This window comes from Liquorilactobacillus nagelii DSM 13675 (genome assembly GCF_019444005.1).
In the GTDB taxonomy this organism is placed as follows: domain Bacteria; phylum Bacillota; class Bacilli; order Lactobacillales; family Lactobacillaceae; genus Liquorilactobacillus; species Liquorilactobacillus nagelii.
The window spans coordinates 1,729,481-1,960,166 of the sequence record NZ_CP049304.1; the positions used below are offsets into that span (position 1 = coordinate 1,729,481).

A 230,686-nucleotide genomic window follows, 5' to 3' on the forward strand; every position below is an offset into this window, starting at 1 on the left:
AATAATTGCTTGCGCCTTATCTTCATCGATCATTTCATTAGACGCTACAATTAATTTACCAGTTTGCGGATCTTTAACTGATTTCATCGCATAGCGGCCTAAAATTCGATCATAAAGTGGTTCAATCATTTCGTTGCCCTCGCGAATAGCCATTACATCTAACCCACGATCAGTACCACAATCCTTTTCGCGAATAATAACATCTTGTGCAACATCAACTAAACGACGAGTCAAATAACCTGAATCAGCAGTTTTTAGGGCCGTATCAGTCATTCCTTTACGAGCACCATGAGTGGAAATGAACATTTCCATAACAGATAATCCCTCACGGAAGTTAGAAACGATTGGTAACTCCATAGTTTTACCATTAGGTGCAGCCATCAAGCCACGCATTCCAGCCAACTGTGTAAAGTTAGAAATATTTCCACGAGCTCCTGAGTCTGACATCATTTGAATTGGATTTTTAGGGTTCATGTTCTGAACAAGCTTATCTTGAATCTGATCTTTGGCATTATTCCAGATAGCAATAACTCTTTCATAACGTTCATCCTCAGTAATCAGTCCTCGGCGAAATTGCTTAGCAACAGTTGCAACTTCCTTATGTGCATTATCAATGATTGCTGGTTTTTCCTTCAAATCAGTAACATCAGCAATTCCCACTGTTAAACCAGAACGAGTTGACTCGTAATAACCAATGTTTTTAATTCGATCCAACAATTCAGAAGTAGCCGTTACTTTAAATTTCTTGTAAACTTCAGCAATAATATCACTTAAAAATCCAGCTTTAAATGGACCAACTAATGGCTGATCTATAATGTACTCAGGAATATCCGTACCAGGTTCAACAAAATATTTATCTGGAGTCTTATCAGTTAAATTATCTGCTGTTGGTTCATTCAGGTATGGAAAATCTACTGGTAAAATTTCATTAAAAATTGCTTTACCAACCGTTGTTACCATAACTCGCTGTTTTTGCCAATCAGTGAATGGTTTTCCAGCTGCAGCTAATGAAGCTGTCTGTAGACCAATTCGTGTATGCAAATGAACATAATTATTTAAATAAGCCGTCCGCACTTCATTGACATCTTTGAAAACCATCCCTTCACCTTCACGGTTTGGTTCCTCAACAGTCATGTAATAGTTACCAATAACCATATCTTGAGAAGGAGTTACAATCGGTTTACCATCTTTCGGTGCCAAAATGTGGTGAGCTGCCAACATTAGTAGTCGGGCCTCAGCTTGCGCCTCATCTGATAATGGAACATGAATCGCCATCTGATCTCCATCAAAGTCAGCATTGTAAGCTTCACAAGCTAATGGGTGCAATCTCATAGATTTACCATCAACCAATACTGGTTCGAAAGCCTGAATACCCAAACGATGCAAGGTAGGTGCTCGATTTAACAAAACTGGATGCTCTTTGATAACTTCCTCTAAAACATCCCAAATATCTTCATCACGCCGTTCAATCTTACGCTTAGCATTTTTGATATTTGAAGCCATTCCGCGTTTAACTAACTCTTTCATCATGAATGGCTTGAATAATTCCAATGCCATTTCATGCGGAATTCCCATCTGATTCATTCTTAGCTTAGGGCCAACATCAATAACCGAACGACCAGAGTAATCAACACGCTTACCTAATAAGTTTTGGCGGAAACGACCTTGCTTTCCTTTTAACATGTGTGAAAGTGACTTCAATGGTCGGTTCCCTGGACCAGTTACTGGACGTCCGCGGCGGCCATTATCAATCAGCGCATCTACAGCTTCTTGCAGCATTCGTTTTTCATTTTGAACAATAATTCCTGGTGCATTCAAATCTAACAAACGTTTCAGACGATTGTTACGGTTGATGACTCTCCGATACAAATCATTCAAATCTGAAGTTGCAAAACGACCACCTTCCAATTGAACCATTGGACGTAAATCTGGTGGAATAACTGGAATAGCATCCATTACCATCCAGTCCGGTCGATTACCAGATTGCAAGAAAGCTTCTAAGATATCTAATCGACGAACTGCTCGTGTCCGTTTTTGTCCAGTAGCATCTTTTAGTTCTTCCTTTAATTCTTCACATTCTTTGGCTAGGTCAACATCTTTTAATAAAGTTCGAATTGCTTCAGCACCCATTGATGCTTGAAATTCTTTACCATACTTCTCACGTTTTTCACGATATTCTCTTTCAGTTAACAACTGTTTTTTCTCTAAAGGAGTATTACCTGGCTCAGTAACCACATAAGAAGCGAAATAGATAATTTCCTCAAGAGCACGGGGACTCATGTCCAAAACTAAGCCCATCCGACTCGGAATTCCCTTGAAATACCAGATATGCGTAACTGGGGCTGCCAATTCGATATGACCCATTCGTTCTCTTCGAACTTTAGAACGAGTTACCTCAACGCCACAACGGTCACAAACGATTCCCTTATAACGAATCCGTTTATATTTTCCACAAGCGCATTCCCAATCTTTTGTAGGACCAAAAATTCTTTCGTCAAACAAGCCATCTTTTTCTGGCTTAAGTGTTCGATAATTGATCGTTTCTGGTTTTTTTACTTCACCATAAGACCAGCTGCGGATTTTGTCTGAAGAAGCCAAACCAATCTGCATACTGTCAAACTTATTGACATCGATCAAAAAGACCGACCTCCTTTTCGTTTTTATTCGGATTTTCTAATTTTCAGTTTTAGCTTCTGTGTCTGTCATTTCTGTCGCTGGACTGTCAGCTTCAGCTTGTGCTTTCTTTTCAGCCTGTTGTTTAGCCAATTTGCTCAAAGCATCAACATTCATGACCTCATCGTCCTCGTCGTCCATATCTCGCAACTCAATCTCTTTTTTGTCAGAATCTAGAACTTTCATATCAAGTCCTAATGATTGAAGTTCCTTAACCAAAACTCTAAACGATTCAGGTACACCTGGCTTAGGAATCGGTTCACCCTTAACAATTGCTTCATAAGTCTTAACTCGACCCACTACATCATCAGATTTATAAGTTAAAATTTCTTGCAATGTATAAGCAGCACCATATGCTTCTAAAGCCCAAACTTCCATTTCACCAAAACGCTGACCACCAAATTGTGCTTTACCACCTAATGGTTGCTGTGTAACTAATGAGTATGGCCCAATTGAACGAGCATGAATCTTATCATCAACCATATGAGCTAACTTCATATAGTACATAACGCCAACTGCAATTCGATTATCAAACGGTTCTCCAGTTCGACCATCATAAAGAACTGATTTACCATCACTAGAAACGCCGGCCTCTTTTAAAGCTGACCAGATATCACTATCACGTGCACCATCAAAAACGGGTGAAGCAATATGAATCCCTAACTTGCGGCCAGCCATTCCTAAATGAAGTTCCAAAACCTGACCAATATTCATACGTGAAGGAACACCCATTGGACTCAACATGATATCAACCGGAGTCCCATCAGGCATAAATGGCATATCCTCTTCTGGAATTACAATTGAAACTGTACCTTTGTTTCCATGACGTCCGGCCATCTTATCACCAACTTGAATCTTACGCTTCTGGGCAATATAAACTCGTACCATCATATTGACACCAGGTGATAATTCATCACCAGCTTCACGTGTAAAGATTTTAACATCCTGAACAATTCCGCCGCCACCATGAGGTACGCGCAAAGAAGTATCACGAACTTCACGAGCCTTTTCACCAAAAATAGCATGCAACAAACGTTCTTCAGCTGACAATTCAGTAACTCCCTTAGGTGTTACCTTACCAACTAAGATATCTCCATCATGAACTTCAGCACCAATCCGAATAATACCGAATTCGTCTAAATCTTTCAAAGCATCTTCACCAACATTAGGGATTTCACGAGTCATCTCTTCCGGCCCTAACTTGGTATCACGAGCTTCTGATTCATGTTCTTCAATATGAATAGAAGTATACACATCTTCTTTAACTAAGCGTTCATTAATCGCAATCGCATCTTCGAAATTGTAGCCATCCCACGTCATAAAAGCAATTAATGGGTTTTGACCCAAAGCTAATTCACCATTTTCCATTGATGGGCCATCAGCTAAAACTTCGTCATTGTCGACATGATCTCCAACTTGAACAATCGGACGTTGATTGTAGTTTTTACCACCATTTGAGCGACGGAATTTCATTAATTTGTACCTATCAAGTGTACCATCATCGCGTCTTACTCGAATTTCTCGAGCATCAACATATTCAACTGTTCCATCATGTTTGCTAATCAAAGCAACCCCAGAATCATGTGCTGCTTTATATTCAATCCCTGTACCAACCAGTGGTGCATGGGGATCAATCAGTGGAACCGCCTGACGCTGCATGTTAGCACCCATCAAAGCACGGTTAGAATCATCATTTTCCAAGAAAGGAATACATGCAGTCGCAACAGCAACAACTTGTTTTGGCGAAACATCCATGTAATCAACTTTATCAACTGAAATTTCAATATTATCACTCTTACTACGAGCCATAACAACGTTATTAACAAACGAACCATCATCATTTAATGGCGAGTTAGCCTGAGCAATAACATAATTATCTTCTTCATCAGCAGTTAAATAATCAATTTTATCTGTAACTTTGTGAGTGGTCCAAGAAACACGCCGATAAGGTGTTTCAATAAAACCATATTGGTTGATTCGAGCATAAGAAGACAAACTATTAATCAAACCAATATTAGGTCCTTCAGGTGTTTCAATCGGGCACATCCGACCATAATGCGTATAGTGAACGTCACGAACTTCATACCCAGCTCGATCACGAGTCAAACCACCGGGTCCTAAGGCAGACAAACGACGTTTATGAGTCAATTCGCCTAGGGGATTAGTCTGGTCCATAAACTGGGATAATTGAGAACTACCAAAGAATTCTTTAATTGAAGCAACTACTGGTCGAATATTAATCAACTGTTGGGGAGTTACTGTGGCTGTGTCTTGAATTGACATCCGTTCGCGAACAACACGCTCCATCCGCGATAAACCAATTCTAAATTGGTTCTCCAATAATTCACCCACGCAACGAATCCGTCGATTACCTAAATGATCAATATCATCTGTATTGCCAATATCTTCTTGCAAATTAAAAAAGTAATTCATTGAAGCAATAATATCGGCCGGTAAAATATGCTTATACTTCAAGTCAATATTGCCATTGCCAATCATATTAACTATTTTTTCTGGGTCCTTCGGTGAATAAACCTTGATAATTTGTACTACCATTGGATTGGTAACCACACCTTCATCTGAAGGTTGGAAAGTATAAGTTTTAAAATCTTTTCTTGCTAAAAACGGAGCCAAGTTATCCAGGACTTGTTTATCTAAAACAGTATCCTTCTTAGCTAAGATTTCTCCAGTTTCTGGATCGGCCAACGTTTCTGCCAAAGTTAGATTGAGTAACCGATTCTTCAAATCTAACTTCTTGTTGATTTTGTAGCGTCCAACTGGCGCTAAGTCATAACGTTTCGGATCAAAGAAACGAGCAGTTAACAAACTACGGGCACTATCAGCCGTTTTAGGCTCACCTGGGCGTAGTCGTTCATAAATATCTTTCAGCGACTCCTCGACACGTGAATCTTCGCTGACCTTATGCACGTCTTTTTCAAGAGTCAAAAGTAAGCTGTCGCTGGCACCAAGCATTTTGACAATTTCATCATCAGAACTAAAACCTAACGCTCTGATTAATTCAGTTAACGGAATTTTACGCGTTCGATCGATTCTGACATATGCAATATTTTTAGCATCATTCTCATATTCTAGCCAAGCTCCTCGATTAGGAATTACTGTCGTTCCATAGGTAACTCGACCACTTTTATCCATTTCAGAATTGTAATAAACTCCAGGTGAACGAACTAATTGTGAAACGATAACTCGTTCAGCACCATTTATAATGAAAGTACCCTGTTCAGTCATTAGTGGGAAGTCGCCAAAGAAAACATCCTGAGATTTAATTTCTCCGGTTTCATGGTTTATTAAATTCAACGTAACGTGCAGTGGTGCCGAAAAATTAGCATCATGCTGTCGTGCTTCCTCGACTGTGTATTTTGGTTTCAACAATTGATAATCAACGAACTTCAAAGATAAATTGCCTGCAAAATCCTCAATCGGCATAATATCCTCGAAAACCTCTCTAAGACCGTCATTCAAAAACCATTTATATGAATTAGTTTGAATTTCGATCAAATTAGGCAGTTCCAGAACTTCTTTGATACGTGCATAACTTCTACGAGTTCGATGTTTACCGTATTTAACTATATGTCCTGCCAAGTTGTTCACCTCTCAAATTATTTCTGCAAATAGCCTTCACAAATATTACATTTTGGTTACAATTAACTATTAAACCAAATAAATCTTATTTTTAGGCAAAAAAAAACCAAAAACAGTTGACACCTAAACGGCGAAACACACTATTTTTGCTTTTCTCGGCGATAACTATGGACAATATATCACAGTCACCCGATAATTCACAGATTATACTTACTAATGATACTGAAAACTTTATCAAAAGTCAAATGGTTAACCCCAAAAAGAGCTGTGACCTTGTCATCACAACTCTATCGAAAACTAACCTATTTTTGACTAACCTTTTCTTTATCAATTAGCTTCTGATCCTCATGTACACTAATTACAATTTTGCCTTTGCTAGCTCCAATTGAAACAGAGCTCCCAACTTTAACCTGCCCAGTAATTAATAATTCACTAAGTTTGTCTTCCACTTCAGTCTGTAATGCCCGCCGGATTGGACGAGCACCATATTCAGGGTCGAACCCTTTTTTCGCAACCAAATCAATTGCTGCTGGAGTTATCTTAATTTTAACTTGCTGCTGGCGAACACGATCCAATAACTCTTTGGCCATTAACTTAACAATTGCATGCAATTCTTTTTTCTCCAACTGATGAAAAATAATTGTTTCATCAATTCGATTAAGAAATTCTGGTCGGAAAGTTTTTTTCAAGATTTCTTGAATTTTAGCTGACATTGCCTTAAATTTATCTTCCGGCTGAGTACTACCAAATCCAACTTGTTTTTCATCACGCAAAGCAGTTGCGCCTAGGTTTGAAGTCATAATAATGATTGTATTACGAAAATCAATTTTTCTACCTTTAGAATCCGTTAAATATCCATCATCAAGAACTTGAAGCAAAATATTAAAAACATCTGGATGGGCCTTTTCTACTTCGTCAAACAACACTACCGAATACGGATGCTGCCTAACTTTTTCTGTTAATTGTCCACCCTCATCATATCCTACATAACCGGGAGGAGACCCTACTAAGCGACTGGTACTATATTTTTCCATATACTCGCTCATGTCAATTCGAATCATTGAGTTCTCTGATCCAAACATCGCTTCCGCCAATGCTTTAGCTAATTCTGTTTTTCCAACACCGGTGGGACCCAAAAACATAAATGAACCAATTGGTCGTTTTGGATCTTTTAATCCACTTCGAGCACGTCGAATTGCTCGAGAAACAGCTGAAACAGCTGCTTCTTGCCCGATAACTCGTTGATGAAGAATTTTTTCCAGATCAATTAAGCGGGCAGTTTCACTTTTATTCATTTGCGTAACTGGGACACCGGTCCATTCTGAAACAACCTGAGCAATATCCTCTGCTCCAACAGAGACCGTATAAACACCCTTTGATTGTTGTTCAAGTAGTTTATCAATTGAGTCTTTAAGACGTAATTCCTTTTTTCGTATCTTCGCCGCTTCTTCAAATTTTTCTTGCGTTAGTGCTGTAACCTTTTGACCAGCTAATTGCTGGAGTTTTCCTTTCTTTTCTTCAATTGACTTAGTACTACTAGATTGATTTAATCTAACCTTAGCTGCTGCTTCATCCATCAAATCAATTGCTTTGTCAGGCAAATAACGATCTGAAATATAGCGTGAACTCAGCTTAACCGCTGCTACTAACGCTTCATCAGTGATTTTTAAATGATGATGTGCTTCATAACGTGGACGCAAGCCCTGCAAAATTTTCAAACTATCATCTGTTGTTGGTTCAGCCACCATAATTTTAGCAAAGCGACGTTCCAGTGCTGAATCGGATTCTATATATTTTTGAAATTCATCCAGTGTTGTTGCACCAACCACCTGAACTTCACCACGTGCTAAAGCAGGTTTCAAAATATTTGAAGCATCGATAGCTCCTTCAGCTCCACCAGCTCCAATTAAAGTATGCAACTCATCAATGAAAAGGATAACTTGACCATCAGCGTAAATTTCATCAAGAATCTTTTTTACTCGATCCTCAAATTCACCTCGATATTTTGTACCTGCAACTAAAGATCCCATGTCCAGAACCATTACCCTCTTATGGGCTAAACTCTCAGGTACTTGACCGCTAACGATAACTTGGGCTAATCCTTCAGCAATTGCTGTTTTACCAACACCTGGTTCACCAAGCAGTACTGGATTATTTTTGGTTCGGCGACTCAGTACTTGAATTACTCGACGAACTTCCTTTTCCCGCCCAATTACAGGATCAATCTTATTCTCAGCTGCTAATTTAGTTAAATCACGGGCGAGCGTGTTTAAAGTTGGTGTTCCATTCGCCTTAGGTCTAGCTTTATCATATTTTTTCATTTGAATTTCACTGACACCCAGCTTATGAATGATTTCTTGGTACATCCGATGGCTATCAACACTTAAACTTTGTAAAATTCTCGACGACAGTAAATCACTGTTTTGCAGTAAAGCCATCAGTAAATGCTCCGTACCAATTTTTAAGGCATTTGTTTTTTGTGCATTTTCACTTGCTTTAGCTAAAATTTCCTTTGCACGCGGTGTATATGGTAAATACCCACTAACATTCTTTAAAGTACCATATCCAGTTAGACGCTCGATTTCCTCTCGCACGTCTGTTTCAGTAACTACAAATTGTTTTAATATCTTACCGGCAATTCCATTTTTTTCGATTGTCAGTGCTAAGAGTAAATGTTCTGTCCCAATTGCTTGATGTCGAAAGTCTTTTGCTTGTTCTTGGGCGATAACTAATACTTGTCTTGCACTTGGTGTAAATAAGTTTTCCATAAAATTGCCCCCACTTTCTAATCATTTAATCATCATATTTCAAACGAGTTAAGATGCTTTTCATTATACGCGCCCGCAGCATATTCTCAAGTTCGCTATCACCAAAACTCAAAGTTTTTTTATCAATAACAGCCAATAATAAATTAGCTGTCATTTGTGATAAGACACTTGCTTGAAATAAACTTTGAATAAGTTGAAATGCATCTTTAAAATTTATACTGTCACCAACAATAGTGATTAATTCATCAAGTACATCATAATCGTCAACTAAGTTAACTTTTGCAATTCGAATATAACCACCACCCCCACGTTTACTTCTGACAATGTATCCATTTTGAATATTAAATCGGGTTTTAATTACATAATTAATTTGCGAAGGCACGCAGTTGAACAGTTGTGCCATTTCAGAACGTTTAATTTCAACTTCTTGCGATTCTGCCAAAATACTTTTTAAATATTTTTCAATGATATCAGAAATATTCTGACTTTGCATCTAATCATCCTCTGAAATTTGACTAATATTGACTATTATTATACTTGAAAAAGGAAGAATTGCAAAAGTTTTAACTGCAAAAAAAAAGCCCTCGCTTTACGAGAACTTTTGATATCGGGAAAACAGGATTTGAACCTGCGACCCCTACGTCCCGAACGTAGTGCTCTACCAAGCTGAGCTACTTCCCGAAACTCTTAATTAGTCGAAAAAGTAGAAACTACCCAGCTATATTCAAATCAAGACCTAGCTCCAAACTACTTTCCGCTTTACTGCACCCAGTAGGAGTCGAACCTACAACCTTCTGATTCGTAGTCAGACACTCTATCCAATTGCGCTATGGGTGCAAATAATGCCGAGGACCGGAATCGAACCGGTACGGTAATCACTTACCGCAGGATTTTAAGTCCTGTGCGTCTGCCAGTTCCGCCACCCCGGCATAAATAACTAAATAAAATATTTGGAACAAGCGGAAGACGGGATTCGAACCCGCGACCCCCACCATGGCAAGGTGATGTTCTACCACTGAACTACTTCCGCATAATAATGGTGCCGACTAGACGATTCGAACGCCCGACCCTCTGATTACAAATCAGATGCTCTACCAACTGAGCTAAGTCGGCAAATATGGTGCGGGTGAAGGGATTTGAACCCCCACGTTTTTCAACGCTAGAACCTAAATCTAGTGCGTCTGCCAATTCCGCCACACCCGCAAAATTGACCTATGAGTCGTGACAGGCTCGAACTGTCGACCCTCTGATTAAAAGTCAGATGCTCTACCGACTGAGCTAACGACTCAATGGAGGATACAGGGCTCGAACCTGTGACCCTCTGCTTGTAAGGCAGACGCTCTCCCAACTGAGCTAATCCTCCATCGAAGTGAGCACGGCAACTTCCTACCCTCACAGGGGGCGATCCCCCAACTACTATCGGCGTTAAGAAGCTTAACTTCTGTGTTCGGCATGGGAACAGGTGTATCCTTCTTGCTATCGCCACCGCACTCTTCTTTTGAGAAAATCTTGTTCTCTCAAAACCAGCTAATATCTTTCTCTTTTTCCCTCGAACTCCGTTCTTCTTCTTTGGTTAAGTCTTCGGTTTATTAGTACTGGTCCGCTCCATTCATCACTGAACTTCCACTTCCAGCCTATCTACCTGATCTTCTCTCAGGAACCTTATTTCTCTAAAGAATGGGAAATCTTATCTTGAGGTGAGTTTCGCACTTAGATGCTTTCAGCGTTTATCTCATCCACACTTAGCTACCCAGCTATGCTCTTGGCAGAACAACTGGTACACCAGCGGTGTGTCCATCCCGGTCCTCTCGTACTAAGGACAGCTCCTCTCAAATTTCCTACGCCCGCGACGGATAGGGACCGAACTGTCTCACGACGTTCTGAACCCAGCTCGCGTACCGCTTTAATGGGCGAACAGCCCAACCCTTGGGACCGACTACAGCCCCAGGATGCGATGAGCCGACATCGAGGTGCCAAACCTCCCCGTCGATGTGGACTCTTGGGGGAGATAAGCCTGTTATCCCCAGGGTAGCTTTTATCCGTTGAGCGATGGCCCTTCCATTCGGAACCACCGGATCACTAAGCCCGACTTTCGTCCCTGCTCGACTTGTCTGTCTCGCAGTCAAGCTCCCTTGTGCCTTTACACTCTGCGAATGATTTCCAACCATTCTGAGGGAACCTTTGGGCGCCTCCGTTACCTTTTAGGAGGCGACCGCCCCAGTCAAACTGCCCACCTGACACTGTCTCCCGCCAAGTTTATTGGCGAGGGTTAGAGTGTTCATACAACGAGGGTAGTATCCCACCAATGCCTCTGCCGAAACTAGCGTTCCGGCTTCTATGGCTCCTACCTATCCTGTACAAGTTGTACAAACACCCAATATCAAGCTACAGTAAAGCTCCATGGGGTCTTTCCGTCCTGTCGCGGGTAACCCGCATCTTCACGGGTATTATAATTTCACCGAGTCTCTCGTCGAGACAGTGCCCAGATCGTTACGCCTTTCGTGCGGGTCGGAACTTACCCGACAAGGAATTTCGCTACCTTAGGACCGTTATAGTTACGGCCGCCGTTTACTGGGGCTTCAATTCTGAGCTTCGCCGAAGCTAACCCATCCTCTTAACCTTCCAGCACCGGGCAGGCGTCAGCCCCTATACGTCATCTTACGATTTTGCAGAAACCTGTGTTTTTGATAAACAGTCGCCTGGGCCTTTTCACTGCGGCTGAGCTTACGCTCAGCACCCCTTCTCCCGAAGTTACGGGGTCATTTTGCCGAGTTCCTTAACGAGAGTTCTCTCGCTCACCTGAGGATTCTCTCCTCGACTACCTGTGTCGGTTTGCGGTACGGGCAGCTTTGATCTCACTAGAAGCTTTTCTCGGCAGTGTGACATCAGCACCTTCACTACTTAAATTTCGCTACTCATCACAACTTGTCCTTATGTCAGCAAGCATTTTACTCACTAACAGACTTGTTGCTTGAACACACCTCCAACAGTGTGCGTGCTTAGCCTCCTGCGTCCCTCCATTGCTCAAACAATCATTGCTGGTACAGGAATCTCAACCTGTTATCCATCGCCTACGCCTTGCGGCCTCAGCTTAGGTCCCGACTAACCCTGGGTGGACGAGCCTTCCCCAGGAAACCTTAGTCATTCGGTGGACAGGATTCTCACCTGTCTTGCGCTACTCATACCGGCATTCTCACTTCTAAGCGCTCCACTGGTCCTTACGATCCAGCTTCTCCGCCCTTAGAACGCTCTCCTACCACGCAACCTTACGGTTGCATCCACAATTTCGGTAATATGTTTAGCCCCGGTACATTTTCGGCGCAGGATCACTCGACTAGTGAGCTATTACGCACTCTTTAAATGGTGGCTGCTTCTGAGCCAACATCCTAGTTGTCTGTGCAATTCCACATCCTTTTCCACTTAACATATATTTAGGGACCTTAATTGGTGGTCTGGGCTGTTTCCCTTTCGACTACGGATCTTATCACTCGCAGTCTGACTCCCGAAGATAAATATATGGCATTCGGAGTTTATCTGAATTCAGTAACCCAAGACGGGCCCCTAGTTCAAACAGTGCTCTACCTCCATTATCCTAACTTCGAGGCTAGCCCTAAAGCTATTTCGGAGAGAACCAGCTATCTCCAAGTTCGTTTGGAATTTCTCCGCTACCCACATCTCATCTCAGCATTTTTCAACATACACGAGTTCGGTCCTCCAGTGCGTTTTACCACACCTTCAACCTGGACATGGGTAGGTCACCTGGTTTCGGGTCTACGTCTGCATACTAATTCGCCCTCTTCAGACTCGCTTTCGCTACGGCTCCATCATTTACGACTTAACCTTGCATACAAACGTAACTCGCCGGTTCATTCTACAAAAGGCACGCTATCACCCGTTAACGGGCTCTAACTACTTGTAGGCACATGGTTTCAGGAACTATTTCACTCCCCTTCCGGGGTGCTTTTCACCTTTCCCTCACGGTACTGGTTCACTATCGGTCACTAGGTAGTATTTAGCCTTGGGAGATGGTCCTCCCGGATTCCGACGGAATTTCACGTGTTCCGCCGTACTCAGGATCCTGAACTGAGGGAAAACGATTTTGTCTACGGGGCTCTCACCTTATTTTGCTGACCTTCCCAGATCATTCGACTATCGTTTTCTTTGTTAACTCAAATGTTCAGTCCTACAACCCTAGAAAGCAAGCTTTCTAGTTTGGGCTCTTCCCGCTTCGCTCGCCGCTACTGGGGGAATCGAGTTTTCTTTATCTTCCTGCAGGTACTTAGATGTTTCAGTTCCCTGCGTTTGCTTCTAACTAGTCTATGTATTCAACTAGCAGTAATAGCTCATTACAGCTATTGGGTTGCCCCATTCGGAAATCTCCGGATCACAGCTTACTTACAGCTCCCCGGAGCATATCGGTGTTAGTCCCGTCCTTCATCAGCTCCTAGTGCCAAGGCATCCACCATGCGCCCTTATTAACTTAACCTTGTTTTACCTGCGGTAAAACGGTTATGAGTTTGCGTCAAGAACTTCTTGTTCAAAACTCTTTTAATACGCGGTGTTCTCGGTTTAATAAAAAAGATATTATCTGGTTTTCAAAGAACAAAACTGATGGTTTTACCATCAATGGAGCCTAACGGGATCGAACCGATGACCTCCTGCGTGCAAAGCAGGCGCTCTCCCATCTGAGCTAAGGCCCCATATCAAAAGGATGGGCCTAAATGGACTTGAACCATCGACCTCACGCTTATCAGGCGTGCGCTCTAAACCAGCTGAGCTATAGGCCCATACATCCTCAAGAGAGTAGACCTCTCAAAACTAAACAAAGTTTCGTGCTTGTGCAGGTTCCGTTTCTATCCTTAGAAAGGAGGTGATCCAGCCGCAGGTTCTCCTACGGCTACCTTGTTACGACTTCACCCCAATCATCTGTCCCACCTTAGACGGCTGGCTCCTATTGGTTACCCCACCGGCTTTGGGTGTTACAAACTCTCATGGTGTGACGGGCGGTGTGTACAAGGCCCGGGAACGTATTCACCGCGGCATGCTGATCCGCGATTACTAGCGATTCCGACTTCATGCAGGCGAGTTGCAGCCTGCAATCCGAACTGAGAACGACTTTCAGAGATTAGCTTAACCTCGCGGTCTAGCGACTCGTTGTATCGTCCATTGTAGCACGTGTGTAGCCCAGGTCATAAGGGGCATGATGATTTGACGTCATCCCCACCTTCCTCCGGTTTGTCACCGGCAGTCTTGCCAGAGTGCCCAACTTAATGCTGGCAACTGACAATAAGGGTTGCGCTCGTTGCGGGACTTAACCCAACATCTCACGACACGAGCTGACGACAACCATGCACCACCTGTCATTCTGTCCCCGAAGGGAACACCTAATCTCTTAGGCTATCAGAAGATGTCAAGACCTGGTAAGGTTCTTCGCGTTGCTTCGAATTAAACCACATGCTCCACCGCTTGTGCGGGCCCCCGTCAATTCCTTTGAGTTTCAACCTTGCGGTCGTACTCCCCAGGCGGAATGCTTAATGCGTTTGCTGCGGCACTGAAGGGCGGAAACCCTCCAACACTTAGCATTCATCGTTTACAGCGTGGACTACCAGGGTATCTAATCCTGTTTGCTACCCACGCTTTCGAACCTCAGCGTCAGTTACAGACCAGAGAGCCGCTTTCGCCACTGGTGTTCTTCCATATATCTACGCATTTCACCGCTACACATGGAGTTCCACTCTCCTCTTCTGCACTCAAGTCTCCCAGTTTCCAATGCACGACTTCGGTTAAGCCGAAGGCTTTCACATCAGACTTAAAAGACCGCCTGCGTTCCCTTTACGCCCAATAAATCCGGACAACGCTTGCCACCTACGTATTACCGCGGCTGCTGGCACGTAGTTAGCCGTGGCTTTCTGGCCAGATACCGTCACTGCACGAGCAGTTACTCTCGCACACGTTCTTCTCTGACAACAGAGTTTTACGATCCGAAAACCTTCTTCACTCACGCGGCGTTGCTCCATCAGACTTTCGTCCATTGTGGAAGATTCCCTACTGCTGCCTCCCGTAGGAGTTTGGGCCGTGTCTCAGTCCCAATGTGGCCGATCAACCTCTCAGTTCGGCTACGTATCATTGCCTTGGTAAGCCATTACCTTACCAACTAGCTAATACGCCGCGGGTCCATCCCAAAGTGATAGCCGAAACCATCTTTGACACAGAAACCATGTGGTTTCTGTGGTTATGCGGTATTAGCATCTGTTTCCAAATGTTATCCCCCGCTTTGGGGCAGGTTGCCCACGTGTTACTCACCCGTTCGCCACTCAGTTGTTTAAGTCGGTGCAAGCACCAGTTAAAACAGCTTCGTTCGACTTGCATGTATTAGGCACGCCGCCAGCGTTCGTCCTGAGCCAGGATCAAACTCTCATTTTAAAGTTTGTGACTCATTTTTATTACTAGCGAATTGACTTCGCAAATTTTGTCCTTGCTTTCGCAAGGCCCTGCACATTTGCTTTATCGAAACTTTGTTCAGTTTTCAAAGGTCTACATAAATTATTAGTAACACGATATTTAATTATACTCACTTTTACTTTAAAGTCAACTAAAAGTTTTCTTAACAATCTATCGTTTATATTGTGGAAGTCAACGTAAGTCGCTTTCAACAACAATGAATATAATACCAATTAAATGGTTGCCCGTCAATAACTTTTTTCAATTTTTCTTGTCTAAAAACTAAATCACAAATATAATATCCAAATTCTCAGTTTAAAAAGCAAATTTCATCCTTCTCAACAAAAACCAACTACTGCATTTTAAGTTAAAATGCAAAAGGAACCAACCGAAAAAAATCTTGGTTAGTTCCCTTTAAATATAGTTATTTAATCAAATCTATTCCATGCATATAGGGGCGTAAAGCTTCAGGGACTGTCACCGTTCCATCTGCATTTTGATAATTCTCCAGAATTGCTGCCACAGTTCTCCCAACGGCTAGCCCAGAACCGTTCAAAGTATGAACAAAATTCAATTTCCCATTTTCATCACGATATTGAATATGTGCTCTTCGTGCTTGAAAGTCCTCACAATTAGAACAGCTAGAGATTTCACGATAAGTATTTTGCGCCGGTATCCATACCTCTAAATCATGTGTCATGGCTGCTGAAAAGCCCATGTCTCCAGTTGAAAGAGTAATTATATGGTAAGGCAATCCTAGTTTTTCAAGAATATTTCCGGCATTAACCGTCATTTTCTCAAGTTCGTCATAAGACGCTTCTGGTCGACAATACTTAACCATTTCCACCTTATTGAACTGATGCAATCGGATCAAACCACGGGTATCACGCCCAGCACTTCCAGCTTCCGAGCGAAATGAAGGTGACAACGCTGTAAAATAGACGGGTAATTTTTCGTTAGGAATAACTTCATCACGATAATAATTGGTTAACGGAACCTCAGCAGTCGGAATTAAAGTTAAGTCTTGATCTTGAATTTGGAAAACATCTTCCTTAAACTTAGGAAATTGTCCAGTTCCATACATTGATGCAGCATTAACTAAATATGGTGGCAATATTTCCGTATAACCATCCTTTTCGTGTTCATCCAACATAAAATTATAAACTGCTCGTTCTAATTTAGCACCTAGGCCAACGTAATATAAAAAACGACTACCTGAAACCTTGGCTCCTCGTTCAAAATCAAGAATTCCTAATTTTTCGCCAATCTCCCAATGAGGTTTCGGCTCAAAGTCAAATTTTTTTGGAGTACCAACTTTTTTTATTTCTACATTGCTATCTTCATCTGGTCCAATGGGAATTGAAGGATGCGGTAAGTTAGGCAAACGCGATGCTAAATCTTGAACATTACTTTGAACCATTTTTAACTCTTCATCAATTTGTTTGATTTGCTGCCCAACTTGTTTCATTTGTGAAATTTCATCAGCAGCAGTTTGCTTGTTTCTTTTCGCCTGAGCTATTTGTTCGGAAACTTCATTTTTTTGTTGACGTAAGTTCTCTGTTTTAACAACCAATTCTCGTCGTCGCTGATCAGCAGCTAATAGCTGATCAACCGTTCTCGAATCGACTCCGCGTGTTGCTAGTCGACGTTTAATTTCAGTTTCATTTTGTCGAATCATTTTAATATCTAACATTCAAAATTCCTCCAAAAAAATAGCCTTTCATCCCTAAATTGGGACGAAAGGCCGAATTCGCGGTACCACCCAAGTTCAGCATCAGTAAAAAGCTATGCTACACTCCAAAAGATAACGATTACCCGCGCAGCATTACCTGCGTTTTATTTTTATATCCGCTGGAGTTTCGGTGCTATGATTCTCACCAACCATCATATCTCTACCATACCTACTTATGGCGGACCTTTATTTATGAAATTAGGTTAGCATATCTGATTACTTCGGTCAACCTATCAAAGATCTTTTTTTAAATCCGGTTTTGATAAATCCACTTGTTCAAGTGGAATAAGCTTAGTATGATATCGTAATTTATAATAAAAAAAGAGAATTAAAAATAATGGTACGCTCATATAACTAATACTGATCGCCTGCCAATTCAGATCTGCAAATGACTTCAAATCTTGACCAATTATTACCAGAACACAGAGTACGAAAGACAATAATGGTCCAAGCGGAAAAAGCTTTGCACGGTATTTTAAATTCTTCAATGATTTTCCCTGTTTTTTTAAAGCTCGACGGAAACGATAATGTGAAATCGCAATTCCAAGCCAAGCAATAAAGCCCGTTAATCCGCTAGCACTAACTAAAAACGTATAAATTTGTGTCCCAAAAATGCTCATCAGGAATGTAAATAACCCAACTGTAGTCGTACCTATCAAAGCTGCAAATGGAATTCCACGTTGATTCAATTTGCTGAAAATCCTAGGTGCATCTCCATGACGAGAAAGTGAATATAACATTCTGGTTGATGCATACATTCCAGAGTTAGCTGCTGACAAAACTGAAGTTAAAATTACTGCATTCATCACACTAGCTGCCGAAGCTAACCCCGCACGTCGGAAAACCAAGGTAAACGGACTAATAGTAATATCCTGCGCGCCTGATCCCAATAAATTCGGACTTGTATAAGGAATTAAACAAGCAATGATAAAAATCGATAAAATATAAAATAATAAGATTCGCCAAAACACTTGCTTAATAGCTTTGGGAACACTCTTTTCTGGAGTTGCTGACTCACCCGCAGTAATTCCAATCAATTCCGTTCCTTGAAAAGAAAAACCGGCAACAACAAAAACACTTAAAATTGTTGGAATTCCTCCGACAAAAGGAGCTTTTTTATAAGCAAAGTTTTCTAAACCAACTGCATGGCCTCCCATAATTCCCAAAATTGTTAATAATCCAATAACCAAGAAAATAATCACTGTCACAACTTTAATTAAAGCCAACCAATATTCCGTTTCGCCAAATGAAAGGACTGAAAAACCATTAATCAAGAAAATAATAACCAATGCAATTGAACTAAAAATCCAAGTCGGCACTCCTGGTAACCAGAATTTCATTACCAATGAAATCGTGCTGACATCTACTGCTAATGTGATTGCCCAATTGAACCAATAATTCCACCCCATTGCAAATCCTAACGCTGGATCAACAAAACGCCCAGAATAAACCGCAAATGAACCAGTTACTGGCAAATAAGTTGCCATCTCACCCAAACTAGTCATCAAAAAGTAAACCATGATGCCAATTCCAATATAGGCTAATAAAGCCCCACCAGGTCCTGCTGTTGAAATTGCTGACCCACTAGCAACAAATAAACCTGTTCCAATACTGCCTCCCAAAGCAATCATTGATAAATGACGCGTTTTCAAAGCTCTCCGGACATGTCCCATTCCTTTTTCCATCAAAATCCTCCTCAAAGTTCAGAGGTCAAGCACAAAATTACAGCAAAAAAGCCCTGCTGCCAAACATTACCAGCAAGACCTTCACTAAATTAATCAAGTCATACTCGATAGCGCTCCGCAAAATAAATTGCGACAGTCTCTGATTTTTTCAACCAGAGCCCAGCTTGATTTAATTCAGGTTAAATCAAGCTTCGGCGGAATCTCCTTTTATTGCTGATTAGCAATGCCTGTCATCTTTCAGCAACTACTCTTATCATCCGCGACCTCTTCGATATAAATATTTAAGTTTAATTATACCACAGTTTAATGCAACTGATCATCCAAAATTTGTTTACCAAGTTCCTGATTAAAACTGTAATCAACTGGAATATCCACAATAACTGGCCCTTTAGTTGCAAAAGCCTGATCTAAGACTTTCCCCAAATCGGTGGCTTGCCCTACACGATATCCGGTTGCTCCAAAGCTTTCAGCATATTTGACAAAATCGACTGGTCCAAACTTCACTCCCGCTGGACTGCCATACTTTAGTTCTTCTTGGAATTTAACCATATCATAATTACCATCGTTCCAGATAATATGCACAATATTTAAGTTCAACCGCACGGCCGTTTCCAAATCCTGTGCTGAAAACAAGAAGCCACCATCTCCTGATACCGAAACTATTTGGGTATTTGGGCGGACTAAAGCAGCTGCAATTGCCCAAGGTAAAGCAACTCCCAAAGTTTGCATCCCATTACTAAATAGTAAATGTCTAGGAGCATAGCTTCTAAAATGCCGCGCCATCCAGATGTAAAAGCTGCCCACATCTACAGTGACTGTCATTTCATCGGTAATCCGTTGTTGTAATTCTTGGATAATACTTAACGGATGATTTAAAACTTGGTCTTTTTTAATTGCCGGTGCAGCATCTCTTTCTTCAAATTTTTCATGCATCTGGTCCAAATACTCTTTTGATCCCTCAGGAATCTGGTACCCCTTCATATATGGCAATAAGAAGTCTAATGTTTGGGCAATATCACCAATTAATTCCCGCTCTGGTTGGAAATTTTTATCAATTTCTGCTCGCATGCTGTCAATAACGACAATGTTTGCTTTACCATCAGCATTCCAATTTCGAGGTTCGTATTCGATCGGATCATAGCCGATTGCCACTACTAAATCACTTTTTTTCAATAACAAATCACCCGGTTGATTGCGGAACAAACCAACTCGACCAAAGAAATCATCTTCCATTTCACGCGGAATGATTCCTGCTCCTTGGAAAGTTTCAACCACTGGCAAATGAGTTTCTGCAATCAAGTTCCGAATAGCTTTAGTAGTTTCCGGCGAGGATGCTCGCATCCCTAAAAGTAAAACTGGCAACTGTGCCGCTTTAATTCGTTGTGCCAACAAAGTTGACTCAATTGGGCTAGCAGGTCCCAATTTGGGAGCTGCTAACGGTTTAATAACTTTAGTATGAACTTGAGCATCGGTCACATCTTGCGGAACTGAAACAAAACCGGCTCCTTGTTTACCAGCCTCCGCTTCTTGATAAGCATTCGCAATTACTTCGGAAATATTTTCCGGGTCTTGAACCTCTGCGCTGAACTTGGTGATTGGAGCAAATAATGATGAATTTGCCATACTTTGATGAGTCTGCCGCAGCAAATCAGTTCGTTGAACCTGACCAGAAATTGCCAATACTGGGTCACCCTCAGCAGTAGCAGTTACCAAGCCGGTAGCTAAATTACTGGCGCCCGGTCCGGATGTCGTTAGAGCAACTCCTGGTTTACCGGTTATCCGCCCAATTCCAGCTGCCATAAAAGCTGCATTTTGTTCATGTCTAGTTAATATTAATTTAGGTGACTTAGAATTAGTTGGGTGATCCAAACGCTCAAAAACTCGATCAACTTTAGCTCCCGGAATTCCGAAAACATATTTGACATCATGATTAATCAAGCTATCAACAATTGCATCGGCCCCATAATACTTTTTTTCGTCTTTCATCAGTTGCTCTTACCTCCAGCATGCTTGTAGAATAGTTTTTTCTGAAAGCAGTTACTACTGCTTTACTATCATCTTATCATCTTTTATTATTGTGAAAAAACTAATTTAAATATTATTTAATCAAATCCAATTTCACTGGTTAATTTTAAACGCTATTTTTTTAATTTTGGTAAAATCAAACTACTGTCAATCTTAGAATCGTTCCAATCGACTAACGGAATGTCCTCTTTGCCAAAAGTATCGACAATGATTTGATAAACCGTTTTCGTGCTCAAATACTGACACCAAAGCTGATCTGCTTGATGGAAAGCTTGATTAATCACATGGGTTGCTTCTTGTGACAAGGGACGAAAATCACGAAAAACTAAATCAATGAAACCTAAATCAGGATATGTTTTAATTTCACCTTCCGTTGCTTGCACGATTTCCAGCAAGGTAATCTCCTTGGGATCTTTAGCCAATGAAAAGCCTCCACTATTCCCTGAAGCAGAAGTTATTAATCCAGCAACAACTAACTTTCTTAATAATTTTTGCAAATAAGTTTGTGAGCCATTCACCCGGTCGTGGATTACCTGTGATGAAATTGGAATTTGTCGATTCTGCGTTGCTAACAAAGCTATAATACATGCTGCTTGTTCAAACCCCTTAGTTAATTGCATATACTCATCCCCCTTAAAAAACTTCAGTTACGTTTTTTTGATAATAAATCACTGGCTGCAATTTTAATTCTGTCCCTAAAGGTGCTTTAAAGGCAGACTGCATTACAAATTGATTTTTTTCTAAAACTCGCTGTGAAGCAATATTATCTATTGAAACTACTGCTCCGATTTCCTTGACTTTCTTCTGAGTTGCCCAAACCGCCACCCCTTGCAAAGCTTCTGTCATATAACCAAGATTCCAATAATCTTGGTTTAAAGCATAACCTAATAATCTTTTACGCAGATCTGGTTCGCCCAATGCATTGCTGGTAGTAAATAAACAAATATTACCAATAACTCTTTGAGAACTAATTAATTCTAATACCCAGGTTTCTGGAACAGCTAAATCTTTCATAAACCTTTTTGCCTGTTCAAACGTTTGACAGCAATCAAAACCAGCTGCAGCAGCCACTGTTGGCTGTGAAGCATAATCAAATAAATCTTCCAAATCAGCTGAACTTACTTGCCGTAACTTAAGCCGATTTGTTTTGATTATATCCTCCATAAGCTTACCTGCTCCCATTAATTTTTAGTTAGGATGCTTCTTTTCCTGAAAAGTATATTTTGCTTTAGCCGTTGCTTGAGGTTGCAACATAGCATAAATAATAAATACATCACCAACTATGAAAATAAATTTAGCAAAAATCAACCAGGCTGACCATTCACAATCGTGTAATCTTCTCACCTGTGCTGTAGTAATTGTTATATAAATAAATGCTAGCCAGCCACTCAAAAGCAAACGATAAAGTGAATCCGTCAACGATGGATCAAACATTTGCGTCAAGCTCAGTATCACACCAATAATGATTCCAGCAGCCACAGACATCAAGTTCAAACCTAAAAATCCCCACCAATAGTCAGCCCGACCTATTCGTTTCGAAATTGAGAAAAGATCATGAATCATTAATTTTGTCGAAACAATTAGTCCTGGGTGAATCGATTCATTTTTGGGCAAAGCTACAGTTTGTTCGGAACTCTTTGTTATTTTTGGTTCTATTACTGTTTGAGTTGTAGGTTCAGTTTTTTCGGGTTTAGACTGTTCATAATAAAAAAATGCTTGATCAGCTCCACAATGTGAACAATAATTTGCGTTTACCGGAATCAACTGGTCACACTTTTTACAATGCTTACTTTCGACTTCAGTTGGATTTTCTTGTTTTATTCCACAATGCGGACAATTTTGAGTTTGTTCGGTTACTTTTCGACCGCATCTTTGACAGTATTTCATTAGTTAACTCAATCCCTTCCTTGATTGAAGCAGACGCAATCAAAGTTTTGGTCTCTAGTTATTCAACTTTCAACATAACTCTGATAATCAAGTTTATTATACAATATTTTAAATGCAAAACATTTAACTTGAGATATTTTTACTGTTAATTGAATTAATAATTTACTAAGTGACCAGTGGCTGTTTAATTTTAAGCAAAGTTTTCTTAAATCTTAGTAGTTGTTGGTGGTTGCAAATGATTAATTTTGTTAAAATATCACTATATAAGGAGTCCTGTACCATGACAACATCATCGAATGAGCTTTCAGAAACCACCAAAAAATTACAACCAAATAGACGACAACGTCGACCAATAAGAAAACATCATCGACTAAAATTAGCTTTTTTTATTTTTTGTATCATGTTTGTTTCAGCCAGTGGCGTCTTCTTTTACAAATTCACAAAACTTTATCAGCAGGCCCGCCAAACTGCTACCAAGGTTTACAGTTCTGCTCATATTAGCAAGGTTCGCGACACCCAGCAATTATTACAGCAAGGTAAACCGATTTCGATTCTGTTAATGGGTACAGATACAGGAGCCTTAGGGCGTAATTTTAAAGGACGTACTGATACTTTGATTGTGCTTGTTCTTAATCCCCAAAAACAGAAAATGACATTAGTTAGTCTACCACGCGATGCCTTAGTAGCTATTTACGGATTCGAAAACAGTTATCCTAGTAAGCTAAATTCGGCTTATGACTATGGTGGCTCTGGTACTGCTGTTAAAACCGTTCAAAAGTATCTGAATATTCCAATCGATTTTTATGCCACTATTAACATGGGTGGTTTAGAAAACTTGGTCAATGCTGTTAATGGAGTTACCATTACCCCAACTTTAACCTTTAGTTATGGTGGATATTCCTTTAAAAAAAATATCAAACAAGATTTAAACGGAAAACAAGCATTAGCTTATGTCCGGATGCGCCATTCAGATCCTTTAGGCGATTACGGCCGACAACTACGACAACGTCAAGTTTTAACTGCTATTTCGCATAAGGGTAGCAACTTAAAAAGTTTAATGTCCTCAACCTTTTTTAATGAGATTGGAAATGAACTACGAACTGATCTTACTTTTAAGGATCTAGAACTATTAGCTTTTAAGTACCGGCATACTAGTCGAAATCTAGTTTCTGACCACGCTCAAGGCACTCAAGATGTTATTGACGGAGTTTCTTTTGAAGCTGTTTCTGAAAACGAAAAGCAACGAGTTACCAATGAGTTACGGAAGGCACTGCAGTTAGAATCAGCAACTACTGGCAACACCTTGAGTAGTTCAAATCAAATAAATATCAATTCAAGCAATGATCAATAAATCACAAAATAAGTTGGATCTCGTAGTAAAAAAGAGATCCAACTTATTTTTAACGAAAAAAATAAAGCAATATATTGACTTTAGTACTGGAAGTAGTATATTGTTCATTAGGAACCAGTAAGCGTTTTCAATAAAGGAGGACTTTAAATGATTAGTGAAAAAAAATACAATGAATGGACTGAAGCCAAACCTCACGTCTATAAAATAAACTTTAGTCAAAGCATTTTACCACCACAAATTGAAGATTTTCCTGAATTAGATCAATTAGGAAATTTTACTCACTCTGCGCATAAAGTTTGGTTGGCTGAAACAACTATCCCTGAAATTGAAACATTTAGTCACTGCTTTGTTGCGTTAATGAAAAAACACCATGTTCCAACAGAAAATTATACTATTACTTTAGCTTCAGTTAATGCCATTTAGGCCTGCGAAAACTCTAATCAGCTGACAATAGCTTATTAAAAAATATTAAGCTATTACCAGCTGATTTATTTTTTTATGGTTCGTTTCGTTTGAAAATATGTCTGAGCTATCAACTCCGCAATAAAAAAGCCCATGGCTATAGACCCAGCAATCATTGTCACTTGAACTAAATAATAAATAGCCTGCAAATCATTTCCAAAAGCAAAATTACGAACTGCATTATAGGCTTGTCCCCCTGGAACCAAAGGAACCATACTTGGAATATTAAATAGAATCATCGGCATTTTTAATTTTCGGGCCATCACCATTGAACCTAGACCGATAACCAAAGCGGCAACTACATTTGCTAACATCGTTCCGGAGTTGAGAGTCTTTAAAGCCAAATAAGTTAACCATCCAAAAACACCTACCCAGCCACAAGCGTTCAAAGCGCGATGAGGAATGTTGACAATAATTCCAAAACCTAATGTTGCCAAATAACAGCAAACAATCTGTATTAACAAAAATTCCATTTCATTGCTGCCCCCCATTACATGAACCGAAAAACAAAAGCAATTCCCATTCCAATTGCACAAGCACTCAACAAAGACTCTAATGCTCGTGACATCCCACTTAACAAATGACCTGCGAAAACGTCACGGACTGCGTTTGTAATTGGAACTCCTGGTACTAACGGCATAACCCCACCAACTGTAATCATATTGACTTGTTCTCCTACATTAACCCGTACACATATTACTGCGATAATTCCTATTAAAAATGATGCTAAAAATTCACTAACAAAGCGAACTTTCAAATGATTATTAATAAAATAATAACAACTATAGCCTAGTCCGCCCGCCAAGGCAGTCGCTATCAAATCCTGCCAATGGCCACCATACATTAGCATTAATGTGCAGCTCACCCCAACAGCTGCTAAAAGCTGCAACCAAAAAGAGAAAAAAGGGGTTGAGATGTTTAACTTGATTAAATTATTATGAAGTTCATTTAAAGAAATTTTTCCAGCCTGAAAAGCACGCGAATTTTGATTAACCAGGGATACTTTTTCCAGATCAATCGTTCGTTTCAAAATTGGTTCTACTTGTGAAGCTTTTCTTTCTGGAATTGACATTAAAATTCCTGTTGTTGTTTCAAAGATTTTAGGCTGTTCAATTCCTGCATTACGAGCAATACGGGTTAAAGTATCATCAACACGCGCCATATCTGCGCCATTTTCAATCATAATTTTTCCAGCTAATAAAATCGTTTCGATAATCAAATCATCCAATTTCATTTTAATATCCCCTCAAAAGCCATTCTTCTTGAGGCAAATTATCTTATAAAATTTTTCAAATTGCAATTGATAATTAATCACTTCGAATTAAATAGCATGAATTTAATTAACACACATATAATTGTCGCAAAAATTACCAAAATCGACATCATTGAAAATAGCCATTCATAGGAGGCTTTTTCAATGATAATTCCACCTAAAAGTGGGCCAAATGCATGTCCTAGAGAGGCTGCTATACTAACGCTTCCTTGGTATTTCCCCCTTTCAGCAATTGAACTCAGCTGGGCTGCCAGTGAAGAAACGGTTGGAAAAGTAATCACTTCACCAATCGTTACCCAAACCATTGAAAAAACAAAATGCCAATAATCTTTAGCAAAAATCAATGAAATAAACGCTAAAATAAATAAAATAAATCCCAACAAAACCTTATAAAACTGATCAATATGATAATGTTCCTCTAAAAAACTTAAAAAAGGTTGTAAAATAACAATTAAAATTCCATTCAACGTCCACAAGTAGCTATATTTGGTTAAGGAAATTCCCAAGCTTTGCATATAAATCGATAGATTACTCTGCCACTGTGAGTAACCTAACTGAATCGCTAAATATGTCAATAATAAGCCCATAATTAACCAGACATGTCGGTGGCTAGTCTTTTCTAGGTGAACATGTTTGCTTGGAACGTTTTTTTCACTAGCAGAGTTATTCAAGGGGACATGATAGTAAGTCCTTGCAATCAGCCAGAAAAAAATAAACATGATAAAAGTAATTACAAAAATCAAGCGAATGTCATATTTTACTACAATTCCCACTAACATTGTTCCGAGGACTACACCAATATTAGCCATAAAGTAGAGCATATTAAAAACATAGCGTGAATCTTTTTCAGTTATCAGTGTCGCCATCGAATTCACAATTGTATTGGCAATTGCTCCACCAAAAGCATTAATAATCAACAAACACGGATAAGCCGGCCATCCATTAAAAAAAATTAGTAAGAGTAATGAAATTACTGACAAGCCAATCGCAATTTGCAACCAAAAATTTACCTGCAAATGATCAAAAATATACCCACCAATATAACTGCCGCCAATCATAACCAGTGATTCAACTAGTAAAACGACCCCGGCCAGCGACAAACTTTGATGCAGATAATCATGCATATACACGGTAGTCAAGGGCCACATAAAACTGGTTCCTGTACTAGCCAGCAAACTCCCCAACAATAGCCACTTCAGTTTTAACCGTTTCATTGAAAACCTCCAAAAAAAAGAAGCAGGATGAGCGTTCATCCTGCTTCAAATCAAATTAAAACTTAAGCTGTCAGTAACAGCTTAATTTAAAATTAGTCTTTAACGACGTTAACAGCTTGTGGTCCACGATCGCTTTGTTCAACGTCAAAAGTTACATGCTGACCTTCATCTAAAGTCTTGAAGCCGTCGCCCTGGATAGCTGAGAAATGAACGAATACATCGCTACCATCTTCGCGAGTAATAAAACCAAAACCTTTGTCAGCGTTAAACCATTTAACTGTACCTTGTTCCATAATAAAATCCTCCTTGTGCCGTTTGGGCACTTATTAATAATAAATTGTAATTCTTGATCGGCACAAATGGGGAAAGTTATTTGAAACAATCTAACCACGGTAACCCATACAAAAATACAATTAGAGTATATCATATATTTTTTTAAAAAGATAGTTTAAGTCACAACTATTTGACAAAAATATAATGAGCCGCTTTAAAACTAACATTTATTTCCTGCTTAGTTTTATGCAATCTGATTTTGACTGGGCCTTCAAACGGTGTATGTTCAATAATCGTTAATTCTTCCCCAATTTTTAATTTTAAATCGTCCAAGTAGGTTAATAAATCATGATTATCAATAAACCTTTCAACTACAACACTTTGTCCATCAGCAATATCCGCTAAAACAGTATGGCTGTCTTCTTCATAACGACCGTCAGCACTTGGAATCACCCCGCCATGTGGACAATGCGTTGGATAATCCAAAAAGCGATCTAGATGATCCATTAAACGATCACTAGTCGTATGTTCTAAAATTTCAGCATCATCATGAACATCAGCTAATTTATACTTTAGTTTTCCAAACAAAAAGACTTCCCACAGCCGATGACGCCGAACTAGTTGTTCTGCCAATTCGATTCCCTCATCAGTTAATGAAATACCTGCATAGGGAGTGTGCGAGGCTAGACCCTCTTTAACTAGTTTGCTAACCATTTCAGTAACTGATCCGGCAGCCACATTCAGACTCAATGCAATCTGTTTATTTGAAATTTTATTTTTTGTGCCACCCAATTCAAAAATTATTTTTAAGTAATCTTCTTTCATCGGAGTCATCGATTAATCACCCCAGCTTTACCTGTTATCTATATTAGTCAGCATTAAAAACGCTTCAAAGAGTATTATACCAGAAAACCATCTATTAGTTGCTGTGAACAAAGTTTAAAGTTGTGCAAATGACAATTTTAAACTGCTCAATAATTGCTGCAAATCCAACGGCAATGGCGCTGTTACTTCAAGCTGTTGTTTTGAAAAAGGATCAAGAAACCTTAATCGCCATGCATGCAAGGCTTGGCGCGTAATCAAAGTTGTGTTACCACCATACAATTGATCGCCTAGCAGCGGATAGCCAAGAGCGCTAAAATGCAGTCTAATCTGATGATTTCTACCAGTATACAACTTTGCTTCAACCAAACTAGCAGCTTGATTCGCTTGCCTTACCCAGTATTCAGTCTGAGCACTTTGCCCATTGGCAGCAATAATTCGCTGTGGTTGTCCAACCACTCGTTTAATCGGTAAATCAATCAGTCCACTAATTGGTTCCACCAAGCCGTTAACAATTGCTAGATAACGTTTATCCATTGCATGTTCTTCAACTTGTGTTTCGATCATACTCTGTGCCAAATGATGTTTGGCAACCAAAACAAGCCCACTTGTAAACCGATCAAGGCGAGTAATAATATGCGGTATGCGATCAATCATGTTTTGTTTAATCATATATCCCTTGATTCGATTAACCAGCGTAGTTGTCTGATTAGTCGGCCCTGGGACGCTCGCTAGTCCTGCTGGTTTGTTAACAATTAACCAATTGGAATCTTCATACAAGACCTCTATTGGTGCAAAGTCAGCGACCAATTTTGAATTATTTTCAGGCGGAAAGATTAATTTAACTTCAGCATTTGAAACTGCCTTTGCTTTTAAATCAACCAGCTGACCATTCATCATTAACAATATTTCCCGACGACGAATTCTACTAAGTGTCCGCTGGCTTATCTGGTGTTTCAATAAAAACCTTTTTAGCGATAAATTTTCATTTGAAGTGTTCTTTATTACGTAATCCAAATTACTTTCCTTCTTATGATCGTTGCCGGCGCCGACCAATCCAACCAAGCAATAATCCCACCACACCAACAGCAAATAAACAAACTCCCACTAAGTTCAACTGTTTTGCTGTCAAATCAATTACGGAACCTGCAAGTCCAGACAAATCAAACTCCAGCTGACTTAGGCGCTCTGTCAACGGCAAAGCTGTCAACAGATAACTGCCTAATAAAATGATAATGCCTGCTGGTAAAGCGGCTAGTCCTAGATAATGAAGCCAGTTCCAAAAATTACGTTCACTTAACAATAATAAAACTAGCAAAACAACTGTCAAACTTAACGCAATTATTCCAACTTGCTGGTTCACTCTACGTGCAGCTGTAAAATCTTTAATTGGTTGCGCAAGTTTTTGAGTGTTTAGCTCAGTTTGCAATTCACTTTGCAAACCGCTTAATAGTGTACTAACTGCTGTTTGGTAAATGCTATTATCGGTTGGAATGCTTAACGCTGTTGCTTTTTCTTGTAGATTCTTTTTGACCTGTTGTTGAATTAACACTGTATCAACTGGCTGCGTTTTTCCAGCATAAATATTGCTAATTGCCGTCGTCAAATCTGCCTTAACCTGTTTTTCAGTCAACAAGCCCGTCGTCAAACGGCTTGGAATATTATATTCTTGTGCTGTTGCTGCTAGAACAGTGTTAAGTTTTTGATTGACTTCTTGGACAAACTCTTTTTGTGTGACAAACTGTTGCACTGTCGACTCATCAAATATTGTTACCCTTAAAGCATAGCTAAATCCCGACACGCAAAATGCTAGCAAAAGCAAAAAAGTCATCAAGCGTGTTAGCCCATGACCTCTTTGCTCTTTTTGTAAATAAACAGGTTTTTTCCTTCTGCTGAGCTCCATCAAGATCGTTCCCTTCGCTATTGTAAGCTAAGTATACGCTAGAAACTCAAATAAAGTAAAACATCTTAATCATTTCTTAGTTGAAAATAACGAGAGACGCCCCAGCTACCAGCTAAACCAACAATATTAGCAATTATTAAATCAATAAATGGCATCGTTGGATTCAAACTATCTCGTTTTTCGTAACCAAAAATAAAATTAACAATTGCCGTTGCCTGAGTTGAATGCATTCTTGTCCAATTAAATAGCAAAAGCAAAAAAACAATTCCGATGGCTGTCACGGCAATTAAAATCAGATATTTTTGTTTTCTGGGAAATAAGCTTAGAATTCCACCAACGAAATTAAAAAAGAAAACTAAGGTCAAAGCAAACAATAAGCCAAATAAAATTCCCAACAATTGATTCACTAATGGTGATTTAAAGTACGATCCATAAACCGACATATATAACGATGCTTGTTTCCAATTATGACCGTTTAGCGCACCACAAATCAAGAACCTGTATAGGTAGCCAACTAATTGAGTCAACAAAGTTAACCAAGTTAAAGCAATAATTTTTGCTTGCCAATAAGTTCGTCGCGAAATTCCATTTTGAATTAACAGTTTAAAATCATCATAGTGATACATAGCAATAACTGCTGCTAAAAGCAACAAAGTGAATCCAAGGGATGAATTCCGCAGTTCCCGAGACAAATTCAACTGTGAAAAGTTTCCTGACAACATTGATCCGAAAATTGGAAGTAATAATAATGCCAAGACAAGCCAGAGAAAAGCATAACTTAGCCGTTGCAGCATTTTTTGAAACAGATAAACTATAACAATTCTTCTTTGTGCTGGCATTATTTTCCGTCCTTTCGCCGATTGGTCAAATTAATAAACAACTGTTGCAGATCTAGTTGTTCAATCGAAACTGTGTCCGGCAACGGCCGCGAATCATCTAAATCATCATAAATATAGTAACTGCTGATTTTCCCTAATTTTTCCTGTCCAATCACATTTAAGCCAGCTACATATTCAGCTGCTTGTCTCGTCGGCCCTGTAATTAAATGTGACCGTGCTAAGACTGACTCAACCTGACCATCAAGCAACAATTTACCATGATCAACAATTAATACTTGTTCTAATAAACTTGCAACTTCTCCAATCAAATGAGTAGCAATTAAAAATGTTCGCGGTCGTTTCAAATAGTTATCTGCTAAAGCCCGATAGAACAGCTCCCGATGATTTGCATCCAAGCCTAATGTCGGTTCGTCAAATAGAATATATTCTGCTGGTACACATAAAGCGATTATCAATTTAAAGATACTCCGATATCCAGTTGAAAGTTTACCAAATCGCTGCTGTAAATCTAGTTCAAAATCAGCGGCTAAATCATAAGCTTGCTGATAATCAAAATCACCGTAAAATAATTCTGTTAGATGAAATAATTTAATCAGCTTGGTACTATCCGGATAAAGATTTTTTTCACTCATTAAATACATTTTTCGCAAAGCCTGATCATTGTCAAACGCCGATTGACCATCAACTAAGACTTCTCCCCCAGAAACTAAAATACGGTTAGTTAATGAATTTAAAATCGTACTTTTTCCAGCTCCATTACGGCCCAGCAGGCCATATATTTTACGTGGTTCCAATTGAAAACTAGTTGGTTCTAAAACAACCTGTTTATGAAACTTCTTCTGCAGTTGCTTAACTTCAATCCCTTTCATTCATTAAACCCCCGTTCAATCAGACTAATTAACTCATCTTTAGAAATCTGCAAGCGGCGGGCTTCCTTGATTAAATCGATAATTCGTTGCTGATAAAACTGATCGCGCCGCTGCTCGACAATTTTTTGATAAGCATGTGGTGTAACAAACATCCCGATTCCACGCTTTTTTACAATCAGTCCTTGATTTACCAATAAGTTCATCCCTTTAAGAACGGTTGCCGGATTAATATGGTAGCTGCGAGAAATTTCGGTTGTTGATGGAATTTGATCGTCTGCTGAATAAATTTTCGCCAAGATTGCTTCCATAATTTGTTCAGCTACCTGCAAATAGAGCGGCTCAGCACTATTAAAATTGAACTGCATCTAATTCACCTCATTATTGTCAATACACCACCAAGCATAGCCACTTTGAAGCCTATTTGTCAATTTCTCGCTTAAGAACGATTCGTTGGTAAACAAAACTCAAGAAACCATAATAGGCCAAATAAATTACTCCGAAAATTCCGAATGGCAGCCATAGTTGTTGATAGGGATTATTTAAAATTGATTTAAATAGCTTTAGGCCAAATAAAACATGCGTAACTCCCAAAATTGCCGGTAAAACAAACAGAATTGATATTTCTCGACGAACTGCCCAGTGTAAACTGCTTTCATGACTACCTAATTTGCGTAGCAATTGGTAACGTGGAATATCTGCAAAACTACCTGACAAAATTTTGAACATTAAACAACTGGCTAACATCGCCAAGAAAGAAATTCCCAATAAAACTGCCATAAACTCTAAACCAGAATAAAGTGTTTTCAACTGCAGATAACCCGTCCAGGCTCCCAACCACAAATTTGCTCTTTGAGCTGCGGGTGTCTTTTGCTGTTCACTCTTAGCAAGTTTTTTAAAAATAGCCGCATTTTGATTAAAACCATTTGCTCGTAAAAAGATCACCTGATGACGCGTTCCGCCCACAGCCGGACTACTTTCAACAACTACCTGATCAGTACTTTTACCAAGTCCAGAAGCCGTTTCTGTTAAATAACTCTTTAATTCTGTCGTTAGTAATTCTGGATTACCTCCAGAAACTTTTTTAATTTTAGCATCTGCTGCATTTTGCTGCATTTGAATTCGTTCAAAAGGCTGCTGGTTAAATTGCTGAGCTGTAAAAATTAATCGATTACCTTGTTTAAAGAAAGTATAACTGTTTTTTTGCTGAAGTGGCAACTTTTTAATCAAACGTTGCTGTTGAGCAGTTGGATCCACAATTCGCAAATCATAAGCACCGGTTAGCCGAGCATTATTTTCAATCGTTTGATATAAGCCAATTCCAACTGTAATTGCTCCCAAAGCCATCGCAAACATCATCGTAATCCCAGTCAAAACTTTTGTATAATCTGCGACCCGAAAACGTAACTGAGCAAGCGTAAAACCGTTCAATCCCTTTTGAGCGAATGAACGTTTAGCTAACCAATTTAAAAAGCTAACAATCACTGCTTTAAATAAGAAGTAGGTTCCACCGGTTAATGTTATTAATGCAATCAGCACCGTGTATTGTCGGTACATCATTGGCTTAGCCATAACATAGTAGCCAACTGCTAGTAACAGAATACCTGCAATTAATTGCAAAACTAACATTAATGGTTTTGATTGACGTAAATCCGCCTGCCGGTCTGCTTTCAATAATTGCAGAACTGGCTTTTTGGTCATCACAATTGTATTCCAACCTGCCGCTAAGAAAAACAGCCCTAAATAAACTAATAATGTCCAACTCACTGCTGGTAACCACCAAACTTGATAGCTCTTAGCTGCCGTACCAAGAAAACTAATAATTAAGCTACTCAAAGCTTGACTCAAGCCGAGGCCAACAACAATTCCTAAAACAGTGGCTGTCAAACCTAACAACATTGTTTCTAACCAAATCAACCGACCAATTCGACTTTTTCTGGTACCTAGCATGATGAATAAACCATAATCGCGTTGCCGCATGCCCAGTAAAAATGAATTAGCATAGTTTAAGTAGATTAAAGTCAGTAAACCTAATAGCACTGAACCAAATGAAAAAACGTAGCCAATCATCCCAGAAACACTTTGACCATTCATTTTCAGAAAACTTTCATTGGCAGCTAAAGTCTCAAAAACATAGAAAATTGCACTAGAAATTACTAAACCAGAAAATAATAACAAGTAATCTTTCCAACGATGACGAATACTGCTAAAAGCTAATTTAAATAGCATGTTGCCTTTTCCTCCTGAATTTTATTGTTCAAATGTTCCTAGCTGGTCTAAAATTTGTTGATAGAATTCTGTTCGTGATTGCTGTGGCTGGCGAACTAATTCATGACCGATTTGACCATCTTTAATAAAAATAATTCGGCGACAAAAACTTGCTGAAAAAGCATCGTGGGTTACCAACAGAATTGCTGTCTGACGTTGTTGATTAATCTCTTGCAATAACTCCAATAAACTACGAGCAGATTTTGAATCTAAAGCTCCAGTCGGTTCATCGCCAAACAAAATTTTAGGCTGGTTAATTAAAGCTCTTGCACAGGCAACTCGCTGTTTCTGCCCACCTGAGAGCTGAGCTGGGTATTTTTCTAATAAAGCCTTGATTCCCAATGATGAAGCAATCTGAGCTACTTTTTCAGTTAATTTTCCAGTTCTGCCTTGTAAAGACAACGGCAAACCAATATTCTGGGCAACAGTCAAATTATCTAACAAATTAAAATCTTGGAAAATAAATCCCATTTGTTCCGCACGAAAATCCGCTAAAGCATTGCCTTGCAAGCTGGTTACATCACGATCAGCAATGGTGACTGTTCCGGAAGTCGGACGATCAAAAGTTGCCAACATGTTCAACAGTGTAGTTTTTCCTGAACCGGATGCACCCATAACTCCGACAAAATCACCAGATTGAACCTCGAACGAAACATCTTTTAAAGCAGTATATTTTTTCTCTTGTTTTTTCCCGTACACTTTCTGCAGATGTTGTGCTTGAATTACTGAAACATTAGTCATATTTTTTCTCCTTGTTGTTTGGTTAATTACTTATGTAACTAACCATATAACATTAAATAACATTTGGCAAGTCATAAATTGAATTTTTTTATAGCAAAAAAGCCCCGTAAAAATTAGTTTTTAAACCAATCTTCCAGAGCTACTCCAGTTATTGAATTTTTCATTTACAATTTTTTCGTCTCAACAAAAACTTTAATCACGACTAATTTTAAATTGGTAAACCGCTAAGCCAGCACTACTAATCAATTTAATCATAATTCGTGCCATTTGCTCTGCTGGCAGTGGACAATCATTTTCCAGCCACCAGTAAACTGTGCTAATAAAAGTTGTTACTAGGTAGGAAATAATAAAGTCATTAGGAATCAATTGTGTGCCATCTTTGACCTGCAACCGCGAAAAAATATCGGCAAAACGTTCAGCCATAAATTGTTTAAAGGTACTCATTAAGATTAGATTATTGCGGCCCTTAAATGCTATCAAATAAAATTTCTTTTCCTGTTGTATCTGCAAGAAAAGTTTGGTAACTACCTGCTCTAATCGCTGCTCACGAATGACGTTCCCTGCCTCAACGATATTATCTTCGATACTTCCCAGCAACGGTTGCAGTGCAAAAGCAAAAACTTGATCTAAAACATCTTGCTTGTCTTTAAAGTGGCTGTAAAAAGTTGAACGATTAATTAAAGCACGTTGAGCAATATCTTGAACTGTGATTGTCGCTAAATCTTTCTCTAAAGTTAAATCTACAAATGCACGAAAAATTGCTTGTTTGGTTTTGATGACTCTTAGGTCTTCTTTTTTCATTTTCAGCCTCTTGTTAAAATTATCACCTAGAAACACAACACAAAAACAACACTTGTTGGTTATTCAACAGGTTACAGTTTATTGATCATTGATTATCAAAGTTTTCGAAGTAAAATAAACTATAGTTAGTATAAACGACACTTGTTGGTTATTCAACAAACAGTTAACAGCATCGTAATTTAGGGGGGAAATTTATGCAGCCGCAAAAATTATTCGGCGGAATTGATGTCGGCTCGACAACAATTAAAGTTGTTATTTTGAACGAGCAAAATCAGCCGCTTTATCAGACTTATCAACGTCATTTTTCTGATGTCAAACAAGCTAGTCAAAAAGTGTTGACTGAAGCCGCAAAAATAGTTGGTTTAGATTCACCAATTGCTTTTACAATCACTGGCTCTGGGGGAATGGGTTTAGCGGATGTTTTGAAACTCAAGTTTATTCAAGAAGTAATTGCGTGCACCAAAACTGTAGAAAAGATTTGTCCAGAAACTGATGTTGCCATCGAATTGGGTGGTGAAGACGCTAAAATCACCTTTTTTGGAGCTTCACTTGAACAAAAGATGAATGGTTCTTGTGCTGGTGGAACCGGTGCTTTTATTGATCAAATGGCAAGCCTTTTAAAAACTGATGCCAATGGTTTAAACGAGCTGGCTAAAGACTATCATCATCTTTATCCAATTGCTTCACGCTGCGGTGTTTTCGCTAAGACTGATATCCAGCCTTTAATTAATGATGGTGCTCGTCAAGCAGATTTAGCTGCCTCGATTTTCCAAGCCGTTGTAAATCAAACAATTGCTGGCTTAGCTTCTGGTCATAAGATCAAGGGGAAAGTTGCTTTTCTTGGCGGTCCACTATATTTTATGAGCGAACTACGACAAAGATTTATTGAGACGCTAAAACTAAAACCAGAAGATGTTATTTTTCCAACTGATCCACAACTTTTTGTTGCTAAAGGTGCGGCCTTTTTTGCTCATGAAGAAAAAACAACAACTTTGGGAAAGCTGATTGAATCCTTGCAAGACTCATCTCATGCACTACAACCAACTAAGTCATTGCGACCACTGTTTAAAAACCAAACTGAATTAACAGCATTTCGTCAGCGTCATGCAGCTGCTAAAGTTGATGCACGTCCCTTGGCTGATTACCATGGAAAAGCTTTCTTAGGAATTGATGCTGGCTCAACAACGACAAAAATTGTTTTAATGAGTGAAAACCAAAAAATTCTTTACACTGCTTACGCTAACAATGAGGGCGATCCGCTAAAAAAGACCATCAATTTATTAACTGAGATGTATCAACAATTACCAACTGATATTATAATTGTCAAAAGCTGTACAACCGGTTATGGTGAGCAGCTAATTAAAAGTGCTTTAAATGCTGATGAAGGTGAAGTTGAGACCGTCTCACACTACAAAGCTGCTCATCATTTTATGCCTGATGTCGATTTCATTTTAGATATTGGCGGTCAAGATATGAAAGCAATGCACATTAAAAATGGTGCCTTAGCAACAATCCAACTGAATGAAGCTTGTTCTTCCGGTTGCGGATCGTTTATCGAAACCTTTGCTCAATCTTTACGCTACAATGTTAAAGATTTTGCGCAGGCCGCTTTACTTTCACCCCACCCAGCCGATTTAGGATCACGCTGTACTGTCTTTATGCAATCACGCGTTAAGCAAGCTCAAAAAGAAGGCGCTACTGTCGGTGATATTTCTGCTGGTTTATCTATGTCAGTCATCAAAAATGCCCTTTTTAAAGTTATTAAAGCTCGTTCGGCCAAAGATCTAGGACAACATATTGTTTGCCAAGGTGGAACTTTTTATAATGAAGCCGTTTTGCGCTCTTTTGAATTGCTAAGCGGTCAAAATGTTATTCGGCCAAATATCGCTGGTTTAATGGGAGCTTTCGGGGCCGCTTTGATTGCCCAAGAACGAGCTGAGGCAGCTGATCGAACTAGTTTGCTGACCCCAGTTCAAATGGCTGGCCTCTCATCAACCAAAACTTTTGATCATTGTGGACGCTGTGAAAATAATTGTCTATTGACCATTACCTTATTTAATGATGGTCGTAAATTTATCACTGGTAATCGCTGTGAAAAAGGACTGCGCATCAAATTAAAACCGCAAGATCAGCGAACTAATTTAGTTAAAGAAAAACTGCGCAAGTTATTTTCTTATCGGCCATTACGAAAAAAGCTGGCAACGCGCGGAACCATTGGGATTCCCCGGGTCTTAAATATGTACGAAGATTACCCACTCTGGGCAACATTTTTCAAAAAGCTCGGAATTCGAGCTGAACTTTCAACTCGTTCTTCTGATGATATCTACGAAATGGGGATCGAAACAATTCCTAGTGATACTGCTTGCTATCCGGCAAAATTAGTCCATGGTCATGTTCAGTGGCTGATTAATCGCGGAATTAAGACAATTTTTTATCCTTGTGTTGTTTATGAACGCCAAGAAAAAGCTGCTGCCAATAATCATTTTAACTGTCCAATTGTTCAATCCTATCCAGATGTAATCCGCATGAATGTCGATGAAATTCGAAATGGTCAAGTTGATTATCGCAATCCCTATTTAAATTTAGCTGATTTTGAATCAACTGCCCAAAATCTCTTTCAGTCATTCCGGAACTTTGGCGTTAGCTTACGAGAGGTTAAACAAGCTTTACAAGCTGGTTTTGAAGAACTGGACAATTTCAAGCGCTGGATTCAAAATCGTGGTGAAGAAACTCTATTGCAGTTAAGGCAAACTGGACAACACGGAGTTGTTCTAGCTGGCCGGCCTTACCATTTAGATCCGCAAATCAATCGTGGAATTTCACAAATTATTTGTGCTGAAGGATTCAATGTTTTAACCGAAGATAGCATCTCACACTTAGGTGATGTTAGTGGATTACGGGTTGTTAATCAGTGGACTTATCATTCACGATTATATGCCGCCGCAAAAATTGCTGCTAAGACACCTGAATTAGAATTTGTTCAGTTAAATTCTTTTGGTTGTGGAATTGATGCTATTACTACTGATCAAGTTGAAGAAATCATGAGCCACTATAATCGTCTTTATACCGTCTTGAAGATTGATGAAGGAACTAACATTGGTGCAATTCGGATTCGAATTCGTTCCCTCAAAGCCGCTGTTTTAGAACGCCAGCAACGTCACCTGTTGCCACAAGCACAGCCCGATACAGTCAAACCAGTGGTATTTACTCCGGAAATGAAAAAAAATTACACCCTGCTACTGCCAATGTTGTCGCCAATTCATCAATCTGGTTTGATTGATCTTGCTTTACAAGCTTCTGGCTACCATGTAGTCAATTTACCGGTCAAGCGCCAGCGTTCAGTTGATGAAGGAACCAAATATGTTAATAATGATGCCTGCTATCCAGCTATTATCACGATTGGTCAGATGATTGAGGCCCTTAAGAGTGGCAAATATGATCTAAATCAAACTGCTGTAATGATGAGTCAAACTGGTGGTGGTTGTCGAGCTACGAATTATATTCCTTTGATTCGCAAAGCATTAAAAGATGCTGGTTTTCCGCAAGTACCAGTAATTTCTTTGTCATTAGGTGCTCAAGGAACTGAAAAAGCTCCTGGCTTTAAATTTACCTTACCATTAGTTAAGCGTGCTGCCTTAGCCTTTTTGTACGGCGATCTCTTTGAAAAAGTTGTTTATCGCACGCGCCCTTACGAAGAAGTTCCTGGCTCAGTTGATCAATTACATCAGCAATGGTTAGCAGTTGTTGGACCAAATGTCGAAAATGGCAGTTTCCATGAATTCAAACAAAATGTTGCTCAGATCGTTACTGATTTCGATCGAATTGCTTTAAAGAAAATGGTCAAACCACGTGTCACTCTTGTTGGAGAAATCCTAGTCAAATATTCGCCAATTGCTAATAATGATTTAGTTCGTTTGCTTGAAACTGAAGGCGCCGAAGCCGTCTGTCCGGACATTGTTGGCTTTATGAATTATTCTCTCTTTAATCAAATCTACAAACACGATCACCTTGGTTCATCACTGAAAAACAAATGGCTGGCTGAATTAGCTTTAAAATTGATTCAGCAATGTGAAAAACCGTTAAACAAAGCTTTAAAAAAATCGCACCGTTTTAGTAGCATTGAAGCCATTGATCAAATTGCTGATGGTGCCAAATCAATTATCAATCTAGGCAATCAAACTGGTGAAGGCTGGTTTTTAACTGGTGAAATGGTTGCAAGCCTAAAACAAGGTATCAATAATATCATCTGTATGCAGCCATTCGGTTGCCTGCCTAATCATATTGTTGGTAAAGGAGTCGTCAAAGAATTGCGTCACCAGTATCCACAAGCTAATATTGCCTTAATTGATTACGATCCGAGTTTGTCGACGGTTAATCAATTGAATCGGATTCGACTAATGTTAGCAACTGCTAAGAAGAATTTAAATAATACTTCGTTGGCACCTGATAACGCTGCTAAAGTAAAAAGTTCCTAGGGAGCAGTTGGCAAACGCCAAGCTATTGACGCAGATTAAACTATAATAGCTTTTTAGCTTCCCATTCGATTGGCTAAGTTCTTATTACTGTAATTTAGTTTTGTATTTTTTATAATATCTTCACACCTTAAAAACCATTATTTCAAACAAAATGAAATGGCAATTTAATTTCTATACAATATTTAAATAAAAGTGCCCTTTAAAGGGCACTTTTATTTATTCCATATATCATTTATTATGTAGTATGATGTAAAAGCTATTAATTTAAATTAAGTTAGGAGTGTCAGAGTTGAATTTTTTTAAAAATAAAAAAATTTTGTCTACTCAATTAATACTGTTCCTTTTCATTTGGTTCTGGACATTTATTACCCCTTTAAGCATGGATGATTTACAATCAAGCCACTTAACTTCTATTCAAATACTCAGATTTTCTAAAGAAGAATGGTTTAATTGGAATGGTCGTTTCTTTGGACAAACCATTTTTAGATTCATGGCTTCTGGCAATAGACTATTCTGGTCCATGACAAATGGGCTTGTTTTTGTTGCACTTATAACTTTAATTGCAAGTTTGTCAACTAAACAGAAATTTGAACACATTCACTTTACTCGTTTTATCGCTATTTCCATGGCTTGTTTAGTTTTTATTCCAAACTTTGGCGAAACTATTTTATGGCGTGCAGGTTCTGGAAATTACTTATGGATGACCGTTGCTAATCTTTTTTTAATATGGATATATGTAAAAACTGATTTTTTAATGGGTAATTTTAAGCGTTCGTATCTAATTCCTTTATTGCCCTTTATGTTATTAGCCTTAATAACAGGTTGGTCTAATGAGAATACTGCTGGAGGCACATTGATAATATTAATCGCACATTCATTTTTATTATTAAAGAATCGAGTAAAAATTAATTTTATATATATATTAGGCCTAGTTTTTTTCATTCTTGGCTATCTGGCTTTACTGCTTGCACCAGGAAATAAAATTCGAGCACTTAAATCTCTCGGTGCAGCTTATTTTAAAAAACCATTTTTCACTCGTTTTTCTGATAATTTCATCGCTGTAACTAAAACCGTCTTTTCCTCTAATATGGATAAACTACTGTTAGTATCTATCGTTATAGCTATCGTTTTATCTTTGAATTTTTGGTTGAATAAGACTGCATTTATAAATGGCCTTACATGGTCTTTTTCCGGAATGGCTATCATTTATGCTCTTTCTTTTGCTCCTTTGGGTCAAAATGAAGCTCGAGCATATTTCGGAGGTATCATATATCTATTAATTAGTTTATTTTCATTAATTCCATCGAAAAAGTTATTTAATAAAAGTTTTGATGGAATAATTATTCAACTAGGTTTCACTTTCCTACTTTTTTTTGGTCTTATAATTGTTTCTACAGGGTTCTTAGATTCCTACCAATCATCTTTAGCTATCAAGAACAGATACTCATTTGTCAGCACTGAAGGGCAAAAAACCAATTATAACAAAATAATAAAGGTTCCAGCTTTAGCTTATATACCTCAAACACCGTATAGTGTAGATTATCCTTTTAACGAACTTAAAGCTGATCCAAACGCTTATCCTAATTTTCTTTATCATGATTATTTAAGAGTCAAAGGAGTTGTTCTAGAAAAGTAACTAGGTAATTAAAGTTCTTTAAAAAATGCTCTGATTTATTACAATTTGAAGGGAAAAACTCATGAAATCACTCGACAAATTTAAAAATTCTTTTATAGTTGTTATATTTACCTTTTTAATTTTTTTAACTTTCATTGGTAGCATCCGTTCTACTAATTTAATTATTGCAAATACAAGTGCTAGAATTTTTATCATTCCTATTTTGGCTTTCATAGCATGGATACTTCATAAATATACTAATTTTTGGTTTCTAATTTCCCATTACTCTCTAGTTTTAGCTGTTGCTTCATTCTGTTTTGTCGTTTTTTTTCAATTCTATATGATTTTTCAAACCCATCCACCAATTGGATTTGATTTATGGGCTTTTTATAATGCAAATTTCTTAAAACACTTCCAAGCTGAATCAACTTACTTCAGCTTATATCCTAACAATTTATTACTGTTTTTAATCCAGCACAAATTCATAACATTAGTTGGCACAAGTCGTTACTGGTTGCGGCTAGATTTATTAAATGTAATTTTAGTAGATTTAAGTGCTTTAATAGGTATACTAGCTAGCTACTTATACCATAAAGTAGAGCTAACAAAAGCAATTTGGACGTATACAATTTGGTTACTTTTCTTTCCAATGATTATTGTGCCTTATTCAGATACATTTGTGCTCCCACTAGTTTCATCAATTCTACTTCTTTTTGTTATTTTTATTAAATACACAAACACAAAAAGCAAATTTGCATCCTCCTTATTTTTAGGAATGCTAACTAGTTTAACTTATTTTATGAAGCCATCTGCTATTATTCCTCTTATTGCATTCGCCATAATGAACTTATTCAATTTTAGAAAATTAAACAAAAAATCACTACTAATCATCTTTGTGTTTTTCATTTCTTTGATTAGTTCATACACAGTGATTAATCATCAGCTATCTGCTCAGAATTATATTAAAATAAACAAAACTCAACATATGCCAATTGCTCATTTCATTGATATTGGTATGAGTGGGGCTAAGGGAGGTTATGATCAGCAATCGTTCAATAAAATGTCCGCTTTAAAAAATACTAAGCAGCGAAAAGCATATTCTATCAAAAATATAAAAAGTACATTAACAACTAGAGGTCCGCTAGGATATATAAAATTTTTAGTAGCAAAGCAAGGCTATAATACTGCCGATGGAACTTTTGGTTGGTTACAAGAAGGGAATTTTATAAAAGCTAGTTCTAAAAGAAATTCTAATATTTTTAAAAATTACTTATATCCAGATGGAAAATACCTTTCAGATTTTAAATTTATTGCTCAACTTATTTGGATTCTCTGTTTGGGCATTTTATTACTCGGTTTTCGACAACAAGACTTTCTGGAAAACACTTTACGTCTTGGAATTATCGGGGGATTTATTTTTCTTCTTCTTTTTGAGGGCGGTAGAAGCAGATATATGATTCAGTTTCTTCCTATGATTTTAATCATGACTATTATGACTTTTAACACTAGTATTTTGAAAATAAAAAATATAATTGCAACAATTACGGATTAAAATTCTCGCTGTCAATTAAAAATTATATAAAATGGCCTCCAAAAGTTGAATTTTTCTACTTTTGGGGGCCGTTTTAATAAACTAAGAAGTATATTATTTATTACACTCGTTTAATAACTTTAAAACAACTTTCTGATGGAACTAATTTGAAATCTACAAATTCAGTAGTAATAAATTCACCTAAATCTTGATCATCATGGATAAATTCAAAATCGAGTTGGTCAAGTTGCTGCTGTTGAGCGGACAAATTAACTACATAAAGAGCTAATTGTTCTGGAGTACTCCGAATAATTGCCAAGCAACTAGCTGTCGTTCCTAAAATCAAATTTCCCTGTTGTAAAACAGTTTGTGTTTTGCGTCGTTCAATCCAACGATGTACATAAGCAAAAATTGTTTGGTCGATTTTATTCCAAGGAAAGAAACCTCTATTTAGTGGGTCTTTACCACCTTTCATTCCGGCTTCATCACCATAATAGATACAAGGAACTCCTGGCAACATAAACAACAAATCCCAAGCTAGTTTTAATCGAGCTCGATCTTCTCCAACCGCTGTAAAAATTCTTTCAGTATCGTGGGTACCGAGATTATTAAGCGAATTATAGTAAAACTCTGGTGGGTAGTTTTCTTGTAAGCTCATTATTTCTCGAGCGTTTTGAGCCGTTGATCGCGTTGGCCTGTATGCAAGAAGATCCAGTAGGCAATGTCGCAACGGGTAATTCATTACCCCATCAAGTTCATCTCCCAGAGGATAGTTTTTACGCTGATTGTAAGCTATTTTATTCGAAGCATCTTCCCAAACTTCACCTAGCAAAACTTTTTTGGTTGAAAATTCTTGTAGTCGCTGGTGAATTTTTTGAATAAAATCATCAGGTAATTCATCAGCCACGTCTAAACGCCAACCATCCACTCCTAAATCTGTCCATTTTTGAATTACGCTATTCTCAGTGCCATAAATCAGCTGGCGAAAAGCCGGCTGATTTTTATTCACTCTTGGCAAGTCTTTAACCCCCCACCAAGATTCATAATCAGTTGGATAATTTTCAAAATCAAACCAATCACGATACGGACTATGCGGGTCTTGGGCCGCTCCTTGATCAGCGCCATAAAATAGCTGCTGAGCATTAAAATATTTACTATCTTTGCCAACATGATTAAAAACACCATCTAAAATTAGATGCATCCCTGCTTGATGAAGCTGTTGAGTCAATTCTTTAAAGTCAGCTTCCGTTCCCAAAATTGGATCAATCTTCAAATAATCATTCGTGTCATAGCGATGTGAACTACTAGCGAAAAAAATGGGATTTAAATAAATTCCTGTAATTCCCAATTTTTTCAAATAAGGAATCTTAGCTATAATCCCTTGCAAATTGCCACCAAAAAAATCCCATCTAACTACCTCACCCGCCTGATTTTTAATATAATACGGTGTATCCTCTGGAGTAGCATAGATAAAGGTATTCTTACGTCTAGCATTAATTTCACCATTAGGATTGCCATTGTAAAACCGATCCGGGAAGATTTGATAGAACACCCCATTACGATACCATTCAGGGGAAACTGCTGGCTTTTGGTAACACGTCAGTTGATATGATTTCAAATTATCAATCGTAGTTAGGCGTCCTGGACCGCCAAAGCCATCATCGGCCGCTCCATAAAAATATACCGCCTGTTGATCGTCATGTTGAATTACAATTTTAAAGTAGTAATAGTATAATCCTGCCTTAGTTGGCGTAAAAGTTGCCTGATAAATTCCTGCTGCAACTAAATGCAACGGGTAATTTTCCGAAGTCATCTGCCGATCAGGATGCACCATCAACTCCACTGATAACAATGGTTGCTCAATCACCAGGCGCAAATTAATCGTAACTGGTTGTTTGGCTTGGACTGCACCAAAAGGTTTTTTATATTTCTCTAACCATGAGTTATAGCGGATATCCAACATTCACACCACCTTTTTGTGCTACTGATCTAACATTCCAGATTTCACTCGCATATTTTTTAACTGTTCCATCAGATGAAAAATGACAAGCATTTGCAATATTGATCAAACTCATCTGCTGCCATTTATGCTGATCACGATAAGTTTCATCTACTTGATCTTGAATTCGTAAATACGCTTCAAAGTCCCGTAAAACAAAATAATCATCATTTAAGTATGTCAAAGAATCAAAAATTTCATGCCCTTCAGCTGAAATATTCGGAATCGTACCATCAACTAACGTATTAAGAACACGATGAATCAGTGGATTTTGCTGATAATAATCTAAACTATGATAAGAATGGTCTTGATAGTATTGATATACTTCTTGTTTAGTTAAACCAAAAATAAAAATATTGTCGGCACCAACTTGTTCCTTTATTTCAATATTTGCTCCATCTAAGGTGGCAACCGTCAAAGCCCCGTTTAGCATCAACTTCATATTGCTAGTACCAGAAGCCTCTTTTGAAGCCGTTGAGATTTGTTCACTGACATCAGCCGCTGGAATAATTTGTTCAGCTAATGAAACGCCGTAATTTTCCAAAAAAATTACTTTTAGTTTATCTTGGATTGTTTGATCATGATTGATTAGTGCAGCTGTCTCATTAATACATTTAATAATTGATTTAGCGTAATGATAGCTTGGAGCCGCCTTTGCTCCAAAAATAAATACTCGCGGCACAATTGCTAAATCCGGATTTTCTTTCAAGTCGAGATATAACTTGATTATCCGCAGCAAATTAAGCAGCTGCCGCTTATAAGCATGCAGTCGTTTAATTTGTACGTCAAAAATAGCCTGCGGATTAACCGTCACTCCGGTTTGTTGCTTAATCACCTTAGCTAAACGCTGCTTATTAGCTAATTTAACCTGAACTAATTGATCCAGTAGTTGCGAATCAGCCTGATGATCTAATAATTGCTGCAATTGATTAGCATCTTGCCGCCAATTACGACCAATCGTTTGATCAATAACCTCAGCCAACCGCGGATTTGCTAATTGCAGCCAACGTCTAGTCGCAATTCCATTGGTTTTATTGTTGAACCGTTCTGGATAAAGCGTATAAAAGTCATGCAAAACATCTGATTCTAATAGATCAGTATGTAATTGAGCAACTCCATTAGTACTATGCGATCCAATAATCGCTAAATGTGCCATGTGAACTTTACCGCCCGAAATAATCCGTGTCCGTTCAATCAACTGGCCATCTGTTTTCCCTGCTAATGCAGTCACAAATCGATGATCAATTTCTGCAATTATCTGCAAAATTCGCGGCTGGATTTCATTCATCAGCGGAATATCCCATGTTTCCAACGCTTCTGCCATAATTGTATGATTAGTATAGCTCATCACCTTGACGGTTTGCTCCCAAGCTTTTTCCCATGACAAGTGCTCTTCATCCAATAAAATTCGCATTAATTCAGCCACACACATTGCTGGATGAGTATCGTTAATATGAATTGCAACTCGTTGGCTAATTTGATCTAATGCTTCATGATATTTTTTGTAATGACGCACAATACTTTGAATTCCAGCAGAAACAAAAAAATATTCCTGCTTTAACCGTAAGCGACGACCAGATTCATTTGAATCATCTGGATAAAGAACAGCTGTGATATCTTCAATCTGCCGCCGATCTTCAATTGTGGGATACTGGCTTTCTGCTTCGTCAGGAATTTCTGCACTCCATAGACGCAAAGTATTAACATGCTGATTATGATAACCAACCATGCCAACGTCATAAGGAACTGCTTGAATCAAAATAGCATCCTCATAGACTGGTTTCAAGTAATCATTTTCCTGAACCAAATTGACATGGCCTCCCATGGTAACTGTAACTGCTTTGCTAGCACGTCTAATTTCCCAAGCATTACCTGCCGCAGTTTTCAACCATTCATCTGGTAATTCAACTTGATAACCATTAACAAAGCGTTGCTTGAATAAACCATATTTATAAAGAATGCCATTGCCATTAACTGGATACCCTTCTGAAGCTAGTGAATCTAAAGTCAGCTGCTAGACGACCTAAGCCGCCATTTCCTAAGGCCATATCTGGTTCAACAGCCGCAACTTTTTCAAAGTCTAACCCTAGTTCCTGAAAAGCATCAACCACTAGTTGATACCAACCCATATTCAATAAATTGCTTTTTAATAATTTACCGGGTAGAAATTCAATTGAAAAATAATAAGCTTGTTTTTCATTTTCCTTCAAGTAGTCTTTCCATGTGTGTCGCCAAATTGCTGAGTACGATGATTTTACTAAAGAACATAAAGTATCATACAGCTCACTATCAGTCGCATCGCTAACATCTAATGCATACTTTTGCCCTAAACGTTTTTTAAAGTTTTCAATAAAAGCTGTTTTAGTTAATTCCATTTTTGGCTTCTCCTCCTCATTCAAAACCTGTTATAATCATTACTTTAAATAAAAACGGTGACACTACTCCAGTTGATCACCGTTTCAAAAACAGTTGCTACTCAATCAACAACTGCTGGTATAATTTTTCATATCCAACACTGGCTGTTTTCCAACTAAAGTCTTGCTGCATCGCTGTCTTGATTAATTTCTGCCAAATCAATGGTTGATTTTGATAGACATTAAGCGCTAATTTGATGGCTTCCATTAAATAAAACGAAGAATATTCAATAAAGCCAAAACCGGTTCCAGTTTGTTCAATTGGGTTATATGGCTGAACACTATCACACAAGCCACCAATTTGATGGACAACCGGCAGCGTTCCATAACGCATGGCAAGCATCTGCGATAACCCACATGGTTCAAAAGCTGAGGGCATTAAGAAGAGATCACAGCCAGCATAAATCTGTTGCGCTAATTCAATATCAAAACCAATTCGAACACTGCACTTCTCAGGGTATTTAGTCGCAAAATAACCAAAATCATGTTCCAAATCTGCATAACCAGTTCCTAGTAAGACGAACTGAACATCAAACTGCAGTAAGTTTTCCAGTTCGGCCACCAATAATTTAAATCCTTTTTGATATGTTAAGCGGCTAACTACTCCAATCAAGGCAACATTTGGGCGCTGTGGCAAATTAAATATCTGTTGCAAAGCTTGCTTGTCTCGTTGTTTGCCAGTTAAATCCGTTACGCTGAAATTTGCCTTTAATACTGGATCAGTTGCTGGATTATTAGCCTTGAAATCAATTCCATTCAAAATTCCTGAAAGTTTTTGATGCTCCATTCCTAAAATAACTTCCAAACCACAGCCAAATGCTGGTGTTTGAATTTCTTGTGCATAGGATGGACTAACAGTATTAACCCGATCAGCGTACAAAATGCCCGCTTTCATCCAGTTAACGGCATCGTTGAACCGGATCGTACCATCATCATAACGTTGCGTCCCCATTCCAAATAAATCGGGTAAAATCTGTCGCTCATATTGTCCCTGAAATTCTAAATTATGAATCGTTAAAACCGTAGCTATTTTTCGATAAGCCTGAATCCAATGGTATTTTTCACGCAAAAGAAACGGAATAAAAGCAGTGTGATAGTCATTAACATGTAATACATCTGGAATAAAATCAATTTTTTCCATCAACTCAACAACTGCTTGTTGAAAAAAAGCAAAGCGTTCACCATCGTCATAATAACCATATAGTTTAGGCCGCTTAAAATAATATTGATTATCAATAAAGTAATAATCAACTCCTTGCCGCTGCAACGTTTTAACGCCACAGTACTGCTGCCGCCAACCAACTGTTACCGTAAAATTAAACAGATTTTTCAATTGAGCGCGATATTCAGCTTTAATACCGGAAAAGAAAGGCACTATGACGGCCACTTGATGTCCTCGCTGATGTAAGCTCTGTGGCAAAGCACCAACAACATCCCCCAAACCACCAGTTTTAAAAAATGGTGCACATTCAGCTGCTGCAAATAAAATTTTCATTTTTATTTTCCTCCACGAATATCAGCTGTCACATGTTCATTTTTCTTAACCACGACTAATTGATTTGGTTGTCCAATAATTTTAACTCCGGGATCAATTGTGACATTCTTATCAATTAGTGCATACACCACTTGAGCCTTAGCTCCGATTTGAGCACTTCCCATCACAATTGAATTCTCAACGGCCGCCCCGTCTTCAACTAAAGTGCGCCGCGAAATCAAACTATTAGCAACTTTTCCTTTAATCACACAGCCAGTGGCAATTTGACTATTTTGGACGTCTGAAGAAGCTGCAAAATAGGTGGCAACCTCATTTTTCGTTCGGGTAATAACTTTTTGACTAGAAAACAGTAATGAATTATAATTTTCTGAATTGAGCATGTCCATGTTTGCTTGATAGTAACTTGGCAGATTGTAGATATTGCTGACATAACCAGTGTATTCATAAGTTGAGCTTTTAATCTGTGCTAAACTATCAAATAAAAATTCCTCTAAGCTCAATGTTTGACTGTTTTCCAATTGTTCAATCAACCAGTCAGTATTGGCAATAAAAACCCCTAAGGATAAGTTATAAACTTTTTCTGCCGGTTTTATTTTACGAAAAGCTTTAACTTGTTCAACCGTTCCGTCTTTTTTCAAGTTTAAGATTCGATCATCTGGAGCAATTCCAGCCGCTGGTTTGCGCTTAAAAACAGCTGTCAACTGATTGCCCTGCTCTTGATGAATTTTTAAAACCGCTCGCAAGTCCAAATTGCCGACAAACTTATTTGTCAAATAAACCGTATAAGGAGCTTTAGAAGTTCTTAAAAAATCAATCACATCACCAAATGGCGCTTCACCTTGCGCCTTTTTACGTACCATGTCTTGGTAAAAACTGAAATATTGGTAACTGCCAATACTGTCTAATCCCCATTCGCGACCACCGCCCAAATGATCAAAAATTGATTTCACTCGTCCTTCATTGACCAGCATGAACACCGAACGAATATTGGCATTGGCCACACTTGATAAGGCAAAATCAATAATTCGATATTTGCAATCAAAATATAATGTTGATAACGGTCGATCTTGTGTTAACGGCAGCAAGTCGGTATACTCATGTTCATTACCAATAATGGCACACATCTTATTAGTCTTCATCTGTCTTCACTCCAATCACTTCTCCATTGCCAACAACTGCAACCTCATCCGTTCCATCAATCACAGCATTATCGCCAATAATTGCGTTCTCACCAATAATTGCCTTTTTAATCGTGACATTTTTACCAATTAAGGTTCCCGGCATAATTACACTATCCTTAACCAAAGAGCCCTCTTTTACCTGCACATTGGCCGATAAAATACTATGCTCAATCTTGCCTGCCACAAAACAGCCATCAACCACCATGGAATCATTAACTGTTGCAGTACTAGTAATAAATTGCGGCGGTGCAATTGGGTTTTTAGAAAAAATTCGCCAACTACGGTCACGGACATTCAACCCACCTTGATCATCAATGAATTCCATATTGGCTTCCCACAATGACTGAATTGTCCCCACATCTTTCCAATAACCGGAAAAATTATGCGCAAAAACATTATCACCACTCTTGATATAAAATGGAATAACATTCTTTCCGAAGTCGATCATCGGAACTTCTTTCGTAAAACCATTAATCAAAACTGAGCGTAATCGTTGCCAATTAAAAATGTAAATTCCCATTGAGGCATGATTACTTTTAGGATGTTCTGGTTTTTCTTCAAATTCAATAATTCGATTATTTTCATCAGTATTCATAATTCCAAAGCGACTGGCTTCATCCCACGGTACATCAATTACCGCTACCGTCAAAGCTGCCTTTTTGGCTTTATGTGTCCGTAACATTTGATCGTAATCCATCTTATAGATGTGATCTCCTGACAAAACCAGCAAATATTCAGGGTCCATTGCATCAATATAATCAATGTTTTGATAAATTGCGTGCGCCGTACCCTCAAAAAATTTACTGCCCTCTTTATTAGAATATGGTTGTAAAATAGTTACCCCAGAATCAAGGTGATCCAGCCCCCAACTGGCCCCATTACCAATATGGCTGTTTAAAGTCAACGGCTGGTACTGCGTAATTACACCAATATTATAAATGCCTGAATTAACACAGTTACTTAAAGTAAAATCAATAATTCGGTAACGGCCTCCGAAAGGCACTGCTGGCTTAGCACTGTTTTTTGTTAAATCTTTCAGTCTAGAACCTTGTCCGCCAGCTAATATCACTGCTATCATTTCATTTTTCATATTAGTTTGATGGAAAAATCCATCATCCACCCCTTCCTGACAAAAAACACTAGTCGCAATCATTCCTGTTTTCATTTGATTTCCCGCCGTCGCAAATTAATCTTCTCTGGTTGTAAAATAAGTGTGCCAAAAGCTGGTAAAGTTGTTGTTATCGATTGCTGATATTGTTTAAATGGAACCTTTTCAGTTTGACTAGCAACATTATGCCGGACCCAAGTACCGCCAAACTCTTGCATTTCAGTGTTTAGAACCTCGTGATAAATTCCCGGATATGGAACTCCAATGCGAAAGTTCCGTCGTTCAACTGGAGTAAAACTCATGGCAACTACTAAAAAATCTTTTTTGCGTTTGCCGTGACGAATAAAGCTCAACACTGTTTCTGCTGTGTTATCCGCATCAATTACTTCAAGCGTAGTTTCTTGATCATCAATTTCCCATAAAGCTCGATTGGCTAAATAAAATTCGTTTAAAGTCTTAGTAAATAATTGCATTTTCTGATTAAGCAGGTCATTTAAATCAACCCATTCTAAGCCATGATCGTATTTCCACTCCAAAAATTGACCCCATTCACTCCCCATAAACAACAGTTTTTTACCGGGATGAACCATTTGATAAGCATATAATGTGCGTAACTGAGCAAATTGGCGGTAACGATCCCCCCACATCTTATGCATTAAGCTCCGTTTGCCGTGAACAACCTCGTCATGTGACAACGGTAAAATAAAATTTTCTGTTTGACGATACATCCAGGAAAAAGTCAACAAATTTAAATTATCTTTGCGATAAATCGGATCCATTTCAAAAAATTTCAAAACATCGTTCATCCAACCCATATTCCATTTGTAGTCAAAACCTAAGGAATTTTCAGCCAACATCCCCGTAACTTTTGTATCAGCTGTGCTTTCTTCTGCCATCATCAAGGCTTGTGGATAAGTTGCTTTAACCACCTGATTTAATTTACGTAAAAAACTCCAACCAGCTAAGTCGCGATTAGAACCATCCTGATTCAGCTGGCAAGCCCTTCCACCATAATCTAGATAAATCATATTTGAAACAGCATCAACCCGGATTCCATCTAAATGAAAGGTCTCCAACCAATACATCGCGCTGGAAATCAAAAAAGATTGAACAGCTGGTTTAGCCAAATCAAAATTTAATGTCCCCCAGCCAGGGTTGTCTGCTCGTTGATTATCTTGATATTCAAAAGTTGCTGTTCCATCATAATAAGGCAAAGTGTCGGCATTGCGACAAAAATGTCCGGGCACCCAATCTACCAATACCCCAATGTTGGCTGCGTGACATCTTTCAACAAACTCTTGGAAGTCTTCCGGTGTCCCATAATAAGAACAAAAAGCAAAATACCCAATTAGCTGGTAACCCCAAGAAGCACCTAATGGATGTTCCATCAATGGCATAAACTCAACGTGTGAATAGTGCATCTGTTTTAAATATGGAATTAATTCATGTGTTAAATCTTTAATGGTATATGGTGAACCATCTGTATGCTGTTTCCAAGAACTGGCATGGACTTCATAAATATTAAGTGGGCGCTCAAAATAATTTGAACGTTTATGTCGACCACGCCACAAACCATCATGCCAATGATGTGGCAACAAGTCTCCTAAAATCGCTGCATTTTGTGGCCTTTTCTCAAATCGTTGGGCGAAAGGATCAATCTTGAAAACTTCTCGTCCATCCGCTTGCTTAATATTATATTTATAAAGTTGACCAACTTGCGGTTGAGTTGTAAACAAGCTCCATATTCCAGTTGTATCCTTTTGCATTATTAAACCCGGCTGCTCCCACTGATTAAAATCCCCCACTACTGAGACTTGCTGAGCATTTGGTGCCCAAACACGAAAAATAAAACCTGACCTGTCATTTTTGGTTGCTTGGTGTGCACCCATTATCTGATATGCTCGAAAGTTCTCTCCATTAACAAAACCCATCAACTCATTAGAAAAGTCATTTTCCGACTGTTCCATCAGCAATCCCTCCCATCGCGCACTAATTGAATAAAGGATAATTTTATAATCTTTATCCATCTTTAGTATAGCATATTTAAGCTTAAAAAAATTATGTTTCAGAGCTTTATTTTTTTAATAAATGATATTGTCATCGGCTTTATTTAGACAAATGTTCAATTAAAAATTATCGTTTTTTAATTATCCAGCTGTTTTATTTTATTTTTTACTAATATTATAAAGTCTATAATATAACACTTAATAAAAATATCAGTCAATAAACAAAAAAAGTTAGTCCAAATATTCTTTTTGAATACCTGAACTAACTTTCCCATTGTCTTCATTAACCAGTTTTTAACTCAATCACACTTCAACTGCTCCGGTCTAGTGAAGACAAGTACTTTATTTAATTTCTTCGGTTGCCATTGCTTGTTCTTTTTTCAGTAAAGTACGATCATAGTGTCTGATAAATGGATACCACACGGCAAAGGCCACTGCCGCACAGATAATCGCTAAAACTGCACCTTCCCAGCTAGCTGTCGCAATAAAACCACCTAATCCAACTGGCGTTGGCCATGGTTGCTGAACAATAATTTTATGAACTAGCTTAGAAGTTACTGCAAGATACGCCACTATTCCTGATGCAAGTGGAGCAAACACAAACGGAATAAACAACTGGACATTGTAAACAATTGGCAAGCCAAAAATAATCGGTTCATTGATGTTAAAGATCGCCGGGACAATTTCTGCTTTACCGATTTCTCTTAGTTGGGCAGATTTTGCTCTTGAAAACAGCCAGATTGCCATTCCCAAGGTAGCCCCAGAACCACCAATGATAACAAAAGCATTCATTGGATCACCAGCAAAGAAATGATTGGCTCCTTTAACGTTTGCAGCCATGTTGGCTAAAATAATCGGCGTATAGAAGGAACTAACAATAGTTGCACCGTGAATTCCAAACCACCAGAGAAAATGAATCAAGAAAATAATAATTAAGAAGCCCCACCATGTATCGGCAATATTGCTAACAAATGAAAACGGAATATACAAGACCTTGAAAATATCTGTTCCCGCAAATACTAAAATAAGGTTGAGTAATGCAATTACAAATGCTACACAAAATCCTGGAATCAGAGCACTAAATGAATTGGCTACTCCAGCTGGAACTGAAGCCGGCATCTTGATTGACCAATTATGTTTAATTGTAAAACGGTAAATTTGAACCGTTAACCAACCAACAACTAACCCAGTAAAAATACCAACAGCTGCAATTCGGGTAACCCCTGAGGCTGAAACCGCATAACCACCGCCAATGATATTAGCTTTATTTAAAGATTGAACAAACTGAACTGTACCGCCTTTCCAAACTAATTGTGGCACGGTAATAAACATTGCCATTAAAAACATCAGTAATCCATTCAGAGGATTCAAGTTAAGATGTTCTTCTTCTTGATAAATTTTGGTATAACTATAAGTGAATGTCCCAGCAAAAATCAGTGCTAAAATTCCCATTGTTGAATTATAAACTACTTGGAACAAATTAGTAAAACGTCCTAAAGTTTCTGCATAAAAACCAGCAAAGCCTGGAATCGGAAAGGCTTGCGGTAAGACTTCTAAAATCAAAAACATTGCTCCAATAATTGAAAAAGCAATAACACTATAACCCGCTTCCATAATTGCTCGAACAAAACGTGAACCAGCAAATTTTCCAACTGCATTCGTCATTTTTTCTTTAAATGCATCTGAGTTTTCCATTGTTTGATACCCCCTTATTTACTATCAGAATCCGCTAATTTATGATAAACTTTTATTAATTCTTGGGCTAAATCGATAAAGGTGATAGCCGTCATTAAATGATCTTGTGAATGAACAGTTAGCAACGTCAATTGGGAATGTTGTCCATTGGCTTCTGCTGTCAACATTTTGGTTTGCATATTGTGTGCCTCAATTAATGCTTTGTTAGCTTCATCAATTTTAGCTTGAGCTTCTGTAAAATCATTGTCATGTGCAGCATGAATTGCTTCCATCGCCAACGATTTTGCATTTCCCGCATTGGTGATCAGTCCCATTGCTTGCATTAACTGTTGCTCTTCTTCACTACTTTCTGCCATTAAATCATCCCTCTCCCAAAGTTAAAATTAATCAATTAAACTCAATCCTTGCTCCAAAACTTTTTCCCCATTCATCATGCCATACGCTTGCATATTAATGACATCAACCTTAATTGGTTTATCACCAACTTTTTTCTTTATATCATTCAACATGTAACGAACTTGTGGTCCTAATAAAATACAATTAATATTTTCTTGCTCTAACTTCTCACTTACTTCTGCAGCTGGGCAAGCAAAAATCTTGGCTACAACTTTTTTTTGACTGGCAGCTTCTTGCATTCGTTTAACCAACATACTGGTACTCATGCCAGCAGCACAGCATAACATAATTGTTTTTGTTTCTTCACTCATCATAAATTCCTCCCGACTATTTTCTTTGGCATCATTTCGATAAAATTCTTACATTTCATCACACCTGCCTTTTCCTTACAACTATAATTTTAACTGTAAGTTCTGCTAAATAATACTCATTTAAAGAAAACGGTTACATTTTACAGATAATGAAACAAATTGTAATTTTGTATTTTTTAAGTTATTATTTTATAATTTAATTATTAACGGCTCAAAGAAAGGTTCGGATAAACAATGATTGACTTGAAAGACTTCACTCCAACAGAAATTATAATTTACAACTATTTAATTGCCCATCCAAGTGAAATACTCAAGCTAAGTATTCGTCAACTAGCGGGTACCGTCCATGTTTCATCCGCCTCAATTATTAGGTGCATCAAAAAAATGGGTTACGATAGTTTCTATGAATTTAAATTTGCTTCAAAACAACAAAAGCTCGACCTGCAAACTGCACAATTAGCAACAAACTACGACACAGAAATTATTGATTTATCACACGAATTTTTCAAACGACCTTTGTTGCAACAATATTCACGTGAGTTGACTTCTTTTAAAAAGTTAATCAGTAACACCAACAACGTTCTTTTTTTTGGAATTGGGACCTCCGGTGTATTAGCACAATATGGGGCTCGCCAATTTTCAAATTTTGGGGTTAACTCAATCTACAATATCGATCCTTTCTATCCTTTACCTAAAGAACTGCATAGTAACACTAATCAAATTGCAATTATGCTTTCAGTTAGTGGAGAAACCCCGGAAGTTGTGGATCGAGCTGTTAGTTTAAAAGGAGAGAATTTCCATATCATTAGTATTACTAATAATAATTACTGCACGTTAGCAAAAGTGTCAGAAATCAATTTTGCTTATAATGTTAAGCCTGAAGTTATTAAGGATACTCTCAACATTACTACACAAGTTCCAGTACTTTTCATCTTAGAATCGCTCGCTAGAAATATTGGTCAACGCTAATTTTCAATAGTATACGTGTCAAAAAAGCGCGAGATTGCGTACAGTTAAACAAAAAAGGCAAGCTAACTCTGATTAGCCTGCTTTTTTTACTTCTAATTATTTATAACACTTCAACTTCTCGTAATTCAATTATTAGCCAATTTTTCAATTGCGGCCGCTACCCCATCTGTGTCATTATCAGCGGTAACATAGTCAGCGTGCTGTTTAGCTCTAACAGTTCCATTCCCCATTGCAACTGCTATTCCAGCAAAATCAAACAGTGGGATATCATTTTCTCCGTCCCCAATCGCCATAATTTCACTGCTTTTAATTGTGCAAATGTTTGACAATTTTTTTAAAGCTTGGCCTTTACTGACTTTTGGATGCATAACTTCTAAAAAATTATCACTAGTCCGAACAATATATAATTGTTGACCAAACGTCGCTGTAACAAGCGGTTCCATCTGTGAAATTAATTTTTTTTCGCCAACATACAATCCCTTAGCAATTTCAAAATCTGATGGCAATTCTTTAGGTTGACGAATTAAAAGACCTGCTGAATTTTCCCAAGCTTGTAAAATAATCAATCGATTAACATCGTAATTAGCAGTGTAAAGCCTTCCATCAGGTACAGCAACATTAAAAGGTAACTGATGCTGTTGTCCAAAAACAGTTAATGTTCGATAGTACTGGTTATTAATTAGACAGCTACTTAATACTTGCCCAGCCGTTGTTTCAATTACAGCACCATTAAAAGTAATTACATATTGATCCGATTGATTGTTAATCCCTAATTCACGTAAGTACTTTTGAATTCCAACCAAGGATCGGCCTGTGCAAAATACAACTTTTATTTTACGTGTAAGCACCGTCTTAATTGCAGCTAAAGTTCGTGGTAAAATTTTTCCGTGAGAGTTTAGCAATGTACCATCAAGATCAATTGCGATCATTTTAAGTTCCATCAATTGTTGCTCCTTAGATATAACTAATCCAGCTCTGAACCATTAGTTTTAATAACCTTTTGATACCAGTAAAATGAATCCTTCTTTAAACGCCTATTACTACCTTTTCCTTGGTCATCACGATCAACATAAATAAAACCATATCTTTTCGACATTTGACCCGTTCCAGCGGAAACTAAATCAATACATCCCCATGGAGTGTAACCAATAACCGGTACTCCATCCTTTTCAATTGCGTCTTTCATCGCTTGAATATGCGCTTTCAGATAAGCAATTCGATACTGATCATGAATCTGGTCGTCAGCAGTTAGCTCATCTTTTGCCCCCAGACCATTCTCCACAATCATCAATGGTTTATGATAATGATCTGCCAACCAATTTAAAGAATACCTCAAGCCAAGTGGATCAATCGGCCACCCCCAATCGCTGGCTTGTAAATATGGATTTTTTTGGACTGCTTCGGGTCCGACAAAGTGAAATTCAGGATTAGTGGTCTGTGCAGCAACCGTCATTGAATTATAGTAGCTAAAACCAATATAATCTACGGTTCCTTCAGCTAGAACAATCCGATCTTCAGCAGTAATATCTGACCGTAACCCTTTTTCAGCAAAGAAAGCCTCCATATGACGTGGATAGCTCCCCAATGCATGAACATCGGCAAACCAATACCGCCGCTGCATCGCTTTCAATGCTTGGAAAGTATCCTGTGGATTGCAAGTTGCAGGATATAGCGGTGAAACGTTAATCATACAGCCAATTTTAAATTCGGGATTAATTTGATGACCAATTTTAACCGCTAAAGCACTAGCAACTAGTTCGTAATGAGCAGCCTGATACATTAATGCTTCACTATCTGGATCATTTGGTTCTAACACTAATCCAGAATCGGTTGCCATTAAAAATTGTTCTTGATAGTCAGTTTGATTATTTATTTCATTAAAAGTCATCCAATATTTCACCTGATGACGATAACGTTTAAACACTGTGGTTGCAAAACGAATAAAGAAGTCGATTACCCGGCGATCACGCCATCCACCATATTCTTTTACCAAATGATACGGAATTTCAAAGTGAGCCAACGTAATAACCGGCTCAATTCCATATTTGTGACATTCAGCAAATAAATTATCATAGAATTTTAAACCAGCTTCGTTAGGTAGCTCTTCATCACCTTGCGGGAAAATTCTCGTCCAGGCAATTGATGTTCGAAAACTCTTAAATCCCATTTCGGCAAATAATTTAATATCTTCTTTGTAATGATGATAAAAATCAATAGCCTCGTGATTTGGATAAAATTTATCTGACAAAACGCCTGCTGTAATTTGCCGTGGAACTCCATTAGCGCCTGCTGTCATTACATCTGCAATACTAATTCCTTTCCCGTCAGCTTGCCAACCTCCTTCTAATTGGTGGGCGGCAACTGCCCCACCCCACAAAAAGTCTTTTGGTATTTTATATTTCATTTTGGCTATCTCCTTTTTCAATTTATTTTCTTAATTATAACGTGCTTTGAATCCGCTAACATATGATGCATAACGATAGTAACAGTAACAAAACAAAAGTAATCTGTTACAATTTTGAAACAGCTACCAACTGCTTATTAGACAAAAAAACTGGAACATCAAACCTGATTTTAGGTTTGTATCCAGTTGATCTTATTCGCTGTAAATTATTTTCTCAATATTTGTAAAATTTCACTGTTTAATTTTCCTAATGAAAGTTGTTTATCTTTAACATTAGAAAACAACAAAATATAATCCTGTCCATCATGGGTGAATCCATTCGAAATAACCCATCCCGCGACATAACCACGATTAACAATCAATCCGGGATCATTATAAAAACCCATTCCATAATGTGAACTACTGCCTGGAGTGAACATCAGCTGCAAGTGAGCCGCATCGAGCAATTTTTTATTTTTCAGGGCCCAATCAAATTGATACATCGAGGTAACACTCATATACATATCACTTACCCCATATAGTTGAGAAAAGTTCGGTATTGTTACTGCAGTCAGTTGATTATTTTGTTTAAGATAACCAATTGAGGCATTTTTTAAGCCGCTGAAATTTTGATTAACATAACCAACCGTTTCAATTCCTGCTGGTTTAAAAACATGTTGCATCAAATATTTTTTAAAGCTCTCATGAGTCACCTTTTCTAAAACCTTAACCAAAACCGTATAATTTGAGTCTTCGTATTGCCAACTACCCAGTGGTCGATGAATACCATTATGTTCAATTTCAGCTATCATCTGATCCAATGATTTGTTCTGGTTATCTTCTGCGCGACCGACAATTCCTGAAGTATGGGTCAAAAAATTTCGTAATTTAATCTGCGACCCATTAGGAAATCCTGGCAAATATTTGTTGATCGGATCATTGACTGACAAGCGATGCTGCTGATCTAATTGTAAAATACTAGTTGCAATCAAAGCTTTTTCTGTTGAAGCTATCGGAAAAAGCGTCTGCGAAGTATTAGCAGTTTGCTGGGCTTGATTGGCAGTTCCATAGCCTTTTCGTAAAACAATTTGTTGATTCTTTACAATCAGAGCTGTTCCGTTGAATCCTACTTTTTGGAGTAATTGATCCAATTGCTGATTTCGATCAATTGTAGCAACTGCTGTTTCCTGTTTTTTCACTGAATGATGCTGTTGGTGATGATTAGTTTGGCTTTTTTTAGTAATTCTTTCTTGATTCTTAAACTCCTTTTCCTGCCGAACATTGTTGACCAAAAAGCCAAACACCCCTAACAAACCAAGTACCCCCAAAACAATTAATAAACGTCCCTTTTTCAATTTTTTTCCTCCAAGTTGATGTACTTTATATTTTAAAGGAATTTAGACTTAATGTTGCTTAAGTTTGTTTTAGGAATTTTGCTTAACTTAAATTTTTTCTTAAATTCTCCATTGACTTGCAGCAGTCACTATTAAATAATAAGTTATGAAAAGCTTTAACATTCAAGCTACAATTTGCAGGAAAGGAATAATTTAAAGTGAAACAACCGAGAGTCTATCAATTAATAGTAGCATTGACATTGGCTGCTGCAATTATACTTACCGAGGGACAAGTAAAGGCAGCTACCAACAACCAAAATACTGTCGCAGCTACTGATTCCAGTAGCCTAACAACTGCACCGCAACAGAATGGTTCTAGTGCTACAGCTAGCTTAACAAGTAGTAGTTCTAATCCAATCCATGTTTATAGTGCTGCAACTAAAGATGTTGCTACAGCTCAAGCCCAAACCAACCAAGCTAAACAAGCTGTCCAACAAGCTGCTAATCAATTAACAAGCGCAGAAACAATTAAGAATAACGCACAAACAAAGCTGAATGATTTAAAGAATCAGCAGGTAAACCTTATTGATGGAAGCCAAATTACTTTAACTAGCAAGCAAAAAAACGAAATTACTAATGATTGGAGTGTTTTAAACGAAGGACCCGCCAGTGGAACTTCATTTGTAGATAACCAAACCAATGATAAAAATACTGTTATAGATACTAATAATTTAACTCAAGCACAAGCTGCTAATCTTTCAGCCTATGCCGCCAGTTTGATTAATAATTTACGTGGTCAACTAAACTATTCCGCCCTTAATAATCAGCAAACTGCTACTTCTGATTATTTAAACACTTCATTGATCGTTACGTCTGGAGCAATTAATTTTGCCAAACAAGTCGCTGCTAATTACAATAGCGATCATTGGAATGGTTATGCCAAAGGAAATCATGATGTTCCAGCAATCCAAAAAGCTGCCGCTATAAATGGACTTGATCAGGGAGGCAACTACTATGAAGACATGGAATCATTTTCAAATAGTTTCACTACAAAAATGACCGTTTATGCCGCTAAGCAATATCTTTATAACGCAATTTATGACATGCTATTCAACGATGCTAGTGAATCCTATGCTCATGCCCATTCTCTGCTGGGATTAGACATCACTGCTGCTGAAGGAATTAGTGCAGAATATTTTGCAGTGAGTTTTGATCAATATGGCAACATTCATTTAGAATTAATTAAACCAGATTATGTGATTGATCAAACTAAATTTACAGCAAATTTTGACACAACTCCACTAACCACTAACCAATCGCAAATCTCCATTGCCCAAAATGCGTTAGATGTAGCAAATAAAAATTATGCCAATGCTTTGACAAAATACAATTCTGCCAAACAACAATTAGAAGATGCTCAAAATGCTTTGACAACTGCTCAAAGCAAGCATAATAAGAATGGGCAGTATTACGAAGATGGGCATTGGTACTTGTACCAAAATAATGTTAAACAAACCGGCTTCCAATATATCGCCAACCAGCACAAAACTGTTTATTACAATAACAACGGGCAAATGCTTTATGGGCAACAACATCTCAATGGGCATTGGTACTTGTTTGATACGGTGACTGGCTCAATGAAAACTGGCTTCCAATATATCGCCAACCAGCATAAAACTGTTTATTACAATAACAATGGGCAAATGCTTTATGGGCAACAACATCTCAATGGGCATTGGTACTTGTTTGATACGGTAACTGGCTCAATGAAAACTGGCTTCCAATATATCGCCAACCAGCATAAAACTGTTTACTACAATAACAATGGGCAAATGCTTTATGGACAACAATATCTCAATGGGCATTGGTACTTGTTTGATACTGTAATCGGCTCAACGAAAACCGGTTTCCAATATATCACCAACCAGCACAAAACTGTTTACTACAATAACAACGGGCAAATGCTTTATGGACAACAATATCTCAATGGACATTGGTACTTGTTTGATACGGTGACTGGCTCAATGAAAACTGGCTTCCAATATATCGCCAACCAGCATAAAACTGTTTACTACAATAACAACGGGCAAATGCTTTATGGCTTTCAAAAAATCAAAGGCAAAACATATCGCTTCAATACTCAAACTGGAGCTCGTATTTAACTAATTTTCTAGGACTGTAGCAAATCTGCTGCAGTCTTTTTTATCCATATTAATTGAGAAAATAATTTTGATTGAATAAATTTGTTAAGTGTTTTATATTATATTTAGTTACAGATGTAACAAATACTTGGTATCTTATTTTACAAGGAGGGATTTTCATGTACTACAGTAGTGGTAATTATGAAGCATTTGCTCGGCCTAAAAAACCAGCAAACGCCACCAAGAAATCAGCCTATATTGTTGGGGCCGGTTTAGCCGGTTTAGCTGCCGCCGCTTTTTTAGTGCGCGATGGTCAGGTTCCTGGAAACCAAATTCATGTTTTTGAAGAACTTGGACTTCCCGGTGGCAGCATGGATGGGATTTTAAATGAACAACGTGGCTATATTATTCGTGGTGGGCGTGAAATGGAACCTCACTTTGAAACTCTTTGGGATCTTTTTCGTTCAATTCCTACCTTAGAAGATGCCAGTGTTTCGGTACTTGACGAATTCTATTGGCTAAATAAAGCCGATCCAAGTAATTCACACACCCGCGTAATCGAAAAACGTGGTAATCAGTTAGCCAGTGATGGTCAGTTGACGCTTTCCCGAAAAGCAATTGAAGAAATCGCCAAATTAGTGCTAACACCGGAAAGCCAACTTGACAATGTCAAAATCAATCAAGTTTTCAGCGATGACTTCTTTAAATCAAATTTCTGGCTCTATTGGTCCACCATGTTTGCTTTCGAGCCTTGGGCAAGTGCAATGGAAATGCGCCGTTATTTATTACGCTTTGTCCATCATGTTGGCACCTTGCAAAACATGTCTGCACTGAAGTTTACCAAATATAATCAGTATGAATCATTAATTAAACCTCTAATTAAATATCTTGAAGATCACGACGTTAAATTCCAATACAATACCACTGTTGACAATATTATTGTTGAACAAACCGGTGAACAAAAACAAGCTGTTAAAATTGAGCTAACGATCGATGGTAATCAGCAAAGCCTCGACCTAACACCTGACGATTTGGTTTTCGTTACAAATGGATCAATTACTGAAAGTACTACTTATGGTGACAATGAACATTCAGCACCAGCAACGCATCCAACCGGTGCTAGTTGGAAATTATGGGAAAAATTAGCGGCTCAAGACTCAGCTTTCGGACATCCAGCTAAATTTTATCAAGATATTCCAGTGGCTAACTGGGTCATGTCGGCAACTTGCACCTTTAAAGACGATCGAATCGTACCCTATATTCAAAAAATTACTGGTAAAGATCCGTATAGTGGTTCAATTGTTACCAGTGGCCCAGTCTCCATCAGAGACTCAAACTGGTTATTAGGAATTTCCATCAGCCGTCAACCACATTTTCAGCAACAAAAGCCAAATGAATTAATCGTATGGTTATACGGTCTCTTTTCCGATCAGCCGGGAAATTATATTCACAAAAAAATTACTGATTGCAGTGGCGCAGAAATCTGTCAAGAATTTCTTTATCATATTGGTGTCCCAGAAAATCAAATTGCTGAGATCGCGCAAACAGCTAATTCAATTCCAATTCATATGCCATACATTACTTCATACTTTATGCCACGCCAAGCTGGTGATCGTCCCTTAGTTGTCCCTGAAGGTTCAAGCAATTTGGCTTTTATTGGGAACTTTGCCGAAACTGAGCGAGACACCGTCTTTACAACTGAATACTCTGTCAGAACTGCTATGGAAGCTGTCTACCGACTGCTTGACGTTGATCGTGGCATCCCAGAAGTCTTTGATTCCGCCTTTGACTTACGAACAATCTTAAGTGCCTTATATTATTTGAATGATAAAAAGAGCTTGACCGAATTGCCTTTAAATCAAATTGAAAAAATTGGTCTAAATGCCTTTTTGAAAAAGGTTCATGGCACCTATCTTGAAGAAATTTTGAAATCTCAAAAATTACTCTAAATCAAAGGAGGAAGAATTCATGAAAAAGCAGCATTTAATTTTAATTTCAATCGCTTTAGCTACTGGGGTTGTAATTGGAAAATATCTTAAACCCCAAAAAGACAGTTGCTGTCGTCATCGACTAGGTTGTTGCTCAAAGAATTCCCAAATCTCGAAGACCGATCCAGTTTATTTACGAGAAACCCAAACCCTAGGGCATGGCCTAACAAAGTAATTTAGCCTAAGCCTAGTAAAAGGGGGCACTGCAAAAGTAAAATTGCCGTACCCCCTTTTTTGATTGTTTTGTTTTTCCATTAACCGGCTAAAATATTTTTTCGCCGGTTCGCAGTAAATCATTTTTGATCTTTTCTGCTAGGTGCTCGGCCAACTCGGCTGCGGAATATTGATAATCGTTTTCTCGCCAATATAGTAAACTAGCAAAAATAGCGCCCGAATAATATGCAATCTCTATTGGTGCTGGCTGCTGATTTTTAATTCGCGTTTTAAAAAAGTCAAGCAAGTAGTCACTTTGCTTTCGAAGAGCAAAGCCTTCAATTGAAGCGCTAACAATTGCCGATAAAACAGCTGGATTATTTTTAAAATAATCAAAATAAACTTCCAACAACTGCTCTAATTCTTTAAAATGATGCGTCGTAATGTCATCAACAAAAGTTGCATATTCTTTTTGAATAAACTTGTTCAAAATATCTTCCTTACTGTTATAGTTGCGATAAAAAGCCATTCGTGATATTTTTGCTTGATTAGCAATATCCGTAATTGAAATTTCCGAAAAGTTTTGCTCTTGCATCAATTCAAACAAAGCTTTTTCAGCTTTAGCTTGCGTCCGCACAATCCTTTTGTCCATAGTCACTATCTCCCAATTAATTAATCAATTTAGTTGTTGATACCAATTATACATCATTGAAAATTTCAAACCGCTTTACGAAAAAAAAGTATCAAAATCAGGTCACTAACTTTGATACTTTTTTTACTCAATAATTACTTTTTTAATTAGGCTTTACGATAAACATAGAAAGTCATTCCCGAACATTCAGATTCAAACTGTAAATCCGACACTGCATAGTTTTTAGCATGATTTCCCTTACTATCTCGATTATGACCAGATACTGATAATAAGCGGGTTTGATTATAATAAACCGTCTTATTTTGATCGATTATTTTCTGGAATCCTGTTAATTTTTGATTATTAGTAGTATTAATTAAATACCAATGACCATTTTCGTATATCTGTTGATATGTCGGTGTTGTTGGAGTTTTAGATTCCTGATTAGTTTGATTGTTATTAGTAGTTGGTGTCTTGGAAGCTGTTGCATTCGGTTGCTCAGTTGCATAAATTTTCTTAGACGTAGTTTGAGCAGCTGGTTCAGTAGAAGTAGTACCAGAAGTCGTTTGGCTCGACGCTGTTTTCGAGTCAGCGTTCATGCTGTTTGTATCATTTGAACTAGAATCTGCGGTTGTTACTACCGAAGATGCTGACTGCTTTTCAGCTGGTTTAGCTGTATTAGAAGCTTGACTTGTCGTTGCTGAACTAACTGCTGTTGTGGCACTAGTTGAAACATCATTTTCAGTTTCCTTATGCGCAGAAATCTCACTTACTGAACTTGCAACACTACTTTCGACAACTGTTGAACTGGAAGCGTTCGTAGTAGTGTCAGCAGCTACATTACCTGCTGTCATCCCCAAAGTTAGTGCCAGCGCCCCCATAATTGCTGCAAATACCTACTTTTTGCCTGATTTATACATTTTATAATGCATCTTCAATTAAATCCCCTTTTCCAAAAAAATATTAATAAAAACATAGCTAAACTATCATTTGTTGATTAGTTTACAAGAACAATTATATATCTTTTTGTTTAGTAAATTAACAAATAATTTCCTGTTTTTATTTTTTCAAAAAAGGTTTACATACTTATGCTTTTAAGTTATTTCAAGCAACTATTAAAAGTGAAGCATGTTATAATTAAGTATAAAATCAATTTAAAATTTATTTTGATATAAATTATTGTAAGTGAGGAGCTTTTCATGGACAAAGTTACTATTATGAGCCGTAAAAAATTTTTAACTTGGTTCCCGCCAGTCACCAAGAATAATCTCGTAGCTATTCGTATCGGTGACCAAGCTCCGATTAGAGATACTGCTTCCAAAAGATATGCGGATACTCTATCATTGGCTTTTTATGATGAATGGGATTATGCCGATCAAATTGACCGAAACACCCCCGCTGGCAGCAATCGCTTAACCGAAAAAGACAAACAGGTCATTGATGACTTTATTGACAAATATGCTGATAAATACTTCGTGGTTCATTGCGAACAAGGAATCAGTCGTAGTGCCGCGGTAGGCTATTACATTCTCAAAAAGCTCGGTTATACTGCAGAATTAAATCAAAAAAAAGCCAGTTCACTCTATCAACCGAACATCGAAGTTTATGGTATTTTAATCGATAAACCATATACCCAAGAAACTGCTGCTGCTTTAACATTAGAAATAAAAAGTCCGACAACAGTTACCAACCAAAAAAATAAAGTTACATGCAAAAACGAAAAACAGAACTAGCAACTTATTTCAAGTGCTAGTTCTGTTTTACTACCTTAAATTAATTTAAGCTTCAAAACGATCATTTTGGGCATGTTCCTTGATAATCTCAACTACCGTCTTACTAGTCGTAAGCATGGCCTCAGTCGTCACAAATTCATAAGGGCCATGAAAGTTTTCCCCACCATTAAAAAGATTGGGCGTAGGAATGCCTTTGGCCGTTATAAAATTCCCATCAGTTCCCCCACGAAATGGATGAATTTGCGTTTTCAAACCTAATTTATGATATACGTTTAAAACTAATTCGGTAATATATGGGTGTTGCTGAATTACATCGCCGATATTAAAATATTGGTCCTTAAGTTCTAGCTTAATTCTTGGCCGCTCAAATTGCTGATTTAAATCAGTCACAATTTGTTGCAGTAATTCTTTCTTGGCTGCAAATTTTTGCTGATCAAAGTCTCGGATAATTATATTCAAATCAGCTTGCGCAATCGTCGCTTTAAAATCAGTTACTAAAAAGAATCCCTGATGTCCACAACTTTTTTCTGGCACCTCATCTGCTGGCAGCAACGAAATAATTTGATTGGCTAAGGTTATTGCGTTAACCATCAAACCAAAGGCATTTCCCGGATGAACCGAGGTTCCTTTAATTTTAATTTTGGCTTGAGCTGCATTAAAAGTCTCATTTTCTAACTGGCCAGGCAAACCATTGTCTAAGGTATAGGCAAATTTAACTTTGAACTTGCTGACATCAAAACGCTTAGCTCCACGACCAATTTCTTCATCTGGCCCAAATGCAAAACTAACTGGACCATGTTTAATAGCAGGGTGTTCCAGTAAATATTTAACAGCCGTTAAAATACTAGCAATACCAGCTTTATCATCTACACCTAGTAGCGTTGTCCCATCACTGGTAATTAGTCTTTGACCACGATAATTTCTTAAATTGGGAAACTCACTTACTCGCAGCACAATCTTTTTTTCTTCATTTAAAACCAGATCCTGTCCATCATAGTTTTCATGAACTTGCGGCAAAACATTTTCAGCTGGAAAATCCGCCGTATCTAAATGTGCAATAAAGCCAACCGGAGTAATATCAGCTGTTGTATTTGCGGGTAATGAAGCTACTACATAGCTATCCTTAGGATCATAAACGACATCTTCCACGCCTATACGTTTTAAGTCCTGTAAAACAATTTTTGCCAATGCGACTTGCCCTGGCGTAGTCGGAACTGCTTGACTATTTTCATCCGAACGCGTGTTGACTTTAGCGTACTTGATAAATAATTGTTCAATAAAAGTTTGATAACTCTCAGTCAAATCTAGCACCTTCTTAATTGACTACTTAGCAATATATGTGTCTTTCCAATCGTAAGGAACACCTGCTGGATTGTAAACTACATTTTTAACATTTGAACGCAATAGCTGTGATTTAGCAACTTGATACAAAGGAATCGTTCCTTGCTGATCCATTAATTCTTTTTCTGCAGCTACCAATTTCTGCCACCGTTTTGCAGGCTGATTACCATACGTATTTTCTGCTTCGTTTAATAAACTATCAAATTTTTTGCTTTGCCAACCTGAATTATTGTATGAGGAATTACTTTCATAAATGTCTAAGAAGTTGATTGGATCGGCAAAAACTGATTGCCAAGTTTTAATTGATGCTTGATAATTACCAGCTTGTTGTTTAGCAATTAACTGAACAAACGGGATTGTCGAAACATTAACTGAAACTCCTGGTAACTTTTCAAGTGCACTTTGCAAATATTCAACTGCTTGTTTACTACTATCAGTATCAGCAGTTAGAATTGTAAATTTAAGTTCTTTGGTGTTGGTCTCTTTATAACCCTTGTTTAATAGCTTTTTGGCTTCCTTTAAGTTGTATGCAACCGCATTTTTAACATAAGCTTCTTGGTAAAATGCCTGTTTTGTTGTTGGATTATTACCCATACCAGATGGAACAAAGCCCTTTAATGGTGTTGAACCATCTTCCAATACATCCTTAGTCAAAGCTTGACGATTAATTGCTAATGAGATTGCTCGCCTGATATTCAAGTTTTTGAAAGCCGCTACTTTATTTTGATTCAAATCCAATCTGGTCGTTGCTGTCGGCAGCCGCTTAACAAAGTCTTTGTTATTAACATTGTTCTTAACTTGCTGTCCGCTTAACAATGTCTCATCAACTTTTTTGCTGCTATACAACTCATAACTAGTAGTGGTGCTTTCCGTTACCAATTCATTAATCTTTTGCAAATGAACATTTTTCTTGTCCCAATAACTGTTATTTTTAGTTAAAGTCCATTTTTTATCAGTCCCAGTCCATTTAGTTAGTTTAAATGGTCCATCAGAAACAGTGTAACGAGCTTGTGTGCCATATTTTGTGCCATATTTTTCAACCGCTGTTTTATTTAATGGGAAGAATAGTGGCCATGAAAGTAATTTTTTAAAATAGCTGACTGGCTTGGTTAACTGAACTTGCAATTTATACTTGCCAATAGCTTTGATACCCAAAGAACTTAAATCCTTTTTGCCATTGTTAATTTCTTTGGCATTTTTAACCTGATATAAATAAAAAGCATCTTGCGCTGCCGTTTTAGGATTTACTGTGCGTTGCCACGAATAGACAAAGTCTTGTGCCGTCACCTTTTCTCCGTTGGACCACTTAGCATTCTTGCGCAAATTAAAAGTATAGGTCTTGCCCCCATTGGTAACTGTCGTCTTAGTTGCTAGTGCCTTTTGGGGAGTTCCGTTTTTATCAAGTCGGTACAAACCCTCTTGAGTATTTAACAAAACATTAAAACTCAAAGTATCTGTTGCCTTAGCCAAATCAGCTGTTGCTAAGGTCGAGCTCTCAGTCCAATTCAATGTTTGCTTGCTAGCATACTTACCACTTGACTGAGTAGAGCTACCTTTGCTACCGCATCCCGCTAGTAAAAATGCCGTAGCTGTGACTGCCAATAAAACTTTTTTGTATCTTTTCAATTAAAATCCCCCTCGTGACTTGAAAATAAAAAAAGTCCCTTCTGAGCTAAAGCTCAAAAGGGACGAAAATCTCCGTGATACCACCCAAAATTCAATAAGATCTTATAATCTTATCCTCACTAAGTACTAATATACTTGTGTGCTATAATGGGCAACCCATGAAAAGCTCACCGCAGCTTGCTTTCCAACAACTCGAAGACCATATTCGCCAAAAACTTTCATGCCTGCTTGCAGCTACTCAGGCTCTCTCTTAATGAAAATTAATCGCTACTCATCTTTTCAAAGTCAAATTATTATGATGTTGTTATTATAATTACATTTGATAGTTACTGTCAACTATAATTTTTATTTAATTGCATTGTTAGATTTTTTTAAACTAAGTCAGCACCAATATTAGCTAAAAAACATGGGTTTGGTTGTTCCACTATTTTAAAATAAGGCCCTACCAGAATCATTTTGACTGCAAAATAAAAAGTCCGCTATGCAGAGGACTTCATGGTTCCACCAATATAGTTTGATAGGGACTTCATTACAGATATTGAGAATTATTTGTTTAATATTAAAGGAATAGCTTCTTTTACTCATTATCAATACTGAACAATAATTTGTACAATGAGATTATTTCTTCTAATTCTTCACGCGATACATGATCGACAATAGCTTCGTCAGTGACATGTCTTGCCCGCAAATCTAAGGCTATTGTTTGATCTAATAATACTTTCCCATAGACTGTTTGACTACTAGTTAGTTGATGATATAGCGGAAAATTGCAAATGAAAATCCATTCCAACTGTTTTCAACGTGCCATTCATGAGGCTTAAAAATCCTTCTAAGTCACTGGACTTCTCGTTGAGCTTCTTCAAAAAATCCTTCGTAAGCTCTAACGAACGATTCTCCTCGTCAAGTCTTTTCTCCACGCTACCAATCTGCTGAACAGCGGCGTCTACGTCCTGTCGTCCCTGCAAGGCTAATCCTATGCTTCTTTTCGCAAGCTTTTCGATATTATCTTGTTCGTGTCGAAGTTGAGCTAATCCGGCGTCAGCTTCATCTCGTACTTGTCTAATTGTGTCATTGACCGCAAGTATCCCTGAAAATACATCCTCCCCCAGTCCCAAGTCCTGATCCGTGTGATGATGCTTATCTGTTAGTACGGTTTGAAGATTTGTAATCTGTTCCCTAGCCGAATCAATAATCTTTTCGTCGACTTTCCCGGCAACTTGAAGTTGACTAAGTTCAATCAAACTGTCAGCTAAATTTTTCTGAAACTGTCCGATAGCAGCAATTAATTTTGCATACTCATTGTCAATTCTATCTGAAATATAAGATTTCACTTCCTCCGGATCTATTTCGTTCCCGCAAAAAAGACAAGTGGTTAATTCTGGCTCCTCACCATCTTGAAAATTATGCAAGATTAGGCCGCAGCTTAACCATTCAGCGACGTTTGATGCCACGGATGATTCGGGTTCTAGAACGGGTGTATTCATGGCATCAATAAATTTCTTCCGTTTAGTTTGATCATACTCCTGCAAAATTGGAACAAGATAGCCCCGTTCTACAATCATCTGGCGAATTGCTTGATCAATGTCTTCAAAGCTTGAAAATTTTGATTTGACATCCTTGTAGTGATGAATTTCATCTTTCCACTGTTCCAATGCCCGAATTGGATTAGATTGCGCATTTGCTTTTTGATGGATTGTTTGACTGAAAATTTCTTTTAGCGGTGGCGATTTCATCACTCATAATTTTTGCCAAGGCTGACTTAGCACTTTTAAGCTCTGCGCTTGCCGAGGTGTCACTTTCGAGGGAAGAGATTATTTTCTGGCAATGAGCAATTTTATCACCCGAGTCAATCTGTTCCTTACCCACAATAATTTTTGATCCGCGCATTGTCTCAGTATTGCGGACCTCCCGTTCAACGTAGGCCGTGTCGAAAACCCTTGAATGGTCGGAATCTAGTGCGGAAATCCATCCTGACAAAGCTGTCTTTCCCGAACTATTCTGACCAAAAAATAGATTAACTTTGTCAAACCTGCCATTAAAAGAATAATTATGAAACGACTTTGTATTCACGTTGTTCAGTTCAATCAACTTTTCCAACTCCTTTGACTTGTTCACTCCTATTTTAACTCACAGTGTATTTCTGTTTTGCGCACCTCAGTTGGATGAGTAAGCTGACTATTCCACTATGTTCGGAGAAACCAACAAATACTTCTTCCCGAAGTCAATCAAAAGACGCGGATATGTTAGCACCGACGGCACCGTCACCAGCGAATTCCCCACACCGCTCGTACCTCGCAGGTAAAATTTCTGACCGTAATCAGGTATGTCGCCAACTCAATTTCCGCTATTCCAACAGCACAGGAAACCAAGGTTATGGTAGTCCGATTGCGTTCACCAAGTCTAGCGCCGCATCACACGTTGCTTCATACGTAACCTCTTCACTGTAAACGTAGGCAACCCGGTATTTCTCCCAGCGCTGCTTTAGCAAAGCAGATGCACGCAACCGGGTAATGATTTCCACATACGTCGGCAACATCTCCTCTGTTCCGCGCAACTTCGCCGTTGCTAGCAACGCGTCCTTCAGCACCTTGAAGTCAATATTTTGCCGCTGCACCTTGTCGAACAAATACAAATCGTAGTAGTCCTTCATGCGCGAGTTCAGTTCTTGGCGTGCCACCATTGATTCCAACTTCTCCGCCAAAATAGTTTCCATATTGTACGCCATCACCGTGATCACTTGGTCGTTGAAGATAGTGTGATGATGCCACGAAATTTCACGCGGCGTGATGGTATCGCCGGTTGAAACGTCAATTTTCGTGTCAATGATGCTGGTGTAGATTTTCGCTTCAATATGGATCCGGAAACCTGCGTAGTCAGCAGCAACACGGATGTCGTCAATCTTAGCGATTTTCAACTGTACGTCGCCGTCCGATTCGTTCATGTCGGCGATCTCGGTGAAGACTTTGATCACTACCTCTTTGGTCACCGGCAAGCCTTTGATCGATGTATCAACGTCACGCGTCGCGCGGGTATCAACGCCGACCATCGACGCGATCAGGAAGCCGCCTTTCAAAATTAAGTGATCTCGATACTGCGAACACGAAATACGATCCACAATCTCATCTAAGACGACTTCCTGCATAAGAATCTGGGGATCAATTTGCTTTTCCTTGGCAAGGGCGCGGACTTTGGATTTGAACTGTTGACCGTTCGTGAATCCTAACTTCATAGAAGCACCTCCATGTAGTTGTTAATGGGTTCTCTGACTTTGAACAAATCTGCATAGTGTACCAGGCGACCGATGTCTTTTTGCTTCATCTGCGAATAACTGATCATCGCCTGGCGAATGGTTTCTGAATCCGACGCGTCCCGCGTGCGCAAAATATCACACAGGGTGCGTTCGATGTTGTACACCCGGACTTTGTGTTGTCCAGGGGTTAGCACCTTCTCAACTCCTAGCGTTTGCCATTCCGGCTTCTGACGGTAGACCCGTACTGGATACTGTTGAATTGCCGGTGAATTGTAACCCAAAGGAAAATTCATCTGATACCGGTCTGGCGTGCGGTCAATCATGTGATGCAGAAACAAGGCGCTGTCTTTGAAGTAGATGCCGCGACTAAACCGATATTGAAGGATGTACATGTCATCTTCAAAAACCGCCGGATCAATATAAACACCACGATCGACACGTTCTAACTTTCCACTGTTAGCAAGGTCAATCAAGATGTGCGGATCAAGTCCCAACTTCTTAACATCAGCCGTTGTTACCTGACCATGATTCTGCTGAATAAACAAATTAATCTCTGGCGTCATTCTTATCACCTCACGTTTCACACACAATTATAGCACATTTCTATGTGTGAAACGTGAAAATTAAAAACTTGAAAGGAGAAACTCATGCTCATTGCAACCATTCGCAACCGCGCAGCTTTCCAAGAAGACTACGTGAAGCAAATCAAGAACGCCTCACCAGGTAATGCCGAAGATGCCTTGCTGGAACTCTGCGATTACATTGAGCCACATCAAGATGGTGATTATTGGCTAGAACTCACCGCCGACCGTACCATCTCTGGCAAGCCGGTCTATTTTTGGTTCACAGCCGACATGCCGGAAAGTGGCGGCGTGCAGCGCGAAAGCCGCAAGCGTGAGTGGCATCGGTCGGCGCCAGCCGACCGCTTACCCCCAGTACTCTAACAGGGGGGGATTAAATACAACGTCTGTGCCTGAACACGGGGTAGAAAGGTTGATACGACAGCGTTCATACGAAAATTAGCAAATTGTGGATGGCACCTCCAATCCACAATTTTTATTTATCAAGAAAGGAGTGAGCCATTCGGACATGGGAACATGGACAGATGCGGTCAGGTCACGCCGCAAAAGACTAGGACTGACCCAAGTACAGGTTGCCCGACGGTTAGGCGTCACCCCTCATCATTTTAGCCAAATTGAAAGTGGCCGGACTAATCCTAGTGCCTCGTTGCAAATGGAAATCGACCGGCTGCTCAAGAATTGGAACGATGAACCGGAATTGACGCTGATGTTTGACTACATGCGCGTGCGGTTCCCAACGCACGATGCCAAGGCCCCAAGGCCGTGATCACCAAGATTCTCGGGCTGACCCCGGAACACCTGATATTTGAGGAACACGGCTGCTACGGTTATTCGGCCATGTATATCTTCTCCAACATTCAGGTCATGGTCGCGCCGGTTGGCTCTAACCTCGGCACATTGGTTGAGATGAAAGGCCAAGGCTGCCGCGAGTTTGAGGGTATTCTCCTTAGCCACGGTGAGAACTGGTACGACTACTTCCTTCGGGTCGATGAAGCAGGTGGCATCTTCAAGCGGGTCGATATTGCAATTAACGACATGGTTGGCCTGCTAAGCATTCCAGCGCTGGTCGATAAGTGTCTGAACAACGAGTGCATCTCTGTCATGCGGTCATTCCAAGGGCTGCAATCAGGCAAGCTCGTGGATCTCGACGAGGCTGGCCGGGGCAATACGCTTTACGTCGGTACGATGAAAAGCGGCGTGTACTTCTGCATCTACGAAAAGGCCGCCGAACAAGCTGCCAAACGTGGTATCGCCATTGCCGACACACCGATCATCAACCGGTTTGAAATTCGCTTGAAGAACGAAAGGGCAATCAAGGCGATTGAAAATATGCTGATTACCCGTGACGCCGAAAAGGTCGCGTTCGGTATCATCACCCGCTACATGCGCTTCGTGGATGAAGTCCCAGACAAAAGCCGCCTAAAGTGGCCGCTCAACGACCGCTGGGCATACTTTCTTGGCAAAGGCCGCCAGCCACACAGCACCCCAGCCTTTCGACCTAAACAAGACTAAGGCATGGCTCCAAAAACAGGTCATGCCTACGCTCAAGGTCATCAAGATTTTCTATATCGAAGACTTCTACCAGCATTTCTGCTTCTTCACCCTGTGGTTTCTGTTTATGACTGGTATGCGCATCGGTGAAGCGACCGCCCTGCAATGGGACGACATCGACTTTGAGGAAGGTACGGTTCGGATCAACAAGACGCTGTGGTTACGCAGCTACACGAACTACTCCTTCTCCACACCGAAGACCAAAGCCAGCAACCGTACAATTCCACTGGACGCAAAAACGCTTGAGCTTCTCTCCGATTGGAAGAAAGCACAAGCGCTTGAGTGTAAAACTGATTTGTTCTATCGTTCAACGGCGTTCCTACTCGCCGCGATCTGGTCATGCGAATCATCAAACGGCATGCGGCTCTGGCAGTAGTTCATCGTATCCGCGTTCATGCTTTACGGCACTCACATGCTTCGCTATTGATCAGTCTGGGTGAGAACCCACTGGTGATTAAAGAACGCCTCGGCCACGAGGATATTCAGACGACACTCGGAATTTACGGGAATTTATATCCAAATATGAATTTTGAGGCCGCTAAACGGCTGAATGGTCTAGTCGAAATTTCGACCGCCAAATCAGACGTGGCGCAGGTTCAAAACAACGGTGTCACCGCTGGACTTGCACCAGAAGTTGCACGATAGTTGCACGAACGGGTTAGACAGGCGCCAAAGCTTTGATATACCGGCGTTTGTAAGCCGATTTTGTCTATTCCCATTCAATCGTTGCCGGCGGTTTGGAAGTTATATCATACACTACTCGATTAACATGAGCTACTTCATCAACAATTCGGACAGAGATTTCTTGCAGAACATCCCATGGAATCTGGGCAAAATCAGCTGTCATCCCATCAATTGATGTAACCGCTCGAATTCCAACAGTATAATCATAGGTTCGACCATCACCCATCACACCGACACTCCGAATTCCTGGCAAAACTGTGAAATACTGCCAGATTTCGCGTTCTAAACCGTGTTTAGCAATTTCGTCACGCAGGATATAATCACTATCGCGGACAATTTGCAGCTTTTCTTCAGTAATTTCACCGATAACACGGATTCCTAAACCAGGTCCAGGGAATGGCTGACGCCAAACTAAAGCTGATGGCATCCCTAAGCGCTCACCTAATTCGCGAACTTCATCTTTAAATAAGGTTCGTAATGGTTCAATTAACTGGAACTGAACATCTTCTGGCAAGCCACCAACATTATGATGTGATTTAATTTTTTGAGCAGTATCAGTTCCTGACTCGATGACATCAGTATAGAGAGTTCCTTGAGCTAAAAAGTCAATCCCATCTAGTTTAGCTGCTTCGTCATCAAAGACCCGAATAAACTCATTGCCGATGATCTTACGTTTCTTTTCGGGATCAGCTACTCCGGTTAATTTCTTCATGAAACGTTCACGCGCATCAACTTGAATAATATTCAAACCGAATTTGCCTTTTAAGCTGTCCATTACCTGTTCAACTTCACCCTTGCGCAGTAGGCCGTGGTCAACAAAGATACTGGTCAACTGCTTTCCAATTGCTTTATGCAACAAAACTCCGACAACTGACGAGTCAACACCACCAGATAAGCCTAATAAGACCTTCTTATCGCCAACTGTTTCGCGAATTTTTTCAATCTGTAATTCAATGAAATCATCCATTGACCAATTATCACGTGCTTGACAAATATCAAAAGCAAAATGACGTAAAACATCATTACCATACTCAGTGTTGCGAACTTCTGCATGGAACTGAATGCCGTAAAATTTACGTTGGTCATCAGCCATTGCCGAAATCGGGCAATTTTCACTGGTTGCTAAGACTTTAAAGCCTGTTGGAACTTGGGTTACCAAGTCGCCATGGCTCATCCAAACGGTTTGTTGCTCTGGCAAATCACGGAACAATTTTGCTTGGGAATCCTTAACTTGAATTACAGCCTTGCCATATTCTTTATTAGCTGCATTTTCAACTTTACCACCAGCTAATTCATGCGCCATCAACTGCATCCCATAACAAATTCCCAAAATTGGAATTCCTAATTTAAAAATCGCTGGATCAACTTGGAAGGCTCCTTGATCATAAACACTGTTGGGACCGCCAGAAAAAATAATTCCCTTTGGTTTCATCGCTTTGATTTCCGCAGCACTCAATTTATGTGACAATAATTCCGAATAAATTCCAAATTCGCGAATTCGTCGGGTAATTAATTGATTATACTGGCTGCCAAAATCCAGCACAATGATTTTGTCAAAGTCCTGCATTTCCATTTTAGTCAAGCATGTTCACCTCATTAATATTTTTTTGAACTTATAGGGCTATTTTACCGATTGAAACCAATCGGGTCAAATTGATTTAAGCCTTTTTCTTGATAAATTCAATATTTTCGTAAAAATAGTTCGTTTACTAAATGATCTGTCGTTTTGCGCAAGATTAAATCTGCTCGACTGCGTGTTGGCAAAATATAGCTATGCAAATTAGGACGATTCACGTGCTGCCAAACCTCCTGGGCCATTTTCAAAGCATCTTGTCGGTTACCAATAGCATACGGATAATAGTAATTAGTTGGATCTTGAAAAGCCGTATCCAACAACATTTCAAAGCGCTGCAAGTACCACTGCTTAACCAGCTTTTCTTGAGCATCGACATAAATTGAAAAATCAAAAAAATCACTCACATACAGCTGTTGATTACTCGGCAACTGTAAAACGTTAATTCCCTCGACAATTAAAATATCAGGATCGTCGACTAACTCATATTGGTCTTCCACAACATCATAAGTTTTATGGGAATAAACTGGTGCCTTAACGGGTAAACCGTTTTTTACATCATTCGTAAACAGCAATAAGCGCTGCATGTCATAGCTTTCTGGGAAGCCCTTTCGCTCCAATAAGTGGCGCCGTTTTAATTCTTGATTAGGATAGATAAAACCATCGGTCGTAATTAGTTGCACCCGTTTTGTTGGATAAATGTCTTGCAGCATCAATTGCAGCAAACGAGCAATTGTACTTTTGCCAACTGCAACGCTGCCAGCAATTCCTAAGATAAACGGTACTCGATGCGGCTTAACACCCAAAAATTCAGCCTGCTGGTCCAATAATTGCTGTCTTGAATGCAAGTGAATGCCCAACAAGTGAACTAATGGGGTATAAATTTCTTGTACATCAGTCAGTGAAATACGGTCATTAACCGAGCGAATTTGTTTTAATTCACTATCACTCAGCGGAACAATATGTTTACGATAAAAATTCTTCCATTCATCTCGTGGAATCTTGTAAAAATTCATCAGGTTATCCATGAAATTTGCCTCGAAAATAATAAGATTATCGCTATTATACCATGTTTGAACATATCAAGTGAAAGCTTTTTCAATCAAGCAAAGTCAAGCGATATGTGTCAGCATCTACCCGAGCAAACAAAGGCGACAACTCGCCCTTAGCCATAATTGTCAATCGATGCATTGCTCGCGAACAAATCGTATAAACCAACTGTCGCTGATCATCTTTAGCATATTCTTGGGCATTAGCATTCCAGAAAATTACCGCATCAAACTCCAGACCCTTTGCCAAGAAGGCCGGTACAATAATTGTTCCTGCTGCTAAACGCTGATTCTCAGTTTTAATTAAAGTAACTGACTGTCCAGCTTGTTGTAGTTGCTGAGTTAACTGCTGACACTGATTCAACGTGCGACAAATTATTGCTGTAGTTAAATCCGCCTGTTGATTGACTTGCAATTGTTTAACTGCTTGCTTCAACAATAGTGTCTGACTTGTAGCTGTGTAAATCGTCGGCAAATCACCGTTACGGTCAAATGGTTGAATTGCTGCTCCGTCCAATAACAGCTGCCGAGAAAACTCCGTAATTTGCTTGGTTGAACGATACGATTTGGTTAATTGAACAACTTTTGTTTGGTCAGCTGGGAATAATTTGTTCAATTCATTCAGCAAAGTATAGCTGGCTTTTTTAGTAAAAATTGCTTGATTCAAATCACCTAGTAAGGTAAAGCGTGCCCGGGGAAAATTTTGTTGAATAAAGGCCAATTGATAGGGTGTATAGTCTTGAATTTCATCAATAAAGACCTGCTTAATTTCTGTATCACCGCGTTTACCCGTGATCAAGTCATATAACTGAAGATATGGTGTTGCATCTTCCAATAGTAATTGTCCGTGCTTAGTCCGTGCTTTATAATCCGCTACCGCTGCTTGCCAGTCAGTTAAAGTTAAACCAACTTTTTCTAGTTCCAAAATCTTGGGCAAGTTCTTTAAGAATCGATAATATTGGGCAGTAATATTAATGAAATGATTCCGCTTAATCTGTCTTTGAACTTGACGGAAAGATTTAATTACTAATTGTTTGCCTAAAAACTTCAATTCTTGATCAGCATTTTGAAAATTACGTGGATGATCGCCGTACAAAGCTGACAATTGTTCAGCTGAAGCATCTTGGAGTTGTTTTTGAACCTCATCAGAAGCTGCGGCACGATTGATTTTACGCATTAAACGTTTTAATAGGCGTTCTTTGGTGGCATCTAATCGATTACGTAAATGATAATTTTCATTAAAACTGTAATAAATTTGGGCAATTTGAGCTTTGCTAAAAATAATTTGCTTGCCAGACATAATATCGCGAAAAGCCATTCCTTGTTTTTCCAAATAAGCAGCATAATCTAATGTGGCTTGATGAAATATCAAACTACTTTTTAATCGCGTAACAGTTGCTTCTGTTGGAGTAACTTTCCGTTCAAATCTTTGTTGTAATGTTTCAATTTGAAATCTTGGTAATCGATGCTGTGCATACTGATAGTATGTCAACTGCACCATTCTTTGTTCTCCCAAATCTGGTAAGACTTGAGCAATATAATCATTAAATAATTGATTTGGTGAGAATAAAACCAATTGACTAGATGTCAAGCTACCGCGAAAACGATACATTAAAAAGGCTGCCCGCTGCAAAACAGCAGACGTTTTCCCAGAACCAGCTGCACCTTGCACAAACAGCAACTTGGCTTTCGTATCTCGAATAATTTTGTTTTGTTCTTGTTGAATAGTGGTTACGATACTTTTCATTTTCGTATCCGCGTTTTCACCCAGTGCTTCTAACAGCATTTGATCGCCAACAGTTTCATCAGTATCAAAAACTGTTAGAATTTTGCCATTAGCAACTAAAAATTGCCGTTTCAACGTCACATTAACCGTCTGAGTTCCGCCGGGAGTTTGATAGCTGACATCTCCCAGATGCCCTTCATAATAAATACTAGAAATTGGCGCACGCCAATCATAGATTAAGAAATTATCGGGACGATCAGCAAAAGAACCCAAACCAATATAAATTGTTTCTACTTTAGCAGCAGTTGATTCTTGAAAATCGATTCGGGCAAAGTAAGGTTTTTTTTCCATTTTGGCCAAAATGTCTAAGCGGCGTTCAGCATGCTGCCAATCATTTTCACGTTCCGTCAGCAATTGTTGTTGTTGCCGAACAGTCATCGCTGTTTCCATCATACCGGTATAGGTTTCCGTCTTTAACCGCAAGTTATGTGGAAAATCCTGCTGTAATTGTTGGGCATCATGTTTAACTTGGTCAATTTTTTGCTGATTTTCTTTTTCTGCAATTTTTATTTTAGTCACAACTTGATTCATGTACTGTTGTTCTTGTTGTTTAATCTCTGCTGCCATTATTTTTGCCTCCGTTGCCAAATTCTTAGTTATACAATTTTAACACCGATTAGAACTCGGCTCAATGATTGCAACTACAAGTAACTAATTACTCGCAATAAGTAAAAAAATGGTAAACATTGAACTAAATGACTGGAAGTTGCGCCAATTTTCGGTTAAAATATTTTGTAATAATAACATGAAGGAAGTGAAGCAACATCTTGATTAGTCAATTTTGGTTTTTCTTTTCACATATTTATCTCTACCTCAATCCGCTGATCGAGGTGCTGGGCAATTGGATCTACATTGCCTTGTTTGTCTTAATCTTCATGGAAACCGGCTTAGTCGTATTTGCTTTTTTACCAGGCGAGTCCTTGATCTTTTTTGCTAGCACAATTGCTGCAATTACCGGTTCTTCACTTGATATCCGTGTACTAGTTCCGGTTTTCTTTTTTGCCGCTTTGATTGGTGATACCGTTAACTATGAAATCGGGCGAAACCTCCATCGTTTAAAAATCTTCCATCCAATCCTGGATAACCCGCGTTTTCAAAAAGCCCGCGCATTTTTTGAAAAACATGGTGGTAAGACCGTCATGTTTGGTCGATTTGTTCCATTAATCAGAACCTTTATCCCCTTAATTTCTGGGAGTGCCGGAATGGATTATAAACGTTTCAGTATTTACAATTTTCTTGGTGTATTGATTTGGGTTGTCTTAGGTTCATCATTGGGATATTTCTTTGGACAATTATCCTTTGTTCAAGAACACTTCCCGGTAATCTTTATCGCTGTTGTTGTGCTCGGTGTTGTTCCGGGGGCCTGTATGGCGGTTTATCGTTTATTACGACGACAGCCATCTTAAAGTATTTCAAACTACTACTTAAAGTTGATTTTGGCTTTCAGGAAAGTTAGGGTTTAGACTTTCCTGAAAATCGAGATCAGCTTTTTTCTTTTCATCTCAGTTACAGCAGGTATAATTAAAGATAATCTTTAAAACCGTCACGTTAGTCTTTCAATCTAAGGAGTAAACTATGAGTCTTTCACTAATTATTGTCGCCTTAGCAGCTTTTGCTACTCCCTTGCTGCTGGCTAAATTAAATATTTCAACTTTACCAACGGCAGTCGCTGAAATTACTGTTGGAATTATCCTTGGTAAAAGTTTATTGCATGTTGTGCAAGCTAATACAACGATTACTTTTCTAGCCGACTTAGGTGTCATCTTACTGCTTTTTCTCAGTGGAATGGAAATCGATTTTAGCCTTTTTCAAAACAAGCAACCACAGACGCCACTTGATAAGAAAAAAGCTGAAAGTTCAACTCAGTACTCACCCTTAAAATTAGCCATCATAACCTATGCAGTAATTATTTTAACTTCAGCTATAATTGCCGCTTTCTTTAGTTTCAGTGGACTGTACAGTAATTTCTGGTTAGCAACCATTCTCTTTGCAACAATTGCTTTGGGAGTTGTTATTGCCGCTTTAAAGGAGAAAGAATTACTTAATAGCCGCTTTGGGCAGACCATTCTGCTGATTGCCGTTTTAGGTGAAGTTGTGCCAATGCTAGCCTTAACAGCTTTCGCTTCAATTTACGATGGGCATGCTAGTCAGCTTTGGCTAATTGGTATCTTATTCGTTGTCGCTGCTATTCTCTTTAAAAGATTTCGAGCTTTTTTTGATTTTTTCCAACGAATCAATAAAGCAACTACTCAGTTAGATATCCGTTTAGCCTTTTTTTTCATCTTTTTGTTAGCCTTTTTAGCTGAACGAGTTGGAGCCGAAAATATTTTAGGCGCTTTTATCGCTGGAATTGTTATCAAACTCTTAGAACCAGAAGAATCAACCCGCGAAAAACTGGATGCGATTGGCTATGGCTTCTTAATCCCGATCTTTTTCATTATGACTGGTGTAAACTTAGATATTCCGTCATTGCTTAAGAATCCAACTGTTTTAATTTTAATTCCATTATTCTTTGTCGGTTTTCTACTAGCTAAAAGTCTTGCTTTCTTTGTTTTGAAACGCTACTTTCAAATTAAAAATGCGCTTGCTGGCAGCTTGTTATCAGCGACAACCATTACCTTAGTCTTGGCTGCTTTGCAAGTTGCTCGTGAAGTTCAGGCAATTAACAGCGAACAAGCCGGAGAGTTCTTAATCGCTGCTATTCTAACCTGCCTACTGGGGCCATTATGTTTTAATCATTTATTTATCGCTGAACCAGAAGATACTCAAAAAATTAAAGTTAATTTCATTGGCGCTAATATTTTGACAATTTCAGCGGCCCAACAGCTTGATCAGTGGTATGATATTCAATTGTATACTGACCGGCAAGATAATTATCAAACCTACAATTCAGAAGCTGCAGTTAAATTGTTACCGGACCTGAAAGCTGAGCGTTTAATCAAAGAACAAGCTTTTGATACCGATATTTTAGTGCTTGGTTATCGTAATTATCAGTTAAACTATCAACTCGCACTGGCTGCTAAAAAATATGGCGTCAAACGCGTAATTACCCGGTTTGAAAACCGTGATATTATGAGTGACCTAGGCAAAAAAATGTCTGCTGCTGAAATTGAATATTTCAATTCTGCTGATGTTAACGTCAGTGTCTTACGATCATTAATTGAAACACCATCGACTTTGAAAATCCTAACGGCCAATGAATCCCGAATTTTCGAAGTAGTTGTTCGTAATCGACTCTTTGCCCGTAAACAAATTAAAGATCTTTCGTTTGCTAATCAAGTGACTATCAGCCGAATTTTCCGTAATGGGACTTCAATTGCGCCTCATGGCAATACTCGTTTAGAACTTAATGACCATATTGTTTTCATGGGTAAGTCTGCTGATGTTCCGCAAATTCGCCGAACAATTGAAAAAATGAATGAATAATTTGGAACTACGGGGTTTTCATTTAGCAGCTTCACGGTATACTAAACATATGATTGCTATTTATTTAGGAGGAAAGTTATGTCATTTACAGTTTATTTCGTCCGTCACGGTCAGACAATGTTCAACTATTTTCAGCGGATGCAAGGGTGGAGTGATTCGCCCTTAACCGCTAAGGGAATTCAGGATGCAAAAAAAGCTGGACAGCACTTGAAAAAAATTCAATTTGCTGGTGTATACCATAGTGATACTACCCGAACTCAGCGGACCTGTGAACAAATTTTAGCTGCTAATCAATTTTCAACACCCCAGCCGTGTACCTCCATGAACTTTCGTGAACAAGGATATGGTTACTTTGAAGGAAATGATTCTGGTCAAACATGGCTAATTGCTGGTGCACGCCATGAGGCATCCACCTACCAAGAACTAATTTCAAATTATTCGATTGAAGATTCCCGCGATTTTTTGAAAGAAGTCGATCCTTTTCAATTAGCTGAAAACAACGAAGAATTCTGGCAGCGACTAAATGGCGGTTTTGATTTATTACGAAAAAATCAAACTGACGGTGATCAAGTTTTGGTTGTTAGCCATGGTACCACGATTCGCAGTATCGTTCATCATTTTGCCCCAGAGATCGATATTATTTCTCAAGGGCCAGTTAATGGATCGGTAACTAAATTAATTATTGACCCTAATCAGGTTAAAGTTGTCTATTATAATCATTATTTAGATGACCAACCTTATTAAATCAGTCAAAAAAAAATCCGCCGCGGCGGATTTTTTTTATTTAGTTAAAGCTCTTTTGAGCACGAGCGCGATACTTCGAAATTTCATCTTCTGAACAACGAACAAATCTCCCCGGAACAATCTCATGCATTTTCTTTGGATGTTCTGGATCATCTTTTTCTTCACTGGCATCATAAACAATCTGGCGACGCTTGCGTTCAAACTCTGGATCAGGAACCGGTACTGCTGAAATCAAGCTGGCTGTGTAATCGTGCAATGGATGTTCGTAAACATCATCTGCCGGTCCAACTTCCAATAACTTACCATAATGCATCACACCGATCCGATCAGAAATGTACTTAACCATTGAAAGATCATGCGCAATAAACAAATACGTTAAGCCTTGCTGCTTTTGTAAATCTTTCAACAAATTGACTACTTGGGCTTGAATTGAAACGTCCAATGCCGAAATTGGTTCATCAGCAATAATAAATTTTGGTTTAACAGCAAGCGCCCGAGCAATTCCGATTCGTTGCCGCTGACCACCAGAAAATTCATGCGGGTAGCGACTGGAATGATCTTTGTTCAAGCCAACGGTCTCCAATAAATTTTCAACAATTTCACTACGTTCTTTATCATTCTTAGCTAAATGATGAATATCAATTCCTTCAGCTACAATATCTTTAATTTTCATGCGGGGATTAAGTGATGCATACGGATCTTGAAAAATCATCTGCATTTGGCGACGAAATTTCAAAAAGTCTTTCCGTGATTTTAACTGGCTGATATCTTCCCCGTCAAAAATGATCTTCCCATCAGTTGGATGATACAAATGGATAATACTCCGACCAGTAGTGGTCTTTCCTGAACCAGACTCACCTACCAAGCCAAAAGTCTCGCCCTCATAAATATCAAAGCTAATGTCATCAACTGCGCGCACCTCATTGGGCTTACCCACATTAAAATATTGTTTTAAATGCTTGACTTCTAAAAGTTTCTTTTGATTTTCTGCCATGGGCTCTTCTCCTTAGTGCTCCTGCGTTTGATTATTCATTTCACGATAAAGCTGCCAGCGCCGCAATATCTCATCCGGTGGTGTCACTTTAGGTGCATCAGGATGTAATAACCAAGTAGCGGCATAATGCGTTTCTGAAACTTTAAAAAACGGCGGCTTTTGTTCCGCATCAATCTTCATTGCAAATGGATTTCGAGCCGCAAAAGGATCACCCTTTGGCGGATCTAACAAGTCGGGTGGTGTTCCAGGAATGGCTTCTAATTTGGTACTTGAAAGAGTCGGCATTGAATTCAATAAGCCCCAAGTATATGGATGCTGTGGATTATAGAAAATTTCATCAACTGTACCGTATTCGATAATTTCACCAGCATACATAACAGCTACTCGATCAGCCATGCCAGCCACAACCCCTAAGTCATGGGTAATAAAAATAATTGAAGTTTCAATTTTTGTCTGCAGATCCTTCATCAAATCCAAGATCTGAGCTTGAATTGTTACATCCAAAGCGGTTGTCGGTTCATCAGCAATTAAAACTTCTGGATAACAAACTAACGCAATTGCTATTACAATCCGTTGCCGCTGACCACCAGAAAATTGATGCGGATAATTATTAATCCGCTGTTCAGCATCCGTAATCCCGACCAGTTTCATAATTTCCAAAGCTTGCTGCCAAGCCTTTTTCTTCTCCAGATGTTTATGCTTGATTAATGGTTCAGCAATCTGCTGACCAATTTTCATTGTTGGATCTAATGAAGTCATTGGATCCTGAAAAATCATCGCAATATCCTTACCACGAATATTTTGCATCTGTTTTTCACTATTCTTCAATAAGTCTTGGTCATGATACATAATTGACCCGCTGACAACCTTAGCATTGTTAGCTAATAAGCCCATAATACTTTTGGTGGTAACTGACTTACCTGAGCCAGATTCACCCACAATTGCCAGAGTTTCCCCCTTATCCAAGTGAAAACTGACATCACGGATTGCTTTGACTTCGCCAGCGTAGGTATGAAAGTTAATTCGTAAGTTTTTAACGTCTAAAATTCTTTCAGTCATGTCGTTCTCCTACCTTCTCGTCTTAGGATCAAAGGCGTCACGCAAACCATCGCCTAATAAGTTAAATGCTATCATCAAGACACATAAGACGATTGCTGGATACCACATTTGATATGGTAAGAACTGAAAATTCTTCTGTCCATCATTCAACAATACCCCTAATGAGGTTTGCGGTGAACTAATTCCAATTCCAATGAAACTCAAGAAAGCTTCAAAGAAAATTGCCGTTGGAATTGTGTACATGGTTTGAATAATGATAATACTTGATAGGTTGGGTACTAGATGTTTCAATGATATTTTTAGCGGTGACTCACCTAAAGTTTGCGCTGCTAGGACATATTCTTGCGATTTCAATGACAGTGTTTCCGCTCGTATCATGCGTGCCATTGTCGTCCAACTGGAAATAGCAATCGCACAAATAATTGATGTCATGCCTGGTTTTAGTACCAACAGCATTAAAACCACAATTACCAAGTTAGGAACAGATGAAATAATTTCAATAATCCGCTGCATGACTGTATCAACCCGGCCGCCTTTCCAACCAGAAATAATTCCATAGGCGACTCCAATTGTTAAATCAAAAAATGTTGCGACTAACGCGACAATTAAAGAAATTTTGGTCCCATAAATAATTCTTTCAGCTAATGAACGGCCCAAATAATCAGTACCTAAAATAAAATATTTATCTTTAGGAATGTTATTTTGTTGATACTCATCCACCCATTTGCCGGCCACTTTCAACTTACCATTAAAACCATTAATCGATACTCCCGGAATCTTAGCCGGCAGATTAGCATAAGTTGGTGCCGATTTAACCAGTGAATTATGATCAATAAACGGTGTTGAACCAAAGGCAACTACCACCATAATTAAAACAATAAAGAGCGAAATAACTGCCCCTTTATTTTTCTTGAGCCGCATCCAAGCATCTTGCAAAAAAGTCAATGACGGTGCAGCAATTTTTTCGTTATCCAGCGATTCGCTTTTTGCTAGCGGCTGGAAACTATCTGAATTTAATTTCATTTTTTCTTCCATTGCTTAACCCTCATTTCCACTTAAACGAATTCGTGGATCAATTATTCCATAAACAATATCTGTCAGCAAGATAATTGCAACCAACCCGGCTGAAAACAACATCGTAACCCCCATAATAGTCGGATAATCATTAACTAAAATTGATTTAACAAATTGTTCACCAATTCCGGGAATTGAAAAGATATTTTCAATAACCATTGAACCAGTCATCAAAGCAACTGTGTACGGCCCAATTAACGTTACCAAGGGAATTAAACTATTTCTGAGTGCATGATGATAAACAATGCCAAATTTGCTAAGTCCTTTAGCTCGCGCTAATTCAATATAATCAGAATTTAATACATCAACCATTCCGGTGCGGACAAAACGCGCTGTTTCGGCTAACGGGCCAACCCCCAACGCAATCGTCGGTAAAATTGTATAGCTAAACCCGCCCCAATCGGCAATTGGGAACCAACCCAGCTTCAACGCAATATAATATTGTAATAAAACAGCTAAAACAAAGTTAGGAACTGATTTACCAATAATTGAAACAATTGTTGAAGTCGTGTCGATCCAAGTATTACGATTAATAGCGGCAATCGAACCAATGATAATTCCAAAGAAAACTCCAAAAATCATTGCTTGAGCCCCTAATTGAGCAGATGCTCCAATTCGGCTTGAAATCAAGTATGACACTGGCTGATTACTGAATTGGAAGGAGGTTCCTAAATCTCCATGTAACATTCCAAAAATGTAAATTACATATTGCTCCCAAATCGGTTTATTAAGTCCATATTGTTGGTTCATAATTTGAATTTGCTGTTGGGTCATTTTCTGCTGGTTTGAATACGGTGTTCCAGGCATCAACTTCATTAAAAAGAAAGTAATTGTTGCTACCAAGAAAAGTGTCAAAGCCATGTAGAATACCCGTTTTAAAAGATATTTCCGCATATTTTTCCTCACATTCTCTTACATTAACTAAATTAGAAATTTTAACTATCTAAATGCCAATTGGGGGATAACATTTTTCAGTTAATCCCCCAATCAGTAATTCATTTAAGATTTATTAAATTTATTTTGAGATATAAGCATTCTTAAAGTTGTAATTTACACCAGCTGAGTTGTAAACAACACCCTTAACTTTTGGTTTAACTAAAGTTGCTAATGACTGTTGATAAATTGGAGCGATCCCTTGATCATTCATCAAGATTTTTTCTGCCTTAACTAAGTCATTCCAACGCTTGGTTGTATTGCCAGCATCAGTCGTCTTTGAGGCCTCAATCAATTTGTCATATTCAGCATTCTTCCATTTACCGTTATTTTGAGAGTTATCAGAAGTAAAGAGATCTAAGAAACTGATTGGATCAGCAAAGTCTGCCCCCCAACCAGAAACAACTACATCGAAGTTGCCATTGGTTGAACGTGATAAGCGAGTCTTGAATGGTACGTTTTCAACTGAAACTTTAGCACCTTTCAAGTTCTCTTCAATCTGACTTTGCAAGAATTGAGTCGTATTGTTACCAGCATCAGTATCATCACTCAAGATGGTAAAGCTCAAGTCCTTAACTCCTAATTCTTTCAAGCCCTCTGCCCAAAGCTTCTTAGCTTCTGCCTTATTATAGGTGACAGCGGACTTAACATAGGCTGTATCTGCAAAATCTTTGCCATTATGTTTTGCTAAACCAGATGAAACATAACCCTTAGCAACTGTCGAACCATTGCCTAAGACTTTATTAACAAATTGCTTACGGTCAATGATCATTGAGAGTGCCTGACGAATCTTTTTGTTTTGGAACTCTTTTTTAGTCTGATTATACTGCAGGTAGAAAGTTGAAGCGTTCTTTCTAACTACGAAATCTTTCGAGTTCGATAACTGCTTAGCTTGTTCGGCTCCGAGGTTGGTTTCGTCAAGCTTGCCTGACTGATATAAGTTGTAAGCTGTTGTATTACTCTTATTAACTTTGTAGTTAATAGCGGACAACTTAACATCTTTCTTATCCCAGTAGTCCTTATTTTTCTTCAAAGTCCAACTTAGATTAGAGCCAGTCCAATTAGTTAAAGTAAATGGTCCATTATAAACCATGTATTTCGAAGCTGTTCCATATTTGCTGCCGTATTTTTCAACTGCACTCTGGTTCTGCGGGAAAAATACTGGGAAGCCCATCAGTAATTTAAAGTATGGAATCTTCTTTTCCAAAGTAACAGTCAATTTATAATTGCCATCAGCTTTGATTCCCAAGGTTGAAACGTCTTTCTTACCATTCATAATTGCATCGGCATTCTTAATACCGCTGAATAAGTAAGCATATTGAGAAGCTGTCTTAGGATTAACTGTTCGCCGCCAAGAGTACACAAAATCTTTAGCAGTTACAGCATCTCCATTGCTCCATTTGTCCTTACGCAAGGTGAAGACGTACTTTTGACCGTTATCAGAAACTTTTGTCTTAGTGGCTAATCCCGGTTCAATCTTACTGTCTTTGCCTAAACGATAAATACCTTCCATCGAGTTATTCAGCATATCGAAACTGACTACATCGGTGGCTGTTGAAAGATCCATTGTTGGCAACTCAGATGTTTCATTCCAGTTAAGAACCTGCTTAGATGCCATGCTGCTGCTTGTGCTTTTAGAGCCACAAGCTGCCAGGGCAATTGCAGAAAAAGCTGCAACTAACCCGAGTTTAGCTAATCGATTAAATTTCATACCTTGGTTCTCCCCTTTTGTTTCATTTTTAGAAACATTCAATGTAATGCCTAAATTTTATATGAAAATCAGATTAAATACAAGTATAAAAATTTAAATTTTCTTGCAAAACGATTTATTTTTAATTAAATTAAACCAAAATCTGATTAAATTTAAGTTAAAACTAATTTTAAGGCCACTTTTTTTTCGATTCCAAAGTCAAAATATACAAATAGTTTATAATTGAAAAACCTAGGTAGATAATCTTACATCAGATTTATTGCCAATTATTTAGCGATGTACGCTGTTTTGAAATTAAAAGCAATTCCCGCTGTATTATAGACAACTCCCTTAACGTCACTGCGTAATAGTTGAGCCTGTGACAATTGATACAATGGTGCAACTCCTTGATCTTCACTCAACATTTTAGAGGCTGCGACTAAGTCTTGCCAGCGTTTGCCTTGGTTATTAACATCTGTTGTTTTTGAAGCATTAATCAACTGATCATATTTTGCATTGTCCCATTTACCATCATTATAAGCATTGCCCTTGGTAAATAAATCCAAGAAGCTAATCGGGTCAGAGAAGTCCGCTGCCCAACCAGAAAGTACAACATCGAACTGGCCTGCTGCTGCACGAGTAATCCGCGTTTTCTTTGGTAAGCTTTCAACCGATACTTTGGCACCTGGCAGATTAGTTTCAAATTGGCTTTGCAAATAATCGGTGACTGCTTTGCTCATGTCATCATCGTCGCCCATTAAAGTAAAGTCTAACTTCTTCACACCGAGTTCCTGTAAACCTTCGCGCCATAACTTCTGAGCTTTCGCTTTATTATAAGTTACACCAGCAGTGGTTGCCGCAGCAGTGGCAAAATCTTTTCCTTGATAACTTGCTAAATCTTGCGAAACAATTCCTTTAGAAGATAGCGATCCATTACCTAAAACCTTATTAACTAGCTGTTTACGATTAACTGCGTATGATAAAGCTTGGCGAATTTTCTTGTTCTGAAACTCTTTTTTGGTCTGATTAAATTCCAAGTAGTTAGTTCGTGATTGTTTTAAAGAAACATAGTCTTTATTGTTAGAAAGCTGTTTTGCCTGTTCAGCATCTAGATAGGTTTCATCTAACTTTTTATTCTGATAAAGATTGTATGAAGTTGTGGTACTTTTAGCTACCTGGAAGGTAATCTTTTGTAATTTAACTGCTTTTGCATCCCAATAATCTTTATTTTTAACTAAACGCCAATTTAAATTTGATCCATTCCAACCAACTACCTTGTATGGGCCATTGTAAACCATATATTTGGCAGCCGTCCCATACTTGGAACCATATTTTTCAACCGCTTTTTGATCCTGTGGGAAGAAAACAGTAAAGCCCATTAATAATTTAAAATACGGCACATTCTTATCCAAATTAACAACTAATTTATGTTTATTGACCGCAGTGACACCTAGAGCTGTTACTGGTTTTTTACCGTTTGCAACGGCATCCGCATTTTTAATTCCTTCGAAAAGATATGAATATTCTGAAGCTGTTTTAGGGTTAACCGTCCGCCGCCAAGAATATACAAAATCTTGGGCAGTTACTGGATCACCATTTGACCATTTGCTATCTTTACGCAAAGTAAAGGTATAAGTTAGCCCATGATTACTGACGCGTGTTTTGGTTGCCAAACCAGGTTCAATCTTACTGTGTTTTCCTAAACGATAGAGTCCTTCGGTACTATTACTAATAGTATCTGAACTAACCGTATCAACCACCTTGGATAAATCCAAGGTCTGTAATTCTGTTGGTTCAGACCACCGAAGTACTTGTGATGAAGCTGGTTGACTACTTTTCGAACCACAAGCTGTTAGTGCTGCCGTACTAGCAGCAATTGTAACGAATAATGCTAATCCCTTTTTGAGATTCATTTAAAACTCCCCCTAAATAAAAATAATTTTTACTTTTTGGTCAAATAAAAAATCCCATCAACCGCTAAGCAATTGATGGGATGAACGTTCTTTTACTTTAAAAGTCCCCATCAATGCCTAAGTCAGCGTGATGGGTTTTCTATCTGTCGAAAAAGCCTAGACATCAGATAACACATCACGCGTGCTAATAATGACTAGGGAAATAATTCGTTGTGCTAACTTATCAAATAGCTGCCATTCATTAATCTGCATCATGGTTATCTAACCTCCTTTATGAGAATTAATTATACCCGATTCTTACGAAATTGCAATCTGAATTTAAATTATCAAAGATTTTTTAAACGCAACTTTTCTTTAAACAGCTAAAAAATGCTACAATTAAACCAATATAATACGAGGGAGATTTAAAATGACAGAAATCATTATTGCTGGATTAGATCAGCACTCAACTGATTTTGACTATTCAATGGCTGAGTTCGCCAGCTTAGCTGAAGCCGCTGAAATGCATGTTTTAACGACATTAACTCAAGCCGCCGATCATCCGACTAGTGGAACCTATTTTGGCCGTGGTAAAGCGGATGAATTAGCAACCGCTGTCACTGCCAATCAAGCAGAAGCATTGTTAGTTAACGATCAACTTTCTCCAACTCAATTACGTAACTTAGAAGAAATCGTTAAAGTACCAGTTATTGATCGAACTGAATTGATTTTGGAAATTTTTTCAAGACGTGCACGCACCAAAAGAGCCAAACTCCAAGTTGAAATTGCTCGTCTGAAATATCAATTACCACGGCTACGCGTTTCTGGCTTTAATAAACTTGATCAACAAAGCAGTGGTGGTCAAGGTGCCAATCGTGGTGCTGGTGAAACTCAGCATGAATTAACTAAACGAACTTTGCAACAACGAATCAATCAATTGCGTCACCAGCTGCAAGAAATCGCCAAAGAAAACACTACTCAAAGTCGTGCGCGACAACGTTCTGGCTTACCGTTAGTTGCTTTTGTCGGTTACACCAATGCCGGAAAATCAACAACTTTCAACGGCCTACTAGATTTATTTGGTGAGAAAACTGCTAATCGAAATTTAGTCAAAGATCAGTTATTTGCAACACTGGATACTTCGATTCGTCGTTTAGATTTCAAGGATAATAAATCTTTTCTAATCAGTGATACGGTTGGCTTCATTAATGACTTACCTGCTGACTTACTTGAGGCTTTCAAAACTACTTTGGAAACTGTCAACGAAGCTGATTTATTGATTCAAGTTGTCGATCTTAGTCATTCAGAATATAAGAAGATGATGGCTGCCACTGAAAAAACTTTACAACAAATCGGAGCTGGCAACATTCCAATGCTTTATGCATACAATAAAGCGGATAAGTTACACTTAACTTATCCGCTCAGTGAAGGTGGCCAATTAACTTATAGTGCTATTGACCAGAACTCTTTAATTAAATTAGTTGCTTTGATTAAAAACCAGTTATTCGGTAATTATCAACAACATGATTACTTAATTCCTTTTCAAGCTAGCCGTTTCCTAGAAGAATTCAACCAACAAGCAAACATTTTAGAAACTAGTTACACCGCTGCAGGAACTTTATTGAAAGCTGAGGTTTCCCCAAAGCTAGCTCAGAAGTTTGTTCAATTTCAACAGTAACTAGTGTTTGGGTTCAGTTTTAGAACGATACGCCAATTGCAGTTTGACTGTATATGGCCGTTGCTCAACCATAACACTAGAACGACCAGCAAACTTAATTGGTCCACCTTGAACAGTAGCAGTTGCTGCAAACAATTGATATCGTTGGCTTGCCGCCGCAACAGGCATCAAGCCAACGGTTTTTATTTGTCCTAAAACTTTCTTTTCCATCTGATTAACACCACCAACTAAAAATAATTTTTCGCCTTGATGCTGCAATTCATAATATGGCAATGCAATCGGTTGATTCAAAGTGGCAAACGTCTGGCCAGCTTTAGCAGTTCGCAGAATTTGATTATCATCAATGCCCCCGTAATCCAGCTTAAGGTAATTCTGAGCGGCCAATTGCTGCACAATTTGCTGCAGTGCATGTTGTTCCTGCAATGTGCTGCTAATTTCTGCGGGTAAAACTTTCTCATTGTTGAATAAACCATTAGTCTGAACAAATCCTGGCTGTGGTCGACGTGAATTGTTGACTTCGGTTGGTACCTGCCGTGGTTTCAAATGCAGTGTTTTTTCTAGCCAGGGTGTAAAATCTAATTTTGAATTTTTTTTAGTAATATAATAAATCAAATTCAAATAGGCTAAGTACCCTAAAACCAAAAAGGCTAAAACAAACAACGCACCTTGCGGCCAAAAACCATTTGAAAAGAAACGATAAGCTACATAGAGCAGGTAGAAGTCACCAACTGATCCCAGTACCGTATAGACTAGGTTTTTCAGGCGTACATTCATATTAATATAGCCTAAGTAACTATTGATCATCCCAATAATGCTAAACATCTTGATATCCTCCTACTGATTATTCGTGCCTGTATTGTTTGTACTTGAGGATGACTGTGAACTTCTAGTTGCATTTTGCTGTTGATTCTGATCTTCAGTTGAAGATGAAGATGAAGATGAGGATAAACTGGAACTTGTTGCTTCTGTATTGCCCTCACTCGAAGAACTTCTCGATGATGAGTCAGCTTCATTGTCTCTTTGCGTTGAACTACTTGATTGATCAGCGCTAGTTGTGGCAGATGAAGCATCAGGCCGTTCGCTACTACTTTCAGAAGAAGAAGTTTCACTACTTTTATCTTTATTCTTGTTTTTATCAGTTGAACTGCTATCTTTTGTCGGTTGACTACTGCTTGAATAACTACTTGATGAAGAAACTTTTGATACTGGCTGCCCCTCTGAAGTATGCGTCGCAGTATTAACAGCAACGTTGGTAGCCCCGAGTGCTAAAACAAGCGACATAATTGCAAAAGGGGTTATAAACGGCGGCGTTTGAGATGCCATTTTTTAATCGCTCCATTCCTTGATAATTTACTATAAGACTAACTTATACCTATTTTTTGATAAAACAAGACTATTTATTTGAAGTTTTTGCTAAATTTGCACATTCTGCACACAAACCGTAAAGCTCAAAATGATGATCTTGAATTTCACATCCTGGTAACTGCTCCTGAAAGAAATCCAACGGACACATCTTAAGTTCCTGTACTTTACCACAATTACGACAAATAAAGTGGTGGTGGTGTTGCTGCGTGAAATCACACTGAAATTTGACAACAGCATTGCCATCTCTAACTCGCTGTTCGACGATTCCCATTTCTTCAAACTCTTTAATATTACGATAAATTGTATTATGACTCATTCCTGGATATTGCTGATGCATATAATGGTCAACTGTTGTAATGTTGACATACTGTGATTGAAAATGACTAAGATATTCCAACAAGCTTAGTCGCTGTTTGGTGATGCGGTAACGATTTTTTTGTAATATTTTTACAGCAACATCTATCATGTCAGCAGCCCCTTATTGATTAAAAATTAATGATAATAATTACTATCTACCAGTATAACATAAACTAGTTTAAACTTCAGACAATAACCCGTTTCGTTTTAGCACCCGTTCTAAGTTTTTCACCGTTTGCTGCCATTCATCATTAATCAATACTTGACACTTATCTTTTAATTCCACAGGTATTTGCAAATCACGTTGTCCCTCTTGACTTTGAAGATGTTTTTTCCCAGTAACTTCTCGGTGTTCTACTCGCTGTAATAAAATTTGCGGCGTACTTACTGTTATATAACAACAAATCGTTTGTTCCGGCAATTGTTGACAATATGTCAAGGCTCCCTTTGTATCTAAAACAATAACTGCATTGTCACTTTTATTCCAAGCTTGTTCAAGTCCTTCACGTGAAGAACCGTAATGGTATTGATCATAGACCACCCTTTCAAAATAATGGTGTTTTTTAAACGACAATTCGCTTTCAAAATAATAATCCTGCCCAGCTACCTCAGCTGGACGAGCGGGACGGGTGGTATGAGTAATAACTCGACTGAACTTGTATTGCTGTTGTAAATAATTACTAATTCGGGTCTTTCCCGAACCAGGTGCTCCACAAAGAATCAAAAGTCGCTTCATCGTAATCTCTCCTCAAAGCTAAGTTCATAGTTTATTTTACTATATTTAGTTTAAAGCAACAGCTTTTTAATCCTGTTATATTATAACTAAATTCTAATCATTAAATTGACAAAAGTGATCGTTACTAAATGTAAGTATGCCTAATTTCAGGAAACGCTTTAATAAAAAAATAGAATAAATTTTCTTTTTGTGGTTAAAAATAATCAAATTATGTCGATTCTTTCTGTATGGGGAAATCATATATTCATGGTAACAAAAAAAACAGGAGGATTCTTTGATGCAAATGCAAAAAAAGAAAAGTATCAATAAGGCTATTTTTACAACCGTCTTAGCTGTCTCGTTCATTCCAATTTTAATTTTGGTAACCGTTCTTTATTTTAAAACACGTGATTTATTAATCGAGCGCAACCAGATTAATGAAGCAAGTGCCGCAAAAGTTTTGATTGATTCTAAAAATAATATGCGAAACTCAGTCGAACAAGAGTTACAACAAGTTGCTAATTTCCCGGAATTTCAAAAAAACAACCTCAGTCAGATTCGATCAAAACTAAAAACTGTAAAAAACTCTAATCTAGATATTACCGGCATCGGCTTTGCCACCGACACAGGAAAAACGGTAATGTTTCAAAAGCTTCCCGCCGGCTACGATCCACGGACACGTGCTTGGTATAAAGGAGCTGTTAGTGATAATGGTAAAGTTTTCTGGACAACACCTTATCGTGATGTTACCACTGGAAAAATTACAGTAACTGCATCAGTTCTTGTCCATAGTTCCAACAATCAAACCGGTGTTTTATACATGGATGCTTCCTATAAAGATGTTAACCACTCCATTTCCGGCTTAAAGGTTGGTCGCACCGGTCGAGTAGCATTAGTTGCTAAAAACGGAACAGTGATTACCTCAAAGGCCGCTAAAAGTAGCGATGCCCTAAAAACAGGAGATAACATCCGCCAAACAACACTTTTTAAAAAAATTGCTGCTTCTAACAAAGTATCTGGTACAATAATCGTTCCAGATAAAGTCTACGCTAAAAAAGTCTATTTTAATAAAGGAAGTGCTAATAGTCCTACTTGGGCGATTGCTCAAGTCAAACAAACTGATTTGAGTCGTGAATTGCACACACTTTTGGTGACTTCAGCTATCGCAGCTTTAATCATGCTGATTCTTATCTTGTTAGATTCTACCTTTGCTACCAAATTAGTGCGAGAGATTGTCGCCATCTTCAGCAAACGTTTTGAACAACAAGCAGTTGGAAAAATCGAAGAAATTCCGACTTTTGAAAACAGACCGGCTCTGCTAAATTTTGAACAATTGGCTGCCAAAGTCTGTAGCCCTAATCCAGCTGGCAATGAAATCAATCGTGCTTCCGCCCAGTATAATCAAATGGTGGCTTCCTTAGATACTTTAATTCAAGAAATTCATCATCAGAGTGACCAAGTTGCTGATGGGGCTGAGTCAATTCTAAAATTATCCCAGCAGACTAATAAGGCCACTGAAGAAGTTGCTCAAGCTATTACGGGTATCGCCCAAGTCACAACTTCGCAAGCTCAAGAAACAAGCAATAGCGTAACGCAACTGCACAGTCTTGCAGATATTATTACCGACATGCATCAAAACGTTACAACGATTAATGATAAGTCACAAGAATCTGCTAAAATCAATCAAGAAAATATCAATATTGTCAATCATGTTGGTAAGACGATGCAAAGTGAAATGCAGCAGATGGAAAAACTAAAAACCAATATGGAAGCAACTAACGATAGTATCCAAAATATCACCAAAATTATCGCTGTCATTAATGACATCTCTCATCAAACTAACTTGTTAGCTTTAAATGCATCAATCGAAGCAGCTAGTGCTGGAGAATCAGGTAAAGGTTTTGCCGTCGTAGCAACTGAAATTCGGAAATTATCCGAACAAAGTAAAACTTCAACTAAAAACATTGCTAATATTATTGAAAAAATTCGTCAGCAATCAACAGAAATGGTTAAACAAACAGCTGCGTCCTTAAATGGTGGAAAGAAGCAAGCTGATTTGATCCAAAAATCAGTTAATTCTTCGCAAGAAGTTTTTGATCGTAGTAATCTAATGATTGCAGGTATCAAAAAGTTAGCCGAAACCAGTCAACAGATTGAAAAAGTTCAAACGACCGTTTTGGAGAATCTTGAAAATATCTCTGCTTCAACTGAAGAAAATTCAGCTGGTACCGAAGAGGTTTCTGCCAATTCGGAAGAAGTTCAAGCAACAATGGATGAATTTACCAATCATATTGCTAATTTGAAAAAGACTGCAACTTCACTTGATGAAATGTTGAAAAACTTCAAAGTTATTAAATACTAATTTATACTACACAAAAATTAAACCACAGTTGTCCTTATCTAGAAAGGTAACTGCGGTTTTTTCTTCCCCAAAATTGTTAGCATTCAAATAAATCTTAAGTAAAGCTGCTAGATAACTATTTTTGTAAGCGAAATTCAACTCGATTTATTAGCTTTTGCAAAGTTATTTGACATTTTATTTTAATCTTGTATACTTACTTCGTTATCTATCTCTAACCTATTTTATTAATTGGGGGAATTTTTTTGAGTTTAAAAGAACGAATCTTTAAAAAAGAAAGCCTGGCACGTTATTTAGATAAAGATGGCCGCTTAGTTAAATCAATGGGCGCACTTGACTTGATAGCACTTGGAATTGGTGCTGTTATTGGAACCGGAATTTTCATTCTCCCAGGAACTGTTGCTGCACTACATAGTGGTCCGGCAATTATCCTTTCTTTTGTTGTTGCTGCAATTGTTTGCTCAACTTCAGCCATGTGCTATGCCGAATTTTCATCAGCTTTACCAATTGCTGGTAGTGCTTATTCTTTCGGCAATGTTATCTTTGGTGAAATTGTTGGCTGGTTTCTCGGCTGGGCTTTAATTTTAGAATACATGCTCGCCGTTGCCGCCGTTTCCACCGGCTGGGCAGCTTATTTTAGCTCTTTTTTAAGTGGATTCGGAATTCATCTTCCACAAGCTATCAGTGGTTATTTCGACCCAGCTCATGGAACCTATATTAACTTAGTAGCTATTTTAATTGTTTTATTGATTTCTTTTATTCTATCTTTAGGGGTTAAAACTTCTGTGCGCTTTAATAATTTAATTGTCATTTTAAAAATTGCCATTATTATTGTGTTCCTGCTGGTGGGAATGTTTTATGTTAAACCTGCTAATTGGCATCCCTTCTTACCTTTTGGAGTCAGTGGCGTCTTTAAAGGAGCTAGCTTAGTTTTCTTCGCTTATCTTGGTTTTGATGCTGTTTCTGCTTCCGCTGCCGAAGTTAAAAACCCTAAAAAGAATATGCCAGTCGGAATACTAGGAACTTTAATTATTTGTACGATCCTTTATATTTTAGTTTCGATTGTGCTAACCGGAATGGTTTCTTACACTAAATTAAACGTTGCTAACCCAGTATCTTTTGCCCTTCAGCTTGTCAATCAAAATTGGGTTGCCGGAATTATCTCGTTGGGCGCTTTAGCCGGCATGTTTACTATGATGGTTACCATGATTTTCAGTAGTTCCCGTTTAATTTATTCAATCGGCCGTGATGGTTTGCTGCCAAAATTTTTAGGCGAAGTCAGCCCTAAACATCACATTCCAGCAAATGCTATGTTAATTGTCACTTTAATCATCTGCTTAATGGGTGGATTTGTTTCACTCGATCAATTAACTAACTTAGTTAATATTGGTACCTTAATTGCCTTTACTTTTGTTTCATTGGGTATTATCCCATTGCGTAAGCGCCAAGACATTCCCAATGATGGTTTTAAAGTTCCATTCTATCCAGTCTTACCAATTATTTCTGTCATTCTTTGTGTATTAATGATGACCCAACTGTCAGCAGAAACTTGGATTGCTTCGATTATCTGGTTTATTTTTGGAATGATCATCTACTTTGCTTACGGTATTAAACATAGTCAGCTAGCCAAATAATTAAATTTAAAAGAAATTGTTAAATTAGACAGAGTGCTTAAGCCGCTCTGTTTTTTTGCTATAATTAGGAACAAATAATTCTTGTGGAGGTAAAAATGAAAAATAATCAATTTGCACGTTTAAAACCCAATCTTAAAACCAAAATTGCTGAATTAAAACAAATTAATTTTCTTAATCAGTCATCATTAAGCTTAACTGATCCAATACAATTATGGCGAGAACTTGTTGTTAAAGCTTTCCCGCAAGCTAAAACAGCTGCCGTTCAAACGACTAAATTAGCTAGTTTAGCTGCAACTGAAACTGAAACTCTACTAGATTTCACAAAAAATCATCCCATAACCAGCACTGCTTTTTATAATGTGGCATTACAGCTGCTTGATTTTATTGCGGATACAGATTTCAGCTTAAACAACCCACTAGAATTTTGCGAAAAGACGCAATTACCTTGCCAAAAACAAATTACTGATTGTTCATCCGTTATTAGTGCTTGGTATGATTTGTTGAACACTCAAAATAAACAAGGACAACTGTTGTTAGATCGATTAGCGGGCGATGGTTATTTTGCCAACTGGAAACAGCCAGTTACTCGGCCCTTATTTTTCAATGGAAAAGCCCAACCAATCTTTGACACAACTAAATTGCAACGAGAAACAGTTTATGTTGAGACCGAACTTGATACCGATTTAGATGGAAAACTTGATTTAGTAAAAGTTGATCTAATTCGTCCAGCAGAAACTGCTAATGCTTTGAAGGTTCCGGTTTTATTTACCGCTAGTCCTTACAACCAAGGAACAAATGAAGCTGACGCTGAAAAATTAATGCACAAGATGAGTGTTCCATTGCAACATAAGCAAACCGGAATTGAGGATTTAACTAGTGATGACGGCGCAAAGTCCACCACAAATGTTGCACCTATTTCCCGGGAAATTTCTGATACCACTAAGTCTGCTCAAGAAACCTTTACTGGTGAATTTTCTTATCGGTTAAATGATTACTTTCTAGCACGTGGTTTTGCCGTCGTTTATTCTGCTGGGATTGGTACTAAAGACTCTGACGGCCTGCGGACCTGTGGCTCAATTGCTGAAACAATAGCTGCTAAAAATGTCATCGAATGGTTGACCGGAGACCGCCCAGCCTTCGTTAGCCGCAATTCAACTCAAGCAATTACTGCCTGGTGGTCAAATGGTGCTGTTGCAATGACTGGTAAATCATACTTAGGAACCTTGGCAACTGCCGTCGCTACTACTGGAGTAACTGGGTTGAAAACCATCATAGCTGAAGCAGCTATTTCTAATTGGTATGATTACTATCGTGACCATGGTCTAGTTGTTGCTCCTGGTGGTTTTCCCGGTGAAGATGCTGATGTTTTAGCGCAAGAATGCTTTAGCCGCAAGCAAACTGGTGGTGACTACCTAAAAATTAAAGAAACTGCTCAACAACAATTAGCAGCAATTACTATAGGTCAAGATCGTAACAGCGGCAATTATAACTATTTCTGGGATCAACGAAATTATCTGAAAGATATGCAACATATTAAGGCTGATGTTATCTTAGTCCACGGCTTAAATGATTGGAATGTTAAATTGCGTAATGTCTACAATACTTGGCAAAAATTACAAGCTTTACCAATTCAAAAAAAATTAATTCTGCATCAGGGTCAACATATTTATATTAACAACTTGCGTTCGCTGGATTTTACTGACATGATGAATCTTTGGCTATCTCACGAATTATATGGATTAAATAATCAAGCTGAGCAGGTTCTACCATCGGTCCTTGTTCAAGATAATATTACTCCTGAAAAATGGCTGACAACCAATCGCTGGCAATCATCAAACCAAGCACTGCCAACTTTGAATTTAGCCCCTAACGAGTTAAAAGTTGGCAAAGTTTCAACTTCCAAAGCACATTTTAATGATCAACTTTCACCAGAAAAATTTGAAAAATATCAACATAATTTAACTAGTTGGCAGCATGATTTGCTTACAAATGGTTCACCATTAGAAAACCATCGTTTGCTTTTCAAAACTAAACCTTCAAACCATAAAATCAGTTTACGTGGAGTTCCGCAAGTTACTCTCAAAGTTGCTGTTAACCAAAACTGTGGTTTATTAAGTTTGATGTTAGTCGATTATGGTGTTGCTCGGCGACTGCAAGAATCACCAAGTGTCTTAAGTTTTCGTGGGATTCAGCTTGGTTATAATTGGCAAGAAGAAAATGCAGTTGACTTCAAACTAGATGCTCAACCTAGTCCTTGGAAAATGATTACTAAAGGACATCTTAATCTGCAAAATCGGCAGCATCCATGGCAAGTTGATGAACTGAACCCCAATACCTATTATTCTTTAACAACCGAATTACAACCAATGTTTTATCAATTGCCAGCTGGACACCAACTTGGCCTGATTATTTATGCAACCGACTTTGGAATGACAGTTCAGGGAAATCAAAATCTTGAATACTCCTTTGAACTTGAAAACTGCCATTTAAATTTACCGGGTTGCCAGTTTGAGAACGCCTTTTCTTAAATCTGCCGAAAGTGTTATGATATTAGTAAATTAAGAAATGGGTGAAGTTTAATATGAAACAGGGAACAACAATTATTACATTAGATAATGGCTATCATCTATGGACTCATACCAGCGGTCAAGGTGATATCAAATTGCTTTGTTTGCATGGCGGGCCTGGTGGCAACCATGAATACTATGAAAATTTTGCTAGTAAATTAGCTGATTTAGGCGTCCAAGTGTCTATGTACGATCAATTGGGTTCATGGTATTCAGATCAACCTGACTTTTCAAAACAAGAAAATGTTGATAAATATTTAAACTTGGAATACTTTGTTGATGAAGTTGAAGAAGTGCGACAAAAGCTAGGCTTAGATCAATTTTATCTATTAGGACAATCTTGGGGTGGCGCATTAACCCAAGAATATGCTTTAAAATATCCGGAACACCTCAAGGGGATTATTATCTCCAGTATGACCGACAATATTGAAGAATATGTAGTTAATATCAATGCAATTCGTGAAAAAGAATTTTCAGCCGAAGATTTAGCGTTTATGAAACAATGCGAAGCCGATAATAACTACGATAACGATCGTTACCAAAACTTAATTGACATTTTAAACCGCGGCTATGTTGACCGCAAACAACCACCGGCAATTTCTCACTTAACCGAAACAATGGCAACTCCCGTCTACAATTATTTCCAAGGCGACAATGAATTTGTTGTAACTGGCAAATTAAAGGGCTGGGATCGCCGCAAAGATATCCACAATATCTCAGTACCAACTCTAATCACTTTTGGTGAGCATGAAACGATGCCAATTCCAACTGCCAAGCGGATGGCTGCTACCATTCCGCATGCACGTTTGAAAACCACACCAAATGGCGGGCATCATCATATGATTGATAATGCTCCAGTCTACTTTGCTCATTTAGAAGAATTCTTAAGTGATGTCGAAAATAATAATTTTAATGATTAATTAAAATCAGTCTGGTTGGTTTAAAGCGGTGGTGTCATTTTGGCTCACCGCTTTTAGCATGGAAAAATGCTGGCATTCTGACTTTGAAAGGGGGCAACTGAATGCAAAAAGCAGCTCTTTTACGTGAAAGCAGCAGCTACATTGCCCGCAATATTGCTGCATCACTTGGAATTTCTTTGTACGTAATTATCGATACACTATTTATTGCAATTGCTGCAGGAGCTGACGGTTTAGCTGCTCTGAATATTGTGCTTCCGGTATTTAACTTTATTAGCTCGATCGGTTTGTTATTGGGAATTGGTGGCTCAACTATTTTCTCCATCAATAAGATTCATGCTCGCTCTAAAATTGCTACACTTTATGGACAATTGTTGATTTTTGGAATCCTTGTTGGAGTTATTTTCAGTTTAATCGGCAATTTAGCAACTCGGCCCTTACTAATGTTACTAGGTGCTAATCAGCAAACTATTGGTTTAGCTAGCAGCTATTTGAAAATAGTTTCCTTAGGAGCTTGCCTCTTTATCGCTAACTACATCACCGTTAATTTTGTACGAAATGATGGTAATCCTCATTTAACAATGCTGGCTACTTTAGCAGAGACTTCTACAGTGATTGGCCTAGATTATTTATTTGTCTTTGTTTTTAATTGGGGAATGAACGGGGCTGCTTGGGCAACATTATTTTCACCATTAGTCAGCTTAGTCATTTTAACACGCCACCGCAAATTTCCTTTACGCCAACTACAATTGAAATTCACTTGGCCGCAATGGCATTCAATTCTACAGGCTACCAAACTAGGTTTTGCTTCATTTTTAACGGAAATGAGTACCGGCATCGGAATATTGATGTTTAATTTGGTGCTTGAAAGGATTGCTGGAACCTATGCAATTGCAGCATACGGGGTTATTGCTAATACCGCCCTAGTTGTTTTAGCACTTTTTAATGGGGTATCCCTAGGAATCCAACCTCTAATGGCTCGCGAATTCGGTAATCATGTTTGGAAAAACATTAAAATGGTTCTGCAAGAAGGTATCTTAGTTTGTCTAATGCTAGCAGTTATCAGCTATATTATTTTGGTTTTCTTTAAATATCCGATTATTAATATCTTTAACATTGAACATCAGCCTGACTTAATTAAATATGCCGCCGCTGGGATTCCACTCTACTTTATCAGTAGCTTTTTTTCCGGCAGTAACTTATGTTTGATGATGTTTCTTATAGCTATTAATCAACCACGCTATGCTTTATTTTTGTCCATCAATCGGGGCTATATTATCTTATTACCTGCAATTTATTTATTAGGGTTATGGGGTGGCTTAACTGGGGTTTGGCTCAGCACGGTTATCACTGAAGCAATGGTTCTTTTATTGGGAAGTTATTTTGCTTGGCGTTTTTTGAAAAACCCACCATTAAATTAATGTCTGAAAGGAAGTTTTATTGTGAAAATTAAACGTGTCGACCATTTAGTTTTGACCGTAAACGATGTTGCCCGGGCAATTCGTTTTTATCATGAAGTTTTTGATATGCCTATTATTAATTTCAAAGATGAAACTGAACCACACTGTGTTCGCTGTGGTCACCAGTTATTAGAATTTCAAACTACTAGCCAACCGCAACAGCCAGCTGCTGCGACACCAACAGTTAGTAGCGCTGCTTTTTCAATCGTTACCGGTGATAAACTGAGCGATGTCTGCAATCACTTGGAAAGCTACTATGTTCCAATTATTGCTGGCCCAATTAAAAAAGTCGGTTCGGAAGGTCCATTGACCGCTGTTTATATTCATGACTGCGATCAAAATATAATTGAAATTGCAAGTTATCAAAATAAGTAAATAAAAATACTATTATACCAACATATGCTGATATAATAGTATTCTTTATTTTTCAATCCAACCACCATCAACCGGTAAAACTGTCCCATGAATAAAATCGGCTTGCTGACTGGCCAAAAATAGCGTTGCACTCGCAACTTCAGTTGGTTGCGCCCAACGTCTGGCTGGTGTTTGCTCAGCTACTTGTTGAGCCATTTTACCATCTCCAGCAAAATCCGCTTGATTCATCGGTGTATCAATTGCTCCAGGTGCCAAACAATTAGCACGAATTCCCAATGGTGCATAGTCATAGTCTAATTGCTTAGTATAGCCGATAATTCCATGTTTAGCCGCTGTATAAGCCGCACCGCCGCCGCCAGCTACTAAACCGGCAATTGAAGCCATATTTACTATTACGCCATGCTTTTGCTGCAACATTCTTGGCAACAATCCGTTGGTCAGCAAGAACATACTCTTTAGATTAGTATTCATTACCCGATCCCATGATTGCTCACTGGTTTCCAATGTCGGGCGATAGGCGTCTAAAATGCCCGCTGTATTTAGCAAAACATCAATCGAATCTGCAGCCATAATCTTGGTAACTGCTAACTTCAAAGCTGCTTGCTGACTGATATCTGTTTGTAAAAAATGAAAATTATCAGGAAATTTTCGATTAAATTGCTGAATTGTTTGGTTCTCCTGAATATCAAGCGCCCAAACAATCGCACCTTGATTTAAAAAAGCTGCTGTTTGCGCTGCTCCAATTCCAGAAGCCGCTCCAGTAATAACAATTGTCGTCCCATTAAACTCCGGGTAATTGACTATCATCCTTCAACCTCAAGCCAATCTTCCGCCAACAAATCACAACTTGTCGGTTGAAACATTGACAAAGCAGGTATTTCAGCTGTTTTAATTAAAAAATACGGATTAACGGCTTGACCGGCATGCTTTGGCTGATCAACTAAAAAAATATATTTCTCCCCACTTTGCCAGCTTTGCCGAATTAATTTTTTACCTTGTCTTAATAATGGCAATGCCTGTTCGAATTTCATAAACTCACCTACTTTGTTAAATCAATTTTCAAACTAATAATTCCAATAACAACTGCGCCTAAAACCATTGAGCCTAACTCACCAATTGCGACACTAAGATAAGTCGCCCAAAAAGGCACATGACTAATTAAATTAAGCTCCAGTGCCACACTCCAAGTTGATAAGGTACAAACAACAACGGCAATCGTTAATTTTTGCCACTTAAGCTGGACTAAGCGACTCAAATAATGGCTGATAGCGGTCATCACTAGCGTACCTAATGAACCAAAAATTACATCCATCGGTCCTAAACTTGACCAAAGGTTTGCAATTACACAACCAAGTGTCAGGCCCCAGATGTACCGTTTATTAAACACGGCTAAATTATTCAACGTCTCTGATAAGCGAAATTGAACCGGGCCATAACTTAAAGGCGCCAAAGCTAAAGTTAAAACAACGTATAATGCTGCAATCAAGCTAGCCTTAATCAGACTAACTAAATGTTGATGTGATGACTGCATTTGAATTTCCTCCTAGTTTTTTATTACGGTGGGATGTTTACGAACCACCAAGCACTAATTGTACCATTGAAAATTATAGCAAACTCCCTTATCAAATTAAAGCAGTGACCGCATGCAAAAAAAATACGCTCAATACAATATTGGCGTATCTAATAAGATTTATTTGCTTAATTAAGGATCTTTTGAATCTGCTCTAGCTCCGTAGCCGTAAAGTCTGCATGCTCAAGAGCCTGTAAATTTTCATCCAAATGTTCAATGCTGGTAGTGCCAATAATTACACTGCTAACAACTTGATTTCGTAAAAGCCAGGCTAATGCCATTTGTGACAAACTTTGTTCCCGTTTCTGAGCCAATTTGTTTAAAGCCTGCAGTTTAGTAGTAACTACTGCTTTCCCTTGATCAAAAACATGATTACTGGTCCGATGGATTGCAAAATCAGCCGGAATTCCACTTAAGTAACGATCTGATAACAAGCCCTCCGCTAATGGACCATAAGCTACTAAACCTGCCCCCAATTGCTGCATTTTATCCAACAAATCATCTTGTTCAACTGATTGGTTCAACATATTATATGAAACCTGATTAACTACAAACGGTGTTTTTAAATCACGGAACATGGCAGCAATTTTAGCTGTCTGCTGCGCATCAAAATTTGAAACACCAATATATAATGCCTTACCTGAGCGAACAACTTGATCTAAAGCTTGGGCAGTTTCAAATAAGTCAACGGTTGGATCAAAGCGATGAGCATAATAAATGTCAACATAGTCCGTCTTTAACCGTTCCAAGCTATGGTCAATTGCCTGTAAAATTGACTTACGTGATAAAGAATAACCATATGGTCCCGGATAGGTTCGGAAACCTGTCTTAGTTGTAATAACCAACTCATCTCGATAAGGTTTAAATTCATGCTGCAAAACCTCTCCCAGAAGTTTTTCTGCTGAACCTACTTCAGGTGAACCATAACGATCGGCACAGTCGAAACTAAAGACTCCCCGATCAAGAGCTGCTAATAGTAGCTGTTTTCGCTGGTAATAGGGACTTGCACTATCAAAATTATGCCATAATCCAAGTGAAACAGCTGGCAATCTAAGCCCGGTTTTCCCCACTTGACGAATTGGTAACTGTTCATATCGATCTGTTGCTGCAAGATACATTTTCTCGACTCCCTTCAACAATCTAATTTAAGCATAGCATGGTTTGGTCTTTTTGACAGGTTGAACGCTTACATAATTACAGAACAAATTTTTGTAAAACTTCCGCAACTGCCCCCTGATTGTTATTAGTGGTAGTAATATAATCTGCCACCTCCTTAACAAATTGCCGACCATTTGCTACACTAACTCCCAGTCCCACTTGGCGAATCATTGGAAGATCATTACTGTTGTCGCCAATTGCAATAATTTCAGCGGGTTTTATTTCTAAACGTCTGCCCAAAGCAATAGCCGCTTGCCCTTTATCAGCTTCAACCGAATTAAATTCAATATAACGATCAGATGAAAAGGAGATATTCAAAGGGTAATCGTAAGTTGCTGCAACTTGTTGTCTTAAAGCTAAACGATCAGCTTCTTGTGGTACAAAAAAAATAATTTTAATCAATTCCTGTCCGCGTAAAAAATCCAAATTGGGTTCATTTGACTCATGCCAAGAATTTACCCGGCCAGTCAAATAATCAATTTCGTTTGCAGAAATATTCCAAATATATAATTGATTAACTGTATAAACATGAATGCAATATCCCTTAGCAGCTCCCAATTCAAATAAGTTTTCAACTACCGAAAATGGCATTGCACGAGTTTGCAGAATTTGATTATGGAAATTTTCGACAATTGCTCCCCCATTATAAGAAATTACATATTCATTCTTGTGTTGCTCTAATCCAAGAGTTTGCAAGTTATCTTGGACTGTTAGATAACTACGACCTGTATTAGGTACAAAGTAAATTCCTTGAGCGACTGCTGCTTTAATTGCTGCAACGTTTGCAGCTGGAATCTGCTTTTGATCATTTAACAAGGTCTCATCCAAATCACAAACTACCATTTTATAAGCCATAACTTTATCTAATCCTTTCATTAATGTCGTATGCGGTTAATTACCACCGTAACAATAATTGCTCCAAAAACAATCGCAGCAAATGCTGCCGCTGGAATCTCAATATCAATCATTGGAATGGATAAGAACAATTTCACTGCAATTAACCCAATTAAGGCATAGGCCATAACCTCTAATTCTGGAATTAGCTTCATTAAGCGCATGATTATTTCAGCAATTCCTCTCATGCATAAGATTCCAATCATTCCACCAATTAAAACAATCACTGGATTAGTTGAAATTGCAAGTGAAGCAAGTACTGAGTCAATTGAAAAAACAATATCCATCATCTCGATCGAAATTACGACTGACCAAAAAAGTGGAATCCAACGTTTCTTTGCCTTAGCTTGTTTACTATCCTTGGGTTTTTGCGGATTTAATCGATGATAAAAGTGACTAATTGATAAATATAATAAGTAGCCAGCACCTAAAACTTTTATTTCCCAAAAATTAATCAGGTAGGTCCCCAACCCAATAATTAGCAAGCGAAAAACATAAGCACCCCATAACCCATAAAAAAGTGACTTTTCCTGTTCCTTTTTTGTCGGCAAAACCTGAGTTTGCGCTGCTAATACAATTGCATTATCAACGGACAGCAAACATTCGATCAGTACTAGTGATAAAATAATCATCCAATCTGAACCAGATTCAACTACTGTTTTCCAGTTTTCCAAATCAAAAAATGGCCCATATAACTTTGTAATAACTTCCAATCATAATCTCCTCTCGAATCTAAATCACTTAATGCCTAATGGTCAAGTGGCAAAGTTAACTCACTCTGCTCACTAGATAAAGTCGTTGCTTTTTGCGGGTGACGACCACGTAAATAACTTTTTATTAAGCCATAAACTGCTTGTCTTTCGGAAAAAGTTAGCTGTTGCCCTTCTAAAGTTAGCTGCGTATTCATCGCAAAGACATCAGCTAAATCCAATTCTTGATAGCTGCGGCCTACTAGAAAATCCATTGAAACTCCAAAAAAGCTAGCTAGTTTCAAAACTTCAAGATAAGATGGAGTATTAATTCCCCGTTCCCAACTACCAATCTGTGGTCCAGTATTTGACTTATCTTTGATCACACTCGGAAGTTGATTCAACTCCTCAGCTAACTGGTTCAATGTCAAGTTACGTCCCTTGCGCAAAGCTTTTAATCTATCTGGAAACATCAATTGGCCCCTCCTTTTAAGGATACACTATTCCGAATAAAGATAGCTATTTAAAATGCCATCTTTTCCTAAAAAATCATTTAACTTCTACCAATTTTCCAATCCTCAGTAAATATAAATATTTATGAACAACTGACCGTTGTAAAATTTTTGTCAACGCCTGGGCATAAAGATTTAATTGACCACGATAGCGCTCGATGATTTGCTGTTCCTTGGCAGCATCAGTTGGTTGCAGGTAATCAGTTTTGTAATCAAATAAATAAACGGCTTGGTCTGTAACTAAAAAACCATCAATAATTCCATGAACCAAGATATCTTCAGTCGTAGTGGCTAATTCTGGGAAAAGTTTTTCTGCTGGCAATAATAAAGAAAAGGGTACTTCTCGTTGAACCTGTTGTGGATGAGTCAAAATTTTTTGGCCTAGTGAACTGGCAAAAAAATTCAAAATAGCTGTTAAATCAATTTGAGCAGCTATTTTATCAGTTAGCATTCCCGCATTAACTAAAGACTGCACTAATTTTACCAATGATGTTTTTGTTGGTGCCACCTCTAACGACACTTTTTGTAATACTAAGTGAACCGCGGTTCCTAATTGAGTTGGTTTGATCGTTTGGTTTTGCTCCATAAATTGTGGCAAGTTCAAATCTGCTGAAACCAGTCGCCGCGCCCGAGCTGGTGGTGTCGGCTGCTGTGGCGAAACCATAAAGTCCAACTCTGCTTCATCGGGATCATTGAACAATCGTTTAATTTCAGAAACCGATTGATAGGCTGTCGTTGACGTCAGCACCTGATTAGGATATTGATATTCTAATTCAGCTTGAATAGCCGTCATTTGTGTAGCAGCTGTTTTGGACGGCTGCTTTGCTTGAAGTAATTTATCCGGCGGTGTAACTACTGGAGAATCAGCTGCTGAATACCAGTTAAATTGAAAACGAGCTCCAAATTCCTCTAGTTTCGTCAAACTAGCTGACTGCTGCTCAAAAATTTTACTAACAGCCGGATGGCGAAATAGGCCAGCTCCAATCCAATCCATAAAACTTTTAGTTCTTTGACGTAAACTATCCGGCAGCAGCAGTTGCTGGCTTTGTTCAGCTGTTGCCCACTGCTTAAGTGCTTCATCACGGCTCGAGTATGACCCGGTGATTATTAGTTTCTGTTCAGCACGGGTTAAAGCTACGTATAATAAACGCATCTGCTCAGCCGCTAACTTTTTTTGAGCTCGATCCTGCAGCAAAACTTTAGTTAAGGTGGCCGTTTTAACTCTTTGCTGCGGATCAAACCAGGTTATCCCAATTCCACCAGTCGAATCAAGCAAATAGTTTTGTCGCAGATCCTGTTGATTGATCTGGTGCGTCGCATTCACTAAGAAAACCACTGGGAATTCCAGTCCTTTGCTACTATGAATTGTCATCACTTGAACTGCATTCGGAGTTGTCTGAGCCGTTGCAGCTGCCAAATCGTGCTGCTGTTCTTGCATCCGTTGAACAAAACGAATAAATTGAAATAAACCTTTATAACTCATTTTTTCATAAGCACTGGCACGCTCATACAAGGCATGCAAATTAGCTTGTCGCTGAGCGCCACCAGGCATTCCACCAACATAGTCCAAAAAACCGGTTCGATCATAAATCTCCCAAATCAAGTCAGCAATTTCTGCTCGTCGTGAAAAGGTTCGTAAATGCTGGAGTAGTTGCAAAAAATTAGTAATTTTGCGATAAAGCTGCAGTACAAATTCAGTAGCCCCTTGACCTGGTCCTTGTTGTTGAAATTTTTTAACTGCTGCATAATAATCTCCCGTTCGATCAGTAATTCTTAAATATGCTAATTCATTTTCTTTCAATCCGACAATTGGTGAGCGCAAAACACTAACTAATGGAATATCTTGGACTGGATTATCAATAATTTGTAAAAATGACAACATAATCTGAATTTCAACCGTTTGAAAATAATTTTGTGCATCTTTGATAATTACTGGGATTTCTAACTGTTGAAATTCATCCATGATCAATAAATTGTTATTACGGGTTGGAACTAGTAAAGCGATATCTTGCGGTTCAACCAATCGCATTTTTTTTGTTTGTCGATCATAAATTTGTTGTGAATGCAACAATTTCTTAATTCGTCGACCAACCAGACGAATTTCACCTTGTGTTTTGCTGTCAACTGAGAAATCAGTCTGATAGGGCTCTGGCCCGGAATTATCAACGGCTTTTTCTTGCTGCTTTGTTTGATCCGCTGCATTAAACAAATCAATTTCGACTTCATCTTGTGGTAATTCAGGATAATAATTTGCTCCAAATTTTAACTGAGCCGCTTGATCATAAGCAATTCCGCCAATTTTTGGATCCATTAACTGAGCAAATAATAAGTTGATGAAGTCATCAATGTTGGCCGCCGAACGAAAGTTTTCTGCCAATAGAATTCGTTGTCCTGGACTATCTGATTGAGCAAAGGTTTGATATTTTTGCAAAAACATTGTCGGATCTGCTTGCCGAAAACCATAAATTGATTGTTTAACATCACCAACCATAAATAAATTTCCTGGATCTGGTTGTGTCAGCTGCTGTAAAATAGCTTCTTGTAATTGATTAGTATCTTGATATTCATCTACTAAAACTTCTTGAAATTGTTCTTGCAAACTAGCTCTAACCTGCTGCCCTGCTTTTGTCTGGTTACCTAAAATCTGCAACGCCAAATGTTCAACATCGCTAAAATCCAGTAAGTGTCGCCGCCGTTTTTCGTTAGTAAAAGCCTGCATGAAAGATTGCACCGTTTGTGACAGTTCTCCAACCAGCTGACTGCTTTGATCATTAATTTTCCGCAATTGTTGTTCGTCCGCTGTAAAAAAACGTTCTGTTAACTTTTCAAATTGAAGCTTCAATTGTTTCCGTTGATCCATCAATTGTTGTTTAGCTGCTTTTTGTTCTGGCAAAATTTTGCTAGCTTTAGGCCGGGTCAACTTAAAAAGATTGAAAGCTGTTTGTATTTGATCCCAACTCGCTGATGTTAGTAAAGATTGCAGATCTCTTAGCTGTTGCTGATCCTTGGCCAAAGCAGTTGCTAATCCAGTTAATTCTTGAGCATCAGCCTGCTGCTCCAACAACCTAATTTGTGCTTGAAGTTCGGCTAACTGATCATGCAGTAATGGTTTTAATTGAGTTTGATAAAAATCACTATCAACAAATGCTGACGCCACTGGCCACTGATAGCCATGGTTTAATTGCTGCAACCATTTTTGCGGATTCGGCCGTGCATTTGCAAACTCAAAAACTTTCATTACTACAGCCGTTAAGCCATCATCACTGCGATCATTGGAAAAGCTTTGAACCAACAATTCAAATAAAGGTGATGCCTCTTGGTACTTAGTTTCTCGAACCTCATTCCAGACATCTTCTGCCAGTAGCTGACGCTCAGTTTGATCAGTTAATTGACGAAAAACGGGATCAAGTTGAATAACATAATAATATTGTTGGACTATCCGTAAACAAAAAGCATCGATTGTACTGATTGCCGCCGTATTCAAATGTAGCAGCTGCTGCATCAACCAACTTTTCTCTTGCCGTTCATTTGTTTGATTAATTGTTTGCTGTAATGATAACTGTATTCTTTCCCGCATTTCACTAGCAGCCGCTTTAGTAAACGTCACCACCAGCATTTGATCAATTCCGACTTTTTGCTGTAGCAAATACAACACACGTTCAACTAGAACCCGGGTTTTACCTGAACCAGCTGAAGCTGCCACCAAAACATTGCTACCACGCGCATGAATTGCTGCCTGCTGTGCTGGAGTATAATTAAGCTTTTGTGCCATTGTTTTGGCTCCTTTCAATTTGAATAGCCGCTAAAACCTCTTTAGCTGACATTAAAGGCAGGCGATGATAATTATTTTCTGGCAACATTGCATCAAATTGCATAATCGCTTTAAACGGTGAATACTGCAAGGCTGACCGCTGATCGGGCCATAAAGCAGGGTCAATCGCCAAATCTCCAGCAAAAATTGTGGCTGCAGCTTTTTTAATTAATTGCTCATTTTGCCAGAGCAATAAATCTAATTGTTCTGGTGTAATCAATTGTGGATCCGTTCGACCAGTTGAAGAATAGTCACCGGCTTTTTTCCGTCGGAATGGATAAACCAACGAAACGCCACTTTGATCAGCCGTCAAATCTCCATCAAGAAGTTCTAATAGTTGTGGGTCAGCTAATAATAACCCGTCATATTTGTTTTTTTGCAACCAAGCTTTTTCAAATGAATTTTGATTAACAACTTTTAATTCCAATTTAGGATTTTGCAGATGCAAGTAAACTGCTCCAGCCGGTTTAGCCTGACGTCCCGGCACCAACAAATCAAAATTCTTAATCAAAGCTGATAAATAAGTCAACATTTGCAATGACATTCCGTAATACGCATCGCGATAGTTAAATTTATGCAAACTCGATTTGTAATCAACAATCCCCAAATACGTTTGATCACTATTTTCCAATAAATCAATTCGATCTATCTTGCCTCGAACCTTAACTTGATGGTTTTGTGGCAAAGCAAATTCCAGTGGGCGCAACCCCTCCCGACTGCCAACTTGTCCAAAAAGAACCTCAGTTTTGTATGGCCGAGCCTGTGAATGCTGTAATTGTTGGTGAATTGTCCAACTGACTTGTTGAATCGTTGCTGCTAACTGACGACTAAGATAATCCATCCGAGCCGAACTATGCAAAATTTGGAATTGTGGTCGAGCCAACTGCTGCGGAATAATCTCATTCAAATATGCGGTTAACTCAGTTGCCGAGATTTGCGTCAAGTCTCTTTGCTCCGCCATTAATCGTCGATGCAGCTGATCAAGCACTGCATGGAAAAACTCACCAGTATTGGCCGGAGATAATGCAAAAACATCCCTTTCTTTCAACTTTAAACCATATTTCAAAAAATAAGCATACTGGTTAGCATAAAATTCTTCCAATTTTGAAATAGAAGTATTGATAGTTTTGCCATATAACTTTTCAACTAAGTCTGGCTGTAGTTTTTCTGGTTGATTGCGATAATTTAAACTAGCAAAAACTCGGTTCGCCAAATCACCAACCTGTACATCCCGTTTTAACCACGCAGCTAGTGAAACAAATGCCGCTGGTAACTGGCGTCCATTTTTACGTGCCAGGTTTAGTAATTGCGTCACAACTGGTCGTTTAGCTCCAGAAAAATGTCGTTGAAATTCAGTAAGCGTAATATCCGCCTCTGGTTCTTGACCGACATGCTGGGCTTTCAGGGAGAATAACTGTTTAATTTGTTTAACATAGGGTGAAATTGCTAATTTTTCACCATCAGTTCCTTGTTCCGGAAAAGACAATACTAACCGAGTTGCTGGTGCTAAAAAGGCCAAGTAAGCTAAATAATTCTCACCGGCCAGCTGGACATCACTAGTTTCGGCTAAATCAAGCTGATCTTCAGGCAAACTGTCTCCTAATTGTAATCGATCGCTATCTGACAACAAATTAGGGCGAACTACATGATCTGGCATAACTGCACTAGTTGCCCCAATTACAAAAACTGTCTGACTTTGATTTAGTTGTGCCATCCCGGTTTCAGTGATAGTAACTTGATCAAGGGTTGATGGTACTTGGCTATATTGTGCGCCCGCAAAGCCGCTTAATAACAATTCTTTGAAACTTGCTGGATCAAATGGCCGTTCTCCCAACACTAAAACATACTCATCAAGCAAATGGACAAAAGTATTCCACGTTTCTTCTGGTCGACTGGCGGCTGTTAAATCACCAGCAGCTAGGGCCTGATCACGCCAAACTAACAACTGGCGTCCAACTCCATTGTTCAATAAAAATCGGCATAATAACTGAGCAGCTGCTTTTCCAGTTTTAGCTTGCTCAAATTTTTTGAAGAATGGTGGTAAAGTTTCTTTGATGAAATGCCGGATTAGATTAACTTGTTGGGTTTGCTTTTCTTCTCGTGTCGTAATAACCCGCTGCTGATCATTAGCATCAAAACGATAAAAAGTCCAATCCTTCTGCTGTAACCAATTTTTACCCGTCATTCCCGTTTGCAATAACAGATTCTCAGTCAAATCCAAGCACTGACGAAATTCGCTTAGATCCATAGCTTGCCCTGTGGACGTTTGTGGCAACAGTAATTCTGTTTTTAATAACCTCATCAAATCATCATAACGGTAAAAATTGTCATGTACATCAAATAAAGCGCTTAGTAACTCTACTAATGGGTGTGAACTCATCTCATGTTGCAGGTCAACAAAACATGGAATTTGATACTGACGAAAAATTGGTTCAATGATATTGCGATACAAGTCTAAATGACGTGTCATCACTACAAAATCACGATAATGAAGGTTTTCTTGCTGAACATAGTGTTTAATCTGACCGGCAACTTCTCGAATCTCTGCTTGGCGATCGGTTGCTGCAACTAATTGCAAATGGTCCGAAGTCGGTGCTGTTGTTGGCTTTACGGGTTCCAATCGTGATTGCCTAATCCAAGCTGTTTCTAATTGACACAGCAATGGATCGGTAACCCGTTGCCAAGTCGTCTGAGTTAAGTCTTCCACCTCAAACTTAATGTGTTTGCTATGCAGGTAATTAGCTAAATGAAAATACAGTCGTTCAGAGCGGTAAAATAAATCATTTGGTGATGGGAAATCAAGCGGTAAAGCCGCTAATTGTTTGGCTGGCAACGAACGACCAGCAATACCAGCAACATCAGTCACTAAGGAAATCACTACTTCAGCAGCTTGAGAACAAAGTGCTTTTACTAAAGCCAGTTCCTGCTGATTAAATTGTGAAAAACCAGTAATGTAAAAATGACTGTGAGTTAAATCTTCCTTGGCTAGTTGTTCCTGTAAAATCGGTAATAATCCCTCACTACCCAGAAATTGTTGTTGTGTTTGTTGAATAAAGTATTGATAAATAACTGCTAAGTCATGCATCTTAGCTTGTAAGCTGGCTGAAAAGTTCACATTCTGAGCTAATTCGGTCAAATCAGCAGCCGAAAGTCCATTTTGTTGAAGTTCCGTCAACTGCTGACTAAGTTGCGTAATAAAGCCGATTTGAGCGTGCTCTCCTCTAAAAATCGTCAAATCAGCTTGATGATCCTGTAAAATGGCCGCTACTAACATATTGATCCCAGCACTTGAAAGTCGAGGAATTTGATAGACAGGTGTGTCCTTGAGAAAATACCAAGCCAAGCGTGTGAAAGAAAAAACCTGAACTGTTTGTTCTGCAAACAAGCCACTAATTTTTTCAAATGAGCGCAGACCGCGCAATACTTTGACCTCAGCAGCAAATTTAATATGGTTCGGAACTAAATAAAAAAACTTATCAGTTGGTTGATACTGCCTTTTTTGTGCTAATTGACTAATCAATGCTTGTTGATGATCAGCTGAGGCTTTCCCTAAAATAAACTTAACTCCCACTTTTCCCATCTCCTTAAACGAAACTCATAATTTCATTTTAGCATTATTCCAACTAGATTAAAGATTCACTGATTACAAAAAAACGGCATGCTTTCGATTTATAATCGCATCCCGTTAATTACAAAAATTTATATTTTTTAGGCTAATGAATCCCATGGCGCAAGATTCTTAACCGGTTGATTTAACAAAGCTTTTTCATTAGCATGTAAATAATCTTTCTTAACAATTACTTCATAAACATAATCATCAAACCACTGATCGCTCATCACGAAATAACCTTGATCACCAATTTTTTCTCCCCAGCTATTTTCGACTTTCCACTTACGCGGCTGATTGTCAACTAAGTCTACTCCGACCAAAGTCATTGCATGCGAAACACCAGCTTCATGACTTTGCAGTCGATCAGCTTTGGTTAACTGCAAATCAACTCCAAATAACTCGGATTTAGCAAAAAATTCTGGCGCCAAAATTCCTTGCTGCCGATCCAGATCCTTTAAAACATCATTACCAAACCAAACAGTTTCACCGGCCTGCAGCTGAGCAATTGCTGCTGCTTTTAAAGCACTTATGGTTGTGTTAACAAAAGTATTTTTTTTACCATTAAAAATGTAGTCTTGGCTAGGTAACCCATAAACTTGATTTAACTCGTGGTCGGGCGCATTAGTTAAACAAACATATTGATTAAAATCCCAGGTAAAGTATTTAGTCAAAAACTGTTGCGGAGTTAATTGACCTACCGTATGATACTTTTTATCATCATCTCGATAAGCAAAGTCAAACTGACGCGGTGGTTCACCAAAAGCATAAACCAGGATTCGATAAATTTCCGCTAAACTATTTAATTTTAATTGTTTTAACTCAGCGGAGTTTTTGCCAGCGGCAGCAGCTTTTCGTAACTCCAAGCCGTCCTTGCGCAGTTTCAGCTGCAAAACTTCATTCATTTCGTCGGTCTTACTGCTATTATATGTTTCTGGCATCACAGCTTGTGGAACAACACCATACTTGGTAATTAATGCCGCTGCATTCGCCCACTGACCGCCATCACTGTCTGGAGCTGCAAATAAATCGGCCGTTTGCCGCTCATCCAATGATTGATCCGCCGTTGCCAAAACTCTTTCGAAAAATTGATTGGCTTTTTCTAAACGGTCATAAAAAGCATTATAATTTTGTGATAGCTCAAAATCCTTGCAATGATACTTTTGAGCAAACTGATGTCGCATCGTATTCAACGTTGAAAAAAGCCAACAACGACCACTTTTTTTCTGATTAGTAACTTTCCCGATTGGTAGTTCAATGGAGAATACTCGATCTAATTGGCTTTTAGCTGCAATGTTTTCACTTGCTGCTGCTACACCATTATTTTGTACTGCCCGTGCAATTACTTGTTGTACCGGTTGCTTTTCAAATAATTGATGAAACTTTTCTAAATCAGCTGTTGTAATATCTTTTGTCATTGAGCTATCCCCTTTTGTATCAAATTAATGTTTTTGAGCAGCATAAAGTTTAATTGGTCGTTTCAATAAAGGCTGACAATCACGCGCATTAGCTGAGGAAAATAATTGTGCTAATCGCTCCAGCTGCTCAGAGGTGGCTGAAAGAGGTGTAGTTGCCACCCACCATTCAACACCACGTGTTAATGGTGGAGTTGTCAAAGAACCCAAGTAATTATAAAACCCTTCTTTTTGTCCAGCAAGCATCGTTGCTAGATCAAGTTCAGCAAAAAAGTTCGTTTTTTGCCCTTCAGCTAAATTAAAAGCTTGATAAAATGGGTTTAAACTTAACATTTCATCACCGATTTTAACTGTAAAAGCAATGACAGCTAAGTGCCCAATTGCGTCTTGATGAACAAAATGCCATTCACAAGGGAATTGGTGTTCATTTAAATAATGTTCAGCTGGAAAATGAAAATGTAATTGTTTAAAAATAAAGGACCGACCTAGCAGGCGGATCCTCCCTGAACCATTAAATTGTAAATTATTTCCGCGATGCTCAATTGAAGTAAACTGATATGATGTTTCCGCTTGAAGTGGTTGAGCTGCAAGTTTAACTTGTTCAGCCATTTTAAGATCAAGTTTGATTGGTGATTGCCAAGGATCAAGCTCTGAATTCCATTTTTTTTGGTTTTGATAGTCTAACATCATATCACCTCCAAAATTAATTAAATTTCATGTTTGCTAAACAGTGAATCAACTGATTGATTATGGTAAATTAAATCAATTGCCTTTGCAAAGGTTTGAGAAACGGACAAAATTTTCAATTTCTTAAATTGCTTATCGTTTGGTACCATAATTGTATCAGTTGCAACAATTTCAGTATAATCCGATTTTTGTAATCGAGCAGCAGCTCCATCCGACAAAATTGGATGTGTCGCGCAGGCGTAGATTTCAGTGGCCCCAGCTGCTTTAAGCGACTTAGCTGCCACCGTGAGTTTGCTGCCGGTATCAATTAAATCATCAAAAACAATACACCGCCGACCAGCAACATCACCAATAATTGTAGCTGCTTCATCTTGAATTGCACGATCATGGTTGCCGGCTACCTCTTCATCTCGCTTATCAACAATCGCAATCGGTGCTTTCAAAAGTGTTGCCAAATTTCGAGCGGCTTTAACACCATTATGATCCGGAGCTACTACCACAACGTCATTTTGAATTCCCCGTGAAATAAAATAACGCGCTTGGACAAAAATAGCTAACAAGTGGTCCACTGGAATATTGAAAAATCCTTGTAATTGTCCAGCATGTAAATCCATTGTAACAATTCGATCTGCGCCAGCTAATTGTAAGAAATTAGCAATTAGCTTAGCAGTAATCGGTTCGCGTGGACGCGCCTTGCGATCTGCTCGGGCATACCCATAGTATGGCAAAACGATATTAATCGTCCCAGCACTTGATCGGCGCAAAGCATCAATCATTATCATCAATTCCATGAAATTTTCATTGACGGGATCTGAAATTGATTGAATGACAAATACATCAGCTCCACGAATGCTTTCATTGATATTAATCTGAATTTCACCATCACTAAAATGTTTCACTGACACCTGACTTAATGGTTGTCCCAGTTCAGCTGCAATTTTTTCTGCTAACGCAGGATTTGAATTCAACGAAAATAATTTCAGAGCTGCTCCAGTCTGTTTGTTGCTCATAATTGCCTCCAAAAGTAGTATTTTAATTAATTATAACTAACTAACCAAGCAAATTCTATCCTTTCGGCGAAATTACTTACGAATCTGTCCATTACCACGGACTAAATACTTCGTCGTTGTTAATTCAGGCAACCCCATTGGCCCACGAGCATGTAATTTTTGAGTCGAAATTCCAATTTCTGCCCCAAAACCATATTCAAAACCGTCTGTAAACCGCGATGATGCATTTACGTAAACAGCTGCTGCATCAACCAGTGACAAAAAGCGCTCACTATTTTCATAATTTTGCGTAATTATCGTTTCCGAATGTTTCGTGCCATATTGGTTAATATGCTCAATTGCTGTTTCCATCGATGGAACAACTTTAACTGCTAAAATTAAATCATTATATTCAGTTTTCCAATCAGCCATTGTAGCTGGAACTACGGCCGCACCTAATATCTGTTGAACAGCTTGATCGCCACGGATTTCAACACCTGCTGTCGTTAATTTAGCCGCCAATTCTGGCAGAAAATCAGCCGCAATTTTTTCATGAACTAATAATTTTTCCATTGCATTACAAACCGATGGCCGTTGACACTTAGCGTTTAAAATAATTCTTTCAGCCATTGCAAAATCTGCTGACTGGTCAACATAGACATGGCAATTCCCTGCTCCAGTTTCAATCACCGGTACCGTTGCGTGCTGAACAACTGCTTGAATTAAGCGCGAGCTTCCCCGGGGAATCAAAACATCCACATAATCCGTCAGCTGCATTAATTGATTGGCTGTTTCATGAGCAGGATCACTGATCACTTGAATCGCATTTGCAGGTAAATTCAGCTTTGATAACGCTTGTTGCATTACGGCTCCAACCTGTAAATTAGTTTTAAGAGCTTCCTTACCGCCACGCAAAATAACTGCATTCCCAGATTTAAAACAAAGTGCCGCTGCATCAGCCGTAACATTAGGACGAGCCTCATAAATAATACCAATTACACCTAGCGGTACATGCTGTTGAACAATCTGCAATCCAGCATGGTTAACCCAACCGCGTTCCACTACTCCAATTGGGTCCGGTAAATTAGCAACCTGTTCCATTCCTTGAGCCATTTGGTTAATTCTTTCGCTTGTTAATCGCAAACGATCAATGAATTTTGCTGGGAGTTTATCTGCCAATTGCAAGTCCTGCTGATTAGCAGCTAGAATCGCAGCTTGATTTGTTCGCAAAGCTTGAGCCATTGCCAACAAAGCCTGATTTTTAACCGTTGTTGCTAATTGACCTAACACAAAAGCAGCTTGTTGAGCTTGTTGACCAATCTGTTCTAATTCACTTATCACTTGCAGCTCCTCCTTAGTTATCCTTGAAAAAGAGTTCCAACTTCTTCGCCAGCAATTAGTTTAAAAATTATTGACGGATTTTTACCACTAGCTAAAATCATTGAACTGCCGGCTTGCAGCATCATTTGTGCAGCCTTAAGCTTAGTTGTCATTCCTCCGGTTCCCAACCGCGTTCCACTACCACCAGCATGTTGAAATAACTGTTCGTCAATTCGTTTGACTTGTTTGATTAAAGTAGCATCCGTAAATTTTCGGGGATTTTTATCATAGAATCCCTCAATATCTGACAACATAACCAGCAAATCAGCTTTGATTGCCGTAGCAACTAAAGCTGACAGCTGATCATTGTCACCAAAACGGGTATGATGATCAAGTTCATCAACTGCCACAGTATCATTTTCATTGACAATTGGAATTACTCCGGCTTTCAATAAGCTTTCAAATGTATTTAAAACATTTTCTCGGCTAGTCGGGAAATCGACGACATCATGCGTTAAAAGAATTTGCCCAATCTTTTGACCATACATAGAAAATCTTTGCTGATAAACAGTCATTAATTCCGTTTGACCAATTGCGGCAATTGCTTGCTGTTCTGGAATTGCAGCTGGTCTTTGGGTCATTCCCAGCTGTCCCAGCCCCGCTCCGATAGCTCCTGAAGATACCAAAACTACTTGCTTTCCCTCGTTAACCAATCCACTCAATGTATAACATAACTGATCAATTGCGATTAAATTAAGTTTACCATTCGGGTGAATCAAAGTGCTGGTGCCAATTTTAACGACAATTCTTGTTGCTGCCAGCTCACGCATAGATTACTTCACTCTTTCTATATTATTAATTAAGTAGATTTTAGCAGTCAAATTAGTAAAGCTCAACGATTTATTTTTCAACCGAAATCGGTGTTGAAGGTGAGTTGGGCTTTTCTTCTGAATGGCGGGTAACTTCCAACCAGTCAATATAATTACGATTAAATTCAACAATTTTCAAATCAAACTGTCCAATCGTAATCACATCGTTTAATTTAACCTTATAGTTTTCTAACAAATAGCCAGCAATCGTAACACTATCTGATTGATCAAAGTCGCGATTTTTTGTTCGGAAAAAGCGTTCAAAATCATATAATGTTGTTTTTCCAGAAACACGGTAAGATCCTGCTGCGTTTTTGATAATATATTCACTAGAAACATCATCAATTTCGTCTTTAACAACCCCAAAAAGTTCCTCATAAATATCTTTATCGGTCACAATCCCGCTAGTACCGCCATATTCATCTAAAACAACAACAATCGGCGTCTTTTTGCTGATCATCTGCTGCAACAAACCCTGAATCGGTGTTACTTCAGGAACAGTAATAATCGTTCGTAGTAATTTGCTGACACGAATTGTATCATCAACTTGCGCTTGGCGAATCAAATCATAAATATAAACATAACCTAAAATCTTGTCCTTATCGTTATTAGCAACTACTGGGAAGCGACTGAGGCCCTTGCGCAAATAATTATTAATCACCGTTTTAACGGTATCAGTGATATCAACAACTTCCAAGCTTGTTCGATCAACCATAATATCTTTGGCAATTTTGTCATTGAAATCAAAGGCTCGCTGCATATACAATAAATCATTTTTATCAAGTTCACCGCCACTAACAGCATTTCGTGATAAACGTAAAATTTCTGCTTGCGATAAAACATCATCACTTTCATCAGCCGGTCTAAGTCCCATTAAGTGGATAATTCCACCCGCTGAAATATTTAACAGCCAAACAAATGGATAAAAAAGAATGTGGAAATAATGCAGCGGATTAACAACCGCCATCATCATCTTCATTGGTTTATCGATACTTAAGTTTTTCGGAACAATTTCTGTTAAAACAACTTCTAAATAAGTCAACAGCAAAATCCCTAAAACTGCCCCAGCAATATGCAATGAACTGCTGTCAATTGGTGTAATCTTCAGTGCATCAACGATTAATAATTCAATCGTTTCCTCACCAATCCAACCCATGATAATTCCAGCTAAGGTTACCCCAACCTGAGTTGTTGAAAGATACTCATTTAAATTCTGAACCATCTTTAAGGAGCGCAATAATTTTTTGCGGTTACCCTTACCGGATTCAAGCACGCTTTCTAAAGCACTTTTACGTGTTTGAACCAGTGCAAACTCAGCTGCCACAAAAAAGGCTGCCATAAAAAAGACAATTAGGATAATAATCAGATTAGCTACTAGCTGACCATCCGTCAAAATTCATTCCCCATTTCAATAAATTTACATTGATATCATAACATTTTTCTAAGGTTGATTGGTACTTTAACCACCTAAAAAGCCATTCTTTAATTGATTATAAAAAAGCGGAGGTATCTTTAATCTCCTCCGCGTAATTATTCAGCTAAAAATCAATTCAACTTTGACGTTAGTCAGCCACATTTTTTACCAATTGCTTCAGATCAGCCGCAAACATTTTTACAGCCTGTTGCTGCTGTTGTTCCGTCCATTGTGTGATTTCTCCTAAAGTATCAATCCGCAAACCAGAAGCATTTAGTTTAGGTGAAGTTACTACCAGATTAGCTAACACTTCAGTTTCAGTATCACTATCAAAAAAATTATCGACATGATTGTTATTGGCAAACGGCAAATTGATAACACCAGTTTCCAACGCAATTGTTACCACCTGACCAACGAAATTTACCGGTTGCTCAATCCGCCCTAATTTCTCAGCAGCAATTAGTTTAGCAAAATGTTCAAACAACGGCTGTAAAATCTCAGTTAACTTTTGCTCCGTAATCTTTTCAACTGCATCAACAGCTGGCAAAACATCATTTTGATAATTTTGCCCATCGATCTGCTGCATAAAATCAGCAACTTTTATTTTCATAAATTCACATCCAGACTAATAAAAATCGAAACTCTTAACCTTAGTTAAAGATTCTTATCCATATTAAAAGTTAGTTTAGATAATGTCAAACCTTGTGAAATATAGTCACTGACTTGCTGCAATGTTTTTTTCTCAATCATCGTTGCTAAATTTTGATTTTGCTCAGCCAAATAAACTGGAACCTTATCAGGAGAAATTTTAGCGGCTTGATTATCTGTCTGTTGTAAAAATTGGTAAATTACTTGACGACAAGCAGTTAAATAATCAGCATCTTTTTGAATAAACTGTGCGTAATGCGTTTCTGTCAGCATTGAAACCGCCCGATATAACCAATAGGCACTTTTTAAGTCAAAAGTCAGTGGCGTTTGACTCCAATTGGTTGGGACCACAGTCGTATTGGTATAAAATGGCAAGTACGGTGCAAATGATGGAATTCCAAAACATAACCACATAATTGCTGAATTTTGTTTAGCCACTTGATTGCGTAGTTGCAAAATATGTGAATTTTGAGTGCGATTTAATGAAATTGGTCGGAAACGTAACCGATCTTCCGCAGATCCATGACCTAAAGGATCAAACTTGGTTTCATTATAGTGTGATCCCAAAATATATTGCAAATCTTCAATAGAGATTAATCGATCAGCCCGACAAATAAATGGCAATTCAGCTGAGGTTGGCTCTTGTTGAATGCTTGGAGTCAGATAGCGCTGACCGTACCAGACCCGCGGTGTATTATAATGACGGTCTTTTTCAGTATTTGTCCCAAAAATTCGACGAAAATTCCAAGATTCACGTTCTGGATTAAGACTATGCTCAACAACAAATTCTCTAATACCCTTTGACCACAAATAATTTTGGGAGTCATCAAAATCAATTTTCTGTTGAGCCACCTGATTAGCCGTAATCACATAAGCATCATCTGGAATTCGGGTAGCTGCCCAATGATGACCAGTCACAATTTCCATATACCAAGCTTCATTTTGATCGGCAAACAAAACCCCGTTGCCTTCTGGTGAACCATATTTCGCAATCAGTTGTCCTAAGTACTCAACCCCTTGCCGAGCTGATTGAATGTAAGGGACTACCATCGTTGGCAGACAGTCCTCTGCTAACCCATTAGGTAACCAAGGATCATAAGCCAGGGCGCGTGGATTACCATAAACACTCTCAGTAGCTGAAACCGCGACATTAGCCGCATTAATCGAACTTTCCTCAAATAGACCATTTTTTTCAACATCGGCATTGGGGGTCGCTGTATAACGCAATCCGTTGGCTGGTAAATTACCTTTAAAACCATTTTGATTCGAAACCAATTGGCGAGCCTGTGCGATAGCTGGCCGCATAACAAATCGTTGCGGTGTCAAAGGCAAAAAGGTGTCATCATTTCTAGCAATCATCACCGAACCATCAACTGTTGCTTTTTTCCCAACTAAAATTGAAGTACATGCTTTTTCCATTTCTTCTACTCCTTGCTACCTATGTTCTCTTTTCCAAGTAACTTGGCTGCTCAAGCAAGACTAATTTAACTTGCTGGCTAAACTCTTGGCGTGAAATTACTCGAAAAGTTGTTATTAATTGCTGAAAACCGGGAATTTTCCCGATTTTTAGTAAGATCTGTGCCAACAACCAATTACTGTATCGTTCTCTATTATAAATCAAACCGGGATAAAGCAATACCGCTCTTTGACCGAGTTTTGATCGCAGAAGCTTTTCCATTTCTTTTTTGACAACCAAATAGTTTTTTAAAAAGAACGGTGCTCGATTTGCTGAAGCAAACAAGAAGCGTGTCTGGCCTGCCGACCCCAACTGTTTAATCAGCGGTAATAATGGAGTTAGGGTTAACTTTCGGTAGGCATCTTGGTTTTTAGCAAACAAAACTCCAATTAAATCAATTATCCAGTCAGCCTGCACAACTTGGTTAAGCCAAGCCTCAGCTGGTCGCTGCAAGTCCACCTGCAGCCACTTCACCTGCGGAAACTTACGCTGTAGCTCTGAATTACCACCTGAACGCGATAAACTTGTAATCACAAAACGCGAATCATTGGCAAGTTCAGCTAGTAACCCTCGTCCTACAAAACCTGATCCTCCTAAAACTACAACTTTAATCCTTGCGCTCATTTCGTCACCTACTTTAATTTAATCTAAAAAAAGGACAAACTCAGCACTTTTTATGTAACTAGAACATAGGATTGAGCTTCTCCATTGACTAGCTAAACAAAAAATTTGCCGTTTGTCCGATAATTTGAATTTTATTCTGTAAAATTTAAGATTTGCTTGACTACTTTCAATTACTTTGGCAGTTTTCTTTAAAAGAACTGGCGCAAAATATCCTTAAATGGTGGTAATTCTGGAATCTTCCAATAATTTTCCAAGTATTCTTGCCCGAACTTCATATAGCCTTTAGCTTCTTCCATGACGATTTTGCCTGGTAATGGCGCGTTATCCTTCACATAAGCGTTAATCAAAATTGGCTTATCCGTAACTTGATATGCTTGATCTAAAGCTTGTTTAAACTCGGCATTACTCTTAACATTGATACCCACTCCGCCACAAGCTTCAGCAAATTTTGCATAATCCATGTCAGCTAAATCTATTTGATAATTCAATTGGCCAGCTGATTGCTGCTCATATTCAATAAATGCCAATTTTTGATTATTAATTACCACACAGATAATTGGCAGCTTGTATTTAACGGCTGTTACAAAGTCTTGCATTACCATTGCAAAGGCCCCATCACCGTTTAAAGTCAACACTCGCCGATCGGGGTAAGCAACTTGCGCAGCGATTGCTCCTGGCAAACCACAACCCATTGTTCCCAACCAAGCCGATATCGCAAACTTCTGCGTTTCCTTAACATGTAAGAAACGTGCACTCCAAGAAGTTGAAGTCCCAACATCAATTGAGTAAATCAAATTGGCTGGAGCAGTTTGATCAATATAGGCCACCATACTTTCTGGTGAGGCTGGCGTTGTATCTAATTGGCGTTTATCAGCCATCCACTTGTTCCAGTTAGCCATGTTCTTTTGACAAGCAGCCAAGAAACTTTGGTTCTTACGTAATTGGCCCTGCTGATTAAACGCGGCAACAGTTTTAACGACATCTCCTTGGATAGCTGTATCAACTGCATAACGTTTTCCTAAGTTTTCAGCTTTAATATCAACTTGAATACATTTTGCTTGACCCTTAGCTGGCAAATATGGGCGATACGGGTAATTAGTTCCCAAAAGGATCAATAAATCAGCACTTTTCATTGCTTCATAGGATGGTTTAGTTCCCAGTTTGCCGACATTCCCTAAAGAGTTTGGATGATCATCGGCAATCGTTCCTTTAGCCGGTAAAGTTTCAACAAAGGGAATTTGGTTAGTTTCAACAAATTTCTTTATTTCCGCCCCAGCGCTTTTTGCACCCACACCCAACAAAACAATTGGCTTGTCTGCTTGCTGAATTAAATTAACTGCCTGCTTTAATTGTGCTTGGTCCAACTCTGGTTTAGCTAGCGAAAAAGCTTTTGCTGAAGAGTTATAGGCCGATTTCAAAGTTTGATCAGGAATATCATCCGGAATTGTCAAAACTGCTACACCTTTGTTTTCATAGGCACTACGAATTGCTTGGTCAACAACCTCGGCTAAATTATCCACTGAAGTAATTGTTCGGTTAAAAACTGCTACATCATCAAACAATTTAGGGGTGTTAACTTCTTGAAAGTAACCCTCATTCAATGACTTAGAAGTTACTTGGCCCAGTAATGCTAAAACCGGCACATGGTCCATTTTGGCATCGTAAAGCCCATTTAACATATGGATAGCCCCTGGACCACCGATCGATAAACAAACACCTAATTTGTCAGTATATTTAGCATCTGCAGCTGCAGCTAAAGCTGCGACTTCTTCATGTCTGACCTGAATAAATTTAATTTTTTCTTTTTGACGCCGCAAAGCATCAATTGTAGTATCAATTGAATCACCCGGGAGACCATAAACATTTCTTACGCCCCAATCAACTAAGACATTAACTAATAAGTCTGAACCTTTTATATTTGCCATCATGCAACACTCCCTCAATAGTTGGTTCCGAAAATTGGTTCTTTATCTATTCTACCGCTAAAAAGGTTTTGCACAATAATATTTTGCTTGGAATTCACAAAACTTTATTTTCATTTGATGGAAATACATGATTTTTCACTATAAAAAAGGACCATTTACTTATTCTTGATAATTATCAGGCTTTAAATTTCACAAGGTTGGTATCAACAATTGAGTTAAGTTCGAGTTTTCACTAGCCTAATTAAACAAAAAAAGTATTCACCTCGTAGTCGAGAAAAATACTTTAGTCTCTTTACTTTAGAACTATTTAGCGAACCACGACAACTTTAGTTCCACTGGGAATATTATTATAGAACCATTTGGCATCTTTTACCGAAAGCCAAATATTACCATGAGTATTAACTTTTTCTTTTTTACCAAGCAAACTAGCTTTATCAGTTAAATATTCTTTCCGAATATTGGTTGGAACTGTTTGAAACAAATACTTTCCATTTCCTTTCCAAGAAACCCAATATTTACCGCCTTGATCCGTCTGCGGATTATAGAAAAACTCACCTTTTTTAGGTTCTATTTCGGACGTGCCTACAGGAACTTGAGCTGACTTTTCCTGTATTTTTCTAGTTGTTGCCGCATACATGGTATAAATTGTTTTTTTACCCGACAAAAGATAGACCCGCTGCTCGGTCAAAGATACTTTAACCGAAAGATCAGTAACCGCTGCTGCGTTTGGATATTGAATTGTTTGAGAAGATTTTCGCCAGTTAATCGGATATCGCAAATGCCGATTCCGTGAAGCTAATTTTTTATTTTGTTCATTATGCTCTTCTTTTTCAATCTTAACTGCATTTCGTTTTTCTGCCTGCTTAACATAAACGTAACTCCAACCAGCTAAGACAACAAAAATCAAAGCTATCAACCAAGCTAAAGTTTTCCCCTTCTTCATCTAAAATCCACACTCCTATTTTTGATTTAAACGTATATTTTCAACATTTAAAATGTGATCAACCCATCCTTGATAAAAATCAGCCTCATGGGTAACTAGTAAAACATTACCATTGAAACCCATTAAAGCTTTTTTAAGAGCTAATTTAGTTTCATCATCCAAATGATTTGTTGGTTCATCCATAATTAGAAAATTACATGGTTTTAACTCAAGTAAACACAGCTTAACTTTAGTTTGTTCTCCACCACTCAGTAATTTAATTGGCTTCATAATATTACTGGCTGTTAGTCCTACTCGCGCCAACCGCTGACGAATTAATTTTGCTTCAAGCTTTGGATATTGATCATGCACAATTTTTAATGGTGTTTGATCAGAATGATCCCAAGTTAAATCTTGACTGAAATAATTTACAACCACTGCATCTGTAAAATTTGCTTGACCGCCGAAAACTTTAATTTTGCCCAAAATTGATTTAATTAAAGTTGATTTACCAACACCATTAAATCCTTGCAATACCATTTTTTCTCCATGGCTTAAAGTAAAAGTTACCGGTTCTAATAGTGGTCGCTGATACCCAACAGACAAATCTTTAACAACTAGTGTTTCGGCTGACATGATTTCCAAATACGGAAATTTAAAGTTAGCCTGTTTGGCCGTTTCCGGTGGATCAACTAACTCCAATTTATCAAGCCTTTTTTGACGAGACTTAGCCAAAGTTGAACGCGAACCAGCTTTATTTTTTCGAATATAGGCTTCATCTTTTTCTATCTGCCGCTGCTGTTTAGCATAAGCCTTTTGTTGTGTTTCCAATTTTTGCTTTTTTTGTTTCAAAGCTGATCGAAAACTGCCGGTGTACTTAGTAATTTTTCCTAGTGATACATCAATAATTGTATTGGTAATTCGTTCCAAAAAATTATAGTCATGAGAAACCACCATAAAGCTACCACTAAAAGCATTTAAATAATTAATCAACCATTCAATGTGCTGAACATCTAAATAATTGGTTGGTTCATCTAGGAGTAACATATCAGGCTGCTCCAATAATAGCTTCGCTAAAATTATTTTTGACCGCTGACCACCACTGCATTCAGCAACTTGGCGTTCTTTTCCCAGTGCATCAATTCCTAAACCTGTCATTACTTGATCAATCTGCGTTTCCAATTCATAAAAATTGCCAGCTTCTAGCTGTTCTTGATAACGACCAGCCTTAGTCAATAACTCATCATCAGCTGTCTTGGCATATTTTTCATAACAAGCTACCTGAGCTTCACTAATCCGGTAGAGTTCAGCAAAGGCCGATTTCAGAAAATCAAAAATCGTTAAATCATGCGCTGTTTGAGCATACTGATCTAAGTAACCGATTCTAATTCCATTTTGCCATTTAATCTGTCCGTCATCAGGAAGTTGCTGTCCAGTAATGATTTTGATTAAAGTGCTTTTACCCGCACCGTTTTGGCCAATCACTCCCATGTGATCTTCTTTATTTACCCGAAAACTCGCCCGGTGATACAATTGCTTATCAGCAAATGATTGCGACAAGTTTTCAACTTCTAAAATACTCATTTTCTCTTCCTCTCAAACTGAAAGTATATCATACTTTCAGCTATGGCTCGCAATTTCATGCAAAAAAAACCAGCATAAAACGTCGAGATGTCTTATGCTGGCAAGTTTAACTTAATCGATCTTTAGTTGGTTTTTTCTTCTAATTCGGCACGACTCTTTAAGAATTCTAAAACCGCCTGATGCTGTGCACGACGTTTTTTAATGTTCTTCTGATTGACCGGGCGACGATCATTAGCAACACCTACGTGGGTATTTTGTGACATGCTGCGCCCCTCCCTTCAAATTTAACTTATGCATTTTTCAATTCTATACTGAAATGCAATTTTTTTCAAGTAATCTCCAACAAATATCACTAGGCCTTCCGTTGACGATGGCTAGTACTTTCTTGCAGTCGGAATTTTAACAACGCTTGCAAAATATCAACCTGTTCGCGATATAATTCTTCCATTCCTAATTTTTGATATAGAGCAAAAGCGGCTGAAACCATTTTGATTCCCTGTTCATAATCGCCATCTTCAATTACCTTAAGTCCCTTAAAGAAGTCTTTGCAGCCATTAGCATAAACATTGTCAGCTGCCACCTCGATATGATCTAAAATACTAAAGTAAAGTGATGCTTGAGTCTCACGACCTGTTTTAATAAACAGCAAAATCGCTTCGCAGAGAACTTTAACCTTTAAATTCTCCATTCGTATATCCTGAGCGTCATCATTGTTAAACCATTCATGATCACTTAATAATTTATCAAGTGATGAACCATCAAACATAAAAATTGAGTCAGCCAATAATTCATATTCATAATGACTCCAATATTTGCTACGTGAAAGATAGTGAACTACTTCCCGTCTTTCTGGAAGGATACTCTCATGATGACCAAAATGTTTTTTCATCGCCAATGCTACCAATTTTAAATTATAAAAGCGTACCAATTGATTGCTTTGATAGTCGCGTTCAATTTTTTTCTCTAATAAACGAACTTCATTAAGATTTTTTTGTTTGAAAGCAGTCATCAAGTTCTCACGATATTCTTCATAATGAGTTCGTTCATTGTTTTGTTTCTCAAAAAGTGCAATAAATTCTGTTGAATCCACATTCAAACGATCAAGGATGTGTAAAAATGTATCAGCTGTCGTCTCAACTAAACCACTTTCATACTTGTAGTACATCGATCGTGATAACAACCCATCGTAAATTGTTTTAGCTTTAATCCCCTTTGATGTTCGAATGCTTCTAATTAGTTCTCCCGTCTTCATGATCTTTTAAATTCCTCCACTCTTCGCGTTATAAAATATACAATCGTCTAAAAAATAAATTATTGAATACTGTAGTACCCTAAAATTGAAAACTTTTTAATGCGTTTAAAAATTACCAATTTTAAGCCAATACAGTCTGATATTTTTTGGAGCTTCCCCATTTTTTTTATACTAAACTTCTCTTTTGGGAAACTATCGTTTTGATTAAGTACCAAACTCTTACTTAAATATAGTACCAAAGAAGTCCAAAAAAGTAACCAATTATTTCCAATATTAGCAATTATTATGGAAACTAATAAAAATTGTAATTATCTAAACTAACAAATTTGCTCATTAAGACGTTAAAAAGAATAGTTTTTGGAACACCAAAAAAAAATGGCTTTATTTCGCTAAAAAATCGGCAACAAAAACAGCAGTTTTTGTTGCCGACTAGATATTATTTATATTGAAATAATAGTAATTCAAAAATAATAGCTATTACTATAATCGCTATCGACTATTTTTTTTCCTTGAGCAAGTCACGAATTTCTTCTAACAATTTAACCTCGGGTGCAACAACCACCGGAGCTACTTCTTTTTTAGGAGTAAGCTTGTTGACTAATTTAACAATTAAGAAAACAACAAAGGCAATAATTAAGAAGTTAATAACTGAATTCAAAAAACTTCCAAATTTAAAAGTTGCATCACCAACTTTAAAAACCCAGTCCGAAAAATCAATTCCGCCAATAAATAGACCAATAAACGGATTAATCAAATAATTAACTAATGATTTGACAATCGCTGTAAAAGCACTCCCAATAATTACCCCAACAGCTAAATCAATAACATTTCCACGTGAAATGAACTCTTTGAATTCTTTTATCAAAATTGCACGTCCCCTTTTTATATATTAAGAACACTTTAGCAATCCACAAAAACATTTTCAAGTATTAACAACTAATAAATCAAAATTAATTTGCTAAACGAGTCAAAAACTTTCCGTTATAGTTGCAGTTATGCTAACTTTAAATAAACACGTGAAAGGAATAACCTACAATGGCAAAAAAATATCACCAACTTACCGTCAAAGAAGCTCTTGCTGTGCTAGCCTCAACATCCTCTGGTTTAACACCGATTGAAGTTAACAAGCGACTTACTAAATTTGGGTCAAACACTTTAAATACTCAAAAAAATGCTTCTTTGTTGGAAAAATTCTTTAATCAATTTAAGAATCTGATGATCATTATTTTACTGATTGCAGCTATTATTGCCTTGTTTGCCGGCGATTTATCTGATGCTATCATTATTTTCCTAGTTGTAATTTTGAATGCTGTTTTTGGAGTCTTTCAGGAAGCCAAGGCCGAAAATGCCATTAACGCACTTAAAAAAATGACTACTACTACTTCTCGCGTTAAGCGAGCGGGAAAAATTATGATTATTAAGAGTGCCGACCTTGTTCCTGGAGACATCGTGTTATTAGAAGCTGGAGAGATCATTCCAGCTGATTTGCGATTACTGAAAACCAATAATTTAAAAATCGAAGAAGCTGCTTTGACAGGTGAGTCAGTTCCCGTTGAAAAATCAGCGGCAGTTTTAACGGCTAGCGAGCTGCCCCTAGGCGATCGTCATAATTTAGCCTATATGAATACTAACGTTACTTACGGAACGGCTGAAGGAGTCGTGATCGCGATTGGCATGCAAACTGAGGTTGGTAAAATTGCTACGATGCTTAATAAAGCTGAATCAGCGACCACTCCCTTACAAAAAAACATTACCCATCTTAGCAAATTACTAAGTATTTTAATTTTAGTAATTGCTGCCTTAGTTTTTATTATCGGAATTGCTTTACACCGTTCAAGTGTTTTAAATATGCTTTTAACCTCAATCTCGCTAGCTGTTGCTGCAATTCCGGAGGGTTTACCGGCAATTGTAACCATAACTTTAGCTTTAGGCACTCAAGTTATGGCTAAGAAGAAAGCCTTGATTCGTAAATTACCAGCAGTTGAATCCTTAGGAGCAACTCAAATTATTGCTTCTGACAAAACTGGAACCCTAACACAAAATAAAATGTCTGTTGAAAAAATTTACCGCAATTTGAAATTATCAACCGTTGCAACCTACTCAACTAACTTGAATGATCCCTTGGTTCAAGCAATGGTTTTAGCTAATGATAGCCAACAAACCGAGCAAGGTTTAAGTGGTGATCCAACCGAAACAGCTTTAATCCAATTTGCTTTGGATCAAAATTTAAATGTTGCTAAATTAAAACAAGACTTCAGCCGGCAAGCTTCAATTCCATTTGATTCAGAACGAAAACTAATGTCAGCTGTTACAAACATCCCTAATTCGACAAAAAAACAATTATTTACCAAAGGCGCTTTAGATGAATTACTCCAACGTTCAAGCAAAATTCTAGATAATAACCAAGTTAGAGAATTAACCATTGCCGACAAAAAAACTATTTTAGCAGCAAATCATCAGCTAGCAACTCAAGCCTTACGTGTATTGGCATTCGCCTATGCGCCTTTCAATCAACCAGCAACTACTGACATATCATCGCAAAGTGCTGAAAGAGACCTGATTTTTATCGGAATGGTTGGAATGATTGATCCGCAACGTCCTGAAGTCAAACAAGCCATTGCTGAAGCTAAGAGTGCTGGAATTAGGACCTTAATGATTACAGGTGATCATCGTGACACTGCAACTGCCATTGCCCAAAGATTGGAAATTATTCAACCAGCTGATCAAGCAGGTGTCATTACTGGCCATGAATTAGATCAATTACCAACTGCTGAGTTAGAAAAACAAATTGAGCAATGGTCCGTTTATGCACGCGTTGCTCCTGAACACAAAGTGAAAATTGTTAAGGCTTGGCAGAAAAAAGGCAAAATTGTCGCAATGACCGGTGATGGGGTTAATGATGCTCCCGCTTTAAAGACTGCTGATATTGGAGTTGGAATGGGAATTACCGGTACCGAAGTCGCCAAAAATGCTAGTGATATCATCTTATCTGATGATAATTTTGCAACAATTATTGCTGCCGTTCGTGAAGGACGACGCGTCTTTGCCAACATTCAAAAATCACTTCAATACTTACTGTCAGCTAACTTAGGGGAAGTTCTAACACTCTTTTTAATGACCATGCTTGGTTGGGACATTTTCGCACCGGCACAAATTTTATGGATTAATCTAGTAACTGATACTTTTCCCGCAATTGCTTTAGGAGTTGAAAAAGCTGAAGCGGATATTATGAAGCGAACACCGCGCGGCTCAAAAGCTACTTTCTTCTCCGATGGGGTCATGTCCAGTATCCTTTACCAAGGTTTACTCGAAGGTGGATTGACTCTTGGTGTCTATTGGCTTGCTTTAACATTTCCTTTCCATCATTCAAGTAGTTTAATTCATGCTGACGCCTTGACGATGGCTTTTGCAACCTTAGGCTTAATTCAGTTGCTCCATGCATTCAACTCGAAGTCGTTACATGGAACAATCTTTACCAGCAAATTATTTAACAATCGTACCTTTAATTGGTCGATTATCTTGGCGAGTGTTTTAATGTTTGCTACAATTTTGATTCCAGCTTTCAATGACACCTTCAAAGTAACCGGCTTAGCTTGGCAGCAATGGCTAGTTGTTTTGATTGGTGGCAGTTTGATGCTAGTAATCGTTGAACTTGTGAAACTCATTCAACGAATTCTGAAAAAATAACGATTAACTAAATAAATGCCCTCTAATTTTTTAAATTGAGAGGCATTTATTTTTATTTATTAACTTTTTTCCTCAGGATAAGGGTAAATAATAATCCTACTCCGACTACGGTTAGAGCAACACCTATCGAAATTGTTTTGAATGATAGTGCGATCATTCCTGAAATTATGAGAAAAGCTGGTAAGATGACTGCATATTTTAATCCATTGTCACCCGATAGATACTTTTGCCATTGATACTTCAAGCCCAATAAACGAGTCTGATTAAAATTATTTAGATCGAAAATCGCCGAAAAGGTTAGCAGTACCATCAGTAAAATTGGCAAAATAAATGCACCTAAGTGAATTAAATTAAAGACATCACCTAATAATAGGCTACATAAAAGTAAATCAATTAGAATTAAATTTCGATAAATCGGCTTAAGTTCTTTGCTTACTTCTCTTTTTTCTAAATACTCTCGCATTCCAACATCTTCTTTTAATAAAGTATCGAGTGAAATATGATAATAATCACTTAGTTTAATCAAACTGGCCACATCAGGGTAAGTTTTTTCGTTTTCCCAATTTGAAATTGTTTGCCGGGTAATAAAAAATTTCTGAGCAACTGCTCCTTGCGTTAAATTCATTTCTGTCCTAGCTTTTTGTAACCGCTCGCCAAATCTCATCAGAGCCCTCCTCACTTGCAAGTTAATTGTGACTAAAAAAAGCAAAAAGAGCAAGCAAAGAATCATTGCTTGCCCTTTTCTAAGGGTTTCTTCAGCTAAACTGCTTAGTAAACAAATATAATCGACCGCTTAAACTTCTTTGAACAATTGATCAATTTGCTGATACTCATCCATCGTCAACTTAACCGTCAACGCTTTGACATTACTACGAACTTGTTCAGGTTTACGAGCACCAGGAATCACAACTCCAATTGCTGGATTAGCTAAATACCAGGCTAGAATCGTTTGAGCAACCGTTGCATCATGTTGTTTAGCAATTGTTCTAACTTGATCAACATTAGCGATAATCTGCTTAAATTCCTCAGTAGTAAACTGCTTAAATTTTGTTGCATCATTTTCCTGATATTTACCAGTTAACAATCCAGCTGCCAATGGAAAATATGGGACGAAGGTAATATTGTTAGCCTTTAAGTACGGGAACAACTCTTTTTCTGCTTGACGATGAACCAAACTATAGTGATCCTCAACAATGTCTACACCGCCTGCTTGGTTAGCTTCTTTAACTTGATCCAAAGTAAAATTCGAAATTCCAACCGCCTTAATCTTCCCAGCTTTTTTCAAATCATTTAAGGCCGCAACGGCTTCTGCTTTTGGTGTCTGATCATCTGGAAAATGAATATAGAAAATATCAATATAGTCAGTTTTCAGGCGCTTCAGCGCATCATCGACAGCTTGCTTCAGAAAAGCTGGTTGGTTATTTATTTTCAAATCATGCTGCGGATCTTGAGCTGCTTTGGTGGCAATTACAACCTTCTCACGATCATATTTTTGAATAACATCTCCAATAATTTCTTCAGAGCGCCCCAAACCATACATGTAAGCAGTGTCTAGTAGTTGAATTCCTTGTTCTAAAGCTTCTTTAACAACAGCATAACCATCTTGATCTTGCAAGTTCTTGAACAAATTATGCCCGCCAACTTTATTCGTTCCTAAACCTAGTTTAGTTGTAACTACCGAACTATTTCCAATATTAATTGTTGTCATAAAAGCACTCCTTTTTATCAATGTAACTTCATTATAAAAGCACTTACAAATAAAAAGTACAACTTTGCTCAACATTAAAAGATTTTTTCAGTAACACAACATTCAATAAAATTAGGATGCCAACTTAACTGTAATGGCAAATACGGTCCTGGATCACCATCAATTCGAGTTGAAATTCTTTTATCAGATAAAGTTCGGACGTTTAATTTTTTAAAATCAAAAGAAGTTAGCGTTGTCGAGCGCCGTAAATTACCTGTCAAAGCAAAATAACCATAATTCAGCAGTTTATTGATTTTCATGTTATTCAGCATTGTTAGATGCAGACTATTGCTATCTTCTTCCAAGTAACGTCGACCAGCAATATAATTTGAAGTGGAAATTAAGCAGACCCAAACCTTGGCATCCATTGCAACTAACGAATTGTAAAACTCAATTGGATAAGAACGCTGTTTCGGTAATTGCTTAATTGCTTGCCAAGGATATACCAAAAGACCATATTTTTGTTTATCTTGTTGGCGAACTCGATTAGATACCTCGGCTAAACTACCAAACATCAGTGAACTAACAATTGCCTGTCCATTACACTCGCCAATGCCAATTGAACGATGACTTTCAGCTAAAATTACTTTCAATGCCTCATGATACTCTAACGGTAAATTCCATTTTTGAGCAAAATTATTCACGGTTCCTGCGGGGATTACACCTAGAACTGGTCGTTGTTTAACATGCAACAATCCGGTTAAAGCAACATTTAAAGTTCCATCTCCTCCAATACAAATTAATCGCTGATAGCCAGCTGACTGTGTACGAATCTTTTCTATTGCTTCTTCTTTAGAGGAAGTCAATAACTTCTCTGCTTGTTGACCATTCTTTTCTAATTGTTCAACTACATAGTCGGCAATTTCAGCAGATTTGCCCTCACCAGATTTACTATTGAAAAAAATCAAATTTTTTTTGGTCATTTTCTCAGCTCCTTTCATTTCTTTTCAATCATTTCCATCCAATTTAATTATACTATAAAGTCTGGTGCAATCAGTATCTTAAAGGCTCGATTGATTTTTTTATAAGGCTCACCTAAAAAATGTTTTCATCGCAGTAAATTTGGTGTACAATTAATTCAGCTCAGGAATATTGAAAGGTGGTTATCATTTTGAGCGAAGAAAAATCTAAGCATCAACGGCATAAGCTAATTGAATATGCCAATGGCCCTTCACTAGAAGAAATTAATGGAACAGTTTCAGTTCCCCACGGTAAAGGCTTTTGGAAAACTTTATTTGCTTATTCCGGCCCAGGCGCTTTAGTTGCGGTTGGTTATATGGATCCCGGTAACTGGTCAACTTCCATCACAGGTGGACAAAATTTCCAATATTTACTAATGTCCGTCATCTTAATGTCAAGCTTGATTGCGATGTTATTACAATACATGGCAGCCAAACTTGGAATTGTGAGCCAAATGGATCTTGCCCAAGCTATTCGCGCTAGAACTGGAAAAGCTTTAGGAATTGTTTTGTGGATTTTAACTGAACTTGCAATTATGGCAACTGATATCGCTGAAGTTATCGGTGCCGCTATTGCTCTTTATTTATTGTTCCACATCCCATTAGTTATTGCGGTCTTTATCACCGTATTCGATGTTTTGCTCTTATTATTACTGACAAAAATTGGTTTCCGTAAAATTGAAGCAATTGTTGTTTGCCTAATTTTAGTTATTTTATTTGTTTTTGTTTATCAAGTTGCTTTATCTGACCCATCTTGGGGAAGCGTCTTTAAGGGTTTAATCCCAACAAGTCAAACTTTCTCATCATCAGTTAAGGTTGGTGGTGAAACTCCGTTAAATGGCGCTTTAGGAATTATCGGGGCAACTGTTATGCCGCATAATCTGTACTTGCACTCAGCTATTTCACAGACTCGTAAAATTGACCATAACGATGAAGAAGACGTGGCTCAAGCTGTTCGCTTTTCTGCTTGGGATTCTAATATCCAGCTAACAGCTGCTTTCTTTGTTAATGCTTTGTTGTTAATCATGGGAGTTGCAGTTTTCAAGACTGGTGCCGTAAAAGATCCTTCATTCTTCGGACTGTTCCAAGCTTTATCTGATACCTCAACATTGAGCAATGGAGTTTTGATCAGTGTTGCGCGTTCTGGAATCCTTTCAACTTTGTTTGCGGTTGCTTTGTTAGCATCTGGTCAAAATTCGACTATTACCGGAACTTTAACTGGTCAGGTCATCATGGAAGGTTTCGTTCATATGCGGATGCCATTATGGTTACGTCGTTTGGTAACTCGATTGATTTCAGTTATCCCTGTTTTAATCTGTGTTTCGATGACAGGTGGTCAAACAGCTATCCAACAACATGAAGCTTTAAATGATTTGATGAATAATTCACAGGTTTTCTTAGCTTTCGCGTTGCCATTTTCAATGTTACCGCTATTGATGATGACTGATAGTCGTTTAGAGATGGGTAAATTTAAAAATGCGCTTTGGATTAAAGTTCTTGGCTGGCTATCGGTTGTTGGTTTAACCTACTTGAACTTAATTGGTCTGCCAGGTCAGTTTGAAGGCTTCTTGGGTAGCAATGCCTCGAAGAGTGCTTTAGCTATGGCTGATACTTTATCCTATATTGTAATTTTCGCTGTTTTAGCCTTATTAGTTTGGACAGTTGTTGAACTTTATTTAGGCAACAAACGGGTTGAACGTGAGCAAGCAGCTGCAGTAGCTAAATAATCTGCCAAGGGAGTGTATACAAATGAATGATGATTTTAAACGAATCTTAGTTGGCGTTGATGATTCAGGAGATGCCCTACTAGCCTTTAATTATGCTATTAAGCGAGCAAAAATCAGTAATGCTGAGTTAGTTATCGTTTCAGTGCTTGAAAGCAATGAAATGAGTGTTTATCAAGCTTTAAGTAAAGATTACATTCATGGTGAACGTGAAGAGCTTGAACAACACATTCTCAAATACCAAAAACAAGCTCAAGATGCCGGAGTCAAAAAAGTACGTTCGATTGTTGCAGAAGGTAACGCTGGTGAAACAATCGTCAAAGATGTGATTCCGCATGTTGAACCTGATTTACTGATTATCGGTTCTTGTGCTAAAAAAGGACTTGCACGGCGCTTTGGTAGTCAAGCTGCTTATATGGCTAAGTACTCACCGATTTCCGTCCTAGTAATTCGTTAAAAGCATTGAAGTGTGGTAATATCTTAGACCGATCATCTAAGCAAATAAGGAGCAAGTTCATAAGATATGAACTTGCTCCTTATTTAATTTGATGAATTTTTAAATTAACTTATCTCTTGGAAAGAACCCAAGAAACAATCCAAACCAGCACAACTGCACCGATGATTGAAGGAATAACTGCCATTCCTGCTAACTGTGGTCCCCAGGAGCCCAAAACAGCCTCACCAATTGCTGAACCGACTAATCCAGCAATAATATTGCTAATCCACCCCATCGATTTACCCTTGCTAGTAATCGCACCTGCAATTGCACCGATAACTGCACCAATAATTAAAACCCATAACCAATGAAACATATGTCATTTCCCCTTTCTAACTTAGGCCTTGATTAAGCTAATCTTTATGTTGATCAATTTTTTCTTTAATTGTATCAGCGGCTTCATCCAACTTCTCTTTAGCCTTACCAAAAAGATTTTGGCCTTTGCCTTGTGCTTCGCGAGCTTTGTCACCAGTAACTTTACCTTCAGTTTCTTTGGCTTTACCAGCAACTTTATCTTTGGTATTCTTCATTTTATCTTCAAATGACATAATTAGCCCCTCCCTCAAGTCTATTATAGTGGTTTAAAAATAAACTAATTCTCAATTAGTTCCATATAAATGTTATCATGTCACAAAATTTTATTCAAATTTTACGCTTTATTAAACAATTTTTACCGTCTAATAACAAATAACTTAACCAGGTCAAACAATTCAATTAACACACTTATGATAAAATCAATAAGGAGTTATTTAAACTGATTTCAGCTTTTAATAAAAAATTATCAAAGGAGAATTATTACATGAAAAAGTTCAGCCGATCATGGATTATGGCGGCAATTTTCATCGCAACTTTTATGACTTCGGTTGAGGTAACAATTGTCACAACCGCTTTACCAGAAATCATCAGTGCATTGCACGGACTGCGATTTCAGAGTTGGATTATGAGTTCTTATTTATTAACAACCGCTATCTCAACCCTAATTTATGGAAAATTAGCCGATACTTACGGTAGAAAAATATTATTTCAATTGGGCGTAATCTTATTTACCCTTGGTTCATTTCTTAGTGGCATTTCCGTTAATATTTTTTGGTTAATTGCTGCTCGAGCACTCCAAGGATGTGGTGCCGGAGCAGTTATTCCGCTAACATTCACAATTATCGCTGATGTCTACACATTTAAAGAACGTGCCCGCATTATGGCTTTCACTAATACAGCTTGGGGACTCTCAGCTTTAATCGGTCCCCTTTTAGGTGGCCTTCTAGTAGAAAACTTATCATGGCACTGGGTATTTTTTGTCAATGTACCCTTAGGAATCCTCGTCTGGTTAATTATGCATTTCCGCTATATAGAAGCACCGATCCCACACAGTCAAATGAAAATTGATAGTTGGGGCTGTTGGTGGTTGGCAAGTGGTCTGACAGCGCTGCTAATCGGCATTCAACTGTTACAACAAATTCCTTTAGTCGGTTGGTTGCTGATAATTGTTTCTCTAGGCTTGTTAGTTGTTTTTCTTTTTCATGAACAGCGCAGTGGCTATCCATTATTACCACTAACCATCTTTAAAAACAAAACTTTTAATGTTCAAATTATCACTGCCACTATTTTAAGCGGCATTTTAATTGGCTATCAAATCTATTTTCCAATTTGGTTACAATCTTTATATCATATTGGCGCAACAGAGGCCGGCTTAGTAGTTACATCTAGCTCTGTTTGCTGGCTAGCCGCCTCGTTTGCTATTGGCCGACTATTGAGTAATTTTGCTCCACGGAAAATTGCATTGGTAGTAATTGCAGTTCAAGCTACCGCATATCTCGGACTATTATTGGCTGGAAGTCATTTCCCTTATTGGCTGTTTTATTTTGTAGCAGCTGTTAGTGGGGGCGGGATGGGTATTGTGATTACAATGAATATCATGTTAAGCCAGCAGTTGGTTCCAACCAAATTAATTGCTTCAGCCAGTGCAGTTGTCACTCTTGGTCGTTCACTAGGGCAAACGCTATTTACAGGTGTTTACGGATCAATTTTTAACTTGGTATTAGCATTTCATTTACCAAAAAGTTTACAGAAATCGATCAATCAAGTCATTACCGGAAAAAGCGCTGGTCTAACCAGCAAAGACTTATCGCTCGTTAAATCAGCACTTTTAAGTGGTTTACATTCAGTTTTCTTTTTAGTAATTGGTTTGTTCATTCTAGTATTATTGTGTAATTGGTTTGATCCCAATCGCAAAATTATCAGCTGAAATCCATTGTTTCTGCGAAATTAGTTTCTAAAAAATATTGCATAGCTTTCGGAATGTCAAGTTCATCCATTTCTTGACGATCGAGCTGATAACGAAGATGCTCCGTTTGACCAGCTCGAATTTTTTCCAGCCATTCCGGTTCTCTTAATAGTTCTCGTCCCATAGCAGCAAAGGTTGCACCTTGTGAAATAGTTTTGCTAACTTCAATTGGAGTAGCTAAGCTTCCAACCACAATTAATGGCTTACGTTGCTGTAAAACAGTTAAAATCTGTTGATTAATCGGCAAAGGACTTTCTTTCGATTGTAGAGCTGGCCGCCAAGCTGATCCTAATGAAGTATGCAGATAATCAAGTGGACTGCTTGCTAAAGCCTCAACTAACTCCAGAGTATCAGTTAACCTGATCCCTGGAGTTTCGATTTCTTCTGGCGAAAAACGATAACCTAATAAAAATGGATGGCGAGCATAGCGACGGATTACTTGATGTGCTTCTTCAACAACTGCTAAGGGTAAGCGCAACCGATTTTTTAAATTTCCACCCCATTTGTCGTGGCGCCGATTACTATGAGGAGAGAAAAATTGCTGCAATAAATAAGTATTAGCGCCATGCAGTTCAACTCCATCAAAACCCGCTAGAATTGCCCTTCGAGTTGCTTTACCAAAATCAACAATTAACTGTTCAATCTCAGCATTAGTCATTTCAGCTGGTATTTCTGCTTGTGGACGAACTGCAGCGATAGCGCTAGCACTTTGAGGCTGTACTCCACGTAAAATTTTTGAATTCGTCATTCGTCCGGCACTGAATAACTGCAAAATTGCTTTGCTGCCTCGAGTTTTTATAGCTCCTGCCAATTCTGTTAAGCTCGGCAGCAATCGATCGTCAGCCGCTGAGAGTTCACCTTCAAAGCCTTTACCACGTGAATTTACATTGGCGACCGCAGTAATAATCATTCCAACTCCTGAACGCCGCCGATAAAATTGCAATTCATCTGTAGTTACACTTCCATCAAAAAAACTGGATTGAGTCGTCATCGGAGCCATTACAATCCGATTATTTATTTGCATGCCATTTGAAAAATGATACGGTTCTAAAAATTTCTCCATCTTGTATCAGCCTCCGTTTATAAAAACGCTATCAATCATTATAGTTAATTAACATCATATCTGCAATTCCCGTTAAACTTATCTAACTAACATTTACTAGATCTTTACTAATTCACAGCCAAAAAGTTACTTACTTGTTTTATATTGATTATAGCGTGTTGTTTGTTTGAAATTCAGTTGTTTTTTTTATTTAGATGACTATAATTAATGGCTGGAATTGAACTATGACATCAAAAACTATCATATCAAAAAATTATTTTTGGTTTAAAATCAAATATCTGCAAAAATTATATATTATGAGGAGATCTAGTATGTTACCACAAACACTTATTTTCGGACATCGCGGCTATCCAAAAAAATTCCCAGAAAACTCTCTGGCTGGGTTTCGTTATGCTGTCCAACAAGAAATTGACGGTCTGGAGTTTGATGTTCATCTGACCAAAGATCAAGTTCCAATTGTTATGCACGATGAAAAAATTGATCGGACCAGTAATGGACATGGGCAAATTAATCAATTAACTTTAAATGAAATCCGCCAGTATCACCTTAGCAATGGAGAAAAGATTCCAACTCTAAGCGAATTTTTGCATGTAGTTGCTGAGAACCCAGTTCAACTTAACCTGGAATTAAAAACCGACAAAATTCATTACGCTGGAATCGAGCAATTAGTCTTAAAAATGATTGCCCAGGCCCCCTTAGCTAAACCGGTAATTTTCTCATCTTTTAATCTGCCTACCTTGAAAATTTGTCAAGAATTGGTACCCCAAGGTCAATATTGCTGGTTAACTAAACATCGGGTTGACAATCCACAAAAATTCATTCAACAAGAACATTTGGCTGGCTTGCACCTACACCATTATCAAGCCGGCATTGCCTGTCAGCGAATCTGGACAATTGACAATACATTAATTGCCCGGCGTCTATTAAAAAACCAAGTTGCTGGTATTATTACAAATGATTTTGAAAAAATTCGACATCTCAGAGATACGGCTGTCACTACAAATTAATAAAAACGACATTGTTTGTTTCTTTAATTTTTGTTTTGCACAACTTTTGTGTTATTATAACATTAAAAGTAACAGCAGAAAGGAGAAATATTCAATGGCTAATAATCGGTTAAGCGATTTATTGCATATTTTGGTTTATGTTCAATTACATCAAAATCAAAAATTAACTAGTGATTTAATTGCTAGCAGTTTGAACACTAACCCCAGCTTAGCACGACGCATGATGGGACAATTGCGCAAAGCAGATTTACTCGAAACCACACAAGGATCAGCATCGCCTAAATTGACCAAGAATCCTGAAAATATTACGATCTTTGATGTTTATTTAGCAACTTGTCCTGATTCCCCATTGCTTAAAGTTGACCACAATACTTCTAAAAAATGTCAGGTTGGTAATGCAATTCCCGGTGTTTTAAATAAGTATTATTTAGACATTCAAAGTGCAGCTGAAGCTAAAATGCGCCATGTAACAATTCAGGATTTAATTAATGATGTTGAGATGAGCATTCGCCATCATCAAATTGCAGTTGAACAATAATTAATTTTTAGCAACAACTTTATTATTCAAAGGGTTGACAAATAATTCTTTCTTTTCTATACTGAAAAGCAATTAATCACGAAGGGACGAAAAACTATGGTAGAAATCAGCTTAAACAATTTGCATACCGCTTGGCAAAGCCGGCTGAGCAGATTGTAATTCGAAACTCACGGATACAATCTGGCAAACAGTTTGTATCTGTGCCGGCTGATTTTTCGTAGTTACAAAAGCCTGCATGGACAAAACAGCAGGCTTGGTTAAGGGCAAACCAGGGCATGCTGGTTTGCCTTTTTTGTTTATTTCAGCCCAAACAAATTATTTTTTGGGGGAATCATTTATGAAAAGAATGTCAGCACTAATTGCCGCTTTAGCTATTTTTCTAGGATTTGCTTTTTTCATGACTAAAAATACATCTTCAAGCAGTAGTAAAAAAAAGATGCCAACTATTGGAATCCTACAGTTGATGACTCATCCAGCCCTTAATCAAATCCATCATGGATTTATTGCTGGATTAAAAGAATATGGTTATGTACCAGGCAAAAATATAAAAATTGATTTTCAAAATGCACAAGGTGATCAAAGTAACTTGAAAACTATGAGTACTAAATTTGCTAACGAAAATGTCAGCTTAATGGCTGGAATTGCAACTCCAGCTGCGCAAGCTTTAGCTAATGCAGCCGGTAAGTCTACCCCAGTCATCTTGGCTGGAATTACTGATCCGGCCGGTGGCGGCTTAGTTAAATCTGATCGTCATCCTGGCGCAAATATTACCGGGACCTCTGGCGAATCACCTTTAAAAAAACAATTACAGTTAATCCGAACAGTTCTTCCAACTGCTAAAACTATCGGAATTATCTACACTTCTTCTGATCATGGCGGATCATATAACGCAAAAAAGTTTGCCAGAATCTGCAAAGCTGAAGGTATTAATTACAAATTATATACAATTGCCAGCACCAATGATATGCAGCAAGTTGCTGAACAAATGGTTTCTCAAGTTGATGCTGTCTACGCCCCACAAGATAATGGTGTTGCTTCTGCTATGAAAACTTTAACCAACGTTGCCAATCAGTCCAAAATTCCTGTTTTTCCCTCGGCTGACACGATGGTCAAGGATGGCGGTTTAGCATCATATGCCATCAGTCAATATGACTTGGGCAAGGTTGCTGGTGAAATGGCTGCTCAAGTCTTACGCGGCCGTAAAACCACGAATTTTCCGGTAGCCTACATTACCAAAGGAAAATATGTTATCAATACAAAAGAAGCTAAAATTTTAGGCATTCAACTGCCAGATAACATTGTAAAACAAGCAGAGACGAAAGGAGAAGTGTTCAAATGAGTATGATTGTTTCAAGTATCGGTCAGGGTCTGCTTTGGGCCATTTTAGGAATTGCATTGTTTCTGACTTTTCGCATTTTGAATTTCGCTGATATGACGGTTGAAGGCACCTTTCCTTTAGGTGCAGCAGCTGCCGTTGCCGCTCTCAGTCATGGCGTCAGTCCATGGCTGGCAACCTTATTGGGGTTTGCTGCAGGTGCAGTTGCCGGTTTGATCACCGGTTTGCTCTACACTAAGGGAAAAATTCCGATTCTGCTAGCCGGAATTTTAGTTATGACTGCCTGCTTATCAATTAACTTAAGGATTATGGGTGGGTCGAACATTTCTCTTTTAGGTAAAAAAACGGTTTTCAGCAATCATTTTCTTGAAAGCCTACCGAAATACTTCGATAGTGTTTTTCTGGGACTAACGGTCATCGCAATCGCTACAATACTACTAATTATCTTTTTACAAACTGATCTCGGACAGGCATTCATCGTAACCGGAGACAATCCATTCATGGCTCAATCCATGGGAATTAATCCTGATCGCATGATTATGATGGGACTTGCGCTATCAAACGGAATGATTGGTCTAGGTGGAGCTTTAATTGCCCAAAGTAACGGTTATGCTGATGTTAACATGGGAATTGGTATCATCGTAATTGCCTTAGCTTCAATTATTATTGGTGAAGTTGTCTTTGGTGAACTAACTCTAAATCAGCGTTTAGTTGCCGTAACCCTTGGTAGTATTTTGTATCGTTTCGTCTTGTTAATCGTCTTACAACTAGGTTTCAGTACTAATGACTTAAACCTGTTATCCGCGATTATCTTAGCCGTCTGCTTAATGCTGCCAAATCTAAGCAAAGCTCTTAATCTTGATCATATTTTACAGAGAGGAGCCACTAAAAATGATCTCAACTAAACCAATTTTAGAATTAAAAAATGTCACCACAATTGTTAATGCTCATACTCCAGCAGCTAAGGCAATTTTAAAACAATTGAATTTAAAAATTTATCCCGGAGACTTCATCACCGTTTTAGGCCCAAACGGTGCCGGAAAATCAACTTTTTTTAACTCAATCGCTGGCACACTGCCGGTTGACAGTGGACAAGTGCTCTTGCAAGGAAAAGACATTACTCGTCTGTCGGTTGAAAAAAGAGCCAAATTTATTAGTCGTGTCTTTCAAGATCCTAAAATGGGAACTGCTCCCCGAATGACCGTAGCTGAAAATTTACTTCTAGCTACTAAACGTGGAAAAGCACGTGGCTTAAAACTCCGTGGGTTAAAAGCTAAACTAGCAACGCTCCAAGCACAAGTTTCTTCGATGAATAATGGTTTGGCTGAAAGAATGCAAACTGCTACTGAAAGTTTATCTGGTGGGCAACGGCAAGCTCTTAGCTTCTTAATGGCAACAATTGAACGTCCAGACTTATTGTTGCTTGATGAACATACCGCGGCGCTAGATCCCAAAACTAGTGCCCAGTTAATGCAGCAGACTAATGAACGGATTTTACAAGAAAAATTAACTTGTTTGATGATTACTCATCATTTAGATGATGCCTTACGTTACGGAAATCGTTTGTTAGTCTTGGATGCTGGCAAAATTGTTTTTGATGTACGTGATGAACAAAAACAGCAATTAACCAAACAAAAACTGCTGGAATTTTTTGGGAATATTGAATAAAGCTTGACTTGAATACAAATAAAGCCGAAGACAATCGTTTTATAAGCTGTCTTCGACTTTTTTATATGGATTTATTTAAGATTATTTGAATTTCTGTGCTAATTCAGCATGATTTCCAGCAAACAAAAACAAATTAGTGTCTGCTTGAAATTTTTTACTACCAGCCAAGTCGCCAGCGTCATAAGGTACAAAGCCGATTTCTTTCATTAGTTCAGCGACCTCCAGTTTAACTCCAGCATCTCCCGCCAAAGGCAAGGCAATCTTTTTTGCAAGAGTGGCAGTGCGACTTTGCTGAGCTAGATTAGCTAAATTAGCAACTGGTAATGTATTAAATGCTTTAACTACCCGAGCTCCCGGAAAATGCTGAGCTACTAACTCACTACTAGCTGCTTGATGAGTTTGAACTTCAGTTAACTCACCGTCACGATGCGGAAAATAATTAGTCGCGTCAACAATCGCACTGTCGGCAAACATTTTAGGTTCAAGATCAAAAACTGCTTTAAATGGAAGTGCTAAAATTATTAGTTCTTGCTGAGCAACTTGTTCCAAGTTTCCGGCACTTGCCTTCGATCCCAATTTTTCAACAATCGGACGTAAGCGTGTTAATCCATGACGATTGGTCAAAATCACCGAATTGCCCGCCTTTATAAAAAGTTCGCTCAACACCTGTGCAACATGACCAGCACCAATAAAACCAATTTTCATCCTAACACCTCCATAAAATTATTAATACTTCAGCGTTATTTTAACCCATTAATTGTCCAACTGACAACTTAAGCTACTTAAATTAATGAAATTGACGCATCTTTTCTGCTAAATGAACTTCGTGAGTTACAAATTCATGCGTACGACAAATGTAATCATGTTGTCTTCCTAACTTGGCAATGTAACCATTAATATAGTCAACTTCTGTTGGACGCCCCTTCGAAAAATCTTGATACATTGATGGGTAGTGATATTTCAATGCATGACTTTCAATCGTGACAGAATCAATCATTTCCTGTCGCGTTTGCAGTAAATGAATTCCAGCTCTTTCACAAGCATCATAGGCCTCATTTAACAACTGAGCAGCCATTTCTGGAACTCCCTCGTATTCAATAAATTGACCCATTTGAACCTCAAACATGGTACATAACGTATTAACAACCGCATTAAAGACAACTTTTGACATACACATTCCCAGATAATCTTCCGTAAAAACTGGATTCAGCGATGCTTGTTTTAAATCTATCATGAATTGTTTTGTTACTGAAGCCAGTTCGCCACCTGCATACTGAGCAAGATGCATTTCTTCAGCTCCTTTAGCGCCCATAAAGTCAACATCAGCTGGCCCATCTAAACGAGTCGCAATCATTGCTGTTCCGCAAAGAATTTTTTCAGCTGAAAAATATTGTGCCAGCTTTTCAAAATGTCCCATTCCATTCATTGCTGAAAAAACATACTGGTCTGCCTGAAATAAGCCAGCTTTAGCATCACGTTTTAATTCCTCTTCTAACTGCATTTGCTTTTTAAAGACAATCCACACATCTGGATGTCCCTGATACTCTTCTGGATAAAAAATATTAATCGGAATAATTCGTCGATTTTGATGATCACGTGCAACCGATACGCCACCTTGCTGGCGTACCTTTTCAACGTTTGGTTCCCAAGTATCAATAAAGTCAACTGAAACTTTAGCATTTTCCTGCAACATCACACCATAACGATACCCCATTGCACCAGCACCAATAATTCCGTATTTCATTTAGATCTCCTCCTAGCAAAATTAACTTTCCAAACTGAACAAAAACACCCTTTAACCAGTCTTCTAACCAGTTAAAGGGTGTCATTGCGGCACGGTACCACCTTTTTTCAAGCTGTATAATTACAGCCACTCATTCAGCTTAACAAGCTGTCCGTGATAATGGTCGGAATCCATTCAGCCTCTAAAAACTGTCCATCACCTTAAACAAAGATTTTTTATTCCAGTTGAGCTGTCGTTTCAGCAAATTCGACATTTTCTAGATTCAGCTGAGATAATACTCTTTTTGTTAAATCAGTTTGATAATTATTAATAAGATTTTAACCTGCAAATCATTAAAAAGTCAAGTCCAAATATAATTTAATTTTAATCTTTAAGTGAATTGCACCCAAAAAACTTTGTAAAATCAAAAAAATATGCTAAAAAACATTGACATCCAAAAAAACATAATTTAAAATACCTCATGCAATTAAAATTAAATGAGAACATTAAATCGAACATAAACGCCTTGATAAGAAACGACTACTAACATTTTGGATAAGCGAACCTGGTTTGATGAGAGCAGGGACCAAAAGTAAGCTAGTCAATCATCTTTGAGCGCCGTGGTCAACGCAAGCAATTGTTAGTAAATCACAGTGGTAGCATCCATTAACATGCTGACGGATCATCCAATAATCCGAATAAGTTCTAAAAAAGGTGGTACCGCGCGCGAGCGCCCTTTAAGCAGGTAACTGTTTAAAGGGTGTTTTTTGTTTTATTCGATTAATTGTTTCAAATCCATAGGGGGATATAATTATGAAATTTACAGTTTTAGGTGCCGGTGCAATGGGATACCGTTACGGCGTTTTACTTCAAGAAGCAGGCAATGAGGTTGAATTTGTTGATACTTGGAAACCAAATGTTGAAAAAGTTCGCCAACAAGGCGGTGTTCTCGTTTCTCGTGACCATCAAGATACCCATTTAGTTCCAGTAAAAATGTTTTATCCGGAAGAATATCAGGGCAATCCTGACGTTTGGGTTGTTTTTACTAAACAAATGCAGTTAGCCGACTTTTTAAAACGAACAGCTCATTGCTTTAATGAGCAACAATATGTTTTAACTTGTATGAATGGCATGGGCCATGTTGAAAAATTGCTACAATACTTCAAACCAGAAAAGCTTTTAGCCGGAACTGCCTTAGTTGCAACCGTCTTGAACGGACCAGGTAATGTCGACTTTATCGGGGCACGCGGAGCAGGTACCATGAACTTAGCAAATTATACGGAAAAGCCCGATGAAATGACCCATAAAATCGTTACTGAATTAGAAAAAGCACAATTCAATCCAAACCTGACAACTAACTATCAAGGTACGCTCTTAGCTAAAGTTGTTTTCAATTCTGTTGTTAACACCTTGTGTACTTTGTTTGAAATCACCATGGGCGAATTTGCTAGCTATCCGGGAGCTGATCAACTCAGCCGCCAATTAATTGATGAAGCTTATGATGTTTGTGAACGTGCAGGTGTCCAAATGTTAAATACCCGTCAACAAGAACTTGATAGTGTCAACTATGTTTCCAAAGTAGCTAATCCATTGCACTATCCATCAATGTATCAGGATATGTCGCATGACCGTCCAACTGAAGTTGATTATATCAATGGTTATTTAGTTAAACTAGGGCGGAAATATCGTTATGAAGCTAAAACTCATGCTTTCTTGACTCATTTAGTTCACTTAGCAGAACATACTCGTCAACAGAATCTGCAAGCTAAAACTCAAACCAAAAGCTCAGCTGTTACAGAAGCTTAAAAATAAAAATTGAACCTTTAATCTAATTATCTATAAGCTGCCTATTATTCGTAATAACACTGTTTAAACAAGTTAAGTAGCCTCCAGTATCTTTTTTATAGATATTGGAGGCTATTTAACTATCCTTATTAATAATTAACGCTTATTTTTGAGAAAAATTATTAGCTCCACCAATACACTTAACAAGGATCCCAAGATTGATTAAATAACTTTTTAGTAGAGCTGTTCTTGTAACAAATTAATTTATATTGTTTTATATCTTGTTTTAATAGCTAAAAATGATAAAATAAAAAATAAATCTAAGAAAGGAAACAACTTTTATGTTCAATCGAAAAATCATTCTATTTATCTTATCAGTAATCTTTTCAATTTTTACTTTTTTTGCTTATCATTCAGACGAAAACTCTACCCATACTTTACTTAATACCATCATTGACAATCATAGCATTGATATTAATGGCTCATTTGAATTCAATTTACTATCTATAAGCTGGTTGTTCTTTTTATTAGTTAGCTGTTTATTATGGTTACTATTCATAATAACCTTGTTCAAACAATTTAAGTAGTTAACTGTTATTAATTACTTCCCTTTTAGTCATCTAAATAGCTGTTAATAACTTGGACTGCTCCACGATTAGTACCCCATGGTGTAATTTCATTTGCAATTGACTCTAACATATGATAAAACTCTGCAGCTCTCGGAGTTAGGCTCTTGTTGATAGCCTCTTGTTGCAAACTGACAATTGACTGATTAACAACTGCAACATTATAGCGGCCTCTTTCTAAATCATTTTTTGCCATTAGACCAATTTTTCGCTCACGTTCCGAAAGAGTTGGTTCAAGGACAAAGTCATAAAACTTGCTCAGTATTTCTTGTTCAGTTATCTTTTTTGCAAACATTTTTCCAGCCCCTTCACATTGCCTTTACACACCAGTTCATGAAAAAGAAAAACTGGTGACCCCAAAACACATTTGGAGTTATTGTTAATACTACTTCTTAATTTTTAAACTACCTTCCGTCAATACCGGAACTAAAATTATACTGCCTAATATTAAGTAAATCAGGATTGGGACAATAGAGTATGTCATTGAAGCACCTGGATCATTTTTTATCCCCCAAAAAATTGTCACTATAAAATCCAAACTAAAATGACAAATCATTGAGAAAAGTAAATTTTTTGTGCGTAGAAAAATACTAGCAAATATATACCCCATAGCCATAGTTTGACAAACCTGGATGATTGTTAGATTTAAATTTTGCGCATATAAATTTAAAAAATGTTCTAATCCAAATAACATACTGGAAATTATAACCGGAATTAAAATGCGCATATAAGCTTTTTTTGTTTGATAAGACAACTTTAACAAAGCAACTAACACTATCCCACGAAAAAGATATTCTTCAGTTGTACTAGCAATTAGTCCAATTGTAATAGCCATTAAGATATTTTTTTTATTTATCAAACCAATTAAAACTAACCCAGCTATGAGAACTCCTATTAATTTTTGTTGTTCTCTGTTTAATTTTAGTGAAAAGGGTATTTGTTGTCGAGTCAACTTTTTATTCAGGATAATTAACAAAATTAGAAATAGACTTTTACTAAGCGCTAAAAAAATCAAATTATTATATTCACTAATTGCTTTTAAAAAATTAATTGCTAGCAGTTCGAACAAAAGTTCAAAAAAAATTACCAAACAGAGTTTATTAACTAGCTTTTGATCAGTTGTTTTGTTCATTTTATCTACTCACCACAATCAATCTTATCGCATATAATTAATTTTTTCTTGTCTTGGACAATACTCATAGCAATTATTATACATAAAACCAAAACGATTAATGCATCAAAAAAAGGACCATAAATAAAATCCTCAGTAAATTCTTCTACTAACCAAAAAAGCAACAAAACAAACATTGGCTTAACTTTATTGTCAAATCTAAATTTCAATTTTTTCTCTCCTTTTACATAACTCAACAAAGATTTTCCCAATTAAAGGCAATTACTATTTTCCTAAATTCTCAGGGTAATACAAGCTAAGAATCATAGACATCGCCTTGAAAAGGAGCTTTTCAGTGTCTTTAATATAATTGCAAAGAAGAGATAGCTATATGAAATTTACTAAAGATCAACAATACTATTCATTGGCTTAAAAAATAAAATTACTACCAAACTAACCGTTGCTAACCAGGACAATAAAACTTTCCCTAGTGAAAATCCTAAAATAAAGTAAATATCAGTCTGACTGGAAAAATTTGAAAATCCAGTTAGCCACATATTTAAAAAATATATATCGTAAACATTAAAAAGAAGGTGACCAGTAACCTCAAAACATAATCAACACGTTTAAACTTAACCCAGTTTGAAAAATGTGTTAGATATACAATTAAGTTAATAATTAATAACAAAGGAATAGTAGGAAAATGAGCCGATTTATCATTGAAAAACTCTACATAACTAAGTAGCCAAAAAATTATATTTAAATTGTAGGAGAGTTTCGCAATCTTAATCATTACCGACGAATTTTTAATTTGAATGTCATAGCTTTTAAGTAACCGCTCATCTCTCAGCAAGTCATATAGTGAAATTTTGTATAAATCACTTAACCTAACTAAACTAGACACATCAGGAAAACTATGTGAATTTTCCCAGCTGGAAATAGTTTTTCTTGAAATATGCAATTTCTCAGCAACTTGTGCTTGAGTCATTCTGTTTTTGAGCCTGCAGTGCTTTAATTTCTCTGATAAATTCATAACACCATCCTATTAATTAATATTTATGTATTTAAAATAATATTAAAATTTAAGCTTTTTACTATAATAACATATTAGATTCATCAATTCACACTATTCTTTTGAAATTAAAATAGCCCATAAAACTACAAACTAATTAGATAATAGTTTACAAATTCAACGTTCTTAAGCAATTTATCTTTTCAACCATCAATGATCTTCAGGTAATAGTAAAACTTTGCCAATGCTTTTACCGGATTCAAGATATTCATAAGCTTCTTTCCCTTTAGCTAAAGGAAATACGGTGGGTTCACTAATTTTGATTTTATCATTAACAAAATAACTAAATAACCGCTCACTGCGATGTTTGCGTTCAGCTGCACTATTTAAATAATCCCATAAATCACCGGTTAGAAGGCTCTTCGATTGTCCCAAGAGATCTAAAGGATTAACTAATGGGGGATTTCCTCCAGCCATCCCAAAGAAAATTACTTTTCCTTTGTTAGTAGCTAGTTCCAAACTTTGCTTCAATGTAATACCAACACCATCATAAACGGTAGCAAAGTTTGCAAAACTTGCATCTTTCCAGTCAGTATTACGTAAAAAAACTTTCTTAGCTCCTTGACTCAGTGCTAATTGTTGTTTTTGGATCGTCGAAGTTGTCCCATAAACATTCATTCCGTCAGCTGTTAACATTTGTGCCAGAATTTGTCCAACTCCGCCACTGATTCCATGGATAAAAACATTCTCTCCAATTTGATTGTTTCCTAAATCATGAGCTAGGAAATCAGCGGTCAAGCCCTGCAATCCGATTGCAGCAACTGTTTTGGAATCAAGTCCAACTGGGACCTTAATTGCTTTTTCTGCAGGGACACAGACATACTCAGCTTCAGCGAATGGAACATCAACAAAAAATACTCGATCTTTCAATTTGAAATTCTTGACATTTTCACCACATTGTACAACTTGCCCTAAGGCCTCATATCCATTAATATAGGGTGAACGTTTTTCAATATGATATGTACCACGTCGTCGATAAATATCAGCAAAATTTAAGCCGATATAGCTTGTCTTAATTAGTAATTGATCTCGGGAAATTTTCGGTATCTCAACTTCACCATACTGTAATACCGAATTATCACCAAATTCATCAAAATATAAGGCCTTCATTTTTTATCTTCCTCCCCATTAAACGAATAAACCAAAAAAGAACACGAATATTAATTCATGTTCCCTCAAGCATAGCATTATTTTTTGCTCTGATTCGAATAACTAAATAACTTTTAGATTTCTAGCCTAATATTCAGTAAAAATCAAGCTGATCTTTGCCATTGCAAACGCAAAGCATTGAATACCGCCAGCAAGGTTACTCCAACATCGGCAAAAACAGCTTCCCATAAAGTTGCCAGTCCAAAAGCCCCTAGTAAAAGCAACGCGAATTTAATTATCAACGCTAATCCAATATTCTCCCAAACAATTTTCTTCGTTTTATCGGCTAATTCAAATACCTGCTGTAATTGCTGCGGTTGGTCTTTTAATAACACGATATCAGCTAATTCAATGGCTGCTGCAGCCCCACCTTGACCCATTGCGACACTGACATCTGCACTCTCTAAAACTGGTGCATCATTGACACCGTCACCTACGAACATAACTTGGTGCTTTTGTCTATGAGCTATTTGCCGATAATTTTCCATAATCTTCAACTTATCAGCTGGCAATAAACCAGCCTTGACGTCATCTAAATTCAACGATGCCACTGTCTGTTGAGCATTCTTTAAACTGTCTCCTGTCAATAAAATTAAATGTTTAACTCGACGTTGACGTAAAAACTTTATTAAAGACTCAGTAGTGGGTTTCAAACTATCTGCTAGCAAGATTCGACCAGCATATTGGTCTCCGATCTGAACATATATTTCAGTCATTCCAGTGTTCACCAATCCTGCTGGCAAATCGCACGTCAGCCAGGATCGCTTGCCAGCTCGGACTACATGCCCTGCTATTGTCCCACTAATACCTTTACCGGCAGTTTCACGCAAATCAGACGCTGTTAATAGCTCTTGCTTAGCAGCTTGGCTAGCTAATGTAATTGAGCGTGCTAACGGATGATTTGATTGACGTTCTAAAGTTGCTGCAAATCTTAAAATTTGTTCACTAGCGAACTCAGCTGTAGTTTCAATTTTGACTATCTGAAACTTTCCCTGCGTCAAAGTTCCTGTCTTATCAAAAGCTACTGTTTGAATCCGACTTAGCTTATCCAGTGAATCACTGCCGCGAACCAGAATCTGCTGTTTGGCAGCTGCTCCCAATGCACTAAAATAACTCAACGGAACCGATAAAACTAATGCGCATGGACAAGCAATTACCAAAAAAACCAGTGCTCGACGAAACCATTCTTGAGAATCAGCTGCTCCAAAAAGCAGCGGTACCAATGCAATTATAATCGCACCTAAAACAACTAATGGTGTATATTTACTAGCAAAACGCGTAATGAATTTTTCAGTCGTCGTTTTTTTGTTACTTGCTTCAGTAACTAGTTTCAAAATCTTCGTTAAGGTCGAGTCGGCATAATCTTGTGTTGTTTCAATTTCAAAAGCATTTTCTTGATTAAGACTGCCACTTAAAACCTGACTTCCGCGCTTAATTGGTTGCAATTTTGCTTCTCCAGTTAGAGCTGCTGTATTTAAAAATGAATTTCCCGCAACTACAATGCCATCTAATGGAATTTTTTCTCCTGGTTTAATCAGCAAGCGACTGCCTTTACGTACTTCGGCAGGGACTACCTCAATCCAATTACTATCTCTTTTAAGCCAAGCTCGCTCCGGTTGTAATTGCAGCAACTGTGATAAAGAACTTTTCGAACGTTCAATTGCATAATCTTCAAAAAATTCTCCAATCCGATAAAAAACCATAACTGCAATTGCCTCTGGATACTCACCAATCAAAATCGCTCCGAGTGTAGCAATCGTCATCAAAAAATTCTCATCAAAAATTTTCCCTCGAAAAATATTTTTGCCAGCTTGGACCAAAACTGGGTAGCTCGCTAAAAGATAAGCCGTTAAATAAACTAGTGTTTCAATTTCTGCAAAATCAGCAAAGAAAACAAGTGCCGTTAACAAAATTGCTCCTGCTAAGGTCCCAATAGCAACCTTATTAGCACCAGCAAACTTAATTATCAACTGAAATTTTTCATGTCGTTTAATGGTAATCATAGCTTTCACTCCTTTATATATGAGCATATGTTCATATATAATATAACAAACTACATTAAATTAAACAACCCTTCTACAAAAAAGCCACTTGATTCACGCTAACACTAAATCAAGTGGTTAAACTAAAGATAATTCACCAAAATCTTTTTTGGCCGTAATAATGTTTCCCGTGAAACAATTTCATTTTGCCAGTTCAGACTTAACCGTGGTGGCTATTTCTTGAATGTCTGCTGGACTAGTTCGACAACAGCCGCCAATAATTTTTGCTCCCGCAGCTATCCAGCGTGGAACCAGATCGCTAAATGAATCAGCTTGCGGGTTAACTTGCCATTTTTTAGTTTGTGGATTATATCGATCACCATTGTTTGGATAAACAATCAGTGGTTTAGAAACCGTCGTCTGTAACTGGTGCAATGCCGGTTCAATATTTTCTAAAGCTGTACAGTTAACTCCGATCGCGCTAATTTGGGGAAGTTTCGCTGCATACTGAGCAGCTGCGATTAAGTCCGTCCCATCGCATAGATGTCCTTCATCTTTAATACTGAACGATACCCAGGCTGTCAATTGTGGAAATTTATCCTTTAACAAACTAATTAGAGCTTGGGTCTCAGCAAAGTTTGGCTGCGTTTCAAAGGCAAGTAAATCAACCCCAGCAGCAACTAAAGCTGCCATTCGTGGATAATGAAAGGCTTGATACTCAGCTTGCGTCTTTTGATAAGCACCCGTATATTCACTTCCATCCGCTAAATAGGCACCGTAAGGTCCAATGCTGCCAGCAATTAATAAATTTGTGTCATCAGAGCTTTTAACTGCCGTTTGCGCGCATTGAACAGCTTGCTTGATTAATTGTCGAGCAGAAGCTTCACTAAGACCAATTTTAGTGAACGCTGGCAAGTTAGCTTGATAAGTATTGGTGGTGGCAATCTGTGACCCGGCCGCAAAATATGAAGCATGCACTGCCGTGATTTTTTCTGGCTCAGCCAACAATGCCGTTGCTGACCAAAGTTCATTAGCTGTATCAACACCTGCTTTCTCTAATTCAGTTGCCATTGCACCATCTAAAACCAAAACTTTTTGTTTTTCTAATAAAGCATTAAGGGGTGATTTCATTTTCAAACTTCCTCCCTATCATAAATTTTTATTTACGTTTTTACGAATTGCCTTCTTGACATAATAAAGAACATAGCAACCAATCACAAAAGGTATCATATAAAACAAAGCTGGTCGTTGTGTTGGATCAAAAATGATTAGAACACAAGAAAGCAGGCTAGTTAAAAATGCAATCCAAGGAACTATTGGATACCATGGAGTCCTAAATTTCAATTCTTTTACTGAATGACCCGCTTTAAGCCAAGCTTTTCGAAAGTTAATTTCACTTAAAGCAATCGCCATCCAAACTAAGACCACCGCCAGACCGGAAATTGAAACCAAAACCAGATAAACAGTTGAAGCAGCTATCACACTAGATAACAGTGCCAAAATTCCTCCCAGCATGCTGGCAATCAGTGCAAATAGCGGAACTCCATTCGTCGTTGTTCTTCCAAAAATTGGACTAATTGTTTTTTCATGTGCTAGTGACCAAAGCATCCGCGTTGAGGCATATAATCCAGAATTAGCAGCTGATAAAATTGCGGTTAAAATAACAAAATTCATTAAATCACCCGCGAACGGTAAACCAATGCTTTTAAAAACTAATACAAATGGACTTTGAATGACACCAGCTTGTTTCCAAGGTATCAAAGTTGCCATCACCGTAATGCTGCCAATAAAGAAAATAATTAATCGCCAAAGCGTTGTATGAATTGCCTTCGGAATTGTTCTGGCGGGATCTTTTACTTCCCCAGCAGTGACTCCAATCAGTTCTGTTCCTGAAAAAGCAAAATTAACTGTCAGCATTGTGGTAAAGACACCCTTAAAACCAGTTGGAAATAATCCGTTAGCATATAAATTATGAAATAGTGGTTGTGGATTATAGCCAGTTACAGGAAAAACTCCCAAAATGGCTAATAAACCAATTACAATAAAGAAGACAATTGCTAAAACTTTAATACTGGCAAACCAAAATTCAGTTTCCGCAAAAAAGCGGACTGAAAAAGCATTTGAAACAAAAATTACGATCATAAACAACAAGCTCCAAATCCAAGTTGGTGACTGAGGAAACCAGTTGCGCATAATCAGCCCAGCAGCAGTAAATTCTGATCCTAAAGCTACCGTCCAAGTAAACCAATACAAAATAGCTACCGTAAAACCGGTGCCGGGACCAATAAAGCGATTAGCATAAACATGAAATGAACCAGTTTGTGGCATTGCAACCGATAATTCACCTAAACAAAGCATTACCAAATAAACAATTATTGCCCCAATTGCATAAGCTAAGATTGTTCCAACCGGCCCTGCTTGATGGATTGTATACCCCGAACTTAAAAAAAGCCCCGTTCCAATTACACCGCCTAATGAAATCATCAATAAATGACGAGCTTCCATTTTTCTTTTTAAAGCTTGGTGTTCAGTTTTCATTATTTACCACCCCTTGTCGTATTTTCTTGTTAAACAAAAAAACCGCCCCAATCTTGGGACGATTTATCGTGGTACCACCCGTTTTTATCGCAAAATGCGACCTCAAAAAAACACCGAGAGATAACGGTCTCGCCGTTTTGCCAGCTTGCACTAACAGAAAAAAATTTGAGTTCATCTTCACTTGATATTTTAGCCGTTCTTCCACTGTCAACGTTCGCTTATCTGAAATAATCAGGTTACTCTTCTCAGCTATTTTTATATTAAGTTATCAAGAAGCATAAATTATAATTTCATTAATGTCAACATTCTCTACTAAATTCGCATGGTAGTATTTCCCAACTTGGCAATCAACTTCATATTTTCCCGATAATCAACTGGGACCGCAATTACATAGACACCTGTTTTTGCTGCCACCGCTTCTTGCAAAAACTTAGCGTACTCTCCTAATTGCGTTACTTGCCGGCCAATTGCTCCAAAACTTTCAGCATATTTAACAAAATCTGGATTATCGAAGTCAACGCCATTGTGATGTTGAATTTCCATATCCATTTTCCATTTAATCAAACCATAAGAATGATCTTCCCAGATAACAATTATTAGATGTAAATTTTCACGAACAGCTGTTTCGATTTCTTGGGAATTCATTAAAAAGCTGCCATCACCCATAACGGCGACTACTACCTTATCTGGACGAGCAAGTTTAGCTCCAATTGCTCCGGGCAGCGTCCAAGACATGGTTGATAAACCATTATCAATTAAACAAGTATTTGACAAATAGGTTTGGTATAACCGCGCCATCCACATTTTAACTGCGCCAGTATCAACTAAAACAACCGCATCATCTGGCAACTGTTTGCGTGTTTGATAGACAACGGTCTGTGGCTTTAATGGTAATTGCTGGCTATTAGCACCATTGACTAATTCATCATGAATCAACTGCTTAATTTCCGAAATTTGATGTGAAAAATGAATTTCCTGTAACCGCAGTGCCTGAATCAGAGTTTGTAAACTTGCCCGAATGTTTGCGATAATATTGACAGTGACTGGATAATGATTATCGACATCTTGGCGGAACATATTAATATGAATAATCTTTTTATCACGTTTAGGATTTATTTTTTGCGGATCAAACTGCTGAATCGAAAAACCAATTGAAATAATCAAATCCGCATCATCAATCGCAAAATTTTCATAATCTTTGCGCATAAATCCAACGACACCTAGGGAATTTTTGTGCCGATCAGAAATAACCCCTTTACTCATAAAAGTTGTTACAACTGGGATATTTAATAGTTCACTTAGTTCACGAACCTCTTGTTCGGCATGTTTCCATAAAACACCATCACCAGCTAAAATAATTGGATGTTTCGCTGCAGCAATCAATTCAACCGCTTTTTCAATATCACTAGCTGTCGGTTGCGTAACGGATAATGGATCAATCGCTAAAGGATGGCTTTCTTCCGGAGCTGACTCAGCTTCAATATCTTGCGGCAAAGCCAAATATGAAGCTCCCGGCCGATCACGCTTAGCGGTTGAAAAAGCTTTGCGCACCATTTCTGGTACCGCTCGAGGTGTCAATACCATATCTGCATATTGTGTAATTGGTTTGAACATGCTGACTAAATCAATTACTTGATGCGATTCTTTATGCAAACGAGTCAACCCTCCTTGAGCGCTAATTGCTACTAAGGGAGTTGAATTGGTTTCAGCATCAGCCACCCCTAGCATTAGATTAATTGCGCCCGGCCCCAAGGTTGCAATACAAACTCCAGGCATCCCCATTAATCGGCCGTAAGTGCTGGCCATAAAAGAAGCTCCCTGCTCATGACGAGTCAAAACAAAGTGAATTTTCTCAGATTTGTTTAATTCATCAACTAAATTAATATTTTCTTCACCAGGAATTCCAAAAACATATTTAACATTTTCATTTTCCAGACATTCAACTAATAAACGTGCCGTTGTTTTTTTCTCAGTCACTTTTAATTCCTCACTCAATCATTATTCAAATTTAAATAAGCACTGCTCATTTTGCCTTTTATCTTATCATTTTTGGCTGAATAAATTAATAATTTTTTGGCATAAGTTTCTTGTTTTTTTGCCAAAAAAGGCTTATGCTGTATTTGAATATGAACATATGCTCATTTTTTAATTGAAAGGAGGGATGATAATGGAACAACAAACCAGCGGTCGCCGTTTCTTTATCGTAACCTTATTAAATGTCATAATTACTTTTTTTGAATTAGTTGGCGGATTACTGTCTGGTAGTTTAGCCTTACTCTCGGATGCGTTTCATAACTTTGGTGATGCTTTTTCTGTAATTTTAAGCTACGTAGCTAATAAAATTGGCAAGCGTTCACCAAACTCAAGTAACACTTATGGTTACCGACGAATTGAGATTTTGACAGCCTTGCTTAACTCAGTTTTACTGATCGGCGTGTCTATTTTCTTACTAATTGAAGCTGTTCGGCGACTGCTTCATCCGCAAAACGTTGCTGGCGGAATTATGTTTTGGGTAGCCGTAATCAGTTTTTTGGCCAACACCTTAGCAACCTTATTATTAAATCATGATTCAAAACACAATTTAAACATTCGGGCAACCTACTTACATTTGTTGAGTGATGCCCTTGCTTCAATTGGGGTTATTATCAGTGCCGGATTGATTTTTTTCTTTAAAGCCAACTGGATTGATCCTTTAATGACTTTATTAGTCTCAGGCTATATTATTTATGAGTCCTTACCGATTGTCCGACAAACTTTTGTTATTTTAATGGAAGGTGCACCAAAAATTGACTTTGATGCTGTTGAACAAGACTTGTTGCAAATACCAGCAATTAAGGGGGTCCATCATTGCCATGCTTGGCAAATTGATGAAAATCAAATCGTTGTTTCTTTGCATTTAAACTTGGAAGACTTACCGTTAAGTCAGACTGAGAAAATTTATACTCAAGTCGAACAGATCTTAAAAACTAAGTATCAAATTGCTCATGTTACTATCCAAGCTGAGTGTGATCGTGGCAAGGGAGAAAAACTATTTTTAACAAACCAAACTGACCATCAATGACCCATAATAAATGGACGCAAAAACAGGAATTGTGACAAGACATACCGTTTTATCACAGTCCCTGTTTTCTTTTACCTTAATTATAAAACTGCTTTGACTTTAGCTAAAACTTGTTCATAATTCGGTTCGTGAGTCATTTCTGTAACTAATTCACGATAAATGATTGTTCCATTTTGGTCTAAGAGCCAAATACTGCGAGCATCAATTTTAGCTGCAGCAATGTAAATTCCTAAAGCGGAACCAAATTGATGGTCTTGGTCAGACAATAATTGAATTTTGCTGACACCTTCAGCAGCACACCAATTTTTTTGCTCTTCAAGTGTATTAGTCGAGACCGTCAAAAAATTGATTGCTGGGAAATTATCAACTTGCTGATTAAATTTTTTCGTTGATAAACTACAAACTCGTGTATCAATATCAGGAACAACACTAATTAAAGTATATTTTCCCTTAACATCATCCAAACTAATTGTTTGATCCTTTGCTGCAATAAGTTTAAATTCCGGAAAAGTTGCTCCAACAGCAGGTGGCTCGCCATTAGTTACTACTGGTTTCTCATGCATTGTAAACTCCACCATATCACTCTCCTATTAATTTTTTAAAACTGACTTAATTATACAATAAATTTACTAATTTTAAGCCAGTAACGCCTTAAAACAAGCAACTCTTAAAAAGCTTTACTATTTAGTAAATTAATAAAGACCAGAACAAAATTATTTTTTGTCTGGCCTATTAATTCAAACCTTACTTATTAACCAACTTAAATAACTTTCTCTTTGAACGCTTGACGCAATTCAATTTGTTGCTGTAGTTCATGTACCATTTGATTTTCAGTTTTTTCATCCCAATCAAAATAATCAGCCATTTCTGCGATAATTTGATCCTTAACCTCCATAACATGACTGAAATTAAACAACAACTGGCTACTACGGCGAAGCAAATAATCAATTGGATGAACAACCATTTCATATTCTAGGCCATAGTATAGCTGAGCATAGTCAACTGGTTCTAGGCGGCTATCCGTGGGATATTCAGCTAAGAAATTATATAATTGTTCAACGTTTCGTCCATAACGATGAACTAATTTTTCAGCCGCTTCATGATCTAATCCCGCAGCTACCCCGCGTTCAACAGCTGGCTCAAAGAACTCTTTAAAGCCTTGACTGCCACTTTGATCAGCACCTGACAATGGTAAATGCAACGTCTGAGTTTCAACATAATGATAATCACCATATGTTTGAGCAATATCCTTAGCTACCTGATTAACGATTTTTTCAGCCATCTTCCGATAACCAGTTAGTTTTCCACCAGCAATTGAATAGAGTCCTGATTCTGAATGAAAAATCTCATCTTTCCGTGAGATTTCTGAAGGATCCTTCCCTTCTTCTTGAATCAATGGGCGAACCCCAGACCAAGCCGATTCAACATCAGCAAAATGCAACGGCTCAATATCAAACATTTTATTAACTGCCTCTAAAATATAGTGAACATCTTTAGGTGTTACCGTTGGTTCGGCTGGATCCTTAGTCCAAGTTGTATCAGTTGTTCCAAAATACGTTTTACCTTCGCGCGGAATAACGAACATCATTCGTTTATCATTAAATGGTGTATCAAAGAAAATTGCATTTTTAACGGGGAACTTGGAATTGTCAACTACTAAGTGCACTCCCTTGGTCAAATGCAGATGCTTTCCTTTGTTAGATCCATCCATCTCACGAATTGTATCGACCCAAGGACCAGCTGCATTAACCACTCGTTTAGCATAAATCGTAATTTCTTCACCACTAATTTGATCACGAACTTTGGCACCAGCTACTTGGCCTTTGCTATTATAAATTAAATCAATTGCTTTAACATAATTAGCCAACAAAGTTCCCTCTTGATGAGCTCGTTTGACAACTTCCATTACCAAACGGGCATCATCAGTTCGGTACTCCACATAGACCCCCGTACCTTTTAATCCAGCAGCTTTTAAATATGGTTCGCGCTGAAGTGAAGCTTGTTTGTCCAACATGAATTTACGTTCACTTTTTTTAACATGTGCTAGGCGATCATAAACATCTAAAGCAGCTGCTGTAGTAAATTTACCTAAGGTTCCACCTTGATAAAATGGCAACATCATTTTCAGCGGTGTGGTAACATGTGGAGCATTCTCATAAACGATTGCCCGCTCAGTCCCAACTTCAGCTACTTCATGAAAAGCCAACTGCTTCAAATATCGCAATCCACCATGAACCAATTTGGTTGATCTGCTGGAAGTTCCGGAGGCAAAATCGCGCATCTCGATCAGCCCCGTCTGTAACCCTCGTGTCTGAGCATCTAGAGCAATGCCAGCACCAGTAATTCCGCCGCCAATTACTAACAAATCTAGTGGATGTTCTGCCATTGCCTCTAAGTCATGCTTACGTGTCGCAAAACTTAATTTATTTTTCATTCTCTTATCCCTCCGTTAGGCTATTCTTTATTTGGTGCATATTTAAAAGCCATCGTTGCTTTAACCGCATGCTGCCAACCAGTATAAAGCCGATCACGTTCTTCAGTTTCCATTTTGGGTTCAAATCTCTTACCAATTTTGAATATTTCCTTTAGTTCATCTGTATCTTCCCAGAAACCAACGGCTAATCCAGCTAAAAACGCTGCACCCATCGCGGTTGTTTCAACATCTGCTGCTCGTTCCAATGGCGTGTCCAAGATATCAGATTGAAATTGCATTAGGTAGTTATTCATTGATGCACCACCATCAACTCGTAAAACTGGAATTTTAATTTTAGTATCGCGGTACATCGTATCAACGACGTCTCGTGTTTGATACGCCAAGGATTGTAAGACAGCCTTAATGAAGTCATTTCGACTGGTTCCACGGGTCAAACCAAAGACCGATCCGCGAGCATCAGCATCCCAATATGGTGCTCCTAAACCAGTAAATGCTGGTACCACATAAATCTCATCTTGACTGGTTGACTGCATAGCAGCTTCTTCGGAGGCAGCGGCATTGTCGATTAAATGCATCGAATCACGCAACCATTGAATTGCTGACCCGGAAACAAAGACCGATCCTTCTAATGCATAATTAACTTTTCCATTGATTCCGTAGGCAACTGTTGTTAAAAGATTATTAGCAGACATAATTGGTTTTTCACCGGTATTCATGACAATAAATGAACCTGTTCCATAAGTGTTTTTAACCATGCCGGACTTCAAGGCCAATTGTCCAAACAACGCACTCTGCTGATCACCGGCCATTCCTGAAATCGGTACTTCACTACCATAAAAATGATAATGAGCCGTTTTCCCATAAACTTCCGAATTTCCTTTAACTTTTGGCAACATTACTCGCGGAATTTTGAGAATTTTCAAAATTTCATCATCCCAAGTCAAATCGTGAATGTTAAATAGCATTGTTCGACTAGCATTGCTATAGTCAGTAACATGAATTCGACCACCAGAAAGTTTCCACGAAAGCCAAGTATCAATTGTTCCAAAAAGTAATTCACCTTTTTCTGCTCGTTCTTGTGCTCCCTTAACATGATCCAATATCCATCTGATTTTAGTAGCTGAGAAGTAAGGATCAATCAGTAAACCAGTTTTTTCATGAACAAGTTTGTCATATCCATCTTTTTTTAGTTGCTGAGCAATTTCATTGGTTTGTCGTGACTGCCAAACAATCGCATTATAAATTGGCAAGCCCGTTTCTTTATCCCAAATAACAGTTGTTTCACGCTGGTTTGTGATTCCTAGTCCAGCAATTTGGCGCGGTTGAACCCCTGAAGAGATAAATGCATTGGCAATTGTTGACAAAACCGCGTTCCAAATTTCATTTGCATTATGTTCAACCCAACCGGGATGGGGAAAATACTGCGGAAATTCCCGCTGTGCATCAGCAATTTTCTTTCCATCATGGTCAATAATCAGTGCTCGTGTACTAGTTGTTCCTTCATCAATTGTTAAAATATAGTTTTTATCTGCCATAAATCAGCTCTCCTTTTTGTTAGCGTTTACATTAATATCGTATACCAATAAAAATATTTTGCAAGATATTTGTCCTCTTCAAACAACTTTCCCGCTGTTTTTATAGATATATAGTCTTTTTTTGTTTTTTTATTCACAATAAAAATTAATTCACAATATATACCAATCAATATGGTTCTTAAAAAAAACTGATTTAAAAAGCTTTTTACTTTAAACCAATTTAGCTAATCACCCGATAAAAATTAACCCCTGCAACCTAATTGTTGAGAACTACACACATTTTAATTTAACAACCAACAAGTATATAATGATAATTATTATTTTCAGATAGGGGCCTTAATTATGAAAAAACTTGGACTAGTTGGCGGGATGGGGCCAATATCAACTATTGATTATTATCGTAAGTTAACTGCTGGTTTCCAAAAAATCCGACCTAATTCCTGCCCACCAATTATAATTGATAGCTTAGATGTTTTTCAGCTCTTGAAATTAGAAGAAGCTAATCAATCCGAACAATTAATTAGCTTACTGAATTATAGTTTAAATAACTTAGCTGCAGCTGGAGCCGAATATGCTGCTCTAACAGCAAATACGCCGCACATGGTATTTAAAGAATTAGCAGCACTATCCCCAATTCCCTTAATTAGTATTTTGGATCCAGTTTGCCAAGCAATTCAACTAAAACGGCAAAAAAGAGTGGCGCTTTTAGGAACTAAAATGACTATGGAATTGTCCTTTTATCCAGACAAATTAGCATCATGCGGGATTGAGGTAATTGTGCCTGAGCCTAGCCAGATTGCCGTCATTCAAGAAATTATTACTACAGAGTTAGAACAAGGAATTGTTAAGTCACAAAGCAAGAAAAAAATTCTAGAGATAATTAATCATTTATCGAAACACTTCGGCATTGAAGGTGTTATTCTCGGCTGTACTGAACTTCCTTTAATCTTGCAACAAACTGATTGTCGATTAACCCTTTATGATACTGTTGAATTACATACCAACGCGTTACTCACCGAAATGTTTAAGTAAACTAAAATTAATACAAAATTCCTTCCAACAAAAGCTTATTCAATGCTAGAATAGCATCATGGAAGTTTAATTCACACTGCTCCAAAAAATCTCCTTGCACTAGTTTGCGAATTGATTGTTGTAAAGAAATTAATAAAACCTTTTTTTCAGTCACCGTCAAAATTCGCACACGTGGATTACTTAACAACATTTGAAAAACGCGCGATCCCAACTGATCAAGCCGACGATTGACTCGTCCCCACTGCTCGGGGTAATTTGTACTGAAAGCCTTTGAACTACGTAATAACTTGTCTAAATCATAAACATCTGGTAACTTTTGTAATTGAAGTTGTAAAATTTCTAAAGGTGAAGGATGCAAATTTTTAGTTAAAACTGGTTTCTCTGACCTATCATTCAACAAATCATCAAAAACATAGTCAATGGTCTGATTTAACAAATCCGCTTTGCTGGTAAAACTTTGATAGATCGTCCGCTTGCTAACTTTCAATCGTTCAGCTAATTCAGCCATGGTAAAATTAGGGCCTTTTTCTTCAATCAAATGTAACGCGGCTACATAAGCTTCCTGTCTTTCCATTTTTGACACCAGCCCATTCTTATTTTGAGATTTAAAATTTAAAGATCTCGTTTATTCCAATTCAGATTTTAGCACCATATGCCCCCCTATGGTAATATTTTCACTTAATGATTAGGAGTTGATCAATTGAAATTGCAAAAACTATCACAATTAGGAATTACTAATTTGCGCGATATTGGCGGATACGCAACCACTGACGGTCATCTAAAAACTGGAATCTTTTTTAGAAGTGGCGAATTATATGACTTGACTTCCTCTACAACAACAGCCCTAAACAAACAATTAACTGTTAAAAAAATCTTTGATTTCAGACGACCAGCAGAAATTAACAACCGACCTGACACTCCTATTCCGAGTGCAGAATATGAAAATATTAATCTACTAGCTACCCCAGCTCAGGCCAATCCAAGTTTAAAAAATATGGTTATTAATCCACAAATGGATAGCTATATGTTTACTGTCTATGAAGAATTAGCTTTAAGTAAGTCTGCCCGAAATGGTTACCAGCTTTTTTTGAATGAGATTCTAGCTTTGAAAAAACCACTTATTTTTCATTGCTTTGCTGGTAAAGACCGAACTGGTTTTGCAGCCGCGTTACTATTGAAGCTCGCTGGTGTAAACGACGATGATATTTTCGATGACTACCTAGCAACTAATCAAGCACGCCAAAAAGCAAATCAAAAAATTTTAGCTGAGTTTGCTGAAAAACTTAGTGCTGCTAATCTGGCAGCCTTAAAAGTTTCTTTGAATGTCAGAGCCGAATACTTGCAACATGCTTTTGCTGAAATCAGCCAACATTATGGTAGCTTTGATAACTACTTAACAGCTGGTTTGCAGCTCGCACCTGACTATATAACCAAATTTCGGCACCAATTTATTGAATAATAACAAAAAAGGAGTTTACCGATATTTAGTTGGCAAACTCCTTTTGCTTAAGCATTAATTATCAAAAACTTTGAAACGTTGATCATCAGCTAAAAATTGCTTTTCTCCAGCAGGAGCTTCAATCGAACCAAATGGCATCTCTGCACGCAATACCCAGCCAGTTGGAACATCAAAAGCTTGCCGAATTTGATCATCAATCAATGGATTATAGTGCTGCAAACTTGCACCCAAACCATTGGCAGCTAAAGCTAACCAAATATTTTGCTGTGCACCACCAAGCCCTTGCTCTGACCAATCTTGGAAATTATCAGCATATAAAGTGAACTTTTCCTCATGATCCTTAACTGTTGGCTGATCTGTGAATAACAAAACAGTCCCGAAGCCCGCTTTAAAAGTTGCAATTTTTTGTTTAGTTTTAGTATAAGCTTCCTCATTTGGTACTTCCGTCTTTAATCGATCAGCAACAATGTTCCAAACTTTTTCAGAAGCTGCACCATATACAATAATCGCACGAGTTGACTGGTTATTAAAAGCCGTTGGTGATTGACGAACAGCTTCTTTAATCAAAGCTGTTAATTCAGTTTTGTTTACCGTGACATTTCGACCTAGACCATAAATAGTTCGGCGTTTTTTTAATAAATCTAAAAATGGTTGACTCATTTCAAAATCGACTCCTTAATAATCGTTATTTAATATAGCGATTATTTTACAGACATTTTGTAAGTATGTCAACCAACTTTAGTAAATTTTAAAGTAAGATCCCAACGCTATAATGAATAATCATTGTCACAATACCCACAATTAAGTTACGATAAATTGCCACTTTCACCAGTCCGTCGCCTAAACGCGCACTTAAATAGCCAGTTAATGAAACTGATAAGCAAACTGCTAAAATCGTAGCTGGCCACTGAAATGCTACTGGTGATAAAGTCATCGCTGCTAAAGGAAAAATTCCACCAGCTGCCGCTGAAAATAATGATGAAAAAGCCGCACTCCATGGATTCATGTAACGATCCAACTTTAATCCATATTTGACATTAATTACTGTTTCTAGCGGCTTTTTGCTCATCAAATCCGTTGCTATTTCGATAGCCGTAGCTTTAGTGACTCCTTTTTCTTCATAATAAGCAGCTACTGCCACCAGTTCTTGTTCATAGTTAGTTTTTAATAATTGACGTTCAGTTGCAACAGCTGCTTTTTCCGTATCTTTTTGTGTGCTAACTGAAGCATACTCTCCAGATGCCATTGAAAATGCACAAGCTAATAAATCTGCTAGACCTGCAATAAAAATCGTAAATTGGTTGGTCGTTGCAACGGCCACACTGAACAAAACACCAACAACTGTCAAAATACCATCATTTGAGCCCAAAACTCCAGCTCGTAAAGTATTTAGCTTTTCCTCCATTGTAGCTTGCGTCTTTTTTCTCCCTTTAAATGGAATAACTCTTTTTTGTGTAGATTCCATCTTTTTCACCTTCCAATCAATGTCCCAATTGCATACGTAACCACCATAGTCAACATTCCAGATAAGACGTTACGCAAAATACCATGTTTCGGATCTGCTCCGCCTAAAACGGCTGCTCCGTACCCAGTAATTGTTAGTGCCAAAATAACTGCCAAAAAAGTGGCTGCAATTCGTGTGGCTGGAGAAAAAACTAAGATTCCCACTAAGGGTAAAATTGAACCTAGAGGAAACGAAATCATTGAAGCAAATGCTGCAGCATACGGACTAGTAAATTCTTGCGGATTAAACCCATAATGTTCGCGAACAGTCGTAACTAATGGAGCGTGTTCCATCATTTCTCGAGTGGCTTTTTCAGCTAATTCTTCTTTAATTCCTTGTTCTAAATAACGCTTTTTAACATAATTAAATTCTCCTTGATAATCAAGGCTTAAGGCCGACTTTTGTTCAATAACTGCTCTTTTTTGAGCATCTTTTTGTGTATTGACAGAAACATACTCGCCCATCGCCATTGAAACAGTTCCAGCTAACATTCCAGCAATTCCTGAAATAAAAACACCATAACTGCTAGCATTTGCTCCTGCTACGCCAATAACGATTCCAGCAACTGATAGGATGCCATCATTTGCGCCCATAACCGCAGCACGCATGATGTTGACCTTTTGGGCCAAAGATTTTTTTTGCTGCATGGCTTTTCTCCCCTAGTTTAGAATATTTATAATCTAGTAATTATTATATTCTTGTAAGTTAGAAAAGTAAACCAGGAAACAAAAAAACACCCCGATTCGAAAAATCTGAGTGTTTGCCCACCAATGCCAAAACAAAACTAAAGAAATCTTCATACTCCAAATCTTACTAATCTGTTTTGCTGTCGACAGCGTATTTTTGAATTAAAAACTGTAGTTTAGTACGAGAAACACTGGCACCAAAGGCTGGACTACCCGGTTCCAATAATTTTCCAGCTGCTAAGGGTCCAATATCAAGCGGATCAAATCCCATTTGATTGATAATAGTAGCAACTTGATTTTTAGCAGCAAGCTGATCACCAGCTAAGGCAACTGATTTTCGGCCTGAGCTTCCAACTGGCGCAGCCAAGTCTAATAAATTATGATACCCGATATGATTAAAAGCCTTAATTACTTGACTGCTTTTCAACTGCTGCTGGATCATTTCGCTGCTAGAAGTCCCGGATATCAATAAATCGGCTGCCGGTCCATCGGTCGGCTCCCAATAGTTCGTGGCATCAATAACAATTTTGTCAGCAAAATCAGCGGCAGCTAACATTCGATACCGGTGCAATGGCAAAGCTAATATCACTAAATCCGCCTGTTGAGCAACGGCAGTACTTGTTAAGGACTGGGCTTGTGGTAAAAGTGTTGCGACGATCAATTCAATTCTACTCGGATCACCTGAACCAGCAATTAAAACTTGATAACCCGCTTGTTGGGCTAATTGACCTAAAACCATCCCCAACTTCCCAGCCCCGATAATTCCGAGCTTCATTTTATTCCTCCTCTGCTAGAATCTCACGCACTCGTGGAACAACTTGGTGAGCGTATAATTCAATTAGCTTCATTCGTTGAGGAACAGGTAGACCACCAGCGCCATAAGCTAACTCAAAGCGGCTGATTCCTAACTTTTTAATCGTCCTTGCTAACCGTTGGGCAACAGTTTCCGGTGACCCAACATAAAATGACCCCTCTTTGATTTCAAAGTTAAATTGTTCTTGAGTCATTGGTGCCCAACCACGTTCATTTCCTAGCTTGACAAAACTTGCCCGTAAATATTTCCAAGCTAATTCGCGTGCTTGCTCATCGGTAGCTGCTATTAAGCTATGAGAATGAACTGCTAGTGGTTGAAGTGGTTTTTGATATTGGTTAGCTGCCTTACGATAAAGTTCAATATATGGCAAAAAGCGTTCAGCTCGACCACCAATGATTGCCAAGGTTAATGGAAAACCATATTTAGCTGTTCGAACTACTGACGCAGGTGTTCCGCCAACTGCTATTCGGACTGGCAAACCCTTTTCTGTTTTTGGAAAAACTTCCATGTCTTCTAAGGAAGGGCGAGTTTTACCAGACCAAGTCACTCGTTCTTCTTTTAATAATTCAGCAAATAGACTCAACTTATCTTCAAATAATAAATCATAATCACGTAAGTCGTAGCCATACAATGGAAAAGATTCAAGAAATGAACCACGTCCCAAAACAACTTCAGCTCGATTATTTGATAATGCCGCTAAAGTTGCAAATCGTTCATAGACACGAACTGGATCATCTGAACTTAAAACTGTAACTCCTGAAGCTAATGTTATTTGCTTAGTCTTAGCTGCTAATGCAGCCAAAACGATATCTGGACTGGAAATTGCATAATCTGCTCGATGATGTTCTCCTAAGGCGATGACCTTCAAGCCCAACTCATCAGCCAAAATCCCCTCAGCAACCACTTGACGAATTGCCGCAGCTTGTGAGAGCGGTTGATCAGAAACTGATAATGGAATATCACCGAAAGAATCAAGCCCAAAAACAACTTTAGAAGGGTCAAAATTTTGTTTTGTCATTTTTTCTCCTAGCTTATTTTTAATAAGCAAAATATACTTGAAGATTAGTGCTTTTGTCAAAAAAAATACTTACAATGATTTTTTAAAAAGTCATTCAACCATAAAATTTTATTCACACTTTCTTCAAAAAGTCAGGCTATATTATAACCATAGTCTTGAAAAACAAAAACAAGCCAAGACTTAAATTCATATCTTTCTCTACTCCCTTTTTCTCTGCAGCCACTCCCCCAAGGACTGCAGAGTTTTTTTGAGCAAAAATGTTGCTTTTTTTGTAACAAGTGTTATAGTTGAAACATAGAAATTAACTTACAAATAATAAGGAGTGACGTTTTCAATGACAAAAACCGTTGGATTAATCGTTGGGAGTCTTAGAAAGAATTCATTTACTCGGGCAGTAGCTGAACAGATGGCCGCACAATTACCAGATGGCTTTACTGTTAAACCAATCGATATTAGCAAATTGGATCTTTATAATCAGGACTTGGATGATGAGAATCGTGCACCACAGAGCTGGACAGATTTTCGTAATGAAATGAAAAATGTCGATGCAGTTATTTTTGCAACCCCAGAATATAACCGTTCTGTTCCGGGAGCTTTGAAAAACGCTTTGGATGTTGGATCTCGTCCTTATGGTGAAAGTATCTGGGATCAAAAACCAGCAATTATCTTGAGTGTTTCGCCTGGTGCCATTAGTGGCTTTGGCGCTAACCATCACCTGCGTCAGTCATTAGTTTTCTTAAACATGCCAACAATTCAACAACCCGAGTTGTATATCGGTAATGTCACAAATATCTTAGATGACAATTTGAAGATTACAAACGAAGGCACTTTAAAATTCTTAGGTGGCGCAATGCAAACTTTCGCCGAATTTATTAATAAATTAGCATAAATTAGTGGCATCACACCCTCTTAACTAAAAAACGGGCAATTCACAGAACTAATTGTGAGTTGCCCATTTTTTTATATGAATTAACAAATTATTAATGTTGTTTTAAAATTCCAAAAAACTTTCTTATTACATTATCGGCCGTAATAATTGTATTTTCAATCCACAAAAATCATTAACAGTTGGTTTTCCTAACTACACCAACTAATTTACAAAATTACAAGCGCTTTAATTGAAGAAAAATCGCCTGTCACGTACAATTAATAAAGAAGGAGGTTTCGTTAAATGATGAAAAAAGAATATAACTTTCCAGTTACTTTGCAACACCTTAATCAGCTGGTAGCTGATTTAAGCCAGCTTCAGGTCAACATTCAACAAACTCATTGGTACATGCGCGGACCTGAATTCTTCCACCTCCATCCTCTAATGGATGATTATAATGATCAATTAGCAGAACAATTAGATACTATTGCTGAACGTATTATTGCCCTAGGTGGTTCGCCGTTATCAACTACCCATGAATTTATTGAACATACAAAATTACCTGATGAAAAAATCACTTGGGGGCAATATAAGCTGCCCGAGTTGATGGAACGCTTATTGGATCAATTCAAATATTTACGCGATCAGTATCAACAAGGGATTAAAATTACCGATGAAGAAAAAGATTTCCCGACGCAAGATATTTTGAATGGCTACAAGAGTGACTTAGATAAAATTATTTGGATGATTAGCGCTTATCTCGATCGTGCACCATTAGAAAATTAACATTTTTCAGTAAAAGGCTGTGACAAAAACATTTGTCCGGCCTTTTTAGTTGTACATAATCAATGGCTAAATAATTGTCTTATTGAACGGCTCACAAAAAGTTTTAAGCGTTCTAATTTAGCACAGATTGCGCTATAATAACTTTGAATTATTCTTTTCTAAGAACTATTTTATAAGTAAAGTCCGCCATGCCAATTGCGTTCAGCGGACAATTATTTCCCTGGAGGTGTCTGTAATGAAAGTTGCAATTTTTTCAACCTGTATTGTGGACTTAATGTTCCCTAATGTGGGGCAAGCGATGGTTGAAGTGCTTGAGAGATTTGGTTGTGAAACCAGCTTCCCTAACAAACAAATCTGTTGCGGCCAGCCTACATATAATAGCGGCTACCACAAAGAAACCCAGAAAGTTTTCCATAATGAGGTTGATGCTTTAATGAGTGCTGATGCTGACTATATTGTAGGACCAGCAGGATCTTGTGTGGCTATGTTGCGCGAGTATAAAAACTTGCTCAAAGATGATCCAAAATATGCTGATAAAGCGGCAGCAATGGCTGACAAAACATATGAATTTTCGCAATTTCTCTATCGCGTATTAGGTGTTCGCAATGCTGGTGCTCAATTAGATGCTGTAGCAACTTATCACCGTTCCTGCCACATGACCCGCCTGTTACGAGAACGAGAAGCCCCTTATGAACTACTAGCTAATGTCAAAAATCTGCAAATGGTTCCTTTACCGCGAGCGGAAAACTGTTGCGGTTTTGGTGGCACTTTCTCGGTTAAAGAACCCCAAATTTCTCGACAAATGGTCGATGAAAAAGTTAACGATATCCTCAGTACCCAGGCCTCAGTTTTAATTAGCGCTGACCCTTCCTGCTTGATGAATATTGCCGGTCGTTTCAGCCGTCGAAATGAAAAAATCAAAATTATGCATATTGCTGAAGTATTAAATCATAACGTTGACCCAGCTCGAATTCGCTTAGCTGATCAACCGGCAAATGTCTAAGGAGGCAGCAAAATGGCAACACTTTCAACCAGTAATGAACCATTCTTAACTAGAATTAAAGAATCAGAAGATGACAAGTTCATGCAAAAGTCAGTCGCTAAAGCGCAAGATGCGCAATGGGAAAAGCGGCCAGCTTCACGCAAAGAACTTGGGCATTGGGAAGATTGGCGCAATTTAGGTGAACAAATTCGCCAACACGTCATTAAGTACTTGCCAGACTATCTGGAAGAATTCAGCGACAATGTCGAAAAACGCGGCGGCCATGTTTTTTTTGCTCAAACAGACAAAGAAGCTGTTGACTACATTAAAAAAATTGCCCAGCAAAAAAAAGCTCACAAAATTGTTAAATCCAAATCGATGGTTACAACTGAAATTAATTTGGATAAAGAATTACTAAAGTTACCAGATACTTCAGTCTTAGAAACTGACTTAGCAGAATTTATCCTTGAAGAGGATAATTGGGATGAACCGACACATATTGTTTTTCCAACCTTGCATAAAAATCGTGATCAAATTCAAAAAATTTTTCAAAAACTTGGTTATAAGGGAAGCAATGAACCGGGGGAAATGGCCAAATTTGCTCGTCATTACTTACGACAATCCTTCTTAGAGGCAGACTTAGGCATTACCGGCTGCAACTTTGCAATTGCCGATCAGGGCATGATTAATTTAGTTACTAATGAGGGAAATGCTGACTTAACCATGGCCATCCCTGACACTCAAGTTGTCGTAATGGGAATGGAACGAATTGTCCCTAGTCTAAAAGAAGCCGAAGTTATGGATAACATGCTTTCGCGTAGTGCAGTAGGTCAAAAACTCACTAGTTATTGTACTTTTGCCGGCCCACAAACAGCCGATGAAAGTGATGGTCCCAAAGATTTCTACGTTGTCATCTTAGATAATGGGCGTTCTAAAGCCTTGGGAACCGACTTTGAGCCAGCTCTTCAATGTATTCGTTGTGGTTCTTGTCTAAATGTCTGCCCTGTTTATCGACATATTGGCGGCCATGGCTATGGTTCAATTTATCCCGGGCCAATCGGAGCTGTTTTATCACCAATTTTAGGTGGCTACGAAAAATTCAAAGATTTGCCGTTTGCTTGCAGTTTAAACGCTGCTTGTACTGACACCTGCCCGGTAAAAATTCCGTTGCATAAACTACTAATCAAGCACCGAGAAGTTATGATGGATAAAATGAAACTTGACCATAGTTTTAATAATGTTTTGCTCAAAGGGGCCGGTGTTGCAACGGCTGCTCCAATCGTCTTTAACATCGCCTTAAAAGGTGCTTATCTCGGTTCAGCACCTTTAGCCAAAAAGAGCCAAACATCCGTTGATAACTTCTTCAATTTTGGTCATATTGAATGGGCTCCAAGCTTAGCAAAAGGGTGGACGGATGTTCGTTCTTTACCACGACCAGCTAAAAGTTCTGAAAATTTCCGCAGCTGGTATAAAAAGCATCAAGCTGCTAAAGAAGCTCAGGTAAAGGAGGAACATAACAATGGATAAGGCCAATCGCGAAGCTTTCTTAAATAACATTGCTACTCATGCTAATCGGCCACGTCACCAACTGGTTAATCATCCATTCAAGCCTTTAAATAATCTGCCCGAGTCAACACTCTCCGGCAAGACACAAGATCAACTGTTAGAAATTGCTCGTCAAAGTAGCGAAGAAGTTCACGTTGATTTTCGGACAACTACTAAAGCAGAATTGACCAATATGATTAATAGTTATTTGCAGCATAAAAACATCCAACATTTGATTCTGCCAACTACCAATCTTTGGCAGCAATTCGGATTAACCGACTGGCAGCAACAACGAACTACAGAACATACTAATTATTGGGAGCCCGGTGCTGACCGCCAGATCAATATCCAACGGGCCCAAAATGCTGATGGCGCAATTGGTTTTGCCGATTTTCTTTTAGCTGAATCAGGAACGATTGCTGTTGCCACCGTTCCTGGTCAGGGACGGGCGTTTCACTTTTTGCCAACACATTATCTCAGCATTATTCCTAAGAGTCGAATTGTTCCACGTAGTCGTCAAGCGATGGTTTATTATGAAGAAAAAATAAAAAATGGTGAACTATCAACATCCAATATCAATTTAATTACGGGTCCATCTAACTCTGGTGATATTGAAATGGTGCTAGTTGTTGGTGTTCATGGGCCATTAGATATGACCTACGTTGTTGTTGAAGATTTGTAATTTAATTAATTAAACACATAAGACAAGTTGTGAAATTAATGAATACCTCCAAAAAGAGCAAGCTAATTGAAAACTTAGCTTGCTCTTTTTGTGTAACAATTAAACTAATTACTTTTTTTTACACCTTGCCGCGTTTATTAACCAAGAAGGATCATCTTACAGCATTTACTTAACCAATAAAAGATTAAATGCTGACCATCCCTTCTTAACAAAATTTTCTGCCAGCTGGTCCAGTGGATCTCTTTTGAAATGTTTAACCGGTACTGTCAAATCTAAAATAACACCTTCACTGTGATAATATTTCGCCATCCAAGCATTTTCCCAGTGTTCATTAGGTCGGTTGCCGCTCTCTAGGTAGGCTGTTCCCTTATAGGGATTATACTCTGTTACAACGCCTTTAATTCCAGGAACTTTTACCACTTTATGGGGGTTAGCCTCGATAATCTCAATTTCCGTTTTAAAACTATCAGCAGCGGCTAAAAATTCATTCGTCAATTTTAAGTATCCTGGAACTGTCACTGCCAAGCAAACCAGATTCAATCCAATAATTACTGTCAGTGTCAATTTGGGCAAATACTCCCGTAAAAATGCCAGCAGCGTTACCACACAAATTATTCCAAAAATTGTAGCGCCATACCAAGTTCTGCCTGGTAATTGTGGTGATAATACGAGAGCCCCAACTGAAAGTCCAGCTGCACCAAAAGCCAATAGGCTAGTTAACAGTAAATCATTAGTTTTAAATGAAAATTGATGCTTTTTTATCAAATAACCGCTAATTAAAAATAAAATAGCGATTAAACCTAATAAATAACCACTATAATTAATCGTCTTCCACAAGATATTTAAAAATTGAAAGGAGTGACCTTTTTGATTCAATGCTTCACCACTATTGTTCAACAGCATGATTAGCATGCCTAAAATTGCTGCTAAAAGGCCCCAATACTTATAACTTTGCCGGTGATTTAAATCGTTTGCTAGATAACTTACATAAGCCAAAATTACCACAACCGGACCAATATTTTCATTAGTAGCACCTGATAAAAAGCCTAAGAAAATCATCAAAGCTGTAAAAAATCGCGGCATCTGGAGCTGATGTTCTTTAATGTTCCAGCGAAAGGGCCATAGAAAAGCCAGATAAATTGGTGTCATCCAAAGATAATTACATGCACCTGACATCCAAAACATCGTATGACCAAAGTCTGGAATTAATAATCCCAGCAAAAGGTAAGTTAACAACAATGATAATGAGGAAATTTCCGTAAATTTTCTTACCACAAATAGATTGATTAGTAATCCAACGACAATAAAAACTAGACTATTAGCAAAATTAAAAACTATTTTTGGAAACTGCATTAATGCCTGAATGAAAAAATCACCAACAAAACGACCATTCCAAGTTTGGGTATGCACTACAACCGACACTAACAAATCCCAAATATTGTGAATACTTTTAAGCTGTGTTGCTGGCCACTCACCATTGTATTGAAAGTGATAAAGAAAATCATCGCCGATAAAACCAATTAATTTATTCAAGTGATAAAAAAAATAGCCAGTTAATAAACAAATCAACCACAGCAGTATAATTTTTACAGTTTTAAATAACCTTACTTTAACCATTTTAGAACTCCTTGTTTCCAAGCTTTATCAGTGACCATAATTCGTGGAAGAGCTCCTTGCTTAGTAGCCGGATCATCATCGATAATTCCGGTATCCAGCGAAAATGTAAGATACCCATGCTTTTTTAAGTACTTTTGAATACGATTTGTTGCTTCCCCATAAGGATAAGCGTACAAATTAGACTTTAAATTTAATTCAGTACAAAATTTTTTCTGAGCTGTTCGCAAATCCTTTTTAAAAGCTTGGTAATTTTCTGGCAGCATCAAAGCTGGCTTATTTTCTACTAAATAGTGCAGATTATTAGTATGTAATCCAAAAGTGACTAATTTCGATTTTTTCTTGAGTGCCTTAATTTCTGGCCAATCTTCCATCTGACTGCCACGATTATATTGATTAGTTTGTCCGGTAATAATAAATAAAGTATACGGCAGCTGCTCTTTTTCCAAATATGGAATTGCATTTTCAAAAACTGTTTGATCACAATCATCAAAAGTGATGACAACATATTGGTGCGAAAACTTTTTATTAGTTTTAAGCATTTTTTCAGCTGTTTTCATTGAAATAATCCTGACATGATGTTTTTTTAAAGTTGCCAGCTGGTGTTTAAATGTTGGTAACGTTACACTATATTCATGAATCTGATTATTATTAGAGAGTCCTTTAGTAACAGTCGTTAACCAGTTACTCTTAATTACTCGGTGATAACACAAAATTTGAATTCCATTACGTTTTTCTTGGCTTTTTGCCAATTTTCCAGTTGAAATTTCTCTTTTACTTTCATTTTCAGCAATTTTTTGTGCGTAAGCCAATCGAACACTGATCAATACGGCAATGATAAAAATCAATATATAAACTAAATGCCAACTTTTTTTAATGTTTTTCATGGACTTTTTTTACCCGACTATCGTTCGGTTAATAACTGCTAAAAAATTAATGGCAATGATAATCAAACCTATTCCCTTGATTGTCTGAACTAAATTTCCCCAATTACAATTAAAAATTATATATTGGTCAACAAAGGTTTCATTATGAACATGCAACAAAAACAAACTCAACAAGCCAAATAACATGATTGGTGTAAGCGCCAAAATAAGATAACCCAAAAATTTTAACGCAGTTTCCCACGATCTGAACTTTCCCATGAAGCTCGCTCCTTTCGATCAAAAAGATGATAAAATGCAGCTACTGTTGATACAATATTGTTTAACCAATAAAAGAAAAAATAGATTGGAATTATCCCGATCAACTCCCAATGTTGACCCGCTAGACTGTGTTTATTAATTAAGTTAGCTGTCAAATAAAACAGCAATGTTACCAAGTAATAAGCACAAAATGTATCAAGCCGCAAATTTAAGTTATGCAATAGTTGATAATCAAAAACTAGACTTAATAATGATAGAGACACCAAAAAAATCCATAGATAGCTTAAGGTCATATCTAGCAACAGCCATCTTTTACTAGCCGATAAAAATGGTAATTTTAAAATATGACTTTGCCAGACTTCTAATCCACCACGTGCCCAACGAATACGTTGTCTAAAAAAACCTTTAACCGTCTCAGAAACTCGGATATAACACAATGCTTCTGGAATATAACCGCAACGATATTCTGAATCGTACAATTTCCAAGTAGCAGCTATGTCCTCGGTTAAAGCTTGTTCATTCCAACCACCAATCCCTCTAAGTGCCTCAGTTCGATAAAGTGTTAAGACTCCAGAAACGGTAAGGATTAATCCACAAAAAAAATATTGCGCTCGTTTTATACAATCAATATTAAAAAAATATTCGATAAACTGTAATTTAGCAATCAGTTTAGTTTTATTCAGCACCATTGGCCGGCCAGTTACAGCTGCCAAATCAGCTTTGCCTTGAATTCCCGTAACCAAACGACGCAAAGCCCCCTTTTCAAGGATTGAATCCGCATCGACACATAAGATAAATTCTGCTGTGCTGGCTTTCAATGCCATATTCAACGCATGTGCCTTTCCTTGATTGACAGTTAACTTGATTAATTCAATTTGCTGGTTAAAATCACGCTTGGCTAATACCATCTGTTTGAAGGTCTGATCATCACTACCGTCATCGACTAACACAATTCGAAAATTTTTATAGTTTTGCTGACAAAGAGACTTAACTGACTGATACAATAATTGTTCTTCGTTATGACATGCCATAAAAACATCAACAGCTGGTTCAGCAAGAAGTTTTTCTTTCTGAATATTTTTTTCTTTCCTCAATGCTAAATAGCTTGAACCCAATATCCAAACAAAGGACATAAATATCGGATAATAAAGTTCAAAAATCCCAATCATCAATCTCACCCCTTTTATACAAAGCGTCATTTATTATTCTTTTTAAATAGAAAACATTTAAAAAAATTGATAAGCAAACAGTTCGCTAACAAAAGCAACAATCAAAAGCTCATTTAGTTACGATTATTTTAATTACTCATTAGTAATAACCGTTTTAAGATACTTTTGTAACTTAAAACTGCCTTCGAAAAAAGTTTAACATATTACCCACATTTAATAAAGTATTTATTTCCACAAAAAAATCGCTGAAAATATTAATCTTTTTCAGCAATTATTTAGTAAAGCTCTTCAATTTTTCTAATCAGTTATATGAACAAATTTTTTGCAATAATCGCTGGACACTTGCAGCATAACTGCTGCCAAATTTATTCAAATGAACCATTAAATAGTACAATTGATAAAAATCCAACCGCTGGTGATATCCTGAATTCAATGGCAATACTTGTTGATATCCAGTATAAAACTCATTTGTAAAGCCGCCAAAAACAGTTGATACTCCTAAGTCAAATTCGCGATCTCCGTATAAAGCAGCTGGATCAATTAATGCTGGCCGACCATCTGTTAAGAAAACAAAATTTCCTGCCCAAAGATCACCATGCAGTAAAACCGGCTGAGATTGATGCTGCTCTAAAGTGGTCATGATTATTTTTCGTGCCACGTTATACAACTGCTCTTCTGGATTACCCCACAACCGATCATGCTCCAATTGCCATGCCAACTTATCTAACCGTCGCTGAACAAAAAGTTCAATCCAACTTGCTGTCCAAGAATTATCAAAAGATATACTCGTTCCGACATACGGGTAATCATACCCAAATTTACCATTAGGACTTAGGGTTTGATGAAGTTTAGCCACTAATTCACCTAGTTGAAATTGATTACCAGTTCGCTGGGTTGCTAAAAAGTCCAACAATAAATAAGCATCCCCTTGAATTCTCCCGCTAGCCAAGACGCGCGGTGCTAAAATTCCAGCTTGTTGAAAATCTCGCAAACCGGCTATTTCACCTTGATAGAAACTTTGTGGTTGCTGTGGTTGAACTAATAAAAAATAATCCTTACTACTAGTAGTTAGCCGATATGCCTGATTAACATCGCCCCCACCTACTCGCTGACAGGAGACTATTTTTTTAATTGGTAATTTGCTTAACCATTTTCCATCCATGAGATCGCTTCCTTTTTGATGAAACTACTATTTATTTCATTAAATTCAAACTAATCAATTGCAATTAAAAAAGTTACGGATATATAATAAGTGCGTACCAATTAAATACTATGTGCGGACCAGTTAAGGAGGAACAAATTTTTATGGCATACAAAACAATTAATCCATATAATAATGAATTAATCAAAGAATATCCTAACGCTACCGATGCTGAAATTTCAAATGCTTTAGCTCTAGGAGACAAACTTTATCATCAGTGGAAAAAAGAACCTGTCAGTTCACGTCAGACTAAGCTTCATGAAATTGCTGATTTAATGCGGCAAAAAAGTGAAGAATTAGCCAAGGTCTTAACTGTTGAAATGGGTAAATTAATTGGTGAAGCTCGTGGAGAAGTTGAACTTTGTGCTTTGATTGCCGATTATTTTGCTGACCACAGTGAGACCGGCTTACAGCCAACAACGATCAAAACTTCAGCCGGCAATGCTCAAGTTGTTAATGAGGCCGTTGGTGTTTTGATGATGGTTGAACCATGGAACTTTCCTTATTACCAAATCATGCGAGTCTTTGCACCGAACTTTATGATTGGTAATCCAATGGTATTGAAACATTCTTCCAACACTCCAACTTCAGCCGTTGAGTTTGAAAAAATTATTAAAGAAGCTGGCGCTCCTGATGGCAGTTTAACCAACCTATTCTTAAGTCATGATCAAGTTGACCAAGTTATCGCTGATCCACGGATTCAAGGTGTGGCTTTAACCGGTTCTGAACGTGGTGGTAGCTCAGTTGCTCAAGCAGCTGGTAAATACTTGAAAAAATCTTCAATGGAATTAGGTGGCAGCGATGCTTTTGTCGTCTTAGGTGATGCTGACCTTGACCAAGTTATCAAGACAGCAGCACGGGCACGAGCTTATAACGCTGGACAAGTTTGCACTTCTTCCAAACGTTTTATCGTTGCTGATAATTTATATGATGAATTCTTGAAACGCTTAGCCGCTGAGTTTGCTAAATTAAAACCCGGCGATCCATTAGATGAAAAAACAACTTTGGCACCATTATCTTCAGCTAAGGCAAAACAGACTCTGCAAAAACAAGTTGATGATGCAGTTACTGCTGGTGCTAAAGTTTATTTTGGCAATCAACCAATTAATTTGTCCGGCCAATTTTTCCAACCAACAATTTTAACTGATATTAAACATGATAATCCAGCTTTCTATCAAGAAATGTTTGGTCCAGTTGCTCAAGTTTACCGTGTAAGCTCCGAGTCAGCTGCGATTGAATTAGCCAACGATTCTCATTATGGTTTAGGTGGAATTGTCTTTAGCGGCGATGCAGCTCATGGTAAAAAAGTTGCTGAACAAATCGAAACCGGTATGGTTTTCGTTAATAGTCCATTATATACCTTACCAGAATTGCCATTTGGCGGCATCAAGCGTTCTGGCTACGGCCGTGAAATGAGCAGCATTGGTTTGAAAGCTTTCGTCAATGAAAAGCTGATTGTAACTAATGATCACCCTGACTTTGAAAATGTGAATGGTGGTTTATTCTAAAACTAAAAATTATCAATTGAAAAACAGCATTGCAAGTCGTAATTGCAATGCTGTTTTTTTCTTGCTTGAACTTTTTTAAACAAAATCTTGGTAGCTAATCAATTTGAAGCATATAATAACAATATCTAATTGATTGGGGATGGTTTTTTGCTGGCAAAACTCAACTTGAAAAAACTACCAGAATGGCAACGTAACTTAGCTGTTTTATGGTTAGGTTGCTTCGTAGCCGGGGTGGGGTTCAGCGAAATTGCTCCCTTCCTATCACTTTACGTCGAACAATTAGGCAGCTTTGACAAAAGCACTCTTTCACTGTATAGCGGGATTACTTATGCTGTGACTTTTTTTGTTGTAGCAGTCGTTTCGCCTTTATGGGGAAAATTAGCTGATCGACGTGGCCGCAAGTTAATGCTGCTGCGCTCTTCACTAGGACTGGCAATTGTGATTGGTGCTTGTGGATTTGTTCATCAAGTCTGGACTTTAATTTTGCTGCGATTCCTTCAGGGATTATGTGCTGGTTATATTCCAAACGCAACGGCTTTAATTGCAACTGAAACCCCTAAAGCTAAAAGTGGCTCTGCTCTGGGAATCCTAACAACGGGCTATGTTTCAGGAAATTTGATTGGACCAATTATCGGTGGTGTTTTAGCACAAGTCTTTTCAATTCGTATGACTTTTGTTCTAACTGGCGGCCTACTGCTGATAGTCTTTTTTCTTAGTTGGTTTGGAGTTCACGAAGATTTCAAACCAGCGGCTGTTCCTAAAACCCAGCATCAACCTTCATTATTACAACAAGTTGCTGATCCACGAACTATTATTGTTCTATTATTTTCAACAATGATTATTCAAATGGGCAACAATTCAATTACTCCAATTATCAGTTTGTTTGTCAAAGAACTAATGCATGGAGTCGGGCCCATTACAATTGCTGCTGGTGTAATTGCTGCTTTGCCTGGAATTTCCACCTTAATTTCGGCCCCCCGGCTGGGTGCTTGGGGGGATGAACATGGCCCAGGCAAAGTATTGTTATTTGGTTTTTTATTTGCCATCGTAATGTATATTCCACAAGGGTTAGTAACAAGCGTCTGGCTTCTTGGCATATTACGTTTCATGATTGGAATCTCTGATGGAGCTCTTTTTCCAACCGTTCAAACCTTGTTAGCTAAAGGTACTCCACAGCATTTAACCGGAAGTATCTTCAGCTGGAACCAATCATTTCAAGCACTTGGCAGCATGCTAGGTTCCTTATTAGGTGGACTTGTCTCAAACTGGTTTGATTATAATGGTGTTTTTAGTTTCACCGCCTTGTCCTTGACACTAAACTTATTGTTAATTCTTTGGCTAATCCCCGCTTTAAGGCCCAAGTTTCAGCATTAATTGCGGAGTTTAATAATTTCTTGATAATTTTAAAAGAATTCCAAGTTTAACATCACACTTTATTCACATTTATCCAGTAAAGTAATCCTTGTAACCTGATAAAACTTTTCATTTCTTTCCCTTTGATTTTTCGCTAAGATCTCCCCCCAAGCAGATCTTAGCGCTAGTCATATTACAGAAACTCCCCCCAGTTTCTGCAGTTACAGTTGCGGATAAAATTTCAATTTTATCCGCAACTTTTTTTATATTTGAATACTTTCTTGTTATAATAGTTGTAGAGCTATTAGCACTTTGCTAGATTCGGAGTTTACCTATAATTGACTGTAAAACCATTAATAGTATAATGAAACTAGCTAATCTTTCCGGAAATGCAAATATAAGGAGTAAGTTAAATGACAGCATCCATCAAAATCCTAACTGATTCTTCGGTACAATTAACTGCCGCGGAAATCAAAAAATATCAGATTGAAATTGTGCCGCTTTCTGTTGAAATCGACGGCCAAAGCTTTGTTGACGGCGAAAACATTTCACGACCTGAGTTAATTGATAATTTGCGGGCTGGAAAATATCCTAAAACTAGTCAACCACCTTTAGGACGTTTTGTCGAAGCTTATGATCGGTTGGGAGCTGATGGAAGCGAAGTTATCGCAATTGTTTTGTCTGATGTTCTAAGCGGTACTTTTACAACTGCTCAAACTGCAGCTACAATGAGTAATACCAAAGTTACTGTTATTAACAGCAAGTCAACTGATCGTGGGCAGGCTTTCCAAGTCTTAGCTGCCGCTCAGGATGCGCAAGCCGGTAAAACAGTAGCAGAGATTCAACAACATTGCCAAGAAGTTCATCAACGAACCCGTATTAATGTTTTGATTGATAATCTTGATTGTTTAGTTAAGGGTGGCCGACTGAGTCGCTTTGCCGGGGCAATCACTAAACTAATTAACTTAAAAGTAATTGTGCAGTTGAACGAAAATAGCCTAGATGTTGTCGTTAAAGGCCGTAGCCGCAAAACTTTTGTTAAGTTCTGCGAAGGACTTGCTGAGCGACATCAAAATAACCCGATTCAGGATCTTTCGTTATCAAATGTTGGTACTGATCCTGAATTCCTAGAACGTTTAAAAAACCTGATCTTGCCAACAGCTAATCAGACTAACTACTTGGCTGAATTGACTAGCCCAATTATTATGACTCATACTGGCTTGAATGCTGTCGGTGTGATTACTCTTTCAGAAAAACCTGATGTAGACTAACTGAAATAACTAAAGGGAGCAAATCGTTAATTACGATTTGCTCCTTTAGTTAAATTTTATTATTTTGCACCAGTTATTTGATTAAAGTAAAGTGCCCATACGTGTTATAGATTTAATATAAAAAAGATGAATAAAAGTTTCCAACCCTGTTATATCTAAAAATGAGCGCCCAAAGCATTTGATTGTGATTAACACCGCACCTGGATTTATTATCTTATCATAACACTTGCTGGCTAACCTTTTTTAGACCAAATCAATTAAAAATATATTTTTTTATACTTTAATTTTTAACTTCCAGGTGCCGTCGACCTACTAACCAAATTAAAAATAAAGCTAATAACGCTTCAATTACAATCAAGACTCCTCGATTTGCCAAAGCAGATCCGCCAAGATAAACCCCAACAATCACCGCGACAACAACTAAAGTAATCATTATTACCCACTGGCCACGACTAAAGGCTTGACCATATTTGTTTTCACGACGAGTTATTAGTGGCAGAATAGCCCCCAAACCGATTAAAACAGTTATCGCAACAATATTAATGATCAATTCATACCACCAAGTAGAACTAAATTCAGTCACATCCTGTGGGGCAATTCCAAAAGCAGTCGCGATCGCTGTCACTGCTAAAGCCCAAAAGCCAACTAACCAAGCTAATTTGTCATTTTTAATAAAAACGTAGCTTGAAGGATACTTAACTGGGTTTTTACGCACACGCATAAAAGCATAAAAGATCCAGCAAGTTACTCCCGGCGAAATAATTCCGTTTAAATTCAATAACCAATTAAAAATATCATTCATATCTGGTAGAAAAATTCCCAGCAACAAAATAAATCCCGATAAAACACAGGTCAGCAAGTAGCCATTAACTGGTAAACCGGCTGCATTAGTTTTGCGTAAGAACTTGGGCATATAATGCTCTCCGGTATCTGAAATCAGCATTCGTGTCATTGCATCTAGTAACACAGCTAATAAAGCAATCAAATAAAAGACTTCTGTCCACGCAAATAAGTACATAAACAAATTACCGACATGGTATTGCTGACCAAGGGCTTGGAAAGCATAGTACGAACCGTTCATTTTCAAATCATTGGGCAAATGGTGGGCATTAAAGAAAATTCCCAATGAAAACGAACCAAAAATTGTTAAAAAGGCGGTCATTCCAACCAACATCAGCATTGATTTAGGAAACTCAGTTTGCGGCTTCTTCATCTTCGTAACAAATGGTGCAATTAGCTCACAACCATTAACTGCATAAATCAGCAATCCTACTGTGGTCAGATACTTCAAATCAAATTTAGGTATGATCGCTCCTAAATTCATTGGTTGGGTTGCGATATGACCACCAAGCGCTAATGAAGAAATTGACATAATTACAAATAAAACGGTCATTCCAAACATTGCAATTCCGCCAATCATACTCAATAACTCTAATGATCGCTTAAAGCGTGATTGAACTAAAATGAAAACAGCAAAAGTCAGTAACGTCCATAAAGCAAACTGACTGTTGGAAATTGCATCCTGAAACTTACTACTGCCAGTAATCGCCCAACCAATACCAACAACAACCGAATTAGCTGTATCAACTACATACGGAATGGATGCTGCCCAGTAAGTCCAAGCAGTAAAGTAACCTAAGAACTCACCATTTGTTCCGCGGATCCAAGAACTCAAACCACCGCCTTCATGATTAAAAATCGAACCCAGTTGTCCAACCATTAAAGAGTAGGGAATTACATATAAGAACAACATCAAAATCCAAGAAGTAATTACACCCATTCCTTGATTCTTAAAATTATAAATTAAATCATCAAAACCAATGACTGTTACAAAACACATTAATGCCAATATCGGCCAACTGATATAATGCTTGGTTTCTACAGTTGATAAATCATTCATTTTTTCACCTCAAAGATTTATTTTTTTGCATATTAAATAAATCTTTTTCCGGTGGCTTTTCGACTTTTTTATTTCTCAGGTGAAATTGATCTAATTTAGTTAATTGCTCATAAAAAGTCCCGATCAACTCCACTAGCGAAAATCGCCAACTAGTAAAACTCGTTAAACAGTTTTTCAACCATATTGAAAAAAACGTTCTTAATTTTTTAAAATTAAGAGCGTACCACGATCTAACTCGTTTCCAATCGTTTAACCGATTCACTTTTTCCTCCGTTAATCTACTAACCAATATCTCTTTACAAATTCTTAAGTAAATATTCACATAAAATTCACAAGTGTCGTTTAAAATATCAAGATGTAACCTGATATTAAACAATTTTTCATTTACTCCCCCTATGGTAAATGAATCTCTCCGAACTTTTAAAAGTTCGGAGTTTTTTTGTGCTAATTGTTATTCTTGTAACACTTTGATTTTATTACGCTGCCAATCACTCAAATCAGCAAAAGCACTTAGAAAAAGAATATTAAATGACAATTCCAACAAATGTTGATCAATGACTGAACTAAGAATCACTAACAATAAAGCAATCGTGAAAGAATGCAACTGTAACTGCTCATAGCGTTTGAATAAATACCATATAAAATACAACAGTACTACAAAGCAAAAGAATCCTAACATCATTAAAACTCGAATAAATGAAACATCAATAAAAAAATAATCAAAAGCTCCGTGATGTACTCCACCATTACCAACTTGAGGAATTATTTGACCAAACAAGGTCACGTTATAACGTTTGAAAGCCTCATGACCATAAGTTAATCTACCCGACAAAGCTTTATTTGCTAATCGTAAAATTGGATTAGTTGAATGATATAAATATGCCAAGACGATGTTCATCATAATAAAAGCAAATGTTAACACTGATATGCGCTGATAATTCAAAAAAGAAATGAAACGAAACACCTGAGATTTAACAGCAACCAAAATAATCAATAATAACATTAAAATAAAATCGACACGTGTGTCAGTTACAAAATACATTGTAAAGGTTAATGCAATTGCCCCGATATATTCTGGCAAGTTAAATTTAAAATCTCGATATAACGCATAGGTTACTAACAAATAAAAAGCTCTAGCTGCAAAATCAGTCGGGTAAATCATTCCTAAAGCTAAACGAATTGTCGCTTCATCATGCCGTCCAATTGTCAAACTTGTAATCCACCCCGCCCAAGCAGCTATCAAAGTAATTATAATCATACTGGTTTCTAAGTATAAAAACATTTTCAAAATTTTTTTGAAAGGAACATTTTTTGCGCCCATCACAAACACAAAATAATAAAAGAAACTTGGGTCCATTGAACGCTGGTAGACACCCCAAAAGAGTAAGCCAAACAATAAAATAATTATGGCTTTCTCCCAATTCCAGCGATCAACCACAAATATTTTAACGGCAACCAATGCACTAGCTAATTCAGCAATATTGGCCAATAACTCTTTTGAAACATAGACGCTGAACATTGTCCCACCAATAAAGTTGCTAATCAAATATGCGGCTAATGCCAACAAATAAACCATTTCCGCAATTTGCGGCCAATTGTATTTAGTTTCTAGTCTTTCTGCAAGACTATTCTTTTTTAAAAATTTCACCATTCAATAACTCCACCTTAATTAGAAAATCTTTGAATTATAGTTCAATCCAATTCTTTTTCAACCGTTACTAAAGCTGCACCAATCACTTGATCCATATTATAGTAACGATATTGTCCTAATCGACCACCGAAAATGATATTATCGGCTTTTGCATCGGCCAACTCTTTGTATTTTTTGTATAAAGCATTATTAGCGGAGTTATTGACTGGATAATACGGTTCATCCCCGCGATGCCAAGTTTTAGGATACTCACGGGTAATAATTGTTTTGTTCTTATCGCCTTTACCAAACTCAAAATGTTTGTGCTCAATAATTCGAGTAAAAGGCGTTTTGGCATCGGTATAGTTCACGACTGCATTTCCTTGGAAATTATCTTGGTCAAGTTCTTCGGTTTCAAACTTCAAACTGCGGTATTCCAGTTCACCATAACAGTAATCAAAATACTGATCAATCATCCCGGTAAACACTACTTTATCATAATTTTTAAGATACTCATCCTGATTGTTAAAGAAGTCGATGCCAGTCTCAACCGTGATTAAATCACTACTCAGCATCTTCTCAACAATTTGAGTATAACCGCCAATCGGAATTCCTTGATAAGGATCATTAAAATAGTTATTATCATAGGTCAAACGCACCGGCAGGCGACGAATGATAAACGCTGGTAAATCTTTAGCTGAGCGACCCCACTGTTTTTCAGTATAGCCCTTAATTAGTTTTTGATAAATATCAGTACCAACCAGTGAAATGGCTTGTTCTTCTAGATTTTCTGGCTTTTTCCCCTGTAAAACAGCTCGCTGTTCATCAATTTTAGCCAAAGCTTCTTGCGGCGTAACTACTCCCCAAAGTTTATTGAAAGTATTCATATTAAATGGTAAGTTATAAATTTCACCAAGATAGTTTGCAATGGGTGTATTGGTATACCGATTAAAGTCAGCAAACTGATGAACATAATCCCAAATTTTTTTATTAGCTGTATGGAAGATGTGTGCTCCATATTGATGAACTTGAATTCCAGCAACTTCCTTAGTGTAAATATTACCGGCAATATGATTTCTTTTTTCAATTACCTTTACTTGATTGCCACGTTTAGCTGCCTCATAAGCAAAAGTTGCGCCAAACAGGCCAGCACCTACTACTAAATATTTTTTCATTTTTTCACCTCATTATAAAATTTAGGAGTTCAACCTGCTGGTTAAAATCCTTTCCCACCTAAAATAAAAAATGTATCCGATAAAATTCTCCGACCTGTTGTTCCTTGATGCGGCAGATATCGCTTGACAAATTGCATTCGCTTTAATTTTGAACCATTTAATGCTTGATATACGGCCAATAACGACTGTTTAGATTGTCCATCATCAAGGTCATCAATAAACAGCCGATAGAGTTGGTTAATTTGTCTAACTGGCAATGATTTTATCGGCCAACTTTTATCAGACCATTTGCGCTGTAAATTTGCTATTTTCTTGTTCAACTTACTAGAACGCAAAACTGCAAAAAAATCTTGTCCACCATATTGATTATTACCATGTTGCCGGTATTTAATCAGTGGCTCATTCACAAAAGCTATTTTTCCTAGTAATGCAGCTACTAAAGCTAGCCAATGATCATGCAAAAAAACATCTTTTAAATCAGCTCGACATGCATACTTTTTTAAATTGTTATCAACCATAACCGTGCAACCAGTTATATTATTAAAAAAAACAATTGACAATAAATCATGCGGACGTTGTTCCAACGATGGAGCGTGCAATAAGTTTAGTTTCCGATCCACAATCAATTTATTAGTATGTACTAAAAGAGGTGTAGCAGAATCATTTTGTTTTCTTAATTCTAACATAGCTGTTAGTGTAGCAGTTATTTTTGTTGGCAACCATACGTCATCTTGATCGCAAAACATATAAAAGTCTGCTTGGATATTTCGAAAAAGTTCAAAAAAAGAACCGACCACACCGAGGTTTTCTCCATGCTTTCTCTGATATAAATGGACTCGTTCATCATTTTGTTGATACTTTTTAATAATCTTTAAAGTGTCATCCGTTGAACCATCATCGCGAATATATAGATTCCAATCTTGATCTGTTTGCTGTTGAATTGACTCAAGTTGCAACGGTAAATATTCTTGACCATTATAAGTTGACATTAAAATTGCAATTTTCATTTGCTCTCCTTCTCACTACTGTACAAATCTAGTAAAGCCGCTGTGGTCCTTTCAAGTGTAAAACCTTTCTTACTCAAATAAGCTACTGCTCGAGAACTCTCAACTTTTTTATTTTGCTTTTTCTTACTCAGTTCTTTCATCTGGTTTGCCCAATTCTGGACAGCTACGGTTGACGTTATCTCTAATGGATGAACATTCTTCATCTCAAATAACTCTGGAGATTGGTTTTTTGAGACAATTGCTTGAGTTCCATTAGCCAAATTTTCGAGTAATGATAAAGATAAGCCCTCATATAGCGAAGGAAAAGCAAAAATATCAAAAGCATTTTGCATTTCTGCCACATTCTCAACATAACCTGTAAAAATAACATTATCAGTCAACTTATAAGCGGCTGTCTGACGCTTTATTTCTTCAAGGTTCTCGCCATCTCCAATCAGAACTAAAAAAGAATCCGGATGTTGTTGGTGAAATTGATTATAAGCTGCTAGCAAAAACTGATGATTCTTTTGACGCAAAAATCGACCACAATGTCCAATAACTATTGAGTTTTCTGAAATTCCGTATTTTTTTCTGAACCGCTGAGCAGCAGTACTCATATACAGGTACTTTTTCAATAAAATTCCGTTATAAATAAACTTAAAATTTGACTGGGTTTGTAATTTCCTGGAATAGAAAAAATCAGCTGCATATTGCGAACACGCAATAAAATCAGTTCCATCATGCGCGGCTACTTTCATTCCTAAGTGGTGGGCCAGCTTTTTTAATTTGCCATATTGTCCTCGTTGATCTGAGTGTGAGTGAATGATAATTCGTCGATATCCAATATGCTTAGCCAGCATAATCGGCAAGAAGTTGTGCAACGAGTCCAAATGAAGATGAATGGTTTTGCTGTATTTCAAATTTAACTTTAAAGCTCGCTTAAGTTCTGTGAAATGCTGAAAGGGTCCTTTTTTCAACTGCTTAATCTCGGTGTAATTTCCAATTTGTTTTAAATCACGCGCTGGTTTAGCATTAGCAATATTGATAAAACGAAAACTCCAGCCAAGACCTGTCAACCGCTGATAATTTCTTTTTACAAAAGTTGTAATTCCATTATTTGCGTTAAAACTGCCTAAAACTACTATTGTTTGGTCATTCATATTTTTCCCTCACAAACCTGCTAATTTCTAGTTCCAGCTGTTTGTTGCATTAAATTACGAATAGCTTTTTTTATGAAAGAACCATTTCTCAACAACTTACCAATTTTTAGAGCATTTTGCTTATACGATTGATATTGCTGCTGATCAATTTTCGTTAGTACTTGGTCAAGTTCATTCAAATCCGCAACTGCTAAACCAACTTGATTAACTTCAATAAATTTTGCAGCAGCTGCCTTTTTCCAAACAATTACTGGAATTCCGCTACTGAGATAAAGTGATGTTTTATGTGGCATATTATATTTCATGTATTCACCAAAATCACCATCACACCTAGTTAACGAATCTCCATTCCAAACTAAACCAAAATTAGTTTTTAAGTACTTTGGTAATTGATCTGCTGGATAAATTCCTTGATAATTAATATTCTTAGGATAAACGGATGCTTGATTAGGACCAAAAAGATCCAAACGGCTGGCCTTTAAATTTATCCTCTGTAAAAAACCAGCACCCTTTAAATTACCAGCAAAACAAATTGATTGGTCATAAAAAAATGATTCTTGTTCAGCATTTGGATTAAGATAATCAAAAATTCCCAGTTCTTCTAAAGGAACCGTTACCCCATTTTCTTGTAACCACTGATGCATTGCTGCATTGTGAACAACCATGCCGTCGGTACTATTAAAGATTGCTAGTTCTTTTTTTTGATAACTTGAATCTCCCTTATAAGCCCGCAAACTTTCGATGTCATGAACAATAAAATAAATTTTTGCTTTCGTATATTTTCTAATAGCTCGAATAAATCGCTGAGTTAAAAAGATTGAATAGATTGGATATTGGAAAACTAGGTTATCAATTTTTTTGCCACGAAAAACTTTATTTAAACCAATCAATGCATATAATAACTTTTTAACTTTGTTTCGTGAAAGTTCTAAGTTTAATGGCTCGAATCCCTCTTTAATCAAGATCTTTTCAATATCATTTTTAGCTTTAGGTCCGGCATCCTTGTTATCCTTATTAACAATTGATGACATAATAACATTTTTCATTGATTTCTCCTATGTTTATACTGTTACGACTGTTTTATTCCAACATTATGCTTGTCACGATCATTTTTCTTTGGTGGCTGCATGTAATCACCATAAAGTTGTTTTAAATACTCATCGTAAAAAAACGTTCCTGTAAATTGTGTATCTTCAAATGCATACTTTTTCAATCGATCATAAAACTTTCGAGGGAACATTTCATTTAGTTTATATGCTCCCATAAAGTTGACTGCATAAGGGCAATCCTGGTAACGATATTTGCGTAAATCCCGATCTAAAAGTTGCATCATTTTTAATTCTTTCAGAAATTTATCTGATCGAATTAACCGTCCAAATTTAATAACAACTTTTTCAAAAGAAGTTCGATTTGGGTTGTTTAAAGCAACACCATTTGATAACTGTGATAATTTTAATAACGCTCGATCAATCATTAACTTTGTACCATGAATTTTTCGAACAAATTTATTTGCGGGCATTCCATCCAACGGGAAAATATCAATCCATGGGTAGATGATTTCTTTACTCGCAACATTATTATTAACTAATTCAATACTTTGATCAATAACTTTTGCTGGATAGTCATGATTGCTATTAAAACGAAAATCCAACAACTTAAGATTGTCGTCTTTTAGATTCAAAACTAATTGGCAAAAGCGATCATAGTCATTACGCGACATGCCAAAATCGATATCATCATCCCACGGAATAAAGCCATGGTGACGAATAGCCCCTAACATAGTTCCACCAAGCATAATATATTTAATTTGATTCTGGTCGCAAATAGCAATGATTTTCTTAGCTAAGTTTAATTCAATTTGTTGCAATTTCTTTATATCTTTTTGACTATGCATAATTACACCTTAATCTCCTAATAAAACTTACTTAACAACTATCCGATACTGTTTTCAATAGCGGTCCTTACATAACCATACAATATATCACTACTTCAAACACTCTAAATTTCAACATAAATGGCGAAAGCAATAAAATTGCCTCCGCCATTTATTCCACCGTTACTAATTCTACAACCTGACTAACTTTCAGTTATTAAATTTCAATTTTTAAAAACTAAAAGACAAAGGGCTGCTTTTAATACCTAATCACTAGTGCCTTTAATTTTCCGGTAAATAAAACTAGCAATTTTTTTAATCCAGTGCTGATTGCCCATAAACATTACGGGTACTTCAACATATTTAATTTGGTTTTTCTCAATCCAAACATCTAACAAAATTTCACCGACAAAACCATAAATTCGTTTTTCATAGTCAGTATAACTACTGATATCTACCCGTTTTTCAATTTCAGGTAAGATTTGAAATAGCCATTCTGTATAATTATCAAATAAATCAGCTCGCGCAATCAACATATTAAACATATGTACTGCCCTTTTCTGAACCATCTTATCAAAAGCTGGTAAATATTCTGGACACTTTTCTGAAATGACCTGCCGAGCAAGTTGCAGGCCTTCAATATGATGAACATGTTCATAATGTGACCATGATGTTTCAATATAGTAATTGCGTTTCCGTGGCAAAATCATTGGCGCTTTTTTTAGTAACTTTTCCAATGTTTCCGAGGTCATAATATCCGCAAATTTTCCAGCGTAAGATTTAAAGAAATTTCGTTTACCATTGGAAAAATAACGCCGATAGTGGACTAGCCCCTTTACGTCAGCTGTTCGATTTTTCCATGCCCAATATTGAGCGGTCAATTCACAATAATTAGGATTCTTTACAGCAATATTATCACCAGTATTATCACGGACAAAACCAGTGAACTTTTCGTCAGCTGTCCCAACTTGGATTGGAACATACATTCGATCTTGTGGCAGTTTGACTAATTTGTGACTAACGATATAAACCTCAGCTTTCAAGGTCAAACCTACTTTCCTATTTAATAAGCACCTTCACCCTTAAAAATGCTCATAACGTTTTTTAACAAAATTTTTGTGTCAAATAAAAAAGATGCATGATCAACATAATATAATTCATAGTTACATCTTTCCGGGTAGTTAATATTGCTTCGCCCGGAGGCCTGCCAATATCCCATTGCACCTGGTGTTACTGACAAGAACTTATCAACCCGCTTCCCGTATTCCTGCAATTCCTCTTGAATTATCGGTCGGGGTCCAATCAATGTCATGTCACCCTTTAAGATGTTAATAAATTGTGGTAGTTCATCAATTGAGGTTTTTCGCAAAAACTTTCCTAGTTTCGTTATCCGTGGGTCAATTTCCGGTGGAAGTTTATAACTATTTTCAACATACTTTTGATATAGTTCCGGATTGTGGTGTAATTTTTTTTCAGCTCCAACGACCATTGATCTAAATTTATAAATAAAGAACTTCTGCCCGCCTTTTCCAACCCGTTCCTGTTTATAAAAAAGTGGTCCACGGTTCTCACCAAAGCTGTAAACTATTAATAATAACAAGAACAATGGAATCATGCAGGTCAGTGCAATCAAGGCAATGATGATGTCAATTACTCTTTTGACGAATAGATATAATTTCTTGTCTGCCGTCCTGTTTTCTTGACTCATTTTTTTCTCCTGTAAAAACTCTTAAAATACCACCTTATAGCTTAATAATGATGGACGTACATAAGATGTATTATAATACCATTCTTTTTATTTAGCAATTATCTGCCCAAGTTGTTGTCATCAAGTACGCATCTTTCAATAAAATTAAAAAAAGCTGATTTTTAACCAGCTTTTCTCTTTCTCATTAATTATTTTACAACCACTCCTTGTCGTTCAACTTTCAACTGAAGTAATTCTCCATTCAAATCACTGTTCGCGACCAGGTCTATAAATCGTTGCCTATGGTTTGAATCAATCACTGTCATTGTCGTCGGACCTGCTCCACTTAAATAGGTAGCAATTGCTCCAGCTTGATGCCCCAAATCTCTTAAAGCAGCTAAATGCGGCACTAACTTTGCACGGTATCGCTCATGAAATTGATCTAGCTCCATCAAATAACCAGCCTGCTCTAAATCTCCGGCAAACAAAGCAGCCACCAAAGTATTACCAATGCTACTGGCCTCGACTGCTTTTTTAAAAACCAGCTTTTCAGGCAACACAGACCGACTAGCTGAAGTTAATAACTCAGTCGGGGGAATAAAAGCCATCAAAGCTACTTCAGGAAAATGTCCCTTTAAGCTAAAAACCCGTTGATCAGGTGTATAAGTTGATATCGTCAAATCACCCAAAATTGCCGGTGCAACATTGTCCGGATGACCTTCAATTTTAGTCGCTAATTGTAGTTTCTCCCGATTGTCGAGATTTAAATTTGCTAATCGATTCGCTAATTCAAGTCCGGCAATAATTGCTGATGAACTGCTGCCAAGCCCACGTGCCAACGGAATCTCAGAGATCACCTTTAAATAATGTGGCTTTATATTAGGCGCAATCTGCAGTGCCGTTTTAACAATTAGGTTACGATCATCAGTTGGCACATCATCTCCCAACTGATGATCAACTTGCCAAACACTTTGAGCTTCGCCGACTTCGACCGTTAAATACTTAGAAACAGCAATTCCAATTGAATCAAAACCCGGTCCAAGATTAGCACTTGTAGCTGGAACAATTATCTTAAAACCCATATTTTCTCACCTTTATTCCGGTAAAACTTTATAAGCCGCAACAACCTCGACATCTTTCAAAGCTCCAAAAGCTGCCACTACTTGATTACGTTGTGCTTCAGACATTTGATGAGTAGTCATCACAATTCGAGCATGCTGATCGTCCAGTTCACTTTGAATGATTAAATGAAAACTTGCCTGTGCTTCACTCATTGCTTGGGTAATTTTCAACATTTGACCTGGCTGATCTTTAACTTTCAGTGAAAAATAATATGAATAACAAACATCAGCTGGACGAGCCTGCTTTAAATCACGCTGGAAGTCGTTGAAACGACTTCCAGTCGTTTTCAAGACAATATCCTTAGTTACTGCAATAATATCACTTAAAACACTATTAGCCGTTGGCAGTTCGCCAGCTCCTGGACCATAAAACATTGTTTCACCAACAGCCGCTCCGGTAACCAAAACAGCATTGTTTTCATTTTGGACTGCGGCTAGTGGCTGATCCTTAGGTACTAATACTGGACCAACCGAAACATCAACCTGATCCTCAATCAGTTTAGCAATTCCTAATAACTTTATATTGTAGCCTAGTTCTTTCGCCTGCTGAATGTCAGCTAATTTAACATCACTAATTCCACCAATTTTTAACTGCTTCATCGAAATATTCATACCGAAAGCAAACTGCGTCAAAATTACCATTTTATAAGCTGCATCGATACCCTCGACATCATTTGTCGGGTCTGGTTCTGCAAAGCCTAAATTTTGGGCAGCTTTGAGAGCGGCCGCAAATGAAACTTGTTGTTGACTCATTTGAGTCAAAATATAATTAGTGGTTCCATTAACAATACCTTTTACCTCAACAATCCGATCAGCTGCAAACGAGTTGACAATTGTCCGCAAAATTGGAATTCCACCTGCTACACTGGCTTCATAAAATAAATCACAGCCATTTTCACGAGCTAATTCTGCTAATTCAGCACCGTAAGTAGCAATTAAATCCTTGTTAGCTGTTATAATATGTTTTCCTGCTCGAAGCAACTGTTCAACATATTTTTTAGCAGTATCAACTGTCCCCATTACTTCAACAACCACTTCAATCTCTGGATCATGCAATACTTTTTCAAATTGATCAGTTAATTCAATACCCGCCAGATCAACATTGCGCTGTTTTGTTAAATTGTGTACAACTATCGTCTTAATTTCCAATTGACAGCCGGTAATACTGGAAATCTTCGCCTGATGATCCCGCAAAAGCCGAACCACACCGCTACCAACTGTCCCCAAACCCAGAACCCCAATCTTTATGACCCGCATAGTTTCCTCCAAAGGTAAATTATTTTTTGTTGTCATTATTCTATCATATATTTCTTATTTTTTTACGCTTGAAATAAATTTTAATTAACTTTTGACAAACTTAATCTTTCAAATTGTAAGTGATAATAGCCTTAATTTTATTTTTATGGTATTCTTCCTAGTAAGATAAAAATTAAAAAATAATAAGGAGATTTCATTTGTCATGGAAATACTTTACCAAAGCACCCGTGATCCTCTTGCTAAAAAAGTTACTGCTTCCCAAGCAATTTTACAAGGTTTAAGCCCAGATGGAGGATTATATGTGCCTACACAAATTCCAATTATTGAAACTCCTCTCATTGAGTTAGCCAAATTATCATATCAAGAATTGGCATTTAAAATCTTAAAACCTTATTTAAATGATTTTTCGACCCAAGAGTTGCAAACTTGTCTAGCAGCAGCTTACGGAAATAATTTTGACAATCCAGCCATTGCACCTTTAACCGAACATGCAGGGGCCTTTTATCTAGAACTTTTTCACGGGCCAACTATTGCCTTTAAGGATCTAGCATTGCAACTACTTCCACAACTGATGATAACTACAGCTCACAAAAATCAGTTAGAAAAAGAAATTGTAATTTTAACCGCCACTTCTGGTGATACTGGCAAAGCTGCTATGGCTGGCTTTGCTGACGTACCCGGAACAAAAATCATTGTTTTTTATCCTAAAAACGGTGTTAGTCCAGTCCAAGAAAAACAAATGTTAACCCAAACTGGCAATAACACTTTCGTTTTAGGAATTGACGGAAACTTCGATCAAGCACAAACCAATGTTAAAAAGATTTTTAATGATCAGTCCTTTAAACAACAATTAGATCTAAATGGCTATCAATTCTCATCAGCTAATTCAATTAATATTGGTCGGTTGCTGCCGCAAATCGTTTATTATTTCTATGCCTATAGTCAGCTTTTGACTGCTGGTAAAATAAAAGCTGGTGATAAAATCAACTTTAGCGTCCCAACCGGCAACTTTGGGGATATTTTAGCTGGTTATTATGCTAAACAAATGGGTCTTCCAATTAAAAAATTAATTTGTGCATCCAATAAAAACCACGTTTTAACTGATTTTTTCAATAGTGGAACCTATGACCGAAAACGACCATTTTATGTAACTTCTTCTCCTTCAATGGATATTTTAGTTTCTAGCAATCTAGAACGATTGCTTTACTACTTGAGTGACAAGAACTCTGAGACAACCCGCCACTTAATGGAACAATTACAAGAAGATGGTCGTTACCAGATCACCGCTGCTATGCAAGCAAAACTAGCTGACTTTGCCGCCGGTTTTGCTGATGAACAACAAACTGCTACTGAAATCAAACGCATATTTAAAATTGATGCAACGGCTGTTGATCCACATACAGCCGTTGCATCAAACGTAGCACAACCCTGGTTAACTACTGCTCCAACTGTTATTATCGCGACTGCCAGTCCATACAAATTTCCTCAAGTAGTTTGGTCTGCTTTGACTGACTCTGCTGCTTCTAAAGGAACTCAAAAAACGCTGGCTCAATTAAAAAATTTAATCAAGGTTCCTTATCCGCCTGCAATTGAAATGCTGTTAACTACTACCAGTCGGGCAAAACAAACGCTGGCTCCTGAAAAAATGAAGTCGGCAATTGAAAATATTCTTTTCGATGACTAAGTCAATAATATTTTTTAATTCAAACAAGTGCGATCAAAGATCTTTTATGTTATATTATATTACATAGAAATGCTTGGAGGGACGTTTAATGGATGAAATTGATTTGAAAATTGTTTCTACTTTACAAAAAGATGCTCGAATCTCATTAAAAAAATTAGCTGATATTTGCTTTATTTCCGCTCCAGCAGTTTCAACTCGCTTAACTCATTTAGAAGAGCGCGGAATTATCACTAATTATCAAACACAGATTGATTACAAAGTCCTAGGCTATCCAATCAAGGCTTATGTCAGCTTACGGTTGTCCCCTAAAGACAAAGACGCATTTTATCCTTATATCAAATCTGTCGGAAACGTTATTTCTTGTGACTGTGTAACTGGCAGCTATTCACAAATTATAACTTGCTATTTTAAAACAACTAAAGCACTAGATAATTTTATAAATGATATCCAAAGATTCGGCGAAACTAAAACCCAAATTGTCTTCTCAACCAGTGTCGATACTCGCCCCTTAGAGTTAACGCCTAACGAAAATTCTTTTTAAATTTATAATATCCTAACCAAAAAGACTTATGATCAAAAACAACATTTGCTGCTTTGATCATAAGTCTTTTTGATGTTGGTTTGTAATTAATCAAATAGCATTATTGAACACAATCATTATTTACGTGCAAACAATGCATACTGGGGTCTATACTTTCTGATATTGGTGGAACATAAAAGCCAATATCAGTTTTTTTATTTTATACGTTAAAGGACATGGCATCCTATGTTACGATTTAAGTGTCTAAACCCAATCGAAAGAAGGAAAAACCATGTCCCAATTAGATTCTATCGCACGCTTACTCGAAATAAAAGACTCAAATATCAATTTCTTTAAAGTTGAAGACCTTAGAACTGTTAGATCTGGCGTTGTGTATCATTTCAAAGTGATCCATGCTCGCCTTAGTTATCAGTTTTCTCGTTGCCCTCACTGTGGTTTTGCATCGCTGATTAAAAATGGTACTACTTTGACCAAACTCCGTTTGCCGACACTCAATGGCCCAATGATTTTATTGTATCTGCGAAAACAACGTTATTTTTGTAAATCTTGTCAGACTACTTGTGGTGCCAACACTCCAATCGTTGAAAAAAATCATTCTCTTACCAGGGGTCTCAAATCTGCTGTTGTTAAATTAGCCAAACAATCACTCCCTGTTACGACGATTGCCAAACTAGTCGGGATCTCTCCTAGTTCAGTTACACGGATTTTATATCATGATTTTCAAAGACCTCAGCGCCTAGCCAAACTTCCTGAACATCTTTGTTTTGATGAATTCAAATCAGTTGCCAGATCGTATTCATTTATTGCTATCGCTGCTAAAAAACACAATTTGATCTCAATTCTTGATGATCGCTTGTCTAAAAACATTTGTGTTTACTTTGAAAATCGCTATTCTCTAGAAGAACGTTCAGCTGTCAAATCGGTTGTCATTGATTTAAATGCCAATTACCAGCTTTTCATCAAACGACTTTTCCCGCATGCTAAAATCATTATTGATCGCTTTCACATTGTTCAATTGGTAAATCGGGCTTTCGATCAGCTTAGGGTTACAATTTTAAAGCAACAAAGCGATAAGCATAGCCGGATTTACAAAGCTTTAAAAATCAATTGGCGTTTGTTTCATCAAGATACTGAAAAAATCAATCGTTCAAAAACACAATACTTCAGAGGGCTTAACGAATATATGACGCAACAGAACCTGATTGATTTAGGGCTTAGTACTAATTCAAAGCTTAAATATACCTATGAAACAGCTCACCAAATCCAAGAAGCAATTAAAAAACAAGATTCAAAAAAGCTCAGACAAGTTCTAACTAATTACCAAAAACAACAATCTCCAATGTACCTATCGAAGGAATCAATCGTAAAATCAAAGTACTTAAACGGATCTGTTACGGATTCAAAAATATGGATCATTTTTATGCCAGAATTCTTTTAATTGTAAAATAAAGAAGCCCCCCATTCAGAGGACTTCATGGTTCCACCAATACGATTTGACGGAGACCCCAAAAAAACACCTGGAACTTACTGAAAAGTTCCAAATGCTTTTTTAAAAAAATTAATTTATTTTGCGTTAGTTTTTTCTGGACGCCAGATTCCCAGCAGAACGCCAGCGATGATCGAACCAATCACAACGGCAATGATATAACCAAAAGGATTACTTGCTAACGGAGTTACCCAGAAACCACCATGCGGCGCTGGAACACTAACATGCCACCATTGAGTTAAAGCTCCAGCCGTAGCAGACCCTAAAATACATGAACTTAAAACACGCAATGGATCGGCTGTAGCAAATGGAATAGCACCTTCAGTGATGAATGAGAAACCAAGTACCCAATTGGTAATTCCAGCTTTACGTTCATCATCCGTAAATTTCTTTGGCCAAAAAGCTGTAGCAATCGCTGTAGCAAACGGTGGAACCATCCCACCTGCCATAACAGCAGCCATCAAATCACCATTTTTAGTTGAAGTGAAAGCAGCAACGGCGAAAACATAAGCAGCTTTGTTGAAAGGACCGCCCATATCAATTGACATCATCCCACCAAGAATCAAGCCAAGCAAAACAGCATTTCCAGTACCCATATGATTCAAGAAAGCAGTAACCCAAGTATTTACAACCGCAAAGATCGGGTTAACGATAAAGAACATAATCAGTGCAACTAACAGTAAGCCAAAAATCGGATAGAGTAACATCGGTTTCATACCCTCTAAAGATTTTGGCAATTTTGCAAAAAGTTTCTTCAAGAATAGGGTTAAGTAACCGGCAATGAAACCAGCGGCAATCCCACCAAGAAATCCAGCTGAACTTTTAGCATTAGTCATAACGTTAGCAACATATACGCCGCCAAATGATCCACTATAGACCGTTGCCATAAAGCCACCAACAAATCCAGGCATTAACGCTGGACGATCGCCAATAGATTCAGCGATATACCCTGCTAAAACCGGAATCATAAAAGCAAAGGCCAAACTTCCGGCATTATTTAAGAAAATAAATGGTAATGATTTAGCACCACCGAAATATTGCTCAATTACAAAAGATAAGGCAATTAAAATACCACCACCAACAACAAATGGTAACATATGAGAAATTCCATTCATTAAATCTTTATAAATTTCTCCCCAAACTGTCCCGTTTGCGCTAGTATCTTCAGCGGCACCCTCATCAGCTGCTGCATGATAAACCGGTGCATTACCTTTAACAGCTTCATTAATTAACTGATCAGCCTTTTTGATTCCGTCTACTACAGGACGATTAACTAGTGGTTTGCCATCAAAACGTGCCATTTCAACTTTTTTATCAGCTGCAATAATAACGCCAGCTGCCCGACTGATCTCATCAGAGGTTAACCGATGTTTAACTCCTTCAGAACCATTTGTTTCAACTTTGATATCAACGCCCATCGCTTCAGCAGTCTTTTTCAGTGACTCTTCAGCCATGTAAGTATGAGCAATTCCAGTTGGGCAAGCTGTAACAGCAACAACATACGGTTTATCATCAACTTTAACTGTTGTTTGTTTGGCAGCTTCTTTAGCCGCTTCAGCCTTTTCTTTAGCTTCCTTTTTAGCCTCAGCATCAGCAAATAACTGATGGACTTCTTCAGGTGTTTGTGCTTTTTTCAAGGCTGCAACTAATTCAGGATTAATCAACAAACTCGAAAGAGCTGCTAGAGCTTGCAAATGAGTATTATTGGCGCCTTCTGGAGCAGCAATCATAAAGAATAAATGAACTGGATTGCCATCTAAAGCATCGTAGTCAACGCCTGTAGCACTTTTAGCAAACATAACAGTTGCTCGCTTAACAGCCTTGTCTTTTGCATGCGGCATTGCAATCCCATCACCAATTCCCGTAGTTGACTGAGCCTCACGTGCCAAAATGTCCTTTTTGTAAAGTTCTTCATCATCGATTACACCAGCTTTGAAATACTGATGAACCATTTCATCAATTGCTTCTCTTTTAGTAGAAGCTTTCATGTCCATGATCATTGCATCTTTTAACAATAATTCACGAATATCCATTGAACACACTTCCTTTAGTTTTTAAAATTTTCTATTTTTATCTGTGGCAAAATTTCATTAATCTTGTCTCGATCAGCCAAATCCTCTGAAAATGCAGTAGCACTTCCACAAGCTAATCCATAGCGAAAACTCTCAAGTGGATCACTAGTTGCAGCAAAAGTACCAACAAATCCGCCAATCATTGAATCACCAGCACCAACCGAATTAATAACTTTTCCCTTAGGTGCGGGGCTAAAGTAAACTTTATCTGGTGTAACTAATAAACCACCATCACCTGCCATTGAAATCAGAACATGCTGTGCTCCCATTTCTAATAATTTACGCCCGTATTTTACGATATCAGCTAATCCATCCAACTTAACATTAAATAATTCTGCCAACTCATGATGGTTAGGCTTAACAACTAATGGATGCTCCTTGAGCGTCCGTAACAAACTCTCACCGGTTGTATCAATTACAAACTCAGCACCATGTTCGCGAATGATTTTAATTAATTCAAAATAAAAATCAGCCGTTAAACTAGGAACTAAGCTACCGGAAAGAATAACTACATCCCCTGCCGATAAACGATCAAATTGCTGTTTGAACTTAGTTACTTCGTCATCCGTCAGTTGTGGACCCTGACCATTGATCTCCGTTTCATTTTGCGCTTTGATCTTAACGTTAATTCGAGTATCAGCTGCCACATGAGTGAAGTTAGTTGTTAAGGATTTTTCTTTTAGAGATTTTTCAACGAAATCCCCAGTAAATCCGCCGACAAAACCCAAGGCAACATTTTGGTGTCCTAGTTCTTTTAAGATACGAGAAACATTGATTCCTTTGCCCCCGGGTAATTTGGTATCATATGCCATTCGATTAACTTCACCCAACGTTAATTCTGGTAATTGTACGATATAATCAATTGAAGGATTGACCGTTACCGTGTAAATCATAGTGAAACCTCCTGAATATTTGTTTGCGCGTTATATTCGTTGAAAACTGACCGCGGCAATTTATTTGTTATAATTGTTGCAGCAGCTAAATCCGCCACTTTAACAAAAGAAACTTGAGAAAATTTAGAATCGTCCGCCAAAATAAAAGTTTGATTTCCCTGCTGACTAGCGGTTGTTTTAACTGCCGCTTCATCAGGATCAGGAGTGGTAAAGCCATACTTTACATGAATTCCATTCATTCCTAAAAAGACTTTATCAAACCGATATTTAAGCAATTCCCTGACTGTCTGTACTCCGACAATTGCCTTAGTAGTATTTTTCAACTCACCACCAATTAAAATAGTTCGAATATTTCGATCGGCCAACACAGAAGCATGTACCACCCCATTGGTAACAACCGTTAAATGATTATCGGCATTTAGATATTGAATCATCGCTAATGTCGAGGTTCCAGCATCCAAGTAGATCACATCTTCTCTTTTGATCAACTCCGCTGCCTGTTTAGCGATTAACTTTTTTTGTTGGATGTTTTCCAAAGATTTACCGGTCATGTCCGGTTCTTGTTGGAGCGAATGTTTGACTTTCGCTCCTCCATGAACCCGCAGTAAAGCTCCTCGCTGTTCTAACAACTGTAAATCTCTCCGAGCCGATGACTCAGAGCAATTAGTTAGTTCGCAAATCTCTTGCAACTTTAAAATATTTTTGTCTTTTAAAGCTGTTAAAATCATTTGTTGTCGTTCCTCTGCAAGCACTTACAAAAGCCTCCTCAAGTATCTTATCATGGTGTTATCGAAAAATCAATCATAATCAGTCAAAAATAGTCATGTTTTTCCAAATTAATGATTCTATTTGATTTATTTTGACGTCTCAATCCTTTGTCTCTCATAATTCACCCGATTATTCTAAAAGAATCAAGTAATTAATGAATTATTTCCCTCAAAACAATTCACAATCGGTCAAAAAGTAACCAAAAATTAGAATTTTACTAATAAAAAAAGAGCACTAAAAACAAAGAATTGTTCTAGGCTCTGTTAGTTTAACATAAAAGATTTACAACGATACCCAATAATTCAAAATCGTACTAATTAATTTTTGAAACTATGAATTGGCGCTGGAATAGATCCACCACGATTAATCATTGCAGCTGAGGACGCTGAATTAACTGCCATAACCGGTGCATAACCCATCAATCCTCCAAACTCAACCATTTCACCAACTTTTTTTCCTTTAACTGGTAATACTCTGACTGCGGTTGTTTTGTTATTAATCATCCCAATTGCAGCTTCATCTGCAATCATTGCCGCGATTGTTTCTGCTGGAGTATCTCCGGGGATTGGAATCATATCCAGCCCCACTGAGCAAACAGCTGTCATTGCTTCTAGTTTTTCAACATTTAATGAACCTGCTTCGACTGCTGAAATCATACCGGAATCTTCAGAAACCGGAATAAATGCCCCAGACAAACCGCCAACTCGACTGCAAGCCATAATTCCACCTTTTTTAACTGCATCATTTAATAAAGCCAAAGCAGCAGTTGTTCCATGCGTACCCACTTTTGCCAAACCAATTTCTTCTAAAATTTGAGCTACCGAGTCACCCACGGCTGGAGTAGGAGCCAATGATAAATCAACAATTCCAAAAGGCACACCCAAACGTTCAGCCGCAATCGTTCCAACTAGCTGACCCATCCTAGTAACTTTAAAAGCAGTCTTTTTGATTGTTTCTGCTACTACGTCTAGTGACTCGCCTTTAACTTTTTCTAAAGCGTGTTTAACAACTCCCGGACCGCTTACACCAACACTAACTACTGTATCCCCCTCACCGACTCCATGAAAAGCACCAGCCATAAAAGGATTGTCTTCCACAGCATTACAGAAAACAACTAGTTTAGTGTTAGCTGTTGTCGAACGTTCAGACGCAGCCTTAACAACTCGTCCCATCTCCGCAACAGCATCCATATTAATTCCACTGCGCGTTGATCCGACATTTACCGAACAGCAAACTAAGTCAGTTTCAGCTAAAACTCGGGGTAATGATGCAATTAAACGCTGATCCCCATGCTGATAACCCTTTTGAACCAAAGCTGAAAAGCCACCAATAAAATTAACCCCTACCGTTTTAGCCGCCCGATCAAGAGTCTGAGCATATTTAAAATAATCTCGATCTGAACTAGCTGCCGCAATCAATGAAATCGGAGTTACTGAAATTCGTTTATTAATAATCGGAATTCCATACTCAGCTTCAATCTGCTGACCAACCTTAACTAAATTAGCTGCTTTAGTCGTGATTTTTTGATATATTCGTTGACATGCTTGATCACTGTCACTATCAATACAGTCAAGCAAAGAAATACCCATTGTAATTGTTCGAATATCCAGTTTTTCATCAGAAATCATATGAATTGTTTCTAAGATTTTGTCGGTTTCCATCAAATAACTCCTTTTACAATTGATGCATCGCGTGATAGATTTCCTCACGTCTAATCTTGATTTCTACCCCTAAAGCTTTGCCCAATTCAGTTAATTGGTCAGCTAGAGTAGTGAAATCAGCTTGAGAGGTTGGAAGTTCAACCATCATCATCATGGTAAAATACCCATCCATAATGGTTTGCGAAACATCTAGAATATTAATTTCTTTTTCGGCCAAAAAATGACTAACACCAGCAACGATCCCAACTTGGTCCTTGCCAATTGTGGTTAGAATTGCTTTCATCTAACTACCTCCATTGTTGTCTTAAATTGAATTTCAGTATAGCTTTTTACGAATAATATAGCAATTTGTTTAAGAAAAGCTTTAAACTACATTGTCTATGGATATTATTATAACAGCTTTTTAAGTGGTTAATTAAAAAATAATTTTTTATCAAACTGAATGATAATTTATTTTCAATAATAATTGTTAGGATTTTAACTGATGCTAACTTGAATTTTGTTAGTTTGCTCCGTAAAATAAATGGTGTTGTGTTATTCTTCAGGAAGTAGGTTCAATTTTATGATCAAACAACTTAGTCAAGAAAAGCGAGCGATTGTTACAGCCGTTTTATTAATTGCCTCATTTTTAGCTTTAACTAGCCAAACAATGATGGTAACTGCCCTACCAGTTATTCAACAAGAATTACACGTGTCCTTAACCCAAGTTCAGTGGTTGACCACTGGATATATTTTAATTATTGGAATTATCACGCCACTTTCTTCAAATTTATACGAAAAGTTCACTAATCGACAATTATTTCTCACTACCACTGGTTTATTTATAGTTGGAACTTTTTTAGGCAGTATTTCACAATCATTTGCTACTTTACTATTAGCCAGGATTTTGCAGGCAATTGCTGGAGGAATTATCATGTCTTTTCAAATGACAGCGCTAGTTGTTATTTTCCCTCCAGAAAAACGCGGTACTATTCTAGGAATGTCCGGTCTAGTTGTCGCCTCAGGCCCAGCTCTAGGCCCCACAATTGCTGGGATAATTTTACATTTTTTCAATTGGCATTATCTATTCATTTTAGTTTTACCACTCTTCATTATTCTATGGTTTATTGGCCTGATAGGTTTTCCTAACTTTTCTCAGCCGCAAGCTTTAAAAATTGATATTGGATCAGTCTTTTTACTGCTGATTGGATCAAGCTTAGCTCTGTCTAGTCTTACATTATTTAAACAAAACATTTTGACCGGAATGATTGCCTTACTGGTTGGTTTAACTTTGCTTTACATTTTTGGTCACCGTCAACTTCATTTGAAACAGCCATTATTGCGAATTCAAATTGCCAAACTACCATCCTTTTCTTTAATGACTATTGTTGGCATGTTAGCTTTTATGGTATTAATTGGTACTGAACAAATAATTCCGATTTTTGTTGAAAAAGTTGTGGGCTTAAACAGTATGCAAGCTGGTTTAATTTTACTTCCAGGAGCCCTAGCAAACGCAATTTTTGCAGCTTGGGCAGGCCGCTACTATGATGCTCATGGAGCTAAACTATTGATTCTTTGTGGTATTAGTTTAATGATTATTGCTGCTATTCCCTTGTTATTTATGACTAAAGCGATGCCAATCTGGTTAATTGTAGTTGCTTATATGATTCGAATGATTGGCAATTCTTGTGTCTTTTCACCTGCTATGTCAGAAGCCTTCATTGACATTACCCCAACAGAAATTAGTCATGCAACTGCACTCAATAATGCAATTCGTCAAGTTGCCGGTTCAGTTTCAACTACCTTGATGGTTGTTCTAGCGGATATTCCAGCATCACTGACTCAAGGAGTTCACTGGGCAATCCTGTTTACCTTCGTCCTATTAGGATTAATGATTTTATTCTTCAGATATTATCTAAAACAAAAAGCTGTTTAAAATGTTGTTAAAGCAAAAAAGCATTGTCTGTTTCTAATTATGAAGTGAACCTCCAAGATTATTGTCCAATCTCAGCGTTTCACCTCATTAAATGAAACAAACGATGCTTTTTTATTCTAAAACCTCTTGATCATGATAAACAAATCTAATTTCTGGAAACTCTTTTTTCCCATCTTTGCCAGCCATAAACTTCACTGCTTCTCGTCTGATTTCCGATAAATCGACCCCTTGCGCCTTGGCCGCAAATATGCAGCCACAATAACACTGACGATAAACATCATATTCATGACACATTTCAACTGAACGACGATAACCGTTGTTCTTTTTAAAATCACTAGGCAAATATTGTGTTGCGTACAGATTCTGAACTTCGATTCCTACACTATTAATTACTTGAGAATTCTTATGCGGACTAATTGTTAAAGTACTGCCAAAATAATCAAATCCTAGTTCAACCGCTTTAGCAGCAACTAAATCTAATCGGTAAGTAAAACATGCTCGGCATCTTTTACCACCTTCAGGTTCCTTTTCCAAGCCACGAACATTTTCAAAATACTTCTGTGGCTGATAAGGAGCTGCAATAAATTGAACATGACTGCCGGTTTGGTGATTGAAATCATGAATGAATTTTTGTTGCACATATTCACGTCGTTGGTACTCTGCTCGCGGATGAATATTCGAATTAGCATAATAAATTGTTACATCCGCATATTGTGTCAAATATTCTAAAGTATACGTACTACAAGGTGCACAACAACTATGCAGCATAACTTTGGGCCGCTGGTTATTAATCTGCCAGCTTTTAATCATTTTTTGTAAAATCTTGTCATAATTTATTTTTTGGTTAGGATTCATCTGATCCAAAAACTGATGTAAATCAATCATAATTTTTGTTCATCCCTTCAGAACTTTTCTGTTGCTAAGTATATACCCTCGGTTAGCTGCAAGCAATTATTGACTAATAGATAATAGCTTTTCTTCAACTGCTGGTAATAATTGGCTCGTCAATAACTGACCTCCAGCTTGATTAAGGTGTAAGTGATCACCCAAATCATACGCGGGCACCAACTGATCTTCTTTAACAACTGCTGTTGCCGTACTGGTAAAAGGCTCCAAATGGGCTAGCTCACTATTAACCAATTTTCGAAGTGTGAGAGCTTGTTCATAGTTAGCTGAGTGATGAATCTGACCATGTCCTAACTTAAAAGGCAATAAATTACTGAATAATAATTGGCTTTGAGCCATTTCAACTAAATTGAATAATTCTTCAACTTGTGCAGTAAAATCAGTGGGGTTTATTTGTTGTTTAATTGCCTGCCGACTAATTAATGGCAATAAAAGATCATTACTGCCCACAAAACAAATCACTAACTTTGGACGATGCAATCGCATCAGTAGCGGTAACCTTTCAGCTAGACTTGTTCCAAAAGTTTGATATAATGGCTCATCTTGTGGAGCATTATACAACAATCGGTTACCAGAAATTCCTGAATTTAAAACCGTCAACCGATTGGGATACTTCAAGTAGAGCTGTTCAGTTAATTCATCTGAAATTAAGCCCATTTCCGCTAAAGAATCACCTGTAAATTCAATTACAGCTGCTTTGGTCCCACTCAAAACTTCAACTTGCGCTAAACTAAACCAACCGCGGCGAGCCGTAAAAGTTGTCCGCAACGTTGGCAAATGATTGCTGCGCCGGATTAAACTAGCATTTGTCAATTTAGTATTATAAGTACTAGCAAAATCACAATAAGTTTGCCTAAAACTACTGCTAATTCTAAAATATAATTTTTGACCAGGATGAACTGTTAATTGACAGGGGTCGCTCACAACTGCCTTTCCTGCAGGAATTTTAAATATCCGGCTGTTGTGAAAAAATAACGATTGTTTCACATGAAACATTGGATCTAAACCAACTTCAACTCTGTCAAAAATTAATGACTGCAGTCCAAAATAATTTGTTAGTGTAGCCCTAAGTTCACCACCATGTAAATTACAAGTCGTTTGAATAACTTCCGTTAATTCAGGCATCGTCACTGGCAGAAAACTAAAATTAGCAATTTGATGATACCAAGCGATTTGCCAATGCATTTTTTATTCCTCCTCGAAAAAATGGGACTCGGGCAAAATCATTTTTGCTCAGTCCCATATATTTTGCAGTTTCAATCATCCCTAAGATCTCAAGCACATCATTTAAAAATTAATTTATCTTCCTTTTTATGTTAACTAATCTGCTAGTAGTTGGATGATTTCAAGCGGCGGAATTCCTTGAAAGTAACTGTTAACATCAACTTTGCTCAGAACTTGCGCTATTTCAGCTTCACTATAGGCAACTCCATTTAATTTAACTTCTAATTCATGCACATCATTTGTTCCAAAGAAATCCCCAAAAAACTTGATATTTTTAATATGGCCTACTTCAACCAAAATTCGAGCATCAATTGTTCCGCTAGTAAAATGTCGCCGCTTTTGAATAGTGAATTTTGGTGATTGACCGTAGACCCAATCCCAATTGTTATAAGATTGCTGTTGAATCGCTGCAATTTGCTGTTCATCCGTTGGTGTTAATTGATATTCCTGTTTTTTTGCAGTTTCCATATTGTCAACGCCCAAGATTTTCATAATTAATAAATCACGAAATTCTTCAGTAGTAATCTTTTGATATTCTTCAGCCAAATATGGGCGCAAATTAGTTACGCGACTACGGACCGATTTAATTCCCTTAGATTCGATCTTATCTTGGGGAACGTGTAACGCTTTAGCTACTTGTTCAGTATCAACATCAAGCATCAAAGTACCATGAGAAAAAGTTTTACCACCACGAGTGTACATTGCATTTCCGGAAAATTTTTTCCCGTCAACCACAATATCATTTCGACCAGTAACTTCCGCTCCAGTGACTCCCATCTCATGCAAAGCATTAACGATCGGGGCAACCATTGTTTTAAAATCACCAAATTGATGGCTGCCAGCATCAACAATAAAACTGAAACACAAATTGCCTAAATCCTGATACATTGCCCCACCCCCAGATAACCGTCGAGTGACAGTCACTTGGTGTTCACGACAATATTTTTGATCAATTTCTTCAATTGTATTTTGATTACGACCAACAATTACGCACGGTTTCTCAATGTAAAATAAAACCATCGGCAGCTTGATTTGGTTGTTGTTCATTAAATACTGTTCTGTTGCTAAATTTTGTCGAATATCATAACTACACATCGCTAAATATTGCACTTTACCACTTCCTCTAACCAAAGTTTTTAAATATTGATTGGCAATTTCAGTCCAACGTCAGCAGCATCCATAACTGCCTCGCTAACGCTTGGATGTGGATGAATGGTTAAAGCAATATCTTCAACCGTTGCACCGGTTTCTACCGCTAGTGTTAACTCAGTAATTAGATCACTAGCATTAGGTCCAACGATTTGCGCTCCTAAAAGTTGATGACTTTCCTTTTCAAACACCAGCCGGATAAAACCATCAGTACTATTCATAGAAATAGCTCGACCGTTAGCGGCAAAAGGAAACTGAGCTTTATCTGGTTTCAAGCCCTGTTCCTTAGCTTCAGCCATAGTTAAACCAGTTGTTGCAATTTCACTATCTGTATAGCAAACAGCTGGCATGGCCCGATAGTCAATAATTGCTTTAGAACCAGAAATTGCTTCAGCAGCGACTTTACCTTCATAACTTGCTTTATGAGCTAGAGCTGCTCCTGGCACAATATCTCCGATGGCATAAATGTTGCTGACACTTGTTCTTCCTTGAGCATCCACCTTAATTAAACCCCGCTGATCCATCTCAATTCCAACGTGTTCTAAGCCCATATCAGCGGTATTAGCTCGCCTACCAACACATACAATGCAATAATCCGCTTGCAATTGTTTTTCTTCGCCAGCCACTTCAAAAGTGATTTTGACACCATCAGCTGTCTGTTCAGCTTTCCGAGCCATCGCTTTAGTGTAAATATCAACTTTTTGTTTACTAAAGTGATGTTCAACAACTGACACTAAGTCACGTTCATAATTCGCCAAAATACGTTCAGTACCCTCTAAAATTGAAACGTGTGCTCCTAAATTGGCATAAACCGATGCCAACTCGCAGCCAATATAGCCACCACCGACAACAACTAGATCTTTGGGAACTTCCTGTAAATTCAAAGCGCCGGTTGAATCTAAAACCCGGTTTTCAAATTTGAAATTAGGAATTTCAATTGGATGGCTACCAGTTGCCAAAATCAAATTGTTAAAAGTGTAAGTTTGTGCAGAATCATCTTTGATCACACGTAAACTGTGATCGTCTTTCAAAAAGGCGCTACCCCAAATAACATCGATTTTATGCTTTTTAAAAAGACTGGCTACTCCACCTGTTAGTTTATTCACAACACTTTCTTGTTTCCAAGTCTGTGTCTGTTTAAAATCAAGCGTTGCTGCGGTAATCCTTAAACCCATATCAGCTGAGTTCATTGCCTTTTGATACCGATGAGCTGCTTCAATTAAAGCTTTTGATGGGATACAACCAACATTCAAGCAAACCCCGCCGATGAATTCACGTTCAATAACGGTAACTTTTTGTCCCTTTTCAGCTGCCCGAATAGCTGCTACATATCCGCCAGGACCAGCTCCAATGACAACTGTGTCTAGATCAATTGCAAAATCTCCTACAACCATCTTCTAATCACCCTTCCATTAACAATAATTCTGGATCTGACAGTAACTCTTTAAATCGATTCATTGCTCGTTGAGCTGTCGCTCCGTCAATTACTCGGTGATCAAACGACAAGGACAATTTCATTACATAAGCTACCTGAACTTGATCATCGACAACAACCGGCTCCTTAGTAATCCGGCCCAGGCCAAGGATTGCTACTTCTGGCCAATTAATTACTGGAGTAAAGAAGCCGCCACCAATTGAGCCAATGTTAGTAATTGACATTCCAGTATGCTTCATGTCTTCACCACCCAATTTACCGTCCTTGGCTTTTTGAGTGTTAGCACTGATTTCACGTGCAATATCAAATAAACTTAGTTGATCAGCGTGTTTGATATTAGGGACAAACAACCCCCGGTCAGTGTCAGTCGCAACTCCAACATTAATATATTCACGATGAACAATTTCTTGGCTATCCATATCAACTTGCGAATTAAAAATTGGATATTCTTTCATAACTAAACTGAGCGCTTTAACCACATAAGCTAAGAAAGTTAAGTGAACTCCTTTGTCTGTAGCTAACTGCTTATATTTCTTTCGATGATCCCACAATTTATCAACCACTGCTTCATCGAAGACTGTTACGTGTGGAATCTGCTGCTTACTGCGAATCATTGCCTTGGCAGTCGCTTTGCGAATTCCCGACATCTTCTCCCGTGTTTCTGGCCAAGCCTCATTTGAAGCTGGTAACGATGGCACAGCCGCTTTAGTCGTATCAGCATTCTGATCAGTTTGAACAACCCCATTTTGCAAGAATTGATCAACATCTGTTTTAGTAACTTGCCCATGATTTCCACTACCATTAATCTGTGTTAGATCAACGGCTTTTTCACGTGCATAAGCTCGAACTGCTGGCATCGCTAACACTGGCAGACTAGTATCTCGCGGTTGAACAGCAGTTTCAGTTGGAACAGTTGTCTCAGTCGCTGGTTTGACCTCTACAGCTGCTGGTGATGCTGGAGTTGCCGCTTTGACTTCTTTTTCTGGCTCTGGAGCCGCTGCTGCATTTTTTTCTGATTGAGATTCAGTTTCAGGTACATCTCCTGCAACTTCAAATTCGACCAAAGCTTGGCCGACTTCAGCAGTCTCCCCTTCTTCAACTAAAATTTGTTTAATCGTCCCAGAAACTGGTGCAGGAATTTCTTCGACTGATTTATCATTTTCAATTTCTAATAAATCATCATCTTCTTTTAATTGGTCACCTACTTTAACATACCACTTAGCAACCGTTCCTTCGGAAATACCTTCACCAATGTCTGGCAACTTGAATTGATATAAACCCATCTAATCTGCCTCCTAATATTCCATAATCTCGTTAGCTTTAGCAACGATATCATTTTTGTTTGGTAACCAATCACTTTCCGCCTCACTAAACGGATACGGAGTGTTGGGTGCTGCTACTCGACCAATTGGAGCATTCAAATACAAAATTCCCTTTTCTGCAATCAAAGCTGCTACCTGTGCCCCTACACCAGCTTGCTTTTGAGCTTCTTGAACAACTACAGCTCGGCTGGTCTTTTTGACTGAAGCCAAAATAGTTTTTTCATCGATTGGAGAAATCGTCCGCAAATCAATTACTTCAGCTGAAATGCCAGCTTTTGCTAATTCATCACTAGCTTTCAAACACTCTTGAACCATTGCACCATAACTAATTAAAGTGATATCTTGTCCTTCATGGGCTACGGCTGCTTGATCCAACGGAACAGTATAGGCTTCATCTGGAACTTCAGCTTTAATTGAACGATAAAGTTTCATATGTTCTAGGAAGAAAACTGGATCATCAGAACGAATTGCTGAAATCAATAACCCTTTTGCATCATAAGGATTACTAGGAATCACTACCCGCAAGCCAGGAACTTGAGCAATTAATCCTTCCAAGCTATCAGCATGCAATTCGGGCGTATGCACACCACCACCAAATGGAGCACGAATCGTAATTGGCATTTTGCGAGTGCCACCCAATCGGAATCTCATCCGAGATAGCTGGCCAGCAATTTCATCCATTGCTTCAAAAACAAAACCAAAAAATTGAATTTCGGGAACTGGTCGGAAACCTTTCAGCGCTAAACCAGTACTTAATCCAATAATACCTGATTCTGCAAGTGGTGTATCAAACACACGTTGCTCGCCGTGAGTTTGCTGTAATCCTTCAGTTGCCCGGAAAACACCACCATTTTTACCAACATCCTCACCAAAAACAAGCACTTTGTCATCACGGGCTAATTCTTCATCCATTGCTGCCGTAATCGCTTTAATCATTGTCGTTTTTGTCATGACTATTTGGCCTCCTTTGCAGTATAACGTTCAATTTCTTGTTGGATCTCTGCCGGTGAATCTACAAAGGCATTTTGCAAATATTCACTAATTTTTTGTTTCGGCATATTTTCAACTTTTTTAATTGCTTCATTAATTTCGTTACGTGTCGCTTCAACCCATCCATCTTCTTCTTCTTGCGACCAAAGACCCTTAGCGGTTAAATATTTACGCATTCTGACTAATGGATCTTTTTGATGCCATAAATCATCAGTTTCTTTCGTCCGGTAGCGTTTAGGATCATCCCCAGAAAGTGTGTGTGGTCCATAGCGATAAGTTAGAGTTTCAATTAGAACCGGGCCATTTCCTGCTGTAGCATATTCACGAGCCTCTTTCGTTACCTCATAAACAGCTAACGCATCCATCCCATCAACTTGAACTCCCGGAATTCCAGCAGCCACAGCTTTTTGGGCAAGTGTAGGCGCCGCGGTCTGCTTATTACGCGGAACTGAAATTGCAAACCCGTTATTTTGCACAACAAAAACGGCTGGGGCTTCAAAAGCTCCCGCAAAATTAATTCCTTCATAAAAATCACCCTGGGAAGTTCCACCATCGCCTGTATAGGTATAGGCTACTTGTCGCTGATCCTTTAATTTAATTCCCAAGGCAACTCCAGCTGCTTGAACATACTGCGCCCCAATAATAATCTGTGGCGGCAAAGCAGCCAAATCAGCTGGATACTTATTGCCATCAACATGACCACGTGACCAAAGAAAAGCTTGGTATAATGGCAACCCATGTAACACCAGTTGCGGCACATCACGGTAGGCTGGTAAAAGAAAATCAGCCTTGTCCATCGCAAAGTTTGAAGCAATTTGACTCGCCTCTTCGCCTGCTGTTGGAGCATAAAAACCAAGCCGCCCCTGACGATTTAATTTTGTTGAACGTTCATCCAATGTTCGCGACCAAATCATCTGTCGGAATAATTCTTTCAACTGTTCATCACTTAAATCAAGTTCCCAGTCTTTTTTTATAATTTCCCCGTCTTCATTTAAAACTTTAACCGTTTTAAACTCTTTAGCCATTTTATCTAATTGACTAAAATCAATAATTTTTTTAGACATATATCCAACCTCCTTGAGTTGCTAATCCTGTGAGAGCAAAATCTCTAGTATCAATATAACATATAAAATACTTGTGAAATATTATTTGGATTCCAGCTTTATAACCGCTTACATTATTATTTTAACGCCAAATATGTTTGTTTTAAAGATTGTTAGGTTGTTAACAATCTATTATTTCAATCGGTTCGATTGCTAATTAACCTAATTTCAATTAAAAGTTAGAAAAAACTTATTAAATCTGTTACTTTTGTGATTTTTTTAACAAAAAGTTAAGTGCAGATTAAATAATTATCAGTACAAAAAAAGACTAAAACATAATGTTTTAGCCATTACCCAAAAAGTCTCAAATTTAGTCAGCAACTTTAGCAATTTTACCCTGTTCAATGTAAACCGCCAGGATTGATAAATCTGCCGGATTAACACCACTGATTCGACTAGCCTGTGCCAAAGTTTCTGGTTGAATCTTTTGTAATTTTTGTCGTGCTTCAGTCGCTAAACCTTCAATAGCTGCGTAATCAATTCTTTCTGGAATTTTCTTAGCTTCCATTTTCTTAAGTTTTTCGACCTTGTGATATTCTTTTTTAATGTAACCAGCATACTTAAACTGAATTTCAACTTGTTCAACAATTCGAGCATCAAGCGGGTGCGATGGAGCAGGAATAAAATGTTGCAAATCTGCATAAGTAACTTCTGGCCGCCGCAAAAACTCGCTAGCCATTACACCATCTTTCAGCGGTGCTGAACCTTTCTTAGCTAAAAAGTCATTGACCTGCTGATTTGGTTTAATTCGCGTTTCTTCCAATCGTTGTTTTTCAGTCGCTATAGCTGCTTTTTTTGCTAAAAACTGCTGATAACGTTCTTCAGAAATTAATCCAATTTTATGACCTAACTCTGTCAATCTTAAATCAGCATTGTCATGGCGCAAAATCAACCGATACTCAGCTCTCGACGTCAAAAGTCGGTATGGTTCGTTGGTACCTTTAGTAACCAAATCATCAACCATAACTCCAATGTAGGCATCACTACGCTTCAAAATAACTTCTTCTTTGCCTAAAGCATGCAAGCCAGCATTAATTCCAGCTAACATTCCTTGTCCAGCTGCCTCTTCATAGCCTGAAGTTCCATTAGTCTGACCAGCAGTATACAAGCCCTTAACCAGCTTAGTTTCCAATGTTGGTCGCAATTGATAAGGAGAAACAATATCGTATTCAATAGCGTAGCCTGGTCGCATCAATTGTGCATGTTCCAAGCCTTGAACCGAATGAGTCATTTCCTGTTGAATTTCTTCTGGTAATGATGTTGAAAGACCTTGGAGATAATATTCATCGGTTTCCCTTCCTTCAGGTTCAATAAAAATCTGATGCCGCGGTTTATCAGCAAAACGAACAATCTTATCTTCAATTGACGGACAATAACGTGGACCAACGCCTTCAATCACTCCTGAAAACATTGGTGCTCGATCAAGATTATTACGAATAATTTGATGTGTTCTTTGATTTGTATAAGTTAACCAGCAAGGCATTTGTTTTTCTGGCGACAAATAATCAGCATCTTTACTTTCAAAACTAAAATGATTAGGCGCTTGATCACCAGGCTGTTCTTGCGTTTGATCATAATCAATCGTATTTCCATCGACTCGTGGTGGTGTTCCTGTTTTAAAACGTTTTAATTCAAATCCCAATTTCTCTAAATTACCCGACAATTTCTTAGCCGGCTGGGTATTATTCGGACCAGACGAATACATCAGTTCACCAATAATGATTTTACCGCGAGCTGCCGTTCCAGTTGTCAAGACAACACTTTTTGCACTATACCGTGCCCCGGTATTAGTAATAACGCCTTTAACAACCCCACCTTCAACAATTAAGTCATCAACTATTGCCTGCCGCAAGGTTAGATGTGCTTGGCGTTCTAATGTGTGTTTCATTTCAATGGAATACATTCTTTTATCCGCTTGTGCTCGTAAAGCTCGGACAGCTGGTCCTTTCCCAGTATTAAGCATCCGCATCTGAACATAGGTCTTATCGATATTACGACCCATTTCACCGCCTAAAGCATCAACTTCACGAACAACAATTCCTTTGGCCGGACCACCAATCGACGGATTACATGGCATAAAGGCAACCATTTCCAGATTAATCGTAATCAGTAGCGTTTCATTACCCATTCGAGCAGCTGCCAGCGCAGCTTCACAACCAGCGTGTCCCGCACCAACAACGATTACATCGTACTTTTTCCCTTGATATTGTTTTACTTCCATCTTTTAAGATTCTCCTAGATTATTTATCCTCAAACTTGCTATTTTCCTAAACAAAATTGACTAAACAATTGATCCAACAATTCATCTTGATAACTATCACCAGTTATCTCGCCAAGTAGTTCCCAACAGTTTGTCATGTCAATTTGAACTAGGTCAACCGGCATTCCCTGTTTAATTCCACGCAAAACATCATCCAAAGCCTGCTCAGCTTTTTTTAGCAATGCAATATGGCGGGCATTAGTAACCATAACGGTTGTTTGACTATTTTCAATCCCACCAAAAAACAAATCCGCAATTACCTGTTCAAGTTGATCCAATCCTTGATTTTTCAAAACTGATGCTTGCAAAATCTGCGTTTTAGGATCAACCATCTGCTGAACCTGACTAATTTCCAACTTATTAGGTAAATCGGACTTGTTTAACAAAATCAGTCGTTTCTTGTCAGCCGTTAGTTCTAATAATTGACGATCTTCAGTGGTTAAAGGCTCACTGTTATTTAAAAGGATCATTACTAGATCAGCCTGATTAATTGCCTGTTTGGATCTTTCAACCCCAATTTTCTCAACTTTATCTTCTGTTTGATGAATTCCAGCTGTATCAATTAATTTTAACGGAACACCATGAACATTAACATACTCTTCAATTACATCACGTGTTGTTCCAGCAACATCCGTTACAATCGCCTTGTCTTCATGCAAAAGATGATTTAAAAGACTTGATTTGCCAACATTGGGCCGACCAATAATTGCTGTTGCCAGACCTTCACGCAATATTTTACCTTGCCGCGCAGTCGTCAATAATTGTTTAATTCTTTGCTTGACCTCAACTGCTTTTTCTTGCAGCATTTTTGTCGTTAACGTTTCAACATCATCGTATTCTGGGTAATCAATATTTACTTCAACTTGGGCTAACACATCCAAAATATCTTGTCGTAAGTTTTTAATTAAATGCCCTAAATTACCATCCAATTGATTCAAAGCAACCTTCATTGAACGATCCGTTTTCGCACGAATTAAATCCATCACTGCTTCAGCTTGGGACAAGTCGATTCTCCCATGCAAAAATGCCCGCTTGGTAAATTCACCTGGCTCAGCTAAACGCGCTCCACTACTTAAAACCAATTGTAAAATCTGATTAGTTGGAACAATGCCACCATGACAATTAATTTCAATAATATCTTCACGAGTAAAAGTTTTTGGAGCTCGCATAACTGAAACCATTACTTCATCAATTTCTTGTTTGGTTTCTGGATTGATAATATGCCCATAATTAATCGTATGGCTGGCAACTTTGGTTAAATCCCGACCAGAAAAGATCTTTTTGACTACTGCTATTGCCTGATCGCCACTCAACCGAACAATTGAAATGGCTCCTTCACCTGATGGTGTTGAAATAGCCGCAATTGTATCAAATTCCGTAACCACTTTCATAAATATTCTATCCTCCTGAAAATCTGTCTTTAGACAATAAAAAAGCGCCACTCCACGCCTAAAAATAAAGACGTGGATAAAGCACTTTGACTACTTTATCGGTTAAGATAAGAATGATTGTCTTTAATATACTGGCAATTTCAGCAATTGTCAACTGTTGAAACTAGCCAGTCTTAGCTAAAAAACAGCTTTTCTAATTACCTAACTTCCTCCTTTAGAATAAGTATTTTCAAAGTTTTTTCACTAAAATGTAATTTTTATTGAAAAAAGGCTTGTAATTTTAATTTTACAAGCTATAATGTGTTTAACGATTATCAAGTTGAATTCAGATTAAAGGAGGTTGGGTAGCATGTCGTCTACATCTCAAAAGTACTTGAACAGTAATGTTGCAGTTCAATATCTAGTGAGCCTAGTCATTATTAGCACGCGCGATGTGCTACTCAATGTCTCGGCTAATTAAAATGCATTGACACTGAAAACCATCGCGCTTAAGCAAGCTTAACTTAAAGCGATGGTTTTTTTCTATTTTTAGCAGCACCCATCGTTTTAGCTTTAAAACGATGGGTGCTTTTTAATTTTTCTCTCACTTAATCAATTCAATAATCGTCTTAAAGGAGGGATCATTTCAAATTACTTGCATAGCTTTTTAGATGTTATTAAATATCTTTTAACTTAATTAATCGATAATAGGGGATCGGTTAACTTCAGTTATCAGATATAGTTCAGGCTCAATTGGCTAACTAAGGGGGATTTGTTTAATGGAAAACACTGCTACTGCTCATACTACAACTGTCAAAGAGTACGCTTATCGGATTTGTGCTGCTGTTGCAAATGCTATTTTGGTAACACTTGGCATTGGTTTATTACTTCAGACGTTGGCTTCCTTTATTCATTGGAATGCACTTTACCAAGTCGGAATCATTGCCAATGAGCTGCTAGCTCCAGCTCTTGGTGTCGCAATTGCTTCTCAGTTAGAAACCAATTCATTAGTTATTTTTAGTGCTATGATTTCTTCAACTATTGGTGCTAACGCAGTTCATTTTACATCTGCTGCCGTTAATGGCACTACTGCCACCGGTTCATCATTGATGCAGGCTGCTGGCAGTACCGTTTTTGCCACCGGTCAGCCTGTCAGTGCTGTCTTAGCTGGGCTAATTGCAGCTTTAGTCGGAAAGTACTTAACCGGGAAAACACCTTTAGACATGATGCTGGTGCCTTTAACAGCAACCTTAATTGGTGGAGTTTCTGGATTAGGACTAGCAGCAGTTACAACACCATTATTACTGAATGTGAGTGCTTTTATTGCTAAAACCATGCAAATTAATCCATTAGTTGGTTCAATTTCCGTTTCACTTGTTTGGGCCTTATTCTTAATGACTCCAGCATCTTCAGCGGCTTTGGCTATTGCTTTAACACTTGATCCAATTTCATCAGCCGCTGCCTTGATTGGAACAACTTCACAATTTGTCGCTTTTACAGCCATGTCATTCCGCCAAAACAATCTAGGTGCTAATATTGCTCAAGGTGTAATGACACCTAAAGTACAATTTCCTAATTTGCTAGTAAATCCGTTACTGTTAGTTCCTTCATTGTTATCAGCAATTGTCTGTGCCCCAGTGGCAACAATTTTGTTTGGCTTTCGTTCAACCTATAAGCTGGCAGGATTGGGTTTGAACTCATTTATTGCTCCTTTAGCATATGCAGCACAAGGATGGGGATCCTTCGCAGTTTACATGCTGACTGGAGTTATATTACCAGCAGTTATTTCTCTGACTGCCTACGGTATGATGAAAAAAGCTGGTTTGATTCAAGATAATCAGCTTCATTTGGAAATTGTTTAATTACCTTTGCAAGTAATTTGAGAAATGAAAATTGTTTAATATCAGCTTTTGTTCGGAATTTAATATTAGGGATAAACATAATTGATACCATGCAAAGCCAGCTTGACTTGACCTGGTGGGTACGATTGAAAAGAACTTCATTTGATTTTAAGTTGCAACTGCTAAATATACAGAGTAGTCCTTTTAATCAAAAGCTACTAATCGTTGATTAAGTTACTTGACTAATACATCAACTATGTTTAGCACAAAGAGCGTTGGTCTAGATAAAAACCAACGCTCTTTGTGTTTTTTAGTTTAGCGTGCCAATAAAACATCACATTTGGCTGTACGAATGACATAAGAGGCTACTGAGCCGACAATTAAACGTTCAATGAAGTTTTTGCCAGTAGCTCCGACAATAATTAAATCATTTTGGTATTCTGGCTGAAAATCATTAACAATCACCGATTTAGGATTACCAAACCGCAAATGGACACTGATCTCAGCTGCTGGCAGCTGTTTTTCATCAATTAATTGTTGTTTTAAATCTTGTAAATAATTTTCATTAACTTGCTCAACTTGATAAACCTTTTTTCCATCTAAAGACAACCCGGTGTTGTCATAGGATAAAGAATTCAAATCTAAAACTTGTAAAATATCCAAATGTGCTTGCTCTCGTCTGGCAACTTTAACCGCTTTTTTTAAAGCTGCATCTGAACCACTTGAACCATCAATTGCGACTAATACTCGTTGATATTTATTTTCCAATTAATCCACCTGTCCTTTACTTTGCTATTAAATATAATCCTGCCAGCTTCTAAGTACAACTTATTACCTAAGCTGGATTCAAACTTAAACTAGCTAAAACAATAACTGCAAGTGTTACAACAATTAGCAGTTTATTGGTAAAAAAAATTTTTAAGGTTGATTTAGGCATTTGGTGAAGCCAAAGCCATTTTCTGATTTGTGGACGAGAATGCCATAAAATTATCAGTCCTCCCAAACCACCTAACAACAATATCGCGCCGCTAATTTCTGAAGCAATTGCCGTCGAAAATGAACGCAATCCAAAATACATAAGATCGCCTAGTATAAAATTATTAAAGACATGTAAAGCCAATGACCAAAAAATTCCATAAGTTAAAGCTGTATAGCCCAAAACCAATCCAATCAAAAAAGCAAACGGACTCTGAACAAAGTTAGTATGATATAGCCCAAACAGATAAGCTGACGCGATAATTGCTAACCGCGAATTTATTTGGCTAAACCGGCGTAATGCTACCCCGCGAAAAACAAGTTCTTCCATTAATGGTCCAAATAAAGCTGCATACAAAAACATCGACCAACTTTGACTATGCTGAGTAGCTGTCTCTAATTGTTGTAAAACGCTTAGACCGAACAAATTAAAAAAAAGTTCAAGCAACTGCCCTAAAAGACTAGCTATAATTTGGCCGGCCATCAAAACCAGCAGAAGCTCTACAAAAGTTTTCAATTTCATTTTTGATTGACCTGCATGTAAATATAATTGCCAATCTTTTTTTGTAGAAATCAGTATAATGAATAAAAATCCTGCAGTAATTGCCGCTAAATATGGTAAACCACTCTGATGAAGAGTTGACCTTGAAAAACCGGCATATTTTTTTAAACTCATCATTATTGCCAAAGCTCCGACTTGAAAAATCAAAAAATATATCAATGTGCTTCCAATCGTGCGATTAATTTTTCGTTGTACTTTTTGATGTTCATTTAATTGCTGTTTCCTTTTAAAAAGATTCATTAGTCCACCTCTTCTCGGTTACTTAAGTATAATATTTTCAATACTGACTGACAAATTGCGCCAGCTGTTTCAAATTACTTGGATAATTCAGTGGAAATTACCTAGAAAAGTAAAAAAGTAAAGACAATCCGTGATTATCCTTACTCTTCTTAAATATTCACAACTAATTTAATATTTGTTGATGTCTGATCAACATCTGTGATGCTTGATCAGTTGAAAGTTTGCCTAAGCTTGTTAATTTTTTTTCAACAAGTTCTAAGACGTGAACCCGATCATTTACATTGCCAACAAAGTCATAGCGATCGCCATCAATTACCAGTAAAGGTGAAATTTGATAATTTTCCATCCATTCATCGTAATAACCTAGCAGACGATGATAATAACTAATCAATGAAGAATCATTTTGAATTAATTCATACTCCCGACCACGTTTATTAATTCGCTGAATCATTGTCTCATAGGAAACCTTAATGGTAATCATCAGATCAGGAGATTTTTTTTTGGCAGCATAAGGCAATTCTTCCATCATATTATTTAACAAACTTTTATAAATTTGATACTCTACATTAGTTGCATTTCCCAAATCCGTATTCATTTTCATAAAAAGCTCGTCTTCATAAATTGATCGATCAAGAATGTTATTATCATCTTGCATCGCTTCTTTAATCATTTTAAAGCGACGATTCAAAAAATAAGTTTGCAATAAATATGCATACGGATTAGTCGCCTCTTCATCACCAGCAGCTCGCTTTTGCGCGGCAATTTCATTTCCCTTATAAAAAAGCGGCAATACCGGGTTATCTTCAACGGGTTCAAAAAATGCCTTTGTTCCTAATTCTTTTGCTAAAATACCTGTTAAACTTGATTTACCGGAGCCGATAATCCCAGATAATGTAATCAAAATGACTGCTCCACCCTTTCGCATCTTTAATTTTCTTTTTCAGACCAACTATCATCTTACTAGATGCTGGATCAAAAATAAAGCATTACCAAGGCAAAATATAGTATGATGAAATTAGTATCAGTTAAAGTTCAGTATCTTAATAAAGTGAGGTTTTCATTTTGAATAAAATCTATTTAGCTGCTCCCTTTTTTAGTGACCATCAACAACGAAGAATTCAACTAGTCAAAAAAGCCCTTCAAAACAATCCCACAATTGATCCACAAAATATATTTTTACCACAAGAACATCAATTTGAAGAAGAACCCTTTGGTAGTCGTGCTTGGCAGCAATACGTTTTTGCTTCCGACATTCGTCAAATTCAGCGTGCTGATATCTTAGTCGCAATTCTTGATTACAAACTAGAAGAAAGCGACAACGAAAGTGATTCTGGAACTATGTTTGAAATTGGAACTGCTTATCAAGCTCGAATTCCCATTGCTATTATTCAATTTGATCCCGTAAAAAAATTGAATTTAATGATTGCTCAAAGTCTCACTGCCTATTTTGATGCCAGCCAACAAGGACTAGCTGAATTAACCGCCTATAATTTTAATGAATTGAAATCCAAACCCGCTGATCGTGAAGTATTTTAATCCAAGTTATACCAAAAAAGACCATCAACTTTTGCTGATGATCTTTTTTAGATTAGCTACCAGCTGGTATAGCTAAAAGAGACGGTGGTCTGCTCGACGAACTTTCGCATGTTTTTTCTTTTGCAACAACTCGGAAATCTCATCTTTAAATGTAACCAGTTCGATGGCTGTTCCCAGAAATAGCGCTAGTAGCATCATCAAAACCAACAACATTAAAGAATTAACAATTGAAATCAAATCACAGGCTGTCCTTTCTGTAGCTAAGCTGAAGTACTTCAAAACTTTCTACGTTTTTAAGGTATACCTAAATTTAATATTTGTAAACCCTAAACAGAATAATAACTAGATTATTTTCATTTGCCAAATTACCTTTTTTCCTGTTTAGCCAATAAATTTAATTGTTCTAAATGATTAGTAATTGTTTTATAATGCCCTGCCTTGCGATCAATGTTTTCTACTAATTCACTTAATTTTTGATTCTCACTTTGTGCTCGTGTAACAATTTCAGCGACACTATTAGTCGCACTTTGCAAAGCCTGACCATTTTGTTGTTGAATCTCTGCAACACTTAACATCTTTTGACTTAACTTGTCCTTA

190 protein-coding genes, 10 tRNA genes, 3 rRNA genes, 6 pseudogenes and 2 riboswitches (2 of these 211 cut by a window edge) are annotated in these 230,686 nt (G+C 37.8%); of the genes and pseudogenes, 52 read left to right on the plus strand and 157 right to left on the minus strand.

Features of this window, described 5'->3' with window-relative positions; genetic code table 11:
* From rpoC to G6O73_RS08965, 23 genes are all read right to left on the minus strand, one after another.
* Positions 1–2,637 carry the 5' portion of a DNA-directed RNA polymerase subunit beta' gene (gene rpoC / locus G6O73_RS08855; RefSeq protein WP_057886462.1) on the minus strand. 1,038 nt of this gene lie to the left of the window's left edge, so 2,637 of the gene's 3,675 nt are visible here — the first part of the coding sequence; its start codon is at positions 2,635–2,637; its stop codon lies off the left edge, out of view.
* A 36-nt stretch (positions 2,638–2,673) separates the two neighbouring features.
* Positions 2,674–6,282, minus strand: coding sequence for a DNA-directed RNA polymerase subunit beta (gene rpoB / locus G6O73_RS08860; RefSeq protein ID WP_157056706.1), 3,609 nt, complete (start codon positions 6,280–6,282; stop codon positions 2,674–2,676).
* A gap of 293 nt (positions 6,283–6,575) precedes the next feature.
* A complete protein-coding gene (locus G6O73_RS08865) occupies positions 6,576–9,041 on the minus strand; it encodes an ATP-dependent Clp protease ATP-binding subunit (RefSeq protein WP_057886460.1) in 2,466 nt (821 codons plus the stop codon).
* A gap of 25 nt (positions 9,042–9,066) precedes the next feature.
* On the minus strand, positions 9,067–9,534 hold the full coding sequence (locus tag G6O73_RS08870; RefSeq protein ID WP_057886459.1) for a CtsR family transcriptional regulator: 468 nt from the start codon (positions 9,532–9,534) through the stop codon (positions 9,067–9,069).
* A gap of 114 nt (positions 9,535–9,648) precedes the next feature.
* A tRNA-Pro gene (locus G6O73_RS08875) sits at positions 9,649–9,722 on the minus strand.
* Positions 9,723–9,804: 82 nt separating this feature from the next.
* Positions 9,805–9,878: transfer RNA gene (locus tag G6O73_RS08880), tRNA-Arg, on the minus strand.
* 6 nt (positions 9,879–9,884) lie between these two features.
* Positions 9,885–9,970: transfer RNA gene (locus G6O73_RS08885), tRNA-Leu, on the minus strand.
* Positions 9,971–9,999: 29 nt separating this feature from the next.
* Positions 10,000–10,071 (minus strand) — tRNA-Gly (locus G6O73_RS08890).
* Between the two features lie 7 nt (positions 10,072–10,078).
* A tRNA-Thr gene (locus tag G6O73_RS08895) sits at positions 10,079–10,154 on the minus strand.
* A gap of 5 nt (positions 10,155–10,159) precedes the next feature.
* A tRNA-Leu gene (locus G6O73_RS08900) sits at positions 10,160–10,244 on the minus strand.
* Positions 10,245–10,256: 12 nt separating this feature from the next.
* A tRNA-Lys gene (locus G6O73_RS08905) sits at positions 10,257–10,329 on the minus strand.
* Positions 10,330–10,331: 2 nt separating this feature from the next.
* A tRNA-Val gene (locus tag G6O73_RS08910) sits at positions 10,332–10,404 on the minus strand.
* A 10-nt stretch (positions 10,405–10,414) separates the two neighbouring features.
* Positions 10,415–10,531, minus strand: a 5S ribosomal RNA gene (gene rrf, locus G6O73_RS08915).
* A gap of 79 nt (positions 10,532–10,610) precedes the next feature.
* Positions 10,611–13,527: ribosomal RNA gene (locus G6O73_RS08920) — 23S ribosomal RNA — on the minus strand.
* A gap of 141 nt (positions 13,528–13,668) precedes the next feature.
* Positions 13,669–13,741: transfer RNA gene (locus G6O73_RS08925), tRNA-Ala, on the minus strand.
* Positions 13,742–13,753: 12 nt separating this feature from the next.
* A tRNA-Ile gene (locus tag G6O73_RS08930) sits at positions 13,754–13,828 on the minus strand.
* Positions 13,829–13,904: 76 nt separating this feature from the next.
* Positions 13,905–15,464, minus strand: a 16S ribosomal RNA gene (locus tag G6O73_RS08935).
* The 16S, 23S and 5S rRNA genes sit together here with 10 tRNA genes alongside, the layout of an rRNA operon.
* Positions 15,465–15,906: 442 nt before the next feature.
* On the minus strand, positions 15,907–17,175 hold the full coding sequence (gene serS / locus G6O73_RS08940) for a serine--tRNA ligase (RefSeq protein WP_057886660.1): 1,269 nt from the start codon (positions 17,173–17,175) through the stop codon (positions 15,907–15,909).
* A 272-nt stretch (positions 17,176–17,447) separates the two neighbouring features.
* Positions 17,448–18,899, minus strand: coding sequence for an amino acid permease (locus tag G6O73_RS08945; RefSeq protein WP_057886659.1), 1,452 nt, complete (start codon positions 18,897–18,899; stop codon positions 17,448–17,450).
* Positions 18,900–18,998: 99 nt separating this feature from the next.
* Positions 18,999–19,176, minus strand: a riboswitch (Lysine riboswitch).
* 26 nt (positions 19,177–19,202) lie between these two features.
* Positions 19,203–20,885 carry an acetolactate synthase AlsS gene (alsS, locus tag G6O73_RS08950; protein ID WP_057886658.1) on the minus strand — a complete coding sequence of 561 codons (1,683 nt, stop codon included), beginning with the start codon at positions 20,883–20,885 and terminating at the stop codon, positions 19,203–19,205.
* A 152-nt stretch (positions 20,886–21,037) separates the two neighbouring features.
* Positions 21,038–21,544 carry an RrF2 family transcriptional regulator gene (locus tag G6O73_RS08955; RefSeq protein WP_057886657.1) on the minus strand — a complete coding sequence of 169 codons (507 nt, stop codon included), beginning with the start codon at positions 21,542–21,544 and terminating at the stop codon, positions 21,038–21,040.
* A gap of 13 nt (positions 21,545–21,557) precedes the next feature.
* Entirely contained in the window at positions 21,558–22,088 is a 531-nt protein-coding gene (locus tag G6O73_RS08960; protein ID WP_057886656.1) for a GNAT family N-acetyltransferase, read from the minus strand.
* A gap of 24 nt (positions 22,089–22,112) precedes the next feature.
* Positions 22,113–22,811 carry a zinc-ribbon domain-containing protein gene (locus G6O73_RS08965; protein WP_057886655.1) on the minus strand — a complete coding sequence of 233 codons (699 nt, stop codon included), beginning with the start codon at positions 22,809–22,811 and terminating at the stop codon, positions 22,113–22,115.
* A 280-nt stretch (positions 22,812–23,091) separates the two neighbouring features.
* Here G6O73_RS08965 and G6O73_RS08970 point away from each other — a divergent pair, with 280 nt between their 5' ends.
* Both G6O73_RS08970 and G6O73_RS08975 read left to right on the plus strand, forming a co-directional pair.
* Positions 23,092–24,162 (plus strand): LCP family glycopolymer transferase, encoded by a 1,071-nt coding sequence (locus G6O73_RS08970; RefSeq protein ID WP_057886654.1) that lies wholly within the window; start codon positions 23,092–23,094, stop codon positions 24,160–24,162.
* Positions 24,163–24,309: 147 nt separating this feature from the next.
* Entirely contained in the window at positions 24,310–24,585 is a 276-nt protein-coding gene (locus G6O73_RS08975; protein WP_057886653.1) for a hypothetical protein, read from the plus strand.
* Positions 24,586–24,650: 65 nt separating this feature from the next.
* Here G6O73_RS08975 and G6O73_RS08980 read toward each other — a convergent pair whose 3' ends face one another.
* The 13 genes from G6O73_RS08980 to G6O73_RS09040 all read right to left on the minus strand — a co-directional run bounded on the left by G6O73_RS08980 (position 24,651) and on the right by G6O73_RS09040 (position 35,624).
* A complete protein-coding gene (locus G6O73_RS08980) occupies positions 24,651–25,097 on the minus strand; it encodes a threonine/serine exporter family protein (RefSeq protein ID WP_083478556.1) in 447 nt (148 codons plus the stop codon).
* Positions 25,098–25,114: 17 nt separating this feature from the next.
* Positions 25,115–25,858, minus strand: a complete 744-nt coding sequence (locus G6O73_RS08985) for a threonine/serine exporter family protein (protein WP_057886651.1) — start codon at positions 25,856–25,858, stop codon at positions 25,115–25,117.
* A gap of 77 nt (positions 25,859–25,935) precedes the next feature.
* Positions 25,936–27,111: an MFS transporter gene (locus tag G6O73_RS08990; RefSeq protein WP_057886650.1), complete on the minus strand. Its 1,176-nt coding sequence runs from the start codon at positions 27,109–27,111 to the stop codon at positions 25,936–25,938.
* 92 nt (positions 27,112–27,203) lie between these two features.
* Entirely contained in the window at positions 27,204–27,404 is a 201-nt protein-coding gene (locus G6O73_RS08995) for a cold-shock protein (RefSeq protein ID WP_010581203.1), read from the minus strand.
* Positions 27,405–27,570: 166 nt separating this feature from the next.
* Positions 27,571–28,218 (minus strand): metal-dependent transcriptional regulator, encoded by a 648-nt coding sequence (locus G6O73_RS09000; protein ID WP_057886649.1) that lies wholly within the window; start codon positions 28,216–28,218, stop codon positions 27,571–27,573.
* A gap of 105 nt (positions 28,219–28,323) precedes the next feature.
* Positions 28,324–29,223 (minus strand): RluA family pseudouridine synthase, encoded by a 900-nt coding sequence (locus G6O73_RS09005; RefSeq protein ID WP_057886648.1) that lies wholly within the window; start codon positions 29,221–29,223, stop codon positions 28,324–28,326.
* 13 nt (positions 29,224–29,236) lie between these two features.
* Entirely contained in the window at positions 29,237–30,109 is an 873-nt protein-coding gene (locus G6O73_RS09010; protein WP_057886647.1) for a hypothetical protein, read from the minus strand.
* A gap of 65 nt (positions 30,110–30,174) precedes the next feature.
* Positions 30,175–30,948 (minus strand): hypothetical protein, encoded by a 774-nt coding sequence (locus G6O73_RS09015; protein ID WP_057886646.1) that lies wholly within the window; start codon positions 30,946–30,948, stop codon positions 30,175–30,177.
* Positions 30,948–31,817 carry an ATP-binding cassette domain-containing protein gene (locus G6O73_RS09020; RefSeq protein WP_057886645.1) on the minus strand — a complete coding sequence of 290 codons (870 nt, stop codon included), beginning with the start codon at positions 31,815–31,817 and terminating at the stop codon, positions 30,948–30,950. The genes G6O73_RS09015 and G6O73_RS09020 overlap by 1 nt, the downstream gene beginning before the upstream one ends.
* Positions 31,814–32,182, minus strand: coding sequence for a GntR family transcriptional regulator (locus tag G6O73_RS09025; protein ID WP_057886644.1), 369 nt, complete (start codon positions 32,180–32,182; stop codon positions 31,814–31,816). The genes G6O73_RS09020 and G6O73_RS09025 overlap by 4 nt, the downstream gene beginning before the upstream one ends.
* A 52-nt stretch (positions 32,183–32,234) precedes the next feature.
* A complete protein-coding gene (locus tag G6O73_RS09030) occupies positions 32,235–34,043 on the minus strand; it encodes an FtsX-like permease family protein (RefSeq protein WP_057886643.1) in 1,809 nt (602 codons plus the stop codon).
* A gap of 21 nt (positions 34,044–34,064) precedes the next feature.
* Positions 34,065–34,823, minus strand: a complete 759-nt coding sequence (locus G6O73_RS09035) for an ABC transporter ATP-binding protein (protein WP_057886642.1) — start codon at positions 34,821–34,823, stop codon at positions 34,065–34,067.
* A 192-nt stretch (positions 34,824–35,015) separates the two neighbouring features.
* Positions 35,016–35,624 (minus strand): TetR/AcrR family transcriptional regulator, encoded by a 609-nt coding sequence (locus G6O73_RS09040; protein WP_057886641.1) that lies wholly within the window; start codon positions 35,622–35,624, stop codon positions 35,016–35,018.
* A gap of 194 nt (positions 35,625–35,818) precedes the next feature.
* Between G6O73_RS09040 and G6O73_RS09045 the strand changes: the two genes are divergently transcribed.
* From G6O73_RS09045 to G6O73_RS09055, 3 genes are all read left to right on the plus strand, one after another.
* Positions 35,819–40,099 carry a 2-hydroxyacyl-CoA dehydratase gene (locus G6O73_RS09045; protein ID WP_057886640.1) on the plus strand — a complete coding sequence of 1,427 codons (4,281 nt, stop codon included), beginning with the start codon at positions 35,819–35,821 and terminating at the stop codon, positions 40,097–40,099.
* Between the two features lie 280 nt (positions 40,100–40,379).
* Positions 40,380–41,735 carry a DUF3329 domain-containing protein gene (locus tag G6O73_RS09050; protein ID WP_245002955.1) on the plus strand — a complete coding sequence of 452 codons (1,356 nt, stop codon included), beginning with the start codon at positions 40,380–40,382 and terminating at the stop codon, positions 41,733–41,735.
* Positions 41,736–41,796: 61 nt separating this feature from the next.
* Positions 41,797–43,266, plus strand: coding sequence for a glycosyltransferase family protein (locus G6O73_RS09055; RefSeq protein ID WP_083478555.1), 1,470 nt, complete (start codon positions 41,797–41,799; stop codon positions 43,264–43,266).
* Between the two features lie 100 nt (positions 43,267–43,366).
* Here the strand turns inward: G6O73_RS09055 and G6O73_RS09060 are convergent, their stop codons facing one another.
* The 9 genes and pseudogenes from G6O73_RS09060 to G6O73_RS09100 all read right to left on the minus strand — a co-directional run bounded on the left by G6O73_RS09060 (position 43,367) and on the right by G6O73_RS09100 (position 55,850).
* Entirely contained in the window at positions 43,367–45,208 is a 1,842-nt protein-coding gene (locus G6O73_RS09060; RefSeq protein WP_157056710.1) for a glycoside hydrolase family 13 protein, read from the minus strand.
* Positions 45,189–47,619, minus strand: a pseudogene (locus tag G6O73_RS09065) (glycogen/starch/alpha-glucan phosphorylase). The gene G6O73_RS09060 and the pseudogene G6O73_RS09065 overlap by 20 nt, the downstream one beginning before the upstream one ends.
* A gap of 97 nt (positions 47,620–47,716) precedes the next feature.
* Complete coding sequence (gene glgA, locus G6O73_RS09070; RefSeq protein ID WP_057886638.1) at positions 47,717–49,153, minus strand: glycogen synthase GlgA; 1,437 nt, start codon at positions 49,151–49,153, stop codon at positions 47,717–47,719.
* 2 nt (positions 49,154–49,155) lie between these two features.
* Positions 49,156–50,292 carry a glucose-1-phosphate adenylyltransferase subunit GlgD gene (glgD, locus tag G6O73_RS09075; protein WP_057886637.1) on the minus strand — a complete coding sequence of 379 codons (1,137 nt, stop codon included), beginning with the start codon at positions 50,290–50,292 and terminating at the stop codon, positions 49,156–49,158.
* A complete protein-coding gene (locus tag G6O73_RS09080) occupies positions 50,282–51,424 on the minus strand; it encodes a glucose-1-phosphate adenylyltransferase (RefSeq protein WP_057886666.1) in 1,143 nt (380 codons plus the stop codon). The genes glgD and G6O73_RS09080 overlap by 11 nt, the downstream gene beginning before the upstream one ends.
* A gap of 71 nt (positions 51,425–51,495) precedes the next feature.
* Positions 51,496–53,409: a 1,4-alpha-glucan branching protein GlgB gene (glgB, locus tag G6O73_RS09085; RefSeq protein ID WP_057886636.1), complete on the minus strand. Its 1,914-nt coding sequence runs from the start codon at positions 53,407–53,409 to the stop codon at positions 51,496–51,498.
* A gap of 381 nt (positions 53,410–53,790) precedes the next feature.
* A complete protein-coding gene (celB, locus tag G6O73_RS09090) occupies positions 53,791–55,143 on the minus strand; it encodes a PTS cellobiose transporter subunit IIC (protein ID WP_057886635.1) in 1,353 nt (450 codons plus the stop codon).
* A 14-nt stretch (positions 55,144–55,157) separates the two neighbouring features.
* The gene (locus G6O73_RS09095) at positions 55,158–55,499 is read right to left on the minus strand and encodes a PTS lactose/cellobiose transporter subunit IIA (protein WP_057886634.1); all 342 of its coding nucleotides are present in this window, start codon (positions 55,497–55,499) and stop codon (positions 55,158–55,160) included.
* Positions 55,500–55,526: 27 nt separating this feature from the next.
* Positions 55,527–55,850: a PTS sugar transporter subunit IIB gene (locus G6O73_RS09100; protein ID WP_057886633.1), complete on the minus strand. Its 324-nt coding sequence runs from the start codon at positions 55,848–55,850 to the stop codon at positions 55,527–55,529.
* A gap of 234 nt (positions 55,851–56,084) precedes the next feature.
* Between G6O73_RS09100 and G6O73_RS09105 the strand changes: the two genes are divergently transcribed.
* On the plus strand, positions 56,085–56,819 hold the full coding sequence (locus G6O73_RS09105) for a MurR/RpiR family transcriptional regulator (RefSeq protein WP_083478554.1): 735 nt from the start codon (positions 56,085–56,087) through the stop codon (positions 56,817–56,819).
* A gap of 125 nt (positions 56,820–56,944) precedes the next feature.
* On the opposite strand, the gene G6O73_RS09110 is transcribed toward G6O73_RS09105, so the two are convergent.
* From G6O73_RS09110 to G6O73_RS09120, 3 genes are all read right to left on the minus strand, one after another.
* Positions 56,945–57,760, minus strand: a complete 816-nt coding sequence (locus G6O73_RS09110) for a Cof-type HAD-IIB family hydrolase (RefSeq protein WP_057886631.1) — start codon at positions 57,758–57,760, stop codon at positions 56,945–56,947.
* Between the two features lie 23 nt (positions 57,761–57,783).
* Positions 57,784–59,223: a 6-phospho-beta-glucosidase gene (locus G6O73_RS09115; RefSeq protein WP_057886630.1), complete on the minus strand. Its 1,440-nt coding sequence runs from the start codon at positions 59,221–59,223 to the stop codon at positions 57,784–57,786.
* Between the two features lie 206 nt (positions 59,224–59,429).
* Positions 59,430–60,557 carry a serine hydrolase domain-containing protein gene (locus tag G6O73_RS09120; RefSeq protein WP_057886629.1) on the minus strand — a complete coding sequence of 376 codons (1,128 nt, stop codon included), beginning with the start codon at positions 60,555–60,557 and terminating at the stop codon, positions 59,430–59,432.
* A gap of 197 nt (positions 60,558–60,754) precedes the next feature.
* Between G6O73_RS09120 and G6O73_RS12815 the strand changes: the two genes are divergently transcribed.
* From G6O73_RS12815 to G6O73_RS09135, 3 genes are all read left to right on the plus strand, one after another.
* Entirely contained in the window at positions 60,755–62,698 is a 1,944-nt protein-coding gene (locus tag G6O73_RS12815; RefSeq protein ID WP_245002956.1) for an SEC10/PgrA surface exclusion domain-containing protein, read from the plus strand.
* Positions 62,699–62,856: 158 nt separating this feature from the next.
* Entirely contained in the window at positions 62,857–64,626 is a 1,770-nt protein-coding gene (locus G6O73_RS09130; protein WP_057886628.1) for an oleate hydratase, read from the plus strand.
* Positions 64,627–64,645: 19 nt separating this feature from the next.
* Complete coding sequence (locus G6O73_RS09135; protein ID WP_056971947.1) at positions 64,646–64,840, plus strand: hypothetical protein; 195 nt, start codon at positions 64,646–64,648, stop codon at positions 64,838–64,840.
* An 87-nt stretch (positions 64,841–64,927) separates the two neighbouring features.
* Here G6O73_RS09135 and G6O73_RS09140 read toward each other — a convergent pair whose 3' ends face one another.
* On the minus strand, positions 64,928–65,470 hold the full coding sequence (locus tag G6O73_RS09140; protein WP_057886627.1) for a TetR/AcrR family transcriptional regulator: 543 nt from the start codon (positions 65,468–65,470) through the stop codon (positions 64,928–64,930).
* Positions 65,471–65,616: 146 nt separating this feature from the next.
* Positions 65,617–66,303, minus strand: a complete 687-nt coding sequence (locus G6O73_RS09145) for a hypothetical protein (protein ID WP_157056709.1) — start codon at positions 66,301–66,303, stop codon at positions 65,617–65,619.
* A gap of 345 nt (positions 66,304–66,648) precedes the next feature.
* Here G6O73_RS09145 and G6O73_RS09150 point away from each other — a divergent pair, with 345 nt between their 5' ends.
* Positions 66,649–67,182: a hypothetical protein gene (locus G6O73_RS09150; RefSeq protein ID WP_057886625.1), complete on the plus strand. Its 534-nt coding sequence runs from the start codon at positions 66,649–66,651 to the stop codon at positions 67,180–67,182.
* A 45-nt stretch (positions 67,183–67,227) separates the two neighbouring features.
* Here the strand turns inward: G6O73_RS09150 and pepT are convergent, their stop codons facing one another.
* From pepT to G6O73_RS09180, 7 genes and pseudogenes are all read right to left on the minus strand, one after another.
* Entirely contained in the window at positions 67,228–68,484 is a 1,257-nt protein-coding gene (gene pepT, locus G6O73_RS09155) for a peptidase T (protein WP_157056708.1), read from the minus strand.
* Positions 68,485–68,505: 21 nt separating this feature from the next.
* The gene (locus tag G6O73_RS09160) at positions 68,506–70,149 is read right to left on the minus strand and encodes a peptide ABC transporter substrate-binding protein (protein WP_057886623.1); all 1,644 of its coding nucleotides are present in this window, start codon (positions 70,147–70,149) and stop codon (positions 68,506–68,508) included.
* A 577-nt stretch (positions 70,150–70,726) separates the two neighbouring features.
* Positions 70,727–70,918, minus strand: a pseudogene (locus G6O73_RS13000) (type II toxin-antitoxin system PemK/MazF family toxin); the annotation flags it as partial.
* Positions 70,890–71,882: an ATP-binding protein gene (locus G6O73_RS09165; RefSeq protein WP_057886622.1), complete on the minus strand. Its 993-nt coding sequence runs from the start codon at positions 71,880–71,882 to the stop codon at positions 70,890–70,892. The pseudogene G6O73_RS13000 and the gene G6O73_RS09165, both read right to left, overlap by 29 nt.
* The gene (locus G6O73_RS09170) at positions 71,815–72,237 is read right to left on the minus strand and encodes an AAA family ATPase (RefSeq protein ID WP_057886621.1); all 423 of its coding nucleotides are present in this window, start codon (positions 72,235–72,237) and stop codon (positions 71,815–71,817) included. The genes G6O73_RS09165 and G6O73_RS09170 overlap by 68 nt, the downstream gene beginning before the upstream one ends.
* A 283-nt stretch (positions 72,238–72,520) precedes the next feature.
* A complete protein-coding gene (locus G6O73_RS09175; RefSeq protein ID WP_057886620.1) occupies positions 72,521–73,378 on the minus strand; it encodes a nucleotidyl transferase AbiEii/AbiGii toxin family protein in 858 nt (285 codons plus the stop codon).
* On the minus strand, positions 73,375–73,962 hold the full coding sequence (locus G6O73_RS09180; RefSeq protein ID WP_057886619.1) for a type IV toxin-antitoxin system AbiEi family antitoxin domain-containing protein: 588 nt from the start codon (positions 73,960–73,962) through the stop codon (positions 73,375–73,377). Before G6O73_RS09180 ends, G6O73_RS09175 begins: the two co-directional genes overlap by 4 nt.
* Before the next feature lie 84 nt (positions 73,963–74,046).
* Here G6O73_RS09180 and G6O73_RS09185 point away from each other — a divergent pair, with 84 nt between their 5' ends.
* The 3 genes and pseudogenes from G6O73_RS09185 to G6O73_RS13065 form a co-directional block, all read left to right on the plus strand.
* A complete protein-coding gene (locus G6O73_RS09185) occupies positions 74,047–74,343 on the plus strand; it encodes a hypothetical protein (protein WP_235805095.1) in 297 nt (98 codons plus the stop codon).
* Between the two features lie 145 nt (positions 74,344–74,488).
* Positions 74,489–75,538 (plus strand): annotated as a pseudogene (locus G6O73_RS09190) (replication initiation factor domain-containing protein); the annotation flags it as partial.
* A gap of 60 nt (positions 75,539–75,598) precedes the next feature.
* A pseudogene (locus tag G6O73_RS13065) lies at positions 75,599–75,745 on the plus strand (tyrosine-type recombinase/integrase); the annotation flags it as partial.
* Here G6O73_RS13065 and G6O73_RS13070 read toward each other — a convergent pair.
* Positions 75,675–75,881: a GAP1-N2 domain-containing protein gene (locus G6O73_RS13070; RefSeq protein ID WP_415584253.1), complete on the minus strand. Its 207-nt coding sequence runs from the start codon at positions 75,879–75,881 to the stop codon at positions 75,675–75,677. The pseudogene G6O73_RS13065 and the gene G6O73_RS13070 overlap by 71 nt on opposite strands.
* On the opposite strand from G6O73_RS13070, the pseudogene G6O73_RS13075 reads away from it, so the two are divergent.
* Both G6O73_RS13075 and G6O73_RS13080 read left to right on the plus strand, forming a co-directional pair.
* Positions 75,871–75,987, plus strand: a pseudogene (locus tag G6O73_RS13075) (site-specific integrase); the annotation flags it as partial. The gene G6O73_RS13070 and the pseudogene G6O73_RS13075 overlap by 11 nt on opposite strands.
* 66 nt (positions 75,988–76,053) lie before the next feature.
* Positions 76,054–76,176 carry a hypothetical protein gene (locus G6O73_RS13080; RefSeq protein ID WP_382405138.1) on the plus strand — a complete coding sequence of 41 codons (123 nt, stop codon included), beginning with the start codon at positions 76,054–76,056 and terminating at the stop codon, positions 76,174–76,176.
* A 64-nt stretch (positions 76,177–76,240) separates the two neighbouring features.
* Here G6O73_RS13080 and guaA read toward each other — a convergent pair whose 3' ends face one another.
* The 3 genes from guaA to helD form a co-directional block, all read right to left on the minus strand.
* A complete protein-coding gene (gene guaA / locus G6O73_RS09200) occupies positions 76,241–77,788 on the minus strand; it encodes a glutamine-hydrolyzing GMP synthase (RefSeq protein ID WP_057886665.1) in 1,548 nt (515 codons plus the stop codon).
* 107 nt (positions 77,789–77,895) lie between these two features.
* A complete protein-coding gene (gene coaA / locus G6O73_RS09205) occupies positions 77,896–78,816 on the minus strand; it encodes a type I pantothenate kinase (protein WP_057886618.1) in 921 nt (306 codons plus the stop codon).
* A gap of 70 nt (positions 78,817–78,886) precedes the next feature.
* A complete protein-coding gene (helD, locus tag G6O73_RS09210; RefSeq protein WP_057886617.1) occupies positions 78,887–81,190 on the minus strand; it encodes an RNA polymerase recycling motor HelD in 2,304 nt (767 codons plus the stop codon).
* 200 nt (positions 81,191–81,390) lie between these two features.
* Here helD and G6O73_RS09215 point away from each other — a divergent pair, with 200 nt between their 5' ends.
* From G6O73_RS09215 to G6O73_RS09225, 3 genes are all read left to right on the plus strand, one after another.
* On the plus strand, positions 81,391–82,029 hold the full coding sequence (locus tag G6O73_RS09215) for a VTT domain-containing protein (RefSeq protein WP_057886616.1): 639 nt from the start codon (positions 81,391–81,393) through the stop codon (positions 82,027–82,029).
* A 169-nt stretch (positions 82,030–82,198) separates the two neighbouring features.
* Complete coding sequence (locus G6O73_RS09220) at positions 82,199–84,049, plus strand: cation:proton antiporter family protein (RefSeq protein WP_057886615.1); 1,851 nt, start codon at positions 82,199–82,201, stop codon at positions 84,047–84,049.
* Between the two features lie 78 nt (positions 84,050–84,127).
* A complete protein-coding gene (locus G6O73_RS09225) occupies positions 84,128–84,793 on the plus strand; it encodes a histidine phosphatase family protein (RefSeq protein WP_057886614.1) in 666 nt (221 codons plus the stop codon).
* 40 nt (positions 84,794–84,833) lie between these two features.
* On the opposite strand, the gene G6O73_RS09230 is transcribed toward G6O73_RS09225, so the two are convergent.
* The 6 genes from G6O73_RS09230 to G6O73_RS09255 all read right to left on the minus strand — a co-directional run bounded on the left by G6O73_RS09230 (position 84,834) and on the right by G6O73_RS09255 (position 92,456).
* A complete protein-coding gene (locus tag G6O73_RS09230) occupies positions 84,834–85,787 on the minus strand; it encodes an ABC transporter ATP-binding protein (protein WP_057886613.1) in 954 nt (317 codons plus the stop codon).
* A gap of 12 nt (positions 85,788–85,799) precedes the next feature.
* The gene (locus G6O73_RS09235; RefSeq protein WP_057886612.1) at positions 85,800–86,846 is read right to left on the minus strand and encodes an ABC transporter ATP-binding protein; all 1,047 of its coding nucleotides are present in this window, start codon (positions 86,844–86,846) and stop codon (positions 85,800–85,802) included.
* Between the two features lie 9 nt (positions 86,847–86,855).
* Positions 86,856–87,881, minus strand: a complete 1,026-nt coding sequence (locus G6O73_RS09240; RefSeq protein WP_057886611.1) for an ABC transporter permease — start codon at positions 87,879–87,881, stop codon at positions 86,856–86,858.
* Positions 87,882–87,884: 3 nt separating this feature from the next.
* Positions 87,885–88,814 (minus strand): oligopeptide ABC transporter permease, encoded by a 930-nt coding sequence (gene opp3b / locus G6O73_RS09245; RefSeq protein WP_057886610.1) that lies wholly within the window; start codon positions 88,812–88,814, stop codon positions 87,885–87,887.
* Positions 88,815–88,935: 121 nt separating this feature from the next.
* Positions 88,936–90,564 (minus strand): peptide ABC transporter substrate-binding protein, encoded by a 1,629-nt coding sequence (locus tag G6O73_RS09250; protein WP_057886609.1) that lies wholly within the window; start codon positions 90,562–90,564, stop codon positions 88,936–88,938.
* Between the two features lie 266 nt (positions 90,565–90,830).
* Positions 90,831–92,456 (minus strand): peptide ABC transporter substrate-binding protein, encoded by a 1,626-nt coding sequence (locus G6O73_RS09255; protein WP_057886608.1) that lies wholly within the window; start codon positions 92,454–92,456, stop codon positions 90,831–90,833.
* A 409-nt stretch (positions 92,457–92,865) separates the two neighbouring features.
* On the opposite strand from G6O73_RS09255, the gene hflX reads away from it, so the two are divergent.
* The gene (gene hflX / locus G6O73_RS09260; protein ID WP_057886607.1) at positions 92,866–94,113 is read left to right on the plus strand and encodes a GTPase HflX; all 1,248 of its coding nucleotides are present in this window, start codon (positions 92,866–92,868) and stop codon (positions 94,111–94,113) included.
* On the opposite strand, the gene G6O73_RS09265 is transcribed toward hflX, so the two are convergent.
* The 4 genes from G6O73_RS09265 to G6O73_RS09280 form a co-directional block, all read right to left on the minus strand.
* Complete coding sequence (locus G6O73_RS09265) at positions 94,114–94,935, minus strand: DUF6681 family protein (RefSeq protein WP_057886606.1); 822 nt, start codon at positions 94,933–94,935, stop codon at positions 94,114–94,116.
* Between the two features lie 12 nt (positions 94,936–94,947).
* The gene (locus G6O73_RS09270; protein ID WP_057886605.1) at positions 94,948–95,436 is read right to left on the minus strand and encodes a hypothetical protein; all 489 of its coding nucleotides are present in this window, start codon (positions 95,434–95,436) and stop codon (positions 94,948–94,950) included.
* 70 nt (positions 95,437–95,506) lie between these two features.
* Positions 95,507–95,944: a Fur family transcriptional regulator gene (locus G6O73_RS09275; RefSeq protein ID WP_057886604.1), complete on the minus strand. Its 438-nt coding sequence runs from the start codon at positions 95,942–95,944 to the stop codon at positions 95,507–95,509.
* A gap of 69 nt (positions 95,945–96,013) precedes the next feature.
* Positions 96,014–96,571, minus strand: coding sequence for a nucleoside/nucleotide kinase family protein (locus G6O73_RS09280; RefSeq protein WP_057886603.1), 558 nt, complete (start codon positions 96,569–96,571; stop codon positions 96,014–96,016).
* A gap of 277 nt (positions 96,572–96,848) precedes the next feature.
* Between G6O73_RS09280 and G6O73_RS09285 the strand changes: the two genes are divergently transcribed.
* The 6 genes from G6O73_RS09285 to G6O73_RS09310 all read left to right on the plus strand — a co-directional run bounded on the left by G6O73_RS09285 (position 96,849) and on the right by G6O73_RS09310 (position 105,862).
* Positions 96,849–98,912 carry a methyl-accepting chemotaxis protein gene (locus G6O73_RS09285; protein WP_057886602.1) on the plus strand — a complete coding sequence of 688 codons (2,064 nt, stop codon included), beginning with the start codon at positions 96,849–96,851 and terminating at the stop codon, positions 98,910–98,912.
* Between the two features lie 242 nt (positions 98,913–99,154).
* On the plus strand, positions 99,155–100,543 hold the full coding sequence (locus G6O73_RS09290; RefSeq protein WP_057886601.1) for an APC family permease: 1,389 nt from the start codon (positions 99,155–99,157) through the stop codon (positions 100,541–100,543).
* A gap of 95 nt (positions 100,544–100,638) precedes the next feature.
* A complete protein-coding gene (locus G6O73_RS09295; RefSeq protein ID WP_057886600.1) occupies positions 100,639–103,071 on the plus strand; it encodes a Xaa-Pro dipeptidyl-peptidase in 2,433 nt (810 codons plus the stop codon).
* A 53-nt stretch (positions 103,072–103,124) separates the two neighbouring features.
* Complete coding sequence (locus G6O73_RS09300) at positions 103,125–104,030, plus strand: proline-specific peptidase family protein (RefSeq protein WP_057886599.1); 906 nt, start codon at positions 103,125–103,127, stop codon at positions 104,028–104,030.
* A gap of 101 nt (positions 104,031–104,131) precedes the next feature.
* Positions 104,132–105,448 carry an MATE family efflux transporter gene (locus G6O73_RS09305; RefSeq protein ID WP_057886598.1) on the plus strand — a complete coding sequence of 439 codons (1,317 nt, stop codon included), beginning with the start codon at positions 104,132–104,134 and terminating at the stop codon, positions 105,446–105,448.
* A gap of 21 nt (positions 105,449–105,469) precedes the next feature.
* The gene (locus G6O73_RS09310) at positions 105,470–105,862 is read left to right on the plus strand and encodes a VOC family protein (protein ID WP_057886597.1); all 393 of its coding nucleotides are present in this window, start codon (positions 105,470–105,472) and stop codon (positions 105,860–105,862) included.
* A 45-nt stretch (positions 105,863–105,907) separates the two neighbouring features.
* On the opposite strand, the gene G6O73_RS09315 is transcribed toward G6O73_RS09310, so the two are convergent.
* From G6O73_RS09315 to mscL, 24 genes are all read right to left on the minus strand, one after another.
* On the minus strand, positions 105,908–106,669 hold the full coding sequence (locus G6O73_RS09315) for a 3-oxoacyl-ACP reductase (protein ID WP_057886596.1): 762 nt from the start codon (positions 106,667–106,669) through the stop codon (positions 105,908–105,910).
* Positions 106,666–106,893: a DUF2829 domain-containing protein gene (locus G6O73_RS09320; RefSeq protein ID WP_057886595.1), complete on the minus strand. Its 228-nt coding sequence runs from the start codon at positions 106,891–106,893 to the stop codon at positions 106,666–106,668. The genes G6O73_RS09315 and G6O73_RS09320 overlap by 4 nt, the downstream gene beginning before the upstream one ends.
* Before the next feature lie 8 nt (positions 106,894–106,901).
* Positions 106,902–107,393, minus strand: coding sequence for a QueT transporter family protein (locus G6O73_RS09325; RefSeq protein ID WP_057886594.1), 492 nt, complete (start codon positions 107,391–107,393; stop codon positions 106,902–106,904).
* Between the two features lie 6 nt (positions 107,394–107,399).
* Positions 107,400–107,447, minus strand: a riboswitch (PreQ1 riboswitch).
* A gap of 113 nt (positions 107,448–107,560) precedes the next feature.
* Positions 107,561–108,550: an aldo/keto reductase gene (locus G6O73_RS09330; protein WP_057886593.1), complete on the minus strand. Its 990-nt coding sequence runs from the start codon at positions 108,548–108,550 to the stop codon at positions 107,561–107,563.
* A 76-nt stretch (positions 108,551–108,626) separates the two neighbouring features.
* Complete coding sequence (locus tag G6O73_RS09335; protein ID WP_235805094.1) at positions 108,627–109,466, minus strand: Cof-type HAD-IIB family hydrolase; 840 nt, start codon at positions 109,464–109,466, stop codon at positions 108,627–108,629.
* Complete coding sequence (locus tag G6O73_RS09340; RefSeq protein WP_057886592.1) at positions 109,466–110,197, minus strand: TerC family protein; 732 nt, start codon at positions 110,195–110,197, stop codon at positions 109,466–109,468. Before G6O73_RS09340 ends, G6O73_RS09335 begins: the two co-directional genes overlap by 1 nt.
* A gap of 35 nt (positions 110,198–110,232) precedes the next feature.
* Entirely contained in the window at positions 110,233–110,646 is a 414-nt protein-coding gene (locus tag G6O73_RS09345) for a helix-turn-helix domain-containing protein (protein WP_057886591.1), read from the minus strand.
* Positions 110,647–110,722: 76 nt separating this feature from the next.
* Positions 110,723–114,457 carry a helicase-exonuclease AddAB subunit AddA gene (gene addA, locus G6O73_RS09350; RefSeq protein ID WP_057886590.1) on the minus strand — a complete coding sequence of 1,245 codons (3,735 nt, stop codon included), beginning with the start codon at positions 114,455–114,457 and terminating at the stop codon, positions 110,723–110,725.
* On the minus strand, positions 114,441–118,067 hold the full coding sequence (locus G6O73_RS09355) for a PD-(D/E)XK nuclease family protein (RefSeq protein WP_057886589.1): 3,627 nt from the start codon (positions 118,065–118,067) through the stop codon (positions 114,441–114,443). Before G6O73_RS09355 ends, addA begins: the two co-directional genes overlap by 17 nt.
* A gap of 137 nt (positions 118,068–118,204) precedes the next feature.
* Positions 118,205–119,521: a C1 family peptidase gene (locus tag G6O73_RS09360; protein ID WP_057886588.1), complete on the minus strand. Its 1,317-nt coding sequence runs from the start codon at positions 119,519–119,521 to the stop codon at positions 118,205–118,207.
* Between the two features lie 24 nt (positions 119,522–119,545).
* On the minus strand, positions 119,546–120,205 hold the full coding sequence (locus G6O73_RS09365; RefSeq protein WP_057886587.1) for a carbonic anhydrase family protein: 660 nt from the start codon (positions 120,203–120,205) through the stop codon (positions 119,546–119,548).
* A 20-nt stretch (positions 120,206–120,225) separates the two neighbouring features.
* Positions 120,226–121,215: a ribose-phosphate diphosphokinase gene (locus G6O73_RS09370; protein ID WP_057886586.1), complete on the minus strand. Its 990-nt coding sequence runs from the start codon at positions 121,213–121,215 to the stop codon at positions 120,226–120,228.
* Positions 121,216–121,287: 72 nt separating this feature from the next.
* Positions 121,288–122,535 (minus strand): glutamate-5-semialdehyde dehydrogenase, encoded by a 1,248-nt coding sequence (locus G6O73_RS09375; RefSeq protein WP_057886585.1) that lies wholly within the window; start codon positions 122,533–122,535, stop codon positions 121,288–121,290.
* Positions 122,536–122,552: 17 nt separating this feature from the next.
* Entirely contained in the window at positions 122,553–123,344 is a 792-nt protein-coding gene (gene proB, locus G6O73_RS09380; RefSeq protein WP_057886584.1) for a glutamate 5-kinase, read from the minus strand.
* Positions 123,345–123,414: 70 nt separating this feature from the next.
* A complete protein-coding gene (locus tag G6O73_RS09385; protein WP_057886583.1) occupies positions 123,415–124,776 on the minus strand; it encodes a hemolysin family protein in 1,362 nt (453 codons plus the stop codon).
* A 169-nt stretch (positions 124,777–124,945) separates the two neighbouring features.
* Positions 124,946–125,407 carry a hypothetical protein gene (locus tag G6O73_RS09390; protein WP_057886582.1) on the minus strand — a complete coding sequence of 154 codons (462 nt, stop codon included), beginning with the start codon at positions 125,405–125,407 and terminating at the stop codon, positions 124,946–124,948.
* A 44-nt stretch (positions 125,408–125,451) separates the two neighbouring features.
* Positions 125,452–126,864 (minus strand): C69 family dipeptidase, encoded by a 1,413-nt coding sequence (locus tag G6O73_RS09395; RefSeq protein ID WP_057886581.1) that lies wholly within the window; start codon positions 126,862–126,864, stop codon positions 125,452–125,454.
* Positions 126,865–126,883: 19 nt separating this feature from the next.
* Entirely contained in the window at positions 126,884–127,525 is a 642-nt protein-coding gene (locus tag G6O73_RS09400; protein WP_057886580.1) for an NAD-dependent epimerase/dehydratase family protein, read from the minus strand.
* A gap of 188 nt (positions 127,526–127,713) precedes the next feature.
* Entirely contained in the window at positions 127,714–129,450 is a 1,737-nt protein-coding gene (locus G6O73_RS09405; protein ID WP_057886579.1) for a pyruvate oxidase, read from the minus strand.
* 307 nt (positions 129,451–129,757) lie between these two features.
* Positions 129,758–130,393, minus strand: a complete 636-nt coding sequence (locus G6O73_RS09410) for a L,D-transpeptidase (protein WP_057886578.1) — start codon at positions 130,391–130,393, stop codon at positions 129,758–129,760.
* Between the two features lie 15 nt (positions 130,394–130,408).
* Positions 130,409–131,956 (minus strand): ABC-F family ATP-binding cassette domain-containing protein, encoded by a 1,548-nt coding sequence (locus G6O73_RS09415; protein WP_057886577.1) that lies wholly within the window; start codon positions 131,954–131,956, stop codon positions 130,409–130,411.
* A 122-nt stretch (positions 131,957–132,078) separates the two neighbouring features.
* Positions 132,079–132,219, minus strand: a complete 141-nt coding sequence (locus tag G6O73_RS09420; protein ID WP_169787470.1) for a hypothetical protein — start codon at positions 132,217–132,219, stop codon at positions 132,079–132,081.
* Positions 132,220–132,308: 89 nt separating this feature from the next.
* On the minus strand, positions 132,309–133,208 hold the full coding sequence (locus G6O73_RS09425; protein WP_057886576.1) for a helix-turn-helix domain-containing protein: 900 nt from the start codon (positions 133,206–133,208) through the stop codon (positions 132,309–132,311).
* A gap of 496 nt (positions 133,209–133,704) precedes the next feature.
* On the minus strand, positions 133,705–134,073 hold the full coding sequence (gene mscL / locus G6O73_RS09430; protein WP_057886575.1) for a large-conductance mechanosensitive channel protein MscL: 369 nt from the start codon (positions 134,071–134,073) through the stop codon (positions 133,705–133,707).
* 170 nt (positions 134,074–134,243) lie between these two features.
* On the opposite strand from mscL, the gene G6O73_RS09435 reads away from it, so the two are divergent.
* On the plus strand, positions 134,244–136,895 hold the full coding sequence (locus G6O73_RS09435) for a cation-translocating P-type ATPase (protein WP_057886574.1): 2,652 nt from the start codon (positions 134,244–134,246) through the stop codon (positions 136,893–136,895).
* A 52-nt stretch (positions 136,896–136,947) separates the two neighbouring features.
* Here G6O73_RS09435 and G6O73_RS09440 read toward each other — a convergent pair whose 3' ends face one another.
* The 3 genes from G6O73_RS09440 to G6O73_RS09450 form a co-directional block, all read right to left on the minus strand.
* On the minus strand, positions 136,948–137,559 hold the full coding sequence (locus G6O73_RS09440) for a helix-turn-helix domain-containing protein (RefSeq protein ID WP_057886573.1): 612 nt from the start codon (positions 137,557–137,559) through the stop codon (positions 136,948–136,950).
* A gap of 129 nt (positions 137,560–137,688) precedes the next feature.
* Positions 137,689–138,603 (minus strand): aldo/keto reductase, encoded by a 915-nt coding sequence (locus G6O73_RS09445; RefSeq protein ID WP_057886572.1) that lies wholly within the window; start codon positions 138,601–138,603, stop codon positions 137,689–137,691.
* 74 nt (positions 138,604–138,677) lie between these two features.
* Positions 138,678–139,565, minus strand: coding sequence for a diacylglycerol/lipid kinase family protein (locus tag G6O73_RS09450; RefSeq protein WP_057886571.1), 888 nt, complete (start codon positions 139,563–139,565; stop codon positions 138,678–138,680).
* A gap of 188 nt (positions 139,566–139,753) precedes the next feature.
* Between G6O73_RS09450 and G6O73_RS09455 the strand changes: the two genes are divergently transcribed.
* Entirely contained in the window at positions 139,754–141,328 is a 1,575-nt protein-coding gene (locus G6O73_RS09455) for an Nramp family divalent metal transporter (protein WP_057886570.1), read from the plus strand.
* Positions 141,329–141,350: 22 nt separating this feature from the next.
* Positions 141,351–141,782, plus strand: coding sequence for a universal stress protein (locus G6O73_RS09460; RefSeq protein WP_057886569.1), 432 nt, complete (start codon positions 141,351–141,353; stop codon positions 141,780–141,782).
* Between the two features lie 109 nt (positions 141,783–141,891).
* Here G6O73_RS09460 and G6O73_RS09465 read toward each other — a convergent pair whose 3' ends face one another.
* Both G6O73_RS09465 and G6O73_RS09470 read right to left on the minus strand, forming a co-directional pair.
* Positions 141,892–142,137: a GlsB/YeaQ/YmgE family stress response membrane protein gene (locus tag G6O73_RS09465; RefSeq protein WP_057886568.1), complete on the minus strand. Its 246-nt coding sequence runs from the start codon at positions 142,135–142,137 to the stop codon at positions 141,892–141,894.
* 37 nt (positions 142,138–142,174) lie between these two features.
* Positions 142,175–142,369 (minus strand): CsbD family protein, encoded by a 195-nt coding sequence (locus tag G6O73_RS09470; protein WP_057886567.1) that lies wholly within the window; start codon positions 142,367–142,369, stop codon positions 142,175–142,177.
* Between the two features lie 251 nt (positions 142,370–142,620).
* Between G6O73_RS09470 and G6O73_RS09475 the strand changes: the two genes are divergently transcribed.
* Complete coding sequence (locus G6O73_RS09475; protein ID WP_057886566.1) at positions 142,621–144,063, plus strand: MFS transporter; 1,443 nt, start codon at positions 142,621–142,623, stop codon at positions 144,061–144,063.
* Here the strand turns inward: G6O73_RS09475 and G6O73_RS09480 are convergent.
* Positions 144,056–145,165 (minus strand): NADH-dependent flavin oxidoreductase, encoded by a 1,110-nt coding sequence (locus G6O73_RS09480; protein WP_057886565.1) that lies wholly within the window; start codon positions 145,163–145,165, stop codon positions 144,056–144,058. The genes G6O73_RS09475 and G6O73_RS09480 overlap by 8 nt on opposite strands.
* Before the next feature lie 311 nt (positions 145,166–145,476).
* Between G6O73_RS09480 and G6O73_RS09485 the strand changes: the two genes are divergently transcribed.
* From G6O73_RS09485 to G6O73_RS09505, 5 genes are all read left to right on the plus strand, one after another.
* The gene (locus tag G6O73_RS09485; protein ID WP_057886564.1) at positions 145,477–146,172 is read left to right on the plus strand and encodes a glycerophosphodiester phosphodiesterase; all 696 of its coding nucleotides are present in this window, start codon (positions 145,477–145,479) and stop codon (positions 146,170–146,172) included.
* 94 nt (positions 146,173–146,266) lie between these two features.
* On the plus strand, positions 146,267–146,710 hold the full coding sequence (locus G6O73_RS09490; RefSeq protein ID WP_057886563.1) for an Rrf2 family transcriptional regulator: 444 nt from the start codon (positions 146,267–146,269) through the stop codon (positions 146,708–146,710).
* A 337-nt stretch (positions 146,711–147,047) separates the two neighbouring features.
* Complete coding sequence (trpX, locus tag G6O73_RS09495; protein WP_057886663.1) at positions 147,048–148,049, plus strand: tryptophan ABC transporter substrate-binding protein; 1,002 nt, start codon at positions 147,048–147,050, stop codon at positions 148,047–148,049.
* Positions 148,046–148,951, plus strand: a complete 906-nt coding sequence (locus tag G6O73_RS09500) for an ABC transporter permease (protein WP_057886562.1) — start codon at positions 148,046–148,048, stop codon at positions 148,949–148,951. Before trpX ends, G6O73_RS09500 begins: the two co-directional genes overlap by 4 nt.
* Positions 148,938–149,714, plus strand: coding sequence for an ABC transporter ATP-binding protein (locus tag G6O73_RS09505; RefSeq protein ID WP_057886561.1), 777 nt, complete (start codon positions 148,938–148,940; stop codon positions 149,712–149,714). The genes G6O73_RS09500 and G6O73_RS09505 overlap by 14 nt, the downstream gene beginning before the upstream one ends.
* Positions 149,715–149,795: 81 nt before the next feature.
* Here the strand turns inward: G6O73_RS09505 and G6O73_RS09510 are convergent, their stop codons facing one another.
* Together G6O73_RS09510 and G6O73_RS09515 are read right to left on the minus strand one after the other, a co-directional pair.
* Positions 149,796–150,419, minus strand: coding sequence for an NADPH-dependent F420 reductase (locus G6O73_RS09510; protein ID WP_057886560.1), 624 nt, complete (start codon positions 150,417–150,419; stop codon positions 149,796–149,798).
* Between the two features lie 82 nt (positions 150,420–150,501).
* Positions 150,502–151,458, minus strand: coding sequence for a ketopantoate reductase family protein (locus G6O73_RS09515; protein WP_057886559.1), 957 nt, complete (start codon positions 151,456–151,458; stop codon positions 150,502–150,504).
* Positions 151,459–152,250: 792 nt separating this feature from the next.
* Here G6O73_RS09515 and G6O73_RS09520 point away from each other — a divergent pair.
* Positions 152,251–153,243, plus strand: coding sequence for a ketopantoate reductase family protein (locus G6O73_RS09520; RefSeq protein ID WP_057886558.1), 993 nt, complete (start codon positions 152,251–152,253; stop codon positions 153,241–153,243).
* A 591-nt stretch (positions 153,244–153,834) separates the two neighbouring features.
* Here the strand turns inward: G6O73_RS09520 and G6O73_RS09525 are convergent.
* The 10 genes from G6O73_RS09525 to G6O73_RS09570 form a co-directional block, all read right to left on the minus strand.
* The gene (locus G6O73_RS09525; protein ID WP_057886557.1) at positions 153,835–154,143 is read right to left on the minus strand and encodes a bacteriocin immunity family protein; all 309 of its coding nucleotides are present in this window, start codon (positions 154,141–154,143) and stop codon (positions 153,835–153,837) included.
* A gap of 90 nt (positions 154,144–154,233) precedes the next feature.
* Complete coding sequence (locus tag G6O73_RS09530; protein ID WP_057886556.1) at positions 154,234–154,980, minus strand: CPBP family intramembrane glutamic endopeptidase; 747 nt, start codon at positions 154,978–154,980, stop codon at positions 154,234–154,236.
* 5 nt (positions 154,981–154,985) lie between these two features.
* Complete coding sequence (locus tag G6O73_RS09535) at positions 154,986–155,189, minus strand: hypothetical protein (protein ID WP_057886555.1); 204 nt, start codon at positions 155,187–155,189, stop codon at positions 154,986–154,988.
* 171 nt (positions 155,190–155,360) lie between these two features.
* On the minus strand, positions 155,361–155,516 hold the full coding sequence (locus G6O73_RS09540) for a hypothetical protein (protein ID WP_219935170.1): 156 nt from the start codon (positions 155,514–155,516) through the stop codon (positions 155,361–155,363).
* Positions 155,517–155,518: 2 nt separating this feature from the next.
* Positions 155,519–155,992: a helix-turn-helix domain-containing protein gene (locus tag G6O73_RS09545; protein WP_083478550.1), complete on the minus strand. Its 474-nt coding sequence runs from the start codon at positions 155,990–155,992 to the stop codon at positions 155,519–155,521.
* A gap of 189 nt (positions 155,993–156,181) precedes the next feature.
* Positions 156,182–157,141, minus strand: a complete 960-nt coding sequence (locus tag G6O73_RS09550; RefSeq protein ID WP_057886553.1) for a zinc-binding dehydrogenase — start codon at positions 157,139–157,141, stop codon at positions 156,182–156,184.
* Positions 157,142–157,284: 143 nt separating this feature from the next.
* Positions 157,285–159,183: a heavy metal translocating P-type ATPase gene (locus G6O73_RS09555; RefSeq protein WP_057886552.1), complete on the minus strand. Its 1,899-nt coding sequence runs from the start codon at positions 159,181–159,183 to the stop codon at positions 157,285–157,287.
* Between the two features lie 180 nt (positions 159,184–159,363).
* A complete protein-coding gene (mmuM, locus tag G6O73_RS09560) occupies positions 159,364–160,293 on the minus strand; it encodes a homocysteine S-methyltransferase (protein ID WP_057886551.1) in 930 nt (309 codons plus the stop codon).
* Positions 160,294–160,311: 18 nt separating this feature from the next.
* The gene (locus G6O73_RS09565; RefSeq protein ID WP_057886550.1) at positions 160,312–161,700 is read right to left on the minus strand and encodes an amino acid permease; all 1,389 of its coding nucleotides are present in this window, start codon (positions 161,698–161,700) and stop codon (positions 160,312–160,314) included.
* A gap of 312 nt (positions 161,701–162,012) precedes the next feature.
* The gene (locus G6O73_RS09570) at positions 162,013–163,677 is read right to left on the minus strand and encodes an acetolactate synthase large subunit (protein ID WP_083478548.1); all 1,665 of its coding nucleotides are present in this window, start codon (positions 163,675–163,677) and stop codon (positions 162,013–162,015) included.
* A 190-nt stretch (positions 163,678–163,867) separates the two neighbouring features.
* Between G6O73_RS09570 and G6O73_RS09575 the strand changes: the two genes are divergently transcribed.
* Positions 163,868–164,761: a cation diffusion facilitator family transporter gene (locus tag G6O73_RS09575; RefSeq protein WP_057886547.1), complete on the plus strand. Its 894-nt coding sequence runs from the start codon at positions 163,868–163,870 to the stop codon at positions 164,759–164,761.
* A gap of 80 nt (positions 164,762–164,841) precedes the next feature.
* Here the strand turns inward: G6O73_RS09575 and tpx are convergent, their stop codons facing one another.
* The 3 genes from tpx to glpK all read right to left on the minus strand — a co-directional run bounded on the left by tpx (position 164,842) and on the right by glpK (position 168,730).
* Positions 164,842–165,336, minus strand: a complete 495-nt coding sequence (tpx, locus tag G6O73_RS09580; protein ID WP_057886546.1) for a thiol peroxidase — start codon at positions 165,334–165,336, stop codon at positions 164,842–164,844.
* 185 nt (positions 165,337–165,521) lie between these two features.
* Positions 165,522–167,195 (minus strand): glycerol-3-phosphate dehydrogenase/oxidase, encoded by a 1,674-nt coding sequence (locus tag G6O73_RS09585; protein ID WP_057886545.1) that lies wholly within the window; start codon positions 167,193–167,195, stop codon positions 165,522–165,524.
* A 20-nt stretch (positions 167,196–167,215) separates the two neighbouring features.
* Positions 167,216–168,730 carry a glycerol kinase GlpK gene (glpK, locus tag G6O73_RS09590; RefSeq protein WP_057886544.1) on the minus strand — a complete coding sequence of 505 codons (1,515 nt, stop codon included), beginning with the start codon at positions 168,728–168,730 and terminating at the stop codon, positions 167,216–167,218.
* 342 nt (positions 168,731–169,072) lie between these two features.
* Between glpK and G6O73_RS09595 the strand changes: the two genes are divergently transcribed.
* Positions 169,073–169,762: an aspartate/glutamate racemase family protein gene (locus tag G6O73_RS09595; protein WP_057886543.1), complete on the plus strand. Its 690-nt coding sequence runs from the start codon at positions 169,073–169,075 to the stop codon at positions 169,760–169,762.
* 7 nt (positions 169,763–169,769) lie between these two features.
* On the opposite strand, the gene G6O73_RS09600 is transcribed toward G6O73_RS09595, so the two are convergent.
* Positions 169,770–170,336 carry a TetR/AcrR family transcriptional regulator gene (locus G6O73_RS09600; protein WP_057886542.1) on the minus strand — a complete coding sequence of 189 codons (567 nt, stop codon included), beginning with the start codon at positions 170,334–170,336 and terminating at the stop codon, positions 169,770–169,772.
* A gap of 126 nt (positions 170,337–170,462) precedes the next feature.
* On the opposite strand from G6O73_RS09600, the gene G6O73_RS09605 reads away from it, so the two are divergent.
* A complete protein-coding gene (locus G6O73_RS09605) occupies positions 170,463–171,221 on the plus strand; it encodes a tyrosine-protein phosphatase (protein WP_057886541.1) in 759 nt (252 codons plus the stop codon).
* Positions 171,222–171,275: 54 nt separating this feature from the next.
* On the opposite strand, the gene G6O73_RS09610 is transcribed toward G6O73_RS09605, so the two are convergent.
* The 5 genes from G6O73_RS09610 to G6O73_RS09630 form a co-directional block, all read right to left on the minus strand.
* Positions 171,276–171,881, minus strand: a complete 606-nt coding sequence (locus tag G6O73_RS09610; RefSeq protein ID WP_057886540.1) for a nitroreductase family protein — start codon at positions 171,879–171,881, stop codon at positions 171,276–171,278.
* A gap of 88 nt (positions 171,882–171,969) precedes the next feature.
* The gene (locus G6O73_RS09615) at positions 171,970–172,686 is read right to left on the minus strand and encodes a VIT1/CCC1 transporter family protein (RefSeq protein ID WP_057886539.1); all 717 of its coding nucleotides are present in this window, start codon (positions 172,684–172,686) and stop codon (positions 171,970–171,972) included.
* A gap of 5 nt (positions 172,687–172,691) precedes the next feature.
* Positions 172,692–173,372, minus strand: a complete 681-nt coding sequence (locus G6O73_RS09620; RefSeq protein WP_057886538.1) for a VIT1/CCC1 transporter family protein — start codon at positions 173,370–173,372, stop codon at positions 172,692–172,694.
* 166 nt (positions 173,373–173,538) lie between these two features.
* Positions 173,539–174,186, minus strand: coding sequence for an NADPH-dependent F420 reductase (locus tag G6O73_RS09625; protein WP_057886537.1), 648 nt, complete (start codon positions 174,184–174,186; stop codon positions 173,539–173,541).
* 1 nt (position 174,187) lies between these two features.
* Positions 174,188–175,243 carry an LLM class flavin-dependent oxidoreductase gene (locus G6O73_RS09630; RefSeq protein WP_057886536.1) on the minus strand — a complete coding sequence of 352 codons (1,056 nt, stop codon included), beginning with the start codon at positions 175,241–175,243 and terminating at the stop codon, positions 174,188–174,190.
* A 334-nt stretch (positions 175,244–175,577) separates the two neighbouring features.
* Here G6O73_RS09630 and G6O73_RS09635 point away from each other — a divergent pair, with 334 nt between their 5' ends.
* From G6O73_RS09635 to G6O73_RS09655, 5 genes are all read left to right on the plus strand, one after another.
* On the plus strand, positions 175,578–176,132 hold the full coding sequence (locus tag G6O73_RS09635) for an NADPH-dependent FMN reductase (protein WP_057886535.1): 555 nt from the start codon (positions 175,578–175,580) through the stop codon (positions 176,130–176,132).
* Positions 176,133–176,417: 285 nt separating this feature from the next.
* A complete protein-coding gene (locus G6O73_RS09640) occupies positions 176,418–176,897 on the plus strand; it encodes a Dps family protein (protein ID WP_057886662.1) in 480 nt (159 codons plus the stop codon).
* Positions 176,898–177,132: 235 nt separating this feature from the next.
* Positions 177,133–177,900 carry a (Fe-S)-binding protein gene (locus G6O73_RS09645; protein ID WP_057886534.1) on the plus strand — a complete coding sequence of 256 codons (768 nt, stop codon included), beginning with the start codon at positions 177,133–177,135 and terminating at the stop codon, positions 177,898–177,900.
* A 12-nt stretch (positions 177,901–177,912) separates the two neighbouring features.
* Positions 177,913–179,406 carry a LutB/LldF family L-lactate oxidation iron-sulfur protein gene (locus G6O73_RS09650; protein WP_057886533.1) on the plus strand — a complete coding sequence of 498 codons (1,494 nt, stop codon included), beginning with the start codon at positions 177,913–177,915 and terminating at the stop codon, positions 179,404–179,406.
* Positions 179,399–180,106 (plus strand): LutC/YkgG family protein, encoded by a 708-nt coding sequence (locus G6O73_RS09655; RefSeq protein WP_057886532.1) that lies wholly within the window; start codon positions 179,399–179,401, stop codon positions 180,104–180,106. The genes G6O73_RS09650 and G6O73_RS09655 overlap by 8 nt, the downstream gene beginning before the upstream one ends.
* Before the next feature lie 165 nt (positions 180,107–180,271).
* Here the strand turns inward: G6O73_RS09655 and G6O73_RS09660 are convergent, their stop codons facing one another.
* The 5 genes from G6O73_RS09660 to G6O73_RS09680 form a co-directional block, all read right to left on the minus strand.
* A complete protein-coding gene (locus tag G6O73_RS09660; RefSeq protein WP_057886531.1) occupies positions 180,272–181,723 on the minus strand; it encodes a DUF3329 domain-containing protein in 1,452 nt (483 codons plus the stop codon).
* A complete protein-coding gene (locus tag G6O73_RS09665) occupies positions 181,711–182,607 on the minus strand; it encodes a polysaccharide deacetylase family protein (protein ID WP_057886530.1) in 897 nt (298 codons plus the stop codon). Before G6O73_RS09665 ends, G6O73_RS09660 begins: the two co-directional genes overlap by 13 nt.
* A gap of 9 nt (positions 182,608–182,616) precedes the next feature.
* Positions 182,617–182,865 (minus strand): hypothetical protein, encoded by a 249-nt coding sequence (locus G6O73_RS09670; protein WP_057886529.1) that lies wholly within the window; start codon positions 182,863–182,865, stop codon positions 182,617–182,619.
* Positions 182,832–184,034 carry a glycosyltransferase gene (locus tag G6O73_RS09675; RefSeq protein WP_057886528.1) on the minus strand — a complete coding sequence of 401 codons (1,203 nt, stop codon included), beginning with the start codon at positions 184,032–184,034 and terminating at the stop codon, positions 182,832–182,834. Before G6O73_RS09675 ends, G6O73_RS09670 begins: the two co-directional genes overlap by 34 nt.
* 301 nt (positions 184,035–184,335) lie before the next feature.
* Positions 184,336–185,196 (minus strand): fructosamine kinase family protein, encoded by an 861-nt coding sequence (locus G6O73_RS09680; RefSeq protein WP_057886527.1) that lies wholly within the window; start codon positions 185,194–185,196, stop codon positions 184,336–184,338.
* Positions 185,197–185,339: 143 nt separating this feature from the next.
* Here G6O73_RS09680 and G6O73_RS09685 point away from each other — a divergent pair, with 143 nt between their 5' ends.
* The 3 genes from G6O73_RS09685 (at position 185,340) to G6O73_RS09695 (ending at position 189,367) form a co-directional block, all read left to right on the plus strand.
* Positions 185,340–186,743, plus strand: coding sequence for an NAD-dependent succinate-semialdehyde dehydrogenase (locus G6O73_RS09685; protein WP_057886526.1), 1,404 nt, complete (start codon positions 185,340–185,342; stop codon positions 186,741–186,743).
* A gap of 150 nt (positions 186,744–186,893) precedes the next feature.
* On the plus strand, positions 186,894–188,117 hold the full coding sequence (locus G6O73_RS09690) for an MFS transporter (protein WP_228956618.1): 1,224 nt from the start codon (positions 186,894–186,896) through the stop codon (positions 188,115–188,117).
* A gap of 392 nt (positions 188,118–188,509) precedes the next feature.
* Positions 188,510–189,367, plus strand: a complete 858-nt coding sequence (locus tag G6O73_RS09695; RefSeq protein ID WP_057886525.1) for a DegV family protein — start codon at positions 188,510–188,512, stop codon at positions 189,365–189,367.
* Positions 189,368–189,647: 280 nt separating this feature from the next.
* On the opposite strand, the gene G6O73_RS09700 is transcribed toward G6O73_RS09695, so the two are convergent.
* The 11 genes from G6O73_RS09700 to G6O73_RS09750 all read right to left on the minus strand — a co-directional run bounded on the left by G6O73_RS09700 (position 189,648) and on the right by G6O73_RS09750 (position 202,156).
* Positions 189,648–191,267 carry an APC family permease gene (locus G6O73_RS09700; RefSeq protein WP_057886524.1) on the minus strand — a complete coding sequence of 540 codons (1,620 nt, stop codon included), beginning with the start codon at positions 191,265–191,267 and terminating at the stop codon, positions 189,648–189,650.
* Positions 191,268–191,718: 451 nt separating this feature from the next.
* Complete coding sequence (locus tag G6O73_RS09705; RefSeq protein ID WP_057886522.1) at positions 191,719–192,918, minus strand: hypothetical protein; 1,200 nt, start codon at positions 192,916–192,918, stop codon at positions 191,719–191,721.
* Between the two features lie 41 nt (positions 192,919–192,959).
* A complete protein-coding gene (gene glf, locus G6O73_RS09710) occupies positions 192,960–194,072 on the minus strand; it encodes a UDP-galactopyranose mutase (RefSeq protein WP_219935172.1) in 1,113 nt (370 codons plus the stop codon).
* A 41-nt stretch (positions 194,073–194,113) separates the two neighbouring features.
* Positions 194,114–195,079, minus strand: coding sequence for a glycosyltransferase family 2 protein (locus G6O73_RS09715; RefSeq protein WP_057885713.1), 966 nt, complete (start codon positions 195,077–195,079; stop codon positions 194,114–194,116).
* The gene (locus G6O73_RS09720; RefSeq protein WP_057885714.1) at positions 195,076–196,218 is read right to left on the minus strand and encodes a glycosyltransferase; all 1,143 of its coding nucleotides are present in this window, start codon (positions 196,216–196,218) and stop codon (positions 195,076–195,078) included. The genes G6O73_RS09715 and G6O73_RS09720 overlap by 4 nt, the downstream gene beginning before the upstream one ends.
* 20 nt (positions 196,219–196,238) lie before the next feature.
* Positions 196,239–197,264: a glycosyltransferase gene (locus G6O73_RS09725; RefSeq protein ID WP_057885715.1), complete on the minus strand. Its 1,026-nt coding sequence runs from the start codon at positions 197,262–197,264 to the stop codon at positions 196,239–196,241.
* Between the two features lie 23 nt (positions 197,265–197,287).
* A complete protein-coding gene (locus G6O73_RS09730; RefSeq protein WP_057885716.1) occupies positions 197,288–198,112 on the minus strand; it encodes a LicD family protein in 825 nt (274 codons plus the stop codon).
* A 245-nt stretch (positions 198,113–198,357) separates the two neighbouring features.
* Entirely contained in the window at positions 198,358–199,134 is a 777-nt protein-coding gene (locus G6O73_RS09735; RefSeq protein WP_083478489.1) for a DUF4422 domain-containing protein, read from the minus strand.
* 20 nt (positions 199,135–199,154) lie between these two features.
* On the minus strand, positions 199,155–199,799 hold the full coding sequence (locus tag G6O73_RS09740; protein ID WP_057885717.1) for a sugar transferase: 645 nt from the start codon (positions 199,797–199,799) through the stop codon (positions 199,155–199,157).
* 188 nt (positions 199,800–199,987) lie between these two features.
* Positions 199,988–200,860: a homoserine kinase gene (gene thrB / locus G6O73_RS09745; RefSeq protein WP_057885718.1), complete on the minus strand. Its 873-nt coding sequence runs from the start codon at positions 200,858–200,860 to the stop codon at positions 199,988–199,990.
* Positions 200,861–200,872: 12 nt separating this feature from the next.
* Positions 200,873–202,156, minus strand: a complete 1,284-nt coding sequence (locus G6O73_RS09750; protein ID WP_057885719.1) for a homoserine dehydrogenase — start codon at positions 202,154–202,156, stop codon at positions 200,873–200,875.
* 202 nt (positions 202,157–202,358) lie between these two features.
* Between G6O73_RS09750 and thrC the strand changes: the two genes are divergently transcribed.
* The 3 genes and pseudogenes from thrC to G6O73_RS09765 all read left to right on the plus strand — a co-directional run bounded on the left by thrC (position 202,359) and on the right by G6O73_RS09765 (position 205,830).
* Complete coding sequence (thrC, locus tag G6O73_RS09755) at positions 202,359–203,840, plus strand: threonine synthase (RefSeq protein WP_057885720.1); 1,482 nt, start codon at positions 202,359–202,361, stop codon at positions 203,838–203,840.
* A gap of 88 nt (positions 203,841–203,928) precedes the next feature.
* Positions 203,929–204,381: an Lrp/AsnC family transcriptional regulator gene (locus tag G6O73_RS09760; RefSeq protein WP_057885721.1), complete on the plus strand. Its 453-nt coding sequence runs from the start codon at positions 203,929–203,931 to the stop codon at positions 204,379–204,381.
* A 271-nt stretch (positions 204,382–204,652) separates the two neighbouring features.
* Positions 204,653–205,830, plus strand: a pseudogene (locus G6O73_RS09765) (ISL3 family transposase).
* Positions 205,831–205,944: 114 nt separating this feature from the next.
* Here G6O73_RS09765 and G6O73_RS09770 read toward each other — a convergent pair.
* From G6O73_RS09770 to G6O73_RS09790, 5 genes are all read right to left on the minus strand, one after another.
* Positions 205,945–207,900: a PTS fructose transporter subunit IIABC gene (locus tag G6O73_RS09770; RefSeq protein ID WP_057884851.1), complete on the minus strand. Its 1,956-nt coding sequence runs from the start codon at positions 207,898–207,900 to the stop codon at positions 205,945–205,947.
* 14 nt (positions 207,901–207,914) lie between these two features.
* Positions 207,915–208,832 carry a 1-phosphofructokinase gene (gene pfkB, locus G6O73_RS09775; protein ID WP_057884852.1) on the minus strand — a complete coding sequence of 306 codons (918 nt, stop codon included), beginning with the start codon at positions 208,830–208,832 and terminating at the stop codon, positions 207,915–207,917.
* Positions 208,829–209,584: a DeoR/GlpR family DNA-binding transcription regulator gene (locus G6O73_RS09780; RefSeq protein ID WP_057884853.1), complete on the minus strand. Its 756-nt coding sequence runs from the start codon at positions 209,582–209,584 to the stop codon at positions 208,829–208,831. The genes pfkB and G6O73_RS09780 overlap by 4 nt, the downstream gene beginning before the upstream one ends.
* Before the next feature lie 333 nt (positions 209,585–209,917).
* Entirely contained in the window at positions 209,918–211,261 is a 1,344-nt protein-coding gene (locus G6O73_RS09785; RefSeq protein WP_057884854.1) for a PFL family protein, read from the minus strand.
* Between the two features lie 13 nt (positions 211,262–211,274).
* Entirely contained in the window at positions 211,275–211,544 is a 270-nt protein-coding gene (locus G6O73_RS09790) for an ACT domain-containing protein (protein ID WP_057884855.1), read from the minus strand.
* 279 nt (positions 211,545–211,823) lie between these two features.
* Here G6O73_RS09790 and G6O73_RS09795 point away from each other — a divergent pair, with 279 nt between their 5' ends.
* The gene (locus tag G6O73_RS09795; protein ID WP_057884856.1) at positions 211,824–213,176 is read left to right on the plus strand and encodes an MFS transporter; all 1,353 of its coding nucleotides are present in this window, start codon (positions 211,824–211,826) and stop codon (positions 213,174–213,176) included.
* Positions 213,177–213,287: 111 nt separating this feature from the next.
* Here the strand turns inward: G6O73_RS09795 and G6O73_RS09800 are convergent, their stop codons facing one another.
* The 9 genes from G6O73_RS09800 to mnmE form a co-directional block, all read right to left on the minus strand.
* A complete protein-coding gene (locus G6O73_RS09800) occupies positions 213,288–214,061 on the minus strand; it encodes an epoxyqueuosine reductase QueH (RefSeq protein WP_057884857.1) in 774 nt (257 codons plus the stop codon).
* Between the two features lie 66 nt (positions 214,062–214,127).
* The gene (locus tag G6O73_RS09805) at positions 214,128–215,267 is read right to left on the minus strand and encodes an SGNH/GDSL hydrolase family protein (protein WP_057884858.1); all 1,140 of its coding nucleotides are present in this window, start codon (positions 215,265–215,267) and stop codon (positions 214,128–214,130) included.
* Positions 215,268–215,402: 135 nt separating this feature from the next.
* Positions 215,403–216,416: a lipoate--protein ligase gene (locus G6O73_RS09810; RefSeq protein WP_057884859.1), complete on the minus strand. Its 1,014-nt coding sequence runs from the start codon at positions 216,414–216,416 to the stop codon at positions 215,403–215,405.
* Positions 216,417–216,442: 26 nt separating this feature from the next.
* The gene (gene lpdA / locus G6O73_RS09815) at positions 216,443–217,849 is read right to left on the minus strand and encodes a dihydrolipoyl dehydrogenase (protein WP_057884860.1); all 1,407 of its coding nucleotides are present in this window, start codon (positions 217,847–217,849) and stop codon (positions 216,443–216,445) included.
* Between the two features lie 7 nt (positions 217,850–217,856).
* A complete protein-coding gene (locus G6O73_RS09820; protein WP_057884861.1) occupies positions 217,857–219,173 on the minus strand; it encodes a 2-oxo acid dehydrogenase subunit E2 in 1,317 nt (438 codons plus the stop codon).
* A 12-nt stretch (positions 219,174–219,185) separates the two neighbouring features.
* Entirely contained in the window at positions 219,186–220,163 is a 978-nt protein-coding gene (locus G6O73_RS09825) for an alpha-ketoacid dehydrogenase subunit beta (RefSeq protein WP_057884862.1), read from the minus strand.
* A gap of 2 nt (positions 220,164–220,165) precedes the next feature.
* A complete protein-coding gene (gene pdhA / locus G6O73_RS09830; protein WP_057884863.1) occupies positions 220,166–221,266 on the minus strand; it encodes a pyruvate dehydrogenase (acetyl-transferring) E1 component subunit alpha in 1,101 nt (366 codons plus the stop codon).
* 349 nt (positions 221,267–221,615) lie between these two features.
* Positions 221,616–223,526, minus strand: coding sequence for a tRNA uridine-5-carboxymethylaminomethyl(34) synthesis enzyme MnmG (mnmG, locus tag G6O73_RS09835; RefSeq protein WP_057884864.1), 1,911 nt, complete (start codon positions 223,524–223,526; stop codon positions 221,616–221,618).
* Between the two features lie 38 nt (positions 223,527–223,564).
* On the minus strand, positions 223,565–224,956 hold the full coding sequence (gene mnmE, locus G6O73_RS09840; RefSeq protein WP_057884865.1) for a tRNA uridine-5-carboxymethylaminomethyl(34) synthesis GTPase MnmE: 1,392 nt from the start codon (positions 224,954–224,956) through the stop codon (positions 223,565–223,567).
* A 758-nt stretch (positions 224,957–225,714) separates the two neighbouring features.
* On the opposite strand from mnmE, the gene G6O73_RS09845 reads away from it, so the two are divergent.
* The gene (locus G6O73_RS09845; RefSeq protein WP_057884866.1) at positions 225,715–226,797 is read left to right on the plus strand and encodes a PTS sugar transporter subunit IIC; all 1,083 of its coding nucleotides are present in this window, start codon (positions 225,715–225,717) and stop codon (positions 226,795–226,797) included.
* Between the two features lie 294 nt (positions 226,798–227,091).
* Here G6O73_RS09845 and G6O73_RS09850 read toward each other — a convergent pair whose 3' ends face one another.
* The 3 genes from G6O73_RS09850 to G6O73_RS09860 form a co-directional block, all read right to left on the minus strand.
* On the minus strand, positions 227,092–227,544 hold the full coding sequence (locus tag G6O73_RS09850) for a universal stress protein (protein WP_057884867.1): 453 nt from the start codon (positions 227,542–227,544) through the stop codon (positions 227,092–227,094).
* Between the two features lie 67 nt (positions 227,545–227,611).
* Positions 227,612–228,553, minus strand: a complete 942-nt coding sequence (locus G6O73_RS09855; RefSeq protein WP_057884868.1) for a CPBP family intramembrane glutamic endopeptidase — start codon at positions 228,551–228,553, stop codon at positions 227,612–227,614.
* Between the two features lie 163 nt (positions 228,554–228,716).
* The gene (locus G6O73_RS09860) at positions 228,717–229,454 is read right to left on the minus strand and encodes a deoxynucleoside kinase (protein ID WP_057884949.1); all 738 of its coding nucleotides are present in this window, start codon (positions 229,452–229,454) and stop codon (positions 228,717–228,719) included.
* 161 nt (positions 229,455–229,615) lie between these two features.
* On the opposite strand from G6O73_RS09860, the gene G6O73_RS09865 reads away from it, so the two are divergent.
* Positions 229,616–230,089 carry a nucleoside 2-deoxyribosyltransferase gene (locus G6O73_RS09865; RefSeq protein WP_057884869.1) on the plus strand — a complete coding sequence of 158 codons (474 nt, stop codon included), beginning with the start codon at positions 229,616–229,618 and terminating at the stop codon, positions 230,087–230,089.
* Between the two features lie 72 nt (positions 230,090–230,161).
* Here the strand turns inward: G6O73_RS09865 and G6O73_RS09870 are convergent, their stop codons facing one another.
* Both G6O73_RS09870 and G6O73_RS09875 read right to left on the minus strand, forming a co-directional pair.
* The gene (locus G6O73_RS09870; RefSeq protein ID WP_057884870.1) at positions 230,162–230,368 is read right to left on the minus strand and encodes a hypothetical protein; all 207 of its coding nucleotides are present in this window, start codon (positions 230,366–230,368) and stop codon (positions 230,162–230,164) included.
* Between the two features lie 86 nt (positions 230,369–230,454).
* Positions 230,455–230,686 carry the 3' portion of a methyl-accepting chemotaxis protein gene (locus tag G6O73_RS09875; RefSeq protein WP_057884871.1) on the minus strand. Its footprint extends 749 nt past the window's final position, so 232 of the gene's 981 nt are visible here — the last part of the coding sequence; its start codon lies off the right edge, out of view; the stop codon is at positions 230,455–230,457.

Excerpts from the sequence above, each read along its gene's own strand:
- G6O73_RS09490 (WP_057886563.1), top strand. The coding sequence starts at position 146,267 with ATGGCTAATAATCGGTTAAGCGATTTATTGCATATTTTGGTTTATGTT.
- G6O73_RS09685 (WP_057886526.1), top strand. The coding sequence starts at position 185,340 with ATGGCATACAAAACAATTAATCCATATAATAATGAATTAATCAAAGAA.
- thrB (WP_057885718.1), bottom strand. The coding sequence starts at position 200,860 with ATGGGTTTTAAGATAATTGTTCCAGCTACAAGTGCTAATCTTGGACCG.
- G6O73_RS09045 (WP_057886640.1), top strand. The coding sequence starts at position 35,819 with ATGCAGCCGCAAAAATTATTCGGCGGAATTGATGTCGGCTCGACAACA.
- G6O73_RS09365 (WP_057886587.1), bottom strand. The coding sequence starts at position 120,205 with ATGTTAGACTATCAAAACCAAAAAAAATGGAATTCAGAGCTTGATCCT.
- G6O73_RS09145 (WP_157056709.1), bottom strand. The coding sequence starts at position 66,303 with ATGACAGCAGGTAATGTAGCTGCTGACACTACTACGAACGCTTCCAGT.
- G6O73_RS09635 (WP_057886535.1), top strand. The coding sequence starts at position 175,578 with ATGACAAAAACCGTTGGATTAATCGTTGGGAGTCTTAGAAAGAATTCA.
- mmuM (WP_057886551.1), bottom strand. The coding sequence starts at position 160,293 with ATGAAATCACCCCTTAATGCTTTATTAGAAAAACAAAAAGTTTTGGTT.
- glgB (WP_057886636.1), bottom strand. The coding sequence starts at position 53,409 with ATGGAACAGTCGGAAAATGACTTTTCTAATGAGTTGATGGGTTTTGTT.
- G6O73_RS09785 (WP_057884854.1), bottom strand. The coding sequence starts at position 211,261 with ATGGAAACCGACAAAATCTTAGAAACAATTCATATGATTTCTGATGAA.
- G6O73_RS09370 (WP_057886586.1), bottom strand. The coding sequence starts at position 121,215 with ATGAGCAACAAACAGACTGGAGCAGCTCTGAAATTATTTTCGTTGAAT.
- G6O73_RS09665 (WP_057886530.1), bottom strand. The coding sequence starts at position 182,607 with ATGAAAAACATTAAAAAAAGTTGGCATTTAGTTTATATATTGATTTTT.
- G6O73_RS09770 (WP_057884851.1), bottom strand. The coding sequence starts at position 207,900 with ATGGATATTCGTGAATTATTGTTAAAAGATGCAATGATCATGGACATG.
- G6O73_RS09175 (WP_057886620.1), bottom strand. The coding sequence starts at position 73,378 with ATGAAGTTAGGATTCACGAACGGTCAACAGTTCAAATCCAAAGTCCGC.
- hflX (WP_057886607.1), top strand. The coding sequence starts at position 92,866 with ATGACAGAAATCATTATTGCTGGATTAGATCAGCACTCAACTGATTTT.
- glf (WP_219935172.1), bottom strand. The coding sequence starts at position 194,072 with ATGAAAAAATATTTAGTAGTAGGTGCTGGCCTGTTTGGCGCAACTTTT.
- pfkB (WP_057884852.1), bottom strand. The coding sequence starts at position 208,832 with ATGATTTACACGGTAACGGTCAATCCTTCAATTGATTATATCGTACAA.
- G6O73_RS09140 (WP_057886627.1), bottom strand. The coding sequence starts at position 65,470 with ATGGACAAAAGGATTGTGCGGACGCAAGCTAAAGCTGAAAAAGCTTTG.
- G6O73_RS09705 (WP_057886522.1), bottom strand. The coding sequence starts at position 192,918 with ATGGTGAAATTTTTAAAAAAGAATAGTCTTGCAGAAAGACTAGAAACT.
- celB (WP_057886635.1), bottom strand. The coding sequence starts at position 55,143 with ATGGAAAACTCAGATGCATTTAAAGAAAAAATGACGAATGCAGTTGGA.
- G6O73_RS09730 (WP_057885716.1), bottom strand. The coding sequence starts at position 198,112 with ATGCATAGTCAAAAAGATATAAAGAAATTGCAACAAATTGAATTAAAC.
- glpK (WP_057886544.1), bottom strand. The coding sequence starts at position 168,730 with ATGGCAGATAAAAACTATATTTTAACAATTGATGAAGGAACAACTAGT.
- G6O73_RS09460 (WP_057886569.1), top strand. The coding sequence starts at position 141,351 with ATGAATGATGATTTTAAACGAATCTTAGTTGGCGTTGATGATTCAGGA.
- G6O73_RS08995 (WP_010581203.1), bottom strand. The coding sequence starts at position 27,404 with ATGGAACAAGGTACAGTTAAATGGTTTAACGCTGACAAAGGTTTTGGT.
- G6O73_RS09220 (WP_057886615.1), top strand. The coding sequence starts at position 82,199 with ATGAGTCTTTCACTAATTATTGTCGCCTTAGCAGCTTTTGCTACTCCC.
- G6O73_RS09445 (WP_057886572.1), bottom strand. The coding sequence starts at position 138,603 with ATGACAACAATTAATATTGGAAATAGTTCGGTAGTTACAACTAAACTA.
- G6O73_RS09240 (WP_057886611.1), bottom strand. The coding sequence starts at position 87,881 with ATGGAAGAAAAAATGAAATTAAATTCAGATAGTTTCCAGCCGCTAGCA.
- G6O73_RS09805 (WP_057884858.1), bottom strand. The coding sequence starts at position 215,267 with ATGCATTGGCAAATCGCTTGGTATCATCAAATTGCTAATTTTAGTTTT.
- G6O73_RS13080 (WP_382405138.1), top strand. The coding sequence starts at position 76,054 with ATGAATTTTGAGGCCGCTAAACGGCTGAATGGTCTAGTCGAAATTTCG.
- G6O73_RS08980 (WP_083478556.1), bottom strand. The coding sequence starts at position 25,097 with ATGGAATTTTTGTTAATACAGATTGTTTGCTGTTATTTGGCAACATTA.
- G6O73_RS09100 (WP_057886633.1), bottom strand. The coding sequence starts at position 55,850 with ATGAGTGAAGAAACAAAAACAATTATGTTATGCTGTGCTGCTGGCATG.
- G6O73_RS09180 (WP_057886619.1), bottom strand. The coding sequence starts at position 73,962 with ATGACGCCAGAGATTAATTTGTTTATTCAGCAGAATCATGGTCAGGTA.
- G6O73_RS09130 (WP_057886628.1), top strand. The coding sequence starts at position 62,857 with ATGTACTACAGTAGTGGTAATTATGAAGCATTTGCTCGGCCTAAAAAA.
- G6O73_RS09315 (WP_057886596.1), bottom strand. The coding sequence starts at position 106,669 with ATGATAGTCAATTACCCGGAGTTTAATGGGACGACAATTGTTATTACT.
- G6O73_RS09585 (WP_057886545.1), bottom strand. The coding sequence starts at position 167,195 with ATGAAAAATAAATTAAGTTTTGCGACACGTAAGCATGACTTAGAGGCA.
- G6O73_RS13070 (WP_415584253.1), bottom strand. The coding sequence starts at position 75,881 with ATGATTCGCATGACCAGATCGCGGCGAGTAGGAACGCCGTTGAACGAT.
- G6O73_RS08945 (WP_057886659.1), bottom strand. The coding sequence starts at position 18,899 with ATGGAAAAAGGAATGGGACATGTCCGGAGAGCTTTGAAAACGCGTCAT.
- G6O73_RS09055 (WP_083478555.1), top strand. The coding sequence starts at position 41,797 with ATGAAATCACTCGACAAATTTAAAAATTCTTTTATAGTTGTTATATTT.
- G6O73_RS09305 (WP_057886598.1), top strand. The coding sequence starts at position 104,132 with ATGCAAAAAGCAGCTCTTTTACGTGAAAGCAGCAGCTACATTGCCCGC.
- proB (WP_057886584.1), bottom strand. The coding sequence starts at position 123,344 with ATGCGTGAGCTGGCAGCAACAAGAATTGTCGTTAAAATTGGCACCAGC.
- G6O73_RS09095 (WP_057886634.1), bottom strand. The coding sequence starts at position 55,499 with ATGGCAGAAAGTAGTGAAGAAGAGCAACAGTTAATGCAAGCAATGGGA.
- G6O73_RS09740 (WP_057885717.1), bottom strand. The coding sequence starts at position 199,799 with ATGAGTCAAGAAAACAGGACGGCAGACAAGAAATTATATCTATTCGTC.
- G6O73_RS09800 (WP_057884857.1), bottom strand. The coding sequence starts at position 214,061 with ATGATTGATTTACATCAGTTTTTGGATCAGATGAATCCTAACCAAAAA.
- G6O73_RS09285 (WP_057886602.1), top strand. The coding sequence starts at position 96,849 with ATGCAAATGCAAAAAAAGAAAAGTATCAATAAGGCTATTTTTACAACC.
- G6O73_RS08990 (WP_057886650.1), bottom strand. The coding sequence starts at position 27,111 with ATGAAACGGTTAAAACTGAAGTGGCTATTGTTGGGGAGTTTGCTGGCT.
- mnmE (WP_057884865.1), bottom strand. The coding sequence starts at position 224,956 with ATGAAAGTGGTTACGGAATTTGATACAATTGCGGCTATTTCAACACCA.
- G6O73_RS09010 (WP_057886647.1), bottom strand. The coding sequence starts at position 30,109 with ATGGAGCTCAGCAGAAGGAAAAAACCTGTTTATTTACAAAAAGAGCAA.
- G6O73_RS09530 (WP_057886556.1), bottom strand. The coding sequence starts at position 154,980 with ATGAACAAAACAACTGATCAAAAGCTAGTTAATAAACTCTGTTTGGTA.
- G6O73_RS09115 (WP_057886630.1), bottom strand. The coding sequence starts at position 59,223 with ATGAAATATAAAATACCAAAAGACTTTTTGTGGGGTGGGGCAGTTGCC.
- G6O73_RS08970 (WP_057886654.1), top strand. The coding sequence starts at position 23,092 with ATGACAACATCATCGAATGAGCTTTCAGAAACCACCAAAAAATTACAA.
- glgD (WP_057886637.1), bottom strand. The coding sequence starts at position 50,292 with ATGAAGACTAATAAGATGTGTGCCATTATTGGTAATGAACATGAGTAT.
- G6O73_RS09060 (WP_157056710.1), bottom strand. The coding sequence starts at position 45,208 with ATGTTGGATATCCGCTATAACTCATGGTTAGAGAAATATAAAAAACCT.
- G6O73_RS09185 (WP_235805095.1), top strand. The coding sequence starts at position 74,047 with ATGCTCATTGCAACCATTCGCAACCGCGCAGCTTTCCAAGAAGACTAC.
- G6O73_RS09720 (WP_057885714.1), bottom strand. The coding sequence starts at position 196,218 with ATGAATGACCAAACAATAGTAGTTTTAGGCAGTTTTAACGCAAATAAT.
- G6O73_RS09515 (WP_057886559.1), bottom strand. The coding sequence starts at position 151,458 with ATGAAATACGGAATTATTGGTGCTGGTGCAATGGGGTATCGTTATGGT.
- G6O73_RS09575 (WP_057886547.1), top strand. The coding sequence starts at position 163,868 with ATGGAACAACAAACCAGCGGTCGCCGTTTCTTTATCGTAACCTTATTA.
- G6O73_RS09520 (WP_057886558.1), top strand. The coding sequence starts at position 152,251 with ATGAAATTTACAGTTTTAGGTGCCGGTGCAATGGGATACCGTTACGGC.
- G6O73_RS09235 (WP_057886612.1), bottom strand. The coding sequence starts at position 86,846 with ATGACTGAAAGAATTTTAGACGTTAAAAACTTACGAATTAACTTTCAT.
- G6O73_RS09615 (WP_057886539.1), bottom strand. The coding sequence starts at position 172,686 with ATGGAATCTACACAAAAAAGAGTTATTCCATTTAAAGGGAGAAAAAAG.
- G6O73_RS09480 (WP_057886565.1), bottom strand. The coding sequence starts at position 145,165 with ATGGAGAAATTTTTAGAACCGTATCATTTTTCAAATGGCATGCAAATA.
- G6O73_RS09250 (WP_057886609.1), bottom strand. The coding sequence starts at position 90,564 with ATGAAATTTAATCGATTAGCTAAACTCGGGTTAGTTGCAGCTTTTTCT.
- glgA (WP_057886638.1), bottom strand. The coding sequence starts at position 49,153 with ATGAAAATTTTATTTGCAGCAGCTGAATGTGCACCATTTTTTAAAACT.
- G6O73_RS08865 (WP_057886460.1), bottom strand. The coding sequence starts at position 9,041 with ATGGAAAACTTATTTACACCAAGTGCAAGACAAGTATTAGTTATCGCC.
- G6O73_RS09820 (WP_057884861.1), bottom strand. The coding sequence starts at position 219,173 with ATGGGTTTATATCAATTCAAGTTGCCAGACATTGGTGAAGGTATTTCC.
- G6O73_RS09325 (WP_057886594.1), bottom strand. The coding sequence starts at position 107,393 with ATGCAGTCATCACATCAACATTTAGTTAGTCTGATTAAGGCTAGCTTG.
- G6O73_RS09275 (WP_057886604.1), bottom strand. The coding sequence starts at position 95,944 with ATGATAGATGTTGCTGTAAAAATATTACAAAAAAATCGTTACCGCATC.
- G6O73_RS09790 (WP_057884855.1), bottom strand. The coding sequence starts at position 211,544 with ATGAAAGCAATTCTAACCACAATTGGCAAGGACCAAGTTGGGATCGTT.
- trpX (WP_057886663.1), top strand. The coding sequence starts at position 147,048 with ATGAAAAGAATGTCAGCACTAATTGCCGCTTTAGCTATTTTTCTAGGA.
- G6O73_RS09600 (WP_057886542.1), bottom strand. The coding sequence starts at position 170,336 with ATGGAAAGACAGGAAGCTTATGTAGCCGCGTTACATTTGATTGAAGAA.
- G6O73_RS09280 (WP_057886603.1), bottom strand. The coding sequence starts at position 96,571 with ATGAAGCGACTTTTGATTCTTTGTGGAGCACCTGGTTCGGGAAAGACC.
- thrC (WP_057885720.1), top strand. The coding sequence starts at position 202,359 with ATGGAAATACTTTACCAAAGCACCCGTGATCCTCTTGCTAAAAAAGTT.
- G6O73_RS09855 (WP_057884868.1), bottom strand. The coding sequence starts at position 228,553 with ATGAATCTTTTTAAAAGGAAACAGCAATTAAATGAACATCAAAAAGTA.
- G6O73_RS09510 (WP_057886560.1), bottom strand. The coding sequence starts at position 150,419 with ATGAAAATTGGTTTTATTGGTGCTGGTCATGTTGCACAGGTGTTGAGC.
- G6O73_RS09660 (WP_057886531.1), bottom strand. The coding sequence starts at position 181,723 with ATGGTTAAAGTAAGGTTATTTAAAACTGTAAAAATTATACTGCTGTGG.
- G6O73_RS09505 (WP_057886561.1), top strand. The coding sequence starts at position 148,938 with ATGATCTCAACTAAACCAATTTTAGAATTAAAAAATGTCACCACAATT.
- G6O73_RS08955 (WP_057886657.1), bottom strand. The coding sequence starts at position 21,544 with ATGCAATTAACTAAGGGGTTTGAACAAGCAGCATGTATTATAGCTTTG.
- opp3b (WP_057886610.1), bottom strand. The coding sequence starts at position 88,814 with ATGCGGAAATATCTTTTAAAACGGGTATTCTACATGGCTTTGACACTT.
- G6O73_RS09845 (WP_057884866.1), top strand. The coding sequence starts at position 225,715 with ATGGAAAACACTGCTACTGCTCATACTACAACTGTCAAAGAGTACGCT.
- G6O73_RS09645 (WP_057886534.1), top strand. The coding sequence starts at position 177,133 with ATGAAAGTTGCAATTTTTTCAACCTGTATTGTGGACTTAATGTTCCCT.
- G6O73_RS09025 (WP_057886644.1), bottom strand. The coding sequence starts at position 32,182 with ATGCAGTTCAATTTTAATAGTGCTGAGCCGCTCTATTTGCAGGTAGCT.
- G6O73_RS09015 (WP_057886646.1), bottom strand. The coding sequence starts at position 30,948 with ATGCCAGCACAAAGAAGAATTGTTATAGTTTATCTGTTTCAAAAAATG.
- G6O73_RS09265 (WP_057886606.1), bottom strand. The coding sequence starts at position 94,935 with ATGTTTAGCATTATTGGGATGATCAATAGTTACTTAGGCTATATTAAT.
- G6O73_RS09700 (WP_057886524.1), bottom strand. The coding sequence starts at position 191,267 with ATGAATGATTTATCAACTGTAGAAACCAAGCATTATATCAGTTGGCCG.
- G6O73_RS09475 (WP_057886566.1), top strand. The coding sequence starts at position 142,621 with ATGAAAAAGTTCAGCCGATCATGGATTATGGCGGCAATTTTCATCGCA.
- G6O73_RS08960 (WP_057886656.1), bottom strand. The coding sequence starts at position 22,088 with ATGGAGGATATAATCAAAACAAATCGGCTTAAGTTACGGCAAGTAAGT.
- G6O73_RS08870 (WP_057886459.1), bottom strand. The coding sequence starts at position 9,534 with ATGCAAAGTCAGAATATTTCTGATATCATTGAAAAATATTTAAAAAGT.
- G6O73_RS09500 (WP_057886562.1), top strand. The coding sequence starts at position 148,046 with ATGAGTATGATTGTTTCAAGTATCGGTCAGGGTCTGCTTTGGGCCATT.
- G6O73_RS09630 (WP_057886536.1), bottom strand. The coding sequence starts at position 175,243 with ATGACAAAACAAAATTTTGACCCTTCTAAAGTTGTTTTTGGGCTTGAT.
- G6O73_RS09440 (WP_057886573.1), bottom strand. The coding sequence starts at position 137,559 with ATGAGATTTGGCGAGCGGTTACAAAAAGCTAGGACAGAAATGAATTTA.
- G6O73_RS09405 (WP_057886579.1), bottom strand. The coding sequence starts at position 129,450 with ATGGCAAATATAAAAGGTTCAGACTTATTAGTTAATGTCTTAGTTGAT.
- G6O73_RS09540 (WP_219935170.1), bottom strand. The coding sequence starts at position 155,516 with ATGTGGCTAACTGGATTTTCAAATTTTTCCAGTCAGACTGATATTTAC.
- G6O73_RS09565 (WP_057886550.1), bottom strand. The coding sequence starts at position 161,700 with ATGAAAACTGAACACCAAGCTTTAAAAAGAAAAATGGAAGCTCGTCAT.
- G6O73_RS09670 (WP_057886529.1), bottom strand. The coding sequence starts at position 182,865 with ATGGGAAAGTTCAGATCGTGGGAAACTGCGTTAAAATTTTTGGGTTAT.
- G6O73_RS09675 (WP_057886528.1), bottom strand. The coding sequence starts at position 184,034 with ATGATTGGGATTTTTGAACTTTATTATCCGATATTTATGTCCTTTGTT.
- addA (WP_057886590.1), bottom strand. The coding sequence starts at position 114,457 with ATGGCACAAAAGCTTAATTATACTCCAGCACAGCAGGCAGCAATTCAT.
- G6O73_RS09650 (WP_057886533.1), top strand. The coding sequence starts at position 177,913 with ATGGCAACACTTTCAACCAGTAATGAACCATTCTTAACTAGAATTAAA.
- G6O73_RS09450 (WP_057886571.1), bottom strand. The coding sequence starts at position 139,565 with ATGACCAAAAAAAATTTGATTTTTTTCAATAGTAAATCTGGTGAGGGC.
- G6O73_RS09270 (WP_057886605.1), bottom strand. The coding sequence starts at position 95,436 with ATGGCATCTCAAACGCCGCCGTTTATAACCCCTTTTGCAATTATGTCG.
- G6O73_RS08975 (WP_057886653.1), top strand. The coding sequence starts at position 24,310 with ATGATTAGTGAAAAAAAATACAATGAATGGACTGAAGCCAAACCTCAC.
- G6O73_RS09395 (WP_057886581.1), bottom strand. The coding sequence starts at position 126,864 with ATGGAAAAAGCATGTACTTCAATTTTAGTTGGGAAAAAAGCAACAGTT.
- G6O73_RS09795 (WP_057884856.1), top strand. The coding sequence starts at position 211,824 with ATGATCAAACAACTTAGTCAAGAAAAGCGAGCGATTGTTACAGCCGTT.
- lpdA (WP_057884860.1), bottom strand. The coding sequence starts at position 217,849 with ATGGTTGTAGGAGATTTTGCAATTGATCTAGACACAGTTGTCATTGGA.
- G6O73_RS09390 (WP_057886582.1), bottom strand. The coding sequence starts at position 125,407 with ATGAAAATAAAAGTTGCTGATTTTATGCAGCAGATCGATGGGCAAAAT.
- G6O73_RS09110 (WP_057886631.1), bottom strand. The coding sequence starts at position 57,760 with ATGGAACTTAAAATGATCGCAATTGATCTTGATGGTACATTGCTAAAC.
- G6O73_RS09555 (WP_057886552.1), bottom strand. The coding sequence starts at position 159,183 with ATGATTACCATTAAACGACATGAAAAATTTCAGTTGATAATTAAGTTT.
- G6O73_RS09545 (WP_083478550.1), bottom strand. The coding sequence starts at position 155,992 with ATGAATTTATCAGAGAAATTAAAGCACTGCAGGCTCAAAAACAGAATG.
- G6O73_RS09420 (WP_169787470.1), bottom strand. The coding sequence starts at position 132,219 with ATGTCACAAAATACCCACGTAGGTGTTGCTAATGATCGTCGCCCGGTC.
- G6O73_RS09035 (WP_057886642.1), bottom strand. The coding sequence starts at position 34,823 with ATGACTAATGTTTCAGTAATTCAAGCACAACATCTGCAGAAAGTGTAC.
- G6O73_RS09625 (WP_057886537.1), bottom strand. The coding sequence starts at position 174,186 with ATGAAGCTCGGAATTATCGGGGCTGGGAAGTTGGGGATGGTTTTAGGT.
- G6O73_RS09300 (WP_057886599.1), top strand. The coding sequence starts at position 103,125 with ATGAAACAGGGAACAACAATTATTACATTAGATAATGGCTATCATCTA.
- G6O73_RS09150 (WP_057886625.1), top strand. The coding sequence starts at position 66,649 with ATGGACAAAGTTACTATTATGAGCCGTAAAAAATTTTTAACTTGGTTC.
- coaA (WP_057886618.1), bottom strand. The coding sequence starts at position 78,816 with ATGGATAACCTGATGAATTTTTACAAGATTCCACGAGATGAATGGAAG.
- alsS (WP_057886658.1), bottom strand. The coding sequence starts at position 20,885 with ATGAAAGACGAAAAAAAGTATTATGGGGCCGATGCAATTGTTGATAGC.
- G6O73_RS09680 (WP_057886527.1), bottom strand. The coding sequence starts at position 185,196 with ATGGATGGAAAATGGTTAAGCAAATTACCAATTAAAAAAATAGTCTCC.
- G6O73_RS09000 (WP_057886649.1), bottom strand. The coding sequence starts at position 28,218 with ATGACTCCGATGAAAGAAGATTACTTAAAAATAATTTTTGAATTGGGT.
- G6O73_RS08985 (WP_057886651.1), bottom strand. The coding sequence starts at position 25,858 with ATGAAATTGGATGATTTGATTATCGAAACGATTTTATTAGCTGGAAAA.
- serS (WP_057886660.1), bottom strand. The coding sequence starts at position 17,175 with ATGTTAGATATTAAAATGATTCGACAAAATGAAACTGAAATTAAACGT.
- G6O73_RS09360 (WP_057886588.1), bottom strand. The coding sequence starts at position 119,521 with ATGACAAAAGATATTACAACAGCTGATTTAGAAAAGTTTCATCAATTA.
- G6O73_RS09655 (WP_057886532.1), top strand. The coding sequence starts at position 179,399 with ATGGATAAGGCCAATCGCGAAGCTTTCTTAAATAACATTGCTACTCAT.
- G6O73_RS09255 (WP_057886608.1), bottom strand. The coding sequence starts at position 92,456 with ATGAATCTCAAAAAGGGATTAGCATTATTCGTTACAATTGCTGCTAGT.
- G6O73_RS09595 (WP_057886543.1), top strand. The coding sequence starts at position 169,073 with ATGAAAAAACTTGGACTAGTTGGCGGGATGGGGCCAATATCAACTATT.
- G6O73_RS09695 (WP_057886525.1), top strand. The coding sequence starts at position 188,510 with ATGACAGCATCCATCAAAATCCTAACTGATTCTTCGGTACAATTAACT.
- G6O73_RS09760 (WP_057885721.1), top strand. The coding sequence starts at position 203,929 with ATGGATGAAATTGATTTGAAAATTGTTTCTACTTTACAAAAAGATGCT.
- G6O73_RS09620 (WP_057886538.1), bottom strand. The coding sequence starts at position 173,372 with ATGCAGCAAAAAAAATCTTTGGCCCAAAAGGTCAACATCATGCGTGCT.
- G6O73_RS09040 (WP_057886641.1), bottom strand. The coding sequence starts at position 35,624 with ATGAAAAAAGAAGACCTAAGAGTCATCAAAACCAAACAAGCAATTTTT.
- G6O73_RS08965 (WP_057886655.1), bottom strand. The coding sequence starts at position 22,811 with ATGAAATACTGTCAAAGATGCGGTCGAAAAGTAACCGAACAAACTCAA.
- G6O73_RS09435 (WP_057886574.1), top strand. The coding sequence starts at position 134,244 with ATGGCAAAAAAATATCACCAACTTACCGTCAAAGAAGCTCTTGCTGTG.
- G6O73_RS09465 (WP_057886568.1), bottom strand. The coding sequence starts at position 142,137 with ATGTTTCATTGGTTATGGGTTTTAATTATTGGTGCAGTTATCGGTGCA.
- G6O73_RS09485 (WP_057886564.1), top strand. The coding sequence starts at position 145,477 with ATGTTACCACAAACACTTATTTTCGGACATCGCGGCTATCCAAAAAAA.
- G6O73_RS09410 (WP_057886578.1), bottom strand. The coding sequence starts at position 130,393 with ATGAAGAAGGGGAAAACTTTAGCTTGGTTGATAGCTTTGATTTTTGTT.
- G6O73_RS09295 (WP_057886600.1), top strand. The coding sequence starts at position 100,639 with ATGAAAAATAATCAATTTGCACGTTTAAAACCCAATCTTAAAACCAAA.
- G6O73_RS09330 (WP_057886593.1), bottom strand. The coding sequence starts at position 108,550 with ATGTATCTTGCAGCAACAGATCGATATGAACAGTTACCAATTCGTCAA.
- G6O73_RS09080 (WP_057886666.1), bottom strand. The coding sequence starts at position 51,424 with ATGAAAAATGAAATGATAGCAGTGATATTAGCTGGCGGACAAGGTTCT.
- G6O73_RS09230 (WP_057886613.1), bottom strand. The coding sequence starts at position 85,787 with ATGGCAGAAAATCAAAAGAAACTTTTAGAAGTCAAGCATTTAAAACAA.
- G6O73_RS09425 (WP_057886576.1), bottom strand. The coding sequence starts at position 133,208 with ATGAAGACGGGAGAACTAATTAGAAGCATTCGAACATCAAAGGGGATT.
- G6O73_RS09345 (WP_057886591.1), bottom strand. The coding sequence starts at position 110,646 with ATGTTTCCAGATAGATTAAAAGCTTTGCGCAAGGGACGTAACTTGACA.
- G6O73_RS09550 (WP_057886553.1), bottom strand. The coding sequence starts at position 157,141 with ATGAAGGCCTTATATTTTGATGAATTTGGTGATAATTCGGTATTACAG.
- pdhA (WP_057884863.1), bottom strand. The coding sequence starts at position 221,266 with ATGTCTAAAAAAATTATTGATTTTAGTCAATTAGATAAAATGGCTAAA.
- G6O73_RS09640 (WP_057886662.1), top strand. The coding sequence starts at position 176,418 with ATGAAAAAAGAATATAACTTTCCAGTTACTTTGCAACACCTTAATCAG.
- helD (WP_057886617.1), bottom strand. The coding sequence starts at position 81,190 with ATGGCAGCAGAGATTAAACAACAAGAACAACAGTACATGAATCAAGTT.
- guaA (WP_057886665.1), bottom strand. The coding sequence starts at position 77,788 with ATGGAAATGCAGGACTTTGACAAAATCATTGTGCTGGATTTTGGCAGC.
- G6O73_RS09825 (WP_057884862.1), bottom strand. The coding sequence starts at position 220,163 with ATGACAAAAACGACAATGATTAAAGCGATTACGGCAGCAATGGATGAA.
- G6O73_RS09020 (WP_057886645.1), bottom strand. The coding sequence starts at position 31,817 with ATGAAAGGGATTGAAGTTAAGCAACTGCAGAAGAAGTTTCATAAACAG.
- G6O73_RS09335 (WP_235805094.1), bottom strand. The coding sequence starts at position 109,466 with ATGAAAGGATTAGATAAAGTTATGGCTTATAAAATGGTAGTTTGTGAT.
- G6O73_RS09725 (WP_057885715.1), bottom strand. The coding sequence starts at position 197,264 with ATGAAAAATGTTATTATGTCATCAATTGTTAATAAGGATAACAAGGAT.
- G6O73_RS09320 (WP_057886595.1), bottom strand. The coding sequence starts at position 106,893 with ATGAAATTCGAACAGGCATTGCCATTATTAAGACAAGGTAAAAAATTA.
- G6O73_RS09415 (WP_057886577.1), bottom strand. The coding sequence starts at position 131,956 with ATGAGTATTTTAGAAGTTGAAAACTTGTCGCAATCATTTGCTGATAAG.
- G6O73_RS09715 (WP_057885713.1), bottom strand. The coding sequence starts at position 195,079 with ATGAAAATTGCAATTTTAATGTCAACTTATAATGGTCAAGAATATTTA.
- G6O73_RS09165 (WP_057886622.1), bottom strand. The coding sequence starts at position 71,882 with ATGAAATCGCCACCGCTAAAAGAAATTTTCAGTCAAACAATCCATCAA.
- G6O73_RS09030 (WP_057886643.1), bottom strand. The coding sequence starts at position 34,043 with ATGCTATTTAAATTAGCTTTTAGCAGTATTCGTCATCGTTGGAAAGAT.
- G6O73_RS09105 (WP_083478554.1), top strand. The coding sequence starts at position 56,085 with ATGATTGACTTGAAAGACTTCACTCCAACAGAAATTATAATTTACAAC.
- G6O73_RS09750 (WP_057885719.1), bottom strand. The coding sequence starts at position 202,156 with ATGCGGGTCATAAAGATTGGGGTTCTGGGTTTGGGGACAGTTGGTAGC.
- G6O73_RS09610 (WP_057886540.1), bottom strand. The coding sequence starts at position 171,881 with ATGAGTCAACCATTTTTAGATTTATTAAAAAAACGCCGAACTATTTAT.
- G6O73_RS09525 (WP_057886557.1), bottom strand. The coding sequence starts at position 154,143 with ATGTTTGCAAAAAAGATAACTGAACAAGAAATACTGAGCAAGTTTTAT.
- G6O73_RS09225 (WP_057886614.1), top strand. The coding sequence starts at position 84,128 with ATGTCATTTACAGTTTATTTCGTCCGTCACGGTCAGACAATGTTCAAC.
- mnmG (WP_057884864.1), bottom strand. The coding sequence starts at position 223,526 with ATGGAAGTAAAACAATATCAAGGGAAAAAGTACGATGTAATCGTTGTT.
- G6O73_RS09135 (WP_056971947.1), top strand. The coding sequence starts at position 64,646 with ATGAAAAAGCAGCATTTAATTTTAATTTCAATCGCTTTAGCTACTGGG.
- G6O73_RS09470 (WP_057886567.1), bottom strand. The coding sequence starts at position 142,369 with ATGTCATTTGAAGATAAAATGAAGAATACCAAAGATAAAGTTGCTGGT.
- G6O73_RS09400 (WP_057886580.1), bottom strand. The coding sequence starts at position 127,525 with ATGAGCGCAAGGATTAAAGTTGTAGTTTTAGGAGGATCAGGTTTTGTA.